This is a genomic window from Lysobacter sp. TAF61 (assembly GCF_052113485.1).
Taxonomy (GTDB): Bacteria; Pseudomonadota; Gammaproteobacteria; order Xanthomonadales; family Xanthomonadaceae; genus Lysobacter_J.
Genome location: NZ_JBFRDH010000001.1, coordinates 631,852 through 858,000, shown reverse-complemented (window position 1 = coordinate 858,000; position 226,149 = coordinate 631,852). Strand labels below are relative to the sequence as shown.

Here is a 226,149-nt window from a genome sequence, read left to right as displayed (position 1 = left end):
TTCAAGCGCTATCAGCTCCGCCGCATTCCGGGCGGCTGGCAGGCACGGTTGATGGGCACGTTCGGTGACACCGGTGAGGCCGGCGCGATCCGCATCGCCGAATCGGTGTTCGGCGACGTGGCCAACGATCGGCTGCTGCTGGCGGAAGAAGATGTCGCCGCCGGCACGCGCCTGCGCGAGTACGGACTCGACGGCCGGTACCGCGGCCGGGACATCGGCGCCGACCTGTTCAAGGCACAGGCCGAGGGCATGGCGCTGGCGCGCTGCGCCGATGGCAGCGGTTACTGGATCGCGACGGACCAGTTCAAGGATCGCAGCCTGTTCCATGTGTTCGATCGCAACACGCTCGAGCATGTCGGCGCGTTTGCCGGTGGCAAGACGGCCAACACCGATGGCGTGTGGCTGGACCAGAGCGCGAGTGCGCGCTTCCCGCAGGGCGTGTTCTACGCAGTCGATGACGACCAGGCGGTGGCGGCGTTCGACTGGCGGGATATTGCGAAGGCGTTGTCGCTGCGGACTTGCACCGCCCCCTCTGCCTGACCGCGTTCGCGGTCGTCCCTCTCCCGCAGGGGGAGAGGGAGGCACTGCGCGGTTACGCCGCCACGGCCTGCTCGGCCCGCGGCCCTTCCTTCAGCGCCTTCGCCACCATTGCCACGAGCAGATCGATCTCTTCGCTGGTGATGGTGAACGTCGGGGTGAAGCGCAGCGAATTGACGCCGCCGTGGATCACGCCGATGCCATGCTCGCGCAGCCACTCTTCGGTCGAACGCGCGCCATAGCACTTGAACTGCGGCGCCAGTTCGCACGAGAACAGCAGGCCGGTGCCCTGGACCCCGGTGATCATTCCGCCGAGCTCGCCCTTGAGCTTCTCCAGCTTTTCGATCGCCTCCACACCACGCGCACGGATGTTCTCGCGCAGGGCAGGGGTGACCTGCTCCAGCACGGCGCAGGCGACGTCGAGCGCACGCGGGTTGCTGGTCATCGTGTTGCCGTACAGGCCCTTCTTGTAGAGCTCGGCGGCGCGCTTGCCGACGGCGAGCACCGACAGCGGGTACTGGCCGGCATTGAGCGCCTTGGAGTAGGTCTCCATGTCCGGCGGATCGAGCTGCTCGAAGCCGGGGTAGTCGAAGATCGACAGCACGCCGTGGGCGCGCAGGCCGGCCTGGATCGAATCGACCAGCAGCAGCGAGCCGTGGTTGCGGGTCAGTTCGCGGGCGGCGGCGTAGAACGCCGGCGGCACGCTGCGGCCCGGGTCGCCTTCGCCCATCACCGGCTCGAGGAACATCGCCTCGATGAACCAGCCATTGGCGTCGGCGTCGGCAAAGACCTTCTTCAGTGCCTCGACGTCATACGGCTCGACGGTGAGCAGCGTGTCCTCGCCACGGAAGCTGGCCAGGTGCTGGATGTAGGTCTTGCGCGAGGAGTCCGAATACAGCGCCGGGCGCTCGGTGCGGCCGTGGAAGCTGCCCTTGACCACCAGGCGCTTGATCGCGCGACCGGCATGGCGGCCGCCCGGATCGGTCATCAGCTTGGTGTTGACGTCGGCAATGCGCGAGGCCAGCGATACCGATTCCGAACCGGAGTTCAGGCACAGGAACTTCTCGTACGGGCAACCGCCGCGAGCGGCACCGATCGCCGCGCGCAGGGCGCGATCGAAGCGCAGCTGCGACAGCGACGGCGTCATGATGTTGGCCATCGCCTGCGGCTTGGCCATCGCCGCGATCACCGCCTTGGGCGCGTGTCCGAAGCCGAGCATGCCGTAGCCGCCGGAGTCGTGCAGCACCGCGCCCTTGAGCGTGACCACCCAGGGGCCGCGTGCGGCGAGGGCGACATACGGATTGACCGCGTCGTCCGGGTAGAAATTGATGTAGCCGGCCAGCACGGCCTGGATCTGCGCGTCCTCATCGAGGTCGAGCAGTTCGGCGAAGTCGTCCTTCAGGCGCTGGTATTCCTGGCCGGCGGCTTCGATGGCTTCGATCAGCTCGGCATGGCTGGCGGCGAAGCGGGCAATGGTGGCGTCGTCCAGGCCCGGGGTGCGGCGAATGCCCTGGTGGGCGCGCAAAGGGGCGAGGCGGTCGATGACGGCGGCCATGGTGTTCTCCTGGGTCGGTACGCAATCTCCTATTATCTGGATTAATTCGTCGGTAGACAGTGCGGATTTGTACGAAACATTGGACAATCTCGTCGCTTCGACGAAGAATGTGGGCAAGATGAAGATAACTGACGCCGACCAGCAGCTGCTCTCGGTCCTGCGCGAGAACGCACGGGCCTCGACCGCCGACATCGCCCGCCGCCTGAAACTGTCGCGGACCACCGTCCACAGCCGGATAGAGCGGCTCGAGCGGCAGGGGGTGATCGACGGCTACACCGTGCGGGTCCACGACGAGGCCGAGCGCGGCCACATCCGCGCCCACATCATGGTCACCGTCCTGCCCAAGCAGATGGCCTCGGTGGTGGCGGTGCTGCACGCGATGCCGGAGGTGCGGGCCCTGCACTCGGTCAGCGGCCCGTTCGACCTGATCGCCCTGGGCGTGGTGCCCACGGTGGAGGCGATGGACGAGCTGACCGACCGTATCGGCGCCATCGACGGGGTCGAGCGGACCACCTCGGCGATCATCCTGTCGGCGAAGTTCGAGCGGTAGTGGCCGGGGGTCTTACAATGGCCGGTCCTGCGGCCAGCCCCGCCGCCTGCGTGCCCCCGCCTTGAAGAAATCCGATTTCCACTACGACCTGCCGCCGGAACTGATCGCGCAGGCGCCATTGCCCGAGCGCTCGGCCAGCCGCCTGCTGGTGGTGCCGCCGACGCCGGCCAATCCTTGCGATCCCGGCGATCCCGGCGACCCCGCCGTGCAGCGGGACGGTTTCCAGGACCGCGGTTTCCGCGACCTGCCGGACCTGCTTGCCGCCGGCGACCTGCTGGTGTTCAACGACACCCGCGTCATCCCGGCACGGCTGTATGGCCAGAAGACCAGTGGCGGCCGCGTCGAAATCCTCATCGAACGGCTGCTCGGCGGCCATGAAGTGCGCGCGCAACTGGGCGTGAGCAAGTCGCCGAAAGAGGGCGCGAAGATCCTGCTCGATGCCGGCGGCGAAGCCGAAGTGCTCGGCCGCGACGGCGAGTTCTATCGCCTGCGGTTCGACATACCCGAGTCGCTGGAACAGTGGCTGCTGCACGCCGGGCGCCTGCCGTTGCCGCCCTATATCCAGCGCGAGGCCGGCAGCGACGACGACACCCGCTACCAGACCGTGTTCGCGCGCGAAGTCGGCGCGGTTGCCGCACCGACCGCCGGCCTGCATTTCGACGAGGCGCTGCTGCAGCAGCTGCGCGAGCGCGGCGTGCAGTTCGGCCATGTCACCCTGCATGTCGGCGCGGGCACGTTCCAGCCGGTCCGGGTCGACGATCTGGGCCAGCACGTGATGCACAGCGAGTGGCTCAACGTCGGCGCCGCGCTGATCGAGCAGATCCAGCGCACGCGCGCCGCCGGCGGTCGCGTGTTCGCGGTCGGCACGACGGTGGTGCGCGCGCTCGAAAGCGCAATGCGCACCAATGACGCCGGCGAGCGCGAACTGCAGCCCTACGCCGGCGAGACCCGCTTGTTCATCCTGCCGGGCTACAGGATCCGTTCGGTCGACGCGCTGATCACCAATTTCCACCTGCCCGAGAGCACCCTGCTGATGCTGGTTTCCGCCTTTGCCGGCAAGGCGCGCGTGTTCGCCGCCTACGACCACGCGATCGCCTCGCGCTACCGCTTCTTCTCGTACGGCGACGCAATGCTGCTGTACCCGCAGGTGACTGCATGAGCCGGATGTCGTTCGACCTGCTCGCCAGCGATGGCGCAGCCCGTCGCGGTCGCCTGACCTTCCCGCGTGGCACCGTGGAAACGCCGGCGTTCATGCCGGTGGGTACCTACGGTTCGGTCAAGGGCGTGATGCCCGAGCAGATCCGCGAGCTCGGTGCCGAGATCATCCTGGGCAATACCTTCCATCTGTATCTGCGCCCGGGCCTGGACGTGATCGGCGACCACGGCGGCCTGCACGGCTTCGGCCGCTGGAGCGGGCCGATCCTGACCGACTCCGGCGGCTTCCAGGTGTTCTCGCTGGCGCACAAGCGCAAGATCACCGAGCAGGGCGTGACCTTCGCCGCGCCCACCGACGGCAGCAAGGTCTTCCTCGGCCCCGAGGAGAGCATGCACATCCAGAAGGTGCTCGACTCCGACGTCGTGATGATCTTCGACGAGTGCACGCCATACCCGGCCACGGAAGAAGTGGCGCGCAAGTCGATGGAGCTGAGCCTGCGCTGGGCCGAGCGCTCGAAGAAGGCGCACGAGGGCAATGACGCGGCGCTGTTCGGCATCGTCCAGGGTGGCGTCCATCCGGCCTTGCGCGACCGTTCGGCCGAAGGGCTCAAGGCGATTGGTTTCGACGGCTATGCCATCGGCGGCCTTGCCGTCGGCGAGCCGGAGGCCGAGCGCAACCACATGCTCGAGCACACCTGCCCGCAGCTGCCGGCCGACCGCCCGCGCTACCTGATGGGGGTGGGCCGGCCGGAGGACCTGGTCGAGGGCGTCGCCCGCGGCATCGACATGTTCGATTGCGTCATGCCGACCCGCAACGCCCGCAACGGCCATTACTTCACCAGTTTCGGCACAGTCCGCGTGCGCAACGCCAAGTACGAGCGCGACCTGCGCCCGATCGAGGAAGGCTGCGACTGCTACGCCTGCCGCAACGGCTTCAGCCGCAGCTACCTGCGCCACCTGGACCGCTGCAACGAGATGCTGGCGCCGATGCTGGGCACCCTGCACAACCTGCGCTACTACCAGCGCCTGATGGCGCAGATGCGCGAAGCCATCGCCCAGGGAACCTTTTCGGCCTTCCGGCAGTCTTTCTACGCCGCACGGGCCTTGGAGCCCCTCTCCAGCTAGCCGGGGAGGGGTGGGGGTGAGGGCAGGGCGCCCAGGCACCCAGAAAACACCCTCATCCGCACTTCGGGCACCTTCTCCCGCCAGCGGGAGAAGGACCGGTCCCGCCCCATGGCATAATCCCCAGCTATTTTTCGATCCAGGACAATCGTCATGAACCTGCTTGATCTCGTGATCTCCCCCGCCTACGCCCAGGCGGCCGCTCCGGCCGGCGGCAGCGGCTTCGGCATGTCGCTGCTGTTCCCGATCCTGCTGATCGGCGTCATGTACTTCCTGATGATCCGTCCGCAGATGAAGCGCCAGAAGGAGCATCGCGGCATGCTCGAGAAGCTCGCCAAGGGCGACGAGGTCCTCACCAGCGGCGGCATCGCCGGCACCGTGAGCGACATCGGCGAGAACTTCATCACCGTGGAAATTGCCGACAACGTGCGCATCCGCGTGCAGAAGGCCGCCATCGCCAATGTGCTGCCGAAGGGCACCTTGAAGTCGGCGTAAGCCGTCTCCAGAAGAATTTGACATACGGCGGCCGGGGTGGCCGCCGCAGGGGCCCTAGATGCTGACTTACCCGCGCTGGAAATACTTCGTCATCCTGATCGTTCTGCTGCTCAGCGCGCTGTATGCGTTGCCGAACATCTATCCGCAGGATCCCTCCGTGCAGGTCACGGCCAGCCGCGGCGCCAAGATCGATCCGGCGCTGAGCGCCCGGGTCAGCGCCACGCTCAAGGAAGCCGGGGTCTCGCCGAAAGCGGTCGAGATCGACAACGGCAACCTGCTGGTTCGCCTGACCAACCCCGATCAGCAGATCCGCGCCAATGACGCCCTGCGCGAGAAGCTCGGCAGCAACTACGTGGTTGCCCTGAACCTGGCTTCGACCGTGCCGAACTGGCTCGAGAAGATCGGCGCAAAGCCCATGCTGCTGGGCCTGGACCTCCAGGGCGGCGTGCACTTCCTGATGCAGGTCGACCAGAAGGCCGCGCTCGACAAGCGCATGGACGCCACCGCCGAAGACGCGCGCGTGAGCCTGCGCGACGGCCACATCCGCTACGAAGCGGTCGAACGCCGCGGCGCCAATACCGTCGTCGCCACGCTGGCCAGTGCCGGCGATGCCGACAAGGCCCGCGACCAGATCGCCAAGAGCCAGCCCAACCTGCTGCTCGACGTCAAGGGCAACACCCTGACCATGCAGGTTTCCGAGGCCGAGCTGCAGCGCATGGCGGTCGAGGCGATCGAGCAGAACGTGGGCACGCTGCGCAACCGCATCAACGCCCTGGGCGTGTCGGAACCGATCATCCAGCGCCAGGGCAGCGACCGCATCGTGGTGCAGCTGCCGGGTGTGCAGGACACCGCGCAGGCCAAGCGCATCCTCGGCGCCACCGCGACCCTGGAATACCGCGGCGTGGTCGAGGGCAATGCCTTCGACGCCGTCGCCACTGGCAATGTTCCGCCGGAAGCCCGCGTCTATTTCCGCCGTGAGCTCGGCCCGGACGGCAAGCCGATGCCGGTGCTGCTCAACAAGCGCGTGATCGCCTCCGGCGACCAGCTGGTCGGCGCGACCTCGATGATGGACACGCAGACCGGTACTCCGGCCGTGTCGGTGCGCCTGAACGGTGTCGGCGGCCAGCGCATGTTCGACTACACCACCGACCACGTCGGCAAGCCGATGGCGGTGGTCTACATCGAGCGCATCCCCGAGGTGCGCATGGTCGATGGCAAGGAAGTGCGCACTACCAAGGTCAACGAGGAAGTGATCTCGGTGGCCAACATCAACGGCGTGTTCGGCAAGGAGTTCCAGACCACCGGCCTGGACAGCTCCAAGGAAGCGGCCGACCTGGCGCTGCTGCTGCGCTCGGGTTCACTGGCCGCACCGATGGACTTCATCGAAGAGCGCATCGTCGGCCCGAGCCTGGGCCGGGAGAACATCGAGCGCGGCCTGACCGCGGTGGTGTACTCGTTCTCCTTCGCCCTGATCTTCTTCCTGTTCTATTACCGCGTGTTCGGCATCATCACCTGCCTGGCGCTGCTGCTGAACATGCTGATGCTGATCGCGGTGATGTCGCTGTTCGGCGCCACCCTGACGCTGCCTGGCCTGGCCGGTATCGCGCTGACGGTGGGCATGTCGGTCGACGCCAACGTGCTGATCAACGAGCGCATACGCGAGGAGCTCAGGTTGGGGCTGCCACCACAGACGGCCATTGCCGAGGGCTACGAGCGCGCTTCGGGCACCATCGCCGACGCCAACCTCACCGCCATCCTCGCCGGCGTCGCGCTGTTCGCCTTCGGCACGGGCCCGGTGAAGGGCTTCGCGGTGTCGCTGATCGTCGGTATCGCCACCTCGATGTACACCGCGGTCGGCGTCTCGCGCGCCATTGCCACCCTGATCTACGGCGGTCGCCGCAAGATCAAGTCGATCTGGATCTGACGGGAAGATAAGCAGATGAAACCGTTCAACGTCTTCCCCTACGACAGCAACATCAACTTCATCCGCCTGCGCTGGCTGTCGCTGGGCATCGCCCTGGCGATGTTGCTGGTCGCTGTTGGCGCGATGGCCGTCAAAGGCTTCAACTTTGCCCTGGACTTCACCGGCGGCGCCGTCACCGAGATGCGCTTCGAGAAGCCGGTCGATGTCGACGAGGTGCGCGAGCGCCTCGATCGCGCCGGCTACGGTGGCGCGCAGGTGCAGAACTTCGGCAGCGGCAACGACCTGCTGATCCGCATGCAGTCCAAGCAGGCGGCTGAAGGTGCCGAGAAGAAGGACAACACCACGGCCAGCGATGTCCAGGCCGCCCTGGCGTTCGAGGGCAACCCGGGCAAGGTGCTGCGCAGCGAGGTGGTCGGTCCGCAGGTCGGCAAGGACCTGGCGATCAACGGCCTGTGGGCGCTGATCTTCGTGGTCGCCGGCTTCCTGATCTACATTTCGTTCCGCTTCGAGAAGAAGTTCGCGATCGCGGCCGTGCTGACGACGCTGCACGACGTGGTGGTGGTGACCGGCTGGTTCGCCATCAGCGGCCACGAGTTCGACCTGACGGTGCTGGCCGGCGTGTTGTCGGTGATGGGCTTCTCGATCAACGACACGATCGTGGTATTCGACCGTGTCCGCGAGAACTTCCGTTCGATGCGCGCTTCGCCGGAGGAGATCCTCAACAAGTCGATCAACCAGACGCTGTCGCGTACGGTGATCACGTCGTTCGTGGCGTTCCTGACGGTGGTCGCGCTGTACATCTACGGTGGCGGTTCGCTGCAGGGCATGGCCGAGTCGCAGATGATCGGCATCATCATCGGTACGCTGTCCTCGATCTTCGTGGCGTGCCCGCTGCTGACCATCGGCTTCCTGAAGGTCACCAAGCAGGATCTGATGCCGAAGGCCAAGGACGAGGCGGCGCTGGCACGCAGGCCGTAACGGCTGCCAGCAGTTCGACGAGAAAGGCCGCGCACTGCGCGGCCTTTTTCTTGCCCGGCATCCTGGGCCTTCGAACACCTCCGGCATCCGAACACCCGTCACGCCCTGCCGCCTGCGGAACGGCGCCGCCCACCACGCCGGGGATTGCTCCGCCCCTTAGTCGGACATCCATGTCCGATGCGGGGCGCGGGACATCCATGTCCCGCTGCGGATCAATCCCCGGCGCGGTGGACGACGCCCTGCCAATTCACTGCCCGGTCTTCGGTGACCCTCACCCCAACCCGCACCCCGGGGAATGACGGGCAACTGTTTTTCTTTTGGAACCACCTGATCCTTTCGCGGGCGTCCGGGACCGAGCTCACCGAGCGGACGCGCGAATGAGTAGGGCACGGACACCGCCCTGTATCCAGGCAGCCCGAGTCCCACCATCGGAGCTGCGTCACGCGGGCAGTACAAGAACGCCAACACGCGAAGTCAATGAATCGGCGGAAGCGTTGTGAAGGAGGGGGTGGGGTGTATTTCGTGAACGATTAACGGAGCGAAGCGGAGGTTCACGAAATACGCCCCACCTCCTCCCCAATCACGCAATCACGCAATCACGCAATCACGCAATCACGCAATCGCACACCCAGGCAAGCACGAAAAAGCCGCGCAATTGCGCGGCTCCTCCGGCACCAAAAGCGAAAAGCGATCAATCGAACGCCGACGCATACCCCGTGTTGACGATCTTGCTCTGCAGCGCGTCGCAGATCTTCAGGTTGCCGGCGACCAACTGACGCGGCATCTGCCCGCGCGTGTCCATCGGGCCCGTGCTGCGGCCGCGGAAGTCGACGACCTTGCCGCCTGCCTCGCGCACCAGCAGCGCGCCGGCGGCGATATCCCACGGCTTCACCCCGGCCTCGAAGTAAGCGTCGGCGCGGCCACAGGCCACATAGGCCAGGTCGAGCGCGGCCGAACCGGTGCGGCGGATGTCCTCGGCCTCGGTCAACAGCGTGTCGATGCACTTGAGGTGCGCACTGGTGCGCGCGCGCTCGCGCGGCGGGAAACCGGTGATCAGCATCGCGCCATTGAGATCCTTGCGGTCGGCGACGCGGATCTTGCGATCGTTGAGCGTGGCGCCGCTGCCACGGCTGGTGGTGAACAGCTCGTTGCGCAGCGGATCGAAGATCACGCCGTGGACGGGCTCGCCGTTCTCGACCAGGGCAATCGACACGCAGAAATGCGGGATGCCGTGCAGATAGTTGCTGGTGCCGTCGAGCGGGTCGATCACCCACGTGAAGCGGTTGTTGCCGATCGGACCGCTTTCCTCGCCCAGGATGGCGTAGTCGGGGGTCGCGCGGCGGAATTCCTTGATGATCTCTTTCTCGGCCAGGCCATCGACTTCGCTGGCATAGTCCATCCGGTCCTTCTCGACCACGTTCAGGGCATCGAGCTTGTTCATGTGCCGCAGCAGCACGTTGCCGGCGGCGCGGGCGGCCTTGACCATGAGGGTGACGGCGGGTTTCTGCATGGCAAGCGGCCTCTGGAGGGGGAGGTGGGGGACGGACTGGCGGCGGCAAAGAGCGGACCGGCTCGAAGCCGGGGCGCGGAGTTTACCATTGCAGGCCATGACTTCCGAATCGAAAACCGTGCCCGACTCCGTGCCCGCGCCCGCATCCCTCGTCCCTGGCCCGGCCGACCGCCTGCGCGTCGTCCTGGTCGGCACCCAGCACCCCGGCAACATCGGATCGGCGGCGCGGGCCATGAAGACCATGGGCCTGTCGCGGCTGGTGCTGGTCGCGCCGGAAAAGGCGCCCAGCGTCGAGTCCTATGCCCTGGCCGCCGGCGCCGACGATGTCCTTGCCGGTGCGGTCACCTGCGCCACCCTGGCCGAGGCCGTGGCCGATTGCCGCCTGGTCCTGGGCTGCACCGCGCGCAGCCGCCGTGTTGCGCTGGAGGAACTGCTGCCGCGCGATGCCGCCGCCCGCGCGGTCGGAGAGGCCGCAGCCGGTGCCGAAGTGGCGCTGGTCTTCGGCCGCGAGCGCACCGGACTGACCAACGACGAACTGCAGCTGTGTCACGCGTCCGTCCACATCCCGGCCAACCCGGACTACAGCTCGCTCAACCTGGCCGCGGCAGTGCAGGTGCTCAGCTACGAGTTGCGCCTGGCGGTACTGGCCGAAGCCGGCAGCGCGGCCGGCGTCGACAGCGAGTCTGGCCCCGACAAGCGCGACCCGCCGGCGTCCCACGCCGAGATGGAAGGGTTCTTTTCCCAGCTGGCCGACACCCTCGACGCGATCGACTTCCACAAGGGCCGGGCCCCGGACTCGGCCATGCGCAAGCTGCGCCGGCTTTACCTGCGGGCCGGTCTGGATTCGCGCGAGGTCCGGATCCTGCGCGGGATCCTGGCCGACGCCCAGCGCATGGCCAGTCTGGCCAGACCCGGGGAGTAGGCAAAGCGATGATCTGCGGGGCGGCCGAGGGTTTGCAGTATCGGCCCAACGGGTTTTCGTATTAGGCTGGCCGTGGCACTTAGACGGATCTTCCGTACTTGATCGCTAGCCTGCGCAGCATCGTCCTGCTATCCGTAATCGCGCTGGCCTCGGCGGCAGCGCCGTTTCCGATCAAGGCCGGCAACGACTCCGGCGTGCTCGTGCTCGGGCGCATCAGCGACGACCCCAAGACCCACTACGAGCAACTCAAGCCGTTGCTCGACTACGTCGTCCCGCGCATGGCCGACGTCGGCATCCGCGAGGGCCGGATCCTGATGGCCAAGGATTCGCAGCAGATGGCCAGCTATCTGCGCCGCGGCCGGGTCGACTGGGTCACCGAAACCACCGGCACGGCGATGCTGCTGCGCCAGCGTGCCGCGGCCAAGCCGTTGCTGCTGACCGAGCGCGACGGCACCAGCCACTACCACAGCCTCTTCTTCGCCCGCCGCGACAGCGGCCTGCACTCGCTGGGCGACCTGCGCGGCCATAGCGTCGCGTTCCAGCGGCCGTCCTCGACCAGCGCCTACTTCGTCCCCGCCATCGAGCTGCTCGATCGCGGCCTGTCGCTGGAAATCCTGCTGTCGCCCGACGACCGTATCGAAAGCGGTGCGGTCGGTTACATGTTCGCCTGGTCCGAGCTCAACATCTCGACCTGGGTGCACAAGGGCCTGGCCGATGTCGGCGTGATGAGCAACCTCGACTGGGCCAACCCGAGACGGATGCCGCCGGCGTTCCGCAGCGACCTGGTCGTGATCGGCGAGACCGAGGAATACCCGCGCGCGCTCGAGATGGTGCGCGGCGACCTCGACCCGCGCGTCGAGGCGCGCCTGCGCGAAGTGCTGATGGATGCCGCCGGCGATCCGGAGGCCGGCGACGCACTGCTGCGGTTCTTCCACACCACCCGGTTCATGCCGATCGACCCGGAGTCCAAGCGCGCGCTGGACCACATCGCCAATGGCGTTGCCCGCGTCCGGGCGGAGGTCGAATGAAGCTGCGCCTGGGCCTGCAGGCCAAGTTCATGCTGCTGATGGGCGTGGCGCTGCTGGTCGTGCTGGCGCTGCTGGCACTGCTGTTCAACCGCCAGGAGCGCATGCGCAACGAGGTCGAGGGCGTCAGCCGCCAGGCGATGCGCACGATGGTCGGGGAAAGCATGCGCCGGCAAGGCGAGGGCGCGGTCGCGCAGCTGGCGGCGACGCTGACCAACCCGATGTACTACTCCGACCTCGATGCCATCGGCGTGCTCAGCCGCGCATCGCTGCGCAACCCGGACGTGCGTTACGTGATCGTCTACGACGACGCCGGCCAGGTGCTGCACGACGGCAGCGAGGCGATCGTCCACTACGGCAAGCGCATGGACGACGCCCTGGCCAACAAGGTCATCGCCTCGAAGGCGCTGATGACGCAGTTCGACGAAAAGGTCATGGATGTGTCGGCCCCGATCATGATCGGCCAGCAGCGCATTGGTGGCGTCCGCATCGGCTACGACCTGGTGGCGATGCGACGTTTCCAGGACCAGGCCGTGGGCGAACTGCGCGGCCGGCTCGACGCCCTCAGCCAGCGCTACGTGATCTGGATCGGACTGCTCGGCGTGGGCATGCTGGCCTTCGGCGCGCTGTCTCTGTGGCTGATCCAGCGCCTGCTCGTGCGCCCGATCCGCGAACTGGCCGAGTCGGCGCGCGCGATCGAGGCCGGTCGCTTCGACACCGCCACGCCCATCGACAACCGCGACGACGAAGTGGGCGACCTCATGCTCGCCTTCGACCGCATGAGCCGCAGCCTGGCGCGGCACGACCGCGAAATCCGGCGCATGGCCTACACCGACGCGCTGACCGGGCTGGCCAATCGCCTGGCGTTCCGCGAGTCGCTGGACCAGCGCCTGTTGCAGCTGCATGGGGCGGGCAGCCAGCTGGCCCTGCTGTTCGCCGACATCGACGATTTCAAGCGCGTCAACGACACCCTCGGCCACGATGCCGGCGACGACGTGCTGCTGCAGTGCGCACGCCGGATCGAACACACCGTGCAACGCATCGGCGGCGATGACGCGATGCTGGCGCGCTTCGGCGGCGACGAGTTCGTGATTCTGGTCCAGGGCGGCGACGATCCGACAGCCGATGTGCGCACGATCGCAACGCGCCTGGCCGAGACGCTGGTGGTCGAACTGGGCGAACCGATCCTGGTGCAGGACCGCCAGGTGTTCCTCGGTACCTCGATCGGCATCACCCTGTTCCCCGAAGACGCCTCCAGTGCGACATCGCTGATGAAGAACGGCGACATCGCGATGTACCAGGCCAAGGTCGCCGGCAAGAACTGCTTCCGTTTCTACAGCCGCGCGATGGACCAGGCGGTGGAGCGCCGCGTGCACCTGGAGCACGAACTGCGCGGGGCCTGGGACCGCGGCGAACTGAGCCTGGCCTATCAGCCCGTGTTCCGCCTGGTCGACGGCGCGATGATCGGCGCCGAGGCGCTGCTGCGCTGGAAACATCCGGAGCTGGGCATGGTCGCGCCGTCGGTGTTCATCGACGTGGCCGAGCAGAGCGGTCTGATCGAAGTGCTCGGGCCGCAGGTGCTGCACAAGGCCTGCGCCGATGCGATGCGCTGGCAGGAGTCGCGCAGCGGCGAAGAACCGCTGTTCCTCGCCGTGAACGTGTCACCGCGCCAGTTGCGCAATGGCGACCTGCCCGACGTCGTGGCGGCCTCGCTGCGCGAGACCGGCCTGCCGGCCGACCTGCTGCACCTGGAGCTGACCGAAACCGCCGTGATCGGCGACGAGCGCCACGCCAGCAACCTGCTTTCGCAGCTGCGCGGCATGGGCGTGAAGGTGTGGCTGGACGACTTCGGCACCGGCTTCTCCGGGCTGAGCCATCTGCGCCGGGTGCCAGTGGATGGCGTCAAGATCGACCGCAGTTTCGTCGCCGACGTGCTGCGTGACCCCGACGACCTGGCGCTGACCACGGCCATCATCGCGATGGCGCACTCACTGGGCATCCTGGTGGTGGCCGAGGGCGTGGAGAAGGAAGGGCAGTACGCGATCCTGCGCGAGCGCGGCTGTGACTTCGCCCAGGGTTACTGGCTGGGGCATCCGGTGACGGCCGAGGAGTTCATGGCGGTGGCCTGCTGAGGCCGTGGTCACATCACCATGTCGATCCAGCGCGCCGCCGCGGCCGCGAGGCTGCCCGACAGCACGCCGAACACGCCGATCGCAACCACGCCCGCAGCCCAGGCGATGCCCATCAGATAACCGTCGCGTTCCAGCAGCGCCAGCGCGAACACCACCAGCAACGCGCCAAACAGGAAGTTGGTGAACGGGATCGGCAGCGACAGCAGCACGCCCAGCAGGATCAGCAGCAGGCCGGTGAAGAAATCGGCCAAGCGGTGATCGAGCAGGATGGTCGCGCGCGGACGCACCAGCTTTTCCAGGCGTGTCAGCCACGGTGCGAGCAGGTCGCGGAAGCGCACCATCGCGTGCCGGTGCGGCCCGAGGCGGGCGAGAAAGCCCGGTAACCACGGCTCGCGCATTCCGAACAGTTGCTGCACGCCGATCAGGATCACCAGCGGCCCGCTGATCGCGCCGCCCAGTCCCGGGATCGGAATGAACGCCGGGATGGTCGAGACGAACAGCAGCATGCCGAAGGAACGGTCGCCCAGCCCGTGCAGCACGTCGCTCATGCGCAACTGCTCGTTCGGGTCGCCTTCCGCGAAGCCGTCGAGCAGTGCGCGCGTGCCGGCTTCGTGGGGCTGCTCGTGGCTAGCCCGCTGTGTCATCCGGCGTGGGTTCCTGTTCGATGCGTTGCAGCAGCAGCTTGTCGATGCGCGGGCCGTCCAGGTCGACCACTTCGATGCGCCACTGGCTCCAGTCGAAATGCTCGCCGACGTAGGGGATGCGGCCGAAGTGCGCGATCACCATGCCGGCGGCGGTATGGAAGTCGTGCTCGTCCTCGTCCGGCAGGCGGCCGCCACCGATCAGTTCGCGCAGGTCCTCGATCGGCAGTGAGCCGTCGAGCAGGTAGGAGCCGTCGGCGCGTTCCACCACCGGTGAGCTGTCGTCCTCGTCTTCGCCGGTATGGCTCATGCCGGAATGGATCCGGCCCACCACCGCGTCCATCAGGTCGGCCACGGTGACCATGCCGCTGATGTCGCCGTACTCGTCGACCACCAGCGCCAGCGACTGTTGTTCCTCGCGGAAGATCTCCAGCAGTTTCATCGCATGCGTGGACTCGGACACGAACAGCGCTGCGCGCAGATCCTTGAACAGGTCCGGCGCGCGCTCGTCGAGGCGATCGAGCAGCGATTTAACTTCTAGGATGCCAAGCACGTCGCTGTCGTTGCCGCGATAGACCGGGTAGCGCGAGAACGGCGTCTCGCGCATCGCCGCCAGGTTCTCGGCGAAGTCGGCCGCGGCATCGAGCCAGGCGATGCGCGTGCGCGGCGTCATCAGGCTCTCGGCGGTGCGGTCGCCCAGGCTGAGCACGCGGTTCATCATCTTGCGCTCGTCGGCGTCGATCACGCCCTGCTCGTGGCTCTCGCTCACCAGCAGGCGGATTTCCTCTTCGCTGATGGCGCTGCGGGCGTCGTCCTTGATGCCGAGCATGCGCAGCACCAGGCGGTTGATCGCGCCGAGCGTGGCCACCACCGGCCGCGCCGCGCGCGACAGGCCGTACAGCGGCAAGGCCATGACGCTGGCGATGCGCTCGGGGTTGGTCAGTGCCAGGCGCTTGGGGATCAGCTCGCCGAAGATCACAGAGGCGGAGGTGATCAGCGTGACGGCGGTGCCAAGGCCGATCGCGCCGGAGTACCGCGCCGCTTCCGGCCACAGGTCGCGGAGCCAGGCGGCAATCGCCAGGCCAATGGACTCGCCACCGAATGTGCCGGTGAGGATGGCAATCGTGGTGATGCCCACCTGTACGGTCGACAGCAGGTTGTCCGGGTGCTCGGCCAGAGCCAGGGCCATCCGGGCGCCGCGGCTGGGGTGGACCGGATCCTCGGCCATCTGCTTCAGGCGCAGCTTGCGCGAGGTCATCAGCGCCATCTCCGACATCGCGAAGAAGGCGTTGAGGATGATCAGGAAGATGACGGTCAGCAGTTGCAGCATGCGGTCCCTGCCTCAGGAGGGCGGGCCGGAGTGCACGCGCCGTGATGGGGAAAGGGGGAGCAGGCGTGCGCGGAGGGCTGTTTTGGGTCGTCGTCCATGGGGCCGGGGGCAGGGGAAAGGGGCGGAGCAGGGGGCTGCAAGCTGGAGGGATGGTAGCAGGGCGGGCGAATTCAACCCCTTGGGTCGCCGCGGGGCGCGCGCTCCTGACTCCGAACCGTCATAATTCCGCCCGCAGAACCCCCACCGAGCCGCCAGTCCGGCACCTAGAGGCACCTCCAGCATGTTCTCCCTGCAAACGATCTTCGGCCAAGGCAACCAGTTCTATACCCTGCTGGAAGAGGCCGCAGTCGCCGCCCACGACAGCACCACGGCGTTGCACACGATGCTCAAGTCGGCCGACCGTCAGCCGGCGCTGGACGCCTTCAAGCTGGCCCGCCAGCGCGAGCGCAACGCCTCGGACAAGATCAGCCAGGAGCTGGTCAACAGCTTCATCACCCCGATCGAGCGCGAGGACATCGAAGCGCTGGGCTCGGCGCTGTACAAGATTCCCAAGCAGGTCGAGAAGTTCGCCGACCGCTATTCGCTGGCAACGCGCCACCTGGAGCACATCGACTTCGCGCCGCGCGGCGCGATGCTGATGCAGGCATCGGGTGTCGTCGTGCAGATGGTCCACCAGCTGCGCCACCTCAAGCTCGAGCCGATGAAGGCGCTCAATGACCAGCTGCGCTCGATCGAGAACGAGGCCGACCGCCTGATGCTGGAGCTGTACCGCGACATCTATTCCGGTCGCCTGGACAGCCTGCAGATGTTCCTGCTCAAGGAGTTCTTCGAGATCCTCGAGAAAGCCATCGACCGCTGCCGCGAGGCTGGCGTGGTGTGCTACGAAATCGTGCTCAAGAACTCCTGAGGGCCGGGCCGATGTTGACCCTGGTTCTGGTCGTGGTGATCGTGGCGCTTGCCTTCGAGTACATCAACGGCTTCCACGACACTGCCAACTCGATCGCGACCGTGGTCGCCACCAAGGTGCTGTCGCCGATGCAGGCGGTGGCGATGGCGGCGATCACCAACCTGCTCGGTGCGCTGTGGGGCACCGCGGTGGCCAAGACGATTGCGTCGGGCCTGCTCGACAACGGCGTGGTCCAGGTCAGCTCGCAGCTGATCCTGTGCGCGCTGCTGGGCGCCATCGTGTGGAACCTGATCACCTGGTGGAAGGGCTTGCCGTCCTCGTCCTCGCACGCGCTGATCGGTGGCCTGTGCGGCGCCGCCGTGGCGGCGGCCAGCAACAACTTCCATTCGATCATCTGGTCGCAGCCGGCCGACCCCTGGTACAAGAGCGCCGGCGTGCTGTGGAAGGTGATCGTGCCGATGTTCAGCTCGCCGCTGCTCGGCTTCGCCTCCGGCTTCCTGGTGATGGGCCTGCTGTTCGCGATCATTTCGCTGATGGCCAGCAGCGGCGGCGTGCTCGCGCGCATGGCGCGGCCGCGCTGGGTCAACGCGTTCTTCGGCAAGGCGCAGCTGGTCAGTGCCGCCGGCATGGGCTTCGCCCACGGCATGAATGACGCGCAGAAGACGATGGGCATCATCGCCCTGGCCCTGGTCGGCGCGCAGTCGGCGGGCACGCTCGACAACCTGCCGTCGTGGCTGGCGTTCCTGCACCCCTCGCGCGAGGCGCTGGAACACAACGACATCGACACCTGGATCAAGTTCAGCTGCGCGATTGTCATGGCGGCCGGTACCGCGGCCGGCGGCTGGCGCATCATCAAGACGCTCGGCCACAAGCTGGTGAAGCTGCATCCGATCAACGGCTTCGCGGCCGAGACCAGCGCCGCGGCGGTGATCCTGGCGGCATCATCGCTGGGCATCCCGGTGTCGACCACGCACAACATCTCGTCGGCGATCATGGGCGTGGGCACGGCCAAGCGCTTCAACGCGATCAAGTGGACCGTGGTGGAGAAGATGATCTGGGCGTGGATCCTGACGATCCCGGCCGCAGGTGGCATTGCCTACCTGTTCTTCGAACTGTTCCGGGTGATGGGCTGGACCTAGGTCGCCCTCACCCCAACCCTCTCCCGCACGCGGGAGAGGGGCAACATCAGAACAAGTCCCCGCCCGCCGACAGCGTCCGCTCCATGCGATCGCCCAGTCCGCCGATCTCCAGCACGAGGCGGTCGACCTCGGCCGCGTCCAGGCCTTCATACGGGCGGTTCTCGCACAGCTGCAGGTGCGGCACGCCGTCGAGCTCGCCGATGGCGAGGTAGCCGACCCGGCTCTGCCAGTTGAAGATCAGCGCACGCTTGGCGTCCAGGCCGGTGATCGGCGAGACCGCAGTGCTGACCCGCAAATAGGGGCGTCCGTCCTCGTCGTCGAGTTCGGACAGGAAGATCGCCTGGTGGCGCGTGCCCTGCTCAAGCGACAGCTCGATGCAGATCACGTCGACGTCGTGTTCGGTGGTGTGGAAATCGGCCGCCTTGATATGGCGACGGATCGATTCGAAGTTGCGCACGGGGCGGCTCCTTCCGGGGGATGGCCGCTATGCTACCGCGATGAGCAAGCCCACCGCCGCAAAGGACGACGCCGCTGTGCGGATACTGTCCGCGATACGCGCAATTCCGGCGGGCGAGGTTGCCGGTTACGGTGAAGTGGCGCGTCGCGCCGGCCTTCCCGGGCGCGCGCGGCTGGTGGCGCGGATCCTGGGCCAGAACGACGACCCGGCGTTGCCCTGGCACCGCGTGCTGCGCTCGGACGGCCGCATCGCCTTTCCGGAAGGATCGAAGGGATTTCGCGAGCAGGCTCAGAGGCTGCGCGCAGAAGGCGTGCGCGTTGAAGGCGGGCGCGTGCGCGGCCAGCGCGCCGCGGCGACGCTCGACGAACAGATGTGGGGCCAGCCGATGACGGCGCCGGCAGCGCCAAAGCCGCCCCGCGCCCGCCCGACCTCCACGGCGGCCAGGGCACCGGCGCGCGGCAAACGCTCCAGCTGAGGCTGGACGCCCCGGCAACACCGTCTTCCGGCCCGATCGTGCCGGCCAGCGGCTACCATGTAGCGCACTCGAGGAGCCGCAATGTTTTCGAACCTTCCCCCCGTCACCAAGGCCCTGCTGATCGCCAACGGCCTGGTGTTCCTGTTGCAGTGGTGGCTGGGCGACCTGGCCCTGGCGCAGTTCATGCTGTGGCCGCCCGGTGGCGGTGAGGGCGACGGCCTGGGTTTCATGCCGTGGCAGCTGCTCACCTACGGTTTCATGCATGGCAACTTCCCGCACCTGTTGTTCAACATGCTGGCGCTGGCGATGTTCGGCGCGCCGCTGGAACACGTGTGGGGCGATCGCCGCTACCTGACCTACTACCTGGTCTGCGTGGTCGGTGCGGCGCTGTGCCAGATCGGCGTGGGCATGTGGACGATGTCGCAGGGCGGTCAGGCGTACCCGACGGTGGGCGCATCGGGCGGCATTTTCGGCCTGCTGCTCGCCTACGGCCTGCTGTTCCCGAACCAGCGCGTGATGCTGCTGATCCCGCCGATCCCGATGAAGGCACGCACGCTGGTGCTGGTGTACGGCGCGATCGAACTGCTGCTCGGCGTGACCAATGCGATGCCGGGCGTGGCGCACTTCGCCCACCTGGGCGGCATGCTGTTCGGCTGGCTGCTGATCCGCTACTGGCGAGGTCAACCGCCGTTCGGCAAGAAGAAGGGCCCGCCGCGCATGCGGGTGGTGCGCTAGCGCCTACGGGAACAACCGGATCTGCTGGTCTGCCGCCAGTTGCATGCCGGTGCCCGCCTTGCAGCCGAACGCCTCACCGAATGCAGGCTGGTTGAGCAGCGGCCCGTTCGCGCGCCAGCGTCCCGGCGCATGCACGCTGGTGGCCGCGCGCTGCTGCGCGGTGTCGGTGGTCATGTGCTGCGGCCACAACGACGCCCAGCCCTTGTAGAAATCCTGGCTTGCCGGCTTGGCTGCGGCCGGTTCGGATGCACGCCACGCGGCCATGGCCAGTTCCACGCCGGCGAGGTCGGCGATGTCCTCGCCCGCGGTCTGGGTGCCGTTGACGCGCGTGCCACCCAGGCCCGGGTAATCGAAGCCGCCGTACTGCGTCGCCACGCGCTTGCCGATCGCGTCCCATGCGGAGGTTTCCGTAGGCGTCCACCAGTCGCGCAGTTCCTGCTTGGCGTCGACGAAGCGACCGCGGTTGTCGAAGCCGTGGCTGAGTTCGTGGCCGACCAGCGCGCCATACGAGCCATACAGCCATGCCGCCGACTTGCCTGTATCGAACACCGGCGGTTGCAGCATCGCCGCGGTCACGATCAGGCGGTTCTGGGTGATGTCGTAGGCCAGCGACGGCTCCTGCGGCAGCACGTCCCAGCGGCGGTCGGCGTTGCCGCGGCCGATGCGCTTCATCTCCTCGCGATGGCGCCAGGTCGAGGCGATCAGCATGTTGCTGCCGAAACTGCCGCGGCCCATCGGCTGCACCGTGTAGTCGAGATCGCGGTTGGGCGTGCCGACTTCGATCTTGAGATTGCCGAGCTTGGCCTTGGCTTCGGCCTTGGCCGACTCGCTGAAACGGGTGTCGCGATCGAGCGCCTGGCCGAGCGCGTCGCGCACTTGCGCAGCAATCTCCTCGGCACGCTTGTCGGTGGCGGCGGGCAGGTAGCGCGCCGCGTACTCGTGGCCGACCATCGGGCCGGCGGCCAGGGTGATCGCATCGAGCACCGCCTGCGGGCGCGACGGCGGACTGGCCAGGCCCTGCAGCACCTGGCCGCGGAATTCGTAGCTCGCATCGCGGAATGGCTTGGCCAGGTACGGCGCCATCGCATCGCCGATGCGCCAGCGCAGGTACGCCTTCCATTGCGCCGGCTTGAGGCTGCCCACCAGCGTGTCGAGCTGCGCGAACAGCGCCGGGTTGGCCATCGACACGGTGTCGTCGCTGACGCCCTGGACCTTGAGGAACTGGTCGAGCTGCAGGCGCTTGTACTTCTTGCCCAGCGTATTGGTTGCAACCGGCCCGAAGTTGCCGCGCGGGTCGCGCAGGTCGAGCAGCGGCCTGGACGCGCTCGCGATGCGCGTCTCCAGGTCGATCACCGCCTGCGCATCGCTGGCCAGCTGCGCCTGTGGTGTGCCGGTGAGGGCCAGGATCTTCTGCACGTAGCTGCTGTATCGGCCCATCAGGGCGCGCGTGTCGGCGTCGGTGCGGGTGTAGTAGGCCGGGTCGGGCAGGCCGAGGCCGCCCTGGGCGAAGTAGCCGATGTGGCGACTGAAATCGTTGAGGTCGACATCGGCGCCGAAGTTGAAAAGCACCGGGATGCCGACCTGGTGCAGCGCGGCGATCGCCGGCGGGATGTCCTTGGCGCTCTTGATCGCATCGATGCGACCGAGCAGCGGTGCAATCGGCTGCGCGCCCTCGCGCTCGACCGCAGCTTCATCCAGGCCGCTGGCCCAGAAGTCGCCAAGCAGGCGCTGCACGTTGTTCTGCGGCGACTTCGATGCAGCGTCGAGCAGGTCCAGCTGCTGCTGGCGCGAACGCGCGCCGAGCTGCTCCAGTGCCGACACCGAACCGACGCCGGGCGGCAGCGTATTGCTCTTGAGCCAGTCGGCATTGGCGTTGGCGTAGAAGTCGCTGCAGGCATTGGCCGCGGCTTCGGCCTTGGGTTTGGCGGCGCGCTTCTTCTGGGCATCGGCGGGCGGCGAGGCGAGTCCGGCGATCAGGCTCAGGGCCAAGGCACAGGCAAGCGGGCGCAGGTTCATGGCGGAATCCATACCGGGGGAGGCGGGGTGGCCCGGAGTCTAGCAGCGGCCATGTGATGCCCATCTGGGCACCGCGGGCGGCGCAGAACCGGGGCTCGGCGGGGGAGGGCGGGCAACGGCGGCGCGACCGGCGCGTGTGACCGGATCGTGCGACCGGAGCGCGTGACCGGATCGTGCGACCATGCGCGCATCGTGCGAAGCAAGGGAAGGCGCATGGCTACGGCACCGGATGATGACGACCAGGCTCCGCGACGCGGGTTCCCCTTCGTGTCGGGCCTGTTTGCATTCACGGGCAGGATGTTGCGCAAGAGCATCGTCGCGGTGGCATTGCTGCTGCTGGTGGTGTTCGGCGTGCGTGCGTGCCTGTCCACCCAGGGGCCGTCGCTGCAACCGTGGCACACGATCGTGCCCGATGAACCCAGCGCCCAGGCAATCGCCACCGGCACCTGGCAGGACTATGTCGCCGCCGAGCAGCGCATGTTCGGGCAACTGCGCCGCAAGCTCGACAGCGAGATGAAGCCCGGCGATCGCACGCCGCTTGATCGCTACTACGCGCGCAGCCTGACCTCACCGGAAGCATTCGGCCACGACTGGAACCGTTCGTACGTGCTCGAACCTGCCGGTACGGCGAGAGGTGTCGTGGTGCTGGTGCACGGCCTGACCGATTCGCCCTACAGCATGCTCAGCATGGCCGAGCTGTATCGCCGCCACGGCTTCATCGCGATCGCGCCGCGCATGCCCGGACACGGCACGGTGCCGGCGGGACTGACCCGGGAAGGTCGCAAGGAATGGCACGCCACGGTCGAGATGACGATGGCCGAGGCCCGGCGCAGGGCCGGCGGACGGCTGCCGATCCACCTGGTCGGCTACTCCAACGGAGCCGCCCTGGCGCTGCACTACGTGATGACCCGGATCGAACGCGGCGAGCCGGGTGGCGTCGCCCGCATCGTGCTGATGTCGCCGATGATCGAAGTCAACCGCTTTGCCCGTTTCGCCGGCATCGCAGGATGGCCGGCGTTGTTCCCGCGCTACGCCAAGTCAGCCTGGCTGGACCTGCTGCCGGAGTTCAACGCGTTCAAGTACAACTCGTTCCCGGTGCGCGCCGCGCGCGAGTCGTATCTGGTCACCGACGAACTCAAGGTCGCCATGGACGAAGTGGCGGCGCAGAAGCACATGGACCAGGTGCCGCCGATCCTCGCGTTCCAGTCGGTGGTCGACGATACCGTCGGCGCGCAGGCGGTGATGACGCGCCTGTTCGACCGCCTGGCAAGCAATGGCAGCGAACTGGTCCTGTTCGACGTCAATCGCAATCGCGTGGTCGCGCCGGTGCTGCGCACGACAGCGACCGAATGGGTGCGCGATGCCCTGCAGAAACCGTCACGGCGTTACGCGCTGACGGTGGTCGGTGCGGAATCGGATGAGGATTCCACGGTGGTGGCGCGCACGCGCCCGGTCGGTTCGGCGGTGGTGCAGGAGCAGCAGACCGGGCTGCGGTATCCGGGCGATGTGTATTCGTTGTCGCACATCGGCCTGCCGTTCGCGCAGGACGATGCGCTGTACGGCAACGTGCCGTCGGGGCGCAGGATCGTGCAGCTGGGGGCATTGGCCGTACGCGGGGAGCGCAACGTTCTGGTGGTTTCGCAGGACAGCCTGAGCCGCCTCAGTTTCAATCCGTTTCATGGGTACATGCTGGGGCGGGTCGTCGAGACGATTCCCTCCAGGTAGCCCTGGCTGCAAAAACGAAGGCGCCAGCCAAAAAAGAAGGCCCGGGAGATCCCGGGCCTTCTGCCTTGCCGACGAGGGCCAGGTAAAGCGTTACAGCATCACCAGATCACAACCTGCTTGTCGCCTTCGCGGACCATCGGCTGGCCCGGCTTGCACGAGAACGCAGCGGCGAATGCCGGCAGGTTCGACGGCGCACCGATCGCGCGGAACGTGGCCGGCGCGTGCTCATCGTTGGTCAGGCGGTACTTCAGCTCGTCCGGCGTGAAGCTGCGGCGCCACACGGTGCCCCAGTTGAGGAAGAAGCGCTGATCGCGCGTCAGACCGTCGGTCTTCGGATCCGGCGCACCGTCGGTGGCCTTCTTCATCGCATCGTAGGCCGTGGCCAGGCCACCCAGGTCGGCGATGTTCTCGCCCAGGGTCAGCTTGCCGTCGACCTTGCCGCCGGCGTCGGTGCGGTAGTCGCTGAACTGCTGCGCCAGCTTGTCGGTGCGACCGGCAAAGCTCTTCGCATCAGCATCCGTCCACCACACTTCCATGTTGCCAGACGGCCCGAAACGGCTGCCCTGGTCGTCGTAACCGTGCGTCATCTCGTGGCCGATGACCGCGCCGATGCCGCCGTAGTTGGCAGCGTCGTCAGCCTTCGGATCGAAGAACGGCGGCTGCAGGATGGCGGCCGGGAACACGATCTCGTTCTGCGACGGGTTGTAGTACGCGTTCACCATCTGCGGCGGCATGCCCCATTCGGTGCGATCGACCGGCTTGCCGATCTTGCCGGTGTTCCACTTGTAGTTGAACTCGTTGGCGGCCAGCACGTTGCCGATGTAGCTGTCGCGGCTGGTGGTCAGGCCGGTCCAGTCACGCCACTTGTCCGGGTAACCGATCTTGGGGGTGAAGGCGGCCCACTTCTCCATCGCCTTCTTCTTGGTGTCGTCGCTCATCCAGGCCAGGTGCTCGATGCGGCCCTTCAGCGACTCCGACAGGTTCTTCACCAGCGTCTGCATGCGCGCCTTCGACTCTTCCGGGAAGGCGACCTTGACGTACATCTGGCCCAGCGCTTCGCCGGCCTCGTTCTCGATCGTGGCCAGCACGCGCTTGCCGCGCTCCTTCATCTCCTTCTGACCACGCATGGTCTGGTTGTAGAAGTTGAAGTTTTCCTGGACGAACGCGTCCGACAGGTACGGCGAGGCGCTGTCGACCGTGTGGAAGCGCAGGTAGCTCTGCCACTGCGCGGCCGGCACGTCGGCCAGCATCTTGCTGACTTCCTTGTGGAAGTCCGGCATCGCCAGCGAGAACATCGCCGGCGCGGTCACGCCCTGCGATTCGAAGAACTTGGTCCACGGGAAGTTCGGCGCCAGCTTGTCGGCGTCGGCCAGGCTGGTCGGGTTGTAGTACAGCGAGACGTCGCGCTGCAGGGTCTTCTTGTCGAGCGACGCCTTGGCCAGGCGGGTCTCGAAGGCAACCACGTCCTTGGCCTGCTTGGCGGCATCGGCGGCGGCTACGCCGCTGAGCTCGAGCACCTTGGCGACGTGCTTCTCGTAGGCGGCCAGCTTGTCCTTCTTGTCGGCGTCGAAGTAGTAGCTCTTGTCCGGCAGGCCCAGGCCACCCTGAGTGGCGTAGGCGATGTTGTTCTTGGAATCCTTGAAGTCGGCCTCGGCGCCGAAGTCGAACAGCAGGTTCTCGCCCTTGGCTGCGCTGGTGCGCAGGTAGTCGGCGATCTTTTCCTGGCTGTCGAGCGCGGCGATCGCGTCGAGGTGGCCCTTCAGCGGGGCAATGCCCTGTGCGTTGATCTTGGCTTCGTCCATGCCGGTGGCCCAGAAGTCACCGACGATCTTCTGCACGCCGGTGGCATTGGCGTCCTTGGCGGCCTGGTCGGCGAGCTGGCGCTGCACGGCGATCGAACGCTCGGCGAGCATCTCGAACGCGCCCCACGAAGTGCGGTCGCCCGGGATCGGGTTGCTGGCGAGCCACTTGCCGTTGACGTAGCCGCCGAAGTCCGTGCACGCGTCCTTGGTGGTATCGAGGTCGGCGATGGCGAAGCGGTTCACGCCGGGCAGCTTGCTGTCGTCGAGCGTGTAGGCGGCCGATTCGGCCGGCTTGGCCGCGTCGGCGGCGGGCGCTGCGGCTTCTTCCTTCTTGGCGCAGGCGGCCAGGGCGGTAACGACAGCCAGGGAAAGTACGAGGACTTGCGGTTTGTTGAGGCTCACTGATGGCTCCGGCCGGTCAGGCATGGGAAATGAAACGACAGCCCCTGGGCGGGGCATCGGCGGATATTGGACTGGTTCGGCCCCGCGGGGGGGTGTCGAAGGTCACGATGGGCGGTCTGAGGGCAGGGTCGGCACCGTCGGCGGGCCCTGCAGGGGGCCGGTCAGGCCCCCTGATCAGCTGTCGGTCAGGCCGAGCCGGCCGGGAGCGCGACGCCGCGGCGCTGGCGCCACAGGTAGCCGACGCCTAGCAGGACGAACCAGACCGGGCTGGCCAGCAGTGCCTGGCGGGTGTCGGCCTGCAGGGTCAGCAGCACCAGCACGAAGGCGAAGAACACCAGGCAGGCGTAACACATGGCAACGCCGCCCGGCATCTTGAACTGCGATGCCTCATGCAGGTGCGGGCGCTTGCGGCGGTACGCGATGTAGGCGAACAGGATCAGCGACCAGACGAACATGAAGAGCACCGCGGCCACGGTCGTGATCAGGGTGAACGCCGTCACCAGGTTCGGGATCAGGTAGACCAGCATGGCGCCGCCGAGCAGGCACAGGCACGAGAACAGCAGGCCGCGCGAAGGCACCGCCGCGCGCGACAGCAGCGCGAACGACTTGGGCGCGTGGTCTTCCTGGGCCAGTCCGTAGAGCATGCGGCTGGTCGAGAAGATGCCGCTGTTCGCCGACGAGGTGGCCGAGGTCAGCACCACGAAGTTGATCAGGCTGGCGGCCGCCGGGATGCCGGCAAGCACGAACAGCTCCACGAACGGGCTCTTGCCGGGCACCACTTCGCGCCACGGCGTCACCGCCATGATCGCCACCAGCGCCAGCACGTAGAACAGCATGATCCGCACCGGGATCGAGTTGATCGCCTTGGGCAGGTTGCGTTCCGGGTTGGCGGTCTCGGCGGCGGTGGTGCCGACCACTTCGATGCCGACGAAGGCGAACACCGCGATCTGGAAACCGGCGAAGAAGCCGGCGATGCCGGTCGGGAACATCCCGCCGTCGCTCCACAGGTTCGTCAGCGAGGCCACGTGCCCGGACGGCGACTGGAAGCCCCAGGCGACCATGCCCAGGCCGGTGACGATCAGCGCGCAGATGGCCACGATCTTGATCAGCGCGAACCAGAATTCCATCTCGCCGAACAGCTTCACCGTGACCAGGTTCAGGCACAGCAGCAGCACCACGCACATCACCGCCGGTATCCACGGCGCCAGTCCGGGGAACCAGAACTGCGCATAGGCGGCGATGGCGATGACATCCGCGATCGCGGTAATGATCCAGCAGAACCAGTAGGTCCAGCCGCAGAAGAATCCGGCCCAGGGCCCGAGCAGGTCGGTGGAGAAGTCGATGAACGACTTGTATTCCAGGTTCGACAGCAGCAGTTCGCCCATCGCCCGCATCACGAAGAACAGCATGATGCCGATGATCAGGTAGACCAGCAGGATGGAAGGACCGGCCAGGTGGATGGTCTTGCCCGAGCCCATGAACAGGCCGGTGCCGATGGCGCCGCCTATGGCGATGAGCTGGAGATGCCGGTTGGAGAGGCTGCGCTTGAGGTGATCCGGATGCACGGGTGAATCGGACATGTGGCGCGGCCGTGGTGGTTGGGTGTGCCCACAACATAGGGGAAGCGGCCAGCCGCCGCCATAGGCCTGGCCGTCGGGCCGCGAACGCTGCGTTGTCTGCTCTGGCGGAGTGCGCCCGGAGCGAGTGACGGACCATGAACCAGCGCCTGGCCATTGTGGCGACGTGCGTGCTGCTGATGTGCACGCTGGCCTCCTGCGCGACGCATGCGCCGGTCAAGCGGATGGAGCGTGCCCAGCACAGTGCCTTCCAGGCGCTGCAGGGGACCGAACTGACCGCCGCGCAGATCGACAAGGTCGACGAGCTGTGCCCGTTCGGCATGCCGCAGCATGTGCCCGGCTGGGATCACGGCTTCACCGAGTTCGTGGTCCGCGATGGCTACGCACTCGAACACAGCGGCCAGTACCGGATTCCACTGTGGGTCTGTGAGCGGCTGGTGCCCGAACATCTCACCAGCGCTTTCCCGCGCAAGGACCATTTCCGCGCCGATCCGGAGTTGTCCGGGCCGCGCGCCGAACTGGGCGATTACAAGGGTTCGGGCTATGCCCGCGGCCATCACGCCCCGGCCGAGGACCAGGCCTGGAGCAAGCGGCTGCTCGATGAATCGTTCTACCTGTCGAACATGTCACCGCAACTGGGCGGCTTCAATTCCGGCGTGTGGAGCCAGCTGGAAAAGCGCGTGCGCCTCATGGCGGCCGACAGCGAAGTCACCTGGGTGATCACCGGCGCGCTGCTCTACGACCCCGACGAGGAACACGCTGCCACCGCCGACGGCTGGGTCGAGTACTTCACGATCGGTGCGGGCGTGGCCGTGCCGACGCATCTGTTCAAGATCGTGGTGAGCCAGAAGGGCAATGGCGATGTCGAGGCAGTCGCGTTTGTGATCGCCAATGCCAAGCCGCCGTCGCCGTATGCGTATGCGGATTTCATCAAGCCGGTGCGTTGGATCGAGGAGCGCTCCGGGTTCGACTTCATGCCCGAGCTCGAACCGGCGCAATCGCAACGGCTGGAAGCGACTGCCGGCCAGTTCGCGCAACCGTGACCGCGCCGTAGGGATCGTGCAGTGATCGGCATCGCCAACTACCGCCTGCGCTATCGGCCTCTTCGCGCCGGGGTCGCCATCTCGTCGGCGGAACTGGGCACCTTTGGCACGCTGGGATGCCTGGCCACCGGCGACGGCCAGGACCGCTGGGGCGTCACCGCCGGGCATGTGATCACCCGCGCCGGTGCGCTGCGCATGGATGTGTTCCAACCCGATCTGCGTGCGGTAGGGGCGCTGGTGTCGGAGCCGCAGACGGCATTGAAGTTTGCCGCCGGCATCGACATCGTCGCGTTCCGCATCGCCCGCAACATCGTTACGTCGCCGACGATCCTCGAGCTGGGCGCCTGGCAGGGCGTCACCGAGCCGGCTACCGGAATGGTGGTGGTGAAATCCGGATTCGCCACGGGCGTGACGCGTGCGCACATCGGCCAGATCGATGCGACCGGTTTCGATGTGCTGCCCGACGCCGCAATGCCGACGGGTTACGCGGCGTTCGCCGGCGGCGACTCCGGCGCGGCCTGGATGACCGCGGATGCGAAGCTCGTGGGGATCCACGTATCGCAGAGTCCGCAGACCGGCGTGGGCCGGGCGGTGGGGCTGAAGGTGGCGCTGCTGAGGTTGGGGCTGCGCCTGGTTGTCTAGGTGGGTGGGCTGGGCTGGAGGGCGGGGCTGGAGGGCTGGGCTGGAGGGCTGCCCGGTTCGCGGCATACTGGCGCCATGACCTTGCCGTCGTTCCGCATCAACAGCGCGCTCACCGTGGAAGCCAGCCGCGGGCCGTTCGCCGGCCGGCGCTGGATGGCCCTGCTGGCGGCGATCGGCCAGGTCGAGTCGATCTCGGCCGCGGCCAGGGAGGTGGGGCTGAGCTACAAGGCGGCCTGGGACGCGGTCGATGCAATGAACAACCTGTCGGGGCAGCCGCTGGTCGAGCGTGTCGTCGGCGGCAAGGGCGGCGGTGGTACTCGCCTGACTGATCATGGCCGGCGGCTCGTCGAGGCCTGGCGCGCGGTCGAGGAAGAGAACGGCCGTTTCATCGAACGCCTCAATGCGCGGATGTCTGGCGCAGGCGCGGAACTGGACACCCTCGGGAGACTGACCCTGCTCACCAGCGCACGCAACCATTTCGCCGGCAAGGTCGTCCGCATCGCCAGCGGCGCGGTCAACGACGAGGTCGAACTCGAACTCTCGGGCGGGGCGCGCATCGTCGCGATCATCACTCACGAAAGCCTGCAGCACATGGCCCTGGCCGTGGGCGACAGCGCGGTTGCGCTGATCAAGGCGTCGAGCGTGATCGTCGCCACCGGCGTCGATGGCGACGTCAAGTTGTCGGCGCGCAACCGCCTCAAGGGCACGGTGTCGCGCGTGCAGCCCGGCGCGGTCAACAGCGAAGTGGTGATCGACCTGGGAGGCGGCAACTCCGTCGCCGCGATCATCACCAACACCTCGGCGCAGGCGTTGCAGCTCGCCGAAGGCGTGGAGGCCGCGGCGATCTTCAAGGCATCGAGCGTGATCCTGGCGGTGGGCGCCTAGCCGCCGAGGCGGCCGCGCTCCATCGTGATGACCGCATCGGCGAGGTAGTCGATCTCGCTGCGGGCGTGGCTGACGTACAGCATCGGCACGCGCATCTCTTCCTTGACGCGGCGCAGGAACGGCAGGATCTGCTGCTTCAGGCGATCGTCCAGCGACGACAGCGGCTCGTCGAGCAGCAGCAGGCGCGGCGAGTAGAGCAGGGCGCGGCCGAGCGCCACACGCTGGCGCTCGCCACCGGACAGCAGCGCCGGGCGACGGTCGAGCAGCGGCACGATCTCCAGCAACTGCGCCACCGATTGCAGGTCATGGCGGCGCATGTCAGGCGCGATCCGGTCGTGGCCGTAGAGCAGGTTGCGGCGCACGGTGAGGTGCGGAAACAGCTGGCCATCCTGGAACACCAGACCGAAGTGACGGTCCCAGGGCGGCACGAAGCGCCCGGCGGCGGTGTCGACCAGTACGTCGCCGTCGGCATGGATGGCGCCGCGCGAGGGCCGCAGCAGTCCGGCAATGAGCGCCAGCAGCGTGCTCTTGCCCGAACCGGACGGGCCGAACACACCGGTGACGCCGGCGCCGACCTCGGCGCGCGCCGACAACGTGAAATCGCCGCGGGCGAAGTCGAGGTCAAAGTTCAGCATGTTGGGCCCGGTGGTCCTGGAAGCCGAGCTTGCGCTCGGCGCGATGGGTGACCCATCGGCTCAGCAGCAGCGCCACCACTGCAAGCGCGATCGACAGCAGCGACAACCGCAACGCCGCGGCGTCGCCATCGGGCACGTGCGTGAGGCTGTAGATTGCCAGCGGCAGGGTGCGCGTCTCGCCGGGGATATTGCCGACGAAGGCCATCGTCGCGCCGAACTCGCCAAGGCTGCGCGAGAAGCACAGGAAGCTGCCGGCGATCACCCCCGGCACCGACAGCGGCAGTGTCACGCTGAAGAACACGCTCCACGGCCGCGCACCCAGCGTGATCGCGGCATTCTCCAGGCGCGGATCGATCAACCGGAATGCGAGCCGGATCGGTTGCACCATCAGCGGGAACGCCATCACCGCCGACGCGATCACCGCGCCTTTCCAGGTGAAGGCCACCACTATCCCGAACGTCTCCTGCAGCCAACCGCCAAGCGGGCCGTGGGTGCCAAGCAGCAGCAACAGCAGGTAGCCCGGCACGACCGGCGGCAGCACCATCGGCAACTGCACCAGCATGTCGATCCAGAACTTGCCGGGGAAGCGCTTGCGTTCCAGCAGCCAGCCCAGCGCTATGCCGAACGGCAGGCAGGCGGCGGTCGACCACAGCGCCACCTTGGCCGACAGGCGCAGTGCATCCCACTCTTCAGGCGACAACCACATGCGGATCAGGGTTTGAGGCGGGTGAACCCGTAGCGGTCAAAGATATCCGCAGCCGCGGCCGAGGTCTGCACGAATCGCACGAACGCCTGTGCCTGCGGGCGGGCGCCCTTGACCACCGCGAACGGATAGACGATCGGCTTGTGGGTGTCGTCGGGGAAGGCCTTGAGCACGTCGACCTTGCTGCTGATCTTCGCGTCGGTCGCATAGACGATGCCGAGCGGGCACTCGCCGCGTTCGACGAAAGCCAGCGCGGTGCGGACATCGTCGGTGCCGACGATGCGGCCCTTGAGCGAGGTCCACCAGCCCAGCGCCTCCAGGCTCTGCTTGGCGTAGATGCCGACCGGCACCACCCCCGGCTCGCCGGTGCAGAGCTTGCCCTTGAAGGCGCCGGCGAAGTCGAAGCCGCGCTTCATTTCGACCGGAACGGTCTGGCCCTTGGGCACGATCAGCACCAGGTCGTTGCCGAGCAGGTTGACGCGCGAGCCGGCGGTGATCCGGCCGCGGTCGTCGAGGTAGTCCATCCAGGTCAGGTCGGCCGAGGCGAACACGTCCGCCGGCGCGCCGGCTTCGATCTGCTTGGCCAGCGCGGAGGAGGCGGCATAAGCCAGGCTCGGCTTGGGATGGCCGGCCTTCTCCCAGGCCGCGCCGATGTCGTTGAGGGCGTTGGTGAGGCTGGCGGCGGCGAAGACGCGGACCGGTTCCTCGGCCATGGCCGGGCCGGCCAAGGCGAGCATTGCGATCAGGGCGAGGCGACGAACGAAGGCGGGCAGGGCGGGCATGGTGTTGCTCCGGGCGGCAGTTGGACGCTATATAGCGCGATATATAGCGCATTCCGCCGCCCTTTGTGCGGCTTGTCGGGGAGTCCAAGCCATGCGTCCCATCCCGCTTGCCGCCGCGGCGGCGACATTCCTTTTGCTGTGCGCCGCCCAGCCCGCCCAGGCCAAGAGCGGCCTGCTCGAACTGCTGGCGCAGAAGGGCATCATCACCGCCGAGGAATACGCCGAGCTCAAGGCCGAGCAGAAGACCGAAGCGACCGCCAGCACCGACGATGGCTTCAAGCTGTCGACCAAGGACAGCACCACGCCCTCGCCACCCACCGTTGCAGGGCGAGTACCAGGCGACCCGGGTGTCGCGCGGCACCGGCGCCGACCTCGACTTCAGCGGCTGGTACGCGCAGGCGGCATGGACGCTGACCGGCGAGGCGCGCCCGTACCTGGGCAACCGCGGCTACTTCGACGGCATCAGGCCCGCGCACAACTTCGGCAGCGACGGCTGGGGCGCCTTCGAAGTGGCGCTGCGGTTGAGCAGCATCGACCTGAGCGATGGCAACATCAACGGCGGCAGCGAACGCAACGCCACCGCCGCGCTGAACTGGTACCTCAATCAGTACCTGCGCGCGAGCTTCAACGTCGTCAAGGTGCTCGAGGTCGATGGCGGGCCGATGGACGGCGACGAGCCGACGGTGTTCCAGGCGCGGTTGCAGTTCGCGTACTGAGCCAAGCTGCGTCCCGCCGGATCGGCGGGACGCAGGATCCCCAAGCCATCGTGATGCTCAGTTGCTGCTCGCGTGCGGCTGCTCCATCTTGCGCTGCGCCTCGTCCAGTGCCTTCTTCATGCTCAGCGTGTCGGCGCCCTGCGACGGCGGGAACTCCAGCAGGCTCTTCAGGTGGGCGGCGATGAACGGACCGGCGGCGGTCGGAGCCCACAGCTTCGAAGCGAAGAACTTGCGGCCGATGTAGCCCCACTCGTGCGACTGCGGGTCCATCTTCTCCATCGGATCCATCAGCAGGTTGAACACGTACGGCACGCTCGGGTAGTACTTGGCGTCCCACCAGCTGCCTTCGCGCTTGACGCCGATGTGCATCTTCCAGCCGTCGACGCGCACGGCCATCAGGTCGGTCTCGTCGTAATAGAAGATCTCGCGCCGCGCCGACCTGGCCGACTTGCCGGTCCAGTGGTCGAGGTTGTTGTAGCCGTCGAGGTGAACTTTGTACTTGGTGCCATTCATCGTGTAGCCGGCGATCAGCTTGTCCTTGAGGTCGGGCAGGCCTGCCGCGGCCGCGAGCGTGGCGAACAGGTCTTCGTGGTTCTGGATACCGTTGGAGATGGTGTGCGGCTTGACCTTGGCGGGCCAACGCATCAGGCAGGGAACGCGGACGCCACCTTCCCAGGTCGTGCCCTTCTCGCCACGGAACGGCGCATAGCCGCCGTCCGGCCACAGCATCAGTTCGTTGCCGTTGTCGGTGGAGTAGACGACGATGGTGTTGTCGTCGACGCCAAGCTCCTTGAGCTTGGCCAGAAGCTGGCCGACCTGTTCGTCGTGTTCGAGCATCTTGGCGCGCACCACGTCTTCCTCGGCGCGGCCTTCGTCGACGGCCATCTGGATGTACTTCTTCGTGCAGTGCGAATGGATGTGGATGGCGGTGGTGTTGAACCAGCAGAAGAACGGCTTGTCGCCCTTGCCGACGCGGTCGAGCCAGTCGAGGGTCTTGGCGGTTACTTCGCTGTCGAAGGTTTCCATGCGCTTGCGCGTCAGCGGGCCGGTATCCTCGATCTTCTGCTTGCCGACGCGGCCGAACTTGTCGTCGGTGGTGGCGTCGTCCTTGTCGGCCGCCCATGCGTGCAGGACGCCGCGCGGGCCGAACTTCTTCTTGTATTCCGGGTTCTTCTGGCCGGGATAATCGAGTTCTTCCGGCTCTTCTTCGGCGTTGAGGTGGTAGAGGTTGCCAAACCATTCGTCGAAGCCATGCATCGTCGGCAGGAATTCGTTGCGATCGCCCAGGTGGTTCTTCCCGAACTGCGCGGTGGCATAGCCCACTGACTTGAGCACCTCGGCCAGGGTTGGGTCTACTGCCTGGATGCCGCGGGTGGAACCGGGGATGCCGATGGTGGTCATGCCGGTTCGGATCGGCAGCTGGCCCATGATGAAGGCCGCGCGCCCGGCGGTGCAGCTGGGCTGGCCGTAGTGATCGGTGAAGACGATGCCGTCGCGGCCGATGCTGTCGATGTTGGGTGTGTTGCCCATCATTCCGTGCGAATAGACGCCGACGTTCCACATGCCGATGTCGTCGCCAAAGATGACAAGAATGTTCGGCTTGTCGCCCTTCTTTGCAGTTGCCATGGTTGAAACTCCTTGGAGTTCGAGCGGCCGCGCCGCGATTCGGATTGGATGCCACGTCCCCGAATTCCCCACGTCCCCGTGGTCGAACGACTACTTCAACCCCACCCCCATTCCCTTCAATGCCACCACCACCAGTTGCAGCGCCAGCGCGACCTGCTGGACCGCCAGCACCGCACCGAAGATCTGCAACACCAGCGGCCCGACCCCGCGCATGACCTGGCGCACGAACATCATCGCCACCAGGTTGATCGCCATGATCGCCATGACGCCGCCGAGCAGTGTGGTCGAGCGCGAGGTGTCGCCACTGAGGGCCATCAGCGCGATCAGCGCCGCGATGCCATAGGGAGTCACCACGATCGGGAATACCAGGTGCATCAGCCGGGGCTCGGTGTCCGATGCCGGCGCCGGTGCAGGGACGCTGTACTGTTCCAGCACCTGCTTCAGTGCGACCAGCAGGAAGACAATGCCACCGGTCAGCTCCATCACCGGGACGCTGATGCGCCACTTCTGCATCATGGCGCTGCCGACCAGGCCAGCGACCAGCAGGGTAGCGGCGCTGATCAGCGCGACCCTGGTCGCCATCCTCCGCACCGCCCTGGGTTCCATCGCCGCGGTCGCGCGGTGGAACGGCGCCAGGATCTTCACCGGTCCGAGCATGATGAAGAACAGCAGCATCACGTTGGCCGTGGTCAGGATGTAGCCACTGCTGGGCTGGGTCGCTGCCTGGATGATCATCGCGTCGCCTCAGCGCACGAACAGCCAAACGGCGGTGAGGCCGCCGAGCAGGAGGAGGCCAATGCTGGCCGCGATCGTGCCCCTCTGGTGCGAAATGTACTGGCCGCGCTCGATGTCCTTGCCGACGGCCGAGTAGCGATAGATCGACCACATCAGCAGCAACAGCCCGAGCACCACCATGCCCAGGCCCGCGTTGCCGGCATCGCGCAGGAAATGGCGGCTGTGATGCACCGTCAGTTCCTTCTCCTGCACCAGGTACAGGCTGAAGCGGTTGAGGGTGATGCCGAAGCCGACCAGCGACACGGTCGTGCGCAGGTAGCTCAGGTGGGTGCGTTCGTTGGCCAGGTGCGAGCGCAGGTTCGATACCTGCGTGCGATACACCGACAGGCGCGTGCGGTAGATCGACAATCTCGTCGATGAGCTGGCGACGTCGGGCTTGCCATCGATCTCGGCGGCGACATCGGCCGGCAACTGCGGCGGTGCAGGGACCTGGGTCATGGCGATGCGGACCTCGCGTTGGAAGGCGCCGCAGCTATAGGCCGCAGCGGGCGGCCAGTGTGATCCCGGTGGATGCGGGTCGGCGTGAAGGTTCCATTACCTCGCGATGCGTGCCGCGAAATCCCTTGCCGGTCGCATTCTGTCTAGGCGTACTGGGCGATCCCGTCACCGAAGGACCAGTTCTCCTTGACGACTTCGACGAGGTTGATGAAGACGTCCTGCGTGCGCATGCCGAGCCGCTCGTGAAGGCCATCCGCCACCGCGCGATAGAAAGCCTGCTTGGTTTCGACGCTTCGACCCTGGCTGATCGTGACCTGGATGAGGATGCAGTCGTCGCTGCGCTCGATGCCCATGTAGGTCCGGTCGATCGACAGCTCGCCGCGCGGATGACGGGTGAACACCTGGAAGCGGTCATCCTTGGGGGCTTTGAGGACGTCCTCGATGGCGGCATGGATCACATCGCCGATGCCCTGCAACCAGGCGTCGTCCTTTCCTTCCATCAGGTCTACACGTACCAGTGGCATGTCGAGCTCCTGCAGCACGGGGGAGGGCGCAAACGTAGCAGATGCGCCATGTAGTCCGCGCGAATCAAAGGTGGCGGACTCGCCAAAAAGAAAAGGCCGGCGTCAGCCGGCCCTTTCTCGTTGCGCGAAGGGAGAATCAACCCTTCTTCGCAGCCTCCGGCTTGGCTTCCGGCTTTGCCGCCGGTGCGGCCGCGGTCGTGCCGCCGGACTCCCAGCCGCAGGTCTTGCCTTCGTTCTGCTGCTTGAGCCAGGTCTGCAGCGGGGCGAAGTATTCCAGCACCGCCGAGGCATCCATCTTCTCGCCGCCGGTCAGCTCCTTCATGGTCTTCTGCCACGGCTGGCTGGCGCCCTTGCTCAGCATCGCCTGGTAACGCGCGCCGGCTTCCTTGTTGCCGTAGAAGCTGCACTCGTACAGCGGGCCCTTGTAACCGGCCGAGTCGCACAGCGCCTTGTAGAACTGGAACTGCAGGATGTGCGAGAGGAAGTAGCGCGTGTACGGGGTGTTGCCCGGCACGTGGTACTTGGCGCCGGCGTCGAAGAAGTCCTCGCCGCGGGCGGTGACCGGGGCCACGCCCTGGTACTTGGCCTTCAGCTCCCACCAGGCCTTGTTGTAATCGCCCGGCTTGATCGAACCGTCGAACACGCCCCAGCGCCAGCGGTCGATCATCAGGCCGAACGGCAGGAACGAGACCTTCGCCAGCGCCATGCGCATCTGCGAGTTGATCAGCGCCTCGTTGCTCTGCTGCTGGTCGCCGAGCAGGCCGATCGACTGCAGGTACTTGGGCGTCATCGACAGCACGATGGTGTCGCCGATGGCTTCGTGGAAGCCGTCGTGCGCGCCCTGCTGGAACAGCGGCGGCTGCTTGTTGTAGGCCAGGTCGTAATAGATGTGGCCGAGCTCGTGGTAGATGGTGGTGAAATCTTCCTCGTTCGGCTTGATGCACATCTTGGTGCGCACGTCGCCGGCCATGTTCATGTCCCATGCGCTGGCATGGCAGACCACGTCGCGGTCACGCGGCTTGATGAACTGGGTCTTGTCCCAGTAGCTCGCCGGAAGCTTCTGCATGCCCAGCGAGGTGTAGAAGTCCTGCGCGCGCTCGGTCATCAGCTTGGCCGAAGCGAGCTTGGCATCCTGCTCGAACTGCGCCAGGTCGGTGGGCGAACGCTGGCCGGCGTGCTTGACCAGCTGTGCGTCGTAGGCGGCGCGGTACTGCGATTCCAGGGCGCTGGTGATGTTGAGGTCGCCGGCGTTCTGGTACGGCGCCAGGATGTCCCAGAGGTTGCCCCAGTCCTGCTGCCACATGTTGCCCATCAGGTGCGCCGGCAGCATGTTGCCGGCGACATGGCCCTTGTCTTCGCCGTACTTGGCTTCCAGGCGGGTGCGGGCGTAGCAGTGCAGCTGCTCGTACAGCGGCTTGACCTGGCCCCAGAGGCGGTCGGTTTCCGCCGACATCTCGGCCGGGCTCATGTCGTAACCCGAACGCCACAGCTCGCCGGTATCGGCGAAGCCCATGTCGCGCGCGCCTTCATTGATCAGCTCGACGAAGCGCGTGTAGTCCTTGCGCATCGGCTGGGCGATCGTGTGCCAGCCCTGCCACGCATCGAGCTGGGTGTCGTAGTCGCGGCTGCTGCGCAGCACGTCCTCGAGTTCGCCCAGCTGGCGGCACTGCTTGGCGTCGCCGTCGCCGGTGCAATACGTGCCGGCGCCGTAGACCTGCTCCAGGTGCGCGGCGATCCTGGTGAGTTCTTCCAGGTGCGCCGGATTCTTCGGCGGCGGCATCGCTGCGCCGATCTTCAGCAGCTGGATCGCGCGGGCGGTGTCCGGCGACATCTTCTGGCCTTCGAACTTGTTGGCCTGTTCGATCCAGCTCTTGAGCTGGGCCAGGTAGCGCTCGTTGGCCTTGGCGGCGACCAGGCCGCTGTCGTCGTTGATGTAGGTCGACGACAGCCACTGCGCGGCGGTCATCTCCGGGAACATCTTCCGGTATTCGTCGTTGACGCGGGCGATGAACTGGTCGGCGGTCTCGCCTGCCGGCGCGGTCGTGGCGGTGCCGCCTTCGGTCGTCGGGGTCGGGGTCGGTTCCTTCTTGCAACCGGCCAGTCCGATCACGGCGGCGGTAATGCCGATCGCGAGCAGGGCGCGTACTGGTTTCATCTTCGTTCTCTCCGGGTAAGGCCCGCGCTGCTGCGACGAGGCCCCCGAAGGCTAGTGGGCCGTCCGCGGTCGCGCAAGGTGCACAGGTCCCGGACCGCTTTCAGGCCAGGGTGCGGGTCCCGGAGTCAGCCAGGCCGCGCTCGTGCAGCCATTGCCAGGCATTGTCGGCGTCGTGTTCGAAGTAGGCGCGGGCCGAGCCCAGGCGGAAGGTGTAGCCCCAGCCGTCCATGTCGGCCAGCACGCGTTCGCGGCCCACACCGGGCAGGGCGTCGCCGAGCAGCGCCTGCAGCACGCAGACGGCGTCCTCCTCCTCGATCGAGTCGGTGGCGTCGGTGTGGACCTGGGCACGGCGCTCGGGCGGCAGCACGATCAGGTGCGCGGCTTCGTGCAGCAGCGAATGCACGGGCGTGTCGCCGCGTGCGTAGACGTTGTGGCCGATCAGGCCGGCTTCGCATTCGCCCCAGTAGCTGCCCGGGATGGGCTGGCCATCGGCCACGCGCTCAAGCTGCAGGCCGTAACGGGCGAGCAGGGCGGCGACGGCGGTGGGGTCGATGTCGGAGAGGGTGAGCATGGGTACGGCTCCCTCCCGTTCGCTGCGCGCAAACGGGAGGGGCATGGCAGGCGACGATCAGGCCGAGGCCGGGTTTTCCGGCAGTGCCACCGAGATGTCCAGGACCTTGTTGTCGCCGTCGCCGATCAGGTCGACCTTGACCGCCTCGGCATCGACGTTGATGTACTTGCGGATCACTTCCAGCAATTCTCGCTGGAGCATCGGCAGGTAATCGGGGCTGGTGCCGCCGCGGCCGGCGCGCTCGTGCGCGACGATGATCCGCAGGCGGTCCTTGGCGATCGACGCGGTCTGCTTCTTGGCCAGCAGGAAATCGAAAAGGCCCATCCTCAACCTCCGAAGATCTTGCTGAAGAAGCCCTTCTTCTCCGCAGTGGTGAAACGCATCGGGCGGGTGTCGCCCAGCAGGCGCGCGACGGCGTCGTCGTAGGCCTGTGCGGCGTCGGACTCCGTCTCCAGGATCACCGGCTCGCCCTTGTTGGAGGCGTTGAGCACGTCCGGCGATTCCGGGATCACGCCAATCGTCTTCAGGCCGAGGATCTCCTCGACGTCGCCGACGCTGAGCATCTCGCCGGTCTCCACGCGCTTGGGGCTGTAGCGCGTGAGCAGCAGGAACTCCTTGACGCGCTCGCCGTTCTCGGCGCGGCGGGTCTTGGACGAGAGCAGGCCCAGGATGCGGTCGGAGTCGCGCACCGAGGACACTTCCGGGTTGACCACGACCAGGGCCTGGTCGGCGAAGTACATCGCCAGGTAGGCGCCCTTCTCGATGCCGGCCGGGGAGTCGCAGACGATGTAGTCGAAGCCGTCGGCGATCATGTCGTCGAGGACTTTCTGCACGCCTTCCTTGGTCAGTGCGTCCTTGTCGCGCGTCTGCGAGGCAGCCAGCACGAACATGTTGTCGAAACGCTTGTCCTTGATCAGTGCCTGCCGCAGCGTCGCTTCGCCGTTGACGACGTTGACGAAGTCGTAAACCACGCGACGTTCGCAACCCATGATCAGGTCGAGGTTACGCAGGCCGACGTCGAAGTCGATGACGCCCACCTTGTGGCCTCGACGGGCGAGGCCGCAGGCAAGGCTGGCGCTGGTCGTGGTTTTGCCAACGCCGCCCTTGCCCGAGGTGACTACGATGATTTCGGCCAAGTTAAATCCTCCGTTGATGCGGCATCAGTCGAGTGCCGCGATTTTTAGTTGTTGGTCTTCAAGCCACACCTGCACGGCCTTGCCGCGCAGGTCCTTGGGAATCTCTTCCAATACCTTGTAGTGCCCCGCGATGGCAACCAGCTCGGCATGGAATTCGCGACAGAATATCCGTGCCTGCTCGTTGCCCTGCGCGCCTGCGAGCGCGCGACCACGCAATGGTCCGTAAATATGCACCGAGCCGTCGGCGATGACTTCGGCGCCGGCGCCGACCGTTGTGAGAACGGTCAGGTCGCGGTTTTCGGCGTAGATCTGCTGGCCCGAGCGCACCGGCTTGGCCTGGATCATGCCCGGCGATGCCGCGGCGGCGCCGGCATGTGGCTTGGCCGCAGTCGGCGCCAGCTCGGGCTCGCGCCGCGGCGGCGGCGCCGCGTGCGCGGCAGGGGCCGCTGCTGCAGCGTTTTCGTCACGTTCGTAGGAGGCACGGAACTTCGCCAGCAGCGGCAGCCCCAGTGCCTGCGACAGTTGTTCGATCTCGCTGGTGCCGTAGGCGATGGCGACCGGCAGCACGCCGGCTTCGCGCAGGCCCTTGATCAGGGCGGTGGCGGTGGCCTGGTCGGGAGTGCGGGTCAGGCCGCCGAAGTCGAGCACCACTGCGGCGCGCGCGAACAGCTTCGGCGCGCGCTGGACGCGATCGCGCATTTCAGCGGTGAGGCGTTCGACGTCGAGGGTGCGGATGCGGAGATTGGCGATTCCGACCTGGCCGATCTTGAGTTCGCCGGCCGGTTCAAAGTCCATCGCCGCGCTCACAGGCCGGTTCCCGTGGGCCGATGCATCAGTGCATCGGCGGCCTTGGGACCGCCGTGGTTGCGCGGTCCCCGCGGCTGGATGATCCATGCCACCTGCGGCAGGGCGTCGCCGTAGGTTTCGCGCACCCAGGAATGGCTGCACAGCGGTTTCATGAGCATGGCCGCGCGCACATCGGCCTCGGTCATCATGTGTTGTCCCACCTCGTGGAATCCAAAGCTGCCATGGAACAGCAGGGCGGGGTCGTTGCTGCCTTCCAGGAACACTTCGCACGCCATCTGCGGGTAGCGCATCTCGGCGTAGCTCTGTGCATCGGCATAGAAAGCCCGTCCGACGCCGCCGCCGCGACGGCGGCTGGCAACGACGATACGGTCGATATAGAAGAAGTCCGGGTAGCGCTCGCGGAACCAGCGGAAGTTGCTGCTGTCGTGATCGGTGTGGCTGCCCATGCCGATCAGGAACCCGGCAAGGGCGCCGTCACGCTCGGCGACGCGGAAGTATTCGGCGGTTTCGAAGAAATGACGCAGTCGGGCCGCATCCAGCGGCAGGATCGCGGGGCCGGCGGCATTGTTCAGTGCAAGGACGGAATCCAGCTCGTGCTCACGCACGTCGCGGACGACGATCGACATTCCGGGCTCCAGTATTCGCAAACCGGACGCATGGCACGTCCGGCCGGGCGATTATCGCATGGCCGTCACGCGCGGGCGACCGGCGGCACGAAAATGCAGGGCGAACGGGAGGGAAGGGGGTAGACGCCGGGGCGCGTGCCGGTCCCGTCGGTCGGAATGCCTGCCCCGGTCCATGCCCGACCGGCTCCGACTCACCTCGATTTCGCCCGGATTGCTCCAGCATGACTTTCGGACGGCTCCCCAGGCCCTTGATGCAGTTAGCATGCCGACATGCTTGCCCGCCTGAATCACACCCGACTGCTGCGCTACGCAGGCCTGTTCACCTGGGGCGCGGTAGGGCTCTGGCTGCTCAACGTCTGGCTCGATCCGACCCTGCTCGCACCGGACGCCGAAGGCCCGCCGACGCTGCAGGTGCTGCGCTGGCTTTCGGTCTACCTCACGTTCGGCGCGGTGTACTGGTGGATCACGCGCCAGCTTGGCCAGCGCCGCCCCGGCGTGGTCGACCACGGCCTGCTGCTGGTCCTGACCGCCTGCGCCATCGGCGTGGGTTACTTCTCCGGCACCGGCCTGGGCAGCATCCTGCTGATGGTCGTGGCCGGCCTGCTGCCGTGGCTGATGCCGGTCCGCTTCGGCCTGGTCTGGCTGATCTGCGGCAACGTGGCGATCATCCCGGTGTTCGTCGGCGCCCTGGATTTCCCGCCGATCCTGGCGGTGCTGCAGTCGCTGGCCTACATGGGCTTTTCCAGCCTGGTGTTCGTGACCGCCCTGGTCGCCCGCCAGCAGGCCGAGGCGCGCGAGGAGCAGCGCCGCCTCAACGCCGAACTTCGCGCCACCCGTGCGCTGCTGGGCGAGAGCGTGCGCGTCAACGAGCGCACCCGCATCTCGCGCGAGCTGCACGACCTGCTCGGCCATCATCTGACCGCGCTGAGCCTGAACCTGGAAGTCGCCGGGCACCTGTCCGAAGGCCGGGTCAAGGAACACGTGCAGCAGGCCCACACGCTGGCGCGCCTGCTGTTGACCGACGTGCGCGAGGCGGTGAGCCAGCTGCGCGAAGGCGGCGCCATCGACCTGGGCGCGGCGCTGCTGCCGCTGGCCGAGAACGTGCCCGCGATCGACATTCACATGGACATCGAAACGCCGCTGACCCTGGACGATCCCGAGCGCGCCCACGTGCTGCTGCGCTGCACCCAGGAAATCATCACCAACGCGGTGCGCCATGCCGGCGCCCGCAATCTGTGGATCAACGCCGGCCGCCGCAGCGATTGCATCGTGATGAGCGCGCGCGACGATGGCCATGGTGCGGACACTTTCGTCGCCGGCAACGGCTTGCGCGGCATGCGCGAGCGGCTGCAGCAGCATGGCGGCGACCTCAGAATCGAAACCCGGCCGGAAGCAGGCTTCTGCCTGCACCTGACATTGCCGGCCTCGGCGGCCGCGGCCGCTGCCTGTGAAGGAGCCATCGCATGATCCGTGTGTTGATAGTCGACGACCAGACGCTGGTGCGGCAGGGCGTTCGTTCCCTGCTCTCGCTGGCCGAGGGGATCGAAGTGGTGGGCGAGGCCGGCGACGGTCGCCATGCGGTGGAAGTGATTCCGCAGATCAAGCCCGACGTGGTCCTGATGGACATGCGCATGCCGGTGATGTCGGGGCTGGAGGCATTGCAGGCGCTGGCGCGCACCAACAGCCTGCCGCCGACGATCATCCTGACCACCTTCGATGACGACCAGCTGGTGCTGGCCGGCCTCAAGGCCGGCGCCAAGGGCTACCTGCTCAAGGATGTCTCGCTGGAGCAGCTGGTCAGCGCGATCCAGGCCGTGGCCGACGGCGGCTCGCTGATGCAGCCGGCGGTGACCCAGCGCCTGCTGTCGGGGCTGGAGCACATGCGCAACGATTTCGTCAGCCTCGACCGGCCCGATCCGCTGACCGAGCGCGAGACCGAGATCCTGCGCCTGATGGCCGGCGGTTTCTCCAACAAGGAGATCGCAAATTCGCTGGGCGTGGCCGAGGGCACGATCAAGAACCACGTCTCCAACATCCTGTCCAAGCTGGGCGTGCGCGACCGCACCCGCGCCGTGCTGAAGGCGTTCGAGCTGCAGCTGGTCTGAGGCTGGCCCGCCGGACCGCGCGGGGCGGGCCCCGGCCCGGCCCGCGGACCGGCCATCTGGCGGGGTCGATGGCCCCGCCGGGGCGCTTTTGTGTTGCTGCCGTCCTACACCGCTCGCGGCTTCCTTGATACGATTGCGGGTCTGTGTCCCGGTCCGACCGGGTGCCGGCCCTCGGAGAAACCTGAATGACCCGTCTGATCGAGATTTTGATTTCCTTGGCGATTGTCGCCGCGCTGTTCCTCATCGTAGGCATCGCGCTGCCGTCAAGCCGTCATTTGCAGCACTCGGTTGAAACCAACCGCAAAGTTACGATTGTGTTCGACACCCTCAACAGCCTGCGCCGCTTCAAGGACTGGAACCCGCTGGTCCTGCGCGATCCGAAGATGCAGTTGAAGTTCTCCGGCCCGGAAGCCGGCGTCGGCGCCCGCATGGACTACGACTCCAAGGAGAAGGGTCTGCGCCAGGGCAGCTGGGAAATCACCGAGAGCATCCCGGGCAAGCGCATTGGCTATGCCCTGACCGACATCGAGCCGGGCAAGAACAAGCGCACCGTGTTCACGCTCAAGCCGACCGGCCGCGGTGGTCGTAACGTCGAGATCTCGCAGACCTACGACGTCGACTACGGCTGGAACCTGATCGGTCGTTATGCTGGCCTGTACGTCAGCAGCAACGTCGGCGAAGACATGAAGATGGGCCTGGGCCGCCTGAGCAACATGCTCGCCGCCGTGCCGAACTACGACTACGCCGAGCTGAGCAAGGACGATCCGGCCAAGGCGCCGAAGCTGTTCGACCGTCCGGCCGAGAACCTGCTGGTCGTGACCGCCGCCGTCGAGCGCACCAACGACAAGGTGATGGGCCAGATCAACAGCAACATGGAGTGGATCAAGAAGGTCATGGCCGCCAACGGTCTTGAGCCGGCCGGTCCGGTCCGCATCGTCACCAACGAGTTCGGTGCCGAGATGTACTCCTTCGATGTCGCACAGCCGGTCCGCAAGGTCGGTTCGACCGATGAGACCGCCAAGCTCGACATCAAGGTCGAGGGTCCGGTCGTGGCGGTCTACAGCGAGCCGGCGAAGGTCGCGATGGTGCCGTCGTTCAAGGGCCACATGGCCAACCTGGCCAAGGTGCGCGACGCGCTGCGCGGTTGGGCGCTGACCCACGGTTACGAGACTGTCGAACGCCCGTATGAGTCGTGGAAGGGCGGCATCGCTGCCGGCTTCACCGAAGACGGCGAGTACGACGTGTACTGGGCTGTGAAGTAAGACTCGCTCTACTCGCAGCTGCTTTGAAACCAGAACGCGCCGCGGATTTCCGCGGCGCGTTTTGTTTTGGGCGCGTGAGGCGGGCGTTGCTCCTGCCCGTCGCGCCACGCGCGGCTGATATCGTGACGGCCCCCCCCATCCACGACCCGAATGACCGCTCAATCCCCCGTGCTGTCCATCCGCCTCCTGACGGCCTGCGGCGCTGTCCTGGCCGCCGTGTCCGTCGCCTTGTCGGCTTACGCCGCGCACGCGGTCGATCCCGCCGCGCAACATCGGCTTTATGCCGCGGCCCTGTTCGCCTTCGGTCACGGCATCGCCGTGGCCGTGCTGGCGTCGCAACTGCGCAGGCGTCTGGCGGTCGTGGCGGTCGCGATCCTGTTGCTGGGGACGTTGCTGTTCTCGGGCAGCCTGGCCGCGGCCGCGGTGTTCGGCACGCGCACGGTATTGGCGCCGTTTGGCGGCACGCTGATGATCCTGGCGTGGCTGCTGTATGCGGCCGATGCCTTGAGGCGCTGAAGGCGCGGCGCCCTGTGGGCTGACCCCCGGGCCGCCGACCGGCCGGCCACATCAAGATCGTCTTGACACGGGTTGCGGGAAGATCGGCCGTCCATGCCGATCAGGGAGGTGTGCCATGCAAGTACGCGACCGTAACGCTCCGACCAGGTGGAAGGTGGTGGCGTCCTGGGTGCTGTTGTTCGCATCCGCCATCGCGCTGGCCAGCCCCTCCAACAAGTGGCGCATCCAGGTCAGCAGCGATGCCGACAGCGATGGCGTGGTGGTGTTTCGCATTGCCCCGGTAAAGGAAGCCGCCATCGATGTCACGGTCGCCGTGCCCAAGGATGCCGGCGAGAACCATGTCGCCAAGCTCATCCGCGACGCGATGCGCGCCAAGCTCGGCGACGCTTACCGCGTCGAAGTCGATGACGGCGAGGATGTGCTGGTCAAGAAGCGCCTGGGCGACGCCAACTTCGATCTGACCATCGTCCAGAAGACGGTCTCGGGCGTTCGCATCTCACTCGACAAGGAGTAGCGGGCTTCAAGGAGTAACGGGCCCCAAGGAGTAACGGGCCCCAAGGAGTAGCGGCCGCGCGCTCAAGTCGTCTCGAAACGCCAGTGCCAGGGCTCGTAGACGATGCCGTGCGGGTTGTCGCGCGGGTAACTCATCACGAAACCATAGCCTTTGCCGTGCTCGCGCAGCCAGGCAAAGGCGGTCGTGTTCTCGAACGATTCCTCGGCCGGCGGCTCGTCGGGTGCGCCGATGTCCAGCGCCAGGCCGGAATGGTGTTCGCTGTAGCCAGGCGCGGCATTCACGCTGAGGATCTCCTCGACGCTGAGGCCGCGGGCGAGCTTGCGTTCGAAAATGCCCAACTGGTAGTCGTGGCTGCGGTAGCCGGAAATCGCCTCGAGCACCACGCCATCGCGCTGCGCCGCGTCGCGCAGGTGCGACCAGGCGCGCGCTGCCTCCACGTGCAGCCACAGTGGCCGGCGATAGCGGTCGAAGCCGGCGAAGGCGAGCCAGTCGGGTTCGGCAACCAGGGCCAGGCCAGTGCGTTCGCCGTACTCGCCATCCAGGCCGAGCACGTGCATGCGCTCTTCCAGGCGGTCCAGCGGCAGTTCGCGGACGTGTTCGATGCCGGCGCGCAGGTGCGCGGGCGGGGCGTCGATGGCGTCGAGTGCGGCGTCCAGGCCGGGTTCGCGCCGCAGGTGCGGGATCAGCGCCAGCAGACCTTCGGGCAGATCGACGGCGAGGTACTGACCGTCGCGCTTGCGTCGCAGCACATGGCGGGCGCGGGACAGCGCGCGGGCATCGAAATTGCTGCGCGCGCGCAACAGGCCGCCGGGCCAGAGTTCGATTTCCGGTGTGTTGATCAGGATTCGGGGCTGGCCGCGCATGCCGGAAAGGTTAGCGGCCCGGGACGGTCGATGCCACGCCTTGCCCCTGAACTGCCCACGGGAGGGCTTCAGCCGCCGGGGGCACGGGTCAGGCCGGCTTCTTGAGCACGGCCCGCAGGTGGTCGAACGGCGTCACCGCCATTACCGAGACCAGCTCCCAGCCGTCTTCGCCGAGGCGGTTGAGCTCTTCCTGCAGGCGTTCGCTGACGGCAGGGCCGAGCATCCTCGGCGCGATTTCCACGACTTCGTAGGTCCAGCGTTGGCTCATGGCGGGGTCCTCATCGAAAAGCGGTGCGGCATGGGGTGGGGCAGCAGCGTGATTCTGACCGGCGTGATTCTGACCGGCGTGATTCTGACCGGCGTGATTCAATCCGGAGTGATGCGGTACAGCGGCGCCGGGATGAACTCGCCGGTGGCGTAGAGGTGACGGCCGTCGGCGCTCCATGCCAGGGCCTCGGCCTGGGGCAGCCAGGGCAGCGGATCGAAGCGCGGCGCACGCGCCACCGTCTTGCCCCACTCCTCGTTGGCATGGCGCGGGTACAGCAGCAGCCAGCGATAGGTCATCACCGCCAGGGTGCGACCGTCAGGCGAAATGTCGGCGGCCGTGACCTGGCTGTCCAGGCGCGCGCGCTGCGGATTGCGCCGCAGTGCAGTCGCGTCGGCTTGCGGGACACCGGCCAGGTTGCCCAGCTTCTGCGCGGTCTGCATCGCCGTCCCGCGCGGATGCAGCGGCAGCGAGAACAGCTCCGGCGGTTGCCGCCGCTTGGAGATCAGCAGAATCCGGCGGTTGGGTGCATCCACGGCGACCGCCTCGCAGTCGCGCGCACCGTCGGGCCAGCGGAACGCGATCGACCAGGCAGGTCGCAGGCGCGCGTTCTCGATCCGCGACGGTTCTTCGACGATGTGCAACTGCAGGCTGCGGCGCAGGCCGCCGTTGTCGCCGGTGTCGGCGATCAGCAGGTAGCTGCGCCCGTCGAGCTCGAAGGAGGCCATGTCCTCCCAGTCGGTCTTGGTCACGCCTTCCACGCGCAATGTCGCCAGTCGCGTGCCGCCGGTGCTGACCGCGAACAGGCGCTCGGGATTGCCGCCATCGTCGAGCATCCACAGCACGTTGGGGTGGCGGCGCGATGCCGCCACGCCACTGATCTCATCGAGTTGCGGATCGAGCATCACGCCGGCGAGATGGGTGCCGCGGCCTTCGTCGACCGCCTCCGGCGTGTCGTCGGCGCAGCCGGCCACGGCCATCGCGCAGGCGAGGGCGAGCACGAATCCTTGCGCGGCTGCGGAGGCGGGGGCGGGGCCGGACATCGGCACAGGATGGCATGCGTTTTGCGACCCGACAAAGGCGGCGGCGACAAACTGCGAACTGCCGAGCGTTCGCCCGTTGCCGGATGCGTGAAGACCTTTTCCCCTTGTCCCCATAAACTGAGCGCCTGCCCTCCGCCCGGACCCCACATGATCACCCTCGGCACGCCCCTGTCACCGCATGCTTTCCGCGTGCTCCTGCTCGGTTCGGGCGAACTCGGCAAGGAAGTGGCGATCGAACTGCAGCGTTATGGCGTGGAAGTCATCGCAGCCGACCGTTACGCCGATGCCCCGGCGATGCAGGTCGCACATCGCAGCCACGTGCTGGACATGCTCGACGGCGGCGCGGTGCGCGCGCTGATCGCGCTGGAGCGGCCGCACCTGATCGTGCCGGAGATCGAAGCGATCCATACCCAGACCCTGGTCGACCTCGAGCGCGAGTTCGGCGAACGCGGCACCCAGACACGGGTGATTCCGACGGCGCGTGCGGCGCGCCTGACCATGGACCGCGAGGGCATCCGCCGCCTCGCCGCCGAGACGCTGGCGCTGCCGACCTCGCCCTACAAGTTCGTCGATACCCTCGAGGACTACCGCGCCGCCGTCGCCGCGATCGGCCTGCCGTGCGTGGTCAAGCCGGTGATGTCGTCCTCGGGCAAGGGCCAGAGCCTGGTGCGCGACGCCGACAGCATCGACAAGGCCTGGGAGTACGCGCAGACCGGCGGCCGCGCCGGAGCCGGCCGCGTGATCGTGGAAGGCTTCATCGACTTCGACTACGAGATCACCCTTCTGACCGTGCGCCACGTTGGCGGAACCACGTTCTGCGCGCCGATCGGGCACCTGCAGCGCGATGGCGACTACCGCGAGAGCTGGCAGCCGCAGCCGATGTCGACCAAGGCGCTGGCGCGCGCGCAGGGCATCGCCCGCAGCATCACCGACGACCTCGGCGGCTGGGGCGTGTTCGGCGTGGAGTTGTTCGTCAAGGGTGACGAGGTCTGGTTCAGCGAGGTCTCGCCGCGCCCGCACGATACCGGCCTGGTCACGCTGGCTTCGCAGGACTTGAGCGAGTTTGCACTGCACGCGCGGGCGATTCTTGGCTTGCCGGTGCCGTCGATCCGCGAGTACGGTCCGGCCGCGTCGTGCGCCGTGCTGGCGCAGGGCCATGGCGTGCCGGTGTTCGACGGCGTCGATGCGGCGCTGGCCCAGGCCGACACGCAGTTGCGCCTGTTCGGCAAGCCGCGCGTGGAGGGCCATCGCCGCGTCGCGGTGACACTGGCGCTGGCCGAGGACATCGATACTGCACGCGAACGCGCGCGGCGCTCCGCCGCCGCCCTCCAGATCGATCTGCGCTGAACGCACCCGAGGAGCCGCGACCATGCTCGACGAAACCCAGGGTTATGCAGTGTTCCTTTATCCGCAGGCGCTGGAAGCGCTGGGCGAGGCGATCCGTCCGTACATGCACGACGGCCCCAGTGGGCCGCATGTGCTGTGCAATTCGATCGACACCGGTGGCGCGCTGATCGAGATGACGATCGAGGGCCGCACGGCCGAAGGCACAGCCATCGCGGTGGAGTTGATGGTGCCGGCCAACATGGTCCGGATGATCGTGTCGGCGCGCAGCGACGGTGTGTTCGGTTTCGGGCCGCGCGTGGTTGCGCCGGTCGGTGATGCGGTACCGGTGCCGCCGACGGCGCTGGCGTCCGCGCAGCCGTTGCATGCGCCGGTGGAGATTCCGATGCCGGCGGTGGATGCGGTCCCGCCGGTGATGGCGAAGCTGCCGAAGGCCTAGCCGCTGTGATCCCCGCGAAGGCGGGGACACCGGACGACGGCGCGCTTCAGCGCGGCGCCATTGTCACATCCACCCACACCAGGTGGTGGTCGCTGCCGTCGGCAATCGCCGCTTCCGGCAAGGAGGCGGCCGGCCAGAACACGCCACTGCCTTGCACGCCCAGTCCCACCGAGGGCAGCACGTAGTCCAGGCGCATCGTGCCGGCCTTCGGGCCGAAATCGCCGGTGGCGTGCGCCGCGGCGCCGCGACGGACGATGCCGGCCTGCGCATAGCGCGCGCCGACTTCCACCGCGCCCTCGCTGTGCGGCGTGGCATAGCGCACCACGCGCGGGTGTTCGAGCAGTTCGACGATGGCCTCGTGGTGGCCGTCGCCATCGGCCGGGTCGTTGTTGAGGTCGCCGGCAATCACGAAGCGTGCGTCCGCGGGCAGGCCGCCGCAGCGGCCCTGGTCGTCGCACAACCAGGGTGCGCTGGCTGACGACAGGTACTCACGCCACAGACGGATCTCGTCTGCGTTGCGCACGCCGTTGCGGTCCTCGGGGCCGTCGAACACCGGCGGCGTCGGGTGCGACACCAGGAAGTGCACGACACCGTTGGGCGTGCGCACCGGCACGTCCCAATGCGACTTCGACGACAGCCGCAGCTGCGACCAGGTCGAGGCCGGATACCAGGGCTTGCCGTTGGCCGGGTTGCGCGGTTGCGTCGCGCCCGGCATCGCGCTCCATTTCAGCAGCTGGAACGTGCGCGCCTGTTCGGCGTCGATCGGGTAGCGCGACAGCACCAGCATGCCGTACTGGCCCGGGTGCAGGCCGTAGCCCCAGGCGTCGTTGCCGCGGTTGCGGCCGCTGCCGCCGGCTTCGCCGTTGCCGTCCAGGTCCAGGCCGCTGGGCACGCCGGTGTTGACCGGGGCCAGGTAGCGGTACGGGTACTTCAGCGCTTCGCCGCCGCCGGGCTGGGCGACTTCGAGATAGTCGTGCTGGAACAGGTCGGCGGCTGCGCCCTGGGCGTCGTAGTCGAACTCGTTGAGCAGCACCAGGTCGGGGCGCACGCGCTGCAGCACCGCGGCAATCTTGCGCGCGCCGGGGTCGCTGGCCTGCAGGCGGCGGATCAGCCCGCCGTCCTGGTCGTCATAGAGGGATGTGTTGTAGGTCGCCACCCGCAGGGTCGTGTCGCTGCTCATCGATCTTGCCCATGCTTGCGGGTCGCCTTTGATGTTCACCTGCGTGCACGCGGCAAGCAGCGACAGGGAGGCGCAAATGAGGAGGTAGGGGAGTCTGGTCATCGCGCGATGATGTCACGCCTGCGCGCAGCGGCAATGACAGGATCAGGGCACCGGCAGGTCGTGCCAGTCGCGGCCGTCGAAGGCCTCCAGCGGGCGGAAGCGCTGCTTGTAGTCCATCTTCGGATGGCTCTGGATCCAGTAGCCCAGGTAGAGGTGGCGGCGACGCTCGCGGCGCGCCCATTCCAGTTGCCGCAGGATCGCCAGGGTACCCAGGCCGCGGTCTGCCTGGTCGGGGTCGTAGAAGGTGTAGACCGCCGACAGCGCCGCCTCGGTGACGTCGGTGACGGCCACTGCCAGCAGCTTGCCGGGGCCATGGCTGGACGCTTCGCGCAGCTCCAGGAAGCGGCCTTCGCTCCAGGTGCCGATCAGGAACTGGTCGAACTCGGTGGCGCCGTGGCCGTCCATGCCACCACCGGCGTGGCGGGCGGCCAGGTAGCGGCGGTACAGGGCCAGTTGCTCGGCGGTGCGCTGGGTCGGCAGCACCCGCATTTCGACGCCGGCATTGCGGGCCAGGCAGCGGCGCTGGCTGCGATCGGGGACGAAGCGGTCGACCGGGATGCGCACCGCCACGCAGGCGCGGCAGCCGGCGCAGTGCGGGCGGTAGACGATGTCGCCGGAGCGGCGGAATCCCCAGCCCAGTGCGTGCGGGTACCACTGGCGCAGGCGCGGGTCGCGCGGGTCGAGCACCAGGTCGCGGGCGATGCGCTCGGGCCAGTAGCCACAGGCATGCTCGCCGGTGTGGAACAGGCGGAGATCGTCGCTGTCCTGCGGTTCGGTGCCCATGGCGCCAGCATAGCGCCGTGGCGCGTGAGGAAAATGCTGTCGTGCGACTGAACGCGGCCCGCTTGCTGTCAACCGCGATGGGCCGAGGGCGTTGATCTGCTCATCGGCGCCAACCGACGCCGTCCGCAGGAGTCTTATCCATGAAACACCGTAATTCCCTGTCCGCGCTGCTCGTCGTCGCCATCGCCGCCGTGGTTGCCGGCGGCTCCGCGCTGGCCGCGACCCAGGCCAGCGACGCCACCCGCGCCGGCCGTGCGAAGCTCGACGTCAACAACGATGGTGTGATCGATCGCAACGAGGCCGCCGCCAGTCCGCGCCTTGCCGGCAAGTTCGATCAGCTCGACAGCAATCACGATGGCAAGCTCGACGCGTCCGAGCGCCCGCACCGGGGTGGCCATGGCCGTCACGGTGGCATGGGCGGCGGCATGGGCGGGTTGATCGATTCCGACAAGGACGGCGACGGTCGCATCAGCAAGGCCGAGGCGGCGTCGATGCCGTGGCTGGTCAAGGATTTCGATGCCATCGACCGCAACCGCGACGGGTTCGTGGTCCGCAGTGAGCTGCGCAGTTATCACGAGAAGATGCGTCCGCAGCGCGAGGCCGAGGAGGCCAGGCGGGCCGAGGAGCGGTTCGCCGAGGCCGATCTCAATCACGACGGCAAGCTGAGCAAGCTGGAAGTCAGCGAGAAAATGCCGCGATTGAGCCGGGGTTTCGCGTTCATGGACGAGGATCGTGATGGCTATCTGACCCGGGACGATCTCAAGCCGATGTCGCGTCGTTGAACCTTTCGCGCCTGGCGCGGTCGATCCAGTCACAACAACGCGCTTGGCTGTATGCAAATCCCCACTACCCGTGCCGTGTCTCCGCGGCGCGGGTTTTTTTTGGGGCGCCGGACATCCATGTCCCGCTGCTGCACAATCCCGGCCCGGCGGACGACGCTCCAGCAATTCATTGCCCGGTCGTCGGTTCAGAGAGCCGTCATTCCCGCGTAGGCGGGAATCCATGGACGTTGCCCTTCGTTACATCGCCACGTGCTTGATCGTGCGCACGACCTTCCAGCCGCCTTCGACCTGCTGCACTTCCAGCGTCTTGTAGGAGGCCGACATGCGGTGGTGGTAGGCGTTGTACTCGAGCACGCCGGTGATGGCGCCGTTGTTGGCGGTGTCGCGCTTTTGCGGGCGGAAATTCCGCACGTCGATGATCAGGGCCGGAGCGCCGGTGGCGCGCAGCTGGCTGCCGATTTCGTCGTCGGCAACGCGCACGCATTCGGACTTCGCCACCACGCGGCGGTGGGGTTGCTGCATCGCAGTCACCAGCGTTGCCGGTGCGTCCTTGCCGTCGACGCCCAGGCACAGCACGTCCAGGCGCGCCTTCGGCAGTTCCTGGGCGAAAACCGCCGCGGCCAGCGGTTGCGGGATCGCTGCGGTGGAGCCGTCGAGCGGGTGTTCCTTGAGGGCTTCGTTGGCGATGTCCAGGTTGACCGCGTGCATGATCACCAGGCCGCCGATGATGACGATGCCCGCCATCAGCACCAGCTTGATCCGCAGCATCCGCGATTGCTGTGCCGACTTGCCCGGCGCCTGCGCCTCGAACCGGAAGCTGGGGCCGGTGAAGCTCTCGCGCGTGCTCTCGAGCAGGCCGGCCTCGCGCAGGATCTCGCGCGCACGCACCTGGTCGTCCGAACGCACCACCCACACGGCCGGCTTCGGGCCTTCGGGTTCGCTGTAGCTGAAGGTGCCGCGGCGGCCGCCCTTGTACGAGCGGCCGTTGGTGATGCGCACTTCGATGTTGGCCTCGCGCATCATCTCCGCGACGCGTTCGACGTTTTCCAGGCGCTGGCTGCTGAATACCTGTCTCATCGGCCGCTCAACCCTTGGCCGGGACGTGCGCGGCCGCGGCCGCGTCGCGGACGACGCGGATCAGGCCTTCCTGCGCGGTGCTGGCGACCAGGCGGCCTTCGCGGTCGAAGATCTGGCCACGGGCGAGGCCGCGGCTGCTCTGCACGCTGGGGCTGTCGATCGAGTACAGCAGCCATTCGTCGGCACGGAACGGGCGGTGGAACCACAGGGCGTGGTCGAGCGAGGCCATCTGCACGTTCGGCTGGTAGTAGCTGATGCCGTGCGGGAAGGTCGCCGTGCCCAGCAGGTGGAAGTCGGAGGCGTAGGCGAGCAGGGCGCGATGCAGTTCCGGGGCGTCGCCGACGCGCTCGCTCAGGCGGAACCAGACGTGCTGGTAGGGCGGTCGCTTGGGCGGGTTGAGTTCGTCGCGCGGGTAGACGTGGCGGAATTCGAACGGGCCCATCCGCGACAGCCAGCGCTGGACCTTGGTCGGCAGCGTTGCCATCACGTGCTCGGGCACCGGGGGCGCCGGGGCGATGTCCTCGGGCTTGGGCACTTCGGGCATCGTCAGCTGGTGCTCGACGGCGTCCTCGTCCTGCTGGAACGAGGCGGCCATGAAGAAGATCACTTCGCCGTGCTGGATCGCGGTGATCCGCCGCACCGAGAAGCTGCCGCCGTCGCGGGTGCGGTCGATCTGGTAGACGATCGGCGCGGCAATGTCGCCGGCGCGCAGGAAGTAGGCATGCAGGGAGTGGGCGCCGCGCGGTTGTTCCATCGTGGCCTGTGCCGCCGACAGTGCCTGGCCCAGGACCTGGCCGCCGAAGACGTACTTGGTGCCGATGTCGCGGCTCTGGCCGCGGAACAGGTTGTCCTCCAGGCGCTCGAGCGAGAGCAGTTCGACCAGCTCGGGAACGACTTGCTCGGAGGCGGGTGAAGTCATTGCGCGGGAAGCTCGTGGGACGCGGATCGGAAGTATACGAGATGGGCTCCTGGATCCCTGCTGGCCCGTGCCTCCGGAAGGGCGCGGTGAACGACGCTTCGGCGATTCATTGCCCGTAGTCGGTTTCAGACTACGGAATCCGTTCCAGGTCCACCGCCGCCATGACCCGCGGCCACGGGAACTGCGGGCCGGGGTCGAGCTTGCGCTGCACCTGCACCGACGGGTCATCGCTGGCGGCGACCGTGGTGGTGTCCAGGTCCTCGTGGCCGGCGATCAGGCGCAGCGCGGGCAGGGTGGCCCGCAGGTGTCGCAGCAGGGCGACCAGTGCGTCGATCTGCTCGGGGGTGTAGCGCTCGCCCATGGCCTGGTGGTGCGCCGCCAGCCAGTCCGGGTAGCGGCCGCGGTTGACCAGTTCGATGCCGATGGCGCGCGGGTTGTAGCCGCGCACGTGGTGGGCGACGCGGTCGAGGGCGACGAACTGGTGCAGGCTGCCGTCGCGGTCGATGTAGTAATGGCCGCTGTTGCCGGTCTGCGAGCCCTCGTACAGCACTTCCTCGCCGAAGCGGCGCGCCATCGCCAGGTCCGGCAGCTCGGTGCAATGAATCACCACCAGGTCGATCTGGTCGAGCGCACGCACGTCCAGTCGGTCCTGGTAGGGCAGGGGGGCGAAGGCGATTGGCGGGGCCGTCAGGTCGGGCAACATGGGGCCGGATGCTACCATTCGCCCCCGCCCGGCCTTGCTCGCCGCCGGCCTCCGACGACCAGCCGACCAACGATGCGGCGTCGAGCCTCCCGGATCGCGCGCCCCAGGCGCCGGCCCGGACAGACCATCGCCAGGACTGCACGGATCCCCGTCATGAAGCTTCCTCCCGCCGACTCCGAGCTCGGCAAATTGATGGCCATGCTGCCGCGCCAGGGCCGGGTCGAATGGATCGGCCTGCGACCGCGGCGCGAAGTCGCGATGGAGTCCGTCGCGCAGGTGATCGCCACCTCCGGCGCCGGCCTCTCGGGCGACCGTTACAGCGGTGGCAGCGGGAAGCGTGGCATCACCCTGATCCAGGCCGAGCATCTGCCGGTGATCGCGGCGCTGTCCGGCCACGCCTCGGTGGCGCCAGCCACGCTGCGCCGCAACCTGGTCGTCTCCGGGTTGCCGCTGGTGGCGCTCAAGGGCCGCCGCTTCCGCATCGGCGAGGTGCTGCTGGAAGGCACCGAGGATTGCGATCCGTGCTCGCGCATGGAGGCCGCGCTCGGTCCTGGTGGCTACAACGCGATGCGCGGCCACGGCGGACTGTGCGCACGCATCCTCGACGGCGGCACGATCCAGATCGGCGACGCCGTCGTCGCACTCCATGATTGAAACGGCACGAACGAACCGGCACGAACGAACAGGAACGCCATGAGCACGCGCGGACATTGCATCCTTTCCCACGGTTTCGAGAGCGGGCCGGACGCGACCAAGGTCACCGCGCTGGCGGACGTCGCCGAGCGCCTGGGCTGGAGCCATGAGCGGCCCGACTTCACCGCCTTCGATGCGCGCCGCGACATCAGCGACCTGGGCGACGTGCCCAACCGCCTGCAGCGCCTGCTCGAGCTGGCGCGCGCTGCGGCTACGCGCGGTCCGGTGGTGCTGGCCGGCTCGAGCCTGGGCGCCTACATCTCGGGCCTGGTGTCGCTGCAGGTGCCGACCGCCGGCCTGTTCCTGATGGCGCCCCCGATCAAGATGGGGCCTGCACCCAGGCTGGAGGCCGCCGCCGTGCCGACCTCGATCATCCACGGCTGGCACGATGAACTGATCCCGGCCAGCGCCGTCGTTGCCTGGGCGCAGGAGCGTGGTTCGCGCCTGCTGCTGGTCAATGATGGCCATCGTTTGTCCGAGCACGTCGACGCCAGCGCCGACGCCTTCGCCTCCCTGCTGTCGGTGCTGTAAGTCATGAAATTCTTCGCAAGCTGCGGCAAGGGCCTGGAATACCTGCTCGCCGACGAACTGGTCGCACTGGGATGCACGCGCGCGACCGCGGCCATGGCCGGCGCCAACGTCGAAGGCAGTGCGCTCGATGCGCAGCGCGCCGTGCTGTGGTCGCGCCTGGCCAGCCGCGTGCTGTGGCCGATCGCCGAATTCGACTGCCCCGACGAGCACGCGCTGTATGCCGGCGTCGCCGCGATCGACTGGCCGCAGCACCTGGGCCCGGGCGACACGGTCGCGGTCGATGCACATGTGTCGGGCGATGCGATCACGCATGCGCGCTATGCCGCGCAGCGGGTCAAGGATGCGGTGGTCGACGTCATGCGTGCGCGCACCGGTTCGCGTCCGGACGTCGATGTCGAAGCGCCGGACCTGCGCCTGAGCCTGGTCCTGCGCAAGGGCCGCGCGATTGTCTCGATCGATCTCGGCGGCGGCCCGATGCACCGCCGTGGCTGGCGCAGCAAGCAGGGCGAAGCGCCGTTGAAGGAGAACCTCGCGGCGGCGGTGCTGCTGCGTGGCCAATGGCCGAAGGTGTACGCGGACGGCGGCTCGCTGCTCGACCCGATGTGCGGCAGCGGCACGCTGCTGATCGAAGGCGCGCTGATGGCGGCCGATGTCGCGCCGGGTTTGCAGCGGCACGGCAACGCGGTGCCGACGCGCTGGCTGGGCTTCGATGCCGGCACGTGGGGCCAGCTGGTCGACGATGCCCGTGCCCGTGAAGCCACCGGCATGAATGCGTTGCGCCCGGTGTTCTTCGGCAGCGACCTGGATCCGCACGCGATCCGTGCCGCGCAGGACAACGCGGTGCTGGCGGGACTGGCGGGCGTGATCGAGTGGCGGGTGGGTGACATCCGTTCGCTGCAGGCGCCTGGCGGCGACAAGGACCCGGCCCCGGGTTCGCGCGGCCTCGTCGTCTGCAACCCGCCCTACGACGCCCGCCTCGCCGCCGACGCCGCCCTCTACCGCGGGCTCGGCGACAACCTCAAGCGTGCCGTGCCCGACTGGCGCGCCAGCCTGCTCTGCGGCGATGCCGAGCTCGCCTTCGCCACCGGCCTGCGCGCCGGCAAGAAATACCAGCTGTTCAACGGCGCGATCGAATGCACGCTGATCGCCTGCGACCCGATCGCACCGCCCCAGCGCGAGCGCGCCGAACAGGCGCCGGTGCTGTCGGAGGGCGCGCAGATGGTCGCCAATCGCCTGCGCAAGAACATCCGCAAGCTCAAGTCCTGGCGCGAGCGCGAACACGTCAGCTGCTACCGCGCCTACGACGCCGACCTGCCCGAGTATTCCGCGGCGATCGACGTCTACGTCACCGACGAAGCCACGCCGCGTACCTTCCTGCACGTGCAGGAGTACGCCGCGCCGGCCGACATTCCGGAGCCGGTGCAGCGCAAGCGCCTCAACGAGCTCCTCGCCGCGGCACGCGAGGTGTTTGCCGTGCCGCGCGAGAATGTCGCGCTGAAGACCCGCGCCCGCGGCAAGGGTGGCAGCAAGTACGGCCAGTTCGATTCGCGTGGCGAACTGGTCACCGTGCGCGAGGGCGATGCCCGCCTGCGCGTGAACCTGTTCGACTATCTCGACACCGGCCTGTTCCTCGATCACCGGCCGATGCGCCTGCGCATTGCCGCCGAGGCCGAGGACACCCGCTTCCTCAACCTGTTCGGTTACACCGGCGCCGCCACCGTGCATGCCGCGGTTGGCCGCGCCCGCACCACCACCACGGTCGACCTCTCGGCGACCTACCTGGAGTGGTGCGCCGACAACCTGCGCGAGAACGACTTCGGCGGCACGCGCCACCGCCTGGTCCAGGCCGATGCGCTGACCTGGCTGGAGGCGGACACGCAGCAGTACGACCTGATCTTCTGCGACCCGCCGACGTTCTCCAATTCCAAGCGCGCCGAGGACTTCGACGTGCAGGCCGAGCACGTGCGCCTGCTGCGTGCTGCGGTGGCGCGACTGGATGAGGGTGGTGTCCTGTACTTCTCCAACAACTTCCGTCGCTTCCGCCTGGATGAAGCGGCGATCGCGCAGTTCGCCAGTTGCGTCGACATCAGCGCGCAGACGATCCCGCCGGACTTCGAACGCGACGCCCGCATCCACCGCTGCTGGCGCCTTCAGCGCCTGGCCTGAGAGAGAAGCGCATGCGCCGGCTGACGCTCCCGAAAGGTTCGTGGACGTTCTTCCGGCAATGGCTGCGCAATCCGGCGCGCACCGCGGCGGTCACGCCCTCGGGCCGAGACCTGGCGGCGGCGATGGTCGCCGCCTTGCCGGCGGGCGCTCGCCGGGTGATCGAGCTGGGCGGTGGCACGGGCGCGATCACGCGCGCGCTGCTGGCGGGCGGCATCCTTGGTCGCGAGTTGCTGGTGCTGGAACTCAACGAGGAACTGCATGCGCACCTGCGTGCGCGCTTCCCGCAGGTGCGCATCGTGCTGGGCGATGCCCGCGACCTCGAACAGCTCGCCGGCGATGACGGCTACCTGGCCGACGGCCAGGCCGACGCGATCGTGTCCGGGCTCGGGTTCCTGAGCATGCCGCGGGCCGCGCAGCGCGAGATCCTGCGCGCGGCCTTCGCCTGCCTGCGTGAAGGCGGGCGCTTCCTGCAGTTCACCTACGGCCCGCAGTCGCCGCTGGCCGCCGACGTGGCCGAGGAGCTTGGCCTGGAGGTCGAGCGCGGCGAGTTCGTGCTGCTCAATGTGCCGCCCGCCACGGTCTACGTCCTAAGCCGCCGCGGCTGACCCCAACCAAGTGCGCGACGGGCCGGCGGCGGTGTAATGGATCGTTCCATCCGCGGCGCTGGCAGCGGTCGCGCCGACCCCCGACATTGTTGCGCTGATACCCAGTTCCGGAGTTCGCCATGAGCCATATCGACACCAGCCAGGACTTCGCCCGCATCGGCCGCGTCATCCGCGGCATGCCGGCCTCCGACGGCGCCGGCGTACGCCTGACGCGGGTGATCGGCACGCCGCAGCTGGACATGCTCGATCCGTTCCTGTTGCTGGACGAGTTCGGCACCGACAAGCCCGAGGATTACCTGGCCGGCTTCCCGGACCATCCGCATCGCGGCTTCGAGACGGTCACCTACATGCTCGACGGGCGCATGCGCCACAAGGACAACCACGGCAACGAAGGTGTGCTGGTGCCCGGCAGCGTGCAGTGGATGACGGCCGGTCGCGGCCTGGTGCATTCGGAGATGCCCGAGCAGCACGAAGGTCGCATGCGCGGTTTCCAGCTGTGGGTGAACCTGCCGGCCAGCGAGAAAATGGCCGATCCGCAGTACCAGGAGTTCGCACCCGATCGCATTCCGCAGTTGCAGCCTGCACCGGGCGTCAACGTGAAGCTGATCGCCGGTCGCATCGGCGACATCGCCGGCCCGATCCAGCAGCCGGCCACCGATCCGCTCTACCTCGACATCGAGTTGGCGGCAGGTGCATCGTGGCAGTACGAGTTGCCCGACGGCCACAACGCGTTCGTCTATGCGTTCGAAGGCGAGGGCACGGTGGGCGACGGCGACGATGCACGCGCGCTGTCGATGCAACAGCTGGCCGTTCTCAATGGCGGCCGCATCTTCAAGCTGCGCGCCGGCACGCAGGGTGTACGCGTGATCCTGGTAGGCGGCCGTCCTCTGCGCGAGCCCGTCGCTCGCTACGGTCCGTTCGTGATGAACACGAAGGAGCAGATCATGCAGGCCTTCGTCGATTTCCAGGAAGGGCGGTTCTAACGGCGCGCGCCTGAGTGGCGTCGTCTCTTCGGAGGGGCGCCGTCCGCCGGGCCGGGGATTGCTCCGCCCCTTAGTCGGACATCCATGTCCGATGCGGGGCGCGGGACATCCATGTCCCGCTGCGGATCAATCCCCGGCCCGTCGAACGACGCCCTGCCAATTCATTGCCCGGTCTTCGTCCAAAGAGCCGTCATTCCCGCGAAGTCGGGAACCCGGCGTCGCGGCTCCTCAGTGGTTTTAAATCCACCTGATCCTTTCGCGGGCGTCCGGGCCCGAGCTCACCGAGCGGACGCGCGAATGAGTAGGGCACGGACACCGCCCTGGATCCAACCAGCCCGAGTCCCACCCTCGCAGCTGCGTCACGCGGGCAGCGCAAGAGCGCCAACACGCGAAGTCAACAAAACAACTGCAGCGTGGGTGAGGAGGGGGTGGGGTGTATTTCGTGGACGATTAACGCAGCGAAGCGGAGGTCCACGGAATACACCCCACCTCCTCCCCCACCGACCACCCAACCCCAGCGGCGGCGTTAAAAAAGGGCCACACCGATCAGCGTGGCCCTCAAGGTTGCCAAGTACGAGGAGCCTCAGCGCTGCCCGTCGTCACCCAGCCAGCGATAGATCACGCCACCGAGCAGACCGCCCGCGATCGGCGCCACCCAGAACAGCCACAGCTGCGAAATGGCCGCCGCCCCGGCAAACACCGCAACGCCGGTCGAACGCGCCGGATTCACCGACGTGTTGGTGACCGGAATGCTGATCAAGTGGATCAACGTCAGCGCAAGACCAATGGCCAACGGCCCGAAACCGGCTGGCGCCCGCGGATGCGTCGCACCCAGGATCACCACCAGGAACATCGCCGTCATCACCACCTCGCACAGGAACGCCGCGGCCACCGAATAACCGCCCGGCGAATGCGAACCGTAACCGTTGCTGGCGAACGCCCCGGCGGCATTCGGATCGACCGCGAATGTGGCCGTGCCACTGGCGATCTGCCACAGGATGAAACCGGCGAACAGACCGCCGAGCACCTGCGCAATGATGTAGGGCAACAGATCGCGCGCCGGGAAACGACCGCCGGCCCAAAGACCGAAACTTACTGCCGGATTGAAGTGACCACCGGAAATGTGGCCAAGCGCGTATGCACCGGTCAGCACCGTCAGGCCGAACGCGAGCGCCACGCCGAGAAACCCGATGCCCAGCGGGTTGCCATCACCGCCAAAGTTGGCCGCCAGCACCGCACTGCCGCAACCGCCCAGTACCAGCCAGAACGTGCCGATGAACTCTGCCCCGAGACGCTTGATCATGCTGCCTCCAGATCCTTCCTTGCGAAACGACGGAAGCCCGGGCGCTACTGCCAACCAACCACCCGAGCGGTGCTGATGCAGTGACATGCCCGGCCGCAAGGCGGGGCCGGCCTATCTTAGGGCGCAGTTGTAGAGCCAGAGTGATGCAGGGCTGGCGATGCAGGGTCAGATTGTGGGCGCTCAGGCGTGCCCGCCCGCAGCGCAACCGGAGGTACCCGCGCGACGGACGCGCGCCTCCACGGGCCGCGGCCAGGCCGCGGCGCCTTCAGTGACCTACTTGCTGGTCAATCGCGTCGCCGGGAAGCGGATCGACTGCGCCTGCATGATCGAATTGCCCAGCTGCGTATCGCTTGCCTGCAGCCAGATGTGCGCGGTGCGCCCGTCAGGCAGCTCGATCAGCGTTTCGCGAACCTGCATGTCCGGCCGGATCGCCACTTCGCCCTTGTACCAGAACATCGTCTGGCCATCGATCACGCCAGCTTCGGCGCGGTTGCCGCGCTTGGGCGTGAACGGTGACTTGGTCGCGATGTAAAGGCCGAAAGCTTCGGAGCCATCCTCGCGCAGCGCCCGGCAGAAATCGCCGCCGCCACTGCCCTTGTACTCCCAGATCAGCCCCGAGCTTGCCGGTAGCTGTGGACACGTCCCCTGGTCTTGCGCCTGTGCGTTCGCCGCGAACATGAGCCCGGCGAGCACGGGCAAGGCCGACATACGCCATGCCGTCGTCTTCACGACTAACCCCCTGTGGTCATTGCCTAACAGCCCCAAACCCCAAAACGCCAGAACGGATTGATCAAAACGTGATCAAGTTGCCCGATCTGGACCGAACATAGTCCAGAAAACGGCACTTGACAAATAACGATCCTTAATAGGCGGGTGGCCGAACTTATGGGTCGGCGGGGTCGGCCGGGGGCAGTGGGGCGGCGATGGCCCGGGGGGCGGGGAGTCGCCGGCCATTGCGGGGCCTGGAGCCCCGCCAGGAGGCCTCAACGCCTCGGCAGGGGGGCCTCAACGCTCCGGGAGGGGGATGAACTCGTCGTCGCCGGGGACCTTCCCGAAGCGTCCCTCCTGCCAGTCCAGCTTGGCCTGCTCGATACGCTCCTTCGAGCTGGAGACGAAGTTCCACCACAGGTGGCGCGGCCCGTCCAGCGGCTCGCCACCCAGCAGCATCGCCTTGAGCGGCGTGCGCGCGCGCAGCCTGGGCCGGGTGCCCGGGTCGAGCACGACCAGGTGCATGGCCGGGATGTCGACCCCGTCCAGCTGGGCGTCTCCCTCCAGCACATACAGCGCCCGCTCGGCGTGGCCGTCGTCGAGTGCCAGTTCGGCGTCGGCATCCAGGTCGATGGCGACGTACAGCGTGTCGTTGTAGACCTTCACCGGCGATTCCTCGCCGTAGCCGCGGCCGGCGACGATGCGCAGCCAACTGCCGTCGCGACGCTGCTGCGGCAGCGCCGCGGATGGGTGATGGAAGAAGCCGGGTTCGGCTTCCTCGTGCGCACGCGGCAGCGCCACCCAGGTCTGCATGCCGTGCAACGGATGGTCGTGCTCGCGCAGCATCGCCGGGGTGCGTTCGGAGTGGGCGATGCCGCGTCCGGCGGTCATCCAGTTGACGTCGCCCGGGTTGATGTCCTGTTCGCTGCCGAGCGTGTCGCGGTGGGTGATCGAGCCCGACCACAGGAACGTCACCGTCGCCAGCCCGATGTGCGGGTGCGGCCGTACGTCGATGCCGCGTCCGGGTTCGAACACCGCCGGGCCCATGTGGTCGACGAACACGAACGGCCCGACCGAGCGGGCCTGGATGCTCGGCACGGCGCGCCGCACCTGGAATCCGCCGAGGTCGTGTACGCGCGGTGAGACGATGGTGGTCATGTCGTTCCTCGTCGTGATCGAAGCAGGTGGCAGCTTGGCATGCCAGGGCCGACGGCTGCGTTGCGTTTCGCGCAACAGCCCGTTGTGGCCGTCACCGCTGCTGGCCGGTGGCGGCGCCGGCCTGGTCCAGGCGCAACGTCGCCGTCGGGGCGGCGCCACGTTCCAGCCCGACCAGCACCAGCGTCCATGGGCCCAGCGGTTGCGGCGTGGGATTGGCGGTGTGCAGCACGACCTGGACCTGCTTGCCCGACTGTTCGAACACCAGCCGCACCTGCGCGTCGCCCGCCCAGACGCACTGCACATCCGGCGGGCAGCGCGAATCGCTGTCGACGCCGACGTAACGCAACGACGCCTGCTGCGGCAACGCGGCGCGGCCGCCGGGTTCCAGCGTGAATGGCTGGCTGGTCGACACCGGTGCGCCGGTGCGAACCGGGCTGCTGCAGCCGGCCAGGATGGCGGTCAGCGCGGTGGCGCTGGCGAACAGTTTCGTCAGGGGGCTCATGGCCGGCGATTGTAAGCGGCGATGTGAAGTGGCCGTGCAGGGGCCATGGCTAGAATCGTTTCGTGCCCGCCACCAGCGCCCTCCAAATGAGCACGAAGCCATGACCAGGAAGCTGCGCTGGTTCGGGATCGCTGCAATTGCCCTGGTCGTGGCCTCGGCGCTGTCGGTCTTCAGCTATGGCCGCTTCGCCGCGTATGCCCGCGGCGAACCCTCGCAGGCCATTGCCGCCGATCGCATCGAGACGGCAGTGGACCGCGCGGTGGCGCCAATGACGCAGGCGCATCCGGGCGAAGCCGGGCTGTCGCTGATCACCGGCAACCTCGATGCCTTCGCGGTGCGTGCGCTTGCCGCGCGTGCCGCCGGACGCAGCCTCGACCTGCAGTACTACATCTGGAAGCCGGACCTCACCGGCAACCTGATCATCCACGAAATCCTGCGCGCGGCCGATCGTGGCGTGCGCGTGCGCCTGCTGCTGGACGATCTCAACGCACACAAGAAGGACTCGCTGCTGGCCGCGCTGGACCAGCACCGCAACATCGAAGTGCGCATGTTCAATCCGTCGCGTGCGCGTGCATCGAGCTTCATGCGCGGCGTGGAGCTGCTGCTGCGCGGCTTCAGCCTCAACCGGCGCATGCACAACAAGGCGTGGATCGTCGACGGCAGGATCGCGGTGGTCGGTGGCCGCAACATCGGCGACGAATACTTCGGGGCCTCGTCGGAATCCAATTTCATGGATGCCGACCTGGCCGTGGTCGGGCCGCCGGTGCAGGAAACCGCCGCCATCTTCGACGCGTTCTGGAACAGCGCCTCGGCCATCCCGCTGGCGGCGCTGGTGGACAGCGACGAGCGTTCGCTGCAGCGGTTGCGTCGGATCATCGAACTCGATCATGGCTCGCGCGATGCCCATCCCTATCTGGCAAGGTTGCGCCAGGCTCCGACCATCGGCGCACTGCTGCGCGGCGAGAAGCTGCCGCGCTGGACCCGCGACGCGCATGTCTACTCGGACCCGCCGGAAAAGGCCGAAGGCGCGCCGAGGAAGGCCTGGCTGGCCGACATCCTGATCCCGGCCGCGCTGGCCGCACGCAGCGAGCTGTTCTTCAGTTCTCCGTATTTCGTGCCCGGCGACCGGGGCGTTGCCGCGCTGGTCGCGCTGCGCAAGCGCGGCGTCCACGTCGGCGTGATCACCAACTCGCTGGCGGCCACCGACGTCACCGCCGTGCACGGCGGCTACGCGCCGTATCGGCTGCCGCTGCTCGAGGGTGGCATCGACGTGTTCGAGCTGATGGCCAACAGCGGCCAGGACGGGCGGGTCGGTGGCATCGGCGGCATCGGCAGTGGCAGTGGCATCGGCTCCAGTGGCGCCAGCCTGCACACGAAGGCGTTCGTGGTCGACCGCAATGTCGGGTTCGTCGGTTCGTTCAACCTCGACCCGCGTTCGATCAACCTCAATACCGAGATGGGCATCCTCTTCAGCGACCGCCAGCTCGGCGCCGACATGCTGGCCAACTACAAGCTCAAGACCGGTCCACGCTACAGCTACCGGCTCTGGCTGCAGGACGGCGAACTGCGCTGGCGCGATGGCTCGACCGAGCCCGCGCGCGAGTGGACGCACGAGCCGGCCGTGGGCATGGGGCGAAGGATGGTCGCGCGCGTGATCGCCTGGCTGCCGGTGGAGTCGCAGCTGTAGGGCGGTGACGTTGCCGGGCCGACTACTGCCGGCCCTCCTCGAGCGTGGCCTTGCCGTCCGCACCGATCCGCACCGTTGTCAGGCGGTCGTACTCGGTCTCGCTCATCTCGGCCACGACGCAGTTGCACAACGCCGCGGCAATGCCCGGAATGGTGTTGCTGTGGCCGACCACGAGCACGGTGTCGCCGGCGTGTTCGCGCTGCAGCCGCGATGAAAGCTCGGCGGCGGGCTCCTTGGCGTCGTAGGCGGTGACTGCCAGCGCATGCCCGCGGGCCGTCGGCGCCGCGGTCTGCTGCGTGCGGCGATAGGCGGTCGAATAGACGGCGGCGAGCGGAACGTCGGCCAGTCGTGCCGCGAGCGCATCGGCGCGGGTCAGGCCGGCCGGTGTCAGCTCTGGGTCCTTCGACCCGTCCGCGACCTTTTCGGCGTGACGCACGAGGATGAAGGTGGTTGTCTTGGTCGCCGGCGGCGGTGCGCCCGCGCAGCCGCCGAGAAAGGCGAGCGCGAGCAGGACAGGAAGAGCGAACCGGACGGGCAGGGTGGGCTTCATCGTGCGATTCCGCGGATGGACTGCGCGCCACGATACCGCGAGGACGCGCAATCCTGCCCAGGCAGATCGTCAGGCCGGCTGCAATGCCGTCACTATCCCGCGCGCGGCAAGCAGCCGCGATTGCGCGTCCGGCAGCTCCAGCGTCATGCGCAGCTTGTCGGGCCCCTCCATCCGGTACAGCTTCGGCTGGCCCTGGATGAGCCTGATGATCGCCATCGGATCGACGTTGGGCTTCTCGACGAACTGCACGCGTCCGCCCTTCTCGCCCAGGTCGAGCTTGCGGATGCCCAGCGTCGTCGCCCTCTGTTTGAGCTCGGCGATCGCGAACAGATGCTTGGCCGCGTCGGGCAGCAGGCCGAAGCGGTCGATCATCTCGACCTGCAGTTCGCGCAGTTCGTCGGCATCGCGGGCACCGCTGATGCGCTTGTACAGCGTCAGGCGGGTGTGCACATCCGGCAGGTAGTCGTCCGGGATGAGCGCGGGCACGTGCAGTTCGACGTCGGCGCCGCGCGCCTGGCTGCCGTCCACGTCGGGCAGCTCGCCGCGCTTGATCGAGCGCACCGCACGTTCGAGCAGCTCGGTGTACAGGCTGAAGCCCACCTCGGCCATCTGCCCGCTCTGCTCCTCGCCCAGCAGCTCGCCGGCGCCGCGGATCTCCAGGTCGTGAGTGGCCAGGGTGAAGCCGGCGCCGAGCTCGTCCATTGCCGCGATCGCATCCAGGCGCTTGCGCGCATCGGCGGTGATCGACTTCTTGTCCGGCACCACCAGGTAGGCATAGGCGCGATGGTGCGAACGGCCGACGCGGCCGCGCAGCTGGTGCAGCTGCGCCAGGCCGAACTTGTCGGCGCGGTTCATGATGATGGTGTTGGCGTTGGGGATGTCGATGCCCGATTCGATGATCGTCGTCGATAGCAGCACGTTGAAACGCTGCTTGTGGAAGTCGAGCATCACCCGCTCCAGTTCGCGCTCGGGCATCTGGCCGTGGGCCACGCCGATGCGCGCTTCCGGCACGAGGTCCTGTAGCTGGCGCTGCATGCGGCCGATGCTCTCGACGTCGTTGTGCAGGAAGTACACCTGGCCACCGCGCGACAGCTCGCGCTGGAATGCCTCGCGCAGCTGCGCGTCATCCCACGGCACCACGAAGGTCTGCACCGCCAGACGGTGTGCCGGTGGCGTGGCGATGATCGACAGGTCGCGCAGGCCGGCCATGGCCATGTTGAGCGTGCGCGGGATGGGCGTGGCGGTCATCGTCAGGAGGTGGACGTTGGCGCGCAGCGCCTTCAGCGCTTCCTTCTGGCGCACGCCGAAGCGCTGTTCCTCGTCGACGATCACCGCGCCCAGGTCCTTGAAGCGCACATCCGGTTGCAGCAGGCGATGGGTGCCGACGACGACATCGATCTTGCCCTCGGCGACCTTCTCGAGCTCGGCCTTGATCTCCTTGGCGGTCTTGAAGCGCGACAGCACCTCGACCTTGAGCGGCCAGTCGGCGAAGCGGTCGCGCATGGTGCGGTAGTGCTGTTCGGCCAGCAGCGTGGTCGGCACCAGCACGGCCACCTGCTTGCCGGCCGCGGCGGCGACGAAGGCCGCGCGCACGGCGACCTCGGTCTTGCCGAAGCCGACGTCGCCGCAGATCACGCGGTCCATTGGCTGGCTGGAGCCCAGGTCGCGGATCACCGCTTCGATGGCCGAATGCTGGTCGGGCGTTTCCTCGAACGGGAATGCCGCCGCGAACGGCTCGTACATGCTGCGGTCGATGTCGATCGCAAGGCCGGCCCGGGCCTGGCGCTTGGCCTGGATCTCGAGCAGTTCGGCGGCGACATCGCGGACCTTTTCGGCGGCCTTGCGCTTGGCCTTGGTCCACTGCTCGCCACCCAGCGAATGCAGCGGCGCGGTTTCGTCCGAAGCGCCGGAGTAGCGGTTGATCAGGTGCAGCTGCGCGACCGGGACGTACAGGCGGTCGCCCTTGGCGTACTCGATCTCGAGGTACTCGCCCGGCAGGCCTCCGGCTTCCAGGGTGATCAGGCCGCGGTAACGACCGACGCCATGGTCCTCGTGCACGATCGGCGAGCCTTCGTTGAGTTCGCCCAGGTCGCGGATGATCGCCTCGGGCTCGCGACCGACCCTGCGGCGCCGGCGCGGCTGACTGGCGCGCTCGGGGAACAGCTGGCGCTCGGTGAGCACCGCGATGGGCGGTTCGCTGATCGCGAAGCCATCTTCCAGTGGCGCCACCGCAATGGCGAAGCGTGAAAGCCCCTCTCCCGCTCGCGCGAGAGGGGTTGCGGTGAGGGTCGGCGCAAATGCTGTCCACCCGGGGAGCACGTCCGGCCGCATCCCGGCCGCGTGCAACAGTTCCAGCAACGCTTCGCGCCGGCCGGCCGAATCGGCCGCGATCAGCACGCGGCCCGGATAGCTGCCAAGGAACGACTTGAGCGCATCGGCCGGGGCGTGGTCGCGGGCTGCGATCGGCAAGGCCGGTGCCGGCTGGTCGCCCAGGGCTTCGGCACGCTCGCGCTGCGGATGGCCCTCACCGCAGACCTCGACGCGGTTGCCTTCGTTGAGACGCTCGCGCAGCGCGTTCGGCGCGAGATACAGCGCATCGGGAGGCAACAGCGGCCGTTCCAGATCGTGGCCGCGCTGCTCGTAGCGCTCGCCGGTGTTTGTCCAGAACTGCTCGGCTGCTTCGAATGCGCCGTCGCCGATCACCGGCAGCGTTTCGGCAGCGAGGTAATCGAACAGCGTCGCGGTCTTGTCGAAGAACAGCGGCAGGTAGTACTCGATGCCCGGCGGCGTCAGTCCGGCCTTGAGGTCCTGGTAGAGCGCACTGCGGCGGGTGTCGAGGTCGAAGCGTTCGCGCAGGCTGTCGAGTGCGCGCTTGAGCGAGGCGTCATCGAGCGGCACCTCGCGACCGGGCAGCAGATGCACCGAATCGATCTTGTCGAGCGAGCGCTGCGATTCCGGATCGAAAGCGCGGATGGTGTCGATCTCGTCGTCGAGCAGTTCGACGCGGAACGGTTGCTCGGCGCCCATCGGGTAGACATCGAGCAGGCCGCCGCGCACGGCAAAGTCGCCCGGGTCGAGCACCTGCGGGACATGGCGGTAGCCGGCCGATTCCAGCCGGCGCTTTTCGGCGTCCAGGTCCAGGCGCTGGCCAACCTTGACGTCGAAACTTCCGCCGACGATGTGTTTGAGCGGTGCCAGGCGTTGCAGCAGGGTCTGCACCGGTACCACCACGATCCCGCGCTTGAGCGAGGGCAGGCGGTGCAGGGCGGACATGCGCTGGCTGACGATGTCGGGATGCGGGCTGAAGATGTCGTACGGCAGCGTTTCCCAGTCCGGGAACGCCAGCACCGGCAGCCCGGCCTGTCCGCCCAGCAGTGTTTGCAGGTCGGATTCGAGCTGGTGCGCGGTCTGGTTGTCGCGTGCGACCGCCAGCACCGGGCCGGCATGGGCAAGGGCGGCCGAAGCGATGTGGAAGGCCAGCGCCGACGGCGACGCCGGCGCACGCCACCAGGCGCGCGGCCGTCCCGCCTTGGGCAGGGGAGGGGTCGGGAAATCGGTCTTCGGCATCGGCGGGGGCGTCTCGAGCGAGAAAACGAATGCAGCGCCGGCAGCCATCGCCGCCAGCGCAAAGAGGCTGCATTTTACGTGAGTGGGACAGGCGGGGCCGGAAAAACGTCCCGGCACCACGGTATTCCGCCGCCGGCTGTAATTATCGCTTGCAATTAGATAGCGCGCTATGTAAATTGCGCCACATGAAGAAGGCCCCAGCCACCAGCAACAGACCCGGTGCCAAGGCGGGCGCGAAGACCGCCGCGCCGCAGACGCTCGACGCGCAGGTCTGCTTTGCCCTGTACTCGACCGGGCTGGCGCTGAACAAGGTCTACCGGCGCCTGCTCGGGCCACTCGGCCTGACCTATCCGCAGTACCTGGCGATGCTGGTGCTGTGGGAGCGCGACCAGGTCACGGTCAGCGAGATCGGCGAGCGCCTGTTCCTGGACTCGGCTACGCTCACGCCACTGCTCAAGCGGCTGCAGACGGCCGGCTGGATCACCCGCACGCGCGCCGCCGACGACGAGCGCCAGGTGATCATCGCCCTGACCGCCGAAGGCCGCGCACTCAAGGCCAAGGCGCGGGCCGTACCGGCAGACCTGCTGTGTGCCGCCGAATGCTCGCTCGACGAGATGGAATCGCTCAAGCAGCAACTCGAATCCCTTCGCGGGAGCTTGGCGAAGAACGCGTGAGCCTCGCTTCCATGTCATATAGATAGCGCACTATCAAATAACACGCTAATCAACTCGCACCATGATGATCCAGCAAGTTTGTTCCATCGCCGGAAACGGCTTCCCCCAGCACCCCCAGCCCCCAACCAGGAGTCCTCCCATGTCCATCGACAAAGTCCTCTACACCGCCCACGCCACTGTCACCGGCGGCCGCGACGGCCGTGCCATCTCGTCCGACAACGTGCTCGACATCAAGCTGACCACGCCGCGCGAACTCGGCGGCGCCGGCGGCGACGGCACCAATCCCGAGCAGCTGTTCGCGGCCGGCTATTCGGCCTGCTTCATCGGCGCGCTGAAGGTGGTTGCCGGGCGCGAGAAGATCGCGTTTCCGGCCGACGCCAGCATCGAAGGCAGTGTCGGCATCGGCCCGAAGGGCCAGGCGTTCGGCATCCAGGCCGAGCTGAAGATCTCGCTGCCGGGCCTGCCGCGCGAGCAGGCAGAAGCGCTGATCGAAAAGGCCCACCAGGTCTGCCCGTACTCCAACGCGACCCGCGGCAACATCGACGTCACGCTGACCCTGGTCTGAGGCCAGGTGCTGCGCAGGAGCCGGCTCGCCGGCTCCTGCGCAGCAAGGCAGGTCAGGGCCGCGCCTCGAGCACGAGGTTGAACGGCGTCTGCGTGGCCCGGCGGAACTGCCTGAAGCCGGCTTCTTCCAGCACGGCGCGCAAACGGGCTTCACCGGCCTGCGCACCGAGCGCGGGGCCATTGCGCGCCAGCGACACCGGCACGCAGATCTGCGAAGACGCACCGTAATAGACACGCCCCACCGGGTTGAGGTTGTCCTGGACGCTGTCGCCGGCGAACGGTTCCACCAGCAAGCAGGTGCCGTCGGGCTTGAGCGCATGCAGGGCATGGCGCGCCGCGCCCACGGGGTCGGCCATGTCGTGCAGGCAGTCGAAGAAGGCGATCAGGTCGAAGTGGTTGCCGCTGTAGCTGGTGGCGTCGGCCACCTCGAAGTAGGCGTTGTCGACCCGCGCCTGGCGGGCCCGTTCGCTTGCCACTTCTATCGAGCCTGGGTGGTAGTCGTACCCGATGAAGCTCGACTTCGGAAATGCCTGCGCCATCAGCGTGGTGCTGGCGCCATGCCCGCAACCGACATCCGCGGCCTTGCCGCCGGCCTTGAGCTTTTCCAGCACGCCGTCCAGCGCCGGCAGCCAGCTGGTGATGAGGTTGGCGTTGTAGCCGGCACGGAAGAAGCGCTCGGTGCCGTGGAACAGGCACGGGTGGTGTTCGCCCCATTCCATGCCCTTGCCGGTGCGGAAGTTTTCCTTGGTCCGCTCCAGCGCATGGAACGTGGCCTCGACCAGCGAGTAGGCGCCGGGAAGATCGACCGGGCCGCCGGGGTCGGCCAGGCACAGGGCCTGTTCTGGATTGAGTGAATAGGCGTCGGCGGCCGCGTCGTACTCGACATAACCGCCTGCGGCCTGGTTGCCGAGCCACTCGCGCACGTAGCGCTCGTTGGTGTCGGTTTCCGCGGCCAGCTGCACCGAGGTCAGGGGGCGTTTCGCCAGCGCCCGGTACAGGCCGAGCTGGTCGCCGACCAGCATCAGGGTGGCGCTGATCGCCGCGCCAAGGTCACCCACGGCGTGGCCCAGGAACTGGTTGAGGCGTTCTTCGTTTACGGTCATGGCAGCGTCCGGAAGGTGGGGTCCTTCCATGGACGCGCGGCAGCACCCTGCCGCAGGCCCCCCAACCAAAGAATTCAACGCGGCAACGCCGGCCCGGCGGACAACCTCAGGCCTTGCGCGTCTTCAGGTCCAGTGCGACCCGGATCAGGCCGGGCGCGTCCTGCTGGAACTCGCGCTGGAAGCCCAGCGACTCGGCCAGGGCCAGCATGGCCTGGTTGTGCTCGAAGACATCGCCATAGACCCGGTCGAGCTTTTTGCCGCGGGCCCATTTCACCAGCCGCGTCATCAGGTAGCGCCCCAGGCCCATGCCGGCGACGTAGTGGCTGACCAGGATGGCGAAGTCGGCGTCCTTCCCGTTCTCGTCGATGGCGATGCGCGCCACCGCGCCGACCAGCGCCTCGCCCGGCGGCAGCGGCTCGGCCGCGACCAGGGCGAACTCGGTCTTGGGGTTGATCCGCGTCATCCGGTCGGCCATGTCCGTCGTGAGCTCCTTGAGCGCATACAGGAAGCGCTGGCGGACCTCTTCGGGCTCGAGCAGGGAGAAGCTCGCGCGGATGGGTTCGGCGTCTTCGGGCCGAATCGGGCGTATGAGCACTTCGCGGCCGTTGGGAAGCCGCATTCTTTCGTGCCAGGGCGGTAGTCGTTCGCGCGCGGCCATGGACGGATATTGGCACACTTCCCCGCAGAGGCGTATTCACAATCTTCACAAGGACGCCCCCGACGGGGGCCGTTCATCGGATGGCCGCCTGTGGATTGCAGGCGGGCAAAATGTTCGGGCAGGGGTGCAGGAAATGAATGAAGACACGGTGCGGGGCTGGCTGGCGCAATGGCCGGGAGTCGAGGAGTCGGTGAAATGGGAGGACGACCCGGTCTTCTCGGTTGCCGGCAAGATGTTCTGCGTGATCTGCCTGCGCGGCCCGAAGGCCGGCAGCATGAGCTTCAAGGTCGAGGACGAGCGGTTCCTGGAGCTGACCGAGCGGCCCGGCTTCATCCCGGCGCCGTACCTGGCCCGGGCGCACTGGGTCCACATCGAGCAGCCCAAGCCGGTGCCCGCCGCGGAGCTGCGCGACCTGGTCCGCCGCAGCTACGAGCTGGTCCGCGAGAAGCTGCCCAAGCGCACCCAGCGCGAACTGGCGGATTGACCATCGAGCGCGATAGACCAGCGAGGGTGATCGCCGCGTGTGATCGCTGCCGGTAATCGGCGCCGGCACGGCGCCGCATGCGCCGGGCCGGCAATGGGCCGATGCTAGACTCGCGCGGCGTGGTTTCGGCGCGCAGCGACAACACAAGGAAGGCTCATGGCAGGTGGTGGTGATTCGACCCGCGCGATCCTGTTCGCGCTGGGCGCCAATTTCGCGATCGCGGTCGCCAAGGGCGTGGCTGCGTTCTTCACCGGCTCCAGCGCGATGCTGGCCGAGACCGTGCATTCGCTCGCCGACTGCGGCAACCAGCTGCTGTTGTTGCTCGGCCTGCGCCAGGCCTCCAAGCCGCCGTCGCCGGACTATCCGCTCGGCTATGGCAAGGCGATCTACTTCTGGTCGTTCCTGGTGGCGGTGATGCTGTTCACCGTCGGCGGCATGTTCTCGCTATACGAGGGCATCCACAAACTGCAGAACCCGGAGCCGATCAAGCACTGGTACTGGGCCGCAGGCGTGCTGACGTTCGGCATCGTCGCCGAGGCCGTATCGATGCGGGCGTGCCTGTTCGAGGTCAACAAGGCGCGCGGTGATCGCAGCCTGTGGCAATGGTTCCGCGAGAGCCGCCAGGCCGAACTGGTGGTGATCTTCGGCGAGGACCTGGCGGCGTTGTTCGGCCTGGTGTTCGCGCTGATCGCCGTGCTGCTGGCCGCGGTCACCGGCAACCCGCTGTGGGACGCGATCGGCACGATCACGATTGGCGCTTTGCTGATCGTCGTCGCGGTGTTCGTGGCAATCGAAGTCAAGGCGATGCTGATCGGCCAGAGTGTCGACCCGGCGCGGCAGAAGCAGATCCGCGAGTTCCTCGATGCGCGTCCGGAGATCGCGCGCGTGATCAGCCTGATCACGCTGCAACTGGGCAACGAGGTGCTGGTGTCGGTGCAGGCGCAGATGCGCGAAGAGCACAGCGTGTTGGCGCTGACCGACCAGATCAACACGGTCGAGCGCGCGCTGAAGCAGAGCTTCCCGGAAGTGCGCTGGAGCTTCTTCGAGCCGGACCACAAGGCGGCCTGAGTTTCCGGCCCGTCATCCCGGCCGTCATCCCGGCGTTCGCCGGGATGATGGACCGTGCAAAAAGGCGAGACCTAGTCCGCCCGCACCAGCCAGTCCACGCGGCTGGCCGCGCCCGGACCTTCGCCGAGCACCTTGGCCAGCAAGGGCAGCGCACCGGCCAGCGTCTGGTCGAGCTGCCACGGCGGGTTGAGCACCAGCAGGCCGCTGCCGTTCATGCGCAGCGGCGAATCGTCGGCGCGCACCTGCAGCTCGGCCACGAACGACGACTTCGCCGGGATCGCCGCCGCGCGGCGGTAGAACGGCTGAAGCGCACGGCGCAGCTTGATTGGGTACCACAGCGCGAACGTGCCCTGCGGCCAGCGGGCGATGCCGTCGCGAAGCGCCGCGATGGCCGTGTCGAATTCTTCCAGCTGCGCCTCGTAGGGCGGATCGATCAGCACCAGCCCACGGTTGTAGCGCGTCTCGCCGATGCGCGCCGGCAGCATCGCCTTCATCGCCGCGTAACCGTCGCGGGCATGCACGGCCACGCGCGGATCGCGTTCGAACACCGACTTCAGCTGACCCGCTTCCTCCGGCTGCAGCTCGCAGGCGGCGATGCGGTCCTGCTCGCGCAAGGCATGGGCGAGCAGCCACGGCGAACCGGGGTAGCTGGCCTGGCCATGATCGTGGCGGCAGGCACGGATCGCCGCCAGGTAACGGGCGATGGCCGGGTGCTTGGGCGCTTCGGCGATCAGCCGGCCGATGCCGCCTTCGGCCTCGCCGGTGCGCTGCGCCGAATTGCTGTCGAGCGCGTACAGGCCACGGCCGGCGTGGGTATCGAGTGCGAACACCGGCGCCGGCTTGGCGACCAGCGCGTCGCAGATCGCCAGCAGCACGATGTGCTTGAGCACGTCGGCATGGTTGCCGGCGTGGAACGCGTGACGGTAATTCATGGGGCACGGGGGAGCGGGGACCCGCACAATCTACACGCACCCGCCGTTACGGGCGCGGCGAGGGGGCTGCTACGCTTGCCCGACACGCCCCGGGTTTGCCACCGCCGCCCCATGCACATCCTGCTGGTAGAAGACGAACCCACCATCGCCGACATCGTCGTGCATGCCCTGCGCACGGACGGATTCGAGGCGTCGCACTGCCTCACCGGCCGCGATGCGCTGGCCCTGGCGCGCACCGAGCACTTCGACCTGGCGGTGCTCGATGTCGGCCTGCCCGACATCGGTGGCTTCGCGCTGTGTCGCGAGCTGCGCCGCGGTCGCGACCTGCCGGTGATCTTCCTGACCGCCCACAACGCCGAAGCCGAACGCATCCTCGGCCTGGAAATCGGCGGCGACGACTACGTGACCAAGCCCTTCTCACCGCGCGAACTGGTCGCCCGCGTGCGGGTGGTGCTGCGACGCATGCACCACGACGCGCCAACGGCGGCCACAGGCTTCGTCCACGACGCGGAAGGCAAGCGCATCACCTACCGCCGCCGCCTGCTCGACCTGACGCGTTACGAGTACGGGTTGCTGGCCGCGCTGCTGCAGCGGCCGGGCGCGGTGCTGTCGCGCACGCAGTTGATGGACCGGGTCTGGGGCGACGCCATGGACAGCAGCGATCGCACCGTCGACACCCATATCAAGACCTTGCGGGCAAAGCTGCGCGACGTCGCGCCCGATGCCGACCCGATCCGCACCCATCGCGGCCTCGGCTACTCGCTGGAGGCCGACGCCACCATTGCCGGTACAGCACACGAATGAAGATCGGCCTGCGGATCTTCCTCGGTTACTTCCTGATCGTCGCGCTGGCGGGTCTGCTGCTGGCGCAGGTGTTCGTCGCCGAGGTCAAACCGGGCGTGCGCCAGGCAATGGAAGACACCCTGGTCGACACCGCCAACGTCCTCGCCGAGCTCGCCAGCGACGACTTCATCGCCGGCCGCATCGATGACGGCGACTTCGCCCGGCGGGTGCGGGCGATGGCGCGGCGCGACTATGGCGCCAGGATCTGGGGCTTCGGCAAGCGCTCCTCGCAGTACCGCATCTACGTCACCGACGCCCGTGGCATCGTCGTGTTCGACAGCAGCGGTCGCGACGTCGGCGCCGATTACTCGCGCTGGAACGATGTCTACCTGACCCTGCGCGGTCGCTACGGCGCCCGCTCCACCCGCAGCCAGTATTCCAGTCCCGACTCGACCGTCATGCATGTCGCGGCACCGATCCGCGACGGCCACGGCAAGGTGATCGGCGTGCTGACGGTGGCCAAGCCCAACAGCGCGATCGAGCCGTTCATCGCGCGCAGCCAGGGCGTGGTGCTGCGCTGGGGCGCATTGCTGCTGGGCGTGTCGTTGCTGGTGGGGTTGATCGCCGCGTGGTGGCTGTCGCGCCAGCTTGGCCAGTTGCGCCGCTACGCCAATGGCGTCACGGCCGGTGAGCGCGTCACCTTGCCCGATGCCGCCGGCGAATTCGGCGACCTCGGCCAGGCGCTGGAAACCATGCGTGCGCGCCTGGAAGGCAAGCAGTACGTCGAGCAGTACGTGCACACCTTGACGCACGAGATGAAGAGCCCGCTGGCGGCGATCCGCGGCAGCGCCGAACTGCTCGAGGGGCCGCTCGAGGAGGCCGACCGCATCCGCTTTGCCGCCGCCATCCGCAGCCAGAGTGATCGCCTGGCGCAGATGATCGACAAGATGCTGGCGCTGGCTGCGGTCGAACATCGCCAGCGCCTGGAGCAGCCCGAGCCGGTGGAGCTGGCGGCACTGGCGGACGAGGCGGTCGCGCAGTGCGCGACGCGGCTGGCGCGGGCCGGGGTCGCGCTGGACGTCGACCTGCAGGCCGGTCTGCCATCGCTGCGGGGCGATCCGTTCCTGCTGCGCCAGGCGTTGATCAACCTGATCGAGAACGCGGCCGATTTCGCCCCGGCCGGCAGCCGCATCGAGCTGGTGCTGCAGCGCGAAGGCGAGCGCCAGGTGCTGGAGGTACGCGACCGTGGCGCCGGCATTCCCGACTACGCACAGGGCCGCGTGTTCGAGCGCTTCTATTCGCTGCCGCGGCCGGGCAACGGCAGTCGCAGTAGCGGCCTGGGGTTGTGCTTCGTGGCCGAGGTGGCGACGCTGCACGGCGGCGAGGCGACGCTGCGCAATCGCGACGGCGGTGGCGCAGTGGCACGCCTGGCGCTGCCGGGCTGACGCCGCGACTTCACCGCTCCAGTCACTGCTCACTTCACCCTCGCTTCACCGTGGCGCCATCGTCGCCCCGCGTTCGCCGCCGATCCTGTCGTCCATACCCCGACAGGAGTTGCACATGCGCCTTGCCTTCAAGATCGCCATGGTCGTCGCGATGACCGTCGCGATCCTGGTTCCGCTGACGATGATCCGCGGGGTCATCGAGGACCGCCAGAACTACCGCGCCCAGGCCGTGGCCGACATCGCCCGCAGCTATGCCGGCGTGCAGTCGTTCGCAGGCCCGGTGCTGGTGGTCCCATACACCGAGACCGTCGAGGTCGAAGAGACCGACAAGCACGGCAACGTGCAGAAGGTCCAGCGCGACGTGACCCTTCAATGGACCTTCTTCCCGACCACGCTCGACGTGCGCGGACCGATGCGGCCGAGCACGCGCAAGCGTGGCCTGCACGAAGTGCGCGTCTACGAGTGGCAGGGCAAGGCCAGGGCACGCTTCCAGGCGCAGATTCCCGCCGCCGGCGCCGCGCCGCGCCGGATCGGCCAGCCCTGGCTGAGCTACGCCATTGCCGACGTGCGCGGCCTGCGCGCGTCGCCGCGTTTGCGGATCGACGGGAGCATCGTTTCAGTGGAAGAGGGCATCGGCAGCCGCAGCGGCCCCGGCCTGCACGTGCGCCTGCCGGAGCCACAGTCAGGTCAGATGCTCACGCTCGACACCGAACTGGACATCGTCCTGGGCGGCACCGAATCGCTGGCGCTGGTGCCGCTGGGCAAGAGCAACCACTTCGCCCTGCAGTCGAGCTGGCAGCACCCCAGCTTCGGTGGCAGCTCGCCGCGGCATGAGCTCGATGCGTCCGGCTTCAAGGCCGACTGGGACATCGCCTCGGTCGCCAGCAACGCCCAGCGCCAGTACCTGCAGGGGCAGTTGCTGCCCGACATGGACAGCGGCATCGCGGCCATGGCCGGGATCGATGCGGTCGGCGTGTCGCTGATCGACCCGGTCGACATCTATACCCAGGCCGACCGCGCCAGCAAGTACGGCATCCTGTTCGTGCTGCTGACCTTCGTCGGATTCTTCATCTTCGAACTGATCAAGCAGCTGCCGATCCACCCGATCCAGTACGGCCTGGTCGGCCTGGCCCTGGCGATCTTCTTCCTGCTGCTGGTCAGCCTGAGCGAGCACATCGATTTCGCCATCGCCTACCTGGTCGCCAGCCTGGCCTGCATCGGCCTGCTCGGCTTCTACCTGGTCGCGGTGCTGCGCAGCCCCGGTCGCGGCGTCGGTTTCGCCGCCATGCTCGCCACGCTCTATGCTGCGCTGTACGGACTGCTGGTGTCGGAGGACAACGCGCTGGTGCTCGGCGCCGGCCTGCTGTTCCTGGTCCTGGCCGCGATCATGGTGGTCACCCGCCGGGTCGACTGGTACCAGCTGGCCGGATCGCGACCGCCGTTGCGTGAGTGATCATGAACGCGGTCGTGGGCTCAGCCTGCGGCCGCGTTAGTCATGGCCCGAGTTTCGAAAGACCGCAGATCCACCCAACCCATCATCGCGACACCGGGGATCCCAACGATGTACGTCATGGATGCCAACTCCATTGAAGCGCCCGCCGCGTTGCAGGTGCGCAGCTACAGCGGCGCGGCGATCGCGCCGTGGCTGGATCACCTGGCTCGCCTGCGCATCGCGGTCTTCCGCGACTGGCCCTACCTCTACGACGGCGATGCCGACTACGAGGCGCAGTACCTGCAGAGTTACCTGCAGTCGCCGCGCAGCATCGTGGTGCTGGCCTTCGACGGCGAGCAGGTGGTCGGGGCCTCGACCGGGATGCCGCTGGCGGCCGAGTCCAGTTCGTTCCTGGATGCCTTCGATGGCACCTCGATCGATCCGCAGGATGTGTTCTATTGCGGCGAGTCGGTGCTGCTGCCCCAGTACCGCGGCCGCGGCATCGGCCATCGCTTCTTCGACGAACGCGAGGCGCACGCGCGCAGCTACGGCGACTATGCGTGGACGGCGTTCTGTGCGGTCGACCGCGAGCAGAGCCATCCGCGTCGCCCGGCCTTCCATCGCGGCAACGAGGCATTCTGGAGCAAGCGCGGCTATCGCCAGCGCCCGGAGCTGAAGGCGCACCTGACCTGGCGGGAGGCCGGCAATGTCGTGGTCGATCATTCGCTGACCTTCTGGTTGCGCGCACTGGAGCGAACGCGATGAGCGTCGGCACGCCGGTTGGCACACAGGCTGGCAGCCTGAAAGTGGCGGTGGCCAAGTACACCGTCGATGCCCCCGACGATTTCGCCGCCTTTGCCGGCAAGCAGGCGCGCTGGCTGGATGAAGCCCGCCAGCAGGGTGCGCAGATGGCCGTGTTGCCCGAGTACCTGTCGCTGGAACTGGGGGCGATGTTCGACGCCCACACCCGTGGCGACCTGCACGCCTCGCTGGCAGCGCTGCAGGCCTGGCACGGCCACTGGCTGGACCTGTTCTCGCGGCTGGCGCGCGAGCGCCACATGCACGTCGTCGCCGGCACGTTCCTGCTCGATCTCGGCCGTGGCCGCTACCGAAACCGCAGCTATACCTTCGCCCCCGATGGCAGCCACGTCTGGCAGGACAAGCTGCGCCTGACCGGGTTCGAGAAGTCCGCCGGCGTCATCGAACCGGGCGACGAACTGAAGGTGTTCGAGACCGGCCCGGTGCGCAGCGCGGTCGCGGTCTGCTATGACAGCGAGTTCCCGTTGCCGGTGCGCGCGCAGTGCGAAGCCGGCGCGCGCCTGCTGGTGGTGCCCAGCTGCACCGACACCGAAGCCGGCGCAACGCGCGTGCGCGTGGGCTGCCTGGCGCGTGCGCTGGAGAACCGCTGCTTCGTCGCGCAGTCGGTGACTGCCGGCCACGCGCCCTGGAGCCCCGCGCTCGATGTCAACACCGGCGAAGCGGCGCTGATCGCCCCCATGGATGTCGGCCTGCCGCACGACGGCATGATCGTGCAGACCCGCGGCGACCAGCACTGGGCGGTGGCCACGCTCGATTTCGCCGCGCTCGAAGCCAGCCGCGCCCAGGCGCAGGTGGCCAACGACCGCGACTGGGCCAGCCAGTATTTCCCGAGCGTGGCGCGGGCGAAGGTGGTTCGCGCCCAGGCTGCCTGACCGTGTGGCCGCACGACAGCGCGGCCGCGCGACTCCGGTCAGAACAGCGTCACCCCGGGCACCAGCCACAGCGACAGCCCCGCCAGCGCGGAACCAATCGCGGTGGCGGCCAGCACGTCGCTGGGATAGTGCAGGCCCAGCACCACGCGCGAGGCGGCGACGCTGGCGGTAAACGGCACGAGCAGCCACGCCAGCATCGGGTAGTGCGCCATCGCCACCAGGCTGAACGCCACCGCGTGCAGGGTGTGCCCGGAGGGGAAGCTGAATTCGTCCAGTGGCGCCACCCAGGCATGGATGCGCTGGTCGGAGGCAAAGGGACGCGGCCGCCGCGTCCAGCGTTTGAGCAACTTGTAAAGCGTCAAGGCGATCAGGCCGGTTGCCGCCAGGTGCGCCGACGCGGCCAGGCCGTGGAAACCGTCGACGGCGATCAGCACCGCCATCAGCACATACCAGAACACGCCATCGCCCAGCCGGCTGACCAGGGCGAAATAGGTGCGCGAGCGGCCGCCTTCGCCCCAGCGGTTGGCGCGCAGGCACCAGCCGGAGTCGCCGTCGATCAGGCGCTTGTGCAGCGCCGGGCGGTGCAGCATGCGATGCAGGGAATGACGATTCATGACGCCTCCCGTTCGGGTTGTTCCGGCGCAATGGAGGGCAGCGACGTCACCCCCGCACTGCGGCGCGACTGCACCAGTTCGTGCAGCAACGCGTCGAAGTCGTGGGCGACCTGTTCCGGGCGCAGGTTGGCCACTGCCAGGCGGGTCGCCATGCGCATCGCGCCGCGGCTGAGGTCGTCGTTGGCGATGCGCGTGCAGGCGGCGATGAAGGCGGCCTGGTCGCCGTCGGCGATGGCTGCGCCGTGGATGCCGTCGCGCAGGTATTCGCGCGCGGCGCCGTAGTCGAAGGCAACCGTCGGCACGCCACTGGCAAGCGCTTCCAGGGTGACGTTGCCGAAGGTCTCGCTCAGGCTCGGGAACACGAACAGGTCGCCGCTGGCGAAGTGGCGGGCCAGGTCATCGCCGCGTTGCACGCCGCAGAAGATGAAATCGGGATTGTCCTGCTCGAGCTTCGCCCGCGCCGGGCCGTCGCCGACCCAGACGAAGCGGGCTTCCGGCCGCGCGCGCTGCAGCGAGCGGAACGCACGCACTGCCAGGTCGAGGTTCTTTTCCGCGGCGATGCGGCCGACGTAGATCGCAGCGAAGCCGTTGTCGCCCAGGCCCCACTGCGCGCGCAGGCTGAAGTCGCGGCGTTGCGGATCGAACTGCACGGTGTCGACCGCGCGCGGCAGGCGCACCACGTTGTCGAAATGGCGCGACTGCAGGAACTCGGCCAGTTCGCGGGTCGGCACCAGGGTCGCGTCGGCGCTGTTGTGGAACCTGCGCATCCAGCGCAGCGCGGTCTGGGCGAGGAAGGCCACGCCGTAGTCGCGCATGTATTCGTCGAAGCGCGTATGGAAGCCCGTCGCCGCAGGAATCCCGAGTCGCCGCGCCGCCCGCAATGCCGACCAGCCCAATGGACCCTCGGTGGCGACGTAGATGGCGTCGGGGCGCACCGCCTGCCAGGTCTCGCGCAACCGGCGCGTGGCCGGGAAGCCGACGCGCAGCCCAGGATAGCGGGGCAGCGGTGCGCCGGGCACCAGTAGTTCGTGAACCGTCGCCGCGTCGTCGTCGCCCTGCCGCGGCCGGACCACGTGGACGTCGTGGCCGCGTGCGCGCAGACCCTGTTCCAGCCCCTGCACGGTCAGGGCGACGCCGTTGACCTCGGGCGGGTAGGTTTCGCTGACGATCGCATAACGCATGCGTGGCTCCCGGTTTGCGCAAGGGTGGGCCCGCGCGGTGAAACCGGGATGGCAGGACGGTGACGCGGCGATGACGGCACCGATGAAAACGGTTACCCGGGTCTTTGCCGGTGCGTGCATGGCCGGGTTGCGCCGTACGTCGCGGCGGCGTTAACAAACCAACCCATAAAATGAATGGTTAACTGTCACCCAAACCTGAGGAGAGCGCGTGCAACGACGCGAAGTGCTGTTGGCCGGAGTGTCCTGGCCCCTGTTGTCGCTGCTCTCCGTCGCCGGTTCGCGCGCGATGGCCGCGCCTGCGGCGGCGACGCCGTTCGATGCCGACACCGTCGCTTCGCTGGCGCGCGCGCTGGCGGCCAGGCCATTCGTCCCGCAGGGCAAGCAGTTGCCGGCGTCGCTGGAGAAGATCGGCTACGACCAGTACCGCGGCATCCGCTTCAATCCGGCGCAGGCGTTGTGGCGCGGGCAATCGCTGCCGTTCCAGGCGCAGTTCTTCCACCGTGGCTTCTTCTTTCGCGACCGCGTCGATATCTACGCCGTGGCCGGCGGAACCGCCACGCCGGTGGTCTATCGGCCCGAACAGTTCACCTTCGACGGCACCGCCGCACCGAAGGAGACCGACCTGGGCTACGCCGGCTTCCGCCTGCATTCGCCGATCAACCGCCCGGAATACTTCGACGAGATCTGCGCCTTCCTCGGCGCGAGCTACTTCCGCGCCGTGGCCAAGGGGCAGGCCTATGGCTTGTCCGCCCGCGGCCTGGCGCTCAAGACCGGCGCGCCGGCGGGCGAGGAGTTCCCGGTGTTCCGCAGCTTCTGGCTGGAGCAGCCGGCGCCCGGCGCCGACCATGCCGTGGTGCATGCATTGCTCGACAGCCCCAGCGTTGCCGGCGCTTACCGGTTCGTGATCCGCCCTGGCGCGGAGACCGTCTTCGACGTATCCGTGCGCCTGTTCCCGCGCGTGGCGCTGGACCAGGTCGGCATCGCGCCGCTGACCAGCATGTTCCAGTTCGATTCCAACGATCGCGTCGGAATCGACGATTACCGGCCGGCCGTGCACGACTCCGATGGCCTGGCCCTGGTCAACGGCAAGGGCGAGCAGGTCTGGCGACCGCTGCAGAACCCCTCGGTGCTGCAGGAGAGTGCGTTCGAAGACGTCAATCCGCGCGGTTTCGGCCTGATGCAGCGCAAGCGCGCATTCGCCGACTACGCCGACAGCGAAGCCCATTACGAGAAGCGACCGAGCCTGTGGATCGAGCCGCAGGGCGAGTGGGGCGCCGGCGCGGTGCACCTGTTCGAACTGCCGACGGCCGATGAGTTCCACGACAACATCGTCGGATTCTGGCGTCCCGCCCAGGCACTGGCTGCGGGCAAGGAGCACCGTTTCGACTACCGCATGCACTGGTGCGACCAGCACGCCTGGTTGCCGCAGCTGGCGACGGTCACGCGCACCCGTATCGGCGCCGCGGCCGCCGCCGAGGCCGATGCCAAGCGGGGCGCACGCCTGGTCGTGATCGATTTCGCCGGTGGACGCCTGCAGGGACTGGCTGATGGGGCACTCGTGCGTGCCGACGTCACGACGAACAAGGGCAAGGTCGCCCACGTCACCGCCCACCCCAATCCCGGCGCCGACGGCTGGCGACTGGCCTTCGAACTGCAGCCTGGCGCTGAGCGCAGCATCGAGCTTCGCGCAGTGCTAGGCGATCAGTCCGGCCCGCTCACCGAGACCTGGCTGTACCGGTGGACTGCGTGAACGGCGTGATCATCACACCCGACACCGCCAGCACCGGCGCGCCCGCGCCGTCGCCCTGGCTGCCGGTGGAAACGCCGGTATCCATGCCGGTGCAGACCCTGCGCAAGGGGAAGCTGTCCAATCGGCAGCTGCCGACCACGCCCGGGGCGATGGCCTGGCGACGCGCGCTGGTCATCGGTGGCGCCGGCTTGCTGACCCTGGTCGCCGCCTATCAGATCTGGTGGGTGCTGCGCGGCAGCGGAACCGACGTCCTGGAAGGTCTGTTGCTGGTCCTGTTCGTGGCGCTGTTCGCATGGATCGCCCAGGCCTTCGTCAGTGCGCTGGCGGGCTTCACGCTGATCCTCACGCGAAAGGGCGGCCGCCTCGGCCTGACCCGCCAGGGAGAGCTGCCGATACTCGCCTCGCGCACCGCGCTGCTGATGCCGACCTACAACGAAGAGCCCGAGCGGCTGCTCGCAGGCCTGCAGGCGATCTACGAATCGCTGCAGGAGACCGGGCAGCTCGCGCAGTTCGATTTCTTCGTCCTCAGCGACACGACCAACGCCGACATCCGCGCCGCCGAAGAGCGCGCCTTCACCCGCCTGCGCGAACGCACCGGCGGACACGGGCGGCTGTTCTACCGCCACCGTCCGGACAATCGCGAACGCAAGGCCGGCAACATCGCCGAGTGGGTACGCCGCTTCGGTGGCGGCTACCCGCAGATGCTGATCCTCGACGCCGACAGCCTCATGACCGGCGAGACCATCGTCCGCCTCGCCGGTGCGATGGAAGGCCACGCCGATGTCGCGCTGATCCAGACGCTGCCGATGATCGTCAACGGCAACACGCTGTTCGCGCGCATGCAGCAGTTCGCCGGGCGCGTGTACGGGCCGGTCATCGCCCACGGCATCGCCTGGTGGCACGGCGCCGAGAGCAATTACTGGGGCCACAACGCGATCATCCGCACGCAGGCCTTCGCCGACCAGGGCGGCCTGCCGGAGTTGCGCGGCATCAAGCCCTTCCGTGGCACCGTGCTCAGCCACGACTTCGTCGAGGCCGCATTGTTGCGGCGTGGTGGCTGGGCGCTGCACATGGTGCCGGGCCTGGGCGGCAGCTACGAAGAAGGTCCGCCGTCGCTGACCGACATGCTCGTGCGCGACCGCCGTTGGTGCCAGGGCAACCTGCAGCACAGCGCGGTATTGCCGGCCAGGGGCCTGCACTGGGTCAGCCGCTGGCACCTGATGATGGGCATCGGCCATTACTTCACGTCGCCGATGTGGGCGATGCTGATGCTGATCGGCCTGGCCATTCCGTTGCAGCACGCCGGGCTGGCCTGGGACAGCCTGCAGCTGCCGGGCTTCTCGCCGACCGCCTACTGGCACGACCAGGACCCGGAGCGCTTCGTCTGGGTGTTCTTCCTGACCATGGCGGTGCTGCTGGCGCCCAAGTTCATGGGCTACCTGACGCTGTTCTTCGACCGCGACACGCGCCGCGGTTGCGGTGGTGCGGTCCGTGCCTTCCTGAGCATGATCCTGGAGACGCTGCTGGCCGCGCTGATGGCGCCGGTGACGATGTACGTGCAATCGCGCGGCGTCGCCGAAGTGCTGGCGGGCAAGGACTCGGGCTGGGACGCGCAGCGCCGCGACGACGGCACGCTGCCGTGGTCCGGGCTGGTGCGCAGCTACGCGGGCGTGACGATCCTGGGCGCGGTGGCCGGCTGGATGGCCTTCATGGTCTCGCCCTCGCTGGCGGCATGGATGGCGCCGGTGATCGCCGGGCTGCTGCTGTCGATCCCGATTGTCGCGTTGACCTCGACGCGCGCCGCGGGATTGTTCCTGCGCCGCATCGGCATCTTCTCGATCCCCGAGGAGCACACGCCGCCGAAGGTGCTGGTGCGCGCGGCGAAGTTGCGCGAAGCGCTGCACAAGTAGCGCGCCGCACAAGGTGCAATCGACCGTATATCGTCCCGGCGAACGCCGGGACGGGCAGCGGCGTCAGATCGCTTCCAGTTTCAGCACGACCCCCAGACCGGCCATGTCGTGCGGCTCGCCTTCCAGGTCGGCACGCACCAGCGGGCGCATGTCGATCCAGCGGCGCGACAGGCCAATGGTCAGCGCGTTGCCGTCGGCGCGCGCGTCGAGCTGCGGGATCGGGTCGGCCTCGTGGGCGCGATGCAACAGCACGGCCAGGCGCAGCAACGCGGCGATGCGGCGGGCCGACGTGAGCAGGCGGTCGGGCAGGGCATCGAAGGCCGACTTGGGAATGCCACGGCGATGGGTGCGCACCAGCGCCGCCAGGAACTGCTGCTGCTGGCGCGAGAAGCCGGCGATGTCGGAATTCTCCACGACGTAGGCGCCGTGCACGTGGTATTGGCTGTGCGCGATGGCCAGGCCGAGTTCGTGCAGGCGCGCGGCGCGCTGCAGCATCAGGCGGTCGTCGGCATCGAGCTGCCACGCCTGCGCGATCTGTTCCAACAGGCGCATGGCGGTGGCCTCCACGCGGCGTGCCTGGCCGTCGTCGATGCCATAGCGCTGCATGAGTGCGGCGACGGCTGCGTCGCGCGGATCGTCCACGCCGCCGCGGCCGAGCATGTCGTACAGCACGCCCTCGCGCATGGCCGCCTTGCTGACCGCCATGCGCTTGAGTCCGAGCGCATCGAAGGCGGCCTCCAGGATCAGCACGCCACCGGCGATCACCGGGCGGCGCTCGGACGACAGCCCGGGCAGTTCGATCGCGTCGATGCGATCGGCCTGCAGCAGGCGATCGCGCAGCACCGGCAGCGCTTCGGCGGTGACCGCGCCCTTGGTGAGCTTCATTGCCGCGCAGATGTCGCCGATCGCCTTGTTGGTGCCCGACGAGCCCAGCGCTTCATCCCAGCCCAGCGCCCGGTAGGTGCCGGCGAACTGCTGGAACTCGGCGGTGACCTCGGTCAGCGCGTCGCGCCATTTCTTCTTCGACAGCTTGCCGTTCTCGAAGAAGCGGCGGGTGGTGGCGATGCAGCCGACCTGCAGGCTTTCGCGCTCGATCGCCTCGAAGCCGGAGCCGATGATGCATTCGGTCGAGCCGCCGCCGATGTCGATCACCAGGCGCAGCTCGCCGGGCTTGGAGGGCTGCGCGTGGGCGACGCCAAGGTAGATCAGGCGCGCCTCTTCGCGGCCGGCGACGACTTCGATGGCGTGCCCGAGCGCGGCTTCGGCCGGCATCAGGAATGCCTGCGGCACCGCCAGGCGGCGCACGGTATTGGTGGCGATGGCGCGGACGCGTTGCGGCGGGATGTCGCGCACGCGCTGACCGAAACGGGCCAGGCAATCCAGGGCGCGCTGGCGCACTTCCGGCGACAGGCCGCCGCGGCGGTCCAGGCCCTCGGCCATGCGCACGGTCTCGCGCAGGCGGTCGACGATGCGCAGCTGGCCGAGCACGTAGCGCGCGACCACCATGTGGAAACTGTTCGAGCCCATGTCGACGGCGGCCAGCAGGTCGCCGTCGGCGAGCGGCAGTTTGCTGGTGGGGAAGGCGTCGCTCATCGGCACATGATCCCCGTTAAGGCACCGCCGCGTCCATCCTTGCGCGGATGGACGGCGTCATGGACGTTGTTCAGGCCGAGATCTTGGCCATCAACCAGGCCTGCGCCGAGTGGGCCGGAGCGCCCTCGGCCGGCGTCACGCGCACGTACTCGCCATCGGTCTGCAGCTCCCAGGCGTTGACGTTGTCGTCCAGGTAGTTCTGCAGCGCCTCTTCGTAGACGCGCGTGGCCAGGTCGGGCGACAGCACCGGAAAGCCGGTCTCGATCCGCCGCAGCAGGTTGCGCTCGAGCCAGTCGGCGCTGGAGCAGAACAGGTCCGGGGCACCGTCGTTGGCGAACCAGTACACGCGGTGGTGCTCGAGGAAGCGCCCGACGATCGAGCGCACCCGGATGTTCTCCGAGATGCCGGGCATGCCCGGGCGCACCGTGCAGGCGCCGCGCACGATCAGGTCGATCTGCACGCCGGCCTGCGAGGCCAGGTACAGCGCCCGCACCACTTGCGGTTCGTTGAGGGCGTTCATCTTGGCGATGATCCGCGCCGGCTTGCCGGCCTTGGCGTGCCGGGTCTCGCGATCGATGCGCTTGAGCACGCCGGCATGCAGGGTGAAGGGCGATTGCAGCAGACGCTTGAGCTTGATGGTGGGGGCCAGCCCGGACAACTGCTGGAAGATCATGTGGACGTCGGCGCCGATGTCGGGATCGGCGGTGATCAGGCCGAAGTCGGTGTAACCGCGCGCGGTGCCGCTGTGGTAATTGCCGGTACCCATGTGCGTGTAGCGGCGCAGCTTGCGACCCTCGCGACGCACGATCAGCATCATCTTGGCGTGGGTCTTGTAGCCGACCACGCCATACACGACCTGCACGCCGGCATCCTGCAGGCGGTCGGCGAGGCCGAGGTTGGCCTCCTCGTCGAAACGCGCGCGCAACTCGACCACGACGGTGACGTCCTTGCCGTTGCGTGCCGCCTGCACCAGGCTGTCGACGATCATCGAGTCCTTGCCGGTGCGGTACAGGGTCTGCTTGATCGCCAGCACGTTGGGGTCTTCCGACGCCTGCCGCAGCAGCTCCAGCACCGGCGTGAACGCCTCGAACGGGTGGTGCAGCAGCACGTCGCCTTCGGACACCTTGTCGAACATCGCCTCCACGCCGGACAACTGCCGTGGCTGGAACGGCGGGAACTTCAGTTCCGGGCGCTGCACCAGGTCGTACACCTGGATGACGCGGTTTAGGTTGACCGGGCCGTTGATGCGGTAGACGGCGTTCTCGGTGAGGTCGAAGTTCTCCAGCAGGGTGCGCACGATGTCGTCCGGGCACTGCTCGGCGATCTCCAGCCGCACCGCGCGCAGGTAGCCGCGGCCGACCAGTTCGTCGCGCAATGCCAGCGCCAGGTTCTCGACCTCGTCCTCGTCGACGATCAGCTCGGAATTGCGGGTGACGCGGAACTGGTACGCGCCCTTGACCTGCATGCCCGGGAACATCTCGTCGACGAAGGCCGACAGCACCGCCGACAGGAACACGAAGTCGTGCTTGCCGCCGCCGACTTCCTCGGGGATCTGGATGATGCGCGGCAGCGAGCGCGGCGCGCGCACGATCGCCAGGTGGCCTTCGCGGCCGAACGCGTCCTTGCCCTTGAGCACGACGACGATATTGAGCGATTTGTTGAGGATCTTCGGGAACGGATGGGCCGGGTCCAGGCCCAGCGGCGACAGCACCGGCATGATCTCGTCGCGGAAGTACTCACGCAGCCAGCGTGCCTGGTTCTCGTCCCAGGCATCGCGGCCGAGCACGCGCACGCCACCGTCCCACAGCGCCGGGCGCAGGACGTTGTTCCAGCACTCGTATTGCGACTGCACCAGTTGCGCGGCGCGGTCGTGGATGCGCGCCAGCACCGTCGCCGGCGACAGGCCGTCGGCGCCGGTGGCGATGCCCAGGTCCTGGGCGTGGCGCAGCGTGCCGGCGCGGATCTCGAAGAACTCGTCGAGGTTGGTGCAGGAGATGCACAGGTACTTCAGGCGCTCCAGCAGCGGCACCGAGGTGTCCTGCGCCTGGGCCAGCACGCGGAAGTTGAAGTCCAGCTGCGACAGCTCGCGGTTGAAGTACAGGCCAGGGTCGCGAAGCGGATCGGATTCGAGCGGGGTTTCGACTGCGGCGTTCATGGCAATGCCTCGAAGGACAGCGCGAGGTCTTCGCGCGGGCGCACGCGTTCGGCGCCGAAATGACAGGAGAACGTACTACCGCGACCGACTTCGCTGCTGATCTCCAGCCGTGCCTGGTGCAGGTTCAGCACGTGCTTGACGATCGACAGCCCCAGGCCGGTGCCACCGCTTTCGCGCGAACGGCTGGTGGAGACGCGGTAGAAGCGCTCGGTGATGCGCGGCAGGTGCGCGGCCGGTATGCCGTAGCCGCTGTCGACCACTTCCAGCACCGCGCCGCCCTTGCCCTCCGGGCGGGTTCCCTCTGGGCGAAACCGGATGCGGATGGTGCCGCCGGCCGGGGTATAGCGGATCGCATTGCCGACCAGGTTCGAGAATGCGCTGTGCAGCTCCTTGTTTGAACCCCACAGGTCGACCACCGCCGCGTCCTCGACCACGATCTCGTGGCGGCCCTGGCTCAGCGCGACCGCTTCGCGTCGCAGCGTCGTCAGCATCGGCGACATCGCCACGATTTCCTCGGCCGGCAGGCTGTCCTGCGATTCCAGGCGGGAGAGCATCAGCAGGTCTTCGACCAGCTGGGTCATGCGCTGCGACTGGCGCTGCATCTCGGCCAGCATCGGCGCCCAGTCCGGGTGTTCGGCCGGGTCGAGCATGTCGAGGTAGCCGTGCACCACCGTCAGCGGCGTGCGCAGCTCATGCGAGACGTTGGCGACGAAGTCGCGGCGCATCTGCTCCAGCTGCAGCAGGCGGCTGACATCGCGCGCGACCAGCAGCCACAGGTCGTCGGAGTAGGGGATCAGGCGCAGGCTCAGCGTCGCCGCCGGATTCCACGGCGATGCCACTTCCAGGGTTTCGGCGTTGCGTCCGGAAGCGAGCCAGTGCGAAAGCTGCAACGGCTGCAGGCGCTCGGCGATGGGGCCGCCGATGTCGCGCGGGTACTTCAACTGCAGCAGCCCGATGGCGGCCTCGTTGAACCACTGGATGCGCTGGCTGTTGCGCTCGACCACCACTATTGCGTCAGGCAGCGCCGCCGCTGCGGCGCGGTAGGCGCGCAGCATGTCGATCAGGCGCTTCTTGCGTCCGCGCATTTCCGACTGGCTGCGATGAAGCAGGCGGTCGAGCTCGTTCCAGATGCCTTCGCCCAGCGGAGCCGTCAGGCGCTGGCGCGCGGTCAGGCGCACCAGCACGCTGCGCAGGCGCCAGTAGTGCCAGGCGACCACGCCCAGGGCGGCGAGGGTGATGACGGGCCAGGGCTGACCGATCGCGACGCCAACCACGGCGGCGGCGGCCAGGATCAGGGCGAGTTGGCCGAGGGTGCGGAACCAGGCGGAGCGGGCGCGGGGCGGCATGGCCGTCGATCAACTATCCATGGGTGTGGGTGCTGCTTCCTGAGCGTAGCGAGCGGCCTGCCTGGCCGCCAGCATGCGGCCCTGCGAATGGTCACTGCGTCGCGAATGAAGGTCGGTCGGGAGGCCGCTGGCAACGCCAGCCCGCCGGCCGCGCCCGGTCAGTGCCGGCCGCGACGGCTTCATGCCGCCAGCGAGGCGGAGAAGCGGTAGCCGGCGCCGCGCACGGTCTGCACCATGCCGTCGAGACGATGCGGTTCCAGGGTCTTGCGCAGGCGCCGGATGTGCACGTCGACGGTGCGCTCCTCGACGTAGACGCTACCGCCCCAGACATGGTCGAGCAGCTGGGTGCGGGTGTAGACGCGCTCGGGGTGGGTCATGAAGAAGTGCAGCAGGCGGTATTCGGTCGGGCCGATCTGCACCGGCTGGTCGCTACCGTCGGCGGCGGCGAACACGCGGTGCGCGGCGCCATCGATGCGCAGCGGACCGACGCCGACGCTGCCGTCCTCGTCGTCCTCGCGCGAGCGGCGCAGCACGGCGCGGATGCGGGCCAGCAGCTCGCGCGCCGAGAAGGGCTTGACCACGTAGTCGTCGACGCCGGCCTCGAGGCCGCCGACGCGGTCGTTCTCCTCGCCACGCGCGGTCAACATGATGATGGGGATCTCGCGGGTGAGCTGTTCCTTGCGCCAGCGCCGCGCCAGGTCCAGGCCGCTGGTGCCGGGCAGCATCCAGTCGAGCAGGATCAGATCGGGGACGCGGTCGGCGATGGCGGCCTGCGCCTCGCGGGCATCGCCGGCGTGAACGGGTTCGTATTCGCCTTTGCGCAGGGCGAAGGACACCATGTCGCGGATGGCGGGTTCGTCTTCGACAATCAGGATGCGCTTCTGCACACGGTCACCGGGGGAAAGACTGAAGGGGCCCGAACGGAGGTCCGAACGGAAGAGCCCCGAACGGGAGGGGCCTGGGAAGCCGCGTCAGTACACTACCGTTTTGTGACGATGCCATGACATGGTCATCGTGCAGGGTGCCTGCCAGGCCTGGAGGAGCTCCAGAGACGACCGCCGCACCTTACTGCCGACGCAGATCCTCGTCGCGGACACCCTGGCGCTTGAGTTCGAGCACGGTCGGGGTGATCGCGGCGATGCGCGCCTCGATCCGGGCGCGGGCGTAGTAGTCCAGGTCGCCGCGGCGCTTGAGGGTATTGAGCTGCACCAGGGCCTGTTCCGGCCGGCCATTCAGATAGGCCGCTTCGGCGTAGGCCTCGCCGGCCCGGATAGGGTCGCCGGCGATCTCGCAGGCGCGGGCGAAGATGCGCTGGAAGATCGCGTCGTCACCCGAGTTGCCCAGCAGCGGACGCAACACCGCCTGCGCGCGCTTGCCGGCGGTGGGGGTGTTGCGCTCGGACAGCACCTCGGCATAGGTCAGCACCACGGCGCGGTTATTGGGCGTCTGCCGCAGCAGGCCCTCGAAGCGGGCGTCGGCCGCGGCTGCCTTGCCGCTGCGCGCTTCGGCTTCGCCCATGGCCAGGGTCAGCCACATGTCGCCCGGATGTTCCTGCAACAACTCGCCGAACGTGGTCGCCGCGGCGCTGGCCTGGTCGCCGCGGAGGCGGGCCAGCGCCTGGCCATAGCGTTGCGCTTCGGTGAGCTTCTTGCCGCCGGTGAGGCGCTCGTACTCGCGCAGCGCATCGGCGGGAGTGTCGGCGCTGAGCACGCGCAGGCGCTCGCGGGCGTATTCGAAGCGTCCGGTGCCACCGCTCTGGGCGGCGGCGCCAAGCTGCGCGCTCACGCCCAGGTTCGGCGGCAGCAGCGGGTTGTTGCTGCCATCGAGCGAGTACTGCGGCTGCGCGGTGCTCTCGCTGCGGCATTGCGGCGGACCGTCGGGATCGCGCACGCAGACCTCGGCGATGCCGCCCTGCTCGCGCTTGATCCGCGCGGCGCGCTCCTTCGCCTCGGTGATGCGGGTGATCGTGACCGGGTGCGTCATCAGCCAGTCCGGCGATTCGCCCCAGTAGTTGGCGCCATTACTGCGCGAGCGCGCCTGCAGCGTGGTGAAGAAATCCGCCATCGCTTCCGGGTCGTAGTGGCTGCGGGCGAGGGTCTGGATGCCGAGGCGGTCGGCCTCGGACTCGTTGGAGCGGGTGTAGTCGATCTGGCGCTGCTGCATCAGGCCCATGGCGCTGGCCATGGCCGCCTGTGCGGCGTCGTCGTCGGAATTGCCGCCGGCGGCCTGGGCGGCGACGATCGCGCCGAGCATGGCCAGCAGGATCGGCAACTGGTCGCGCTGGGCGCGCTCGGCGCCGCGCAGCACGTGCTGCTGGGTCACGTGGGCGATTTCGTGCGACATCACGCCGGCAACCTCGTCCTCGCGCTCGGCCGCCAGCACCAGGCCGGAGTTGACGCCGACGTAGCCGCCCAGGGTGGCGAAGGCGTTGATCTGGCGCTCGCGCAGCATGAAGAAGGTGAACGGCTGGCGCGGCTTGTCGCTGTTGGCCGCAAGGCGGGTGCCGAGGGTGTCGAGCCAGCTGTCGATCAGCGGGTCTTCGAGGAGGAAGTCGTAGTGGCGAAGCTGCGCCAGCATCATCGCGCCGTATGCCTCCTGCTGCCGCGGGGTCAGCAGCTCGCCTGCCGACGAGCCGATGTCCGGCAGGTTGGCTTCCTGCGCCGGCGCGCAAAGGCTGGCGATGGCGAGGGTGAGGGCGGCGGTTAGCAGGGCGATGCGACGCAAGCGGGAGGTCCCTCGAAAATGTCGCCCTTGCACGGCTGTGTTCCGTGCATGGACTGGAAATGAACCCGGGGCAGGCCCATATTCGACCACAGCCGCATTGGCGAGTTCATGCAGGAGAGATCGTTTTGAGCAGCACCGCGCCCGCCGCGCCGGGAACCAGCAGTCCCACCGCGCCCGAGATCACCATCTATACCACCGCGATCTGCCCCTATTGCGTCGCGGCAAAGAATTTCCTCAAGAGCAAAGGCCAGAGCTGGACCGAGGTCCGGATCGACCTGGACCCCGGCCAGCGCGAGCTGATGCTCAGCCGCGCCCGCCGCACCAGCGTGCCGCAGATCTTCATCGGCGACACCCACGTGGGCGGCTACGACGACATGATCGCCCTGCATCGTGCGGGCGGCCTGGAACCCCTGCTGGCAGGTGGCGCATGAGCGATTCGACCGACAAGACCGAGGGCGACCGCGTCGCCGAGTTCACCGCGTTCCGCAAGCGGATGAACGAGAGGATCCTCGCCGAGCCCAACCAGGTCGTGCGGCGCTTCTTCGCGCTCGACACCCAGACCTACCAGGCGGGCGCGCTGGATGTGAAGACCAAGGAGCTGCTCGGCCTGGTGGCGTCGATGGTGCTGCGCTGCGACGACTGCATCAGCTACCACGTGGCCCAGTGCAAGGAAGCCGGGGTCAACCGCGACGAGATGTTCGAGGCATTCTCGGTCGGCCTGGTGGTCGGCGGCTCGATCGTGATCCCGCACATGCGCCGGGCGGTCGACTTCCTCGACAGGCTGGAGCAGGGCGAGGCCGCCGTGCCCGAAGGCCACGACCACGGCTGAGGCTGGGTCGGGCTGTGCCCGTTGTGGCGGCCTGGTCCGCCACCGGCGCCCGGGTCGCGTTCCAAAACCGCCTTGAACCACTGTGAAAGCGGTTCAGACGAAAGTCCGAGGCGCCCGGTCCTGCAGGACCGGGCGGCTTCCGGCATAATTCCGGGGCTAACCATCCGGCGCCGTACCCTCCGCAGGGCGCCCATCAGCCTGGAAGAAATCCCCTATGACGCAGACCATCACGGTCATCCGTGGCGACGGTATCGGCCCGGAAATCATGGACGCCACCCTGCACGTGCTCGACACGATGGATGTCGGACTGCAGTACGAGTTCGCCGACGCCGGCCTGGTCGCGCTCGAGAAGCACGGTGAGCTGCTGCCGCAGGCCACCATGGACTCGATCCGCAAGAACCGGATCGCCCTGAAGAGCCCGCTGACCACGCCGGTCGGCGAGGGCTTCAGCTCGATCAATGTCGAGCTGCGCAAGCGTTTCGACCTGTACGCCAACGTGCGTCCGGCCAAGTCGTTCCCGAACACCAAGTCGCGTTTCCCGGACGGTGTCGATCTGGTCACGGTCCGCGAGAACACCGAGGGTGCGTACATCGGTGAGGGGCAGACGCTGTCGGAAGATGGCGAAGTCGCCATGCTGACGCAGAAGATCACCCGCCGCGGTTCCGAGCGCATCGTGCGCTATGCCTTCGAGCTGGCCCGCAAGACCGGTCGCAAGAAGGTCACGGTCGTGCACAAGGCCAACATCCTCAAGTCGACTTCGGGCCTGTTCCTCAAGACGGCGCGTGCGGTGGCGACGGAGTATCCGGACATCGAGTGCAACGAGATGATCGTGGACAACACCTGCATGCAGCTGGTGATGCGTCCGGAGCAGTTCGACATCATCGTCACCACCAATCTGTTCGGCGACATCATTTCCGATCTGTGCGCCGGTCTGGTCGGCGGCCTCGGCCTGGCGCCGGGCGCCAACATCGGCACCGATGCGGCAATCTTCGAGGCGGTGCACGGCACCGCGCCGGACATCGCGGGGCAGGGCAAGGCCAATCCGTGCGCGCTGCTGCTGGGCGCGGCGCAGATGCTCGACCACATCGGCCAGCCGGAGAAGGCCAACCGCCTGCGCGCGGCGATCATCGCCACGCTCGAGGCCAAGGACTCGCTGACCCCGGACCTGGGCGGCAGTGGCAACACGATGTCCTTCGCCAAGGCGATCGCCGGCCGCATCTGAGCTGCAGTGGTTTGATTCGAAACGGGGCGCCCATGTGGCGCCCCGTTTTCGTTTGGGCGCCCGCGTTCTGGGCGGGACCACCCATGCGCAGCCACCGTTCCGCCCATGCACTCGACAGCGACCTTGCTGCACTGCAAAATCCGCGGGATTACTAATCCATCCGGATAGAAAGATGAACGAATCGGTCCGCCCGAGCGCCCTGGCGCTGGCGCCGCTCCTGTTGTTCCTGGCGCTGTTCTTCGGTGCGGGCCTGTACTACACGACGCACGGCGAGGCGATGGGCTTCTATCAGCTGCGGGCGCCGGTGGCGATCCTGCCGGCGCTGGCGCTGGCGGCATTCATCGCGTGGCGTCGTGGCCTGAAGCCGCTGGAGACGCTGCTGTCGGGCATGGGCGACCAGAACGTCGTGCTGATGTGCCTGATCTTCCTGCTCGCCGGCGGCTTCGTCGAAGTCTCCAAGGCGATCGGTGCGGTCGATGCGATCGTCGCGCTCGGCATCGGCCATGTGCATCCGGCGTTGCTGCTGCCGGGCCTGTTCGTCGTCGCCGGCTTCATCTCTCTGTCGCTGGGCACCTCGATGGGCACGATTGCCGCCGTCGCGCCCATCGCGCTCGGGGTGTCCGACGCATCCGGGCTCGATCGCGCGCTGGTGCTCGGCGCCGTGATCGGCGGCGCCACGTTCGGCGACAACCTTTCGGTGATTTCAGACACCGCCATCGTCGCCAGCCGCACCCAGGGTTGCAGCATGCGCGACAAGTTCCGCGAGAACCTGAAGCTGGCGCTGCCGGCCGCGGTCCTGACCGTCATCGTGCTGGGCTTGGTCGCCGAGACCGCACCCGTGCAGCCGCTCGATCCGGTCACGCCGTGGCTGATCGTGCCGTACCTGGTCGTGCTCGGGCTGGCGCTGGCCGGCGTCGACGTGATCATCGTGCTCAGCCTGGGGCTGGTGATTGCCGGTGGGTTCGGCGCGGTCTTCTCCGACGAGTTCAGTGTCGCGTCGTACTCCACCCATATCTGGGAGGGGTTCGAAAGCATGATCGAAATCACCCTGCTGTCGCTGCTGGTCGGCGGGCTGGGTGCGTTGATGAAAGCCACCGGTGGGCTGAGCTGGCTGGCGCAGGTGATCGGGCGTTTCGCGCGTGGACATCGCAGTCGCCGTGCCGGCGAAATCAGCATCGCCGCGCTGTCGGCGACGACCGATGTGTTTACCGCCAACAACACCGTCGCGATCCTGATCAGCGGCGGTCTGGCGCGGGACATCGCCCAGCAGCACGGGGTGCCGCCAGCGCGCGCGGCCAGCGTTCTCGACATTTTCGCCTGTGTCACCCAGGGCGTGCTGCCCTATGGCGCACAGATCCTGCTGGCCGCGTCGCTGGGCGCGGTGTCGCCCCTGGCGCTGGCAGGCAGCGTCCACTACAGCTGGCTGCTGGGCGCGATCACGGTGATCGCGATGCTGTGGCCGCAGCGCAAGGCGGCGGGCGAGCCGCTGGATGCGGCTGGCCACCAGGGCGGCGCGGCGGCGAAGCGGCAATAAAAAAGGGCGCGGAAATCCGCGCCCTTTTTCGTTGCAATGGTTGAATCAGTTGCGCGATTGCAGCTTCGACAGCAGGCGCAGGAACTCGACGTACAGCCACACCAGCGTGACCATCAGCCCGAACGCGCCGTACCACTCCATGTACTTGGGAGCGTTCTGTTCGACGCCGGTTTCGATGAAGTCGAAGTCCAGCACCAGGTTCATCGCCGCGATGACCACCACGAAGAGGCTGAAGCCGATGCCGATCAATCCCGATTCGTGGATGAAGGGCGCCTTGATGCCGAACATGCCCAGGCCCATCGTCACCAGGTAGAGCAGGGCGATGCCGCCGGTGGCGGCGGCGACGCCGAGCTTGAAGTTCTCGGTCGCCTTGATCAGGCCCGAACGGTAGGCGAAGAGCAGTGCGAACAGCGTGCCGATGGTCAGCATGACCGCCTGCAGGACGATGCCCTGGTAAAGGTGGTTGTACATGGCCGAGATCGCGCCCAGGAAGAAGCCTTCGACCAGGGCGTACAGCGGCGCCGTCACCGGCGACCATTCCTTCTTGAACACGGTGACGAGCGCCAGCACCAGGCCGGCGATCGCGCCACCCCAGACATACGGGCCAGCGCCAACGACGCCGTCAGCGGTGAAGCTGACCTGGCTCCAGGCAAAAGTCGCGGTGATCACGCACAGCAGCAACAGCAGACCGGTCTTGTTGACCGTGCCGGCCAGCGTCATGGCGTCGCCGTCGCGGCGCACCACCGTGCCGCTGGCGAGGTCCAGAAAGGTGGAGTCCTTGAGTGCCGGATTGCCGCTGCGCATGCATGTGCCCCTGGTTCGAGTCGGTGGAATGTGAACGGGGCAAGCATACATGCCGGACGAGGTGCGCCGTGCCGGCGTGTTCGCGGTGATGCGTCGTTGACACGGCGACGTCATCCGCCCAAACTAGCCGGCCTTTCGCGGCGTTGGCGCGCAACGGAAGTCCGGGACCGGGGTATAGCTCAGCCTGGTAGAGCGCCAGCTTTGGGAGCTGGATGTCGTGGGTTCGAATCCCTCTGCCCCGACCATCCGCCAGGTGCTCGACAAGGATCAGTGATGATCCGGGACGGAGCAGGAAGGTGCTGCCGAGTGCCAGTTTCGAGTGTCAGTTAAGATGCGACGCTGGCGCCCGTAGCTCAACCGGATAGAGCACCGGCCTTCTAAGCCGGTGGTTGTGGGTTCGAGTCCCGCCGGGCGCGCCACAAAGTGCGAAAATAGTGCGTAAAACAAGCTTTATGGTGGCTGTAGCTCAGTTGGTTAGAGTACTGGATTGTGATTCCAGATGTCGGGGGTTCGAGTCCCCTCAGCCACCCCATCTTGTTGGCGAGTCATATTGGCGAAGTGGATTTTTGTTGATATGATTTCGCACCTGGTTGTTCCGGGCCGTTAGCTCAGTTGGTAGAGCAGTTGACTCTTAATCAATAGGTCCAAGGTTCGAATCCTTGACGGCCCACCAATCCCGGAAAAGCACCTGGCAACCCCAGGTGCTTTTTTCTTTTCCGGTGCCCGAATCTGGTTTTCCGGCCTAGAATGCGCCGCGCAGTGGCCTCGTCCCTGCACCCGGCAATGCGAAAGTGGCGGAATTGGTAGACGCCCTGGATTTAGGTTCCAGTGCCGCAAGGCGTGCGGGTTCGAGTCCCGCCTTTCGCACCAGCCTGCCGTACCGGCAGGCTGCCATTGCAATTGAGCGAGCGCTCGCGAGTAGCGCCCTCAACCAGCCCGGCTGTTGCCGGGCCAGGCTGCCATTGCAATTGAGCGAGCGCTCGCGAGTGGTCACCCCAACGGCCCGGGCTGCCGCATCCCCGGTGGCCTCGCTCCGCCGATTCCGGCCCCCCACACCAACCCTCTTCCTGAATCGCCGCCCACGCTGGCACCGCGGCCCGTAATCGGCGAAACTATTCCGTTCCGCTGGCCGGCGGGCTCGTTTTCCGCTGCGGCCGCGGTCGGACAGGATCATCAACATCGTGCCGTGGCAGGTCGCCGCGGTGGCAGGAGTGGATATGCAAGTTTCGGTCGAATCGCTCGGCAACCTCGAACGTCGCATGACTTTCAGCCTCCCGGCGGATCGCCTGGAAGCTGTGGTCGGCGGTCGCCTGCGCGAGATCTCGCGCGGCGCAAAGATCAAGGGTTTCCGCCCCGGCAAGATCCCCGCAAAGGTGATCGAGCAGCGCTTCGGCGCCCAGGTTCGCGCCGAGGTCCTCGACGGGCTGCTGCGTGAAGGCTTCACCAATGCCGTGCGCGAGCAGTCGCTGCAGATCGCCGGCAACCCGCAGATCGTCCCGGCCACGGGCGAAGAGCTGGCCTACGTCGCCACCTTCGAAGTGGTGCCGGACTTCGGCGACATCGACGTCGCCAAGCTCAACGTGGTCCGCCACACCGCGGAAGTCAGCGACGTCGACATCGACGCGATGATCGAAAACCTGCGCCTGCAGCGCCGCAGCTGGAATGCCGTCGAGCGCGAAGCCGCCGTCGGCGACGCGGTTGAGATCGAGACCTGGTCGCAGGTGGGCGATGAGCGCCTGCCGGCCGAGGGCGTCGAGCGTGGCGCCACGATCATCGGTTCGGCCGCCATGTTCCCGGCGATCGAGTCGGCCCTGGTCGGCCTGAAGACCGGCGAGGAAAAGGTTGCCGAAGTCGAGTTCCCGAGCGACTGGCGCGTGCCGCAGTTCGCCGGCCGTACCGTCCAGGTGCACCTGAAGGCGACCAAGGTCTCCGAGCCGGTCCTGCCGGACGTGGACGCCGCCTTCATCAAGAGCTTCGGCGTGCGCAGCGGCGACGCCGAGCAGTTCCGCGCCGACATCCGCAGCAACCTGGAGCGCGAGCTCAAGGGCGCGCTGATGACCCGCCTGCGTCGCGAAGTCGGCGAGCAGCTCATCGCTGCCTACACCCACGTCGAGATGCCGCCGAAGCTGGTCGAGGGCGAGGCCCGCGACATGGCCCGCCAGACCATCGAGACCGCCCGCCGCCAGGGCCGCGCCATCGGCGAGATCCCGGCCGACGCGCACATGGGCTTCATGGACGCCGCGCGCAAGCGCGTGCTGGTCGGCCTGCTGGTCGGCGAGATCGCCCGCCGCAACGAGCTGCGCCTGGAATCCAAGCGCGTCACCGAGACCTTGCAGCTGATTGCCTCGACCTACGAGGAACCGCAGCAGGTGATCGAGCTGTACCGCAACGACGCCCAGCTGATGTCGGGCCTGCAGGCCCGCGTGATGGAAGAGCAGGTGATCGACTGGATCGCCGAGCGCGCCCAGCACAACGAGCAGCCGCTGTCGTTCAACGAAGCGATCCGCCAGTAACCGCTTCGTCCGGCACCGCGGCGGCTTCGCCGTCGCGGTCCGGAGCGATCTGCGTACGTGCCCCTTGCGCTCCGGTCCGGTTGGCCCCAATTTGACCGTATTACGCTTCCAAGCGCCCAATTCCAGACCCAAGGTGCCGTCGATTCCATGGACAACCTGACCCGAGCTTTGAACCTCGTCCCGATGGTGGTCGAACAGACCAGCCGAGGCGAGCGCGCCTACGACATCTACTCGCGCCTGCTCAAGGAGCGCGTGATCTTCCTGGTCGGCGGCGTCGACGACCACGTCGCCAACGTGATCGTGGCGCAGATGCTGTTCCTCGAGGCCGAGAACCCCGAGAAGGACATCAGCCTGTACATCAACTCGCCCGGCGGCGTGGTCACCGCCGGCATGGCGATCTACGACACCATGCAGTACATCAAGCCGGACGTGAGCACCATCTGCGTCGGCCAGGCCGCTTCGATGGGCGCGCTGCTGCTGGCCGCAGGCGCCAAGGGCAAGCGCTATGCGCTGCCGAACTCGCGCGTGATGATCCACCAGCCGCTGGGCGGATTCCAGGGCCAGGCGACGGACATCGACATCCACGCCCGCGAGATCCTGACCCTGCGCCAGCGCCTCAACGAGATCCTCGCCAAGCACACCGGCCAGGCCCTTGAGACGATCGCGCGCGACACCGAGCGCGACAACTTCAAGAGCGCCGAGGCCGCCCGTGAGTACGGCCTGATCGACCAGGTGCTGGAGCGGCGCCCGGATGACTCCATCCAGACGACCTGAGACAGCCCTCTGAGTCCGTCCAGGTCCTTGATCCAGCAACCATTTCGGCCAACGAGCCGGCCCGCGAAGCGGGCCGGATCGCTGTGTTATTCTCGGGCCGTAGCACCTGAACACGTCCAGGCTTGGACGGGTTCTGACACGAGCACCACCAAAAGCACCACTTGGGCACAAGCATGAGCGACGACCGACAGGGCCGCAGCACCGGCGACAGCAACAAGATTCTCTATTGCTCGTTCTGCGGGAAGAGCCAGCACGAGGTCCGCAAACTGATTGCGGGCCCGAGCGTGTTCATCTGCGACGAGTGCGTCGAGCTGTGCAACGACATCATCCGCGAGGAACTCGAGGAAAAGGCGCAGTCGGCCCGCAGCCACTTGCCCAAGCCGCGCGAGATCCTCGAGGTGCTCGACCAGTACGTGATCGGCCAGACGCGCGCCAAGCGCACGCTCGCGGTCGCCGTGTACAACCATTACAAGCGCATCGAGAGCCGTCAGAAGAACGACGACGTCGAGCTCGCCAAGTCCAACATCCTGCTGGTCGGTCCGACCGGTTCGGGCAAGACGCTGCTGGCCGAAACGCTGGCGCGCCTGCTCAACGTGCCGTTCACGATCGCCGATGCGACCACGCTCACCGAAGCCGGCTATGTCGGCGAGGACGTGGAAAACATCATCCAGAAGCTGCTGCAGAAGTGCGACTACGACGTCGAGAAGGCGCAGCAGGGCATCGTCTACATCGACGAGATCGACAAGATCTCGCGCAAGAGCGACAACCCGTCGATCACCCGCGACGTGTCCGGCGAAGGCGTGCAGCAGGCGCTGCTGAAGCTGATCGAAGGCACCGTGGCCAGCGTGCCGCCGCAGGGCGGTCGCAAGCACCCGCAGCAGGAATTCCTGCAGGTCGACACGCGCAACATCCTGTTCGTCGTCGGTGGCGCGTTTGCAGGCCTGGACAAGATCATCCAGCAGCGCAGCACCGAGGCCGGCGGCATCGGCTTCGGCGCCAAGGTCAAGAGCAGTGAGCGCAAGTCCGACATCGGCAAGCTGCTGGCCGACGTCGAGCCGGAAGACCTGATCAAGTTCGGCCTGATCCCCGAGTTCGTTGGCCGCCTGCCGGTGGTCGCGACCCTGGAGGAACTCGACGAGCCGGCGCTGGTGAAGATCCTGACCGAGCCGAAGAACGCCATCACCAAGCAGTTCAAGAAGCTGTTCGACATGGAAGGCGTGGAGCTGGAGTTCCGCCCGGATGCCCTGGCCGCGATCGCCCGCAAGGCGCTCAAGCGCAAGACCGGTGCCCGTGGCCTGCGCACCATCGTCGAGTCGGTCCTGCTCGACACCATGTACGAGCTGCCGTCGCTGGAGAACGTCAGCAAGGTCGTGGTCGACGAGTCGGTAATCGACCACAAGACCGAGCCGTACCTGATCTACCAGACCCCGCCGCCGGCGGCGCCGAAGGTCGCTTCCGCCGACTGAGCGCACGGCCCCTGAGGGGGCCATTCAGGTTCCTCCCGGCCGCTCGGCCGGGAGCTGTGGCCGATGCCCGCAGAATGCGGCTAATTGGCTGATTCATAAGGATTAATTGTGACCGGCCCGCAGCTTTCCCTGCGCGCCGCTTGCATCCTTTCGCGCGGACCCCCATAACCGTGGCCATGGGCATTTGAAGCCCACCGATCCCTCGGGCGTCGAGCCCGTCCACGCTTATCCGGAGTCCCCCCTCATGACCGACTCACCAGACCGCGAGACGCTGAGCCTGCCGGTACTGCCGTTGCGCGATGTCGTCGTGTTCCCGCACATGGTGATCCCGCTCTTCGTCGGCCGCGACAAGTCGATCCATGCCCTCGACCAGGCCATGGAAGCCGACAAGCGCATCCTGCTGGTCGCGCAGAAGTCCGCCGAGACCGACGATCCGGGCGCGGCCGATCTCTACCAGATCGGCACGCTGGCCCAGGTGCTGCAACTGCTCAAGCTTCCCGACGGCACGATCAAGGTGCTGGTCGAGGGCGTCTCGCGCGTCAACGTGCATGACGTCGTCGAAAGCGGCGGCGCACTGACCGGCCAGGCCGAAATCGTCGAGCCCGAAAGCGATCGCGAAGAGCGCGAGATCGAAGCGATCGCGCGTTCGCTGATGGGCTTGTTCGAACAGTACGTAAAGACCAACCGCAAGCTGCCGCCGGAGCTGATGCAGACGCTGACCGGCATCGACGAGCCCGGCCGCCTGGCCGACACCATCGCTGCCCATCTGGGCGTGCGCATCGGCGACAAGCAGAAGCTGCTGGAGACGCACGGCATCGGCACGCGCCTTGAATTGCTGGTCGGCCTGGTCGACGGCGAGATCGACGTGCAGCAGCTGGAGAAGCGCATCCGCGGCCGCGTCAAGTCGCAGATGGAGAAGAGCCAGCGCGAGTACTACCTCAACGAGCAGATGAAGGCGATCCAGAAGGAGCTGGGCGAGATCGATGACGCGCCCAACGACATCGACGAGCTGACCCGCAAGATCGCCGAAGCCGGCATGCCCAAGCCGGTGGAAACCAAGGCCAAGGCCGAGCTCAACAAGCTCAAGCAGATGTCGCCGATGTCGGCCGAAGCTGCGGTCGTGCGCAACTATCTCGACTGGCTGCTCGGCGTGCCGTGGAAGAAGCGCAGCAAGATCCGCAAGGACCTCAAGGCCGCGCAGGACGTGCTCGATGCCGACCACTTCGGCCTGGAGAAGGTCAAGGAACGCATCCTCGAGTACCTCGCCGTGCAGTCGCGCGTGAAGCACATGAAGGGCGCGATCCTGTGCCTGGTCGGACCGCCCGGCGTGGGCAAGACCTCGCTCGGCCAGTCGATCGCCAAGGCGACCAACCGCAAGTTCGTGCGCATGTCGCTTGGCGGCGTGCGTGACGAAGCCGAGATCCGTGGCCATCGTCGTACCTACGTCGGTTCGATGCCGGGCCGCATCGTGCAGAACCTCAACAAGATCGGCAGCAAGAACCCGCTGTTCGTGCTCGATGAGATCGACAAGATGTCGATGGACTTCCGTGGCGATCCGTCTTCGGCGCTGCTGGAAGTGCTCGACCCCGAGCAGAACAACGCGTTCAACGATCACTACCTGGAAGTCGACCTCGACCTGTCGGAAGTGATGTTCGTGGCGACGTCGAACTCGCTCAACATTCCCGGCCCGCTCCTCGACCGAATGGAAGTGATCCGGATCCCGGGTTACACCGAGGAAGAGAAGCTCAACATCGCCATGCGTTACCTGATGGCCAAGCAGATCAAGGCCAATGGCCTGAAGCCGGATGAGCTGAAGGTCGCCGAGAGCGCCGTGCGCGACATCGTGCGCTACTACACGCGCGAGTCCGGCGTGCGCAGCCTGGAGCGAGAGATCGCCAAGATCTGCCGCAAGGTGGTCAAGGAAATCGCGCTCGCCGGTCCGAAGGCGAAGAAGGCCAAGGCCACAGCGGTCAACGTCACCTCGAAGAACCTCGACAAGTACCTGGGCGTGCGCCGCTACGACTTCGGACGTGCCGAGGAACAGAACGAGATTGGCCTGGTGACCGGCCTGGCCTGGACCGAAGTGGGCGGTGATCTGTTGCAGATCGAGACGACGCTGGTGCCGGGCAAGGGGCAGTTGCTGCTGACCGGCCAGCTTGGCGACGTCATGAAGGAATCGGCTTCGGCGGCGCTTTCAGTCGTGCGTGCACGCACCGAGCGTCTCGGCATCGACCTGGATTTCCTGCAGAAGCAGGACGTCCACGTCCACGTGCCCGAAGGCGCGACCCCGAAGGACGGCCCCAGCGCAGGCATCGCCATGGCCACGGCCCTGGTGTCGATGCTGACCCGCAACCCGGTCAAGGCCGACGTGGCCATGACCGGCGAGATCACCCTGCGCGGGCGCGTGCTGCCGATTGGCGGCCTGAAGGAGAAGCTGCTGGCGGCACTGCGTGGCGGCATCCGCACCGTGATCATTCCCGATGAAAACCGCAAGGATCTCGTCGACCTGCCCAAGCCGGTGACGCAGGGCATGAAGATCATTCCGGTGAAATGGATCGACGAGGTGCTCGACATCGCTCTGGAACGTCCGCTGGCACCCGTGCCGCCAGCGGGACAGGGTGAGGTACAGGTGCGCGACGGCACCGGCACCATGGCCCAGGCAGACCTCAAACATTGATCAGCGCAACGCGTTGGATCAAGTTCGAGAACGCTGGAAGCCGCGCCACAGCTAGCTTTCAGGCTTGCACCCCTAAAATGCCGCTGGTATAACGGCTGCGTCCGCGCAGAGAGCTGGTGAATTCAGCATCTGCGCGGCACCAGTCGATCGGGCGCATGTCCCGATTATCAGAACATGCGGCAACATCCGCACAGGGAGTCAAAACGAATGAACAAGGCTGAGTTTGTTGGCGCCGTCGCCGAAGCTGCAGAGCTGTCCAAGACCGATGCCGCCAACGCCGTCGACGCAGTGATCAGCGTCGTCACCAAGGCGCTGAAGAAGGGCGACACGGTGACGCTGGTCGGCTTCGGCACGTTCCAGGTCCGCAAGCGCGCCGCCCGCCAGGGCCGCAACCCGAAGACCGGCGAGACGATCAAGATCAAGGCCTCGAAGAATCCTTCGTTCAAGGCTGGCAAGGCGCTCAAGGATGCCGTAAACTAAGCGACTCGCACGCGGGTGCTTAGCTCAGCGGTAGAGCGTCTCCTTTACACGGAGAGGGTCGGGGGTTCGAAACCCTCAGCACCCACCAGATAAGCACCAGGCTGTGAACGTTTTCAAAAGTGCGGAGTGGTAGTTCAGTCGGTTAGAATGCTGGCCTGTCACGCCGGAGGTCGCGGGTTCGAGTCCCGTCCACTCCGCCAGTTTCGCCAAAGGCGCCGGGAACGGCGCCTTTGTTTTCCAAAGGGTAAGGGCAATGGATTTCCGTCTTTGGCGGGTCCAGAGCCGGGCCGCCAAGGCCATGTTTCAAAGCGCGGAGTGGTAGTTCAGTCGGTTAGAATGCTGGCCTGTCACGCCGGAGGTCGCGGGTTCGAGTCCCGTCCACTCCGCCAGTTTTACCTGAGGGCGCCTCTGGCGCCCTTATTTTTTCGAGATGCGCCTGTGGCGCCTTATCTTTTCTGAGACGCGCCTATGGCGCCCTTATTTTTCGTGGTGCGCCTCTGGCGCCCTCATTTTTGAACCGCGCCGGCAACGGCGCGTTTTTTTTGCCTGCGCCCCGGGCAGGTGCAGCGCGGTCCGGGCAGGGCTGGTCGTCCCCCGGATTGGCCCCGGCCCCTTGCGTTTGCAGGCCTCCAACCACGCTAAACTGTCCGGCTTACGACTGACGCGTACCGGACATGCTGCAGAAACTTCGCGACAAGACTTCGGGCTGGATCGCCACCGTGATCCTCGGCCTGCTGATCGTTCCCTTCGCCTTCGTCGGCATCGAGCAGTACCTGGGCCAGCGCACCGACAACTCGGTGGCGAAGATCGACGCGCCGCCGACCTGGTGGCCGTCGGCGCCGTCGTTCTGGCCGGTGTCGGTGTTCTGGCAGCACGATTCCATCGGCATCGACGAGTTCCGCAGGGCGTTCGAACAGGAACGCCAGCGCCAGCGCGCACAGCAGGGCGAGGCATTCGATGCACGCGCCTTCGAAAGCGTCGACAACAAGCGCGCGATCCTCGACGGCCTGATCGATGCACGCGTGCAGCAGCTCTCCGCGCAACGCGACGGCATGGTCGTGAGTGATGCGATGGTGCGCAAGGCGATCCAGGAAGTTCCGGCGTTCCAGGTCGATGGCAAGTTCGACTACACGCGCTACAAGCTGGCGCTGGCCTCGCAGGTTCCGGCACAGAACGAGCGGCAGTTCGAGCAGGTGGTGCGCGAGAGCCTGCAGCAGTCGATGGTGGTTGCGGGTGTGGCCGGCAGCAATTTCGTCACCGCTGCGGAAATGGACAGGCTGCTGGGCCTGCTCGGTGAGCGACGCGACGCCAGCGTGCTTCCGCTGCCGCCGGCCGTTGCCGACACCGGCGCGGTCAGCGCGGCGGAAATCCAGAAGTGGTACGACGGCCATGCCACGACCTACCGCGCCCCGGAAGCGGTGACCATCGAGTTCGTCGAGGTCAACAGTGCAACGCTGCCCGCGCCGGCTCCGGCCGACGAGGCCACGCTGCGCCAGCGCTACGAGCAGGAAAAGAACCGTTACACCGAAGCCGAGCAGCGCCTGGCCTCGCACATCCTCGTGCGCGTGCCCGAGGGTGCGGACGCGGCGGCGCAGAAGGCGGCGGAGCAGAAGGCCACGCAGCTGGCCGCGCAGGCCAAGGCGCCGGGCGCGGACTTCGCCGCGCTGGCGCGCGCCAACAGCGACGACACCGGTTCGCAGGCGGTCGGTGGCGATCTGGGTTGGGTCAGCAAGGGCATGATGGTTGGTCCGTTCGAGTCGGCGCTGTTTGCAATGAAGGCCGGCGAGATCAGTGGTCCGGTCAAGACCGAGTTCGGTTGGCACGTGATCCAGCTTCGCGACCTCAAGGCCGGTGCCCAGGAGAGTTTCGAGCAGGTGCGCGAGACGCTTGCGCGCGAGCAGGCCGAAGCCGATCGTGAGCGTGCTGCCAGTGAGTTCAGCAGCCGCCTGGTCGACCTGACGTTGAAGAATCCTTCTTCGCTGGCGCCGGCCGCGCGCGAGATGAACATTCCGCTGCAGAAGCTGGGCCCGTTCTCGCGTTCGAACGCGCAGGGCGTTGCCGCCAATCCGGCGGTGCTGCGTGCGGCGTTCTCCGACAATCTGATTCAGGACGGCACCATCAGCGATCCGATCGAGCTGGAGCCGGGCCACAGCGTGCTGATCCGTGTCACGTCGCACACGCCTGAGCGTGCGTTGACGCTGGCGCAGGTGCGCGATCAGGTGATCGCGGCGGTGCGCGCCGATCGTGCGTCGAAGGCGGCCCGCAAGGATGCCGATGCGTTGTTGGCGCGCGTGAAGGCAGGCGAGTCGCTGGAGGCAATCGCGGCGTCGCGTCTGTTGCCGCCGCCGCAGGTGTTGCCGAATGTGCCGCGCGGCGCTCCGGTGCCGGAGGCCAGCGTGGCCGAGGCGATCTTCGCTGTCGCGGCACCGGCCGCCGGCAAGGTCTCGGTTGGCCAGTCGCAGTTGGCCGATGGGCGGGTCGTGCTGTTCACGGTCAGCAAGGTCACGCCGGGCGACGTGGCTTCGATGCCGCCGGCGCAGCGCGAGATGGTGCAGCAGCAGGTCGCCGGCTTCGGCGGCAACGACGATGTGCGCGCGCTGGTGTCGTCGATGCGCAAACGCGTCACGGTGACGGTGGTCGAGCGCAATCTCTGACGGTTGCTGGTCGCTCCTGCAACGAAAAAAGCCCGGCATTGCCGGGCTTTTTTTGGTGAGGCGCTGCGAGAGGCGTGCTGCGTGAGGCGTGAGGCGTGGGGCGTGGGGCGTGGGGCTTCCGAAGGGCGCCGTCCGCCGGGCCGGGGATTGCTCCGCCCCTTAGTCGGACATCCATGTCCGATGCGGGGCGCGGGACATCCATGTCCCGCTGCGGATCAATCCCCGACCCGTCGAACGACGCTCTGCCAATTCATTGCCCGGCCTTCGTCCAAAAGCCGTCATTCCCGCCTTCGCGGGAATGACGAGTACCCGTTCTTTTGAAGCCACCTGATCCTTTCGCGGGCGTCCGGGCCTGAGCTCACCGAGCGGACGCGCGAATGAGCAGGGCACGGACCCCGCCCTTGATCGCTGCAGCCCAAGTCCGACCCTCGCAGCTGCGTCACGCGGGCAGTACAAGAGCGCCAACACGCGAAGTCAATGAAGCGGCCGCAGCTTCGGGAAGGAGGGGGTGGGGTGTATTTCGTGGACGATTAACGAAGCGAAGCGGAGGTCCACGGAATACACCCCACCTCCTCCCCACCAGACAGAGAGCACAAAAAAAGCCCGGCAATGCCGGGCCTTTTCCAGCAGAACCACAAACGCCGATCAGTCGCTGTGAATTCCGGTCATGCCCAGGATGTTGTAACCGGCATCGACGTAGGTGACCTCGCCGGTGACGCCGCTTGCCAGGTCCGAGCACAGGAACGCGGCGACGTTGCCGACGTCTTCGATCGTGACAGTGCGGCGCAGCGGCGCGTTCTCTTCGACGTGGCCGAGGATCTTGCGGAAGCCGGCGATGCCTGCGGCGGCGAGCGTCTTGATCGGGCCGGCGGAGATCGCGTTGACGCGAGTGCCTTCCGGACCGAGGTTGACGGCGAGATAGCGCACCGACGACTCCAGACTCGCCTTGGCCACGCCCATCAGGTTGTAGCCGGCCAGCGCACGCTCGGCGCCGAGGTAGCTCAGGGTCAGGATCGAACCGTTGCGGCCCTTCATCATCGGCCGCGCGGCCTTGGCCAGCGCCGACAGCGAGTATGACGAGACGTCGTGGGCGATGGCGAAGTTCTCGCGGGTCAGGCCGTCTAGGAACTGGCCGGCGATGGCCTCGCGCGGCGCGAAAGCGATCGCGTGGACGAGCACGTCGAAACCGTCGGCCCAGTGCTGGCCGAGCTGCTCGAAGCAGGCGGCGATCTGCGCGTCATCGCTGACGTCGAGCGGCAGCACGATGTTGCTGCCGTACTCGGCGGCGGCCGACTCCACGCGCGACTTGAGCTTCTCGTTCTGGTAGGTGAACGCGAGCTGCGCGCCTTCGCGGTGCATGGCTTCGGCGATGCCGCTGGCGATCGAGCGCTCGCTGGCGATGCCGGTGATCAGTGCACGCTTGCCTTGCATGAAACCCATGAGCCTTTCCTTTCTGATGATGGTGACCGCTGCGTGATCGTAGCGCGGTCGAGCAAAGACTCTAGTGTAGCCGCCAGCGGCGGCCGGTTGCGGGCGTTGCCGCGCGCTTTGACGATGCGGCGGCGTAGGGTGGCGCCGCCCTCGATGCCGCATTCAGCGCCGCCGTCAGGGCGATCCGGCCTCGCCCGGGACGTGGTCGGCCTGGCTGTCGAGCCGGTCGATCACCAGCAACTGGCCGGGTTTGAGCACGGCATTGCCAGCAAGTCCGTTGCGTTGCATCAGGTCGGCGACGCGGACGTCGTAGCGGCGGGCGATGGTTGATGCGTTCTCGCCGCGGCGGACGGTGTGCCTGCGCGATGTTTCGGTCACCGCCGGCTGGTCCGGCGCCGGCGAAGCGGGAGGAGACGCCTGCGCCGGCATTGCCGCCACGGCATCCCCTCCGCTTGCCGTGCCGCTTCCCGTGTACGCCACCGCCAGCAGGCGCGCCGGCCGAGTGCCGATGGTGTCGGCAAATACCGGGTTGAGTCGCTTGAGCTGATCGGCATCCTGGCCGGTGCGCGCGGCCCACTGGTCGATCCGCTTGATCTCCGGCGGCAGCGTCACCGCCTGCAGGCGCGGTACCGGGCGGTCGAGCGAATGCAGCCATTCCTCGCGGTCGTCGGCCTGCTCCATCAGGCACGACAGCGCGTGCAGTTTGCGCACGTAGGCCTGGGTGATGTCGGACAGGCCGGGGAGCTGCTCGGGGTTGGCGTTGCGCGCGACCTGGCCGCCGCGCTTGAGTGCGCCGAGCACGCGGTACTCGCCGGCGTTGTAAGCCATCACCGTCAGTCGCCAGTCGCCGGCGAACATGCCGTGCAGGGTCTTGAGGTAGCGCACCGCGGCGGTGGTCGAGTCGATCGGCGAGAGGCGGCCGTCATAGCCGCTGCGCATCGGTACTTTGTGGTTGCGGGCGGTGATCGCGATCATCTGCCACAGCCCGGCCGGGCCTGCGGGGCTGCGCGCGCCGGGGCGGTAGCCGCTTTCGACGAACGGGATCAGGGCGAATTCGGTGGGCAGGTGGGCCTGGCGCAGTGCGTCGACCACGTAGCCGAACAGCGGCAGCAGGTCGTCGTCGGCGGCCAGGCGCTTGGGCGCGGTTGCGAAGTGCTGGCGCCAGCGCTTGGACACGCCACCGGCCTCGCATTCGGGCTCGGCCAGCCCGCTGCGGAAGTTTTCGTAGATTTCGCGGCCGTTGCGGGTCGCCGCAGCGGTCGCCTCCGCAGCGGCCTGTGGCTGGGGTTGGGATTGCTGGGCCATGGCCGGCAGCGCGAGGGCCGGCAGCGCCAGGGCAAGGCCCAGGCAGAGGCCGGCGGCCAGCCGGCGCCAGGAGCGGGCGCAGGTCACGCGACGAATCCGTCCTTCCAGCGCCGCAGTGCGGCAAATGCGTCAACGCTGTCGGCCGGGGCCTGGCCGAACTGTGCCTGCAGGGCCGCGCGCACTGCGGCGCTGTCTACCCGCAGGAAAGGATTGGTGTCCAGCTCGTTGGCAATCGTGCTGGGAAGGGTGGGTTGACCGGTCTGGCGCATCGTCCTGGCTTCCTCGGTGCGACGCCTCAGCGCCGGGTTTCCGGGTTCTACCACGCCGGCGAAGGTGGCGTTTGAGAGCGTGTACTCATGTCCGCAACACACCCGGGTCCGGCCGGGCAGGGCCGCCAGCCGGGTCAGGGACGCATGCATCTGCCCGGGCGTGCCCTCGAACAGGCGCCCGCAGCCGAGGCTGAACAGGGTGTCGCCGCAGAACAGCAGGTCGTGGCCGACGTAAGCGACATGGCTGAGCGTGTGGCCGGGCAGGGCCATGACGTCGAATCGCCAGCCCGCCAGCTCGACGCGGTCGCCGTCGCCGACCCGGCGCGTGGCGGTGGTGATGCGGTCATCGACCGGGGCGATCACCGGCAGCCCGGGCCAGCGCTCGAGCAGCCCGGGGACTCCGCCGATGTGGTCGTTGTGGTGGTGGGTCAGCAGGATCCCGACCGGCTGCAGCCCGGCATCGGCCGCAGCCAGTACCGGCCCGGCCTGACTGGGGTCGACGATCAGGGCATTGGCGCCGTCATCGTCGGCGCAGGTCCAGATGTAGTTGTCGCTCAAGGCAGGCAGGGCCTGGAGGCGCATGCGCATGGGTCCCTGGATGATGGCGCGACGGTTGGCGCGCGGTGATGGCTGGACGGATGCCGTTGCGGCCGGTTGCCCGGCCTGGCGCTTGCCGGGCCTGGAGCTTGCCCGGTGGGTGTGGGCGTGCCGCACAATCGAGGGAACCCAGCCGCGCCACCGAAAACCGGCCCCGACCATGCCTCCGCATTCCCACCCCCGTCAACCCGACCCGGCCCACGAGCCGCTGGCCTGGTTCAGCAGCCAGGCCGGGCAGGGCCTGCTGGCGGTGCAGGAGGCCGCGATGGCGCGGGTGCTGGCGTCACGGCCCCCGGCCGCCCCCTGGGCATGGCTGGGCGTGGCCGGATCCGCCGCGCCGGAGGTTGCCGGAGGCCGCGGACTGGCGCTGCGCCGCAACGGCGCCGGTTTCGACGGCGGGGTGCGGTGCCGCCTGCCGCTGCCGTTCGCCAGCGAGGCTTTCGGCGCGATCCTGATCCAGCATGCCCTCGACGACGGGTTCGCGATCGACCTCGTTCTCGACGACTGCGCGCGCATGCTGATGCCGGGCGGCACGCTGTGGCTGGCGGCATTGAATCCGTGGAGTCCGTATCGCGCGCGCTGGGCGCGCAACGGCCTGCACGCGCGTGATCCGGGTGGTTGGCAGTCGGCACTGCGGCGAACCGGCTTCGCGGTGGAATCGGTCAGCCTGCAGTGGCTGGGTCCGCACTGGCGTGTCGCCCATGGCGAAGTCGGCGTCGGCGCGGCCGACCGCTTGCGCGCCGGGATCGCCCTGACCGTCAACAAGCGCGTGCACGCATTGATTCCGCCGACGCCGCTGCGCAATCTGCGCTGGAGCCAGGTCTAGGTCGCGATGCCGACTGCAACTTGAGCGCGATGGCGGCGATAATGCCGCGATGAGTACAGACGCAAAGATGGACGCAAGCAGCGTCGACACGCGCAAGCAGGTCGATATCCACACCGACGGCGCCTGCCTGGGCAACCCCGGCCCTGGCGGCTGGGCCGCGTTGTTGCGCTTTCGCGGGCGCGAACGCGAAGTCGCCGGCGGCGAAGCCGATACCACCAACAATCGCATGGAGCTGATGGCGGCGATCATGGCGCTGGAAACGCTCAGCGAGCCGTGCGAGGTGGTCCTGCACACCGACTCGCAATACGTGCGCCAGGGCATCACCGAATGGATCGGCAACTGGGTCCGCCGCGGCTGGAAGACGGCCGGCGGCGACCCGGTCAAGAACCGCGACCTGTGGGAGCGCCTGCATGCCGCAGCGCAGCGCCATTCGATCCAGTGGAAATGGGTGAAGGGCCATTCCGGCGACCCCGACAACGAGCGCGTGGACGTGCTCGCGCGCCTGCAGGCGCAGCGCCTGCGCGGCGGTTCGGCGGTGGCGCGTTGATGGTTGCTTTCCTGAACGCCTGGCCCGTGCTCAAGTGCTCCAGCCAGCTGCCAATGCTGGCGGCGAACGTGTGAGAATGGCGCCGATGCGGCAGATCATCCTTGATACCGAAACCACCGGCCTGAGCTGGGAACGCGGCAACCGCGTGGTCGAAATCGGCTGCGTGGAGTACATCGAGCGACGCCCCAGTGGCCGCACCTTCCACGTCTACCTCAAGCCCGACTGCGACTTCGAGCAGGGTGCGCAGGAAGTCACCGGCCTGACCCTGGAGTTCCTCGCCGACAAGCCGGTGTTCGCCGACGTCGCCGAAGAGTTCCTCGCCTTCATCGAAGGCGCCGAGCTGATCATCCACAACGCCGCGTTCGACGTCGGCTTCCTCGACAACGAGCTGCGCCTGCTCGGTCAGCAGCACGTCGGCCTGCGTGATCGCTGCAACGTCGAAGACACCCTGCTGATGGCTCGGCAGCGGTTCCCCGGCCAGCGCAACTCGCTCGATGCGCTGTGCAAGCGGCTGGGCGTGGACAACTCGCATCGCCAGCTGCACGGCGCATTGCTCGACGCCCAGATCCTCGCCGAGGTCTACCTCGCCCTGACCTCCGGGCAGGAGGAGATCGGTTTCGCCAGCGACGCGGCTGCCGCGCAGGCGGCGGTGGTCAGTTACCGCACCGACCCGGCGGCGGCGCGTCCGCGCGTGCAGGTTGCCGCGGACGAGCTGGCCGCCCACGACGCGCGACTGGAAAAGCTGCGAAAGAAGGCGGGCAAGTGCGTCTGGGACCAGTTCATCGTGGTCGCCGAAGCAGAATCCGCAGCGGTGCTCGAGCCGGCCTGAGCCGGGCCCCCGGCGCGAGGCCGGGAGCTTTGAGCTTTCAGTGGTGGCGGACGAGGATGACGGTGACGTTGTCGGAGCCGCCGCCGTCCAGTGCGGCGGCGACCAGCGAGTCCACGCATTCCTGCGCGCTGCAGTCGTCCTGCGCCAGCACCCGGGCGATGCCGCGATCGTCGACCTCCTCGGTCAGGCCATCGCTGCACAGCAACAGCTGCATGCCCGGCTTGAGCTCGCCGGTCATGGTCTCGACGTTGAGGTTGCGCGGGTCGGTTACGCCCAGCGCCTGCGTCACCACATTGCGATGCGGATGGCTGCGCGCCTGTTCATGGGTGATCGCGCCATTGGCAATCAGTTCCTGGACATAGCTGTGGTCCTGCGACAGTTGCGCCAGATGGCCTTCGCGCCACAGGTAGACGCGGCTGTCGCCGACCCAGGCCACTTCGAAGCGGCTACCGGCAATGCGCGCGGCGACCACGGTCGTGCCCATGGGCAGTGCGTCGTTGCGGCGCTTGGAGGTGCGGATGATCTCTTCGTCGGCGATGCGGATGGCCTGCGCCAGCGGCGTGCCGTCGCGGATCTCGCGGACGATGGTCTCGCGTGCCAGTGCGCTGGCGACCTCGCCGTACTCGTGCCCGCCCATTCCATCGGCGACCAGCCACAGTCCCAGCTCGCCGTCACCGTAGTAGGTGTCTTCGTTGAGCTCGCGGCGAAGGCCGACGTGGGTGAGGTGTCCGAATTCGATCATGCGTCGATGATGCCGGTCGCTGTCATGGTGCTTTATGCCGGGTACTTGCTGGCCAGTAACGGAATCATCGTGGCCGAGCGGCCGCGAGGCAAGGAGAAGCAGGGCCCCGCAACGCAAAACGCCCCACGAGGGGGCGTTTGCGTGAATCTGGCGGAGAGGGGGGGATTCGAACCCCCGGTACGCTATAAACGTACGCCTGATTTCGAGTCAGGTACATTCAACCACTCTGCCACCTCTCCGGGTGGTGCAGCGAGCCGGGAATTCTACGGGGCTTGCGCGTCTGCGGCAAGCGTCCTGATCGATTGGCGCGTCGACCGGCGCGCGGACCGGCGCGGCCAGCGCCGACCCGCCCGGCTACACTAGCGCTCCCTTGAACGAACGGCGTCGTCATGTCCGAAATCCTGGTCCCGGTGTCCTTTGGCGAACTGCTCGACAAGATCTCCATCCTGCAGATCAAGTCCGAGCGCATGAGCGACCCCGCCAAGCTGGCCAACGTCCGCAACGAACTGTCCGCGCTTGAACAGACCTGGATGGCCCATCCGGCCGCCGGCAAGGACATCGCCCGCCTGCGTGCAGAGCTCAAGGCCGTCAACGAGCGCCTGTGGGTGATCGAGGACGACATCCGCATCAAGGAGAAGGCGCAGGCTTTCGACGAGGAGTTCGTGCGCCTGGCGCGCGCCGTGTATTTCGAGAACGACGAGCGCGCCCGCATCAAGAAGGACATCAACCTGGCGCTGGGCTCGTCCTACGTCGAGGAAAAGTCGTACCAGGACTACCGGACCGGCGCGACTCCGTGACCGCTACTGCCTGACCGTCCGCCGCGGGAGCCCGATGGGTCCCGCGGAACGCTCACGTGGCCAGCGCGTACGCGGCCACCGCGAACGACAGCAGCGCCACGGTCGCCGCCACCACCGACACGAGCTGCACGCGCACCAGGCGCTGTTCCTGCGCGGCCTGCTGCTGGCGCAATTCGGCGATGGTGCGCTCCAGCTCCATCGAGGCCTGCTTCAGCGCCGTCAATGTCATTTCCATTTCGGCCGCCAGGGTCTTGATCGCCTGGTGGTTCTGGTCGACCGCATCCTGCAGCTCGCGAATCTGCTGCGGAATCTGGGTCGGCTCCTTGCTGCGGGTGAACATCGGCCGGGCGGCGCGGATCAGTTCCGGCAGCAGCGGCGCGACCACGGTGAACCAGGCTGCCATCACGTCGTCTCCGGGTTTGTGTGGGGCGCGCGCGGCGGCAGGTGGTCGGCGCAGTAGCGTTCGAACGCGGCGATGGCGTCTTCGACCGTGACCAGGTCCATGACGCCGTCGTGCTCGATCTTGGTTCCCCAGCGCAGTTCCGCCGCGGGCTTGCCCAGGTACTTGCGCGCGGCATCGTCGTAGCGGTCGGTGCAATAGCGGCGATCGCTGTACGGTCCGCTGCGGGCCGGGTTGCTGGCTGCGTGCAACCCCAGCACCTTGGTGCCCATGGCGTTGGCGATGTGCATCGGGCCGGAGTCCGGCGTCACCAGCAGCTGGCCGCGTTCGAGCAGCGCTGGCAATTGCTTGAGCGTGTCCCTGCCGACCAGGTCGAGTGCGCGATGCTGCATGGCGGCGATGATGGCGTCGGCCGTGCGGCGTTCCAGTTCGCTGCGACCGCCGCACAGCACCACCCGCCAGCCGCGCGCGCTGGCGTGATCGGCCAGGGCGGCGTGCCGTTCCGGGCGCCAGTTGCGCAGGGCATGGCTGGAGCACGGCGAGACCAGCATGGTCGGCGTGCCGTCGTCGGGCCATTGCTCGCGCGCCCAGTGCCGCGCCTCGTCGGGCACCGGCAGATTCCAGTACACCCGGTCCTGGTGCAGGCCGAGCGGCTCGCAGAAGCTGCCGATCGCATCGAGCACGTGGATGCCGGGGCGATCGGCAATGCGTTCGTTGACGAACAGTCCGTGCAGGTCCCTCGAGCGCGAGCGGTCGTAGCCGATTCGCCTGCGCGCCGGGATGAAGGCCGAGAGCAGGTTGGCGCGTGCGGCGACCTGCAACTGCAGCAGCGCATCGAAACGGCGCTGCGCACCCAGGCGCTGGCGCAGTTCGCGACGAAGTGCGCGCATGCCGGCCAGGCCGGTCTTCTTGTCGTACTCGATGAAGTCCACGCCGGGCAGGCCGGCCAGCAGGCGGTGTTCGCCCTTGCCGATCACCCAGGTCAACCGGACCTGCGGCCAGGCCGTCTGCAGCGTGTGCACCAGCGCCACGACATGGGTGACATCACCCAGTGCCGACAGCCGCAGCAGGCAAATCGATGCCGGCGCCGGTGGCGGGTTCGTGGCCTTCATGCGTCGCGCGTCCTGGCTGGTGGGGCAGGCCGCGACCGGGCCGGGCGTCCGGCAGCCGACCCGGGCAACGTGCATGTGGCGCGTGAAGGCAGATTGCTGGGCACGTGAATTGCTAGACTCCGGGGAATGACGGGGTTCGATGCTACCGAAGAGTTGACACCGTTCCGCGACGACAGCGGTTACGGAGCCATTCTGTTCGACCGTAACCGGGTGCGGCAAGCGAGCCCGGAGTGGTTCGTTCCGTCGTTCTGGGAACAGCGCGCACGCCCGGTCGAGAGCGGCGGGCGCGGTGGCGCCTGGTTCGTCGACGCGCCTTTCGGCCCGGCGCTGCTGCGCCGCTACCTGCGCGGTGGCATGGCCGCGCGCGTCAGCCGCGACCGCTACTGGTGGAACGGCGCCGGCAGTACGCGCAGCTTCGCCGAGTTCCGCCTGACCCGGACCATGGCCGAGAAGGGCGTGCCGGTGCCGCGCCCGATCGCCGCCTGTTACCGCCGCGACGGCATGTTCTACCGCGCTGCGATCCTCCTCGAGCGACTCGACGACGTGCGCACTTTGGCCGACCGCGCCGCAGTGGCAGGCGATGGTGCCCCCTGGGAAGAGGCCGGTCGCCTGATCGCTCGCGCCCACCGGGCCGGGCTCGATCATGCCGACCTCAATGCCCACAACCTGTTGTTCACCACCACCGGTAGAGGCTGGATCATCGACCTCGACCGTGGCCGCATGCGCATCCCTGCCACCGCCTGGCGCGAGCGCAACCTCGCGCGCCTCAAACGTTCGCTGCTGAAACTGCGCGGCAACCGCAGCGTCGAGGAGGTCGAGCGCGATTTCAGTCGCCTGCGCGAGGCCTACGACCGCGCCTGGGATCGAGGCTACTGAGCATGGCCTGGCAATTGCGCCTGCACGGAGTCGGCAACGCCTCGGCGGTCGAGCTTGGTTCGGCCATGGCCACGATCGAGCGCAATGGCGCGCCGTGGCTGACCATCGACTGCGGCGGCGAAGGGCTGACCGCCTACCTGGCGCAGTACGGCCACGCGCCGCAGGCGCTGTACATCACCCATACCCATCTCGACCACGTCGCCGGTTTCGAGCGACTGTTCGTGTCCAGCTACTTCGATCCGCAGCGGCGCGGCCGGGTCCGCCTGTACGTGCCGGCGACGGTGGTGCCCCTGCTGCACCAGCGCGTGGGCGACTACCCCAACGCGCTGGCCGAGGGCGGCGTGAACTTCTGGGACGCCTTCCAGGTGATCCCGGTCGGCGGCTCGTTCTGGCATGACGGCGTGCGCCTGGAAGTGTTCCCGACGCGGCACCACTGGCCCGAGACCGCCTATGGCCTGCGCCTGCACGGCAGCGTGGTGTGGACCGGCGACACCCGCCCGATCCCGGAGATGCTGGCGCGCTACGCCGACGCCGGCGAACTGATCGCCCACGACTGCGCGCTGCACGGCAACCCCTCGCACAGCGGCATCGAAGACCTCGAACGCGAATACCCGCAGGCGCTGCTCGATCGCTGCCTGCTGTACCACTACGGCAACCGCGAGGAAGGCGAGATCCTCGCCGCCCGCGGCTACCGTGTCGCCCATCCGGGCCAGGTGGTGGCCCTGGGTGAGCCGACGGCCCAGCAGGTCGACGTGCAGCCGGTGCTGCCATGAGCGCGGTTCCTGCCACCTCGCCGCTGCCGCTCGACCTGCGTGGCCGGCCCTTGCACGACCTGCGCCTGTCGGTGATCGAGGCCTGCAACTTCCGCTGCCCGTACTGCATGCCGGCCGACCGCGTGCCCGACGACTACGGCTTCGACTCAGCCTCGCGCCTGTCGTTCGACGAAATCGAGACGCTGGTGCGCGGTTTCGTTTCCCTGGGTGTCAGCAAGCTGCGCCTGACCGGCGGCGAGCCGCTGCTGCGCAAGCGGTTGCCGCAGCTGGTCGAGCGCCTCGCCGCGATCGCCGGCCTCGACGACATCGCCCTCACCACCAATGGTTCGCTGCTGGCCGGCCAGGCACGCGCGCTGCGCGATGCCGGGCTGGGCCGGATCACGGTCAGCCTCGATGCACTCGATCCGGAGCGGTTCGCCCAGATGAGCGGCGGCCGCGGCAACATCGCCGACGTGCTTGCCGGCATCGAGGCGGCGCAGGCGGCCGGTTTTGCCTCGATCAAGCTCAATTGCGTCGTCGAGCGCGGCATCAACGACGACCAGGTGCTGCCCCTGCTCGAACACTTCCGCGGCAGCGGCCATGTGCTGCGTTTCATCGAGTACATGGATGTGGGCACCTGCAACGGCTGGGTCCGCGATCGCGTCGTGCCTTCGGCGCAGCTGCGCGACCTGATCGCCGCGCGCTGGCCGCTGCGCGCGCTGGAGGCGAACTACCGTGGCGAAGTCGCTTCGCGCTACGCCTTTGCCGACGGCCTCGGCGAGGTGGGTTTCGTCAGTTCCGTCAGCGAGCCGTTCTGCGGCGATTGCCATCGCGCCCGCGTGTCGGCCGACGGCAGGCTCTACACCTGCCTGTTCGCGTCTGACGGACACGATCTGCGCCAGGCGCTCGGCCACGGCGAAGCGGCGTTGCGCGAGCGCGTGGCCAATCTGTGGACGCAGCGTGGCGATCGTTACAGCGAGCTGCGTGGCGCCGTCGGTGCATCGCGCCGGCATGTCGAGATGTATCTCATCGGCGGTTGAATGAAAGCCAAGAAGCAACCCGCGCGCAAGCAACTCACGCACATCGATCCTGACGGTCGCCCGGCGATGGTCGATGTCTCGGCGAAGGCGGTCACGGCGCGCGAGGCGCGGGCCGAATGCACGGTGCGCTTCCCGCCCGCGGTGGCGGCGCAGTTGCGCGCTTCCGGCCTGAAGAGCGCCAAGGGCGGCATCGTCGACACGGCGATCATCGCCGGCACGATGGCGGTCAAGCGCACGCACGAGCTGATCCCGTTCTGCCATCCGCTGCCGATCGACGGCTGCCGGATCAGCATCGACTGGGGCGGCGCGACCACGCTGCGGATCGAATGCGCCGTGCGCACGACCCACCGCACTGGCGTCGAAATGGAAGCGCTGACCGGCGCGACCGTGGCGGCATTGACGGTCTACGACATGTGCAAGGCGCTGTCGCACGCGATCGTGCTGGGCCCGGCGCGGGTGTTGGGAAAGCGCGGCGGCCGCAACGACTTCGGAGCGACCTGATGACGCAGGCCACCGTGCTGTATTTTGCCAGCCTGCGCGACGCCGCCGGCGTCGCCAGCGAACCGGTCGAGGCCGATGGCGACCTGCGCGCGCTGTACGACGCGTTGCGCGCGCGCCACGGTTTCGCCCTGCCGCACGAACGCCTGCGCGTGGCGGTCGACGGTGAATTCGCGCGCTGGGAACAACAGGTCCGCGCCGGCAGCGAAATCGCGTTCATCCCGCCGGTCAGCGGCGGCTGACCACTGCAACTGCGACACAGACATGAGCAAGCACTTCAGTCTTTCCGAAACCCCGTTCGACACCGCCAGCCTGCGCGCGCAACTGCTCGACGACCGCGTCGGCGGCTACGCCAGCTTCGAGGGCTGGGTGCGCGACCACAACGATGGCCGCGCCGTGCATGGCCTGCGCTACGAGGCCTATGCCGCCCTGGCCGAGGCCGAAGGCGAGCGCGTGCTGGCCGAGGCACTGGCCAGGTTCGACATCCTCGATGCCGTGTGCGTGCATCGGGTCGGCGACCTGGCGATCGGCGAACTGGCGGTGTGGGTGGGTGTCAGCGCGGCGCATCGCGATGCCGCCTTTGCCGCCTGTCGCTTCGTCATCGACGAGGTGAAGTCGCGCGTGCCGATCTGGAAGCACGAACGCTACGCCGACGGCGACGCCGGCTGGCTGCATCCGCAGACCTCGTGACCGCGGCCGTTTGACGGCATGGCGGCGTGCCGGGGCAGGGCCGGCGCCAGAAAAGGCGATGGCCCCGCCGGCTGACCTCGGCACCCGCATCAGTCAATACCGTTGCTGCCTTCCGGCCCTGGCGGAGTTTTCGACCTAGCGTCGCGAGGGGCCGACGGGGCCACCATAGAGACTTTCAACAACACACTTTCATCAAAAGCCCCGCATTGGCCGCGGGGCTTTTCCACACTTCGAAGCTGGCGGAGAGAGGGGGATTCGAACCCCCGAAGCGCGGTTTAGACGCTTACACACTTTCCAGGCGTGCTCCTTCAACCACTCGGACACCTCTCCGCACCTGGTACTTCGTTCCCCCTGAACGTGGCATCCAGCCGTAACAAGCCGTTTACTGGGGGTCGCAGATTCTAGCCGCCACCGGCTCCAGGGACAAGCGCGACGAGCGGGTGCCGCGCCAGTCGCGGTGGCCGCGACTGGGCATGGCAGAATGTGGGCATGTCCTACCTCGTCCTCGCCCGCAAGTGGCGTCCGAAGCGCTTCGCCGAACTGGTGGGGCAGGAGCACGTGGTCCGTGCGCTGACCAATGCACTCGATACCGGTCGCGTCCACCACGCCTTCCTGTTCACCGGCACCCGCGGTGTCGGCAAGACCACCATCGCGCGAATCTTCGCCAAATCGCTGAACTGCGAGCGCGGGACCTCGGCCGAGCCCTGCGGTGAATGCGGCTCTTGCCGCGACATCGATTCCGGGCGCTTCATCGACCTGCTCGAGATCGACGCCGCCAGCAACACCGGTGTCGACGACGTCCGCGAGGTGATCGACAACGCCCAGTACATGCCCAGCCGTGGCCGGGTGAAGGTCTACCTGATCGACGAAGTGCACATGCTGTCCAAGTCGGCCTTCAATGCGTTGCTCAAGACGCTGGAAGAGCCGCCCGGGCACGTGAAGTTCCTCCTCGCCACCACCGACCCGCAGAAATTGCCGGTAACGGTGCTGTCGCGCTGCCTGCAGTTCAACCTCAAGCGCCTGGACGAGCAGCAGATCAGCGGGCAGATGACCCGGATCCTGCAGGCCGAGGGCATCGATGCCGATTCCGGCGCGATCCGCCAGCTCGCCAAGGCCGCCGACGGCAGCCTGCGCGACGGCCTGTCGCTGCTCGACCAGGCCATTGCCTACACCGGCGCCAGCGCCGGCGGCAGCGCGCTGGGCGATGCCGGCGTGGCGACCATGCTCGGCACCGTCGACCGCACCCGCGTTGGCGCGCTGCTTTCGGCCCTGGCCGAAGGCGACGGCGAACGGTTGCTGGCCGAGGTGGCCGTGCTGGCAGAATTCTCGCCGGACTGGGGCAGCGTGCTGGAGGCCTTCAGCGACGCCCTGCACCGGATCCAGGTGCGCCAGCTGGTGCCCGAGGCGCAGGTCGAGGCCGACGGTGTCGACGTCGACGCCCTGGCTGGACAGTTGCGGCCTGAAGTGGTGCAGCTGTGGTACCAGATGGCACTCAACGGTCGTCGCGACCTGGCGCTGGCGCCGAGCCCGCGTGCCGGTTTCGAGATGAGCGTGTTGCGGATGCTGGCGTTCCGTCCGGGCGACGGCGATGGCGCCCGCGCGCCGTCGGCGGAACCTGCGCAGGCCTCGCGTGGCGCGAGCCCTCGCAGTGCCGCCACTGCCGCGCCGGTTGAACCGGTCGGCACGACCCGTCCCGGCGCTCCGTCCGCCCCGGTGGCGCGCGAGCGGACGCCGCCGCCGAGTCCGTTTGCAGCGCCAGCGCCGCCGCCGGTTGTCGAACCGATGCCCACGCGCACGGCCGCCGCGCCCGCGCCGGTCGAGCCGCCGCCCGCAAGGGAGCCGGCGCCCGCGCCGCGTCCGATGCCGGCCGCGGTCGAGCATGCCGCGGTCGAGCAGGCCGCGGTCGAGCAGGCCGCAGCGCCGACCGACATCACCTTCATCCACGGCGCCGGCATTGCCGATGCCGATGCCTGGCACGCGATGGTCGCCGCAACCAGCCTGCGCGGCCCGGCCCGCCTGCTGGCCGAACACGCCGGCTTCGTTGCCTACGCCGAAGGCGTGCTGAGCCTGTCGCTGGCACCCACCGACGACCATCTGCGCAGCAATGCGCTGGTCGATCTCATGGCCGAAGCACTGGCACCGGCGCTGGGCGCCGCGCCGCAGGTCCGTTTCGTCGAGGCGCGCACGGCCGAGTCATTGCACCAGCGCAACGAGCGCAGTCGCGACGAGCGCCAGGCGGCGGCCGAAGCGAACTTCATGAGCGACCCGGACGTGCAGCGCCTGATTTCGCAGCACGGCGCCAAGGTGGTGCCGGACTCGATCCGGCCCTACGACGAAAAATGATCCCCCCCGCCACCGCCCACCGGGCGTGGCCGTCGCCCCTGACGCAGGGGCTCCATTGCCAATAGATGAGTGACAGACATGCGTGGAAACATTGCCCAACTGATGCAGCAGGCGCAGAAGATGCAGGAAAACGTGCAGCGCGCCCAGGAAGAGCTGGCCAAGCTCGAAGTCACCGGCAACGCCGGCGGCGGCATGGTCAGCATCACCATCACCGGCCGCATGGAGTGCCGCAAGGTCCGCATCGACCCGAGCGTGCTCAGCGACCAGGAAATGGTCGAGGACCTGATTGCCGCTGCCTTCAATGATGCGGTCAACAAGGTCAATGCCGAATCGCAGTCGAAGATGTCGGCCGCGACCGCCGGCATGCCGATTCCGCCCGGCATGAAGATGCCGTTCTGACTTCGCTGCTCGAACAACTCATCGACGCCTTTCGCGTCCTGCCTGGCGTAGGCCAGAAATCGGCGCAGCGCATGGCCTACCACGTGCTCGAACGCGAGCGCGCCGGTGGCCAGCGCCTGGCCGATGCGCTGTCGGCCGCGGTCGAGCACATCGGCCATTGCGCGCGCTGCCGTGACTTCACCGAGGGCGAGGTCTGTGCGACCTGCGCCAGCGCCGCGCGCGATGCCCACCAGTTATGCGCGGTCGAATCGCCGGCCGATCGCCTGGCGATCGAACAGGCCACCGGCTACCGCGGCCTGTACTTCGTGCTGCAGGGACGGTTGTCGCCGCTCGATGGCATCGGCCCGCGCGAACTCGGCCTCGATGCGCTTGCCGCGCGGCTGGCCGAGGGCGAGGTGCAGGAACTGATCATCGCCACCAACCCCACGGTCGAGGGCGAGGCGACCGCGCATTACCTCGCGCAACTGGCGCGCCAGCACAAGGTGCGGCCGAGCCGGCTCGCGCACGGCGTGCCGCTGGGCGGCGAGCTGGAATACGTGGACCGCGGCACGCTGTCGCATGCCTTCGGCAGCCGCAGCGAGATGCCGGACTGAGCTGCCGGGACGGCGGGTGATCTGGCGGATGATCTGGCGGGTGATTTCACCTGCCGCCGCCTCGGCGTAAAGTCGCATCCACTTGCCGACTGCCCCCGACCGCCATGTCCGACACCATCTTCCACAAGATCATCAAGCGCGAGATTCCGGCCGACGTCGTCTATGAGGACGATCACCTGATCGCCTTCCGCGACATCGCGCCGCAGGCGCCGGTGCACGTTCTGTTCGTGCCCAAGACCGATGTCGCCACACTCAACGACCTGCAGCCCGACCAGGCCGCGATCGTCGGCCGCCTGGCGGTGGCCGCGGCCGACTACGCCAAGCGCGAAGGATTCGCCGAGGACGGCTACCGGATCGTGATGAACTGCAACGGCGACGGCGGGCAGACGGTGTTCCAGATCCATCTGCACTTGTTGGCCGGCGCCCCGCTGGGGCGCTTCGGAACGTCGCGCTGAGGCGCGACGCCTACCACCAGCCCCACCACGGCCACGGCGCCGCCGGATAGCCGACGACATCGACCGTCTCGCGTACGGGCCACAGGTAGACCACGTCGGCCTCGACCTGCGGGAAGCGGTAGTCGTACTCGCCGATGCGGCGGTTCTGGTAGCCGCTGATGCGACCGATGAAGGTCACTTCGCGGTTCTGCTCGAACACCGCCGGGTCGTAGAAGCCGGTGCGGCAGGCAATGAAGCGGCCGCCGGTGTCGTCGCTGCCCCAGTACGGACGGCCGCTGTCGCCCAGATACGTCGAGATCATCTCGAAGCAGGTGCGGTTGGCCTGCGGTTCGACGCTGACGATGCGACCGCCCCAGCGCACCGAGGCGCCGGTGCTGTCGTTGGCCGCGGCGTCACGCGGGGTGATCGGATTGAAGGAGCCCTGCAGCGGTTGCGGGGCGCTGACGCAGGCGGCCAGCAGCATCGTGCCGAGGGCCAGTACGGTGAGACGGACGTTCATCGGCGATCTCCTGGTGTCATGCCTGGGGTCCGCATGCGGTGCGAGCCTGGTTGGGCGGACGGGCGATGCGCGCGCAGCGCCTGGGTCAAGGCGCGGGTCGAACGTCCCCCCGGTTCGCCGTCAGCGTACCGCCAATCGCTGAAACGTTGGCTGAGGATTCGCAGTTCGTCGGCCAGTTCGGGGCGGGTCGCGGCGACGCGCTCGGCCCAGCGCCCGGCCGGTTCGTCCGGGTAACGCTCCAGGTCGAGGTGGCGATAGCGGCGCGCCAGCGCATGCCAGGCGCGCAGCATCGGGTCGGGTTCGCGTTCGTTGCGGCGGCTGAACCACACCATCCACAACAGCCCCAACGCCACCGCCAGCATCATCAGCAACACCAGCGTGCGGTCGTCGATGCGTTCGATGCCGAGCGGTCGCAGCAGGCGCTGCTGGCGCTGGGCATTGAAGCCGAGGACGAAATCGTTCCAGCCGCGGCGCATCCAGTCGCTGACATCGAACAGCGAGCGTCCGCCGGCGATGCCGCCAAGCAGGCTGCCGGCACCGGGCTGGCGGTCGTCGAGGGTGTCGTAGATGCGTTCGGGCGCCACCGCGGCGGTCGGATCCACGCGTACCCAGCCGCGCCCGCGCAGCCAAACCTCGGCCCAGGCATGGGCATCGGAGCGTCGCACCAGCCAATAGCCGCCCACCGCATTGCGGTAGCCGCCGGCATAGCCGGTGACCACGCGGGCAGGAATGCCGGCGGCGCGCATCAGCACCACGAACGAGGAACTGAAGTGCTGGCAGAAGCCGGCGCGCTGGTCGAACAGGAACTCGTCGACGCTGTTGCGCCCCAGCAGCGGGGTTTCCAGGGTGTAGGCGAAGTCGCGATGGATCCAGTCGAGGGCGCGGGTGACGATGGCCGCATCGGCATGGGGACCGGCGTCGATGCGCCAGCGCCGGCCCAGCGCCAGCGTTCGCGGGTTGTAGCCGCCCGGCAGTTGCAGGGCGTACTCACGCAACTGCCGCGACAGCCTTGCCTCGTAGCGCACGGGCGGGGCCGATTGCATGCGCCAGCGGGTCACGCCGGTCAGCTGGGCGGTCGATTGCAGGCTCTGGTCCGGGTCCTGTTCGCTGCCGGCGGGCGCCGCCAGTGGCAGGTCCAGCGCCACCAGCTGGCGGCGGTCGGTAGGCTCCAGCTCGATCTCGTAGTCCCACCGTTGCCGGCCGTGCTCGATCACCGTCTGGTTCCAGCCAGCCGTCCAGCGCGGCTGCGTCCAGGTGCGTCCGTCGAAGTCCCACATCACCGGTCCGCGCCAGTACATCTGCTGCGGCCGTGGCGTGGCGCCGAAGAAACGTGCCCGAAGGGCGGGGCGCTCATCGCCCATCAGGTCGACCCAGTCGCCCGGGCTCATCCGGTCCGACAATCCGGTCCGGGCCATGGCGCGTTCCGGGATCCCCCACAGCGGCGAGGCCAGGCGCGGGAACAACCAGAACGCCGCCAGCGCCAGTGGCAGGCCCAGGGCGAGCAGGCGGCCGGTGGCGGCCATGCGCCGCCACGGCGATGCGTCGCGACGGACGTCACCCGATTCGATGTCCGCCAGCAACTGCAACGCCGCCAGTGTCAGCAACGTCGCGGCCAGGCCGAGCACGAGGGACAACGGGCCCTGGTCGAGCAGGAAGGTGGCGAACGGCGCGAACAGGGCAAAGCCGAGCAGGCTGCGCGCGTCGCGCAGGCTGAAGGTTTCCGCCGGCTTGATCGCCAGCATCGCCGCCAGCAGGGCGCAGCCGGTATCGCGACCAATCGAGAAGCCGCTCATGGTCAGCACGATCGCGATCAGCACCACCGACAGCAGCAGGCGCAGCAGACCATGCAGCGGATGCCGCCAGGTCACTGCGACCACCGCCAGCGCGCTCACCGCGAGGGTCAGTGCCATCGGCATCGGCAACTGCAGCAGCAGCGGCAACAGGCATGCGCCGGCGCTCAGCAGCACCCAGCGGCGCGCGCGTGGATCCAGCGCTGGCGTCGACGGATCAGCCATGGGGCAGCAGCGCCAGCGCGCGCAGGCAGGCATGACGATGTTGCGCGCCGCGATCGGGCCCCAGCGGTGCATGGCCGGGCAGGCGCAACTGGTAGCGGCGGCCTTCGCGCTCTGCTTCGTCGATCCAGCGCGCCAGGCGCGAGATCCGCGCTTCATGGGCGATGCCGGCGATGGCGCGCCAGTCGAGCACGATCTCCGCGCCGATGGGTTGTTCGTACTCGCGCACCAGCAGTGTGTCGCGTCGCGCCGACGGCTTCCATGCAATCGCACGCCGCGCATCGCCAGGACGATAACCACGCAGATGGTGCACATCGTCTCCGCTCGGATTCACCCGCGCCTGCACCCGGTCGCCGTGACCGGCCGGCAGCGGCGGGCCTTGGGCTTCCGGTGCGGGGTATACCAATAGCGGCGATTCTGGCCACACATAGGCCCATGCGCGTGCCAGCCCGAGCGGGCGCGTGGTCGACAGGCGCAGCTTGGGCAGTTCGAACCAGCCGCGCTGCACCGTCGGCAGCAACAGTTGCGCCTCGCCCGTGCCGCGATCGAGATTGAGCACGCCCGGCGCCGCGGCGAACGCGCCATCGTCATCCAGGCGCACACCGCGACGGACCCGGCCGGGCGCTGCCCGCGCATGCAGGCGCACGCTGAGCGGCGTGCCTGCGGCGACCGGTTCGGCATCGGCCGCGACCAGTTCCAGCCCCGACAGCTGCATCTGCGCCGCGACCAGGCTGGCCAGCCCGGCGCCGGTCAGCATCAGGCCCAGCAGCAACGCCGGGTTGTTGTTGTAGTTGAGCGCGCCGAGCAGCATCGTCAACAGCAGCAATGCGTAGAACAAACCAAAACGCGTCGGCAGCACGTAGATGCGGCGCGGGTGCAGGCGTGCCGGCAGGGTTTCCGGATCGCGCGGGCGCGTCCACACCATTGCCCAGGCATGCAGGCGCGAGCGCAGGCGCATGGGAGCTTGCTGATCCGGCGGCGACATCGCTCAGTCCACCGGCACCGCGTGCAGGATGGCCTTGGCCAGTGCCGCGTCCTTGCCGGCATCGACCTCGGCGACCAGGCGATGCGCGGCGACCGCGGGGAACAGGGCCTGCACGTCCTCGGGCAACACGTGCGCGCGCCCCAGCAGCAGTGCGTAGGCGCGGGCCGCACGCAGCAGCGCCAGTCCGGCGCGCGGCGACAGCCCGACGCGAATGCCAGGGTGGCGACGGCTGCGCGCCATCAGGGCCTGCACATAGGCGACGAGCGCCTCGCTGGCATGCACCTGCAGCACCGCCCGGCGCGCGGCGAGCACGTCGTCGCTGCCCAGCAGCGGCAGCACGCGTGCGATCAGGTCGCGGCGATCATCGCCTGCCAGCAGGTCGCGTTCGGCGTCCGCATCGGGGTAACCCAGGCTCAGGCGCAGCAGGAAGCGATCGAGTTGCGAATCCGGCAACGGATAGGTGCCGGACAGGTCGACGGGGTTCTGCGTGGCGATGACGAAGAACGGCTCCGGCAGCGCATGGGTGGTGCCATCCACCGTGACCTGGTACTCGGCCATCGCTTCCAGCAGCGCACTTTGCGTGCGCGGCGGCGCGCGATTGATCTCGTCGGCCAGCAGGACCTGCGCGAACACCGGACCGGCATGGAACTGGAACTGCCGCGCCTGCGGGTCGAACACCGATACGCCGACAACATCGGCCGGCAGCAGGTCGGAAGTGAACTGGACACGCTGGAAGTCCAGGCCCAGTGTTGCCGCCAGCGCGTGGGCGAGGGTGGTCTTGCCCAGTCCGGGCAGGTCCTCGATCAGCAGGTGGCCACCGGCGAGCAGCGCGACGAACGCAAGGCGCACCTCGTGCGATTTGCCCAATACCAGCGAATTGACCTGCGACTGGGCGCGTTCAAGAGCGCCTCGCAGGCCATCGGTTAGCATGGTCGCCGTCGAAAGGGATACCGCCATCGCGCGTGTGCTCCTGTTGGATGTTGCGACCAGCTGGCTGCCACGGGTGGTCGCGATGAATTCACCCAGAGTGTAGCGAGGTCACGAACGGATGCGGGATGCAGTGCAGGCACGACGCGCTTTCTGGGTGCTGTGGGTCGCAGTCCTTGCGATCAAGCTCGTCGTCATCGCGCGCCTGCCGTTGTTCGTCGACGAGGCGTTCTACTGGCAGGAAGGGCAACACCTGGCCGCGGCCTACTCGGACCTGCCCGGACTGACCGCCTGGCTGACCCGCCTTGGCACCGTGTTCGGCGGCGACCACACGTTCGCGGTGCGCCTGCCGTTCCTGCTGATCTCGGCACTGGTGCCGTGCCTGATGGTGCATGTTGCCGCGCGCGAGTCAGGTGCGCGTGATGGCTGGGTCGCTGGCTGCTTCACGTTGCTGTTGCCGCTGGCTGGCAGCCTGGGCGTGATGGCGCTGCCCGATGCGGCCATGGCGCTGGCCACGCTGCTTTGTGTCGACGCCGGCGCCCGGTTGCTGCGCCAGGTCAGCCCGGAGGCGGCCCTGGAGCTCGCGGTCGGCCTGGCATTGGGCGCGTTGTGTCATTACCGCTTCATTGCCGTCATCGGTGTCGGCTTCTTCGCCCTGGCCATGATCGAGGAGGGTCGGCGCGCGCTGCGTGATGTGCGCGTGCTGGTGGCGATCGCCTTCGGCGCATCGGCCTGGACACCGCTGGTGGCATGGAACCTCGACAACGCCGATGCCGGCCTGCGCTTCCAGCTGGTCGATCGCCATCCGTGGTCCTTCCACGCCGACGCGGTGTGGTTCATCGCGATCCAGGCGCTGTTGGTCACGCCATTGCTGCTGGCGGCGCTGGCCGTTGCGGCGCGGCGCGGGTTGGCCAGCCCGACACCCTCGCAGCGCTATTTCGCCCTGCTCGGCACGGGCGTGGTGCTGGGCTTTTTCGCCCTGGGCTTCTTCGCCGACACCGAGCGCGTGAGCTTCCATTGGCCGTTACCTGGTTACCTGGCGCTGCTGCCCTTGCTGCCGGCCGTGCTGTGGCGCTGGCCGCGCGGCTGGCGCCTGGCCACGGCCTGGCTGGCTGGCCTGGGCCTGGTGGCCACCCTGAGCTACTACCTCGCCGTCTCGCAGCCGCACCTGCGCGAGCGCAACGCGGCGCAGAAGTGGTACCCCAGCAATTTTTCCGGATGGGATCCGTTGGCGCAGGCGGTGCGTGCGCGGCTTGCGCAGATGCCGGCGGGGACGCGGGTGGTGGCGGACAACTTCAAGATCGGCGCCGAACTCGGTTTCGCGCTCGGCGATCCGCGCATCGCCGTGCTCGACCACCCGATCAACCACAAGCATGGCCGCGCGCCGCAGTTGCGCCTGTGGGGCCTGCAGAGCGCCGGTCGCGCCGAGTGGGGCGCGCAGCCGGTGCTGCTGGTGGTCGGCGCCACCGAGATCAAGTATCGCGACCTGCTCGATCGCTATCACGACCTGTGCGCGATGGCCGGGCCGCTGCCGCCGCCGGAAGTGCTCAACATCGACCACGGCAGCCAGCGCTTCATGTTGTTCGCGCTGCAGGGCGCGCCGGTCGCGGGCGGCTGCACCACGCCGGCCATGGTCTGGGTCGACACACCGGTGGCCGATGCGCGCGTGGGCCGGCATTTCAGTGTCGACGGCTGGGCGTTCAAGGACGGTGTCGGCCTGGCCGGAGTCGAGGTCACGCTGGACGGCCAGGTCGTCGCCCAGGCCCGTTACGGCCGGCTGTTCCCGGGCCTGACGCAGGTCTGGCCGAAATCCAGCGATCCTCAGCATCCCAACGTCGGCTTCGACGCCGACGTGACGCTGCCGCCGGGAACCTACAAGGCGGGCACCCACTGGTTGGGGCTGCGCCTGCACGGGCGCGATGGCAGCGTGGAAACCTGGGCCGAGCGGCCCATCGAGGTCGAGTAGCGCGTCGCCCCGGGGGGCGCGCTGCCTGAGGGAGTGCCGCCTCAGGGAAGCTCGAACCCCGCCTGGCGCAGCAGGCGCGCCGTTGCAATCAACGGCAGGCCGACCAGTGCGGTCGGATCGCGGCTGTCGATGGCCTCGAACAGGCTGATGCCCAGGCCCTCGGACTTGAAGCTGCCGGCGCAGTCGAACGGCTGCTCGGCGTCGACATAGCGCCCGATCTGGGCGTCATCGAGCGCGCGGAACTCCACTTCGGTCAGGTCGAGCGCCTGCAGCGGCGGCTGCCCGGCCTTCATCACGCACACGCCGGTGTGGAACTGCACGCGCTGGCCGGTCATTGCCGCCAGCTGGGCAATGGCCGCCTGGCGACCGCCGGGCTTGCCCAGCATGCGGCCATCGAACGCGGCCACCTGGTCGGAGCCGATGACCCAGGCGTCGGGGCGGAGCGAGGCGATCGCCATGGCCTTGGCCGCGGCCAGGCGGCAGGCGAGGGCGTCCGGGGCTTCGCCCGGGAGCGGCGATTCGTCGGTTTCCGGTCGCGCGGTCTCGAACGCCAGGCGCAGGCGCGACAGCAGTTCGCGCCGGTAGACCGAGGTCGACGCCAGGATCAGCCTGGGGGGCGATGCGGACACGTCAGGCCATGGGCGCGCGGGCGCGGGCGATCAGCGATAATTGCTGGTCGATCCGGTCGCGTGCGGCATCGATCGAGCTTCGTACCTCGGCCAACTGGGTCAGGCTGGCTTCGCGGCCGTGGTCGCGCAGCCACAGGCGCTGGCGCAGCATCTCGCGCATGGCGTCGCCCACCGGGTCATCGCCGCCGTTGCCGGCGACCGCCTCGATCTCGGCCCGGGCCAGGCGCAGGCGCTCCTCGAGGGCGTCAGCGGCGTCCAGGACCTCGCGGACCGCGCGTTCGCGCCGTCCGGGGCGGTGCCAGGCAAAGCTCAGGGCCGCGATCGCCAGGGTGGAAAGGAGCAGGAGGACGATGGTCACGGGCACGGGCAACTGAACGGGAATGGACCGGAGTTTGAGGCCGGCCCCCGGCCATCCGCAATTGCCGCCGACGAGCGGGCACCAGGACGGCCCCTGGTTTGACAGGATGGGCCTTGATCCCTAACATTCCGCAGCTTATGTCAGCCGACCTGCCCGCGATTCTTGATGTTTGGCGCATGGTGGCGGCGCGGCGCGGCCTCGAAGGCCGTGTGCCGTTGTCATCGCTGACGCGGCTGCGGAACAGTCTGGTCGACACCGAAGGTGAGGTTCGCTTTGCGCTCGAGTTCGATCACGACGCGCTGCGGGTGCCTTATGTCGAACTGCGAATCGATGCCGAGCTGCCGCTGACCTGTCAGCGCAGCCTGGAGCGGTTCCTGTTCCCGGTGAACATCGTGCAGCGCCTTGGCCTGATCCGTGATGAAGCGGACGAGGCGGCGTTGCCAGAGGGATACGAGCCGTTGCTGGTGCCGGAAGATGGCCAGCTGCGGACCGTCGAACTGGTTGAGGACGAGTTGATCCTCGCTATCCCGGTCGTGCCAATCGCGCCCGACACGGAAGCGGTGGAAAGCGACTGGCCGGCGACCGAGCAGGCCGAAGAGCCGGAGCGCGTGAACCCGTTCGCGGCGCTGTCGGCATTGAAGAAACAATCGAACTGAGTTTTTTTGGAGCAAGACCATGGCTGTCCAGAAGTCCCGCGTTTCCCCGTCCAAGCGTGGCATGCGCCGTTCGCACGATGCGCTGTCGCCCAAGCAGCTGGCGACCGACCCGACCACGGGCGAGACCCACCTGCGTCACCACGTCACCGCTGACGGTTACTACCGCGGCAAGAAGGTGATCGACACCAAGTCCAAGGTTGCCGACGAAGAGTAAGCTCTTCGCCCACCGTCGCGCCGCGCGCAGCTCCTCCCGGACTCGCGCGGCCGCCGCACAGCCTGGACTGTCGGAACCGTAAAGGTTCAGCGCGCTCAGCGGCCATCGCGGCGGTGTATTTCCGTCGGCATGGCTGGCGGAGTCCCGACAACGGCTGTGCAGCGGAGTGGCGATGACGCAACAGATTTATTCCCGCATCGCGGGAACCGGCAGCTACCTTCCCGAGAAGGTGCTGACCAATGACGACCTGGCCAAATTCATCGACACGAGCGATGAATGGATTGCCGCGCGCACGGGCATCCGTGAGCGTCATATCGCCGCCGAAGGCGAGACCACCAGCGATCTGGCCTACCACGCTTCGGTGCGCGCACTGGAGGCGGCCGGCGTCGATGCCAAGGATCTCGACCTGATCGTGGTCGGCACCACCACGCCGGATCTGATCTTCCCGTCCACGGCCTGCCTGCTGCAGCACCGCATCGGTGCCGACGGCTGCGCTGCGTTCGACGTCAATGCCGCCTGCTCGGGCTTCGTCTACGCGCTGACGGTGGCCGACAAGTTCATCCGCTCCGGTTCGGCGAAGAACGTGCTCGTCGTCGGCGCGGAAACGCTGACCCGCATGCTCGACTGGAGCGATCGCTCCACCTGCGTGCTGTTCGGCGACGGCGCTGGCGCGGTCGTGCTCAAGGCCGACACCGAGACGGGCATCCTCAGCACCCACATGCACGCCGATGGCGGCAAGAAGGAGCTGCTGTGGAATCCGGTTGGCGTCTCGGTCGGCTTCAAGCCCGAAGAGCCCAATGCCGGCGTCAAGGTGCTGATGACCGGCAACGAGGTCTTCAAGCACGCGGTGAAGGCATTGGATTCGGTCGTCGAGGAAACGCTTGAGGCCAATGGCCTGGATCGTCACGACATCGACTGGCTGATTCCGCACCAGGCCAATCTGCGCATCATCGAAGCCACGGCCAAGCGCCTGGACATGCCGATGGAGCGGGTGATCGTCACGGTCGACAAACATGGCAACACGTCGTCGGGTTCGGTGCCGCTGGCGCTGGACGAGGCGGTGCGCTCGGGTCGTGTCCAGCGCGGCCAGCTGGTGCTGCTTGAGGCCTTCGGTGGCGGCTTCACCTGGGGCTCGGCGCTGCTGCGCTACTGAGTTGAGCGTTCACGCTCCGCCAAACGCCTCCGCTGTCCGCAGCGGGGGCGTTTTCGTTTGTGCGCCCGTGCAGACCCGTACAGGCCCGTACAGACGCACTAGAGCAAACACTCGTATCATGCGCATTCTTTGTCGCAAGGCCTTCACGCGTGACCGTAACCCCCCATACCGATTCGACCCTGGCGTTCGTGTTCCCGGGCCAGGGCTCGCAGTCGCTCGGCATGCTGGCCGAACTGGGCGAACTGCACCCGATCATCCGCGAAGCGTTCGCTGAGGCCAGCGATGGCGCGGGTGTCGACCTCTGGGCGCTCAGTCAGGGCGGGCCGGAAGAAATGCTCAACCGCACCGAGTACACGCAGCCGGCGCTGCTTGCCGCTGGCGCGGCGGTGTGGCGCTTGTGGCAGCAGCGCGGTGGCGCCATGCCGGTGTTGCTGTCGGGCCACAGCCTGGGCGAATACACCGCGCTGGTCGCCGCTGGCGCGTTGTCGCTGAAGGATGCCGCGCACCTGGTGCGCCTGCGTGGCCAGCTGATGCAGGAAGCCGCTCCGGCCGGCACCGGCGCGATGGCCGCCGTGCTCGGTGCCGAGGATGCGCTGGTGCAGGAAGTCTGCGAGAGCGTGTCGGGTACGAGCGTGGTGGTGCCTGCCAATTACAACTCGCCGGGCCAGATCGTCATTGGTGGCCACGCCGATGCGGTCGACAAGGCGATGGCCGTGCTCGGCGAACGCGGCGTGCGCAAGATGGTGAAGCTGGCAGTGAGCGTGCCTTCGCATACGCCGCTGATGCGCGACGCCGCCAACCGCCTGGCCGAAGCCATGGCCGGGATGGCCTGGCACGCGCCGAAGCCGCCGGTGGTGCAGAACGTCGACGCCGGCATCCACGACAACCTCGACGCGATCCGCGATGCGCTCGTCCGCCAGCTCTATCTGCCGGTACAGTGGACCGGTTGCGTGCAGGCGCTGGCTGCCAAGGGCGTTACCCGCGTCGCCGAATGCGGCCCGGGCAAGGTGCTTGCCGGCCTGGTCAAGCGCATCGACAAGTCGCTCGACGGGCGCGCGATCGGTACGCCCGGCGAGTTCGAAACCGCTATCGAAGAATGGAAAAAGGCATGAGCCAGAAACTGCTGACCGGTGAGGTCGCTTTGGTTACCGGCGCCAGCCGCGGCATCGGCGCGGCGATTGCCGACGAGCTGGCCGCGCACGGCGCGACCGTCATCGGTACCGCCACCTCCGAATCCGGCGCCAACGCGATCGGCGAGCGCCTGGCCGGGCACGGCGGCCACGGCCGCGTGCTCGACGTCAGCGACGCCGCCTCGATCGAAACGCTGATCGACGGCATCGCCAAGGACATCGGCGCGATCTCGATCCTGGTCAACAACGCCGGCATCACCCGCGACAACCTGCTGATGCGGATGAAGGACGAGGACTGGCAGGCCATCCTCGACACCAACCTCACCAGCGTCTTCCGCACCAGCAAGGCGGTGATGCGTTCGATGATGAAGGCGCGCAAGGGCCGCATCATCAACATCGCCTCGGTGATCGGCGTGACCGGCAACGCCGGCCAAGCCAACTACGCCGCGGCCAAGGCCGGGATCATCGCTTTCAGCAAGTCGATGGCCCGGGAAATCGGCAGCCGTGGCATTACCGTCAATGTGGTGGCCCCCGGTTTCATCGACACCGACATGACCAAGGCATTGCCCGAGGACGCCAAGAGCGCGATGCTGGGCCAGATCGCCCTGGGCCGTTTTGGCGAGCCTGCCGACATCGCCCGCGCGGTGGCGTTCCTGGCCGGCCCGTCGGCGGCCTACATCACCGGCGAGACGCTGCACGTCAACGGTGGCATGTACATGCCGTAAGGCCTTGCCAAGGCGGCAATGCTTGCGCTTGTAACCATTTGAAGCAAAAGGGCTTTCGCGTATCCTCGCGGACGCCTGCGATTCCACCAATGTTCCTTTAGACTATTCCGTCGAATATCCCGTCCGGGAGGAGTGAGTACCCATGAGCAGCATCGAAGAGCGCGTCAAGAAAATCGTGGTCGAACAGCTGGGCGTCAAGGAAGAAGAAGTCACCAACAACGCTTCGTTCGTCGACGACCTCGGCGCTGACTCGCTCGACACCGTCGAGCTGGTGATGGCGCTCGAAGAAGAGTTCGAGTGCGAGATTCCGGACGAAGAGGCCGAGAAGATCACCTCGGTGCAGCAGGCCATCGACTACGTGAAGGCTCACGTCAAGTCGTAACTGTGCCGTAGCCGGTGCACTAGACCGGTAACGTGGAGGCGGGCCATCCGGCCGACGCGCTTCCTGCAAAACCAGACCGGGGCCGCATTGCGGCCCCGTGTCTTATGAGCCGGTCCATGCGCCGGCGTAGTGTTCGTAGACGGAGTGTTTCATGTCCAATCGCGCCTTCAACCGACGCGTCGTGGTCACCGGCCTCGGCATCGTGTCGCCGCTCGGCAACGACCTGGCCAGCAGCTGGGACGGCATCGTCAACGGCCGCTCCGGCATCGGCCCGATCACCCACTTCGACGCTTCGGCCTTCACCACCCGCATCGCCGGTGAAGTGCGCAACTTCGACATCACCCAGTGGGTGAGCCCGAAGGATGCCAAGAAGATGGAAGAGTTCATCCACTACGGTGTCGCCGCTTCGATGATGGCGATCCAGGACGCCGGCATCACCGTCGACGAGTCCAACGCCGAGCGCATCGGTGCGCTGATCGGCTCGGGCATCGGCGGCCTGCTCGGCATCGAAGAGCAGACGATCAAGTACCACGAAGGCGGCCCGCGCAAGGTCTCGCCGTTCTACGTGCCCAGCACGATCATCAACATGCTGCCCGGCCAGGTCTCGCTGCTGACCGGCATCAAGGGCCCCAATTTCTCGGCCGTTTCGGCCTGCGCCACCGCCAACCATTCGATTGGCATGGCGATGCGCATGATCCAGTACGGCGATGCCGACGTGATGGTCGCCGGCGGCGCCGAACGCGGTTCCTCGCCGACGTCGGTCGCCGGCTTCTGCTCGATGAAGGCGATGTCGACGCGCAACGACGACCCGACCCATGCCTCGCGTCCGTGGGACAAGGACCGCGACGGCTTCGTCCTCGGTGACGGCGCCGGCATCCTGATCCTGGAAGAGTACGAGCGTGCGAAGGCGCGTGGCGCGCGCATCTACTGCGAGCTGTCCGGTTTCGGCGCCAGCTCCGACGCCTTCCACATGACCGCACCGAGCGAGAACGGCGAAGGCCCGGCGCGCTGCATGGTGGCCGCGCTCAAGGACGCCGGCGTCAATGCCGACGAGGTCGGCTACCTCAACGCACACGGCACCTCCACGCCGCTGGGCGACCTCGCCGAGACGCTGGCGATCAAGCGCGCACTGGGCGAGCACGCCTACAAGACCATGGTCAGCTCGACCAAGTCGATGACCGGCCATCTGCTCGGTGCCGCCGGCGGCGTCGAGGCGATCTTCTCGGTGCTGGCGCTGCACCACGGCATCATCCCGCCGACCATCAACCTGGAAGAAGCCGGCGAAGGCTGCGACCTGGACTACGTGCCGAACACGGCGCGCCAGGCCAAGATTGACGTCGCCGTCTCCAACGGCTTCGGTTTCGGCGGCACCAACGGCACGCTGGTGTTCAAGCGGATCTGAGCGCCGCGCCGTGGGTTTGCCTGACGATCCCCGCTGCGGCGGGGATTGTCGTTTCTGGCCTGTCTAAAAACCCTGTCTGAAACCCTGTCTGAAACCCTGTCTGAAAACCCTGTCTAATACGCAGATGCTGCTGACCCGTTCCCTGCCTGCCACCTTCGACCTGCTCTCGCTGCAGCGTCTGTCGCCCGCGCGCTACCCGCTGTTGCTGGAGTCCAGTGCCCACGGCACCGCCCAGGGCCGCTGGGACCTGCTGCTGGTGGCCAGTGGCGATTCGCTGCACCTGGATGGCGACGGCACCACCCATGACGCCAATGGCGCCGTGGTCGACGGCGATTTCTTCGCCGCGCTCGACGCGCAATGGCAATCGCTGCGCGTCGCCCGCGACGAACCACGCTGGCCGTTCCGCGGCGGCTGGGCGTTGTTCTTCGGCTACGAAGCCGCGGCCCAGGTCGAGCCGGTATTGAACCTGCCGCGTGCCGATGGTCGCTTGCCGGTGGCGCTGGCGCTTCGTTGCCCGGCCGCGGTCCTGCGCGACCACACCAGCGGCGAATGCGTGCTGGTGAGCGAAGTCGGCCAGGACGGCCTGGTCGCCACCGTGCTTGCCGATGTCGACTCCGCCGTGCGTTTGCCGGCACTCGCGCCGTGGCGGCCGCCCGCGTCGCTGGAGGAAGACGCGCCGGAGCGCTTCACCTCGGGCGTGCGCCGCGTGCTCGACTATCTCGCTGCCGGCGATGTTTTCCAGGCCAATCTTTCGCGCGGCTGGGTGGCGCGATTCGATGCGCCGCTGCCACCGGCGGCGTTGTTCGAACGCTTGCGCCAGAACAATCCGGCCCCGTTCGCGGGCGTGTTCGCCGGTGCCGACTGGGCCGTGGTCAGCGCCTCACCGGAACGGCTGGTGTCGGTGCGTGGCGATGTCGTCGAGACCCGGCCGATCGCCGGCACGCGGCCGCGCTTCGCCGGCGATGACGACGCCGCGCGCATCCAGGAACTGGTCGGCCACCCCAAGGAACGTGCCGAGCACGTGATGCTGATCGACCTGGAGCGCAACGACCTCGGTCGCGTCTGCTCGCCGGGCAGCGTCGAAGTCGACGAGCTGATGACCGTCGAAAGCTATGCCCACGTCCACCACATCGTCAGCAACGTGCGCGGTCGCCTGCGCGACGACGCGACTCCGGGGCAGGTGATCCGCGCGGTGTTCCCCGGCGGCACCATCACCGGATGCCCGAAGGTGCGCTGCATGCAGATCATCGCCGAGCTCGAGGGCATAGGCCGTGGCGCCTATACCGGCGCAATGGGCTGGCTCAACCGCGACGGCGATCTCGACCTCAACATCCTCATCCGCAGCGCCGAACTGGAGCCGACCCGGGCGGGCGGAGCGACGCTGCGCTTCCGCACCGGCGCCGGCATCGTGGCCGACTCCGATCCGCAGCGCGAGCTCGACGAGACCCGGGCCAAGGCGCGCGGCATGCTGCGCGCCCTTGGAGTGGCCGGATGAGTGCGCCGCAAGTGCGTTACTTCGCCGGCGACCAGCCGCTGCCGGCCCTGCCGGACCACGACCGCGGCCTGGCCTACGGTGATGGCCTGTTCGAGACCGTTCGTGCGCACCGCGGCGAGATGCGCTGGTGGCCTGCGCACTGGCAGCGCCTGCAGCGCGGCGCAGCGATGCTGGGCCTTGTACTTCCCGAGGAGCGCCAGGCCTTTGCCGAGGCCACGCGCCTGCTCGCCGGCGCCGACGCCGTGCTGAAACTGATCGTGACGCGCGGCAGTGGCGGACGTGGCTACGGGCCGCCTTCGGCCGTAATCCCCCACTGGGTGCTTGCCCGCCATCCCTTGCCGCCGGCCTACGACACCGGCCTGAGCCTGCGCTGGTGCGACACACGCCTGGCCGTGCAGCCGGCGCTGGCCGGCATCAAGCACTGCAACCGCCTCGAGCAGGTGCTGGCCCGCGCCGAATGGGACGACCCCGCCATCCATGACGGCCTGCTGTGCAGCAGCGAGGGCGACGTGGTCAGCGCCACCGCTGCCAACGTGTTCATCCTGCGCCAGGGCCAATGGACCACCCCGGCCGTGGACCGCTGCGGCATCGCCGGCGTATGCCGGGCCTGGGCGCTGGAGGCGTTGCCGGCACGCGAGGCGCGCCTGGCTGTGACCGATGTCGAAGCCGCCGACGCGGTTTTCCTGTGCAATGCCGTGCGCGGTATCCTGCCGGTGGCGCGGCTCGGCGCCCGCACATGGCAACCGCATCCGCAGGTGGTCGCGCTGCAGCACCGCCTTGCCGCCGAGCATCCCGCTTTCGCCACGGAGGTTTCGTGAGTCGCAAATCCGCGCGCCGGTCTGCCGGACGTATTTCCTCGGGCTTCCTGTTGCTGTTGCTGCTGGTCGCGGCCGGCACGGGCTTCTGGCTATGGCAGCGCTACACCGGATTCGCCGACGCGCCGATGTCCGGCCTGGAGGCGGACGAAACCGTGATGGTCGAACGCGGCGATTCGCTGCCCACGGTCGTGCGCAAGCTGCGCGAGGCCGGCGTGCGCGAAGGCGACCTGCTCGAATGGCGCGCGCTGGCCAAGCAACTCGGCGCGGCCGGCAAGCTGCAGGTCGGCGAATACGCGATCGAACCGGGTACCTCGCCACGCGCACTGCTGGTGGCGATGCGCGATGGCCGCGTGATCCGCCATCGCTTCACCATTGTCGAAGGCTGGAACATCCGCGAACTGCGCGCGGCCCTGGCCAAAGCCAGGCCGCTCACGCTGGAGTCGGGCAAGCTCGACGATGCCGCGCTGATGAAGGCGGTCGGTGCTCCGGGCCAGCATCCCGAAGGCCGCTTCCTGCCCGAGACCTACCTGTACACGCGCGGCGACAGTGACCTGGATGTGCTCAAGCGCGCGCACGCGGCGATGGACAAGGCGCTCGACGCGGCGTGGCAGCAGCGCAGCGCCGACACCGTTCTCAAGACACCGGACGAGATGCTGGTGCTGGCCTCGATCGTGGAGAAGGAAACCGGCATCGCCTCCGAGCGTCCGCAGATCGCCGGCCTGTTCGCGCGTCGCCTCAAGCTGGGCATGCGCCTGGAAACGGATCCGACCGTGATCTACGGGATCGGCAGCGCCTACGACGGCAACATCCGCAAGCGCGACCTGCGCGCGGACAATCCATACAACACCTACCTCATTGCCGGCCTGCCGCCGACGCCGATCGCGATGCCCGGCATCGGCGCGCTCGAGGCGGTGGCCAAACCTGCGGACGGCGATGCGCTGTTCTTCGTTGCCGTCGGCGATGGCAGCGGGCGCCACCTGTTCGCGCGCACCTACGCCGAGCACCAGGCCAACGTCCGCGCCTATCTTGCGAAGTACCGCGCCGCGCAGTCGGGGAGCCAGTAATGACCAGCCCAGGCACGCCCCTGCAGAGGCAACCGCGTTTCATCACGCTCGAAGGCGGCGAGGGCGCCGGCAAGTCGACCGTGCTGGCGGCGCTGCGCGAGGCGCTGAAGGCCACCGGCGAGGAAATCGTGGCCACGCGCGAGCCCGGCGGCACGCCATTGGCCGAGCAGATCCGCGGCCTGCTGCTGGACACCCACCATGAGCCGCCCACCGCCGACACCGAACTGCTGCTGGTGTTTGCCGCACGCGCCCAGCATGTGCGCGAAACCATCGTGCCGGCGCTGCAGCGCGGCGCATGGGTCATCAGCGATCGCTTCACCGACGCCAGCTACGCCTACCAGGGCGCCGCGCGCGGCGGCGACGTGCAGTTCATCGCCGAACTCGAGCGTCGTGTCGTCGGCATCGCTCCGGCGTTGACGCTGTTGCTGGACGTGCCGGTCGCGATCGGCTTGCAGCGTGCGCGCGGGCGGGGCGCCAGCGACCGCATCGAGAGCGAACGCGAGGATTTCTTCGAGCGCGTGCGCAATGGCTACCTGACGCGGGCATCGGCCGAGCCGGAGCGTTTCCGCGTCATCGACGCCACCCAGCCGGCGGACGTCGTGGCCGCGCAGGCGGTGGCGCACCTGCGTGCGTTCATCGAGAGGGCGCCGGCATGACCGCGATGGCGGCGGCCAGCACGTTCGCGCCCTGGCAACAGCGCGTATACGACCAGGCCGTGGCCGCGCAGGCGAGCGGGCGACTGGCGCACGGCCTGCTGTTCTGCGGGCCGGCGCAACTGGGCAAGCGCGCGGTGGCCGAGCGCCTGGCACAACGGCTGTTGTGCCAGCAGCCGAGCGCGACCGGCGAGCCGTGCGGCAGCTGCCGCAGTTGCCACCTGCTCGCGGCCGGCACGCACCCGGACTACCAGTTCGTGTCGTTCGTGCCGAACAAGGAAGGCACGCGCCTGCGCACGGAAATCGTCATCGACCAGATCCGCCAGATCTCCGACAAGCTGTCGCTGACGCCGCAATACGGCGGCGCGCAGGTGGTGATCATCGACCCGGCCGAGGCGGTGAACCATGCCGCCTGCAATGCCTTGTTGAAGACCCTCGAGGAGCCGGTGCCGGGCCGCTACCTGTGGCTGCTGAGCGCGCATCCGGCGCGACTGCCGGCGACGATCCGCAGCCGCTGCCAGCGCTATGAATTCCGCCTGCCGCAGGCCGCCGAATCGCAAGCGTGGCTGAAACAGCTGGGGCATTCCGACGCCAGTGCGCGCGAAGCATTGGAAGCCGCGCGTGGCCATCCGGGCCTGGCCAACCAGTGGCTCGGCAACGATGGTCTGAAGCTGCGCCGCGAGGTCGCCAGCGACTTGGCCAAGCTCGCGCGCGGCGACATCGGCGCCATCGAGACAGCCCAGCGCTGGGTCGGCGACGAGGATGCCGGCCTGCGTCTGCGCCATGCCGCCGACCTGGTGCTGGCCGACGCCGCCGGCTTGACCGACCCGGGTCGAACGCGCAGTCTGGCTGCGTGGTTCGATCAGGCGAACCGGACCCGCGATCTGCTGCGCACCACGGTGCGGGCCGACCTTGCGGTCACCGAATTGTTGCTGGCCTGGCGCGCCCTCGACGGGCGGCGGGCAGAAGGGGGGAGCAGGGTATGAGCGGCATGAGTTCTGCAGGTGGTGCGCGCCAGGGCATTCTGTCCTGCGCGATCAAGGACAAGGCGCAGCTCTACAGTGCGTACATGCCATTCCTCAAGGGCGGCGGTGTTTTCGTGGCCACGCCCAAGCGTTATTTCCTCGGCGACGAGGTCTTCCTGCTGCTGACGCTGCCCGAGTCGAACGAGCGCCTGCCGGTCGCCGGCAAGGTGGTCTGGGTGACGCCGGTGGGTGCGCAGGGCAATCGTCCGGCGGGCATCGGCGTGCAGTTCGCCGAGACCGCGGAAGGCGAGACGGTCAAGGGCAAGATCGAAGCGCTGCTGGCCGGCACGCTCAGCGCGGAGCGCGCGACGCACACGATGTAGTCGCGCCGCGGCCTGCGGTACTGCGGACTGCGGAGCGGCGTCGCGGTGAACGACGCTCCGGGCTCATGCAAACCTCAACCGCGCAGTGCGCCGCTATCCCAACCCGGGCGCGGCGCGAAACGGTCGCCATAGCGGGCGTGCAACTGCTGCAGGCGCGTGAGCAGCGCGTCGGCGCCGGTTTCGCGGATGTACTGGATCGGGCCGCCGCGGAACGGAGCGAAGCCGGTGCCGAAGATCACGCCGGCATCGAGCAGGTCGGCATCGCTGACCACGCCATCGTGCAGGCATGCGACCGCTTCGTTGAGCAGCGGCAGGATCAGGCGGTCTTCCAGATCAGATGGCGTCTGATAGTCCTTGGGCAGTGCCGGCTTGATCGCCTTGCCGTTCTCCCACTTGTACAGGCCCTGGCCGTCCTTCTTTCCGCGCTTGCCCTGCTGCGGCGGCGTCGCCAGCGAGGAGGGGATCGGCAGGCCGAGGAACGGCGCCAGTTCGCCACCGACGCCGGAGGCAACGTCCAGGCCAACCGTGTCGATCAATTCGATCGGGCCCATCGGCATGCCGAACTTCACCGCCGCCTTGTCGATCGCCGCGCCCGGGATGCCTTCGGCGTATGCGGTCGCGGCTTCGAGCATGTATGGGAACAACACGCGGTTGACCAGGAAGCCCGGCGTGCCCGCCACCGGCACCGGCAGCTTGTCGATCGCCTTGCAGAACGCCGCCAGGCGCTGCTGCGTCTGTGAAGCGACGCGGTCGTGGTGGATGATTTCCACCAGCGGCATCAACGCCACCGGATTGAAGTAGTGCAGCCCGGCGAAATGCGCCGGACGGCCGATGTGTTCGCGCAACTCGGTCAGCGGGATCGACGAGGTGTTGGTGGTCAGCAGCGCGTCGAACTTCATGCGCGGCTCGAGTTCGGCATACAGCTCGCGCTTGGCCTGCGCATTCTCGATGATCGCCTCGATCACCAGGTCGGCGCTGGCAACGCCTTCTCCGGCGAGGTCGCCCTTCAGGCGGGCGCTCACATCCATGCGCTTGGCCTCGTCCTTGACCTTCTTCTCGAACAGCGTCTGCGCGCGCGTCAACGCGCCGTCGATGAAGCGCTGCTCTCGGTCCTGCAACGTGACGTTGAAGCCCTTGTAGGCCGACCACGCGGCGATGTCGCCACCCATCACGCCGGCGCCGACGACGTGCACGTGGCTGATGCCGTGCTCCTTGCCGCCCTGGCCCTTGAGCCGCTCCTGCAGGAAGAACACGCGGATCAGGTTGCGCGCGGTCGGCGTCGAGGCCAGCTTCACCACCGACTTGCGCTCGGCCGACAACAGACTCTGGATGCCGCCGCCGCTGTTGGCCCAGGTATTGATCAGTGCATACGGCGCCGGGTAATGCTCCTTGCGCGCCTTGCGTGCGACCTGCTTGGTCAGCACCGGTGCGAGCAGCTTGCGCGCAGGCAGCGTGTTGGTGGCCCATGCCAGCATGCGCTGCTTGAAGGGACGCTGGCTGCCGCGCAGCGCATAGGCCGCCGCGACATCGATCAGGCTCGACGGATCGGTGACCTTGTCGACCAGGCCATTGGCGCGCGCGGCCGAGGCCGACAGCGTGCGTCCGGTCAGCATCATGTCGAAGGCCGCCGGTGCGCCGATCAGGCGCGGCAGGCGGACACTGCCGCCCCAGCCCGGGTAGATGCCCAGCTTCACTTCCGGCAGGCCGATGCGGGTCGACGGATCGTTGCTGGCAACGCGATAGCGACACGCCAGCGCGATCTCGGTGCCGCCGCCCATGCAGAAACCATGGATCGCGGCGACGGTCGGGCAGGGCAGTTCGGCCAGGCGCTGGAATGTCTGCTGGCCGCGACGAATGGCATCGCCGACGGTGCCCTTGGCATCGAAGGTCTGGAACTCCTTGATGTCGGCGCCGGCAATGAAGCCCGACGCCTTGGCCGAGCGCAGCACCAGGCCCTTGGGCGGATCCAGCGCCAGCCGCTCGAGCAGGGTATCCAGTTCGATCAGGACGTCCTGGCCAAAGGTGTTGACTGGCGCACCGGCGCGGTCGAACGACAGCACCAGGACACCATCGGCGCGAAGCTCGGTCTGCCAGTGCTGGAAGCGGAGACCGTCAAGGCCAGCAATCATTCGGCACCATTCGTTCAGGTATGGAGAGAACGCTATCATCCCGAGGATGTTTCCCCGGCGTCAAATCGGAGTGTGGCGGTTGCCTCGCTGAGATTCCGTGAGGTCGCCGTTGGAATGGCCATTGCAATGGCCATCGGGACGGGTCGATGAGACCCTGACCCTTGGCGCTTGCGGCGCGCAGGGCCCGACCCCATTAATGATCGTGATTGAACTTTCCCCCGACAGGGTTGTCCCATTGTTCGGCCACGGCCGAGCCCACAGGAGTGCCGGCGCGGTATGGCCGAATTAGTGTTGCCCAAAGACGTGGAGTTGGACCAGGAGCTTGTCGGGCGTGTCCAGCGCGGCGACAGTGCGGCCTTCGATGCCCTGGTGCGCAAGTACCAGCATCGGATCACCGCATTGATCGGGCGCTACATCCCCGACTGGAGCGAATGCCAGGACGTCGCCCAGGAAACGTTCATACGCGCCTACCGGGCGCTGCCGAACTTCCGTGGCGATGCCCAGTTCTATACGTGGTTGCACCGGATCGCCGTGAACACTGCAAAGAATTACCTGGTTGCACAGAACCGCAGGCCTCCGACCGACGACATCGACGCCGGCGACGCCGAGCAGTTCGACACCGGCACCCGCCTGCGTGACACCGATACGCCGGAACATGAGTTGCTGCGGCAGGAAATTGAACGAACGCTGATGCGCGTGGTCGAAACCCTGCCTGAAGAATTGCGGACCGCCATCACCATGCGCGAGGTGGACGGCCTGAGCTATGACGAGATCGCGCAGAAGATGGGTTGTCCCATCGGTACCGTCCGCTCGCGCATCTTCCGTGCGCGCGAGGCGATCGATGCGCAACTGCGGCCCCTGCTCGACAACGACTCTGCGGAAGCTTCGAAGCGATGAATACGCCAGCCAACGATCGCGACAACGAAACCCTCTGTGCGCTGTTTGACGGTGAACTGGAGGGCGATGCAGCACGCTTCGCACTCAAGCGGCTCGGTCACGATGCGCAGTGGCGCCAGGCCTGCGACCGCTGGCAACTGTATGGCGACGTGCTGCGTGGCCAGCCCACGGCGTTCGCCGGCAATGGTTTCTCCGAGCGTGTGGCCACGGCCGTCGCACGGGAACCGTCGCTGATCGCGGTCGCCTCGAATGCGACGGCATCGACAGCGTCGCGTTCCCCGCGCAGCGCAGCGGCAAGTCGGCGCGGCTGGATTGGCGGCGCGCTTGCAGCTTCGGTTGCGGTCGCGGCCCTGTTCGTGGGCCGCCCCTTCTCCAACGACGCGGCGCCGGGCGCGAGCGATGCAGCGACCACGCAGGTCGCCGCGACGACGCCTGCGCCCGCCACGCCTGCGCCGCAAGCCCCGGAGCCGGCCTTGCCGGACGCTCCCGATCACCAGGCCGGTCTCAGCGCGGCCGCCGTGGCCGCAGTGGAGGTTCCGCGACGCGCGGCAGAACGCCGTTCGTCCACTCGCAGCCAGAGCCAGCGCGCGGCATTGCGGGCCAGTCGCCAGACTCCGGTCGCGGCGACGGCAGTGGCGTCGGTCGCGCCGGCCGCCGCACTCGCTTCGGTGAGTAGCGATGCGGTGGCGACCAATCCGGTCGCGAGCAAGCCCTTCCAGCCCGAGCATGCCGAGGCGACTGCCAGGCCGTGGCCGCGCGCCGTGCTGCCGCAGTACTCCGGCAGCGCCGGCATCACGGCCAGTTACGGCAGTGGCGCGTCCTCGCCGTCGTTCTATCCGTTTGAACCGAGCCTGGCGCCGACGGCCGAACAGGCCGCCGCCGACAGCGAGTCGTCCGCGCCACGGCGCTGACGGGGCTGCGAGTTTCATGGCGCCGTCGCCGGCGGCGCCGCAGTCCGGATGCCTGCTACAACTTCCCTGCTGCACTCCTGAAATCCGATCTCTTTTGAGGCCGTATTCGATGAACCGTCCGCTTCGCTCGCTGGTCCTTGTCACCGCCATTGCCGCTTCGCTGCCGGTAGCCTGCACCGCGCAGCCGCCGAGCACGCCGATCGCGCCGCCACCGGCCGCGACGCCGGCCGCGCCCCTGGTCAGCGGCCTGCCGGACTTCACCAACCTGGTCCAGCGGGTCGGGCCGGCGGTGGTCAACATCCAGGCAGAGGTCGCGCCGCAGCGCAATGCGCGCGGCGCGCCCGACGACGAGCAGATCCCGGAAATCTTCCGCCGCTTCTTCGGCGACGACATGCCGTTTCCGGGTGGTCCCGGGGCTCCCGGCGGCCCGCGCGGTCCGCGCGGCGGCGGCACCTCGATGGGCAGCGGCTTCGTCATTTCCGCCGACGGCTATGTGATGACCAACCACCACGTCGTCGAAGGCGCCGACACGGTCAAGGTCAAGCTGTCCGACCGTCGCGAGTTCACCGCCAAGGTGGTCGGCAGCGACGAGCAGTCCGACGTTGCGCTGCTCAAGATCGACGCCAAGGGCCTGCCGTTCCTGCGCATGGCCAACGCAAGCTCGACCAAGGCGGGGCAGTGGGTGATCGCGATCGGATCGCCGTTCGGCCTGGACCACTCGGTCACCGCCGGCATCGTCAGTGCGGTCGGCCGCAGCAATCCCTACGCCAATCAGCGCTACGTGCCCTTCATCCAGACCGACGTCGCCATCAACCAGGGCAACTCCGGTGGCCCGCTGCTCAATACCAGCGGTGAAGTGGTCGGCATCAACTCGCAGATCTTCAGCAACTCCGGCGGCTACATGGGCGTGAGCTTCGCCATTCCCATCGACGTGGCCATGGGTGCGGCGGAGCAGTTGCGCGCGACCGGCAAGGTCAGCCGCGGCCAGCTCGGTGTGCAGGTCCAGCAGATCACCAGCGAGTCGGCCAAGGGCCTGGGCCTGCCCGACAGCAGCGGTGCGCTGATCGCCGACGTGCTGCCCGGCAGCCCGGCCGAAAAGGCCGGCATCGAGCGCGGCGACGTCATTCGCGCCGTCGACGGCCGTGCCATCAACGAGTCCAGCGACCTGCCGCCGATCATCGGCTCGATGGCGCCGGGCACCCGGGCCAAGGTCAGCGTTTACCGCAACGGCCGCAACGTCGACCTGACGGTCGTGGTCAACGAGCTGGACGCGACGGTGGCCGGCGGTTCCGGCGCGCCGCGCCCGGCCGCGGGCGATGCCCCGGCGGCCCCGTCCGCCGGCAACGCCCTGGGCCTGGTCGGCCAGGACCTGAGCAGTGGCGAGCGCCAGCGCCTCGGCCTGCGCGGCAACGAGGGCGTGATGGTGCGCAACCCGGGCGATGCCGCCGCAGAGGCCGGGCTGCGCCCGGGCGACGTGGTGCTGTCGGTGGGCCGCAATTCGGTCGCCAGCGCCTCGGCGCTGGATCGCGAGCTGTCCACGGTCAAGCCCGGCCAGACGGTGATGCTGCTGGTCCGCCGCCAGGGCGGCACCCAGTTCATCGCGGTCACCGCCGAAGACGAAGCCAAGGCGGGCTGAGGCCGGCCGCGCAGTGCTCCGCGCGGCCCGCCAGCCGGCGGGCGCCGCTGTGCACACGGTGGCCGGGCAGGGCAGATGGGAAGGGCAGATCGCGGGTGGCCGGAAGAGCGGCCGGAAGGGTCGGACCGGCGCGACCGGGCCGTATGCGATAATCGCGCGTTGATTTTCAAGGAACCGGCTAGCCTCGCGCGGCCCCGCATGCAGCAGATCAGAAACTTTTCCATCATTGCCCACGTCGACCACGGCAAGTCGACCCTGGCCGACCGCATCATCCAGCTCTGTGGCGGCCTCGAGGCCCGCGAGATGGAAGCGCAGGTCCTGGACTCCAATCCGATCGAGCGCGAGCGCGGCATCACCATCAAGGCACAGTCGGTTTCCCTGCCGTACACGGCCAAGGACGGGAAGACCTATTTCCTGAACTTCATCGATACCCCCGGCCACGTCGACTTCAGCTATGAAGTCAGCCGCTCGCTGGCCGCCTGCGAAGGCGCGCTGCTGGTGGTCGACGCCGCCCAGGGCGTGGAAGCGCAGTCGGTCGCCAACTGCTACACCGCGGTCGAGCAGGGCCTGGAAGTGGTGCCGGTGCTGAACAAGATCGACCTGCCCACCGCCGACATCGCGCGCGCCAAGGCCGAAATCGAGGCCGTCATCGGCATCGACGCCGAGGACGCCGTGGCGATCAGCGCCAAGACCGGCCTGAACGTCATCGACGTGCTCGAAGCGATCGTCCATCGGATCCCGCCGCCGAAGCCGCGCGACACCGACAAGCTGCAGGCGCTGATCATCGATTCGTGGTTCGACAACTACCTCGGCGTGGTCTCGCTGGTGCGCGTGATGCAGGGCGAGATCAAGCCGGGCGACAAGCTATTGGTCATGTCGACCGGCCGCACCCACCAGGTCGACAAGGTCGGCGTGTTCACCCCCAAGCGCAAGGACCTGCCCAAGCTCGGCGCGGGCGAGGTGGGCTGGATACACGCTTCGATCAAGGACGTGCACGGCGCGCCGGTCGGCGACACCCTGACTTCCGCGACCGACCCGGCGTCCAAGCCGCTGCCCGGTTTCCAGGAAATGCAGCCGCGCGTGTTCGCCGGCCTGTTCCCGGTCGATGCCGAGGATTACCCGGACCTGCGCGAAGCCCTCGACAAGCTGCGCCTCAACGACGCTGCGCTGCGCTTCGAGCCGGAAAGCTCGGAAGCGATGGGCTTCGGTTTCCGCTGCGGCTTCCTCGGCATGCTGCACATGGAGATCGTGCAGGAACGCCTGGAGCGCGAGTACAACCTCAACCTCATCAGCACCGCGCCGACGGTGATCTACGAGGTGCTCAAGACCGACGGCACGATCGTGCCGATGGACAACCCGGCCAAGCTGCCGCCGGTGAACATGATCGAAGAGGTCCGCGAGCCGATCATCCGCGCCAACATCCTTACGCCGCCCGACTACGTCGGCAACGTGATCACGCTGTGCGAAGAGAAGCGCGGCGTGCAGATCGGCATCAACTACATGGGCGGCCAGGTGCAGATCAGCTACGAGCTGCCGATGGCCGAAGTCGTGCTCGACTTCTTCGACCGGCTCAAGTCGGTCAGCCGCGGCTACGCCTCGCTCGACTACACCTTCCTGCGCTTCCAGGCCGGTCCGTTCGTGCGCGTGGACACGCTGATCAACGGCGACAAGGTCGATGCGCTGTCGATCATCACCCACCGCAGCCATGCCGATCGCCGTGGTCGCGACCTGTGCGAGCGGATGAAGGAGCTGATCCCGCGGCAGATGTTCGACGTCGCCATCCAGGCGGCCGTCGGTTCGCAGATCATCGCCCGCTCGACCGTCAAGGCGATGCGCAAGAACGTCCTGGCCAAGTGCTACGGCGGCGACATCAGCCGCAAGAAGAAGCTCCTCGAGAAGCAGAAAGAGGGCAAGAAGCGGATGAAGCAGGTGGGTCGCGTGGAGATCCCGCAGGAAGCCTTCCTCGCCGTGCTGCAGACCGACAACAAATAATGCCGGGACTGTTGGCATCGCAGCGGGGTGTCGCGGCCGGGTGCGGGAGTACCCCACTTGGCCAAGCCAGCCGCCTCAGGCTGCGCATGACGAACAGCAGATCCCTCGCTATGCTCGGAATGAGAGGGTGCCGGGGGGCGGCCTCTCGCCCGTTCGAGCTCCCGTGTTCCTCCAATTCCGTTTTTCCATTCCCGGCTCTCCCGAGGAGCACGCATGCGTTGGTTTGAAATCATCCTGGTCGTCCTGACCCTGTTCTCCGGCCTGGTCTGGCTGCTCGACAAGCTGTGGCTGGCCAAGCGCCGCGCCGCGCGAGAGGGCCTGCTCGACGACGGCAAGGAGCCGGTGGTCGTCGACTATTCCAAGGCATTCTTCCCGGTGCTGGCGGTGGTGCTGATCCTGCGCAGTTTCGTTGCCGAGCCGTTCCGCATCCCGTCGAACTCGATGATGCCGACCCTGCTGACCGGCGATTTCATCCTGGTCAACAAGTTCACCTACGGCCTGCGCCTGCCGATCAACAACCACAAGTTCGTCGCCCTGGGTGAACCGGCGCGCGGCGACGTGGTCGTGTTCCGCCCGCCGCACCATCCGGACCAGGACTGGATCAAGCGCGTGGTCGGCCTGCCGGGCGACCGCGTCGGCTACCACGACAACCAGGTCACGGTGAACGGCAAGGTCCTCAGCTACGTACCGGTCGGCGTCTACCAGGGCATCGGCAACGGCACCGAGATGACCGGCGCCGAAGAACTGCGCGAGGACCTGCTGGGCCGCGAGCACAGCGTGCTGGAACGGACCAACCTGCCTTTCCTCGACCAGGGCGAGGGCGACTGGGTGGTGCCGCCGGGTCACTATTTCGTGATGGGCGACAACCGCGACAACAGCGAAGACAGCCGATACTGGGGCTTCCTGCCGGAGCAGAACCTGCGCGGCAAGGCGTTCCTGATCTGGATGAACTTCGACGGCGGCGTCGACCGTTCACGCATCGGCAGCCGGATCAAGTAATACTGGCCAGGCATGGCTGCAACTGAAACACCGCCCGCGCCGTCCAGGGGGACTGCGACGACGCTCGGGCGGCACACAAACATTGGGGGATGGTTGAAATGAAGCGTACGCAGAGCGGCATGACCCTGATCGGGTTCGTCCTGGTGCTGGCCGTGGCCGGCGTGTTCATCTACATGGGCATGAAGCTGATTCCGATGTACTCGGAGTTCTTTGCCGTCAAGGAAGCGCTGAGCCAGCTGTCGAAGGAGTCGGGCATCAGCCAGCAGGATCCGGCGTCCATCAAGGCCGCGTTCTTCAAGCGCCTCGACATCAGCTACGCCGAGAGCGTGAAGCCGGAAGACGTCAAGATCGCGCGCAAGGATGCCGGCTACACGATGGCGGTCGAGTACGAAGTGCGTCGCCCGCTGATCGCCAACATCGACGTCGTCGGTCACTTCAGCGCCGAGCAGCTCTTGAGTCGAACGGCGCTGGATGAGTGACCGGATCGGCTATCGCTTCAACCATCAGGGCCTGCTTGAGCAGGCCCTGACGCATCGCAGCGCAGGCGCACCGCACAACGAGCGGCTGGAGTTCCTCGGCGATGCACTGGTCAACCTGATCGTCGCCGAAGCGCTGTACACGCACTGGCCGCGTGCCGACGAAGGCGCGCTGACGCGGGCCCGCGCCGAACTCGTGCGCGAGTCCGCACTCGCGCCGATCGCCCGCGAACTCGAACTCGGGGCAAGACTGACCCTCGGCCCTGGCGAAATGAAGTCCGGAGGCCACCGCCGCGACTCGATCCTGGCCGACGCCCTGGAAGCGGTGATCGGCGCGATCTACCTGGATTCGGACTTCGCCACCTGCCGTGCCGCGGTCCTGCCGTGGTTCGGCGCCGCGATCGCCGCATTGCCGCCGCCGCACAAGGTCGGCAAGGACGCCAAAACCCGCCTGCAGGAATGGCTGCAGGGCCGCCAGAAACCACTGCCGGTCTACGCCCTGCTGAGCGAGAGCGGCGAAGACCACGCCAAGAGCTTTGTCGTTACCTGCACCCTGGCCCAGCCCCCGCTGCTGACCCAGGGCGAGGCCGGCTCGCGCCGCGCCGCCGAGCAGATCGCCGCGGAAGTGGCGCTGGAACGCCTGAAGATCGACGATTGAGCCGCTAACGCGATCAAAGTCGCGGGCGCCCTCTGGGCCACGTCCATAATTGTTTGCCCTCGGCCCCCCGCAAGCCGACAATCTCCCCAATGAACACCCCCACTCATCGCGCCGGCCATGTCGCCGTCATTGGCCGTCCCAACGTCGGCAAATCCACCCTGGTCAACGCGCTGGTCGGCGCCAAGGTCAGCATTACCTCCAGCCGCCCCCAGACCACGCGCCATCAACTGCTCGGCATTGCCACCTTCCCCGAAGGCCAACTGCTGCTGGTCGACACCCCCGGCATCCACCGCGAACAGAAGCGCGCGATGAACCGCTGGATGAACCGCGCCGCCCGCGGCGCCCTGGAAGGCGTGGACACCGCACTGCTCGTCGTGCGCGCCGGCCAGTGGGACGACGAAGACTCCCTCGCATTTGACGCCCTGAAAAAGGCTGGCATGCCCGTGGTGCTGGTCGTCAACCAGGTCGATCGCATGAAGGACAAGGCGGCGCTGCTGCCGTACCTGGCCAAGGTCAGCGAAGGCCGCGATTTTGCCGGCGTGCACCCGATCTCCGCACTCAAGCGCAGCGGACTGGAAGCCCTGGTCAAGACCGTGCTCGCACAACTGCCCGAACAGGAAGCCCTGTACGGCGAAGACGAAATCACCGACAAGAGCCAGCGCTTCCTCGCCGGCGAAATGGTGCGCGAACAGCTGATGCGCCAACTCGGCGAAGAACTGCCGTACGCGACCACGGTCGAGATCGAGAAGTTCGAAGTCGACGGCAACCTGCTGCGCATCGGCGCGGTGATCTGGGTCGAACGCGATGGCCAGAAAGCGATCGTGATCGGCAAGGGCGGCGAACGCCTGCGCGAGATCGGCGCGCGTGCGCGCCAGCAGATGGAGCGCCTGTTTGGCAGCAAGGTCTTCCTGGAAACCTGGGTGCGCGTGCGCGAAGGCTGGTCCGACGACGAAGCAGCGCTGCGGGCGTTCGGTTATCACGACTGAGGCCAACACGGGCACCGGCACGTGCGCCTGAGCAACGAACCCGCGTTCGTCCTGCATGCCCGGCCATGGCGCGAGACCAGCCTGCTGATCGAAGTGCTCAGCGCCAATCACGGCCGGCTGGGGCTGGTCGCACGCGGCGTGCAGGGGCCCAAGCGCCAGGTGCTGCGCGCCGCATTGCAGCCGCTGCAGTCGATCCGCTTCGATGCCGTGCAGGTCGGTGAACTGGCGCGGCTGAATTCCGCCGAGGCGATCGATGTGGCGCCGAGGCTGGGTGGCGAGGCGATGCTGGCCGGGTTCTATCTCAACGAACTGACCCTGCGCCTGGCCCCACGGCAGGATCCCGCGCCAGACCTGTACGACGCCTACGCCGTCGCGCGGGCGCGCATCGGCGCCGGCGAGTCACTGGGCTGGACGCTGCGCCGCTACGAACGCGATCTGCTCGATGCCCTGGGCTTCGGCTTCGACTGGCGCCACGACGGCGAGGGCACACCCATCGACCCGGCCGCGCGCTATCGCCTCGATCCCGAGCAGGGCCCCAGCCGTCTGCTCAGCGACCGCGGCCACGGCGACCGCAGCAGCGCCGCCACCGGGCGCGCGCTGCTGTCCCTGGCCGATGACCGGATGCCCGATTCCGACGATCTGCAAGGCCTGCGCCGGTGCATCCGCGGCGTGCTCGCGTTCCACCTCGGCGCGCGCGGACTGAAGTCCTGGGAAATGCTGGCCGAACTGGGCCGCGTCGCACCTCGGCGCGAACCCGCCGCTCCGGAAGGTTGACCGCGGCTGGCGAGCCGACCGTCGCGGCTGCCGCTATAGCGATGCCAGTGTTTCCCTTGCCGCCAGCTCGAAGGCGTCGCGCAGCGCCGGCGATGCCGGTTCGCGATGCAATGCCTGCACCGTCGAGCCCAGGCGCAGCGCCCCGACGAAACCACAGCTGGCGTGCATGCGATGCAACTCGGCGCGCATGCGTTCGCCATCGCCGCGCGCACCGGCCTCGGCGATCGCCTGCAGCGACTTGGGAAGTTCCAGCGCGAACAGCGAACGCAACGTATCGACGTGCGCGCGATTGCCATTGAGGGCGCGCGCCGCGGCCTCGTAATCCCACAGCGGCAGTGGCATGTCGGCCACCGCCGAGACCCGCGACGCGTCACCGCCCAGGCCGAGCATCCGCCGCACCGCCGACTGCACGGTCGCTGCCGGCATCGGCTTGACCAGCACATCGCCGAACCCGGCCGCCAGGAGCGCATCGAGGATGGCCGCTTCGTGCGCCGCCGTATGCGCCAGCGCCGGCGTGTCGGGGCATTGCTCGCGCAGCCGCGCGAGCAGTTCGCTGCCGCTGCCGTCGGGCAGGCGGGCATCGATCATCCACAGTGCGTAGTCCTGCGTGGACGCCAGCGCGACCGCGGCGGCCAGGCAGTCGGCGGCGTCGACCTCGGCCGGCACGGCTGCCAGCGCGGCGGTGAGGAACGAGCGGCTGATCGGATCGTCCTCGACCAGCAGCACGCGCGGTCGGGTCATGTCGGCTTGCGCCGGGGGCGGTCGTTCCTGCAACGTCATCGCCGAGTAGCGTCCTGTAGGTATGCTGCGCCCATGTCGCGAGGGATCTTACGCCTGCTGCTGGGCTGCCTGCTGGCCGTGCCATTGCTGGCGGCCGGGGTGGCGCATGCGCGCACGGCGCAGGCGCGCATTGCCCGCGTCACGCTCGCGGTAGCCACGATGTCGGATGTGCAGGTGCGCCTGGAATGGCCGGCGCAGGCGGTACAGGGAATGCTGGAACTGCGGGCAGGGCGGATCGATGCGCCGGAACTGGGCTACGGCTATCGCAATGTCACGTGGCGCTGCCCGCTGTCGCGCGAGCGAGACCGCTGGCGATGTGAAGGCGAGGTCCGTTCCGGGAACAGCCGGCCTCTGCGGTTGGCGCTGGACCTCGACCCGGCACGCACCGATGTCCGCCTGAGCCAGGGTGACGGTGCACTCGCCCTGCAGCGTCTGGCGAGCACGCCCGACTTGACCCGCATCGATCTCACGCGCGTGCCCATTGCCTGGGCCCAGGCCCTGCTGGCCCGGTCCTGGCCCGATGGCCGGCTCAAGGCCGGCACCGCCAGCGGCCAGCTGGACATCGTCGCACCGGCGAAAGCGCCGTTGCGCATCAGCGGTCCACTGCAGTTGCGCGCGGTCGCCTTCGATACCGCCGACGGCACCATCGCAGGCGAGAACATCGGCGCCCGGCTCGACATCGATGCGGAGCTGGCGGCGACCACGCACGTTGGCATCGACGGCCAGTTGCAAGGCGGCGAGATGCTGTTCGGCAACGCCTACCTGTCGCTGCAGCAGCGCCCGGTCGACCTGCGCGTGCAGGCGACGCAGGACGAAACGGGCGGGTGGCAGTTGCCGACGCTGGCCTGGAACGACCGCGGCATCCTCCGTGTCGACGCCAGCGCCGCGCTGGACCCGCAACTGCAGTTGCGCACGCTCGATCTGCGCGCGCACAGCGGCAACCTGTCGCCGTTGCGCGATGGTTATCTCACCGGCTTCCTCGGCATGGCAGGCCTGGGCGAACTGCGCCTGGGCGGCGCTGCCGATGTCCGCCTGCGGGTCGAACGCGGCGACCTGCGCGAAGCCGACCTCAACCTGCAATCGGCAAGCGCCGACGATCCGCGCGGAGGCTTCCGCTTCGAAGGCCTCGACGGCAACGTGCGCTTCTCCTCCACCCGCACCCTCGAAAGCGAACTGCGCTGGAGCGGCGGTTCGTTGCACGGTCTGGCCTTCGGTGCGGCGCGATTGCCGCTGCTGAGCAACGACGGCGTGCTGCAACTGCGCCAGCCGGTATCGATCCCGTTGCTGGGCGGGCGCGCGGGTTTCGATCATTTCCAGCTGACCCCGCCGGCCGCGGACAAGGGTCTGGAGATCCGGTTCGGCCTCGAGCTGGAGCAGCTCGATGTCGCCCAGCTTTCGACCGCACTGGGCTGGCCGGCCTTTACCGGCCAGCTGACGGGCCACATCCCGCAGGCCCGTTACGCCGATGATCGCCTCGACTTCGAGGGCGGCCTGGCGATGGAGCTGTTTGGCGGCACGGTGCAGGTGTCGTCACTGGCGATGGAGCGTCCGTTCGGTGTCGCTCCGACCTTGTCGTCCGACATCGCCTTTGACGACATCGACCTGGAATCGCTGACCGGCGTGCTCGGTTTCGGCACGATCACCGGCAAGCTCGACGGCCGCATCGCCGACCTGCGCCTGGTCGATTGGCAGCCGGTGGCATTCGATGCGCGCCTGCAATCCGATGCCGATGCCGCCAAGGCCTCCGGCGTGCGCCAGCGCATCAGCCAGCGCGCCGTGCAGGACCTGTCCAGCGTCAGCGACGCCTCGTTCGTCAGCAGCCTGCAATCGCAGCTGATCGGGCTGTTCGACGACTTCGGCTATCGCAATCTTGGTATCGCCTGTCGGCTCGTCGACGAGGTCTGCGAAATGGAAGGGCTGGGTTCAGCCGGACCGGGATTTATTATCGTCGACGGCTCCGGCCTGCCGCGCCTGAGCGTGGTCGGCTTCAACCGTCGGGTCGATTGGCCGACCCTGCTCGAGCGCCTTATCGCCGCCAGCAGCGGCGACGTCAAACCGGTCTTCGAGTAAGGTAAGCCACGCTTCAATCCGCACAGTGCGTACTGGCGCGGACACCGCTCACAGGAGAACAACATGCGCCGTTGGATGGGGGTACCGGTCGCCGCCGTGATGCTGACTGCCTGCGTCACGATCAACGTCTATTTCCCGGCCGCGGAGGCCAAGGAAGCGGCCAAGGAGTTCGTCGAGAAGGTCATCGGCGACGACGCCCAGCAGCCGCAGCCCAAGCCGCAGGACAAGCCGGGCGGGCAGAGCGCTTCGTTGACGCCGGCGGGTTCGCAATCGCTGGCCTCGCGCATCGACTGGCTGTCGCTGGTGGGCATCGGTTCGGCCCAGGCCCAGGACCAGCCGGACATCAACATCAAGACCCCGGCGATCCAGGCGATCCAGTCGCGCATGGCTTCGCGCTTCGACAGCCAGCTGCGCCCGCATTTCGATTCCGGTGCGCTGGGCTTCGCCAATGACGGCACCATCAGCGTTCGCGACGCGGCCAAGATCCCGCTGCCCGAGCGCGTCGGCGTGAACCAGGCCGTGGCCGAGCAGGGCCGCGATGCCAAGGCCGTCTACCGCGAGATCGCCGTGGCCAACAACCATCCGGAGTGGGAACAGCAGATCCGCGCCGTGTTCGCGCGGCAATGGGTGGATAGCGCACGCCCGGGCTGGTGGGTGCAGGACGCCGGTGGCGGCTGGAAGCAGAAGTAAGCGCTGAAACCCTCCCCCTCGCGGGGGAGGGACAGGCCACGAAGTGGCCAGGGAGAGGGGGAGGGTGCCCGATCTGCGACAATAGTCGGCCCCCTGCATCACGCCAGCCGCTGTGGCCCGCATAGATCAAACCCCCTTCGCAGTAGAAATCACCGGCCTGACCCACGATGGCCGCGGCGTCGCCCGCCGCGCCGACGGCAAGGCCGTGTTCGTCGCCGGCGCCTTGCCCGGCGAGCGCGTCATGGCCTCGCAGACTGGCCGCCACCGCAGTTTCGACGAGGCGCGCACGGTCGAGGTGTTGACCGCCGCGCCCGAGCGGGTCGAGCCGCGTTGCCCGCATTTCGGCACGTGCAGCGGCTGCGCCCTGCAGCACTATGCCGAGGACAAGCAGATCCTCGCCAAGCAGAACGTGCTGATGGAGAACTTCGAGCGCATCGGCCATGTCACGCCCGAGCGCATCCTCGCGCCATTGACCGATGCCTCCTGGGGCTACCGTCGCAAGGGCCGCTTCTCGGTGCGTCGCGTCGAGAAGAAGGACAAGACCCTGGTCGGCTTCCGCGAGACCGATCCGCGCTTCGTCGCCGACCTGCGCGAATGCCACACCGTGATCCCGCAGATCGGCCAGAGCATCCCCGCGCTCGCGGCGCTGGTCGACGGCTTGCAGGCGCGTCGCGAGATCCCGCAGATCGAATTCATCGCCGGCGATCCGACGCCTGACTTCAATGGCATCGCATTGACGATCCGCCACCTGGTGCCGCTCACCGATGCCGACAAGAGCGCCATCGTCGCCTTCGGCCAGGCGCACGGCTTCGCGATTTTCCTGCAGCCGGCGGGCGTGGACAGCGTGCACGCGCTGTGGCCGGCCGAGCCGAGGCTGGCTTTCAGCCTGCCGCAATGGAACCTGGAGTTCCTGTTCCGTCCGCTCGACTTCATCCAGGTCAACGCCGGCCTCAACGGCAAGATGATCCAGCACGCCATCGACCTGCTGCAGCCCAGGGCCGACGACCGCGTGCTCGATCTGTTCGCCGGCCTGGGCAATTTCACCCTGCCGCTGGCACGGCAGGTGCGCGAAGTGGTCGGGGTGGAAGGCGAGGCCGGACTGGTGCGTCGCGCCCGCGAGAACGCCGCGCACAACGGCATCGCCAACGCCGACTTCCATGCCGCCGATCTGGCCAAGGATCTCAGCGGCGAATCCTGGATGAAGCAGGGCTTCGACAAGCTGCTGCTCGATCCGCCGCGCTCGGGCGCCGATTTCGTGCTGGCACAGCTGCCGTTGAAACAGTTCGAGCGCATCGTCTACGTCAGCTGCCATCCGGCCTCGCTGGCGCGCGATGCCGGCTTCCTGGTCAACGAACGCGGCTGGAAGCTGCGTGCCGCCGGTGTGATGGACATGTTCCCGCACACCGCGCACGTGGAGTCGATCGCGTTGTTCGAGCCGGGCTGACCGGGCACATTGGCTGGACGGAGATCTGCATGGGCATCGAAATCGAACGCAAGTTCCTGGTCACCGGTGACGGCTGGCGCGCGGCCGCGCGCGAGGTCGTGCCGATGGCGCAGGGTTACATCAACGACCAGGCGGCGATGGACACCGGCGCGATGAAGGCATCGGTGCGCGTGCGCATCGCCGGCGACGAGGCCTTCCTCAACCTCAAGTCGCGCGAGCTGGGGCACACCCGCCAGGAGTTCGACTACCCGATCCCGGTCGAAGATGCGCGCGGCCTGCTGGCGCTGTGCGTTGGCGGACTGGTCGACAAGCGTCGCCACTACGTCGAGCACGAAGGGCACCTGTGGGAAGTCGACGAGTTCCTCGGCGACAACGAAGGCCTGGTGGTGGCCGAGATCGAACTGTCGTCGGCCGATGAGGCCTTCGCCCGGCCCGACTGGATCGGCGCGGAAGTCACCGAGGCGGTGCGCTACTACAACCTCGCACTGGCCACGCGGCCTTACGCGCAGTGGAGCGAAAGCGAGCGTTCCGGCGCGGTTGCTTCGACGCACTGAGTCCCCAACTCCATGGCCATGAACACCAAACCCCTGCGCATCGATATCTGGTCCGACGTGGTCTGCCCCTGGTGCTGGATCGGCAAGCACCGCCTGCGCGCGGCGCTGTCGCAGCTGGGCGAAGCCGGGCAGAACGCGGAAATCCACTGGCATGCGTACCAGCTCGATCCGGAATCCGACGAGACTCCGGTGCCGCTGCGCGAGGCCTACGAGCGCAAGTTCGGGGGTCCTGAGCGCACCGCGCAGATCCTGGCGCAGACCCAGGCAACCGGACGCGCCGAAGGCCTGCCGTTCGACTTCGACCGTGGCCAGGTGCGCGTGAGCACCCTCAAGGCGCACCGGCTGGTCTGGCTGGCCGGCCGCGAAGGCGATGCGGACAAGGTGGGCGAGGCGTTGTTCCGCGCCCACTTCGCCGAAGGTCGCAACCTTGCCGACACGCAGACGCTGGTCGATGCCGGCGCCGCCGGTGGGCTGTCGGCGCAGCGCGTGCGCGCGATGCTCGATTCCGACGAAGGCGTGGCCGAAGTCCGCGCGCAACTGGGCCAGGCCAGCGCGCTGGGCATCCAGGCGGTGCCGACCTTCGTCCTCGACGGGCGCCTGGCAGTGCAGGGCGCGCAGACCCCCGATGTGTTCCGCGATGCATTTGCCCGGCTCGGCATCGTGCCGACGGCGGGCGCCACGGATGCCTGAACCGCCGCGTCGCGGGGCTGCCGCGACCGGCCATCTGCGCGACAATGCGAGGCCGCGCCCCTGGCGCAGCCCCCACCGCCTGGAGTTTTCCGCATGCTCGTGATCGGCGTCGCCGGCACCGAACTTACCGCGCAGGAGCGCGACTGGCTGCAGCACGACGCCTGCGCCGGCGTGATCCTGTTCACCCGCAACTTCGCCTCACGCGACCAGGTCGCCGAGCTCTCGGCCGCGATCCGCGCCGCGGCCGGGCGCCCGCAGCTGATCTGCGTCGACCAGGAAGGCGGTCGCGTGCAGCGTTTCCGCGAAGGCTACAGCGCGCTTCCGCCGCTGCAGGGTTTCGGCAAGCTGTACGCCGACGATCGCGAGGCCGCGCTCAAGCTGGCCGAGGAACACGCCTGGCTGATGGCCACCGAAGTGCAGGCCAGCGGCGTCGACCTCAGCTTCGCCCCGGTCGTCGACCTGGGACGCGGCAACCTGGCGATCGGCAATCGTGCGTTCTCGGAAGATCCCGCGGTCGTCGCCGAATTCACCCGCGCCTATGTGCGCGGCATGCACGCGGCCGGCATGGCCGCCACGCTCAAGCACTTCCCGGGCCACGGCTCGGTGCAGGCCGACACCCATTTCGATGACGCCGTCGACCCGCGCGGGCTCGATGAGCTGCGCGCGACCGACCTGATCCCCTTCGTTGCCGGCATCAACGCCAAGGCCGATGCGGTGATGATGGCGCACGTGAAGTACCCGGCCGTCGCGCCGGAGCCGGCGGGTTATTCGAAGTACTGGATCAACGACGTGCTGCGCCACGAGATGAGTTTCCGCGGCGTGGTCTTCAGCGACGACATCGGCATGAAGGCGGCGTTCTCCGCCGGTGGCGTCAAGGCGCGCATCGACGCGCATTACGATGCCGGCTGCGACGTGGTGCTGGTCTGCCACCCGCAGCTGGTCGAGGAATCGCTGGCGGCCGTGCAGGGGCGCGCGTTCAACACGATGGCGCTGACCGGCCTGATCGGGCGCGGCGCGATGGGTTGGGACGGCCTGCTGGCCGATAGCCGCTACGGGTCTGCGCGTAGCCATCTGGAGGGCCTGGCGTGATGAGCATCCCTGTTGCGAAGACCAATGACCTGGCGGCCGCACTGGCCAATTCCGACCTGCTGATCGACCGGCCCACGCTGGAGCAGGCGATCAGGCAGATGGCCGCGCCGATCCGCGCCGACTACGGTAACGACGACGTGCCGGTCTATCTGACGATCATGCACGGTGGCCTGCCGTTCGCCGCGCAACTGGCGATGGAAGTCGGCGCGCTCGGGCTCGACCTGGAGTTCGACTACCTGCATGCCACCCGCTACCGCGGCACCACCTCCGGCGGCGAGCTGACCTGGAAGCATCGCCCGGCGACGCCGCTGCAGGGCCGCCGCGTGCTGCTGGCCGACGACATCCTCGATGAGGGCCATACGCTGGCCGCGATCCGCGCGTGGTGCCTGGAGCAGGGTGCGCGCGACGTGCGCATCGCCGCGCTGGCGGTGAAGGTGCACGACCGTTGCGTGCCTGGACTGCATGCCGATTACGTCGGCGTCGAGGTGCCGGACCGCTATGTGTTCGGCTATGGCATGGACTACCACGAGCAGGGGCGCAACCTGCCGGCCATCTACGCGTTGAAGGATTGAGCGGATGAGTGGAATCGCATTGGCCGTCATCGGCGGCACGGGCCTGTACAAGCTGGCCGCGCTGCGCGACGTGGAAACGCTGCAACCGTCGACGCGCTTCGGCGCGCCGTCCGGGCCGATCCGGCTCGGCACGCTGGACGGTCACCGCGTTGCCTTCCTCGCCCGCCATGGCGAAGGCCATTCGCTGCCGCCGCACAAGATCAATTACCGCGCCAATCTGGCCGCGCTGCAGTCGCTGGGTGCGCAGCGGGTGCTGGCGCTCAATACGGTCGGCGGCATCGGCGATCGTTTCGGGCCGCGCGTGCTGGCATGCCCGGACCAGTTGATCGATTACACCTGGGGACGGGTGTCAACGATTTGTGAAGAAGAGGGCGCCGAGGTGCTCCATGTCGACTTCGGTGAGCCGTACACGCGCGCACTGAGGCAGGAAGTGGTCGCGGCGGCCGGCAAGGCGGGCGTGGCGATGGTGGCTGGCGGTTGCTACGGCGCCACCCAGGGGCCGCGCCTGGAAACCCGCGCCGAGATTGCCCGGATGCGCCGCGACGGTTGCGATCTGGTCGGGATGACGGGCATGCCCGAGGCCGGCCTGGCGCGCGAATTGGGCCTGGATTACGCCTGTCTGGCCATCGTCGCCAACTGGGCGGCCGGTGCCGGCCCGGACCCGGACGAGGTCATCACGCTGCAGGATGTGCTCGACAACGTGGCCGTGGCGTCGGCCGGTCTGCCGGCGCTGCTGGCGGCATTGCTCGACCGTTCGGCGCCAGGGTGATTGTCAAGCCGGCGTTCAGTTTGCATACTCGACCGGCGCTTGGGTCCGGTTGTCGGGCCCTGCGCGACAACGCATCCAGCATGAGGTTGATAAGGACATGCAGTACGGCACCGTGAAATGGTTCAACGACGCCAAGGGCTTCGGGTTCATTTCGCCCGAGGACGGCAGCGCAGATGTGTTCGCGCATTTCTCTGCGATCAACGCCAAGGGCTTCCGCAGCCTGCAGGAAGGCCAGCGTGTCAGCTACGAGCTGACGCAGGGTCCGAAGGGCGCGCAAGCGTCGAACATCACGCCTGTGGCGTGATCTGACGCGAGCCTGGCAATACCGGCTTGGGAGGCCCCGCATTGCGGGGCCTTTTTTTTGGTCACGGCCAGCGGCGGTAGAGGCCTAGAATCGACCCATGCCCGCGTCGGAGTCGCAGATGGAACCGCTGCCGCCGTTTGCCACGCACCTGGTCGAGAACCAGCCGCCCGAGTTCGGGCCGCGCGATCTGTGGCGCGATGACAGTGCGCTGTCCGAAGCGGTCGTTCGCGAGGGTGGCGGCGACTTTGCCGACGCGCTGGCAATCTATGGCGCGCTGGCGGGCGACGAGTTGTACCGGCTCAGCTTCGATGCTCACCGCGATCGGCCGCGACTGCGGACGCACGACCGCTTTGGCCATCGCATCGACCTGGTCGAGTTCCATCCCAACTATCACCGGGTGATGCAGGCCGGCGTCGAGCATGGGGTGGCGGGGCTGTCGTGGGCGCAGCCGCGGCCGGGTTCGCATGTCGCACGCGCGGCGCTGAGTTATCTGCATCATCAGGTCGAGCCGGGGAGCAGTTGTCCCTTGACCATGACCCATGCCGCGATTCCGGTGCTGCGGCATTCGCCGGCGTTGCACGAGTGGGCGGGCAAGGCGATATCGCCGTACTACGACCCGCGCGATGTCGGCATCGAGCACAAGCTTGGCGTGACCCTGGGCATGGGCATGACCGAGAAGCAGGGCGGCAGCGATGTTCGCGCCAACAGCACGCGCGCCACGGCGCTGGCGGCCGATGGCGAGTATCTGCTGGTCGGGCACAAATGGTTCTTCTCGGCGCCGATGTCCGACGGTTTCCTGGTGCTGGCGCAGGCGCCGGCAGGGCTGACCTGCTTCCTGTTGCCGCGCTGGCGTCCGGACGGTGGCAAGAACGCGTTTCGGCTGATGCGGCTCAAGGACAAGCTGGGCGACTGGTCGAATGCGTCGTCGGAGGTGGAGTTCGACGATGCCTGGGCGTGGCGCATCGGCGAGGAAGGTCGCGGCGTGGCGACCATCATCGAGATGGTGATGCTGACACGCCTGGATTGCATGCTCGGCGCGGCCGCCGAGATGCGCATGGCGCTCGCGCAGGCCATGCACCATACCCACCATCGCCGTACGTTCGGCAAGCGCCTCGCCGAGCACGCGCTGATGCGCAACGTGCTGGCCGACCTGGCCATCGAGGCGGAGGCGGCGATCACGCTGTCGATGCGCGTGGCGCGCGCGGTCGACCGTTCCGCGCTCGACCCGCGCGAAGCCGCCTTCGCCCGCGTCGCCACGGCGATCGGCAAGTACTGGATCTGCAAACGCGCGCCGGCCTTCGTCAACGAAGCCCAGGAGTGCCTGGGCGGTGCCGGTTATGTCGAGGAGTCGATGCTGCCGCGGCTGTACCGGCAGGCGCCGCTCAATTCGATCTGGGAAGGCAGCGGCAACATCCAGTGCCTGGACGTGCTGCGTGCGCTGCAACGTGAGCCGCAGACGGGGCAGGCGCTGCTGGCCGAACTGGACGCGGCATCGCACCTGGATCCGGATTTCGACGCCGAGCTGAAGGCCTTGCGGCCGGTGCTGGTCGGCGAGGCCCAGGTGCCCGAAGTGGAGGCGCGGCGCTGGGTGGAAGCGCTGGCGCTGGCACTGCAGGCGAGCCTGCTGCTGCGCAACGGCAGCCCGATCGCGGAACCGTTCTGCTGCAGCCGGATCGGTGGCGATCACGGCAATGCGCTGGGCACGCTGTCGCGCGATTTCAATCTGGGGCCTCTCATCGCGCGGGCCTGGCCGCCGGATTGAGCGCGCCTCGACTGCGCACGGCTGTACGGTGATGAGGAAGGACGTAGCCCGGGCAATTGGAGCGCACACGGGATCGAACGAGGATCGACCCGGGTGACACACGTCCTTGCCCGGGCTACGGAAACTGGCCGCGCCGCGCTACCAGATGCCGATCCGCGGTTCGAAGGAGCGGCTCTTGACGTGGTGCGTCGCCTGGACGTTGATGCTGCTCGGCACGAAGCTGTTGCTCTTGTATTCGACGTCGAAGCTGAGCCGGTCAAACAGGCCCTCGTCGCGCAGGCAGAGCAGTGTCTCGGTCACCAGGTCCTTGATCTCGGGGATGCCGGCGGGCACGAAGATCAGGTTGTGCTGCTCCTGGGTGCCACCGAACTCCTCGGGGTAGAGCGTGACCTCGAACAGCAATCCCTGTTCCACCAGGCGACGTGCAACCTCGCGCGAACTCACATGGGAGTAATCGGTTGCCGGTTTCACAGTCGCCGGTCGCGACTGGGCGATGCCGGGCGTTGTGAGGGCTGCGTGTGAAGTGGGCGTCATGGAGCACCTCCGCGCGGTTCGACTCAACCCGAGGGTGCTTGCGTGCAATGGCCAAGCCAATGAGAAACGTCTCAAACACGCGTGAGCGCGGGCGCAACCCCGCGGATGGGGGCTCAGTGGCTCAGTCGAGGAACTGCAGCCTCGCCAGTTCGGCGTACAGCCCGTCCTGCGCCAGCAACTGCGCGTGCGTGCCTTCGGCGACGATGCGGCCGTGGTCCATGACGACGATCCGGTCGGCCTTCAACACCGTGGCCAGGCGGTGCGCGATGACCAGCGTCGTACGCCCTTCCATCAGGGTTTCCAGCGCCTTCTGCACGGCCCGCTCGCTCTGCGCGTCGAGGGCGCTGGTGGCTTCGTCGAGCAGCAGGATCGGGGCGTCCTTGAGCAGGGCGCGGGCGATGGCGATGCGCTGCTGCTGGCCGCCGGACAGGCGCGCGCCGCGCTCGCCCAGTTCGGTGTCCAGGCCCTGCGGCATCGCGGCGACGAAGTCGGCGGCATGCGCGGCGGCCACGGCGCGGTCGACGTCGGCGTCATCGGCATCCAGGCGGCCGTAGCGGATGTTCTCGCGCGCGCTGCTGGCGAAGATGGTCGGCTGCTGCGGCACCAGTGCGATGGACTCGCGCAGGTCCGGTAGCGCCAGCTGGCGGATGTCGACGCCGTCGATATCCACCTGGCCCGACTGCGGATCGTGGAAGCGCAGCAGCATCGAGAACACCGTGCTCTTGCCGGCGCCGGAAGGGCCGACCAGGGCGACGGTCTCGCCCGGGCGTACGCGCAGGCTGAAGCCTTCCAGCGCCGCCGCATCGGGACGCTGCGGGTAATGGAAGGTGACGTTGTCGAAGGCGATTTCGCCCCGCAGCGGTTTTGGCAGCACGGTCGGATGCGGCGGCGACGCGACCGCGGTTTCCTCGACCAGCAGTTCGCTGATCCGGCCCATGCCGCCGGCCGCGCGCTGCAGCTCGTTCCAGACCTCGGCCAGTGCGCCGACCGAGCCGCCGCAGAGCAGGGCATACAGCACGAACTGGCCGAGCGTGCCGGCGCTCATGCGGCCGGCGAGGACATCGTGCGCACCCGACCACAGCACCAGCGTGATCGCGCCAAACACCAGCATGATCGCGATCGCGGTGACCCAGGCCTGCGCCTGGATGCGCCGGCGGGCGGTGTCAACCGCGGTTTTCACCGCGCTGCCGAAGCGGCCCTGCTCGTAGGGTTCGCGCGCATGCGCCTGGACCGTGCGCACGGCGCCGAGGGTTTCGTTGGCGAGCGCGTTGGCATCGGCGATGCGGTCCTGGCTGGTGCGGGAAATCTTCTTCAGGCGGCGGCCGCCGACGACGATCGGCAGCACCGCCAGCGGGATGCCGACCAGGGCGAACGCGGCCAGTCGCGGACTGGTGAAGAACAACATCGCGATGCTGCCCAGCACGGTCACCGAACTGCGCAGCGCCACCGACATGCTCGAGCCGACGACGCTGCGCAGCAGTTCGGCGTCGGCGGTCAGGCGCGATACCAGCTCGCCACTGCGGTTGCGGTCGTGGAAGCCGGCATCTAGGCCGATCAGGTGTGCGTACAGGCGTTCGCGCAGATCGGCGACGACGCGTTCGCCCAATAGCGACACGAAGTAGAAACGCGCGGCGGTCGCCAGGGCCAGCGCCACGGCGACGGCGAACAGCAGCGCGAAGGTGCGGTCGATCGCGCCGCCGCCCTGGGTGAAGGCCTGGTCGATCATCGTGCCGAAGGCCTTGGGGAAGGTCAGCGTGGCGGCGCTCGACGCCGCCAGCGACACCAGCCAGGCGACGAACAGGGCGCGGTGCTGGCGCACGAATGGCCACAGCGTGCGCAGGTTGCCGATGGGGGCCTTGGTCTGGGTGGCGTCAACGCGAGCGTTCATGGCGATCCGGGTCACTCAGATATCGGGGAATTCGTCGCCGAAGCGCACCCGGTCACGAGTGGCGTCGCGAAGCCTGACTTTCAAGGGCGGCAGCTCTGCGGCCGGCAAACGCAGGCGCAGTTGTGCGCCGTGGGCGCCGAAGCGTTCGTCGAGTTTCTCGGCCGCGTGGGCGGACAGGGCCGCGTGCACGGTGCCGGTGTCCTCGAAGGGATAGTCGAGTTCGACAGTGACATGGGCGACGAGAATGCGCCTGGGCGCCACGCGCAGGCACTCCGCCGCGCTGCCGCCATAGGCGCGCACCAGGCCGCCGGCACCGAGCTTGATGCCGCCGAACCAGCGCGTGACCACGGCCACCACCTGGTCCAGGCCCTGGCCGTCGATCGCCGCCAGGATCGGCCGACCGGCGGTGCCGGCCGGTTCGCCATCATCGTTGAAGCGGTATTCGCTGCCGATCCGGTAGGCCCAGCAGTTGTGGGTCGCGTCCGGGTCGCCGACCGCGGCGATGAACTCCAGCGCCGCTTGCGGCGCGGTTACCGGGGCGGCATGGACGATGAAGCGGCTGTGCTTGACCTCGAGCAGGAACGAGGTCGGCGTGGCCAGCGTGGCGTTGCTCATCGCGCAGGATCGGCGAGCGCGCGCAGGTCGTCGGGCAGGCTCAGGCGAGGGTGGGTCTTGCGCAACAGCGCCAGGCTCTCGCGAGCGCCGGAGACGTCGCCAGCGTCGCGCCGATCACGGATGCGCTGCAGCCACTGTTCCGGTTCCAGGGCGCGATCGTTGCGCACCGGCAGGTCGGCGACGGACATGCGGCTGCCGGTGACTTCGATGCGGTCCAGGGTGCCGCTCGTTGCATCGGTGTCGGACGCTTGCGCTGCATCGGCCGCCACGGACGCTCCGGCGGCCTTCGCAGCGGCCTGCGCGCTCTGCTCGCGCCGCGCCTGCGCATCGTCCATCAGGGACTTGCGCTGGGCGGCGTCGGATTGCGCGGCGGCGCGCTGCCGGTACTCGCTTTCGGCGGCGGCCTCGGCGACCGGGGCCGACGCAGGTGCCGGCGCTGGCGCCGGCGCAAACACCGGTGCCGGCGCTGGCGCCGACACGGCAGGGGCATAACTGTCGCTACGGGCGGCAGCCGTCGCCGGATGGGAGTGTTGCGGATCGACCGCCTCATCGAGGAAGTGGCCTTCCTGCACAGGGGCTCGCGCATCCGGCGCAGCTTCGCGCTTGGCCGCCATTGGCGCCATGGGAGCGGTGTTCACGGCGCGCGCAGCCGCCGGTGAGCCGGTCTGCGCGGGAGGCGGTGGCGGCGCATTGCCCGTCGCCGCTGCGGCCGCGGTAGCCGTGGTGGGCGGTTCGGACCGCCTGATCACTTCAGCGGTGACAAAGCCGAAGTCGCTTTCGTCGCGGGGCGCCTTCGGCGCGGGGGCCGAAGGACGCAGTTGCCAGACCACGCCCACCGCCAGTGCCAGCACCGCGGCCATGCCAGCGCCGGTGACCAGGGTGGCCGGTATGCCGGTCAGGGCCAGCCAGCGCCCGCTCCGGCGCGGGGCGACGGCGGCGTGCGCGGCGGCGAGGATCTTCGCGTCGAGCACCGGCGAAGGACCGTCGTGCGGCCCCAGTCGCGCCAGGCGGTCTGCCAGGGCGCGTTCCTCGGGGGTCAACGGTTCGTCGAAGGGATGGCTCATGGTTCAGTCGCTCAGCTCGCTCAAACCGGCACGCAGCTTGTCCATCGCGTACCGCAGTCGCGATTTCACCGTTTCCCGGCCGACCCCGGTAATGGCGCCGATGTCCTCCAGGCTCATTTCCTGCTCCAGCCGCAACAGCACCACCTCGCGCTGCTCCTCGGGCAGCGCCGCGATCGCCAGCTGCAGGCGCCGGCGCTGTTCGAATTCAGACAGTTCCCGCTCCGGGCTGCTCGGGTCGGGCACCCTGGCGGCGCGCTCGTCGCCGTCCTCGGGGGCGGGCGGCCGGTGCTTGAGGCCGCGCCAGTGGTCGTTGAGGCGATTGTGGGCGATGCGGAACAGCCAGGTCCTGAACGCGGCGTCGGGCTTCCAGCCCTGGCGCGCGGTGATCACCCGCTGCCAGACGTCCTGGAAGAACTCGTCGGCGAGGGCGTTGTCGCGCAGCTGGCGCAGCAGGAACCGGTACAACGGCCCGCGGTGGCGCGCATAGAGAACCTCGAAGGCAGCCGTGTCCCCGCCGGTCCAGGCCAGCATCAACAGGTCGTCGCTCGGATCCTCGCCCGCATTCATCCGCGGCAGGTTACGGGCTGGAGCCGCGGACGGGAAGCGCAAGGGCAGGGGTGCGGTCAGTTCCAGGGCCAGGCTCATATCAGATGAACGGATCGCAGTTCACGACGGGGTTGATCCACGTACGTGCGGAGGCGCGTTATCCTTCGCCGTCTGTCCAGGGGCTCCATCCGCAGTGTCGAACCGCAGCAGGCCAAAGGCCGTCCGAATCGTGAATGCCGGCTACGGGCGCGATTCGCTGGCCGACACCCTGCACGAAGCCCTGCCGTTCGGCTCCGAGGTGGCGGTGCTGTGGCGCGATCCGCACACCGGCATTTCCGCCGGCTCGGCCTCGCCTGGCGCCACCAGCGCCCTGGCCAGCCGCGCCGAGGTGCTGCTGCAGCGCAGCCCGGCCGGCCAGCATTCGCATCGGATCGAAATCGCCTGGACCACGGTCGAGGCCGTTCGCGTGGCCATCGCCGTGCAGTTGCCAGGACCGGTGTTGCCCGAAGTGCGCGACGTCTGGCTGGCGATGGCGCAGCGCGTGGTCGCCTCGCACCTGGTCGCATTGCGCACCCTGGCGCGGGCCGAGTCGCTGGAGAAATCCGAGCGCCTGCAGCAGGCCTTGTTCGAGATTGCCGACCTGGCCGGTTCGGACCTGGAACTGGCCGACATGCTGCGCCGGATCCACACCGTGGTGGCCGGCCTGATGTACGCGGCCAATCTCTACATCGTGCTGTACGACGACGTCCGCGACTGCCTGCGCTTCCTGTACTTCGCCGACCAGGTCGACACCTACGTCGCCGAACCCGAGCGCGACATCGCCATCGACGACATGCCCAACAGCGTGACCGTGGCGCTGCTGCGCCATGGCGAACCGCTGCAGGGACCGTCGGAACTGATCCGCGACCGCCTCGGCGTTCCTCGCGATGCACGCCATGGTCCCGACAGCGAGGACTGGCTGGGCGTGCCGATGCGCCGCGAAGACCGCATCTGCGGCGCGATCGTGGTGCAGAGCTACGACCGCCCGGATGTCTACGGCGAAGAAGAGCGTGCGCTGCTCTCGTTCGTGGCGCAGCACATCCTGACCGCGCTCGACCGCTTCCACGCCCGCGAAGAGCTCGAGCGCCGCGTCGAGGAACGCACCCAGGCGCTGCAGCTGAGCAACCGTGACCTGCAGGCCGAGATCATCGAGCGCCAGCGCGCCGAGCGCCTGCAACGCGCGCTGTTCCGCATCGCCGAACTGTCGATCACCTCCGAGACGCTCGAGCGCTTCTACACCCAGGTCCACGACGTCGTCAGCGACCTGCTGTACGCGCGGAATTTCTATATCGCGCTGGTGTCGGAGGACGGCGAAGGGCTGGAGTTCCCGTACTCGATCGACGAGCGCGACTCCAGTCGCGAGAACCGCAAGCTCGCCTCGGGCCTGACCGAATACGTGATCGCGCGCGGCCGCGCCCTGCTGGCCGACCGCAAGCGCATTGCCGCGCTGGAATCGCAGGGACTGGTCCGCAGCCGTGGCTCGCTGGCGCACTGCTGGCTGGGCGTGCCGCTGTTCCGCAACGAGTCGGTGGTGGGCGTGATCACCGTGCAGAGCTACTCGCCGGCGATCACCTTCAGTGTCCGCGACCAGGAACTGCTGACCTTCGTCGCCCACCACATCAGTATCGGCCTGGCGCGCAAGCAGGCGCAGGATCGCCTGGTGTCCGCGCATGCCGAGCTGGAGCAGCGCGTCGACTCGCGCACCCGCGAGCTGGCCCAGGCCAACACCGAGCTGCTGTCGCAGATCGGCGAGCGCCTGCGCGTGGAGCAGCAGCTGACCCACCAGGCGATGCATGACGCGCTGACAGGCCTGCCTAACCGCAGCCAGCTGCTCGACCGCCTGGCGCAGGCGATCGCGCGGGCGCGCAGCGAACAGCAGCGCACGTTCGCGGTGCTGTTCCTCGACCTCGACCGCTTCAAGCTGGTCAACGACAGCGTCGGCCATTCCGCCGGCGACGAGCTGCTGGTCGAAGCCGGGCGCCGGATTGTCGAGGCCGTCCGCGGCGACGACACCGTCGCGCGCCTGGGCGGCGACGAGTACGCGATCCTGATCGAGGACATCGACGGCCCCGAAGTGGCCGAAGAACTGGCCCAGCGTGTCCTGCGCGCCCTCGGTGAACCGTGCTGGGTCGCCGGTCGCGAAGTGTTCCCCTCGGCCAGCCTCGGCATCGCGCTGTGGCATCCGCGTTATCGCACCGGCGCCGAACTGCTGCGCGACGCCGACGCCGCCATGTACCGGGCCAAGGCCGCCGGCCGCGACCGCTGCGCCATATTCGACGAGGCCATGCGCGAGGAAGCCGTGCGCATCCTCGACCTCGAGGCCGACCTGCGACGCGCCATCAATGGCGATGGCTTCGTCGCCTTCTACCAGCCGATCGTGCGTCTGGACGACCATCGCGTGATCGGCCACGAGGCGCTGCTGCGCTGGCGCCACGAGCGCCGCGGCCTGCTCACGCCCAGCGAGTTCATCGGCGTGGGCGAGGACAGCGGCCTGATCGAGGAAGTCGACTGGATCCTCTATGCCCAGGTCATGGAGGAACTCGCCCGCGGTGGCGAAGGCTACATTTCGGTCAACGTCTCGCCGCGGCATTTCCGTTCCGGCGACTTTGCCGATCGCCTGCTGCGGATGATCGACAACGCCGGCGCCGATCCGCACCGGTTGCGCATCGAGATCACCGAGGTGGCGCTGCTCGACGACGTGCCGCGCGCGCTGCGGATGCTGCGCACGCTGCGCAGCCATGGCGTGCTCGCCCAGCTCGATGACTTCGGCACCGGCTTCTCGGCGCTGTCGTACCTGCACCGGTTCCCGATCGAGTGCCTGAAAATCGACCAGAGCTTCGTCTCCGGCCTGATCGGCGACGCCCAGCCCGAGAGTGTCGCGGTGGTGCGCGCGATCCAGGCGCTGGCCGGCACGCTGGGCATCCATACCATCGGCGAGGGCGTGGAGACCGAAGCCCAGCGCGCGGCCCTGCGCGAACTGGGCTGCACCTACGGCCAGGGTTATCTGTTCGGCTATCCGGCCGAGCGGTCGCACACGCAGGCCCTTTTGCGCGCCGCCGTCTCGGGTTGACGCGTTGACCGTGCCGGTGGCAGGAGCCAGCGCGCTGGCCCCTGCGGCGGTTCAGTCCGGGCTTACTGGCCCATGCCAATGCGCGTCTGGTTTTCGCTGCCGATCTGCGCCTGCGCCAGTTTCATCAGCTCCAGCAGTTCCGTGCGTTCGCCGTTCGGGTCGCGTCCCTTCGCGGCCGTCGCCGTGCGGATCATGTCGTCGAGGCTCCAGCCGTCCATGCGGCTGCCGCCGCGAAGCGCATCGGCGAAGCCAGCGACGGCGCTGGCGAATCGCAGCGCCTCGTCGGGTTCGCGCACCAGCTGCGAGGTCAGGATCGGAGTCTCGATCAGGCGGCTCTGGCCTTGGTCGGGCAACTTCTGGTCGGGCAACTTGTAGCGCAGCCGCAGGTGGGCGACTTCGTTGCGCGCGTTCTCCTGCGTGGTCTTCGGGGCTGCACTGCCGTAACGCAACGACGCCACGCGCTGCGCCGGTGACGACACCGGCGTGATCTCGTACAGCGCGGTCACTTCATGGCCGGCACCGATGTCGCCGGCATCGACCTTGTCGTTGCTGAAGTCCTCGCGCTGCAGGATGCGGTTCTCGTAGCCGATCAGGCGGTACTCGGCGACCTGGGCCGGATTGAACTCGATCTGCACCTTCACGTCGCGGGCGATGGTCATCAGGGTCGAACTCATCTGATCGACCAGCACCTTGCGGGCTTCACGCAGACTGTCGATGTAGGCATGGTTGCCGTCGCCGACGTCGGCCAGCTGCTCGGCCATCGCATCGTTGTAGTTGCCGCTGCCGAAGCCGAGCGTGGTCAGGGCGATGCCGTGCTTGCGCTGGTCGCCGACCAGCGTTTCCAGCGCTTCCTGGTCGACCGTGCCGACATTGAAATCGCCGTCGGTGGCGAGGATCACCCGGTTCACGCCGTTGTCGACATGGGCCTGTCGCGCCATCGCGTAGGCCAGGCGGATGCCGTCGCCACCGTTGGTGCTGCCGCCGGCCTCGAGGCGATCCAGCGCGGCAAGGATCTCGCCGTGGTGGTCGCCCGGCGTGGGCGCCAGCACCAGCCCGGCACTGCCGGCATAGACCACGATCGAAACCCGGTCCTGGCTGCGCAGCTGCGGGATCAGCTGGCGCAGCGATTGTTTGACCAGCGGCAGCTTGTCGGGCGAATCCATCGAGCCGGACGTGTCGATCAGGAACACCAGGTTGGCCGGGGCCAGGGTCGCCTTCGGCACGTCGTAGCCCTTGATGCCGACCATCAGCAACTGGCGCTGCGGATTCCAGGGTGCGACCGCCAGCTCGGTCGTCACCCGGAACGGCACCTCGCGTGTGCCCGGCGCGCGGTGGCCGTAGTCGAAGTAGTTGATGAACTCCTCGGCGCGCACCGCGTCGGCCGGTGGTCGGACGCCTTCGTTGAGCATGCGTCGCACGTTGGCGTAGCTGCCGGTGTCGACATCGACCGAGAACGTGGACACCGGTTGTTCGGCGGCGCGGTGCACCGGGTTGTCGGTGATGGCGGCGTAGCGCTCGGTGTTGGCAGGAGGCGGGCTGGCGAGCACGGCCATGGGCATCGGCATCGGCGCCTGGACCGAAGCCGGCGCCGCTGCGTAATCCACTCTCGACCCGGTCACTTCGATCCTGTCCAGCGTCGACGAATCCGGCATGGCCGCAGCCGGAGGCGGTGCCAGCGACTTCCGGGCGGCCTGCTGGCGCGTGCGCCCTGCTGCAGTTGGACCGGCCTCCCTGGCCGTGGCCTCGGCAGCGGCAACGGCCTGGGCGGCAACGGCGCGCGCTTCGGCTCGCGCGGCTGATTCGTCCTTGCCTTCGGCCACGCCGGACTCGCCCGTCGTCTGGCAGGCCGCCAGCACCAGCGCGACGGCAACGAACAGGGCAGGACGAACGAGGGGAGTGCGCTTTACCTGGGTGTTCATGGTGCTGTCTCCGGTTGGGTTGGATGGTCCAACGAGCGGAGACAGCAAACGGGGTTGCGCCGGAGCCGCCGGCGTGGCGATGGCTCAGGCCGGGTCGCGGATCACCAGCAGGCGTTGTTCGGTCATGTCCTCGATGGCATAGCGCACGCCCTCGCGGCCCAGCCCGGAATGCTTCACTCCGCCGTAGGGCATGTTGTCGACACGGAAGCTGGGGACGTCGCCGACGATCACGCCGCCGACGTCGAGGCGGTCCCAGGCGCGCATGGCATGGTCGAGGCGGCCGGTGAACACGCCGGCCTGCAGGCCGAAGTCGCTGTCGTTGACCAGGTCGATGGCCTGGTCGAAGTTGTCGAACGGTTGCATCAGCGCGACCGGGGCGAAGGCTTCCTTTCGATAGAGGTCGCTGGTGCGCGGCACGCCTTCGAGCAGCGTCGCCGGTACCATGTTGCCGTTGCGCAGGCCACCGGCCAGGCGCTTGGCGCCGCCCTTGCGCGCCGCCTCGATCCAGCTGTCGATGCGCTTGGCCGCGGCCTCGTCGATCATCGGGCCAATGAAGGTCTTCTCGTCGCGCGGGTCGCCCATCGGCAGCTTCGCCACTGCCGCCTTGAGCTTCTTGCGCAGCCGGTCGTAGATGGCCGCATGCGCGTAGATGCGCTGCACGCTGATGCAGCTCTGCCCGCTCTGGTAATAGGCGCCAAAGACCAGTCGCTCAACGACGCGGTCGAGCGGCATGCCGGGATCGTCGTCGATGATGCACGCGGCATTGCCGCCCAGTTCCAGCGTGACTTTCTTGCGCCCGGCGCGCGCTTTCAGATCCCAGCCGATCAGTCCGCCGGTGAAACTGAGCAGCGCGATGCGTTCGTCTTCCACCAGCTGCGCGGCGTCCTGGGTCGAGCAGGTCAGCACCGAGAACGCGCCCTTGGGCAGATCGGTCTCGGCCAGGATCTCGGCGATGATGAGCGCGCCGATCGGGGTCTTCTCCGAGGGCTTGAGCACGAACGGGCAGCCCGCCGCGAGCGCCGGTGCGACCTTGTGCGCGACCAGGTTCAGCGGGAAATTGAACGGGGTGATGAAGCTGCACACGCCGATCGGCACGCGCTTGACCATGCCGCGGTAACCGCGCGTGCGCTTGGAGATCTGCAGCTCGATGATCTCGCCGTCGATGCGCGTCGCCTCGCCGGCGGCGATGCGGAATGTGTCGATGAGGCGGGTGACCTCGCCGCGGGCATCGGCGATGGGCTTGCCGGCTTCGATGCACAGCGCCAGCGCCAGCTCGTCGAAACGTTCCTGGAAGCGGGCGACGCAATGCTCGAGCACGTCGCGGCGCGCGTCCGGCGGGAATGCCGCAACCGCCTCGCGCGCCTGGCAGGCAGCCACGATCGCCTTGCGTACGGCGGTTGCGTCGGCCAGGGCGACGCGGGTGGCGCGCTTGCCGCTGTACTTGTCCAGCACGTCGAGGTCGGTGTTGGCGGCGACCGGACGATTGGCAAGGTAGTAGGGATAGCTGGCCATCAGGCCGGAGGCGGCGCGCTTGGACTTGGCCATGTCGTTCTCCGTGGGGGAATCGGAACAGGATGGGACAGGAGGCGTCACGTCACTGCACGGCGGCGCTCAACCCGGGGATCTCTTCGTTGAGCATGCGGTCGTCGTCGCTGTAGTCGATGGGCAGCTCGATCAGATCGATGCCCGGGGTGTCGAGCGCGCGCTGCAGCATCGGTGCGAACTCGTCGGCCGAGGCCGGGCGGTGACCGCGTGCGCCATAGCTTTCGGCATAGCGTACGAAGTCCGGATTGCCCAGGTCCATGCCGAAGCTGGGATAGCGCTCGTGCGCCTGCTTCCACTTGATCATGCCGTAAGCGTCATCGCGCAGTACCAGCACGGTGATGTCGAGGCCCAGGCGGACCGCCGTCTCCAGTTCCTGCGAGTTCATCATGAAGCCGCCGTCGCCGCACACCGCCAGTACGCGCCGGTCCGGGCAGACGATGCGCGCGGCGATCGCCGAGGGCAGGCCGGCGCCCATGGTCGCCAGGGCGTTGTCGAGCAGCAGCGTGTTGGGTTCGCGGCAGCGGTAGCAGCGGGCGAACCAGAGTTTGTAGAGGCCGTTGTCGAGGCAGGCCACGTCGCGCGGGCCCATGACCGCGCGCACGTCGGCGACGAGCCGCTGCGGGGCCATCGGGAAACAATCGTCGTCGCTGCGGTCGACCAGGTTGGCCAGCAAGGCCGTGCGCACGCGATCGAAGAAGCCGAAGTCCCAGTGCGCCTGCGGCAACAACGTCTCGCCCAGTTGCCAGACCGTGTTGGCGATGTCGCCGACGACCTCGATCTGCGGGAAGTAGACCGCGTCCACTTCGGCGCTTTCGTAATTGACATGGATCACGGTGCGCCGCCCTTCGCGCATGAAGAACGGTGGCTTCTCGATCACGTCGTGGCCGATGTTGACGATGCAGTCGGCGGCGTCGATGGCGCGGTGGACGAAATCGTGATCGGACAGGGCGGCGTTGCCGAGCCACAGCGGGTGCAGCTCGTCGATCACGCCCTTGCCCATCTGCGTGCTGAAGAACGGGATGCCGAGCTTGTCGATCAGCGAGCGCAGTTGCCGCGCCGTGGTCTTGCGGTTGGCGCCGGCGCCGATCATCAGCAGCGGGTGGCGGGCCTGGCTGATCGCGGCGGCGGCGTGGGCAATGGCCTTGTCGTCGCCGATCGGTCGGCGTGAGAACGAAGCGGGGATCACCCGCGCGCTGGTGTCGTCGCCGGCGATGTCCTGCGGCAGCTCCAGGTGGGTCGCGCCGGGACGTTCCTCCTCGGCGCGGCGGAAGGCCTCGCGCACGCGCGCCGGGATCGCGTCGGCAGAAACAATCTGGCGTGTGTACTTGGTCAGCGGCCGCATCGTGTCGACCACGTCGACGATCTGGAAATGGCCCTGGCGACTGCTCTTGATCGGCTTCTGCCCGGTGATCATCAGCATCGGCATCGCGCCCAGCTGTGCGTACGCTGCCGGCGTCACCAGGTTGGTCGCGCCCGGCCCCAACGTCGACAGGCATACGCCGGCCTTGCCGGTGAGGCGGCCGTAGGTGGCGGCCATGAAACCTGCACCCTGTTCGTGGCGGGTCAGGACCAGGCGGATGCTCGACGTGCGCAGGGACTCGAGCAGGTCGAGGTTCTCCTCGCCCGGGATGCCGAAGACATACTCCACGCCCTCGGCTTCCAGCGCGGCGACGAACAGATCGGAGGCTTTGGTCACGCACGCGTCCTCGGGCACGGGTCCGCGCATCGTAGCGGGGGCCGTGTGAGGGTCGGGGTGATGTTTCAGTCGTCCTTGTGTTCGACCCGGACGTTCAGCTGGCCATCGCTCAGGCGTGCCGCGAGGCGATCGCCCGGCGCTGCGTCCAGCACGCTGCGCACGATGCGTCCGTCGGCGTGCTGCAGGATCGAATAACCGCGGGCGACCGTGGCCAGCGGGCTCACGGCTTCGAGCGAGCGGGCCAAGCCGCGCAGGTGCATGGCGTCCTTGGCCAGGCGACGCACGATCGCCGCCTGCGGGCGCGGTTGCAGCGCGGCCAGGCGTTCGCGCAGGCGTGCGATGCGGCGCTGCGGGTGCGCGGCGCGCAGCACGGCATCGGCGTGGCGCAGGCGCGCGCGCTCGCGTTCGAGCTGCTGGCGCCAGGCGGCGTTGAGGCGGCGCAACGCTTCGCGCTGTTGCCGTCCCAGCGCTTCCAGGCGCGCCTGCGGGCGCAGGGCATTGAGCCGCAGCGCGGCCCGGTCCGCGCGCTGCATGGCCTGGCGCAGGCGTTGCGCGTGCAGGTTGCGCAGACGCGATTCGAGGATGCGCAGGCGGTGCAGCAGGTCCTCGCGATTGGGCGCCAGCAGTTCGGCGGCCACCGACGGCGTCGGTGCGCGCACGTCAGCGGCGAAGTCGCTGAGGCTGAAGTCGGTTTCGTGGCCCACTGCCGACACGATCGGCACCGGCGATGCCGCGATCGTGCGTGCCAGGCGTTCGTCGTTGAAGGCCCACAGGTCCTCGAGCGAGCCGCCGCCGCGGGCCAGCACCAGCACGTCATAGCGCGCCGATGCGATGGCCCGCTGCAGCATCGCCACGATCTGCGCGGCCGCGCCTTCGCCCTGGACCTGCACCGGCAGCACGTCGGCCTCGACCAGCGGAAAGCGCCGCGCCAGCACGCTCAGCACATCGCGCACGGCGGCGCCGCTGGGCGAGGTGATCACGCCGATGCGGCGGGCAAAGCGCGGCAAGGCGCGTTTGCGTTCGTTGTCGAACAGGCCTTCGGCGGCCAGGCGTGCGCGCAGTTCCTCGAAGGCACGCCGCAGCGCGCCCTCACCGGCCTCTTCCATGTGGTCGAACACCAGCTGGTACTCGCCACGGGCCTCGTAAAGGGTCAGGCGGCCACGCCCGAGCACACGCAGGCCTTCGCGCGGAACGAACTTGAGCCAGCTGCTCTTGGGCCGGAACATCGCGCAGCGGACCTGTGCGCGCGCGTCCTTCAGGGTGAAGTAGAGGTGGCCCGACGAGGGCCGCGAGACGTTGCCCAGCTCGCCCTCGATCCACACCTGCGGGAATGCCCCTTCCAGCAGATCGCGCGCCAGCGTGTTCAGCTGGCTGGGCGTCAGCACCTGGTCGGCGTGGCCGCCCGGGCCCGGTTCGGTGGGGAAGTCGTTCATGGACTGCTGGATGTCACGGCCGGTCAAGGTAGCGCAGCGGCCGCCACGGGTCACGCCCGGGTCACCTCCGGGTCATGCCGGAGGTAGGGCTGGCGGTGGGCCTGGCCTACAATGGCGGCCATGAATTCACATGCTCCCGCGCCTTGCGCACACCCCGGCTTCGGTCCGCTCCCGCGCCGCCTGACGCGTTCGGTTCGCATCGGCGGCGTCGAAGTCGGCGGCGGCCAGCCGGTGGTCGTACAGTCGATGACCAACACCGATACCGCCGACGTCGCCTCGACCACCAAGCAGGTCGCCGAGCTGTGGCGGGCAGGCTCGGAAATGGTGCGGGTGACGGTCAATACCGTCGAAGCCGCCGCCGCGGTGCCGCGCATCGTCGACAAACTGGCGATGATGGGCGTGGAGGTGCCGATCATCGGCGACTTCCACTACAACGGCCACCAGCTGCTGACCGCCGAACCGGCCTGCGCCGAAGTGCTGGCGAAGTACCGCATCAACCCGGGCAACGTCGGTTTCGGCAAGAAGCGGGACAGCCAGTTCGCCACGCTGATCGAGATGGCGATCAGGCACGGCAAGCCGGTGCGCATCGGCGCCAACTGGGGCTCGCTCGACCAGGCCCTGGCCGCGCAGCTGATGGACGAGAACCACAAGCTGGCCGAGCCGCGCGAGGCCGCCGAAGTGCTGCGTGAGGCGCTGATCCGCTCGGCGCTGGATTCGGCCGCGCGCGCGGTCGAGATCGGCCTGCCGGCCGACCGCATCGTCCTCAGCGCCAAGGTCAGCGGCGTTCAGGAATTGATTGCCGTGTACCGCGAGCTCGCCCGTCGTGGCGACTACGCGCTGCACCTGGGCCTGACCGAGGCCGGCATCGGCAGCAAGGGCATCGTCGCCTCCAGCGCCGCGCTTTCCGTTCTGCTGCAGGAAGGCATCGGCGACACCATCCGCATCTCGCTGACGCCCGAGCCGGGCCAGTCGCGCACCAACGAAGTCATCGTCGCCCAGGAGCTGCTGCAGACCATGGGTCTGCGCGCGTTCACGCCGATGGTCACTGCCTGCCCGGGCTGCGGCCGCACCACCAGTTCGTTCTTCCAGGAGCTGGCGCAGAAGGTGCAGGAGCACGTGCGGGCGAAGATGCCGGTGTGGAAGATCAGCCATCCCGGCGCCGAGAACCTGACGCTGGCGGTGATGGGTTGCGTGGTCAACGGTCCCGGCGAGTCGCGCCACGCCAACATCGGCATCTCGCTGCCGGGCACCGGTGAGGCGCCGTCGGCGCCGGTGTTCGAGGACGGCGAGAAGACCGTGACGCTGCGCGGCGAGAACATCGCCCACGAGTTCGTCGAGCTGATCGACCAGTACGTCGAGCGCAAGTACGGCGCGGGCGCCGACGCAGCGCGTGCCGGCTGAGGGCAGCGACGCGCTCAGCCAGGAACTGCGCTACGGCGCAGGCGTGTTGCGCCGCCACGGCGGCCGATTGTTGCTGGTGTTCCTCGGCCTGCTGCTGCCGCTGTGGGGCTTCGCCGGTCTCGCCGAGGAGATCCACGAGCGCGAAGCCATCTTCTTCGACGAACCCATCCTGCACTTCGCCCACGGCCTGGCCGGCGCGGGATTCGATGGCTTCTTTCTGCTGCTATCGCGGATCGGTTACCTGTGGGGCGTGGTGCCGTTCGACATCGCGCTGGTGCTGATGCTGGCGTTGCTGCGCAAGTACCGCGAGGCCACGTTTGCGGCGATCGCGCTGGCCGGCTCGGCGCTGCTGAACATCGCGGCCAAGGTGGCGTTCGCGCGCGAGCGGCCGTCGTTGTGGGATTCGATCGCGCCCGAGCACAACTTCAGTTTCCCCAGCGGCCACGCGATGGGCTCGATGACGTTGGCCTGGGTGCTGGTGCTGTTGGCCTGGCACACACGTTGGCGCTGGCCGGTGACGGCGTTGATGCTGGCGTTCGTGGTGCTGGTTGGGTTCTCGCGGGTGTACCTGGGAGTGCATTACCCGTCGGACATTCTGGCCGGGTGGGCAGCAGCCAGTGTGTGGGCGGTGGCCGTGTACCTGCTGGTGTACTGGGGCAGCCTGCGGCCGTGGCGCTGATTACTCGCCCGGCGTAGCCGCGGCGCTCGGCGCAGTCGTTGCTGCGCGTCGCATCAATACCGCCTCGCGATGGGCGATGTACGCGTTGGCCGAGAGGATGATCGCCGCGCCGGCCCAGGTCCAGGCATCGACGCTTTCGCCAAACCACAGCCAGCCCGCGGTCGCGACCAGTGGCAGCTGCATGAAGCTGATCGGCGTCAGCGCCGAAACTTCGCCGAGCTTGAGCGCATGGGTCCAGAGCACCTGCCCGCCGGTGCCGAAAATGCCCGCGCCAATCACCCACAACCAGGCGATACCCTGCGGCCATTCCCAAACCCACAGTGCCGGCAGCAGCGACATCGGCACCCAGAACAGATAGGTGTAAAGCACGATCGTGTTGGCGGCATCGATACGCGACAGTTGCTTGATCTGGATCGCAACGACGCCGCTGAGCACGGCCGCCAGCAATGCGATCAGGCTGCCGGCAGTGAACTGCGCCGAGCCCGGCCGCACGATCACCAGCACGCCGACGAAACCTATCGCCACCGCCGCCCAGCGCCGGGCGCGGACGTGCTCGCCCAGGAAGAATGCCGCGGCGATGGTGACGAACACCGGCGTGGAATACGACAGCGAGATCGCCTGCGCCAGCGGCAGGTGGCCGATCGCCCAGAACCCGGCCAGCATCGAACCGATGCCGATCGCGCAGCGGACGAAATAGCGCGGCAACTGGCGCGTGCGCAGGGCCGCGCGGTCGACGCCGGCGACCAGCGGCAGCACCGCCACCAGGCCGAAGAAGTTGCGGAAGAATGCGATCTCGAACGTGTGCAGCGTCGCCGATGCCAGGCGGATCGTGATCGCCATGGCGCCGAAGCACAGCGTGCTGGCCAGCATGAGGCCCGCCGCGCGCATCGGGGTGGACGTCGCGGCGGTCACCAGGCGGCGCCGATGACGCGCGGTTCGGGTTCGATGGCCACGTCGAAGCGTTCGCGCACCGAATCGGCGATGCGGTGGGCGAGCTCGAGCAGCTGCTGGCCGCTGGCGTGGCCGTGGTTGACCAGTACCAGCGCGTGCGTCGCGGCCACGCCAGCGTCGCCGTCGCGGTGGCCCTTCCAGCCGCAGGCCTCGATGAACCACGCCGCGGGCAACTTGCGCGTGGTGCCATCGTTGCCGCGGAACACCGGCAGCGCCGGGTACTGCGCCTGCAGCGCCTCGGCCTGGGCCTGGGCGACGATCGGATTCTTGAAGAAGCTGCCGGCGTTGCCGAGCACCGCCGGGTCGGGCAGCTTGCGGCGGCGGATCGCGATCACCGCGTTGGCCACGTCGCGTGCGGTCGGCGCGGCGATGCCCATCGCCACGATCTCGTCGCCGATGCCGGCGTAGTCGAGCTTCAGCGTCGGCGCGTGCGGCAAGGCGAATTCGACGGCGGTGACGATGTAGCGGTCGGGTTCGTGCTTGAACACGCTGTCGCGGTAGGCGAACCGGCAAGCCGCGGCGTCGAGGCGATGGACCTGGCCGCTGGCCGGCTCGAATGCCTCGACCGCATGGATGAAGTCGCGCACTTCGACGCCGTAGGCGCCGATGTTCTGGATTGGCGCGGCGCCGACCGTGCCCGGGATCAGCGCCAGGTTTTCCAGGCCCGCCAGGCCCAGGTCGAGCGTGTGCATGACGAAGCCGTGCCACTGCACGCCGGCATCGGCGCGGACGATGGCGGTGCCGTCGTCGCGCAGCACGCGCACGTCCTGGCCGGTCAGTGCCAGCACCGGCGCGTCCGGGTCGCCGGCAAACAGCAGGTTGCTGCCGCCGCCAAGCACCAGCGGTGCGCGCTCGCGGAACTCCGGTCGCGACAACAGGCCGGGCAGGTCGCCGGCGTCGCGCAGTTCGGCCAGCCACGGTGCGCGTGCAGCCACGCCAAAAGTGTTGCGCCGGTCGAGCGGGGCATCGCGCAGGATGCGGACTGCCTCGCTCATACGATCGGCGGCATGTTGCCCCGGCTCGGGGCTTCCTTGCGCCGGCGCATGGCTTCGACGCATTCGTGCACCAGGGCCGGGCCGCGGTAGACCAGGCCGGTGTAGCACTGCACCAGGGTCGCGCCGGCGGCCATCTTGGTCGCGGCGTCGGCACCGGAAAGGATGCCGCCCACACCGATCATCGGGATCGACTCGGGCAGGCGCGTGCGCATCATCCGCAGCACCGCGGTGGCCTGGCCCATCAGCGGACGGCCGGACAGGCCACCGGTCTCGGAGGCATGCGGCGCGCCGTCGATGCCGATGCGCGAGACGGTGGTGTTGGTGGCGATCACGCCGTCGACTGCGAGGCCGCCGAGCACGCGCGCGGCGGCTTCGACATCGTTGTCGCTCAGGTCCGGGGCGATCTTGACCAGCATCGGCACGCGCTTGCCGTGCAGCGCGCCCAGGCGCTCCTGCGCCTCGCGCAGGATCGATACCAGCCGCCGCAACGACTGCTCTTCCTGCAGTTCGCGCAGGCCGGCGGTGTTGGGAGAGGAGATGTTGACGGTGACGTAGTCGGCGAGCGGGTAGACGCGCTCGAGGCAATACAGGTAATCGGTCTCCGCCGACTCGTTCGGCGTGTCCTTGTTTTTGCCGATGTTGATGCCGAGCAGGCCGCCGCGACGACGGGCCTTGCCGACATTGCGCACCAGTTCGTCGACGCCGCCGTTGTTGAAACCCAGGCGATTGATCACCGCCTTCTGATCGGGCAGGCGGAACATGCGCGGCTTGGGATTGCCTTCCTGCGCACGTGGCGTGACCGTGCCGACTTCGACGAAGCCGAAGCCCAGCGCCAGCAGCGCATCGATGTGGGCGCCGTTCTTGTCCAGTCCGGCGGCCAGGCCGACCGGATTGGGAAACGTCAGGCCGAACGCGCGCGTCGGCAGGGGCGCCGGGCGGCGGCCCAGCAACGGGCTGAGCCCGCTGCGGTAGGCCGCCTCCATCGCAGTGAGCGTGGCGCCGTGCGCCGTCTCTGCGTCCAGGCCGAACAGGAAGGGGCGGACGATGGAATACATGTCAGCCCCCGACCGTCAGCTTGGCGCCAGGCAGAACCACGGGCGTGCCACCGGGCACCAGGCTGACGTCAGCGAGCGTGCTGTTGTCGCGGCGGACGACTGCTTGCATGCGGCGGGATCCTGGTTCCGGTGGCGGGGCGGTCAGAGGTCGAACTTGATGCCCTGGGCCAGCGGCATGGCGTCGGAGTAGTTGATGGTATTCGTCTGCCGGCGCATGTAGGCGCGCCAGGCATCGGAACCGGATTCGCGACCGCCGCCGGTTTCCTTCTCGCCACCGAACGCACCGCCGATCTCGGCGCCGCTGGTGCCGATGTTGACGTTGGCGATGCCGCAGTCCGAGCCCGATGCCGCCAGGAATGCCTCGGCCGCCTTGAGGTTCTGGGTGAAGATCGACGACGACAGGCCCTGCGGCACGTCGTTCTGCAGTTCGATGGCTTCCTCGAGCTGGCCGTACTTCATCACGTACAGGATCGGCGCGAATGTTTCGGTCTGCACCACTTCGGCGTCGTTGGTCAGGCCGGTGACGATCGTCGGCAGGACGAAATTGCCGGCGCCGTCGATGGCGGCGCCACCGGTCTCGACCTTGCCGCCGCTGGCCTTGGCCTTCTCGACCGCATCGAGGTAGGCCTGCACTGCGTCGCGGCTGTTGAGCGGACCCATCAGGTTGCTCGGGTCGGTCGGGTCGCCGATCTTCTTCTCGACCTGCTTGTAGGCGGCGATGAGCTTTGCCAGCACGTCATCAAAGATCGATTCCTGCACGAACAGGCGGCGCGTGGTGGTGCAGCGCTGGCCGGCGGTGCCGACGGCGCCGAAGGCAATGGCCGGGATCGCCAGCTTCAGGTCGGCGCTGGAGTCGACGATGATTGCGTTGTTGCCGCCCAGCTCGAGCAGCGAACGGCCCATGCGGCGGGCGACGCGCTCGCCGACGATGCGGCCGACCTTGGTCGAGCCGGTGAAACTGATCAGGCCGATGCGCTTGTCGTCGACGAAGCTGGAAGCCAGCTCGGTGCCGGCGTCGTTGAACAGGAAGAAGATGTCCGGGAAACCGCCGGCCTTGAGCGCGGCGTTGCAGATCTTCATCGAGGCGATCGCCGACAGCGGCGTCTTCGGCGACGGCTTCCACAGCGTGATGTTGCCGCAGATGGCGGCAATGAAACTGTTCCAGGCCCAGACGGCAACCGGGAAGTTGAATGCCGAGATCACGCCGACGATGCCGATCGGGTGCCACTGCTCGTACATGCGGTGGCCCGGGCGCTCGGAATGCATGGTCAGGCCGTACAGCTGGCGCGACAGGCCGACGGCGAAGTCGCCGATGTCGATCATTTCCTGCACTTCGCCATCGCCTTCCGGCTTGGACTTGCCCATCTCCAGCGCGACCAGCGAACCGAGCGCGTCCTTGTGCTTGCGCAGCGCATCGGCGCACAGGCGCACGGCTTCGCCGCGGCGCGGCGCCGGGGTGGTGCGCCACACCTTGAAGGCGGCCTGGGCGCGCTCGACGATGGTGTCGTAGTCGGCCTGCGAGGATGCCTGCACCTTGGCCAGCACCTCGCCATTGGTCGGATTGACCGACTCCAGCACTCCGGCGTCGCGGGTGGGCGACCATTCGCCGCTGCCGAGGTAGGTGCCCGATTCGGTATCGGTCAGGCCGAGGGCGGTGAGGACGGGGTGGGTCATCGGACTTGCTCCTGGGGGACTGAAGGGCGAAAACCGAAGTGGCGACTGGAACCGGGCCGATGGCCGGGTGTCCGCCTGCCGCACCTCTGGATCGCCGCAATGGCGGCCCCGACACGATTCGAACGTGCGACCTGTCCCTTAGGAGGGGACCGCTCTATCCAACTGAGCTACGGGGCCAAGCTTTGAAATCAAGGGTTTGAAAAACGCGAGCGCGGCATTTTCGCATGATTGCGCCGGATTCGGGTTGCTTGGGGTTGCCCCTGGGCTTGCCCTGGCTCGCCGCTTGCCTGTGTCCGCCAGAAGCTGCGCGGGAATCAGCTTTCAGCAGGCGTTTGCGCGTCGGGTTCGCTCTGGCCCCTGGCGACCACTGCCGTCGCCGTCAGGTCGCCGGTGACATTGCCCAGGGTCGCGAATACGTCGGGGATGGTATCGAGCGCCAGCAGCAGGCCCAGCGGCTCGATCGGCAGCCCCATCGCCTGGGTCACCGGCATGTTGGTGGCCATGAAGCTGACCTGGCCGGGCAGGCCGACCGAACCCATGCTGATCACCACGGCCAGCGCCGCACCGGCCGCCATCTGCGCCACGCTCAGGTCGATGCCGTAGGCCCAGGCGACGAACGAGGCCACGCCGATGTACTGCATCGGGCTGGTGATGCGGAACAGCGATACCGCCATCGGCAGCACCAGCGACGTCACGCTGAGCGGATGGCCCAGGCGCACGCGCGAGCTTTCGATCATTGCCGGCAGCGAGGCCAGCGACGACTGCGTGCTGGCGGCAACGGCCTGTGCCGGCACGATTGCGGCGGCGAAGCGGCGGACGCGCTCGCCGCCGGCAATGACCGCGATCGGGTACATCAGGGCGGTCGCGCACAGGTACATGGCCGACAGGATGGCGATGTACCAGCCGAAGGCGCCGATCATGCCGTGGCCGACGCGTGCGCATACCGCCAGCACCAGCGCGAACACGCCCACCGGCGCCGCCCACAGCACCCAGCGCACGATCACCACCATCACGTCGGCGATGGCCTGGACCAGTTCCAGCAGTTGCGCGCGGCGCGTGGCCTCGATGCGGGTCAGGGCGAAACCGAAGAACAGCGAGAACACCACCAGCGGCATCATCGCGCTCTGCGCGGCGGCGGCGAGCGCGTTGCTGGGAATCACGCCGACGAACCAGTCGGCCAGCGAGTTCGGCAGGCTCAGCTGGGCCGTGCCGGCGGTGGCGGCGCGCAGCGATTCGGCCAGCCCCTCCTGGCGCGGCACCAGCGAGAACAGCAGCGGAGCGACGATCGCGGCGAACGCGGCGCAGACGCTGAGGATGATCACGAAGGTGATGATCGCCTTGCGCGCGGTGCGCCCCGACGCGGCGGCGTCGGTGGCGGTGTTGACGCCGATCACCACCAGCGCCGCCACCAGCGGCACCACGGTCATCTGCAGGGCGTTGAGCCACAGCCGGCCGACCGGCTGGACGAAGTCGGCGACGGTCGTCGCCGCGGTGGCGTCCCACCAGGCCAGCAGCAGGCCGATGAGGGCGCCAAGAAAGAGTCCGAGCAGTACGCGGGCGGTGGTCGACACGGAAGGTCCTGGAATAAGGAGGGTTCGGGTGGTTGCGTCCCGGGGCTGTCCCGGAACGTCTCCCCCGTTCGCCCAGAGCGTAGCGCAGCGAAGTCGAAGTATGGATGGGGCGTTTGGGTTCCCGGCCCGATCCTCCGACTTCGGCGCTTGGCGCCGACGCTCAGGACGAACGGGGGCAGGTCAGGGCAGGTCCCAATCGCTCCTGACGCGTCCGTATTCCGCCTTCGGCAGCAATACGAACACCGGCTTGCGCTTCGGATCCAGCCACGCCAGCAGTTGCTGCATCACCGGCTCGGCCATCGCCGTGCAGCCGGCGGTGGTCTCGCCCGGGGCCTTCCACAGGTGGGCGAAGATGCAGCTGCCGGCGCCGTTGCGGTTATCCGGGTTGTGTTCGATCACGAAGCCGAGCTTGTAGCGCTGGTCGCCATTGGCGTGCAGGTCGCGGCGCATCGGCTCGGTGGAACCGGCCACGGCCTGCGCGCCGACCTGCGCGGCATCGACGATGCGGTTGTACAGCGGCGAGCCATCGACATCGATGCAGTAGTCCGAGGCGGTCATCGCCTGGTACGGCCACGCGCTGGCGCTGTTGTCGGCGTAGCCGAATGCGGTGCCGATGGCGAACACGCCGGCCGGCGCACGGCCGTCGCCCTCGCGCTTCTGCGGTTCTCCAGCCTGCGGCGCGTTGAGGCCGACGCCCCAGGCAGACCCGCTGCGGCCAATCGTGATGGGCGCGGCGTCGCCGAGCGCACGCCAGTGGCCACCATCGCGCTCGTATCGCTGCAGCGTGCCGGTGTTGGCGTCCCAGTCGGCGGTCGTCACCACGACCATCTGTTGCGCGCCGTCCCAGGCGCGTGTCGCCTGGCGGGTCGAGGTGCCGGCGCAACCGGCCAGGACCATGGCAAGCAGGCAGAGCAGGGCGGGTGCGGCGGCGCGGCGGAGGCTTCGGGTCATGTCAGCTGTCCAGCAGGTCCTGCATGCGCTCGAAGTTGAAGTCGAGCTGGCTTCGGCGGTCTTCGCTGCCGTCGCACAGCAGGATGAAGATGAGGTCCAGCAGGTGCTGCAACGCCGACTGGTACAGCAGCGGCTCGATATGCCGGCGCTCGTCGTGGGCGGAAACCAGCAGCGCCGCATCGGCATGCGCCCGCAACGGGTTGGGGGTATGGCGGGTGACCGAGATCACCTTGCCCACGCGCTCGCGGAACAGTCGGCTGATCTGGCACAGCGCCGGTTGCTTGCCGTGTTCCGAGAACACCAGCAGCACGTCGCCGGCGGTGGCGCTGGATACGCCGGCCTGCATCAGGATCGCATCGACGTAGTGCACGGTGAGGATGCCCAGCATCGACAGCCGGGTGGCGAACGCGCGAGCCGGGATGCCGTCTTCGCCCAGGCCGATGATGAACACCTTGCCGGCCTGCTGGATCGCCGCGGCGATCGCATCGATGCGGTCGGGTGGATTGATCAGGCGCGTGGCCGCCTCGGCCTGCGCCTTGAGGTGCCACAGGTCCTCGGCAAGCGCGGCATGCGGGTCTTCGTTGCGCACTTCGCCGGCGATGGTGTCATCGCCGCCGTCGCCGCGCGCAACGGCCTGGCCGACCGAGTACTTCAGGTCCGGATAACCCTTGAAGCCCAGCTTCTGGCTGAACTTGACCACGCTCGACTGGCTGATCCCCAGCGCATCGGCCAGCTGCTGCGAGGAGTAGTCGCGCAGCAGGTGGGCGTTGTCGAGCAGGAAGTCGGCGATGCGGCGTTCGATGGCGGACATCTGGTCGCGTTCGGATCGGATCTTCAGCAGGGGCGGCATGGTCGATCACTCTTCCGGAATGCAATAACCGTTCGCCCTGAGCGTAGGGCCGCAGGCCCGCAGTCGAAGGGACGTGCAGCTTCGACGCCGTGACGCGTCCTGCTTTCCTTCGACTTCGCTGCGCTACGCTCAGGACGAACGGTGGTCATTGGATCATGCTCGWTTKGATCATGCTCGATTGGATCAGGCCTCGAAGTAAACAACCGTTCGCCCTGAGCGTAGGGCCATGGGCCCGAAGTCGAAGGGTCGACTTCGCTGCGCTACGCTCAGGACGAACGGTGGTCAYTGGATCATGCTCGTTTTGATCATGCTCGATTGGATCAGGCCTCGAAGTAAACAACCGTTCGCCCTGAGCGTAGGGCCCTGGGCCCGAAGTCGAAGGGTCGACTTCGCTGCGCTACGCTCAGGACGAATGGTGGTCATTGGATCATGCTCGATTGGATCAGGCCTCGATGGGAATCAGCCCGCGGATCTCGCGGATACCCAGTCCCGGCGCATCGGTCACCGAGATCTCGGACTCGTTGAAGTTGACGCCACCGTCGACCGGGTTGAACGCGCACAGCGACGGTCCATCGAGGTCGACCTTGGTGATCGCGCTGGACTTGGCCACCGCCAGGTGCACCGCGGCGGCGACGCTGATGCTGCTTTCGAGCATGCAGCCGATCATGCACTCCACACCATAGAGCTCGGCGATGTCGGCGATGCGGATGGCGTTGGACAGGCCGCCGGTCTTCATCAGCTTGATGTTGATGATGTCGGCCGCGCGCATGCGGATCAGGTCGATCACCTCGGTCGGCCCGAACACGCTCTCGTCGGCCATGATCGGCGTGTGCACGCGCTCGGTGACGTACTTCATGCCGTCCAGGTCCTTGGCCTTGACCGGCTGCTCGACCAGCTCCAGGCGCACGCCGGCGTCCTCGAGCATGCTGATCGCATACACCGCCTGCTTGGCGCTCCAGCCCTGGTTGGCGTCCAGGCGCAGCAGGGCGCGGCCCTCGACCGCGGCGTAGATCGCCTTGACCCGCTCGATATCGACGCCGATATCCTTGCCGACCTTGATCTTCAGCGACTCGAAGCCGCGATCGACCGCGCTGATCGAGTCGGCCACCATCTTGTCGATGTAGTCGACGCTGATGGTGATGTCGGTGGTGATGACCGGGTCGCCGCCGCCGAGCATCTTGTACAGCGGCACGCCGTAGAGCTGGCCGAACAGGTCGTAGACCGCGATCTCGACCGCGGCCTTGGCGCTGGTGTTCTTCTCCAGCGCGGACTGGATCTGCGCGGTGATGTGGTTGAGGTTCGCCACTTCCTGGCCGATCACGCGCGGGGCGATGAACTTGCGGATCGCCTCGATGATCGAGCCGTGGGTGTCGCCGGTGATGACCGCCGTGGCCGGCGCCTCGCCGTAGCCGACGTGGCCGGTATCGGTGTGCACCGAGACCACGATGTCCTCCACCGCCTCGACCGTGCGCAGGGCGGTCTTGAAAGGCGTTTTCAGCGGGACGCGGAGCATGCCGAAGCGGATATCGGTGATTTTCATTGATTCACGAGTGCTGGGATGAGGAGGGGAAGCGGGCGCTCGCGCGCATCGCTTCCGTCAGGGGCGGATTCGCTGAATGTTGGTCATGCGGTCGACATAGGTCTGCTTGCCGTTGAACAGCAGCGGCGTCAGCGGCGAAACAGTCACGCCGTTGGTCTTCGCGCGCACGGTCTTGCCGTCGGCGCCGGCGAAACTCAACCCGGTGGTGTCGTGGATCACGTACGGTTCGCCGTCGAGCTGGCCGATCACCATCATCACGTGGCCGGGGATGTAGACCAGGTCGCCGACCTGCAGTTCGTGGGCGATCTGCAGCCTGCGCTCGCGGCTGTCCTTGTCGCTCAGGGCGATGCGGTTGAGGGCCGGGCTGACCGCCTGGTCGCTGGTGTTGCGCGGCAACTCCACGCCCATGCTGCGGTAGATCTCGGAGACGAATCCGCTGCAGTCGCGGCCGTTGTAACTGTGGCCCCAGCCATAGCGCTCGCCGAGGAACTTGAAGCCCTGCTGGATCAGGTTGCGCCTGCTCAACGGAAGATAGTGGTCCTGGCTGGGCTCGCGCCGCGGCAGCAGCGCCGGGGCGAAACGCAGGCTGCCGTCATCGTTGCGCACCGGCAGTTCGATCACGTGCGCGGTGTAACCGTGCTGGCCGTTGACCGGCTTGCCGACCGGCCAGTCCGCCAGCACCGGCACGCGCACGCCCATGTCGAGTTGCAGTTCCGACACGCCCGGCTCTTCCGGTGTGAACACGGTGGTGGCGCGGGCGCCGGTGACAACCCGGTAGGGCGCCTTGCGGCCGTAGCCAAGCACCTGCTCGCTGCTTCCCAGCGCAATGAAGCGCTTCTCGACCCAGGCGGCGTAACGCGGGCTCACCACGAACCACCACTGGCCATCGCGGCTTTCGTGCGCGACCACCACCGGATCGCCCGGGAACAGCGCGCTTTCCTGGAAGCGGTCGATGTCGTGGTCGTCATCGGACGAGAACACGCGCATCGAGGTCGGGAAGGTGCGCAGGGCGGCGCGATGCACGACCAGGCCGTAGCGCGCGTCCTGGCGTTCGGGAATGGCGGCGAGGTTGAGCGAGTCGACGACCTCATCGACGGCCGACTTCGCCACCGGCTTGCCGTGTTCGTCGAACAGCGGCTTTGAGGGTCGCCGCGACAGCGACTCGATCCAGCCGCTGACCTGGGCGCGATCGAGCGGGCCCTGCAGCGCCTGCAGATCGTGGATGCTCTTGTCGAGCTGGTGCAGCCGCGCGTTCTGCGCGGCGATGGCGTCGCTGTCGAGGACGACGCGGTCGGCGTCGCCGGGCTGTCCCTGGTCCAGCAGGGCCACCCAGAAGGCCGGGTCAAGTTTCGCTTCGTCGACGCCGATGACGCCGGTGGCGGGAATCGTCCATGCCTTTTCCCGCGCCGCCAGCGGCAACGATGCAGTGCCGGCCAGGCACAGGGCGAGGGCGAGGGTCAGTGGCAGGCGCATGGTTCGGTTTCCAGAAAGTCTGTAGAAACAGTCAACTTGCAACGGGAGCGAGGCTGGACAGCAACCCGGCCATCGCCAGGCCGATACCGGTGCCCAGTACCAGGCCAAGCATCGCCAGCAGCACGGCCACCGGCACGAGTGCGCGGGAATAGGTGGCTGCCAGCACCGGCGCGGTCGCCATGCCGCCGATCTGCGCCAGCGACGAGATGCCGCACAGGTGCAGATCGAAGCGGAACAGGCGCGCGGCGAGCAGCAGCAATGCCACGTGCACGACCAGCACCGTGAAACCCACGACCACGAACAGTGGCGCGGTATCCATGCCCTGGAAGTTGCTCTGCGATGCGAGCACCGCCACCAGGCAGGCCAGCATGGCACTGGCCAGCGGCGCCGGCACAGGTGAATGGGCGAGGGTGGTGCGGGCGAGCACCAGGCCGACGATGGTGGCGATGAGCACCGTCCACGCGGTCGTGGTCAGGAAGCCGCCAACTGGCAGCAGCGCCGCGGCCCACGCCGACAGGTTGCCCACCAGCAGCGCCACGCCCAGCCAGAGCAGCACGCTGCCCGGGCCGGCATGGCCGATCGCGCGCGGTTCCAGTGTCGGCAGCGGCGCGCGTGCGTCGGCGCCGGTCCAGTGGTTGAAGGCCGGGGCGAAACGGTTGATCGAGAACAGCACGATCACCCACACCGAATAGCAGACCGCATCTGCCAACAGCACCGACGGCAGCAGGTTGTCAGGCAGGCCGATCGATTGCTTGACCGCAACCAGGTTGGCCGAGCCCCCGGTCCAGGTGGCGCTCAGTGCTGCCAGCATCTTCCAGCCATCGGCGGGCAGGGCGTTACGGAAGATCAGGTAGGCGATGACTATCGCGGCCAGGATGCTCAACATCGCGCAGGCGAACACGGCGAGCATGCGCGGCCCCAGCTTCACGATCGCGCGCAGGTCGCATCCGACCATCAGCAGGAAGAGCAGGGAAGGCAGCAATTGCCCGGTCAGGGAGCGCTGCGCCGTGGTGATCTCGGGCGTGGCCTGCCACAGCCCGGCGACCGCCAGGGCGGTCACGAACAGATACGTCAGGACGATCGGCGGCAGGACTGAGAACAGCCGCCAGCCATAGCGCTTCTCCAGGGACGGAAACAGGCCCGCCGACACCAGCAAAACCGCGGCATAAGGCCACACCGTCTCGATCATTGCGTCCCCTCTGAGCCACCGGAAGGAAGGCGGTGGCCGACCGGGTCAGAATACATACTTCATTTCTGGTTTTAGTCAAGAATAAATTATTGACCGGGTACTCCACTCATGTTACACAGTCGTGAAACGGCACCCAGCGGGTCGATCGCGACGTGGATAGTCCTTTGCCTTCGCTTGTATCGAGTACCGGTCGGTCACGCACACTGCGTGCGCTGGCGATCTCGGTTCTGTGCCTGTCACTGATGACCTCGGCGGCCCTGGCCGGCCGCGCCGGCGAAACCGTCGACGAGGTCGCCGCACAGATCGACGCCGGTCATTTCAAGGAGGCCAACGCTGGCATCGACGGCGCCCTGGCCCAGTCCGGCCTGGCTCCTGAAACGCGCACGGCCCTGGAATTCCAGCGTGAGCGCATGCGCCGCATACGCCTGGACTTCCCGATCACCGAACCGGAGGCCAAGGCCAGGCTGCGCGAACTGATCCCGGACATGACCGATGCCGAGTTCGACGGCTGGAAAGCCTCGAACCAGCTCGAGCACATGGTCATCGACGGTGTGCCGTACTACTTCAGCCGCTCGGTCTCAAATCTGTTCCGCGTCAGCCCGCAGGCAACGGCACGGCGTGCGACGCCGGCCACGCGCAACGACGGCCCGATGGAATCGGCCAACGCCTATCACGACGAAGCACTGGCGCAGGCCCGCGCGACCGGCAAGAGCAGCGTCGCCCCGCGCCGGGTGCGCGTCACCCAGTCGATCATCGTCAATGCCGACGCGGTTCCGGCCGGCAAGGCGGTGCGCGCATGGATTCCGTTCCCGCGCGCCATTCCGGGCCAGCAGGAGGACATCGCGCTGATCTCGAGCGCGCCGGCCAAGCATGAGACCGCGCCGGAATCGACGCTGCAGCGCACCGTCTACATGGAACAGCCGGCTGTCGCGAAGACGCCGACGAAGTTCTCGGTCACCTACGAGCTGACCATCTTCGGCCAGGTCCACCAGATCGACCCGTCCAAGGTGGTGCCCGCCGGGAACAGCGCCGAGCTTGCGCCCTACCTGGGCGAGCGCCCGCCGCACATCGTCTTCAGCGACGACATCCGCGCCTTCTCCAAACAGGTGGTGGGCGACGAGAAGAACCCGTACCGGATCGCGCAAAAGCTTTATCAGGCCGTTGACCGCATTCCGTGGGGCGGCGCGCGCGAGTACTCCACCATCAGCAACATCAGCCACTACGCACTGCATGCCGGCCACGCCGACTGCGGCCAGCAGACGCTGCTGCTGATGACGCTGCTGCGCCTCAACGGCATTCCGGCGCGCTGGCAGTCGGGCATGGTCTATTCCGATGGCAAGTACGACAACCTGCACGACTGGGGTTTCATGTACCTGGCGCCCTATGGCTGGGTGCCCGTGGATGTCACCACCGGCCAGTTCGCCGGCGCGAAGGATCCGGGCGTCGAATGGTTCTACTTCGGCGGGCTCGACGCCTACCGCATTGCATTCAACGACGACTACGGCACGCAGCTGGTGCCGCGCAAGCAGCATTTCCGATCGGAAACCGTGGACTCACAACGTGGCGAAGTGGAGTGGCAAGGGGGAAACCTCTACTTCGACCAGTGGGACTACACCTTTGAGGCACACGTACTGCCGAGCGCCACAGCGGGCGGTTGAACGCACGCGAGGCATCACTTTTCATTGCTGGAGGGGACATGAACAGTAAAGGGTTGCGTAGGACCGCGTTGTGCATAGCCATGGGGATCTGTCTGTCGTCGACGCTGTCGCTGCAAAGCGCGCATGCGGCCAACACGGACGGCTCGCTGGTGGGGCGTACGACCCCCAATGCCGAGGTAACGGTGCGCAATCCGGCCACCGGATTCACCCGCACCGTGACAGCGGACGAGCAGGGCAGCTACCGCTTTCCGTTCCTGCCGGTCGGCCACTACACGGTGCAATCCAGCGTCGCCGGCGAGCCGGCCGGGGCGGCTGCCGAGGTCGACATCAGCCTGGGCAATGCCACCAACTACAACCTTGGAGCCGGCGCCACCAACCTGGCGACCGTCCAGGTGGTTGGTTCGCGTGTGATCTCGCCAGTCGACGTGACATCGACCGAGTCGGCCACCAACATCACCCGCCAGGAAGTGGCCCGACTGCCGGTGCCGCGCGACATCAGCGACGTAGCCACGCTCGCTCCGGGCGTGAACAAGGGTGAGTTCGGTGGCATCTCGTTCGGCGGTTCGTCGGTGGCCGAGAACTCGGTCTACATCAACGGCCTGAACGTCACCGACTTCTACAACCGCGTTGGCTTCTCGTCGCTGCCGTTCTCGTTCCTGCAGGAGTTCCAGGTCAAGACCGGCGGTTACTCGGTCGAGTTTGGCCGCACCACCGGCGGCGTCATCAACGCCGTGACCCGCTCTGGCACCAACGAGTTCCACGCCGGCGCGGACATCGTCATCGACGGCATCGCCCAGGCGGACGGAGAGAACGAACCCGCCCAGGTCCGCAGCTACGACGACAGCGACCAGAACACCTACGCCGTCTGGGCGTCGGGTCCGATCATCAAGGACAGGCTCTTCTTCTTCGGTATCTACGAGAAGCGCGACCTCGATGCGCAGAACACCAACGATGGCGGTTCGACCCTGTTCGTCGACAATGGCAACAACGACTTCTGGGGCACGAAGTTCGACTGGCAGATCAGCGACAACCACCAGCTCGAGCTGCTGGCGTTCTCCGACAAGAACGACACCACCGAAGACAGCTATCCGTTCAATTACCTGACCGGCCAGCGCGAAGCGCAGCAGAACCGCACGTTCAACAAGAGCGGTGGCGACAACTGGGCGTTGACCTACACCGGCTACCTGACCAACGACCTGTCGGTGAAGGTCCTGTACGGCGAGAACGAGCGCACCGCCTCGGTCAACAGCCTCAACGACAGCACCTGCAACCTCGTCCAGGACCGCCGCGTCAACGCCGACTTCATCGGCTGTACGGCCAATACCTCGGTGGTGGATCGCAAGGACGACCGCGAGGCCGCCCGCGTCGACTTCGAGTGGAACCTGGGCGACCACAACGTCCGCTTCGGCGCCGACCACGAGAACAACACGTCCGAGTACAGCAGCGTCTATCCCGGCGATGGCCTGCGTTATGAAATCAGCAACATTCCCGGCGGCCGCCGCGTCAATGGCGTGCTGATTCCGGCTGGCCCGACTGCGTACGTGAGGACCCGTGAAGTCTCCAACGAGGGCACGTTCGAGACCGTCAACGAGGCCTACTACCTGGAAGACAACTGGCAGATCACCCCGAACCTGATGCTGAACCTGGGTGTGCGCCTGGAGAAGTTCGACAACAAGGACGCCCAGGGCCAGAGCTACATCAAGATGGACGACATGGTGGCGCCGCGCTTCGGCTTCGCCTGGGACTTCGTCGGCGACGGTCGCTCCAAGCTGTTCGGCAACGCCGGCCGCTACTTCCTGCCGGTGGCCAACGTCATCAACATCAAGCAGGCCGGTCCGTTCCTGGATGCGCGCCGTTTCTATCTGTTCGAAGGGTTCACCACGCTCACCAACCCGACTACCGGCGAGGAGGTTCCGCAGCCGATCCTCGGCGCCGAGATCGGGTCGGTGGACGACTCGCAGGGCAACGGCCAGGTCGGAGACTTCCGTGGCGAAGTCGATGCCGACATGGATCCGGTGTACCAGGACGAGTACATCCTGGGTTATCAGTCGATGATCAACGAGACCTGGTCGTGGGGCGTTCGCGGCATCTACCGCAAGCTGCACGACGCCATCGATGACATGGAAATCACCTGGAACGGGTTCTGTTCCATGGACTCCTTCGTCATGGCCAACCCGGGCAAGGACCTGACCATCTGGGCCGACACCGACTGCGACGACGAAGCCGACGCATTCACCACGATCGATACCTCGCGCACCGGCTGGCTGCTGGGTGAGGACGAGAACGGCAATCCGATCACCATCGGCTGGGACAAGGCCAAGCGCACCTATCGTGCCCTTGAGTTCGTGCTCGACCGTGCCTGGGACGACAAGTGGGCATTCAATGCCTCCTACACGCTGTCCTACAGCAAGGGCAACGCCGAGGGCCCGGTCAATTCCGATACCGACTTCTCCGACAGCGGTCGCACGGAGGCCTTCGACAATCCGTTCGTGGCCATGGGTGGATATGGCTACCTGCCCAATGATCACCGCCACCAGTTCAAGTTCCGCGGTGCATACGCCTTCACCGAGAACTGGTCTGTGGGCGCGACGCTCGACCTTCAGTCCGGGCGTCCGATCAGTGAGTTTGGTGCAGGCAACCCGTTCGACACCACGGAGTTCCTGAGCCACTACATCTGCGAGGCCAACTGCGACGCCGATGATCCGGCCGACCGGGTGTTCCGCCTCTCGAAGCGTGGTGCCTACGACCGTCTGCCGTGGGTGTACTCGCTGGGCGCGAGCATCGCCTACAGCAAGAACTTCGGTGACCACAAGCTCAACGCCAAGCTGGCCTTCTACAACATCACCAACCAGCAGCGTGTCCTTGAACGCGACGAAACGCGCGAAGAGGAGAACGGCATCGGCAGCGTGGGCGAGACCTGGCTGAACGGAACGCAGTACCAGTCGCCGCGCTACGCGCAGTTCATCCTGTCGTACGAGTTCTGAGCAATGCACGGGCGGCCCGTCGTCGGGCCGCCCGTTTCTCGTTTGCGACCCGGTGAGGATGCCGGGTCGATGACGTTGTCAATCGAACAGGCAATGACGCACACGATGCACACTTTCGACGGCGTCGACCTGCACGCCCTGGCCGCGCAGTTGCCCACCCCGTTCCACGCGTACTCCGCCAACGCAATCCGGCAGCGCATCAGCGCGATGCAGTCGGCTTTCCACGGGCTCGACCATCGCATCTGCTATGCGGTCAAGGCCAATTCCAATGTCGCCATCCTGCAGTTGATGGCCAATCACGGTGTCGGCGCCGACATCGTGTCGCTGGGCGAGCTTCATCGCAGCCTCGCAGCCGGTATCCCGGCCGAGCACATCGTCTTCTCCGGGGTCGGAAAGACCGCCGAGGAGATCGCCGCGGCGCTGGCGGTCGGGGTCTGGCGCTTCAATGTCGAGTCGCTCGATGAACTGCGCCTGCTGCAGCAGGTCGCGCAGTTGCATGGCGTCTGCGCGCGCGCCGCGGCCCGCATCAACCCCGATGTGGACGCCGGCACCCACGAGAAGATCTCCACGGGCAAGTCGGAGAACAAGTTCGGCGTCTCCATCGACGAGGCCCGTCGCTGGTTCGCCAATGCAGGCAAGCTGAGCAACGTGCGCCTGGACGGCCTGCATGCGCATATCGGTTCGCAGATCCTGAGCCTGGAGCCGTTTGCCGAGGCGCTGCGGCGCGTGGAGGCGTTCCGCCAGGAGCTGGAAGCGGACGGGCACGTCATCACCAGCGTCGACATCGGCGGCGGTCTGGGCGTGTGCTATCGGCAAGGTCACGACCATCCTGTGGCGGCAGCGGACTATGCCGCGCTGGTGCGGGAGGTGTTCGCCCGATTCCAGGGCACGCTGGTGCTGGAACCGGGCCGCTACCTGGTGGCCGAGGCCGGCGTGCTGCTGACGCGCGTGATCCGGGTCAAGCCTGGCGTGGACCGCAGCTTCCTGGTGGTCGATGCGGCAATGAACGACCTGATGCGCCCATCGCTCTACGAGGCCTGGCACGAGATCGTTCCGTTGCATCGCGATTCGCGCGAGATGACCCGTTACGACGTCGTCGGGCCGGTGTGCGAGACGGGCGACACCTTTGCCCGCGACCGCGAGATGGCCCGGTGCCAGGCCGGCGACCTGTTGTCGATTGGCGGCACGGGCGCGTACGGTGCATCGATGGCCTCGACCTACAACTCGCGACCGCTTGCCGCCGAAGTGCTGCTCGACGACGGCCGCTACGCGGTGATCCGGCGGCGCCAGACCATGGCCGAGATGATGGCCGGCGAACAACTGCCCAAGGTGTGGAATGAAGCCTGACACGATGCTGTTGCGATGCGCGCCGGTTGCGCTGGTGGCCGCGTTGCTGCTTGCAGTGGTGCCGTCGGCACGGGCAGCAGATAAAAGTACGGCCAAGGCAGAAGTGGATGCCGTCTTCGACCAGGTGATGTCGCGCTACCGATTGCCGGGCCTGGCGCTGGGCATCGTCGAGGACGGCAAGGTCGTCTACGCGCGCACGGCCGGCGAACTGGTCGAAGGCGAAGGCCAGAAGATCGACTCGGCCACGCTGTTCAAGATCGCCTCCAACACCAAGTCGATGACGACCGCCACGCTGGCGCGCCTGGTCGATGCCGGCAAACTGCACTGGAACGACCCGGTGGTGCGCTGGCTGCCGGACTTCCGCATGTACGACCCCTGGGTCGGCCGCGAGATGCAGGTGCGCGACCTGCTGATCCACAACAGCGGCCTGCGCGCCGGTGCCGGCGACCTGATGCTGTGGCCGGAACCCAACAGCTTCACCCGTGCCGACATCATCCACGGCCTGGGGTATCTCAAGTCGCAGCGCAGCTTCCGCGCCGGCTACGACTACGACAACCTGATGTACATCGTCGCCGGCGAAGTTGCCGCGGCCGCGGGCGGCGCACCGTACGAGCAACTGGTGCGCCGCGAGGTCTTCGAGCCGCTGGGGATGCGGCGCTGCCAGGTCGGCGCGTGGCGCCGCGACGTCGTCGGCAATGTTGCCCAGCCGCACATGCGCCAGGGCGAGCGCAACATCCCGGTGCGCAGCGATGGCGATGCGATCGCGGCCACCACCATGGACCCGGCCGGCGGCATCCGCTGCAGCCTCGACGACATGCTGACCTGGGCCGGCGCCTGGCTGAAGCCGTCCGGTCCCAACGCCAGCTGGATCTCTCGCGAGCAGCGCGAAGCGCTGTGGGCGCCGCAGATGCCGATGCCGTTGTCGCGGCGCATGCGCGACTGGGACAACAGCCATTTCTCCGCCTACGGCTACGGCTGGCGCCTGGCCGATGTCGATGGCACGTTCAAGGTCTCGCACACCGGCACGCTGATGGGCATGTATTCGATGGTGACGCTGTTGCCCGACAAGGGCGCGGGCTTCGTCATCCTGATCAACGGCGAAGGCGAGCAGGCGCGCACGGTGCTCGGGCAAGTGCTGGTCAAGCGCTACACGCATCCGGATCCGACGCTGACCGTTGCCCACTACGCCGGCCTGCTGGACCAGGAAGACGCGGCCCGCCCGGCAACCGACAAGGCACCGGATACGTCGAAGCGGCATGCAGTCAAGGCGAGCGAGCTGTCGTCGCGACTGGGTGTCTATCGCGACCCGTGGTTCGGCGAGGTGTCGCTGTGTCGCGACGGCGATGCGGTGCGCCTGCGCGCGCAGAAGTCGCCGATGCTGACCGGCATCGTCCAGCGTGCCGGCAAGCGCCTGCTGGTCAACTGGGATGACGACAGCGTCGATGCCGAGGCGTGGCTGGACTTTCCTGATGCCACGCAGATGCGGCTGGCCAAGGTCGATCCGCAGGCGGATTTCAGCTATGACTATGAAGACCTGGCGTTTGCGCGGGAGCGTGGCTGCGATTGAGGCCCGGACGTGGCGGGGGAGGATTGCATGAAGCGTTGCGCGCTGCTCGTTGCCGTCCTTGCCGTCGCCGCATGCGCGTCGACCCCGCCGTCGATGCCGGTCTCCAGCGCCACCACGCCCGAAGCCGCAGGCCTGGTCGACATCCGCAGTCTTGTCCCTGATTTCGATCTGGACATGCGCTATGCGGGCAGCAACAACTTCACCGGCGCCACCGTCGACGGTTATGGCGCGGCGCGGTGCTATCTGCTTGCCGACGCGGCAAAGGCGTTGCAGAAGGTCGAGCTCGGCTTGCGCCAGCAAGGCATGCGCCTGCGCCTGTTCGACTGCTACCGGCCGGCGCGGGCGGTGCGGAACTTCGTCGCCTGGGCAGGCGACCTCGACGACCAGCGCACCAAGCCGGAGTACTACCCGCGGCTCGACAAGCGGCAGCTGCTGGGCGACTACATTTCGCCGACCTCCGGCCACAGCCGCGGTGCAACGCTCGATCTGACCCTGTTGCAATGCGGCAGTGACGGCGGTGCCTGCGTGCCCCTGGACATGGGCACGCCATTCGACTTCTTCGACACGCGCGCCAACACCGATTCACCCCAGGTCGATGCGCGCCAACGCGACAACCGGCAACGCCTGCGTGCGGCGATGGAGCGCGGCGGTTTCCGCAACTACCCGATGGAGTGGTGGCACTTCACCCTGAACCCGGAACCGGCGCCGAATGTGTTCTTCGACGTCCCGATCCGCTGATCAGATCCCCAGCGCCAATCCCGCGATCTGCTTGGCCAGCCCATAAGGCTCCGGATCATTGCGGTTGGTCAGCACCACCACGGTCAGGTGCCGCTGCGGATAACGCACGATGACATTGCGGAAGCCGATGGTCTCGCCCGAATGCCATAGCGTCTCGCCGGTGATGCGCCAGCCGTAGCCATACTCGACCGTGGGATCGTCGGTATGCGTGGCCGGCGTGAACGCCTCCTGCAGCGACCGGCTGCGCAGCAGGCGCTGGTCGTAGAGCGCGGCGTCCCACCTGGCCAGATCGTCGATCGAGGAATAGATGCCACCGTCGCCCAGCACCGCGCTGGTGGTGCTCTGGTCGGTACGCAGCCAGCGGCCCTGGTCGAAAGTGTAGCCGTAGGCGCGATGGGCGACTTCGGAGATTCCGGACTCGTAGGCCACGGTATGGTCCATGCCCAATGGCTGGAAGATGCGGTCGTGCAGGAACTGCGCGTAGTGCTGCCCCGACGCCCGCTCGACGATCAGGGACAGCAGCGCGTAGCCGCTGTTGCTGTAGCGGTAGTCGCTGCCTGGCGCGAAATAGGCACGGTCCTGCGATTCGAGCAGGCGCAGCACGTCTGCATCGTGCACCTGCACGGTGCTGGCCGGGTCCATCACGTCCTCGTAGTCGATCAGGCCGGCAGTGTGGGTCAGCAGGTGGCGGATGGTCACCTTGTCGGCGGCATCTGGCAGCGTGGGCAGCCAGCGGCGCACGGGGTCTTCCAGGCGCAGGCGGCCGTCTTCGGCGAGCAGGAGGATCGATGCCGCGGTGAACTGCTTGCTCACCGACGCCAGGCGGTAGTTGGTGGTCGGCGACGATGCGGCGCCCGATTCGAGCTCGGCCATGCCGTAACTGCGACGCAGCAGCGGCTTGCCGTCGCGCAGGATCAATACCGACGCTCCGGGCACGTGCCCGTCATAGTCGCGCATCAGCGCGTCGACCTGCCCTTGCAACGTGTCGTGCGGCGCGTGCGGCATCGAGTGGCTCCCGGTCGCGCAACCCGCGAGAAGGAGGACGGATCCGAGGAACCAGGGCGGTATGCGCATCGGCAGATGGTAACGGCACTGCGGGGCGTTTTGGGGGGCATTTGGCGCCTGGCTACTGCGCGACCCGCAACAACTCCTCGTCCGACCAGCCGCCGCCCAGGGCGCGGTAGACATCGATGTAGGAGGTCAGCCGCGACAGCCGGGCGCGGGACAGGTTGAGCTCGGAACTGAGCAGCTGCCGCTCGGCATCGAGCACTTCCAGGTAGCTGCTGACGCCGGCTTTGTAGCGCAGCCGCTGCAGCCGCAGGTTCTCGCGATTGGCCGCCGTGCTTTCCTCGTTGGCGCTGATGATGCTGGCCGACTTCTCGTAGGAACTGATGTTGCTGGAGACTTCCACCAGTGCCTGCAGCACGGTCTGGCGGTAGGTATGGGTGGCCTCGTCGGTCTGCGCGCGGGCGAGGTCGACATTGGCGCCGGCGCGGCCGAAGTCGATGATCGGCAGGTCGACGAACGGGCCCCAGGAGTTCACGCTCAGCGAGCGGTTGCTCGAACCCAGGTCGCTCAGGTCGACCGCATTGCGGCCGAACAGCGCACTCAGGCCGATGGTCGGGAAGGGGAACCGATTGGCCACGGCGACGCCGACGCGCGCGGTCGCCGCATGCAGCTGGTTCTCGGCCAGGCGCACGTCGGGCCGGCGCTCGAGCAGCTCGGTCGGCAGGCCGGTGGGAATGTCGGGCGAATCTGGCATGCCGCCGTTGGCCATCGGGCTGCCGCGATCGATCGGTTGCGGGTAGCGGCCCAGCAGTTGCGCCAGCTGGTTCTCGGTGGCGAGGATCTGCTGCTCGGTGGAGGGCAGCTGCGCCCGCGTCGTCGCCAGTTGCGCGATCGCCTGCTGTTCCTCGGCGCCGGACGCCACACCGCTGCGCATCTGTGCGCGGATCAGGTGCAGGGATTCTTCCTGGCTGGTGATGGTGCGCTCGATGATCGCCCGCTCCTCATCGAGTTCGCGCAGCGACAGCCATGTGGCGGCGACCTGGGTGACCAGGGTCGCCATCACGCCGCGTGCCGCATCCTCGGTCGCCAGCAGGTTGGCGCGGGCCGCCTCACTGCCGCGGCGCAGCTTGCCGAACAGGTCGATTTCCCAGACCAGCGACAGGCCGGCCGAGTAGACCGTGTCGTTGTCGCCGCTGCCCGGGGACGGAGTGCTGCTCAGCGTGCCGCGGATGTCGGGTCCGAGCGAGCCGCGCGCGAACTTGGCGTTGGCGCGGGCCTGTTCGACCCGCGACAGGGCCTGGCGCAGGTCCAGGTTGTTGTCGATGGCCTCGCGGATCAACGCCGACAGTTGCGGATCGCGGAACAGGTCGAACCAGGCAACGTCGGCGATGGAGCGCGCTTCTGCCTGGGTCAGCGGCGCACGGTACTGCACCGGCAGGTCGAGATCCGGCCGCGAGTAATTCGGGCCCAGCATGCAGCCAGTGAGCGCGATCGTCAGGCCGATGAGCAGGGCGGTGGCACGCATCAGTGCGCTCCTCCCTCCGGCGGCGCTTGCGGCGTCGCTGCCGTCGTCTTGAACTTCGGCGGTCCGCCGAAGCGTTCGGCCAGGCTCTGGATCAGCACGTAGAGCGCCGGCACCACCAGCACCGCCAGCAGCGTGGCGGTGAGCATGCCGCCGAACACCACCGTCCCCACCGAGAACTTCGAGGCCGCGCCGGCGCCACTGGCCAGCACCAGCGGCACCACGCCGAGGATGAAGGCGAACGAGGTCATCAGGATCGGGCGCAGGCGCAGCTTGGCCGCCGTCAACGCGGCCTCGTGGATCGACATTCCGCCTTCGCGATAGAGCTTTGCGAACTCGACGATGAGGATCGCGTTTTTCGCCGCCAGGCCGATCAGGGTGACCAGGCCGATCTGCCCATAGACGTTGAAGTCCAGGTGGGCGATGAGGATCGCGATCAGCGCGCCGAGCACGCCGAACGGCGTGGCCAGCAGCACCGCGAACGGCACCGCCCAGCTTTCGTACAACGCGGCCAGGAACAGGAACACCACGACCACCGACAGCGCCATCACCATCGCCGCCGCATTGCCGGCCTCCACTTCCTCGGCGGTCTGCCCGGACCACTCGTAGCCGTAACCGGCCGGCAGCACCTCGGCGGCGACTTCGCGCAGTGCCTGCAATGCATCGCCGGAGCTGTATCCGGGCGCCTGCGAACCGGTCATCTCGGCGCTGCGGTACAGGTTGTAGCGCATGGTGAAGCGCGGGCCGATGCCGGGCGTGGCGGTCACCACCGTATCGAGCGGCACCATCTCGCCGTTGCCGTTGCGCACGAACAACTTCGACAAGGTGGAAATGTCGCGGCGGAACTCCGCGTCGGCCTGCAGCGAGACGCGGTAGTTCTTGCCAAAGCGCGTGAAGTCATTGACCTGCAGGCTGCCCAGGAACACCTGCAGCGTGCCGAATACGTCGGAGATCGGGATGCCGAGCTTCTTGATCTTTTCCCGGTCCACGGTAATGCGGTAGTTGGGCGTGGAGGCCGAGTAGGTGGTGGTGATGCGGCCAATCTCCGGCCGTTTCTGCGCGGCCTGGATGAACTGCGCCGACATCTCCGCCAGTTCCTCCGCGGTCTGGCCGTCGCGCGCCTGCAGCATCATCGAGAAACCCGACACCGTGCCGAAGCCGGGCAGGGCAGGCGGGTTGAACGCGATCGCCACCGACTCGGGCGTCTGCGCGCCGATGCCCATGGCCTTCTGGATCAGCGCATTGACCTGCTGCTCCTTCTTCTTGCGGTCTTCCCAGGGCTTGAGCTTGATCACCATCATCGCCGCATTGGGCGCGGCGGTTCCGGAGATGATGTCGTAGCCGGTGATGCCCAGCACCGCGTCGACGCCGTCCAGTGCCCGCAGCTTGCTGTTGAGTTCCTCGACGACGTGGTCGGTGCGCTTGGTGGAGGACGCATCGGGCAGGATCGCCTGCATGAAGAACGCACCGACATCCTCGTCCGGCACGAAACCGGTCGGGGTGATGCGGAACAGCAGGAACAGCCCCACCAGCAGCACCACCATGATCACCACGATATGGCGCAGCGCACCCGTGCCGCGCTTGGCCACGCCGGTGTAGTGGAACGTGAGGCGTTCGAAATAGTGGTTGAAACGGGCAAAGAACCGGCCCAGCAGCCCCTTCGGCGGTCCGGGCTGCTTGGGCTTGAGCAGCAGCGTGCAAAGCGCCGGCGTCAGGGTCAGCGCGACCAGCGCCGAGAACATGGTCGACACCGCCACCGTCAAGGCGAACTGCTTGTACAACTGGCCCGTCACGCCCGGCACGAACGCCATCGGGATGAACACCGCCGACAGCACCAGTGCGATCGCCACCACCGGTCCGGAGACCTCGTCCATGGCCTTGCGCGTGGCTTCCTTCGGCGGCAGTTTGTCGTGCTCCATGATGTGCTCGACCGCCTCGACCACCACGATCGCGTCGTCCACCACGATGCCGATTGCCAGCACCATGCCGAACAGCGACAGCGTGTTGATCGAGAAACCGAGGAACTGGTAAGCGATGAACGTGGCGATCAGCGACACCGGCACGGCCAGCATCGGGATGAGGGTCGCCCGCCAGCTCTGCAGGAACAGGAACACCACGATCAGCACCAGGATCAGCGCCTCGACGAAGGTGTGCACGACCTCCTCGATCGAGGCGACCACGAAGAGGGACGTGTCGTAGGTGATGTCGTAGTCCAGGTCGGCGGGGAAGCTCTTCGCCAGCCGCTCCACCTCGGCATTGATCAGCTCGGCGGTTTCCAGCGCGTTCGCGCCCGGCGCCAGGGCGATGCTCATCGCCGCCGCCGGCTGGCCGTTGAACTTGGCCACGGTGCTGTAGTCCTTGGCGCCCAGCTCGACCCTGGCGACGTCGCGCACGCGGATATACGAGCCATCCGGGTTGGCGCGCAGGATGATGTCCTCGAACTCGGATTGCTCGACCAGTCGTCCCTGCAGTCGCAGCGAGTACTGGAAGCCGCTGGGCGAATCGGCCGGCGGCTGGCCGACCTGGCCGGCCGCGGCCTGCTTGTTCTGTTCCTGGATCGCCGACACCACGTCGGTGGTGGTCAGGCCCAGGCTGGCCATCTTGTCCGGGCGCAACCACAGGCGCATGCCGAATTCGGAGCCGTAGACCTTGGCCTCGCCCACGCCCTTGACCCGCTTGAGCGTGTCGAGGATGTAGTTGAAGAGATAGTTGTTGAGGAACAGCTGGTCGTAGCTGCCCTTGGGCGAATAGAACGACAGGAACATCAGGATGTCGGGCGAGCTCTTGGCCACCGTCACGCCGATGTCGTTGACCTCGCTGGGCAGGCGCGGCTGCACCTGGGCGACGCGGTTCTGGGTTTCCACCGAGGCGATGTCGACATCGCGTTCGAGGTCGAAGGTGACCGAAATGGAGGTTGAGCCGTCGTCGCCGGACACCGACTTGATGTACTTCATGTCGGTGACGCCGTTGATCTGCGTATCCAGCGGCGCGGTGACCGCGTCCTCGACCACGTCGGCGCTCGCACCCGGATAAAGCGTGGTGACCTTGACGTTGGGCAGGGCGATATCGGGGAACTGCGAGATCGGCAGGCCGATCATCACCAGCGTGCCGGCCAGCACCAGGAACAGCGAGATGACGATCGCGAAGACGGGGCGGTCGATGAAAAAGCGCGCCATGGTTTACGCCCCTTAACCCTTGGCCGCGCCGCCGGGTGGCGGCGCCTCGGGCGCGGGCGCCTGGAGCTGCTCGTACGTCACCTTCGTCACCTTCAGCGGCACGCCCGGACGCGCCTTCTGCACACCTTCCACCACCACGTTGTCGCCGGGGTTGAGGCCCTTGTCGATGACCCACAGGCCGCCGTAGCGCGGACCGGGCGTGACCGGCACCTGCTGCGCCTTGCCATCGGCGCCGACGGTGGTGACGAAGTACTTGCCCAGCGTCTGCACCACCGCGCGATCGGGCACCAGCAGCGCGCCTTTGCGCTGGTCGGCGCGCACCTGGATGCGGGCGAACAGGCCCGGGTACAACTGATGCTGCGGATTGGGGAACTCGGCGCGCAGGCGATAGGTGCCGGTGCGCGCATCGAGCGCGCGGTCGGCGAAGATGATCTGGCCGGGGGTCTTGTATTGCGTGCCATCGGTCAGCGTCAGCCTGACCTGCCGTATCGGGTCGTCCACACCCGGCGTGCTGCCCTGGTAACGTCGTTCGTAATCGAGCAGCTTGGCTTCGCTGATGCTGAAGTAGACCCACACCGGGTCGTCTTCGGACAATTCAGCGAGCACCGTGGTGCCTGCCGTGATCAGGTCGCCGGGAAACACCTGGGCCGCGCCGATCCGGCCGGTCAGCGGCGCGGTCACCGTGGCGTACTCCACGCCGAGCGAGGCCTGGTCGAGCACGGCCTGGTTGGCCGCGACCTGGGCCTGCGCCGCCTGCATCCCGGCAACGGCGTTGTCGTAGATCTGCTTGGAGATCGCGTTCTCTTTCACCAGCGGGCCGTAGCGGTCGACGTCCTGGCGGGCGCGGGCGAGGTCGGCGCGGGCGGCCGCCACCCCGGCGCGGGCGTTGGCCTGCTGCGCGAGGGGCTCGCGCGGATCGATGCTGAAGAGCCTCTGGCCTTCGGTGACCAGCGTGCCGTCGGTGAAGTTCTTGGCCATCAGCACGCCGGTGATCTGCGCGCGCAGCGACACCTCGCGCGAGCCGCTGACCTCGCCGATGAACTCCTCAAAAAGTGGGGTGTCCTGCTGCAGCACGGTCATGACCTTGACCGGCACGGCAGGCGGGGGCGGCGGTTCGTCCTTGCCGCAGGCAGAGACCAGCATCAGCGACGCCACGACGGCGGCGAAGGTGAACTGCCGCGCGCCGGCGACGACGAGGGCGGGCAGGCGTTCGTCCGCAGCGGCGAGGTCGTTCGCAGTCATGGTTCCTACCCTGAAGTCGACTTGGCGAAGCCGGGTCCCACATGCCCGTCCGCGCTGTCCGCGCCCCGTCGGGTTCGAGGACCTGACGGACCACCGCTGCGCGCTTGCCGGCGATAGCAGCAGAGTGGGTGCAATGGTCTTGTGACGACGTGGCGCGGGTGGCGAGGATCACGGCTAATTCACGGCCTCTCAGGACAATCGCGCTACACAGGCGCCACGTTGGCGGCATGTTCCAGGGAGGAGGGCGGCGATGAAGTACGGCATCGTTTTGGCACTGGTAGTTTTCGTCACCGGCTGCGCCACCGATCCTGGGACCCGCGAGACCCAGAAGCAGACCGGTTCGGTCGTGGCAGGCGCGGTGGTTGGCGGCCTCGTCGGCAACATGTTCGGCGGCGGCACCGGGCGGGTTCTGATGACCGCGGCCGGCGCAGTGGCCGGTGGATTCCTTGGCGACCACATCTACAAGAAGCACGCCAAGTCCGAGTACGAGAAGGACGCGGCGCAGCGCGCACTCAACCAGGGCGCCTCCGGGCAGAAGATCACCTGGGCCGACCCGCGCACCAACGAGGCCGGCTACTTTGTCGCCCTCAACACCAAACGGATGTCAGACGGACGCGTTTGCCGCGACTTCCGCCGTGGCCTGAGCGTGGGTGGCGCGTCGGTCGACGAGACCACCGGCACCGCGTGCAAGAAATCCAATGGACAATGGGATGTGGGCTGACAACCGGGGCGTCGCGATCATGATGACCAAGCTGATCCTCCTCTTTCTCGTGGCGGCTGCCACTCCTGCGTTTGCGCAGGTCAAGGCCGACGCGCCACCCTCGCGCTTCGATGCTGCCGATGCCAACCACGACGGCAAGATCGACCGCAACGAGTACGGCGGCTTCGTGCAGGAGCTGGTGCTGCTCTATGACGGCAACGGCGATGGCGACGGCAAGCTCTCGCGTGCCGAGCTGAAGTCCGCGCCGGACCCGAGCAAGTTCGACAAGATCGACAGCGACAAGGACGGCTACCTGACCATCGAGGAGATCGATGTCTTCACCGACAGCGACTTCGCGGCGATGGACACCAACGCCGACGGTGCGGTCGATCGCGCCGAGAGCGCGAAGCACAAGTAAGGCGGCGTGGTCGCCAGGCATGCGCCTGGTGCCGTGCGGAAATTCCCGAACATCCGAAGGCGCCGGGGTTTTGCCCCGGCGCCTTTCGGCGTGAGCGGCGCTTGGCCTGCCGCCGGCGGGCCCCCCGGAAGCGGGTCAGGCAGCGCTCGGGTCGCAAGCTTCTGGCCAAAATGGGTAAAAGGGGTATATTGGGAACCAGTCCAGTTGCCGGAGCAACGCCATGGCCCTGACCCTCAAGCTCGATGCCATCGAAGACCTGCCCAGGACGCCCGCCTCGGACGTCAAGAAGCTCGGCTGGCGCGGCGTGATGAAGGCTATCGGCCGCAAGGGCAAGGTCGTGGTGACCAACCACAACGAACCCGAAGCGGTGATCCTGTCGGCCGAGGAGTACGGCGCGATCATCCGCGCCCTGCACGAGGCGGAATCGAAGAACGAATCGGCGCTCGACGATTTGCGCCACCGCTTCGACGAACGCCTGGCCTCGCTGCAGTCCGCAGACGCCGGTGATCGCCTGCGCGCACTGATGACCGGTCCGGCGAAACTGCGCGGCAAGGTCAAGGCCGGGGCGAGTCATTGAAGTCGCGTCCCGTTCTCTATGTCCTCGCTGGAGTGAACGGTGCGGGCAAGAGTTCGGTCGGCGGCCACCTGCTCGAACGCGCCGGGCTGTCCTGGTTCAATCCGGACACCTTCGCGCGCGAGCTGATCGCGGAAACAGGTTGCGACCAGGCGCAGGCCAATGCCGCGGCCTGGCAGGAAGGCATGCGTCGGCTGGATGAAGCGCTGGACCACGGAACAAACTTCGCCTTCGAGACCACGCTCGGTGGCCATACCGTCCCGGCCAGGATCCACGCAGCCAGCCGGACGCATGACGTGCTGATGTGGTTTTGTGGCCTGTCATCGCCGGAGCAGCACATCGCGCGCGTGAAGGCGCGCGTGGCCGTCGGCGGGCACGACATACCCGAGGCGAAGATCCGCGAACGCTATCCGGCCGCGCTGGAGAACCTGATCGCGCTGATGCCGCATCTGGCGCACCTTCAGGTCTACGACAACAGCGTCGATGTCGCGAGGGGCAAGGCGATTGCAGATCCGGTGCTGGTGGCGGAAATGGTGTCGGGCAGGCTGACCTGGCCCGATGATGTGGCGTCGCTTGAGCGGACGCCGCAGTGGGCCAAGCCGCTGCTTGAAGCGGCGTTGATGATCAGCTGAGGCCTTCCGCGATCGGGCACGCCGCAGACGCCTCATGGTCGGCCAGGCGCGCGCCGTCCACTTCCAACAGTCGATCGAGTCGCACGGACTCGCCCGTGTTGATGGTCACGTACTCTTCGCCGTCGTGGGCGAACACATCGGTGATCACGGCGTCGCGGTCCTGCTGGGCACCGTCCTCATCCCGGAACTGGATTCGCGTGCGCTTGCGCATTGTCGCGAGGTCCTCGAGGCGATCATGGAACTCGCAGCTGATGGGTTGGTAGGGCGTGCGTTCGCTGTTCATACGGGTAACCGCGTGGGTGTGGGGAGACTGGACGGCGCGTACCGGCCGCCCTGGCGGGGCGACCGGTCGCGGGTGCAATTACGACGTTGCGACGTTGACGGAAAGTTCGATGTTCCCGTGCGTGGCCTTCGAGTAGGGGCAGATCTCGTGGGCGGCATGGGCGAGCTTTTCGGCGACATCCTGCGCAAGGCCCGGGATGCGAACCAGGAAGCGTGCTTCCAGCAGCCATGCGGCGCCGGCCTGGCCCAGATCGATCTCGATGTCGACCGACAAGTCCGCCGGCAGCGCGACGCGCTTCTGCGCGGCGACGAGACCGATGGCGGTGATGTAGCACGCCGACCACGCGCCCGCGAACAGCTGTTCTGCGGTGGGGTGGGCAACCACGGCCTCAAACTTCTGGTCGTACTCGGACTGGCCCGGGACCGACAGCGCCAGGTTGACGGTGCCGTGGTCGTCGCCGGTGGGCGCGCGGCCAACAGTGGTGTGGGTCTTGCCGGTGAAGAGAACCTTATTGATCTTGCTCATGTCTGCGTACTCTGGTGGGGGCGGTGCGGTGCGGGGGAGTTGTTGATCGCATACGAGTACATCGCATGCGATGGAATGGAATGTAGAGATGTCGCCCGGTGCCGTCAACCGACAGGGGAGGCGGGCTTCAGGATCCGTTCATCGCATGCGATTAAAGCGCATGCGTATTAATAGGCGGATCTAAACGGCGCTGGGGCCGCCTTGCTGCCCGGCGCACGACGCCAAGTCCATTCAGCCTTCTAAAGCGCTTGCGATTTACTCGCATGCGCTGAATAATGCCGCCTGGATTCACCAGGACGACAACCCTCATGAAAACCGGCAAGCGAACCCAAGCCACCAAGCTGGCCGACTTCCTGTGCTTCGCGGTGTACTCGACCAACCTGGCCTTCGGCAAGGTCTACCGTCCACTCCTGGACGAACTGGGTCTGACCTACACGCAGTACGTCACGATCGTCGCGCTCTGGGAGGAAGATGGCCAGACCGTCAGCGGCCTTGGCGAAAAGCTCTTCCTGGAGTCGAACACCCTGACGCCTATCCTCAAGAAACTCGAAGCGATGGGTCACGTGGAGCGCACGCGTGATCCCAGCGATGAGCGGCAGGTGCGCGTGCGTCTGACCAACGGCGGCAGGCGTTTGCGCGAGAAGGCCTTCGCAACCGATCTGGCCGACTCGTGCGGAATCTCCACCGCCGAGTTCAAGCGGCTGCAGAAGGAAATCGTGGCCCTGCGGACCAATCTGCTGGAAGCGGCGCATAACGGGCGTTCCTGACCGACCCATCATCGCAAGGCGGCAAAGCCGCTTCGCACTTCCTGGCAGAACAGCTCCGAGGGCCCCAAAAGCATGAAAGCCCCGGAAAGACTTGCTTTCCGAGGCTTCCAAGGCTGGATGAAATGGTGGAGCGGAGGAGGATCGAACTCCCGACCTTCGCATTGCGAACGCGACGCTCTCCCAGCTGAGCTACCGCCCCATGTGGCCGATTCTAGCGGCACGCCGGGGCGGCTGCCAAGACGGGGTAGGGAACGTCGGAAACGTAGGCCAGGCTTGGGTTCAAGCCGTCCCATCGCCCCAATGCGGATGATCCTTACCCGGACACCGTTTTCGGGCCCGTCCTAACGTGGCACTTACAGCCACTTACGGGTCCACGCCCCAATGAGAACCGCCCTCACTAAGCGCATCGTCGCAGCCGCCCAGCCCCATGCGCGACCCTACGAGCTGCGTGACACCCTAGTGCGGGGTCTGATCCTTCGCGTCCAGCCGTCGGGATACAAAGCCTGGATCATCGAATGGACGCGGGGTAAGCGTCGAACCCTTGGGGCGTTCGGGCATCTGACCCTCGATCAGGCCCGGGCCCATGCCCAGCAGACAGCAGCTGAGTACATCCAGCAGGGGCTGCCCAGCATCGCCAAGGCCAAGCCCACCGGCTGCACGCTGGACGCGTTCCTGACTGATCGCTACGCACCATGGGCCCGGGTCGAGCTCAAGTGTGGCCGCAAGTACGTCGAGCGCATCCGAGTTGTGTTCGCCGGGATGCTCGATACGCCACTGACACACTTCAACGCTGCCCTGATCGATAGCTGGTGGCGGGATCGATTGACCACGAACACTGCCAAGACCTTGCTGCCTCCGACTAAGGCGACCGCAGCGCGCGATCTGGCGTGCCTGCGATCAGCACTCACCAAGGCCGTGGACTGGGGGCTGCTGGAGCGAAACCCGCTGCTTGGGCTGCGTCAGAAGTCGGTTCAGTCCCGGAAGGTCATACGTTACCTCTCGCCCGATGAAGAAGCTCGTCTGCGGGCAGCCCTGCAACGCCGGGATGGCTACATGGTCGCTGCCCGCGCTTCGGGGAATCATTGGCGGAAGATCCGGGGCGAGCAGCTGTATCCGGATCTGGCTGCCGGTAGCTATGGCGATCACCTTACCCCCGTCGTGCTGCTGGCAATGAACACTGGGTTGCGTAGGGGCGAGCTGTTGTCGCTGACGTGGGCAGATGTCGACCTGGAAGCCCGCATGCTCACCATTCGCGCCGAGAACGCCAAGAGCGGACGTCAGCGTCACGTCCCGTTGAATACCGAGGCGCAGGCAGCTCTTGCCCAGCGGGGCACGCAGACGGGCAGGGTGGGGCGCGTGTTCGACGTGTCAGACGTCAAGACTGCATGGGCTGGTCTGCTGGAATCTGCATGCATCACCGGCTTCCGCTTCCACGACTTGCGCCACCACTTCGCAAGCAAGCTGGTGCGGGCAGGGGTGGACTTGAACACCGTGCGCGAACTGCTTGGTCATGCAGACATCGCCATGACGCTGCGGTATTCGCATCTTGCGCCTGATGGGCTGGCAGCTGCAGTAGCGAAGCTGGCTGCTTGAAGCGACAGGCGGGCTGAGGCGCCAAGTCAGGGCATGCTGGGCGAATCCTCAACCTTGGCATCTGAGGCAACCCGCCCTTCAAATGTCTCCATCAAGAACGTGCAGAGTGCGGCGCTTGCGGATACCGCCAGTCTGGCGTGCCGAGCGGAAAGGCCGCGATGTCGACTTCCTTTTCCGTGGCCGGTGCCATAGAGATTCCTCAGCTCTGCAAGGCCTATGGCGATCGAGCCAAGGTTGCTGAGAGTGCGCTTGATGACAGCGGCACCGCGCTTAGCAGAATCAACACCGCTGGGCGCTAGCTCCAGGGCTCCTTGAACAGCCTTGAGGAGGGTTGGCACGTCATCGTTGGCCGAATAATCGATCTTCAGTCCCTCTAGAATCGTTTTGAGCACGGATTCGAGGAGCTCCTTTGCGCTGCCGATGGCTTGCGCTGGGTCCTTGTCGATCGCTCGTTCGATTCGCTGAACATGATCGCGTAGATGCTGGCTATTGAGCGCAACGCCAAAGGTAGTGCTGAGGCTCGCGCTTCTGGACACGAGGTGGTGGTTATCGAGAACGTAGCCATCGCGTTCCAAGTAGCGCAGTAGTTCGGCCCGATACGGCGAGGTGAGGTCGGTCATCTTGAACAGAATGTCTTCGAAGACACGAAAAATGCGGGCGACCTGACCTTCATCCGCCCAATCAACAGATTCGTAGAAATACTCGACGGAGTTACGGCGCTGACCGCCAGGCAGCATGTCGGGAGGAATGAAGGATTTATCGAATCCGTGCGATGTGAAGAGTTCATCAATCTCGCGCAATGTCCAGCCGACTAGCCACTCTCGAAAATGGCGTCGCGTGACCCGGCTGATCAACTCGCGCTTGTTAGTCATCGAGGAACGTCCTTCGGTATCGTTAGAGGCGCAGTGCGATATCAGGATCAGGGAGCCGTTGTCGGTGGAAATCCGTGCGCTGCTTGGCCTTCCGCTGGTCCAGCCCGGATAGCTCTATCCTGTATGAACTCACGGCGACGCGCGAATGCAATTGCGGAGAAAAATTCTCATACGCTGCGGCCCGGGCCCTGTTGGTCAGTGGAGAAGGAGGGCCGGGTGTGAGGGGCTGGTTGCTCCCCGCGCGTCAGCAGGCGCCATTGCGTCTCTATAAGGGTCGGCCGGAGCGTCGTCGACTTCGGCGGCAGGGCTGAGCCTGGTGCGACCCGATCCTAGGACTTCGACTGAGCGGGTCCGTGTGAGGTGATGAGGGTCTCAGGTCGGGATGGAGCCGAAGTGTTCGGGAGAAGTGCGTCGAACCGGCAGGAGCGGCGATGCCGGCAGCCAAGGTCGTCAGTGGGCTTGACTGTAGTGCACGTGCCGTAGGTCATGATGACCTGACGAAGACCTTACGCTTTGCGCCCCTGGCGACGGAGCGACTCTTAGCCAAGAAAGACCAAAGCTGCAGGCGAGGCTGGGACGTCTCACCTCATGAGAGGGAAGGGCGCTAGGTTTTGCACTTCCAACCCCTTGGCGGCATAGTCATGGCTCAAGTCAGACCTCACCGGCACATGGGGACCGCAATGGGGAAGGTAACAATCGATGCAGCAGCAAACGAGGCCTTGTTTGAGGAGGACTTCGTCCTGCGTACCTTAGGTCGAATAGGCTACGACCCTGAAACTGCATTGGCCGAACTCGTCGCCAATGCCTGGGATGCGGGCGCTGAAAAGGTCAAGGTGATCGTTCCCGAACAATGCGATGGCCTCCTGACTGTAGAGGACGATGGCCACGGGATGACGTCGAATCAGTTCCGTGCGAGATGGATGACGCTCAACTACGATCGATCCAGAACTCAAGGAAGCGCGGTCCAATTCCCTCCGGGGCGTTCAGATTGGACCCGCAGGGCATTTGGCCGAAATGGTGTTGGGCGACATGGCTTGCTGTGCTTCTCAGATCACTACACGGTGGAAACCTGGGTCGACGGAGTTCTTTCGACCTTCGTTATCGGCACTCGAAATCACGCCTCTCCTTTCTACATTCGGGGGGAGGAGACTGGTAAGCGACTTGGGCAGGGCACACGCCTAATGGTCGAAGTCGAGCGGCACCTCCCTAAGCCTGACAATATTCGCACCATCCTATCGGCTCGCTTCCTCCATGACCCTCAGTTCGTTGTTGAAGTAAATGGGCTGTCAGTCCCGCTGTCCGAGCACGAAGGTCTCATCGAAAGTCAGGTGCTGGAGATTGCCGACGGCTACAAGGTGACTGCACATGTGGTCGATGCGACAAAGTCGGCGCGATCAACTCGATATCAAGGCATCGCGTTCTGGGTAAACAACCGTTTGGTCGGCATGCCGAGCTGGTCGCTAGGACCGATCGCAGTAGTCGATGGGCGTTCTCGTTTTGCGAAACGCTATGCCATTGTCGTCCAGGGCGGTGATATCTGGCTGCCACTGGTTGAAGGCGACTGGTCACACTTCAAGCCTAATGACGTCACTCGCGCCCTATTTGATTCGGTCAATCGTTACGCTCAGGAGGCAGCTGACACCCTGTCTGCTGGATTCATTGAGGAGAGCTCAGAAGATGCACTCATGAAGAATCGTGAGGCGTTTCGAGACCTGCCCACCGGCGCAAAGTTCGAGGTTGCACAGTTCACGCAGGAGTTGGTGCACGATCAGCCAGGCATTCATCCCGAGACGCTGAGCAAAGCAGTCAAGGCTGTCATCAAGCTTCAGAAGGCCCGCAATGGTGCCAATCTGCTGGACAAACTCCTCCAGCTCGATGAGAGCGACATCGATAGTCTCGATCGAATGCTAGAGCAGTGGACCATTCAAGACGCAATGACGGTGCTTGATGAGATCGATGCGCGGCTTTCAGTTGTGGCGGCCATCGAGAAGCTGGGAGCCGATGAAAGCGCCGACGAACTTCATACCCTTCATCCCTTGGTTACGCAGGCCAGGTGGCTGTTCGGCCCCGAGTTCGATAGCTCCGAGTTCGCTTCGAACAACACGTTGAGGACCGTCGCTGCGGCGATCTTCAAGTCAAAGGTCGAGACAACCTCGTTCTTCAATCCCAAGAAGCGCCCTGACCTCATCGCCTTGAGTACGTCGACTTTGTCCATCGTAGGCACCGAAGCCTTCGATAGCAGCGCTAATCATCTATGCACTGTTCGTGACGTTCTTCTCATCGAGTTGAAGAAGGGCCGATCCACTATCGGCATGAATGAGATGTTTCAGGCGCAAGCCTATGTCCAAGAATTTGTTGCGAATGGTGGCATTGTCGGGTCACCATTTTTCAATGCATACGTTGTGGGCCATCAGCTGACTAAGGGCTTGCTCAATAAGCAGGATCTGAAGGACAACGACAACCGCGTGTTCGGCCGTGTCACAGCCACGACCTACTCGCAGCTCACAGATACCGCGAACCACAGATTGCACGGCTTGAAGTCGCGCATCCCGTCTCGATACGAAGACATCAGCGGATATGGGCTTGTGCAGAAGATCATGGGGATGGAAAGTCAGGCTCCCTTGATCAATGCGGAATCAACGGCTGGCTAGCAAGCGGGTAGGCGTTGATTTCTTGCCTCCCTAGCCCCACGGTGTTTCCGGCGTTGATTCGCTCACCATCGGCGAAGGCTCGTTGGCACCTGGCATGGGCGAAGGGTCCTCTACCTGGTAGGGATTGCGCCGACTGGGCGCGAACGGTGCGACGTATAAGGTCTGGCCAGAGCGTCGCGAACTTCGGCGGCAAGGCTCAGCCAGGTGTAGTCCCGTCCTAGGACTTCGACTCCGCGGGTCTCCAGACGCGCGCTCAAACTGGATGACGAGCAGGGAGTTGAAGTTGTCGTGAGGTTAACCCGGCAGTTAAGGCCGGAACTGCGGCCGAAACCGGTGAAGGGTCTGGCTAGTTACCGCCGGCCATCTGATCACCGCTGCCAAAAGTTCTGGACACCACCGCCAGCCGAACTGGACACTGTCGCCAGGCTAGACCAGTTTAGGGAGTGGTTCTGCCGTCAGGCAGATTTCGCCGACAACCAGGGAGGCGGAACCAAATGAAGAGATTGCCATACGAACTTCTGGGAGGCGCGACCATCACCGATGGCGCGTGGTGCCACCGGATTCAGCGAGTAGACCTCGCCGAGCGATATGGAATGACTTCAGTGATGCTGTCCTTTGTCAACGCCCACGCTCGTTGCTACCGCTGCGGACAACCTTTGGCGGACTTAGAGCGTCACGGGGCGTGCTCCCCACGGCGACACCCATTCTACGGTAACGAGCTCTCGCACTTCGAAGTGCTGATGCCAGAGGGGCTGCTAGGAGAGTTCAGTGCGATCAGGTTCAAAGACTCCCAGCGGAGACAATCGTTTCTGCGTAACCTGCGGGTCAAGAGTGCTTCCGGCCAGCACACCCGCGAACAGGTTCTGGACCATTTGCACCGTCAAGAGCAACGCTGCTACTACTGTTTCGTTTCCTTGATAGGTCCTAGCGGGCGAGTCAATGGCCCTGACGAACCGATCACGTGTCACGTGGACCACTACGAGGCCCTAATCTACGGCGGCACCCACGACATCTCCAACGTGGTCTTGGCTTGTCCCAGCTGCAACACCCGCAAGCGTGACATGCGCGGGGACGACTTCGCCATCGAAGCCTTGGAGCGGGCATCGAGCGCAGATCGGAAAGGACTCCAGCGCGTCCACAAGAAGCGGGCTCATTTCATCCAGAGGGTGCTGGGGCGCCGGCAAGGCGAGTAGTAAACGGGGTGTTCCCCGTCAGATACGAAAGCCCCGTCGGTTCCTCCGACCAGGCTGGCGCTACTGTCCGGATGATCTGGCGGTGGTGCCCCGCTGGTTCGGCGCGGAGTGTCCAGTTGATTGGCGTTCCATGCTTTTAGCTCCAAGGCTAGAGGTATAGGTATCTGCGGAACGTCGTGTGACCTACTGGGGCATGCAGACATCGCTATGAAGTTGCGGTATTCGCGCCTGGTTCCCGATAGCCTGGCTGCGGCAGCGGCGAAGCTGGCCAACTAGGCTCGCTCGCGCCGGTTGGTTATCCCGAAGGGGATGTGCACAGAAGGTGCGACTTCGCTAGCCGTGGCGAGGTGGCCAGATTGGTCGTCAAAGAAGATATGTGGTTTGAGAACATCAAGTACAAGTCGCTTCTCCACTCCGCCCAAGAAGAATGCGTCGTTGGCCATTACGCCCCAGCTCTTGAGAGTATTGATGGCGCGCTCATGGGATGGGGCGTTGCGCGCGGTGACGATGGAAACGCGCAGCCTGTTCTTGTAGGAGGAGTCCGCCTTCCTACGCTCCTCCTCGGCACGTTGGATCTTTGAGATGCGAACCAGGAAATTCTTCAGGGGGCCGCCGCCGTGTGGCTCCATGGCGTTCGCTGTTTCATGGTCGTGAAACTGAGCAAGATTGCCTTCTTGCATGACGGTCTCCGATGCATCGTCCGCAAGAACTCCGTCAAAGTCGAAGGCGATTCGGAGGGTGTCATCGGTGGGGTCGTCGATCTTCTTTGAGTCCATTACGTATCCCGCTGGAAGTTCCTTCGCAATAGCTTCAAGCACGTCGCTCTTGTTGGCAGAAAGGAACAGCGAGATGCTGAGTGCGTTGATGTATGCGTAGGGGGATAATCCTTGTTGGAAAATCGCCCGAGTTATGCCTAGGCCGTAATGCTGGATTGAGTTCATCACTCTCAATCCAGTGTCAGGATCATTCCTCGAAAGTAGTACAACTTCGATCAATGGGCCTTGATCATCGATGCTCAGGTCGTTTAGAGAAAGCAGTCTCTTGATGAACGAGAAGGCAATCCCGGGGGCTAGGGGCTCAGACTTGTTGTCCTCCTGATACTTTCGATATTTCTCTTCGCCCTCCGTTCGAAACACCTTGTCAGATTCAGACAGGTCGAACATGGCGCTCGATGCGACACCGACGACAAGTCGATCTTTGAGTTCGTATGGCATAGAGCCCTGGGTCCGATATGTAATGCGCTGCTAACGCTGAGTATTCAGGGTGGGCTTCGGCGGTGGCCGAGTATCTGTCGCCACGGGAGGGGGTGCTCCTCTGTAGGCGGCCTGGAGAATCTTTGACCGTAGGTCGTGCACTGAGTATGCATGCTGTGCAGGAACCTGCAGCAGCGGCAGTGAAATGGCCTCCCACACCCCGGCTACAAAGGTGTCGCGCTCTTTGCGCCTTGCCTGCTTATGGGGCCGGTCATCAAGCTCGATGGCGCAAACGATCACAAGGTTGTCTGGCCTACAGAGGATGAAATCGAAGTGCTTGTTGCTGATTCGGTTGAATGCCCGCTGCCACCTCGCACGGTCGGAGCTGACCTTGACATTCGCCACGTCCACAATACGCACTTTGCCGAAGACGCGGAACTCGCCTGGAACGGCTTGTTCGAGGGCGCCCAGGAACGAGCGCTCTGCCGCCGAGAACAGCGTCTCGGCCTTCAGATATGGGAAGTCGTCCGAGTTCTTGCCCCGATGTCCTCGATGCGCCAAGAGTATGGCGAGAACCAGCATGATCAGAGCGAATAGGACGATCCAAAGCATGCAATTGGCTTCCATGGGGACACAATGAGTTCAGCCGCAAAGCGACAACGTATGGAGTCAAAGTTGCTCAGTTGCAATAGCTCGAGACATCAGATGCTGCTGATTCGTAGTCGCCATATGCTGATTGCACGCGCCTGAACTCTGAGCTGCAGTCATCAGAATAGTCTCCGCTCTCAGCGCACTGCTGAAGCCGCCTGGAGTATCGGCTAAGGTCGCTCGCCGAAGATTCTGCATTGCTCTTGGCGTCGTGGCACTCAGAACTGTCGTCGTATTGAGCCGACACGCTCGTAGACGATGCCAGCGCGAAAGTGGTCACAATTGCCAGTGCTCTGAGTCGCATGAATTCTTCCTTTAGGCTAGACAGTTCGATGGCTGCTATGGCGACAGCGCCACGCCAAGAGCGTTCAGTGTCTCCGTTGTCATCGTTCCGGACGGAGTTAGTCCATGAGCTGCCTGGAACTGTCGTAGGGCGATCTTCGTCGATGCGCCCAAGGTTCCGTCTATCGCTCCTGGGTCGTACCCCTTCGCATAAAGCGCCGCCTGCACGCGCATAATCATCAACTGGAGTTGATCCGCGGAGGGTCGGGGCGCAGTCGGTGCAGATAGGAGTTGCGGCGACGAATCTCCTGACCTCGGAGCTGGCCTGAAGTTCTGTGGACGGAACGGGTCAGAAGAGTTTGGAGCTGGCGGGGGTGGCGGCGGTGGAGTGTAGGTAGCTGGCGCTGGGGGTGCTCTGTAAGTACCACCGCTTCCCGAGTAGTGGGAGCTGTGGGAAGAATGCGAGCTGTGCGAGCTATGGCTGCTGTGGGAACGGTGCCCGGCGTACATGTTCTGGGCATTGAAGTTCAGTGGCGCCGTTAGTGTGACAGTGTAGTCGGCATCCTGATTTGCCAGTGCTAGGAAAGCCGCATTCCTAGCAGGGGCGTCGTGATCGTGAATTGCCCCCTGCAGTGCTGAAAGAGCCGTTCCAGCTATCGTCAATGTCCTACGCATGTCGGATCCCCGTCTCAATGGGTCTAATAGCCCGGCTAGTCCAATCTGGGGTCACCCAGCCGAAGAACCCGCCACACTGGTCCTTCACGCCACAGTTTGCGCAGGCGGGCAGGTAGTCTTGCTTCCAGTTCGAGATGCTCCGTCGAGCAAATTGCCACAGCGATTCCGGTAGCGCGCAGAGGGGTAGGTTGTATATCGAGACCGATAGTCCGCGGCGCGTCAGGAACTCGACCGCATCTGCGAGGCTACTGGCCATATCGGCCGGGTCGATCCAGAGTGCCGGGTGGTTCGCCTTGGCGAAGCCAATTGGCTCGATTCCCATGAACGCCACATGCTCTACGAACGGCAGGTTTCGATACATATAGCGGGCAAGGTCGAGAAGGCGTTCGACCGTTGGCTTGACTAAGACGACTCGGATTTCGATTCGCTGTCCGGCTGCATGTAGCGCATAGAGTCCGCGGATCGTCTGCGCAAATGCGCCTTGACTTTGCACGACGTAGTCGTGAAGACGATGGTGGTCCCCGTAGAGGGGAATTCCCCAGGTGAGGGACGGGTGCAGCGCCCTGAAAGACTGGGCGTATACCCCCTCACCAAAAAGGCGTCCGTTCGATAGCACGTGAACGTGCGTATGCGGTAGCGAGTCAGCACAGCGTTCAACTATGCGAGGGAGGCCCTCCCCCAAGAGGGTGGGCTCCCCACCGCTGATGGCAATTGATGGCTCATCCTTGTCAACCAACTCCGCCAGCGCGCATAGCTGCTCAATCCGCCAGTCGTCTTCGATCTGACGGGGCGGTTGTGAGCACATTAGGCAAAAGCTGTTGCAGCGTTCAGTGGCGAAAAGGACGTTGCCATTGTCGCCGCGGCGATAACGCACTGCTACCTTCGACACCGAAGGCCTGACTTCGACTACGTCGCCAGCGCGCGCGATGGCCTGGTCGGCGAGGAGTACCAGGCCAGGCCTTCCCGCAGGTAGGCGCGTGGTCTCGTCCCCTAGGAACCCGGCCCAAGGCTGGGATAAGAGGGCATCAGTCGGGGTTGGAAGCTGATCACCGCGGAGATCTAGGACCATCCGCTCTACCGGATACGCTCCCGATGCGAACTCAGATAGCCCTGCGACCTTTACCAGGGTGGATGCTGTCCAGCCGTCCAGGCGAGCCTTAGCCTCTAACGCGAGCATCAGGCCGCCTCCTCAACAGATGGGCCGCTGCTCTCGGCGCGCGACGCCCATTCCTCCATGATCAAGCGATCTGCTGCAGACGCCTGTTCCCAACGTTCCAACAGAAGGTCGAACAGCCCCATCTGCTTCTCGCAGAACTCGCTGGACGGCCTGTGGCCGAAGACATTTCCTTGTCGGGCATAGTGGTCGATTGGGTCGGCACCGCATAGTGGAACGTAAGCGCAATCGGAGCAGGTCGGGAGAGCTTCTGCAACGCCGCCCGCCAGGACTTGCTGCATTGCCGGGGATGACAGCCAGGCGCTGACTGGTTCATCGACTCGCCCCATGGCAAAGGTGTGATCGCCCATTGCAGCCAGCATGCGAGCTTCATCGGATGGGTAGACTTGGCCGTCGTAGTCATACACAACGGCGCCCAGGCCTGCGCCAGTCGGTGACCTTAGATCGACATAGCCATGCGCGAAAGGTGTCATTAGCTGTGAGAGCAAGAGGCTTGCGTAGGACTCTTCCATGGCGTATCCGCTGCGATTGACCGCCAAGATGTGTTCCAGCGCGATCGCATAGAACCTCAGGAAGTCACTGATCGCGTAGCCGTGCCGACCTTGGGTTTTGCGAGCAAATCCATAGGGGCTTAATGGACGTAGAAAGATCGAATGGAAGCCGAGCTTCCGGTATTCATCGATAATGGCCTCTGGTACTTCCAGGCTGCGATTTGTCAGGGTGGTTAGCGCTGACACCGCATCCTGCCCTAGGGCTCTGCGTCCCCGCTCAATGCCTTCCACGGTGCGGCGGTAGCTATCTCGGCCGGGGCGTGGGCGGTTGTCGTTGTGCAACCATTCCGGACCGTCGAGCGAGGTCGATAGTTGAAACTCGTGATCTCGCATAAACGCCAGTTGATCGTCGGTGAGATCGTGTAGCGTCGAAGCGATCACGAAGCGCAGCGAGCGATTCTCATCCCGATTGCGCTGTTCGATCATCTCCGTGATCGCTTTCACTTGATCGAAATGAAGCAGTGGCTCTCCCCCCTGAAACTCCACTGTCAGCGTTCGCGACGGCCATTCGAACAAGCGTTCAACTGCATGTCGAGCGGCCGTTCCGGACATATCAAATGCCGTTTTGGTCGTGGGTTGTCGCGATACTTGGCAGTAGGCACAGGTATGGTGGCAACGCAGCGACACGACGAAGATGTGCAGGGCGGGTCCGCTCTGCAGGTATGCCTTGCGGGTGCGGTATTGAGAGAGCAATGGCGCCAGGGTCGTGCGATCCGGATCCGTCGCGATGAGGTGCCTAGCTTCCAGGTCAGCCAACAATGGGTCATCTGACCCTACGGTCCCTGCTACTACGCGGTCCAGTGTCTCTCGCGACATGGTGAGCCAGTCGCCAGCGAGCGAGCTGACAAATACTCGCTCGTTATCCCATGGCAAGCGCCGGAACCGCAGGGGCATCAGTCGGTAACCGCGGTCGCCAATAAACTCGGCTTTGCCAGCGAATTTCATTCCGGCGAGCCAGGGGCAGGTTTCGCTTCTCTCAGCGCTACTTGCACCAAGGCGTTGTGAAGCTCGCGGGTTTCATCTCTGACCCGTTCCCGCAGGCGTTCATCCAGTGCGTCGTTGTGGAAGCGCTCCCACAGATTGCGGACGTCCGTTGTTTCGTCCTTCGGTGTCAGGCTGGCCGAAATGCCCGAGGGCTCGGAAGTGACCTGGACGAAGAACGTGCCTGTATAGCGGTGCGCGGTGCGCGCGACGACTTCAGTGGAAAATATCCCACCGTCTAAGAATATTCTGATGGCGTCCATGACCGCCCCCCTGATCCCCCCGGATGGCTCCTATCCTGCTTGAACTCGAGCTGCCCTGCCAAACGGATGGCCGAGAAAAAGTCTCATACGGGGCGTACCAGGCGGGATCGCCCCATTCATCTTCTGTGGACGGCTATTGGCTAACCGAACGTAGCCGGGCGATTGCCAATGCTGGCTGATAGGACCGTTGGGAGCATGACCGCGCTGGGGCTTCTATAAGATCTGGTCGGAGCATCGCAGACTTCGCCGTTGGGGCTGTGCCGGGTGCGGTCCCGTCCTAGGGCTTCGACTCCGGGTAACTCCAGGCGCGTGCTCGAAATGGATGACGAGCAGGTCTCGGAGATTGATTTGGTCTTACACATCCGCGCGGACTGTCGGCTTCGTGCGGTCGAGGTGTGTCGCGACCGTCTATGTGTAAGTGTTGAGCGAGGTCCGAGGTTGACGTTCCTATGCGGTTAACCCGACAGATTTCGCCTGAAACCGTTGAAGGACGTGGCTCTCAGCTCATCTATCGAATTGAGGCCGACCTGGCTCGCATGCCGGGCAATGT

208 protein-coding genes, 12 tRNA genes, 1 other RNA gene and 1 pseudogene (1 of these 222 only partly in view) are annotated in these 226,149 nt (G+C 67.2%); 125 read left to right on the top strand and 97 right to left on the bottom strand.

Annotated elements, in window-relative coordinates; genetic code table 11:
- Positions 1–540: the 3' portion of a phytase gene (locus AB4Y64_RS03890; protein WP_441815232.1), read on the top strand. It extends 555 nt beyond the left edge of the window; only the last 540 of its 1,095 coding nucleotides appear in the window; the start codon falls outside the window, past its left edge; the stop codon is at positions 538–540.
- A 52-nt stretch (positions 541–592) separates the two neighbouring features.
- Here the strand turns inward: AB4Y64_RS03890 and AB4Y64_RS03885 are convergent, their stop codons facing one another.
- Positions 593–2,092 carry an aminotransferase class III-fold pyridoxal phosphate-dependent enzyme gene (locus AB4Y64_RS03885; RefSeq protein WP_441815103.1) on the bottom strand — a complete coding sequence of 500 codons (1,500 nt, stop codon included), beginning with the start codon at positions 2,090–2,092 and terminating at the stop codon, positions 593–595.
- Between the two features lie 118 nt (positions 2,093–2,210).
- Here AB4Y64_RS03885 and AB4Y64_RS03880 point away from each other — a divergent pair, with 118 nt between their 5' ends.
- The 6 genes from AB4Y64_RS03880 to secF all read left to right on the top strand — a co-directional run bounded on the left by AB4Y64_RS03880 (position 2,211) and on the right by secF (position 8,316).
- Positions 2,211–2,642 (top strand): Lrp/AsnC family transcriptional regulator, encoded by a 432-nt coding sequence (locus tag AB4Y64_RS03880; RefSeq protein ID WP_441815102.1) that lies wholly within the window; start codon positions 2,211–2,213, stop codon positions 2,640–2,642.
- 61 nt (positions 2,643–2,703) lie between these two features.
- Positions 2,704–3,801 carry a tRNA preQ1(34) S-adenosylmethionine ribosyltransferase-isomerase QueA gene (queA, locus tag AB4Y64_RS03875; RefSeq protein WP_441815101.1) on the top strand — a complete coding sequence of 366 codons (1,098 nt, stop codon included), beginning with the start codon at positions 2,704–2,706 and terminating at the stop codon, positions 3,799–3,801.
- Positions 3,798–4,922: a tRNA guanosine(34) transglycosylase Tgt gene (tgt, locus tag AB4Y64_RS03870; protein WP_441815100.1), complete on the top strand. Its 1,125-nt coding sequence runs from the start codon at positions 3,798–3,800 to the stop codon at positions 4,920–4,922. The genes queA and tgt overlap by 4 nt, the downstream gene beginning before the upstream one ends.
- 150 nt (positions 4,923–5,072) lie before the next feature.
- Positions 5,073–5,414, top strand: a complete 342-nt coding sequence (gene yajC, locus AB4Y64_RS03865; RefSeq protein WP_441815099.1) for a preprotein translocase subunit YajC — start codon at positions 5,073–5,075, stop codon at positions 5,412–5,414.
- 58 nt (positions 5,415–5,472) lie between these two features.
- Positions 5,473–7,338 carry a protein translocase subunit SecD gene (gene secD / locus AB4Y64_RS03860; protein ID WP_441815098.1) on the top strand — a complete coding sequence of 622 codons (1,866 nt, stop codon included), beginning with the start codon at positions 5,473–5,475 and terminating at the stop codon, positions 7,336–7,338.
- A gap of 15 nt (positions 7,339–7,353) precedes the next feature.
- Positions 7,354–8,316, top strand: coding sequence for a protein translocase subunit SecF (gene secF, locus AB4Y64_RS03855; RefSeq protein ID WP_441815097.1), 963 nt, complete (start codon positions 7,354–7,356; stop codon positions 8,314–8,316).
- Between the two features lie 691 nt (positions 8,317–9,007).
- On the opposite strand, the gene AB4Y64_RS03850 is transcribed toward secF, so the two are convergent.
- On the bottom strand, positions 9,008–9,826 hold the full coding sequence (locus AB4Y64_RS03850; RefSeq protein ID WP_441815096.1) for an inositol monophosphatase family protein: 819 nt from the start codon (positions 9,824–9,826) through the stop codon (positions 9,008–9,010).
- A 97-nt stretch (positions 9,827–9,923) separates the two neighbouring features.
- On the opposite strand from AB4Y64_RS03850, the gene AB4Y64_RS03845 reads away from it, so the two are divergent.
- From AB4Y64_RS03845 to AB4Y64_RS03835, 3 genes are all read left to right on the top strand, one after another.
- On the top strand, positions 9,924–10,748 hold the full coding sequence (locus AB4Y64_RS03845) for an RNA methyltransferase (RefSeq protein WP_441815095.1): 825 nt from the start codon (positions 9,924–9,926) through the stop codon (positions 10,746–10,748).
- A 101-nt stretch (positions 10,749–10,849) separates the two neighbouring features.
- The gene (locus AB4Y64_RS03840; protein ID WP_441815231.1) at positions 10,850–11,776 is read left to right on the top strand and encodes a phosphate/phosphite/phosphonate ABC transporter substrate-binding protein; all 927 of its coding nucleotides are present in this window, start codon (positions 10,850–10,852) and stop codon (positions 11,774–11,776) included.
- Complete coding sequence (locus tag AB4Y64_RS03835; RefSeq protein ID WP_441815094.1) at positions 11,773–13,905, top strand: putative bifunctional diguanylate cyclase/phosphodiesterase; 2,133 nt, start codon at positions 11,773–11,775, stop codon at positions 13,903–13,905. The genes AB4Y64_RS03840 and AB4Y64_RS03835 overlap by 4 nt, the downstream gene beginning before the upstream one ends.
- Before the next feature lie 8 nt (positions 13,906–13,913).
- Here AB4Y64_RS03835 and AB4Y64_RS03830 read toward each other — a convergent pair whose 3' ends face one another.
- Positions 13,914–14,549, bottom strand: coding sequence for an exopolysaccharide biosynthesis protein (locus AB4Y64_RS03830; protein WP_441815093.1), 636 nt, complete (start codon positions 14,547–14,549; stop codon positions 13,914–13,916).
- Positions 14,533–15,876: a hemolysin family protein gene (locus tag AB4Y64_RS03825; protein ID WP_441815092.1), complete on the bottom strand. Its 1,344-nt coding sequence runs from the start codon at positions 15,874–15,876 to the stop codon at positions 14,533–14,535. The genes AB4Y64_RS03830 and AB4Y64_RS03825 overlap by 17 nt, the downstream gene beginning before the upstream one ends.
- A 280-nt stretch (positions 15,877–16,156) precedes the next feature.
- On the opposite strand from AB4Y64_RS03825, the gene AB4Y64_RS03820 reads away from it, so the two are divergent.
- Complete coding sequence (locus tag AB4Y64_RS03820) at positions 16,157–16,783, top strand: DUF47 domain-containing protein (protein WP_441815091.1); 627 nt, start codon at positions 16,157–16,159, stop codon at positions 16,781–16,783.
- An 11-nt stretch (positions 16,784–16,794) separates the two neighbouring features.
- Positions 16,795–17,922, top strand: coding sequence for an anion permease (locus tag AB4Y64_RS03815; RefSeq protein ID WP_441815090.1), 1,128 nt, complete (start codon positions 16,795–16,797; stop codon positions 17,920–17,922).
- A 46-nt stretch (positions 17,923–17,968) separates the two neighbouring features.
- Here the strand turns inward: AB4Y64_RS03815 and AB4Y64_RS03810 are convergent, their stop codons facing one another.
- Positions 17,969–18,379, bottom strand: a complete 411-nt coding sequence (locus AB4Y64_RS03810) for a hypothetical protein (protein ID WP_441815089.1) — start codon at positions 18,377–18,379, stop codon at positions 17,969–17,971.
- A gap of 40 nt (positions 18,380–18,419) precedes the next feature.
- Between AB4Y64_RS03810 and AB4Y64_RS03805 the strand changes: the two are divergent.
- Positions 18,420–18,758: pseudogene (locus AB4Y64_RS03805) on the top strand (MGMT family protein); the annotation flags it as partial.
- Between the two features lie 177 nt (positions 18,759–18,935).
- Entirely contained in the window at positions 18,936–19,589 is a 654-nt protein-coding gene (locus AB4Y64_RS03800; RefSeq protein WP_441815088.1) for a rhomboid family intramembrane serine protease, read from the top strand.
- A 3-nt stretch (positions 19,590–19,592) separates the two neighbouring features.
- On the opposite strand, the gene AB4Y64_RS03795 is transcribed toward AB4Y64_RS03800, so the two are convergent.
- Positions 19,593–21,605, bottom strand: a complete 2,013-nt coding sequence (locus AB4Y64_RS03795) for a M13 family metallopeptidase (RefSeq protein WP_441815087.1) — start codon at positions 21,603–21,605, stop codon at positions 19,593–19,595.
- Positions 21,606–21,818: 213 nt separating this feature from the next.
- Between AB4Y64_RS03795 and AB4Y64_RS03790 the strand changes: the two genes are divergently transcribed.
- Positions 21,819–23,330 (top strand): alpha/beta hydrolase, encoded by a 1,512-nt coding sequence (locus AB4Y64_RS03790; RefSeq protein ID WP_441815086.1) that lies wholly within the window; start codon positions 21,819–21,821, stop codon positions 23,328–23,330.
- Between the two features lie 98 nt (positions 23,331–23,428).
- Here the strand turns inward: AB4Y64_RS03790 and AB4Y64_RS03785 are convergent, their stop codons facing one another.
- Both AB4Y64_RS03785 and cycA read right to left on the bottom strand, forming a co-directional pair.
- Positions 23,429–25,558, bottom strand: a complete 2,130-nt coding sequence (locus tag AB4Y64_RS03785; protein WP_441815085.1) for a M13 family metallopeptidase — start codon at positions 25,556–25,558, stop codon at positions 23,429–23,431.
- 161 nt (positions 25,559–25,719) lie between these two features.
- The gene (gene cycA / locus AB4Y64_RS03780; protein WP_441815084.1) at positions 25,720–27,114 is read right to left on the bottom strand and encodes a D-serine/D-alanine/glycine transporter; all 1,395 of its coding nucleotides are present in this window, start codon (positions 27,112–27,114) and stop codon (positions 25,720–25,722) included.
- Positions 27,115–27,248: 134 nt separating this feature from the next.
- Here cycA and AB4Y64_RS03775 point away from each other — a divergent pair, with 134 nt between their 5' ends.
- From AB4Y64_RS03775 to AB4Y64_RS03765, 3 genes are all read left to right on the top strand, one after another.
- Entirely contained in the window at positions 27,249–28,154 is a 906-nt protein-coding gene (locus AB4Y64_RS03775; protein WP_441815083.1) for a DNA/RNA non-specific endonuclease, read from the top strand.
- 21 nt (positions 28,155–28,175) lie between these two features.
- On the top strand, positions 28,176–28,796 hold the full coding sequence (locus tag AB4Y64_RS03770; RefSeq protein WP_441815082.1) for a hypothetical protein: 621 nt from the start codon (positions 28,176–28,178) through the stop codon (positions 28,794–28,796).
- Between the two features lie 75 nt (positions 28,797–28,871).
- Entirely contained in the window at positions 28,872–29,681 is an 810-nt protein-coding gene (locus tag AB4Y64_RS03765) for a TOBE domain-containing protein (RefSeq protein ID WP_441815081.1), read from the top strand.
- Here the strand turns inward: AB4Y64_RS03765 and AB4Y64_RS03760 are convergent.
- The 3 genes from AB4Y64_RS03760 to modA are packed head-to-tail and all read right to left on the bottom strand — an operon-like array spanning position 29,678 to position 31,801.
- Positions 29,678–30,316, bottom strand: a complete 639-nt coding sequence (locus AB4Y64_RS03760; RefSeq protein ID WP_441815080.1) for an ATP-binding cassette domain-containing protein — start codon at positions 30,314–30,316, stop codon at positions 29,678–29,680. The two genes, AB4Y64_RS03765 and AB4Y64_RS03760, sit on opposite strands and share 4 nt — an antisense overlap.
- Positions 30,303–31,022, bottom strand: a complete 720-nt coding sequence (modB, locus tag AB4Y64_RS03755) for a molybdate ABC transporter permease subunit (RefSeq protein ID WP_441815079.1) — start codon at positions 31,020–31,022, stop codon at positions 30,303–30,305. The genes AB4Y64_RS03760 and modB overlap by 14 nt, the downstream gene beginning before the upstream one ends.
- Positions 31,023–31,027: 5 nt before the next feature.
- Entirely contained in the window at positions 31,028–31,801 is a 774-nt protein-coding gene (modA, locus tag AB4Y64_RS03750) for a molybdate ABC transporter substrate-binding protein (RefSeq protein ID WP_441815078.1), read from the bottom strand.
- Between the two features lie 269 nt (positions 31,802–32,070).
- On the opposite strand from modA, the gene AB4Y64_RS03745 reads away from it, so the two are divergent.
- Entirely contained in the window at positions 32,071–32,517 is a 447-nt protein-coding gene (locus tag AB4Y64_RS03745) for a porin (RefSeq protein WP_441815077.1), read from the top strand.
- Positions 32,518–32,574: 57 nt separating this feature from the next.
- Here AB4Y64_RS03745 and AB4Y64_RS03740 read toward each other — a convergent pair whose 3' ends face one another.
- The 10 genes from AB4Y64_RS03740 to AB4Y64_RS03695 form a co-directional block, all read right to left on the bottom strand.
- A complete protein-coding gene (locus AB4Y64_RS03740; RefSeq protein ID WP_441815076.1) occupies positions 32,575–34,143 on the bottom strand; it encodes an arylsulfatase in 1,569 nt (522 codons plus the stop codon).
- 90 nt (positions 34,144–34,233) lie between these two features.
- On the bottom strand, positions 34,234–34,878 hold the full coding sequence (locus AB4Y64_RS03735; RefSeq protein ID WP_441815075.1) for a MarC family protein: 645 nt from the start codon (positions 34,876–34,878) through the stop codon (positions 34,234–34,236).
- Between the two features lie 9 nt (positions 34,879–34,887).
- Positions 34,888–35,376, bottom strand: coding sequence for a DUF202 domain-containing protein (locus AB4Y64_RS03730; protein ID WP_441815074.1), 489 nt, complete (start codon positions 35,374–35,376; stop codon positions 34,888–34,890).
- Positions 35,377–35,519: 143 nt separating this feature from the next.
- Positions 35,520–35,900, bottom strand: coding sequence for a tautomerase family protein (locus AB4Y64_RS03725; RefSeq protein WP_441815073.1), 381 nt, complete (start codon positions 35,898–35,900; stop codon positions 35,520–35,522).
- A 136-nt stretch (positions 35,901–36,036) separates the two neighbouring features.
- A complete protein-coding gene (locus tag AB4Y64_RS03720) occupies positions 36,037–38,055 on the bottom strand; it encodes a M2 family metallopeptidase (protein WP_441815072.1) in 2,019 nt (672 codons plus the stop codon).
- Positions 38,056–38,155: 100 nt separating this feature from the next.
- A complete protein-coding gene (locus AB4Y64_RS03715) occupies positions 38,156–38,626 on the bottom strand; it encodes a hypothetical protein (RefSeq protein WP_441815071.1) in 471 nt (156 codons plus the stop codon).
- A 57-nt stretch (positions 38,627–38,683) separates the two neighbouring features.
- Positions 38,684–38,950: a cell division topological specificity factor MinE gene (minE, locus tag AB4Y64_RS03710; protein ID WP_441815070.1), complete on the bottom strand. Its 267-nt coding sequence runs from the start codon at positions 38,948–38,950 to the stop codon at positions 38,684–38,686.
- A gap of 2 nt (positions 38,951–38,952) precedes the next feature.
- Positions 38,953–39,762, bottom strand: coding sequence for a septum site-determining protein MinD (minD, locus tag AB4Y64_RS03705; RefSeq protein ID WP_441815069.1), 810 nt, complete (start codon positions 39,760–39,762; stop codon positions 38,953–38,955).
- A 24-nt stretch (positions 39,763–39,786) separates the two neighbouring features.
- Entirely contained in the window at positions 39,787–40,557 is a 771-nt protein-coding gene (minC, locus tag AB4Y64_RS03700) for a septum site-determining protein MinC (RefSeq protein ID WP_441815068.1), read from the bottom strand.
- An 8-nt stretch (positions 40,558–40,565) separates the two neighbouring features.
- Positions 40,566–41,195, bottom strand: coding sequence for a GNAT family N-acetyltransferase (locus AB4Y64_RS03695; RefSeq protein WP_441815067.1), 630 nt, complete (start codon positions 41,193–41,195; stop codon positions 40,566–40,568).
- 270 nt (positions 41,196–41,465) lie between these two features.
- On the opposite strand from AB4Y64_RS03695, the gene AB4Y64_RS03690 reads away from it, so the two are divergent.
- The 5 genes from AB4Y64_RS03690 (at position 41,466) to AB4Y64_RS03670 (ending at position 45,592) form a co-directional block, all read left to right on the top strand.
- The gene (locus tag AB4Y64_RS03690) at positions 41,466–42,662 is read left to right on the top strand and encodes a sensor histidine kinase (protein WP_441815066.1); all 1,197 of its coding nucleotides are present in this window, start codon (positions 41,466–41,468) and stop codon (positions 42,660–42,662) included.
- Positions 42,659–43,300, top strand: a complete 642-nt coding sequence (locus AB4Y64_RS03685) for a response regulator transcription factor (RefSeq protein ID WP_158734139.1) — start codon at positions 42,659–42,661, stop codon at positions 43,298–43,300. The genes AB4Y64_RS03690 and AB4Y64_RS03685 overlap by 4 nt, the downstream gene beginning before the upstream one ends.
- 185 nt (positions 43,301–43,485) lie before the next feature.
- Entirely contained in the window at positions 43,486–44,562 is a 1,077-nt protein-coding gene (locus tag AB4Y64_RS03680) for an SRPBCC family protein (RefSeq protein WP_441815065.1), read from the top strand.
- A 150-nt stretch (positions 44,563–44,712) separates the two neighbouring features.
- Complete coding sequence (locus AB4Y64_RS03675) at positions 44,713–45,078, top strand: DUF423 domain-containing protein (protein WP_441815064.1); 366 nt, start codon at positions 44,713–44,715, stop codon at positions 45,076–45,078.
- Positions 45,079–45,193: 115 nt separating this feature from the next.
- On the top strand, positions 45,194–45,592 hold the full coding sequence (locus AB4Y64_RS03670; protein WP_441815063.1) for a hypothetical protein: 399 nt from the start codon (positions 45,194–45,196) through the stop codon (positions 45,590–45,592).
- Between the two features lie 62 nt (positions 45,593–45,654).
- On the opposite strand, the gene AB4Y64_RS03665 is transcribed toward AB4Y64_RS03670, so the two are convergent.
- From AB4Y64_RS03665 to AB4Y64_RS03655, 3 genes are all read right to left on the bottom strand, one after another.
- Positions 45,655–46,455: a M15 family metallopeptidase gene (locus AB4Y64_RS03665; protein WP_441815062.1), complete on the bottom strand. Its 801-nt coding sequence runs from the start codon at positions 46,453–46,455 to the stop codon at positions 45,655–45,657.
- Positions 46,456–46,543: 88 nt separating this feature from the next.
- Positions 46,544–46,723, bottom strand: a complete 180-nt coding sequence (locus AB4Y64_RS03660) for a DUF4177 domain-containing protein (RefSeq protein ID WP_441815061.1) — start codon at positions 46,721–46,723, stop codon at positions 46,544–46,546.
- Positions 46,724–46,821: 98 nt separating this feature from the next.
- Positions 46,822–47,721, bottom strand: a complete 900-nt coding sequence (locus AB4Y64_RS03655; RefSeq protein WP_441815060.1) for a hypothetical protein — start codon at positions 47,719–47,721, stop codon at positions 46,822–46,824.
- A 189-nt stretch (positions 47,722–47,910) separates the two neighbouring features.
- On the opposite strand from AB4Y64_RS03655, the gene purT reads away from it, so the two are divergent.
- Positions 47,911–49,110 (top strand): formate-dependent phosphoribosylglycinamide formyltransferase, encoded by a 1,200-nt coding sequence (gene purT / locus AB4Y64_RS03650; protein ID WP_441815059.1) that lies wholly within the window; start codon positions 47,911–47,913, stop codon positions 49,108–49,110.
- A 22-nt stretch (positions 49,111–49,132) separates the two neighbouring features.
- Positions 49,133–49,546, top strand: coding sequence for a hypothetical protein (locus AB4Y64_RS03645; RefSeq protein ID WP_441815058.1), 414 nt, complete (start codon positions 49,133–49,135; stop codon positions 49,544–49,546).
- A gap of 46 nt (positions 49,547–49,592) precedes the next feature.
- Here AB4Y64_RS03645 and AB4Y64_RS03640 read toward each other — a convergent pair whose 3' ends face one another.
- Positions 49,593–50,828, bottom strand: coding sequence for an endonuclease/exonuclease/phosphatase family protein (locus tag AB4Y64_RS03640; protein WP_441815057.1), 1,236 nt, complete (start codon positions 50,826–50,828; stop codon positions 49,593–49,595).
- 42 nt (positions 50,829–50,870) lie between these two features.
- Entirely contained in the window at positions 50,871–51,611 is a 741-nt protein-coding gene (locus AB4Y64_RS03635; protein WP_441815056.1) for an arginyltransferase, read from the bottom strand.
- Between the two features lie 140 nt (positions 51,612–51,751).
- Here AB4Y64_RS03635 and AB4Y64_RS03630 point away from each other — a divergent pair, with 140 nt between their 5' ends.
- Positions 51,752–52,393, top strand: coding sequence for a hypothetical protein (locus AB4Y64_RS03630; RefSeq protein WP_441815055.1), 642 nt, complete (start codon positions 51,752–51,754; stop codon positions 52,391–52,393).
- A gap of 237 nt (positions 52,394–52,630) precedes the next feature.
- On the opposite strand, the gene AB4Y64_RS03625 is transcribed toward AB4Y64_RS03630, so the two are convergent.
- From AB4Y64_RS03625 to AB4Y64_RS03615, 3 genes are all read right to left on the bottom strand, one after another.
- Complete coding sequence (locus AB4Y64_RS03625) at positions 52,631–53,470, bottom strand: hypothetical protein (RefSeq protein ID WP_441815054.1); 840 nt, start codon at positions 53,468–53,470, stop codon at positions 52,631–52,633.
- A 7-nt stretch (positions 53,471–53,477) separates the two neighbouring features.
- Positions 53,478–54,389 (bottom strand): acyl-CoA thioesterase II, encoded by a 912-nt coding sequence (gene tesB / locus AB4Y64_RS03620; protein WP_441815053.1) that lies wholly within the window; start codon positions 54,387–54,389, stop codon positions 53,478–53,480.
- Positions 54,390–54,519: 130 nt separating this feature from the next.
- Positions 54,520–55,092, bottom strand: a complete 573-nt coding sequence (locus AB4Y64_RS03615) for an N-acetylmuramoyl-L-alanine amidase (RefSeq protein ID WP_441815052.1) — start codon at positions 55,090–55,092, stop codon at positions 54,520–54,522.
- Positions 55,093–55,245: 153 nt separating this feature from the next.
- Between AB4Y64_RS03615 and AB4Y64_RS03610 the strand changes: the two genes are divergently transcribed.
- The 5 genes from AB4Y64_RS03610 (at position 55,246) to AB4Y64_RS03590 (ending at position 60,070) form a co-directional block, all read left to right on the top strand.
- Positions 55,246–55,746: an MOSC domain-containing protein gene (locus AB4Y64_RS03610; protein ID WP_441815051.1), complete on the top strand. Its 501-nt coding sequence runs from the start codon at positions 55,246–55,248 to the stop codon at positions 55,744–55,746.
- A 39-nt stretch (positions 55,747–55,785) separates the two neighbouring features.
- Entirely contained in the window at positions 55,786–56,316 is a 531-nt protein-coding gene (locus AB4Y64_RS03605) for a hypothetical protein (RefSeq protein ID WP_441815050.1), read from the top strand.
- Positions 56,317–56,319: 3 nt separating this feature from the next.
- Complete coding sequence (gene rlmKL / locus AB4Y64_RS03600; RefSeq protein ID WP_441815049.1) at positions 56,320–58,482, top strand: bifunctional 23S rRNA (guanine(2069)-N(7))-methyltransferase RlmK/23S rRNA (guanine(2445)-N(2))-methyltransferase RlmL; 2,163 nt, start codon at positions 56,320–56,322, stop codon at positions 58,480–58,482.
- An 11-nt stretch (positions 58,483–58,493) separates the two neighbouring features.
- Positions 58,494–59,087 (top strand): class I SAM-dependent methyltransferase, encoded by a 594-nt coding sequence (locus AB4Y64_RS03595; protein ID WP_441815048.1) that lies wholly within the window; start codon positions 58,494–58,496, stop codon positions 59,085–59,087.
- Positions 59,088–59,206: 119 nt separating this feature from the next.
- The gene (locus AB4Y64_RS03590) at positions 59,207–60,070 is read left to right on the top strand and encodes a pirin family protein (RefSeq protein ID WP_441815047.1); all 864 of its coding nucleotides are present in this window, start codon (positions 59,207–59,209) and stop codon (positions 60,068–60,070) included.
- Positions 60,071–60,653: 583 nt separating this feature from the next.
- Here AB4Y64_RS03590 and aqpZ read toward each other — a convergent pair.
- From aqpZ to AB4Y64_RS03570, 4 genes are all read right to left on the bottom strand, one after another.
- Positions 60,654–61,373, bottom strand: a complete 720-nt coding sequence (gene aqpZ, locus AB4Y64_RS03585; RefSeq protein WP_441815046.1) for an aquaporin Z — start codon at positions 61,371–61,373, stop codon at positions 60,654–60,656.
- A gap of 273 nt (positions 61,374–61,646) precedes the next feature.
- A complete protein-coding gene (locus AB4Y64_RS03580; RefSeq protein WP_441815045.1) occupies positions 61,647–62,102 on the bottom strand; it encodes a hypothetical protein in 456 nt (151 codons plus the stop codon).
- 276 nt (positions 62,103–62,378) lie between these two features.
- Positions 62,379–63,239, bottom strand: a complete 861-nt coding sequence (locus AB4Y64_RS03575) for a pirin family protein (protein ID WP_441815044.1) — start codon at positions 63,237–63,239, stop codon at positions 62,379–62,381.
- 91 nt (positions 63,240–63,330) lie between these two features.
- Positions 63,331–63,741 carry a hypothetical protein gene (locus AB4Y64_RS03570; RefSeq protein WP_441815043.1) on the bottom strand — a complete coding sequence of 137 codons (411 nt, stop codon included), beginning with the start codon at positions 63,739–63,741 and terminating at the stop codon, positions 63,331–63,333.
- A 100-nt stretch (positions 63,742–63,841) separates the two neighbouring features.
- Between AB4Y64_RS03570 and AB4Y64_RS03565 the strand changes: the two genes are divergently transcribed.
- Positions 63,842–65,428 (top strand): phospholipase D family protein, encoded by a 1,587-nt coding sequence (locus AB4Y64_RS03565; protein ID WP_441815042.1) that lies wholly within the window; start codon positions 63,842–63,844, stop codon positions 65,426–65,428.
- Positions 65,429–65,450: 22 nt separating this feature from the next.
- Here AB4Y64_RS03565 and AB4Y64_RS03560 read toward each other — a convergent pair whose 3' ends face one another.
- Together AB4Y64_RS03560 and mfd are read right to left on the bottom strand one after the other, a co-directional pair.
- Entirely contained in the window at positions 65,451–65,978 is a 528-nt protein-coding gene (locus tag AB4Y64_RS03560) for a SixA phosphatase family protein (RefSeq protein WP_441815041.1), read from the bottom strand.
- 69 nt (positions 65,979–66,047) lie between these two features.
- Complete coding sequence (gene mfd, locus AB4Y64_RS03555; RefSeq protein WP_441815040.1) at positions 66,048–69,545, bottom strand: transcription-repair coupling factor; 3,498 nt, start codon at positions 69,543–69,545, stop codon at positions 66,048–66,050.
- A 185-nt stretch (positions 69,546–69,730) separates the two neighbouring features.
- On the opposite strand from mfd, the gene AB4Y64_RS03550 reads away from it, so the two are divergent.
- A complete protein-coding gene (locus tag AB4Y64_RS03550) occupies positions 69,731–70,219 on the top strand; it encodes a MarR family winged helix-turn-helix transcriptional regulator (RefSeq protein ID WP_441815039.1) in 489 nt (162 codons plus the stop codon).
- A 139-nt stretch (positions 70,220–70,358) separates the two neighbouring features.
- A complete protein-coding gene (locus AB4Y64_RS03545) occupies positions 70,359–70,784 on the top strand; it encodes an organic hydroperoxide resistance protein (RefSeq protein ID WP_441815038.1) in 426 nt (141 codons plus the stop codon).
- A gap of 52 nt (positions 70,785–70,836) precedes the next feature.
- Here the strand turns inward: AB4Y64_RS03545 and AB4Y64_RS03540 are convergent, their stop codons facing one another.
- Together AB4Y64_RS03540 and AB4Y64_RS03535 are read right to left on the bottom strand one after the other, a co-directional pair.
- Positions 70,837–71,886, bottom strand: a complete 1,050-nt coding sequence (locus AB4Y64_RS03540; protein WP_441815037.1) for a class I SAM-dependent methyltransferase — start codon at positions 71,884–71,886, stop codon at positions 70,837–70,839.
- Positions 71,887–71,992: 106 nt separating this feature from the next.
- The gene (locus tag AB4Y64_RS03535) at positions 71,993–72,544 is read right to left on the bottom strand and encodes a GNAT family N-acetyltransferase (RefSeq protein ID WP_441815036.1); all 552 of its coding nucleotides are present in this window, start codon (positions 72,542–72,544) and stop codon (positions 71,993–71,995) included.
- A gap of 133 nt (positions 72,545–72,677) precedes the next feature.
- Between AB4Y64_RS03535 and AB4Y64_RS03530 the strand changes: the two genes are divergently transcribed.
- Together AB4Y64_RS03530 and AB4Y64_RS03525 are read left to right on the top strand one after the other, a co-directional pair.
- A complete protein-coding gene (locus tag AB4Y64_RS03530; RefSeq protein ID WP_441815035.1) occupies positions 72,678–73,028 on the top strand; it encodes an MmcQ/YjbR family DNA-binding protein in 351 nt (116 codons plus the stop codon).
- 156 nt (positions 73,029–73,184) lie between these two features.
- Positions 73,185–74,096, top strand: coding sequence for a cation diffusion facilitator family transporter (locus AB4Y64_RS03525; RefSeq protein ID WP_441815034.1), 912 nt, complete (start codon positions 73,185–73,187; stop codon positions 74,094–74,096).
- A gap of 71 nt (positions 74,097–74,167) precedes the next feature.
- Here AB4Y64_RS03525 and AB4Y64_RS03520 read toward each other — a convergent pair whose 3' ends face one another.
- Positions 74,168–75,028 (bottom strand): 23S rRNA (adenine(2030)-N(6))-methyltransferase RlmJ, encoded by an 861-nt coding sequence (locus AB4Y64_RS03520; protein WP_441815033.1) that lies wholly within the window; start codon positions 75,026–75,028, stop codon positions 74,168–74,170.
- 111 nt (positions 75,029–75,139) lie between these two features.
- Here AB4Y64_RS03520 and creB point away from each other — a divergent pair, with 111 nt between their 5' ends.
- From creB to AB4Y64_RS03495, 5 genes are all read left to right on the top strand, one after another.
- Positions 75,140–75,832: a two-component system response regulator CreB gene (creB, locus tag AB4Y64_RS03515; protein ID WP_441815032.1), complete on the top strand. Its 693-nt coding sequence runs from the start codon at positions 75,140–75,142 to the stop codon at positions 75,830–75,832.
- The gene (gene creC, locus AB4Y64_RS03510; RefSeq protein ID WP_441815031.1) at positions 75,829–77,256 is read left to right on the top strand and encodes a two-component system sensor histidine kinase CreC; all 1,428 of its coding nucleotides are present in this window, start codon (positions 75,829–75,831) and stop codon (positions 77,254–77,256) included. Before creB ends, creC begins: the two co-directional genes overlap by 4 nt.
- A 115-nt stretch (positions 77,257–77,371) precedes the next feature.
- Positions 77,372–78,709 (top strand): cell envelope integrity protein CreD, encoded by a 1,338-nt coding sequence (gene creD, locus AB4Y64_RS03505; RefSeq protein ID WP_441815030.1) that lies wholly within the window; start codon positions 77,372–77,374, stop codon positions 78,707–78,709.
- A gap of 117 nt (positions 78,710–78,826) precedes the next feature.
- Positions 78,827–79,453 (top strand): GNAT family N-acetyltransferase, encoded by a 627-nt coding sequence (locus AB4Y64_RS03500; RefSeq protein ID WP_441815029.1) that lies wholly within the window; start codon positions 78,827–78,829, stop codon positions 79,451–79,453.
- Between the two features lie 35 nt (positions 79,454–79,488).
- Complete coding sequence (locus AB4Y64_RS03495; RefSeq protein WP_441815230.1) at positions 79,489–80,379, top strand: carbon-nitrogen hydrolase family protein; 891 nt, start codon at positions 79,489–79,491, stop codon at positions 80,377–80,379.
- 38 nt (positions 80,380–80,417) lie between these two features.
- Here AB4Y64_RS03495 and AB4Y64_RS03490 read toward each other — a convergent pair whose 3' ends face one another.
- Both AB4Y64_RS03490 and AB4Y64_RS03485 read right to left on the bottom strand, forming a co-directional pair.
- Entirely contained in the window at positions 80,418–80,969 is a 552-nt protein-coding gene (locus AB4Y64_RS03490) for a phosphatase PAP2 family protein (RefSeq protein ID WP_441815229.1), read from the bottom strand.
- A gap of 20 nt (positions 80,970–80,989) precedes the next feature.
- Positions 80,990–82,174, bottom strand: a complete 1,185-nt coding sequence (locus AB4Y64_RS03485) for a glycosyltransferase family 4 protein (RefSeq protein WP_441815028.1) — start codon at positions 82,172–82,174, stop codon at positions 80,990–80,992.
- 208 nt (positions 82,175–82,382) lie between these two features.
- On the opposite strand from AB4Y64_RS03485, the gene AB4Y64_RS03480 reads away from it, so the two are divergent.
- Both AB4Y64_RS03480 and mdoH read left to right on the top strand, forming a co-directional pair.
- On the top strand, positions 82,383–83,924 hold the full coding sequence (locus AB4Y64_RS03480) for a glucan biosynthesis protein (RefSeq protein WP_441815027.1): 1,542 nt from the start codon (positions 82,383–82,385) through the stop codon (positions 83,922–83,924).
- Positions 83,921–85,834, top strand: coding sequence for a glucans biosynthesis glucosyltransferase MdoH (gene mdoH / locus AB4Y64_RS03475; RefSeq protein WP_441815026.1), 1,914 nt, complete (start codon positions 83,921–83,923; stop codon positions 85,832–85,834). Before AB4Y64_RS03480 ends, mdoH begins: the two co-directional genes overlap by 4 nt.
- 63 nt (positions 85,835–85,897) lie before the next feature.
- Here mdoH and ppx read toward each other — a convergent pair whose 3' ends face one another.
- From ppx to AB4Y64_RS03450, 5 genes are all read right to left on the bottom strand, one after another.
- Positions 85,898–87,427, bottom strand: a complete 1,530-nt coding sequence (gene ppx, locus AB4Y64_RS03470; protein WP_441815025.1) for an exopolyphosphatase — start codon at positions 87,425–87,427, stop codon at positions 85,898–85,900.
- Positions 87,428–87,497: 70 nt separating this feature from the next.
- Positions 87,498–89,582 (bottom strand): polyphosphate kinase 1, encoded by a 2,085-nt coding sequence (gene ppk1 / locus AB4Y64_RS03465; RefSeq protein ID WP_441815024.1) that lies wholly within the window; start codon positions 89,580–89,582, stop codon positions 87,498–87,500.
- Complete coding sequence (phoR, locus tag AB4Y64_RS03460; RefSeq protein ID WP_441815023.1) at positions 89,579–90,928, bottom strand: phosphate regulon sensor histidine kinase PhoR; 1,350 nt, start codon at positions 90,926–90,928, stop codon at positions 89,579–89,581. Before phoR ends, ppk1 begins: the two co-directional genes overlap by 4 nt.
- Before the next feature lie 179 nt (positions 90,929–91,107).
- On the bottom strand, positions 91,108–91,815 hold the full coding sequence (phoB, locus tag AB4Y64_RS03455; RefSeq protein ID WP_441815022.1) for a phosphate regulon transcriptional regulator PhoB: 708 nt from the start codon (positions 91,813–91,815) through the stop codon (positions 91,108–91,110).
- Between the two features lie 178 nt (positions 91,816–91,993).
- Positions 91,994–93,652, bottom strand: coding sequence for a M48 family metalloprotease (locus tag AB4Y64_RS03450; protein WP_441815021.1), 1,659 nt, complete (start codon positions 93,650–93,652; stop codon positions 91,994–91,996).
- Positions 93,653–93,777: 125 nt separating this feature from the next.
- Between AB4Y64_RS03450 and grxC the strand changes: the two genes are divergently transcribed.
- The 4 genes from grxC to AB4Y64_RS03430 all read left to right on the top strand — a co-directional run bounded on the left by grxC (position 93,778) and on the right by AB4Y64_RS03430 (position 97,237).
- Complete coding sequence (gene grxC, locus AB4Y64_RS03445) at positions 93,778–94,083, top strand: glutaredoxin 3 (protein WP_441815020.1); 306 nt, start codon at positions 93,778–93,780, stop codon at positions 94,081–94,083.
- The gene (locus AB4Y64_RS03440; protein WP_441815019.1) at positions 94,080–94,481 is read left to right on the top strand and encodes a carboxymuconolactone decarboxylase family protein; all 402 of its coding nucleotides are present in this window, start codon (positions 94,080–94,082) and stop codon (positions 94,479–94,481) included. Before grxC ends, AB4Y64_RS03440 begins: the two co-directional genes overlap by 4 nt.
- 214 nt (positions 94,482–94,695) lie before the next feature.
- The gene (locus tag AB4Y64_RS03435) at positions 94,696–95,703 is read left to right on the top strand and encodes an isocitrate dehydrogenase (RefSeq protein WP_441815018.1); all 1,008 of its coding nucleotides are present in this window, start codon (positions 94,696–94,698) and stop codon (positions 95,701–95,703) included.
- A gap of 172 nt (positions 95,704–95,875) precedes the next feature.
- Complete coding sequence (locus tag AB4Y64_RS03430; RefSeq protein WP_441815017.1) at positions 95,876–97,237, top strand: Na+/H+ antiporter NhaC family protein; 1,362 nt, start codon at positions 95,876–95,878, stop codon at positions 97,235–97,237.
- A 45-nt stretch (positions 97,238–97,282) separates the two neighbouring features.
- Here the strand turns inward: AB4Y64_RS03430 and AB4Y64_RS03425 are convergent, their stop codons facing one another.
- Entirely contained in the window at positions 97,283–98,041 is a 759-nt protein-coding gene (locus AB4Y64_RS03425; protein ID WP_441815016.1) for a Bax inhibitor-1/YccA family protein, read from the bottom strand.
- A gap of 168 nt (positions 98,042–98,209) precedes the next feature.
- Here AB4Y64_RS03425 and AB4Y64_RS03420 point away from each other — a divergent pair.
- The 14 genes from AB4Y64_RS03420 to AB4Y64_RS03355 all read left to right on the top strand — a co-directional run bounded on the left by AB4Y64_RS03420 (position 98,210) and on the right by AB4Y64_RS03355 (position 108,605).
- Positions 98,210–98,286: transfer RNA gene (locus AB4Y64_RS03420), tRNA-Pro, on the top strand.
- Between the two features lie 97 nt (positions 98,287–98,383).
- A tRNA-Arg gene (locus AB4Y64_RS03415) sits at positions 98,384–98,460 on the top strand.
- Between the two features lie 36 nt (positions 98,461–98,496).
- Positions 98,497–98,573 (top strand) — tRNA-His (locus AB4Y64_RS03410).
- 65 nt (positions 98,574–98,638) lie between these two features.
- Positions 98,639–98,714: transfer RNA gene (locus AB4Y64_RS03405), tRNA-Lys, on the top strand.
- A 112-nt stretch (positions 98,715–98,826) separates the two neighbouring features.
- Positions 98,827–98,911 (top strand) — tRNA-Leu (locus AB4Y64_RS03400).
- 347 nt (positions 98,912–99,258) lie between these two features.
- Positions 99,259–100,554: a trigger factor gene (gene tig, locus AB4Y64_RS03395; RefSeq protein ID WP_441815015.1), complete on the top strand. Its 1,296-nt coding sequence runs from the start codon at positions 99,259–99,261 to the stop codon at positions 100,552–100,554.
- Between the two features lie 147 nt (positions 100,555–100,701).
- Positions 100,702–101,328: an ATP-dependent Clp endopeptidase proteolytic subunit ClpP gene (clpP, locus tag AB4Y64_RS03390; protein WP_441815014.1), complete on the top strand. Its 627-nt coding sequence runs from the start codon at positions 100,702–100,704 to the stop codon at positions 101,326–101,328.
- Between the two features lie 173 nt (positions 101,329–101,501).
- Positions 101,502–102,794, top strand: coding sequence for an ATP-dependent Clp protease ATP-binding subunit ClpX (gene clpX, locus AB4Y64_RS03385; protein WP_241919905.1), 1,293 nt, complete (start codon positions 101,502–101,504; stop codon positions 102,792–102,794).
- A 244-nt stretch (positions 102,795–103,038) separates the two neighbouring features.
- Complete coding sequence (gene lon / locus AB4Y64_RS03380) at positions 103,039–105,471, top strand: endopeptidase La (RefSeq protein WP_441815013.1); 2,433 nt, start codon at positions 103,039–103,041, stop codon at positions 105,469–105,471.
- A gap of 207 nt (positions 105,472–105,678) precedes the next feature.
- Positions 105,679–105,951: an HU family DNA-binding protein gene (locus tag AB4Y64_RS03375; RefSeq protein ID WP_158734067.1), complete on the top strand. Its 273-nt coding sequence runs from the start codon at positions 105,679–105,681 to the stop codon at positions 105,949–105,951.
- Positions 105,952–105,964: 13 nt separating this feature from the next.
- Positions 105,965–106,039: transfer RNA gene (locus AB4Y64_RS03370), tRNA-Val, on the top strand.
- Positions 106,040–106,074: 35 nt separating this feature from the next.
- Positions 106,075–106,151, top strand: a tRNA-Asp gene (locus AB4Y64_RS03365).
- A 112-nt stretch (positions 106,152–106,263) separates the two neighbouring features.
- Positions 106,264–106,340 (top strand) — tRNA-Asp (locus AB4Y64_RS03360).
- Between the two features lie 285 nt (positions 106,341–106,625).
- Positions 106,626–108,605 (top strand): peptidyl-prolyl cis-trans isomerase, encoded by a 1,980-nt coding sequence (locus AB4Y64_RS03355; protein ID WP_441815012.1) that lies wholly within the window; start codon positions 106,626–106,628, stop codon positions 108,603–108,605.
- A gap of 645 nt (positions 108,606–109,250) precedes the next feature.
- On the opposite strand, the gene AB4Y64_RS03350 is transcribed toward AB4Y64_RS03355, so the two are convergent.
- From AB4Y64_RS03350 to gloB, 3 genes are all read right to left on the bottom strand, one after another.
- Positions 109,251–110,045, bottom strand: coding sequence for an enoyl-ACP reductase FabI (locus tag AB4Y64_RS03350; protein WP_441815011.1), 795 nt, complete (start codon positions 110,043–110,045; stop codon positions 109,251–109,253).
- 165 nt (positions 110,046–110,210) lie between these two features.
- Positions 110,211–111,428, bottom strand: a complete 1,218-nt coding sequence (locus AB4Y64_RS03345; protein ID WP_441815010.1) for a transglycosylase SLT domain-containing protein — start codon at positions 111,426–111,428, stop codon at positions 110,211–110,213.
- Positions 111,425–112,192 (bottom strand): hydroxyacylglutathione hydrolase, encoded by a 768-nt coding sequence (gene gloB / locus AB4Y64_RS03340; RefSeq protein ID WP_441815228.1) that lies wholly within the window; start codon positions 112,190–112,192, stop codon positions 111,425–111,427. Before gloB ends, AB4Y64_RS03345 begins: the two co-directional genes overlap by 4 nt.
- 175 nt (positions 112,193–112,367) lie before the next feature.
- On the opposite strand from gloB, the gene AB4Y64_RS03335 reads away from it, so the two are divergent.
- The 3 genes from AB4Y64_RS03335 to dnaQ all read left to right on the top strand — a co-directional run bounded on the left by AB4Y64_RS03335 (position 112,368) and on the right by dnaQ (position 114,409).
- The gene (locus AB4Y64_RS03335) at positions 112,368–113,033 is read left to right on the top strand and encodes a hypothetical protein (RefSeq protein ID WP_441815009.1); all 666 of its coding nucleotides are present in this window, start codon (positions 112,368–112,370) and stop codon (positions 113,031–113,033) included.
- Between the two features lie 67 nt (positions 113,034–113,100).
- Positions 113,101–113,580, top strand: a complete 480-nt coding sequence (gene rnhA, locus AB4Y64_RS03330; protein ID WP_441815227.1) for a ribonuclease HI — start codon at positions 113,101–113,103, stop codon at positions 113,578–113,580.
- Positions 113,581–113,665: 85 nt separating this feature from the next.
- Positions 113,666–114,409, top strand: a complete 744-nt coding sequence (gene dnaQ / locus AB4Y64_RS03325) for a DNA polymerase III subunit epsilon (RefSeq protein WP_441815008.1) — start codon at positions 113,666–113,668, stop codon at positions 114,407–114,409.
- Positions 114,410–114,446: 37 nt separating this feature from the next.
- Here the strand turns inward: dnaQ and AB4Y64_RS03320 are convergent, their stop codons facing one another.
- Together AB4Y64_RS03320 and AB4Y64_RS03315 are read right to left on the bottom strand one after the other, a co-directional pair.
- On the bottom strand, positions 114,447–115,151 hold the full coding sequence (locus tag AB4Y64_RS03320) for a PP2C family protein-serine/threonine phosphatase (RefSeq protein ID WP_441815007.1): 705 nt from the start codon (positions 115,149–115,151) through the stop codon (positions 114,447–114,449).
- Positions 115,152–115,299: 148 nt separating this feature from the next.
- Positions 115,300–115,390: transfer RNA gene (locus AB4Y64_RS03315), tRNA-Ser, on the bottom strand.
- A 150-nt stretch (positions 115,391–115,540) separates the two neighbouring features.
- Here AB4Y64_RS03315 and AB4Y64_RS03310 point away from each other — a divergent pair.
- Positions 115,541–115,948 carry a DUF6165 family protein gene (locus AB4Y64_RS03310; RefSeq protein ID WP_441815006.1) on the top strand — a complete coding sequence of 136 codons (408 nt, stop codon included), beginning with the start codon at positions 115,541–115,543 and terminating at the stop codon, positions 115,946–115,948.
- A gap of 52 nt (positions 115,949–116,000) precedes the next feature.
- On the opposite strand, the gene AB4Y64_RS03305 is transcribed toward AB4Y64_RS03310, so the two are convergent.
- Both AB4Y64_RS03305 and AB4Y64_RS03300 read right to left on the bottom strand, forming a co-directional pair.
- On the bottom strand, positions 116,001–116,351 hold the full coding sequence (locus AB4Y64_RS03305) for a hypothetical protein (protein WP_441815005.1): 351 nt from the start codon (positions 116,349–116,351) through the stop codon (positions 116,001–116,003).
- A complete protein-coding gene (locus tag AB4Y64_RS03300) occupies positions 116,351–117,460 on the bottom strand; it encodes a glycosyltransferase family 9 protein (protein ID WP_441815004.1) in 1,110 nt (369 codons plus the stop codon). The genes AB4Y64_RS03305 and AB4Y64_RS03300 overlap by 1 nt, the downstream gene beginning before the upstream one ends.
- Before the next feature lie 126 nt (positions 117,461–117,586).
- On the opposite strand from AB4Y64_RS03300, the gene AB4Y64_RS03295 reads away from it, so the two are divergent.
- From AB4Y64_RS03295 to AB4Y64_RS03270, 6 genes are read left to right on the top strand one after another with little or no spacing between them, the layout of a single operon-like run.
- Positions 117,587–118,336, top strand: coding sequence for a 3-deoxy-D-manno-octulosonic acid kinase (locus AB4Y64_RS03295; RefSeq protein ID WP_441815003.1), 750 nt, complete (start codon positions 117,587–117,589; stop codon positions 118,334–118,336).
- Between the two features lie 2 nt (positions 118,337–118,338).
- Positions 118,339–119,109, top strand: coding sequence for an MBL fold metallo-hydrolase (locus tag AB4Y64_RS03290; protein WP_441815002.1), 771 nt, complete (start codon positions 118,339–118,341; stop codon positions 119,107–119,109).
- Complete coding sequence (gene moaA / locus AB4Y64_RS03285; RefSeq protein WP_441815001.1) at positions 119,106–120,128, top strand: GTP 3',8-cyclase MoaA; 1,023 nt, start codon at positions 119,106–119,108, stop codon at positions 120,126–120,128. The genes AB4Y64_RS03290 and moaA overlap by 4 nt, the downstream gene beginning before the upstream one ends.
- Complete coding sequence (gene moaC / locus AB4Y64_RS03280) at positions 120,129–120,629, top strand: cyclic pyranopterin monophosphate synthase MoaC (protein ID WP_441815000.1); 501 nt, start codon at positions 120,129–120,131, stop codon at positions 120,627–120,629.
- Positions 120,626–120,868, top strand: a complete 243-nt coding sequence (locus tag AB4Y64_RS03275) for a MoaD/ThiS family protein (RefSeq protein WP_441815226.1) — start codon at positions 120,626–120,628, stop codon at positions 120,866–120,868. The genes moaC and AB4Y64_RS03275 overlap by 4 nt, the downstream gene beginning before the upstream one ends.
- A gap of 22 nt (positions 120,869–120,890) precedes the next feature.
- Positions 120,891–121,316: a molybdenum cofactor biosynthesis protein MoaE gene (locus tag AB4Y64_RS03270; RefSeq protein ID WP_441814999.1), complete on the top strand. Its 426-nt coding sequence runs from the start codon at positions 120,891–120,893 to the stop codon at positions 121,314–121,316.
- A gap of 61 nt (positions 121,317–121,377) precedes the next feature.
- Here AB4Y64_RS03270 and ffs read toward each other — a convergent pair.
- Both ffs and AB4Y64_RS03260 read right to left on the bottom strand, forming a co-directional pair.
- An RNA gene (gene ffs / locus AB4Y64_RS03265) (signal recognition particle sRNA small type) lies at positions 121,378–121,474 on the bottom strand.
- A 79-nt stretch (positions 121,475–121,553) separates the two neighbouring features.
- Positions 121,554–121,646 (bottom strand) — tRNA-Ser (locus tag AB4Y64_RS03260).
- Positions 121,647–121,805: 159 nt separating this feature from the next.
- Here AB4Y64_RS03260 and dnaX point away from each other — a divergent pair.
- The 4 genes from dnaX (at position 121,806) to AB4Y64_RS03240 (ending at position 125,106) form a co-directional block, all read left to right on the top strand.
- Positions 121,806–123,659, top strand: a complete 1,854-nt coding sequence (gene dnaX, locus AB4Y64_RS03255) for a DNA polymerase III subunit gamma/tau (RefSeq protein WP_441814998.1) — start codon at positions 121,806–121,808, stop codon at positions 123,657–123,659.
- A gap of 78 nt (positions 123,660–123,737) precedes the next feature.
- Positions 123,738–124,058, top strand: coding sequence for a YbaB/EbfC family nucleoid-associated protein (locus AB4Y64_RS03250; RefSeq protein ID WP_441814997.1), 321 nt, complete (start codon positions 123,738–123,740; stop codon positions 124,056–124,058).
- Positions 124,055–124,651: a recombination mediator RecR gene (recR, locus tag AB4Y64_RS03245; RefSeq protein ID WP_441815225.1), complete on the top strand. Its 597-nt coding sequence runs from the start codon at positions 124,055–124,057 to the stop codon at positions 124,649–124,651. Before AB4Y64_RS03250 ends, recR begins: the two co-directional genes overlap by 4 nt.
- A gap of 104 nt (positions 124,652–124,755) precedes the next feature.
- The gene (locus AB4Y64_RS03240; RefSeq protein ID WP_441814996.1) at positions 124,756–125,106 is read left to right on the top strand and encodes a histidine triad nucleotide-binding protein; all 351 of its coding nucleotides are present in this window, start codon (positions 124,756–124,758) and stop codon (positions 125,104–125,106) included.
- Positions 125,107–125,116: 10 nt separating this feature from the next.
- On the opposite strand, the gene AB4Y64_RS03235 is transcribed toward AB4Y64_RS03240, so the two are convergent.
- From AB4Y64_RS03235 to AB4Y64_RS03220, 4 genes are read right to left on the bottom strand one after another with little or no spacing between them, the layout of a single operon-like run.
- Complete coding sequence (locus tag AB4Y64_RS03235) at positions 125,117–125,605, bottom strand: Slp family lipoprotein (protein WP_441814995.1); 489 nt, start codon at positions 125,603–125,605, stop codon at positions 125,117–125,119.
- Positions 125,602–127,620, bottom strand: a complete 2,019-nt coding sequence (locus AB4Y64_RS03230) for a transglutaminase TgpA family protein (protein WP_441814994.1) — start codon at positions 127,618–127,620, stop codon at positions 125,602–125,604. Before AB4Y64_RS03230 ends, AB4Y64_RS03235 begins: the two co-directional genes overlap by 4 nt.
- Positions 127,613–128,575 carry a DUF58 domain-containing protein gene (locus AB4Y64_RS03225; protein WP_441814993.1) on the bottom strand — a complete coding sequence of 321 codons (963 nt, stop codon included), beginning with the start codon at positions 128,573–128,575 and terminating at the stop codon, positions 127,613–127,615. The genes AB4Y64_RS03230 and AB4Y64_RS03225 overlap by 8 nt, the downstream gene beginning before the upstream one ends.
- Before the next feature lie 30 nt (positions 128,576–128,605).
- Positions 128,606–129,559 carry an AAA family ATPase gene (locus tag AB4Y64_RS03220; RefSeq protein WP_441814992.1) on the bottom strand — a complete coding sequence of 318 codons (954 nt, stop codon included), beginning with the start codon at positions 129,557–129,559 and terminating at the stop codon, positions 128,606–128,608.
- 91 nt (positions 129,560–129,650) lie between these two features.
- Between AB4Y64_RS03220 and AB4Y64_RS03215 the strand changes: the two genes are divergently transcribed.
- Positions 129,651–131,495 (top strand): ArnT family glycosyltransferase, encoded by a 1,845-nt coding sequence (locus AB4Y64_RS03215; RefSeq protein ID WP_441814991.1) that lies wholly within the window; start codon positions 129,651–129,653, stop codon positions 131,493–131,495.
- Between the two features lie 41 nt (positions 131,496–131,536).
- Here the strand turns inward: AB4Y64_RS03215 and AB4Y64_RS03210 are convergent, their stop codons facing one another.
- Positions 131,537–132,124 (bottom strand): Maf family protein, encoded by a 588-nt coding sequence (locus AB4Y64_RS03210; protein ID WP_441814990.1) that lies wholly within the window; start codon positions 132,122–132,124, stop codon positions 131,537–131,539.
- Position 132,125: 1 nt separating this feature from the next.
- On the bottom strand, positions 132,126–132,482 hold the full coding sequence (locus AB4Y64_RS03205) for a hypothetical protein (RefSeq protein ID WP_441814989.1): 357 nt from the start codon (positions 132,480–132,482) through the stop codon (positions 132,126–132,128).
- Positions 132,483–132,619: 137 nt separating this feature from the next.
- On the opposite strand from AB4Y64_RS03205, the gene AB4Y64_RS03200 reads away from it, so the two are divergent.
- From AB4Y64_RS03200 to AB4Y64_RS03140, 13 genes are all read left to right on the top strand, one after another.
- A complete protein-coding gene (locus tag AB4Y64_RS03200) occupies positions 132,620–133,138 on the top strand; it encodes a YceD family protein (protein WP_441815224.1) in 519 nt (172 codons plus the stop codon).
- Positions 133,139–133,157: 19 nt separating this feature from the next.
- Positions 133,158–133,352, top strand: coding sequence for a 50S ribosomal protein L32 (rpmF, locus tag AB4Y64_RS03195; RefSeq protein WP_441814988.1), 195 nt, complete (start codon positions 133,158–133,160; stop codon positions 133,350–133,352).
- 172 nt (positions 133,353–133,524) lie between these two features.
- Positions 133,525–134,505: a beta-ketoacyl-ACP synthase III gene (locus AB4Y64_RS03190; RefSeq protein WP_441814987.1), complete on the top strand. Its 981-nt coding sequence runs from the start codon at positions 133,525–133,527 to the stop codon at positions 134,503–134,505.
- 149 nt (positions 134,506–134,654) lie between these two features.
- On the top strand, positions 134,655–135,617 hold the full coding sequence (gene fabD, locus AB4Y64_RS03185) for an ACP S-malonyltransferase (RefSeq protein WP_441814986.1): 963 nt from the start codon (positions 134,655–134,657) through the stop codon (positions 135,615–135,617).
- Entirely contained in the window at positions 135,614–136,360 is a 747-nt protein-coding gene (fabG, locus tag AB4Y64_RS03180) for a 3-oxoacyl-ACP reductase FabG (protein WP_441814985.1), read from the top strand. The genes fabD and fabG overlap by 4 nt, the downstream gene beginning before the upstream one ends.
- A 142-nt stretch (positions 136,361–136,502) precedes the next feature.
- Entirely contained in the window at positions 136,503–136,742 is a 240-nt protein-coding gene (gene acpP / locus AB4Y64_RS03175) for an acyl carrier protein (RefSeq protein WP_031373652.1), read from the top strand.
- A 151-nt stretch (positions 136,743–136,893) separates the two neighbouring features.
- Positions 136,894–138,144: a beta-ketoacyl-ACP synthase II gene (gene fabF, locus AB4Y64_RS03170; RefSeq protein ID WP_441814984.1), complete on the top strand. Its 1,251-nt coding sequence runs from the start codon at positions 136,894–136,896 to the stop codon at positions 138,142–138,144.
- A gap of 124 nt (positions 138,145–138,268) precedes the next feature.
- Positions 138,269–139,639: an aminodeoxychorismate synthase component I gene (locus AB4Y64_RS03165; RefSeq protein WP_441814983.1), complete on the top strand. Its 1,371-nt coding sequence runs from the start codon at positions 138,269–138,271 to the stop codon at positions 139,637–139,639.
- Positions 139,636–140,457, top strand: coding sequence for an aminodeoxychorismate lyase (pabC, locus tag AB4Y64_RS03160; protein WP_441814982.1), 822 nt, complete (start codon positions 139,636–139,638; stop codon positions 140,455–140,457). Before AB4Y64_RS03165 ends, pabC begins: the two co-directional genes overlap by 4 nt.
- The gene (gene mltG, locus AB4Y64_RS03155; protein ID WP_441814981.1) at positions 140,454–141,521 is read left to right on the top strand and encodes an endolytic transglycosylase MltG; all 1,068 of its coding nucleotides are present in this window, start codon (positions 140,454–140,456) and stop codon (positions 141,519–141,521) included. The genes pabC and mltG overlap by 4 nt, the downstream gene beginning before the upstream one ends.
- Positions 141,521–142,177 carry a dTMP kinase gene (tmk, locus tag AB4Y64_RS03150; RefSeq protein WP_441814980.1) on the top strand — a complete coding sequence of 219 codons (657 nt, stop codon included), beginning with the start codon at positions 141,521–141,523 and terminating at the stop codon, positions 142,175–142,177. Before mltG ends, tmk begins: the two co-directional genes overlap by 1 nt.
- A gap of 5 nt (positions 142,178–142,182) precedes the next feature.
- Complete coding sequence (locus tag AB4Y64_RS03145) at positions 142,183–143,160, top strand: DNA polymerase III subunit delta' (protein WP_441815223.1); 978 nt, start codon at positions 142,183–142,185, stop codon at positions 143,158–143,160.
- 5 nt (positions 143,161–143,165) lie between these two features.
- The gene (locus AB4Y64_RS03140) at positions 143,166–143,522 is read left to right on the top strand and encodes a PilZ domain-containing protein (RefSeq protein ID WP_441814979.1); all 357 of its coding nucleotides are present in this window, start codon (positions 143,166–143,168) and stop codon (positions 143,520–143,522) included.
- 74 nt (positions 143,523–143,596) lie between these two features.
- Here AB4Y64_RS03140 and AB4Y64_RS03135 read toward each other — a convergent pair whose 3' ends face one another.
- Complete coding sequence (locus tag AB4Y64_RS03135) at positions 143,597–145,651, bottom strand: 3-hydroxyacyl-CoA dehydrogenase NAD-binding domain-containing protein (RefSeq protein WP_441814978.1); 2,055 nt, start codon at positions 145,649–145,651, stop codon at positions 143,597–143,599.
- A gap of 276 nt (positions 145,652–145,927) precedes the next feature.
- On the opposite strand from AB4Y64_RS03135, the gene rpoE reads away from it, so the two are divergent.
- The 9 genes from rpoE (at position 145,928) to recO (ending at position 154,980) form a co-directional block, all read left to right on the top strand.
- Positions 145,928–146,548 (top strand): RNA polymerase sigma factor RpoE, encoded by a 621-nt coding sequence (gene rpoE / locus AB4Y64_RS03130; RefSeq protein ID WP_441814977.1) that lies wholly within the window; start codon positions 145,928–145,930, stop codon positions 146,546–146,548.
- Positions 146,545–147,459, top strand: a complete 915-nt coding sequence (locus tag AB4Y64_RS03125; protein ID WP_441814976.1) for a sigma-E factor negative regulatory protein — start codon at positions 146,545–146,547, stop codon at positions 147,457–147,459. Before rpoE ends, AB4Y64_RS03125 begins: the two co-directional genes overlap by 4 nt.
- A 109-nt stretch (positions 147,460–147,568) precedes the next feature.
- Entirely contained in the window at positions 147,569–149,095 is a 1,527-nt protein-coding gene (locus AB4Y64_RS03120) for a DegQ family serine endoprotease (RefSeq protein WP_441814975.1), read from the top strand.
- Between the two features lie 198 nt (positions 149,096–149,293).
- Positions 149,294–151,087, top strand: coding sequence for a translation elongation factor 4 (gene lepA / locus AB4Y64_RS03115; protein ID WP_441814974.1), 1,794 nt, complete (start codon positions 149,294–149,296; stop codon positions 151,085–151,087).
- A 213-nt stretch (positions 151,088–151,300) separates the two neighbouring features.
- Positions 151,301–152,086, top strand: a complete 786-nt coding sequence (gene lepB, locus AB4Y64_RS03110) for a signal peptidase I (RefSeq protein WP_441814973.1) — start codon at positions 151,301–151,303, stop codon at positions 152,084–152,086.
- A gap of 98 nt (positions 152,087–152,184) precedes the next feature.
- A complete protein-coding gene (locus AB4Y64_RS03105) occupies positions 152,185–152,565 on the top strand; it encodes a DUF4845 domain-containing protein (RefSeq protein ID WP_441814972.1) in 381 nt (126 codons plus the stop codon).
- On the top strand, positions 152,558–153,220 hold the full coding sequence (rnc, locus tag AB4Y64_RS03100; RefSeq protein ID WP_441814971.1) for a ribonuclease III: 663 nt from the start codon (positions 152,558–152,560) through the stop codon (positions 153,218–153,220). The genes AB4Y64_RS03105 and rnc overlap by 8 nt, the downstream gene beginning before the upstream one ends.
- A gap of 89 nt (positions 153,221–153,309) precedes the next feature.
- Positions 153,310–154,206, top strand: a complete 897-nt coding sequence (era, locus tag AB4Y64_RS03095; protein ID WP_441814970.1) for a GTPase Era — start codon at positions 153,310–153,312, stop codon at positions 154,204–154,206.
- Between the two features lie 21 nt (positions 154,207–154,227).
- Positions 154,228–154,980, top strand: a complete 753-nt coding sequence (gene recO, locus AB4Y64_RS03090; RefSeq protein WP_441814969.1) for a DNA repair protein RecO — start codon at positions 154,228–154,230, stop codon at positions 154,978–154,980.
- Between the two features lie 33 nt (positions 154,981–155,013).
- On the opposite strand, the gene AB4Y64_RS03085 is transcribed toward recO, so the two are convergent.
- Positions 155,014–155,721, bottom strand: coding sequence for a response regulator (locus tag AB4Y64_RS03085; protein WP_441814968.1), 708 nt, complete (start codon positions 155,719–155,721; stop codon positions 155,014–155,016).
- Positions 155,722–155,793: 72 nt separating this feature from the next.
- On the opposite strand from AB4Y64_RS03085, the gene AB4Y64_RS03080 reads away from it, so the two are divergent.
- The 10 genes from AB4Y64_RS03080 (at position 155,794) to AB4Y64_RS03035 (ending at position 165,704) form a co-directional block, all read left to right on the top strand.
- A complete protein-coding gene (locus tag AB4Y64_RS03080; protein ID WP_441814967.1) occupies positions 155,794–157,830 on the top strand; it encodes a hypothetical protein in 2,037 nt (678 codons plus the stop codon).
- A 63-nt stretch (positions 157,831–157,893) separates the two neighbouring features.
- On the top strand, positions 157,894–158,520 hold the full coding sequence (locus AB4Y64_RS03075) for a YdbL family protein (RefSeq protein WP_441814966.1): 627 nt from the start codon (positions 157,894–157,896) through the stop codon (positions 158,518–158,520).
- A 112-nt stretch (positions 158,521–158,632) separates the two neighbouring features.
- Positions 158,633–159,964: a 23S rRNA (uracil(1939)-C(5))-methyltransferase RlmD gene (rlmD, locus tag AB4Y64_RS03070; protein ID WP_441814965.1), complete on the top strand. Its 1,332-nt coding sequence runs from the start codon at positions 158,633–158,635 to the stop codon at positions 159,962–159,964.
- Positions 159,965–159,993: 29 nt separating this feature from the next.
- Positions 159,994–160,518 carry a CYTH domain-containing protein gene (locus AB4Y64_RS03065; RefSeq protein WP_441814964.1) on the top strand — a complete coding sequence of 175 codons (525 nt, stop codon included), beginning with the start codon at positions 159,994–159,996 and terminating at the stop codon, positions 160,516–160,518.
- 33 nt (positions 160,519–160,551) lie between these two features.
- The gene (locus AB4Y64_RS03060; protein WP_441815222.1) at positions 160,552–161,208 is read left to right on the top strand and encodes a DsbA family oxidoreductase; all 657 of its coding nucleotides are present in this window, start codon (positions 160,552–160,554) and stop codon (positions 161,206–161,208) included.
- A gap of 93 nt (positions 161,209–161,301) precedes the next feature.
- Positions 161,302–162,297: a beta-N-acetylhexosaminidase gene (gene nagZ / locus AB4Y64_RS03055; RefSeq protein WP_441814963.1), complete on the top strand. Its 996-nt coding sequence runs from the start codon at positions 161,302–161,304 to the stop codon at positions 162,295–162,297.
- Complete coding sequence (locus tag AB4Y64_RS03050) at positions 162,297–162,869, top strand: hypoxanthine-guanine phosphoribosyltransferase (protein WP_441814962.1); 573 nt, start codon at positions 162,297–162,299, stop codon at positions 162,867–162,869. Before nagZ ends, AB4Y64_RS03050 begins: the two co-directional genes overlap by 1 nt.
- Positions 162,870–162,873: 4 nt before the next feature.
- Positions 162,874–163,638, top strand: coding sequence for an S-methyl-5'-thioinosine phosphorylase (locus AB4Y64_RS03045; protein ID WP_441814961.1), 765 nt, complete (start codon positions 162,874–162,876; stop codon positions 163,636–163,638).
- A gap of 97 nt (positions 163,639–163,735) precedes the next feature.
- The gene (locus tag AB4Y64_RS03040) at positions 163,736–163,942 is read left to right on the top strand and encodes a cold-shock protein (RefSeq protein WP_158733706.1); all 207 of its coding nucleotides are present in this window, start codon (positions 163,736–163,738) and stop codon (positions 163,940–163,942) included.
- A 97-nt stretch (positions 163,943–164,039) separates the two neighbouring features.
- Entirely contained in the window at positions 164,040–165,704 is a 1,665-nt protein-coding gene (locus AB4Y64_RS03035; RefSeq protein ID WP_441814960.1) for an acyl-CoA dehydrogenase family protein, read from the top strand.
- Between the two features lie 138 nt (positions 165,705–165,842).
- Here AB4Y64_RS03035 and AB4Y64_RS03030 read toward each other — a convergent pair whose 3' ends face one another.
- The 5 genes from AB4Y64_RS03030 to AB4Y64_RS03010 form a co-directional block, all read right to left on the bottom strand.
- Positions 165,843–166,238 carry a hypothetical protein gene (locus AB4Y64_RS03030; protein ID WP_441814959.1) on the bottom strand — a complete coding sequence of 132 codons (396 nt, stop codon included), beginning with the start codon at positions 166,236–166,238 and terminating at the stop codon, positions 165,843–165,845.
- Positions 166,239–166,359: 121 nt separating this feature from the next.
- Positions 166,360–168,126 carry an ABC transporter transmembrane domain-containing protein gene (locus tag AB4Y64_RS03025; RefSeq protein WP_441814958.1) on the bottom strand — a complete coding sequence of 589 codons (1,767 nt, stop codon included), beginning with the start codon at positions 168,124–168,126 and terminating at the stop codon, positions 166,360–166,362.
- Between the two features lie 15 nt (positions 168,127–168,141).
- Positions 168,142–168,741, bottom strand: a complete 600-nt coding sequence (locus tag AB4Y64_RS03020; RefSeq protein ID WP_441814957.1) for an IMPACT family protein — start codon at positions 168,739–168,741, stop codon at positions 168,142–168,144.
- A complete protein-coding gene (locus tag AB4Y64_RS03015; RefSeq protein ID WP_441814956.1) occupies positions 168,738–169,805 on the bottom strand; it encodes a hypothetical protein in 1,068 nt (355 codons plus the stop codon). Before AB4Y64_RS03015 ends, AB4Y64_RS03020 begins: the two co-directional genes overlap by 4 nt.
- A 3-nt stretch (positions 169,806–169,808) precedes the next feature.
- Entirely contained in the window at positions 169,809–170,372 is a 564-nt protein-coding gene (locus AB4Y64_RS03010) for an RNA polymerase sigma factor (RefSeq protein WP_441815221.1), read from the bottom strand.
- Between the two features lie 208 nt (positions 170,373–170,580).
- Here AB4Y64_RS03010 and AB4Y64_RS03005 point away from each other — a divergent pair, with 208 nt between their 5' ends.
- The gene (locus AB4Y64_RS03005; RefSeq protein ID WP_441814955.1) at positions 170,581–173,460 is read left to right on the top strand and encodes a bifunctional diguanylate cyclase/phosphodiesterase; all 2,880 of its coding nucleotides are present in this window, start codon (positions 170,581–170,583) and stop codon (positions 173,458–173,460) included.
- 62 nt (positions 173,461–173,522) lie between these two features.
- Here the strand turns inward: AB4Y64_RS03005 and AB4Y64_RS03000 are convergent, their stop codons facing one another.
- The 4 genes from AB4Y64_RS03000 to xseA all read right to left on the bottom strand — a co-directional run bounded on the left by AB4Y64_RS03000 (position 173,523) and on the right by xseA (position 180,053).
- The gene (locus AB4Y64_RS03000) at positions 173,523–175,379 is read right to left on the bottom strand and encodes a vWA domain-containing protein (RefSeq protein WP_441814954.1); all 1,857 of its coding nucleotides are present in this window, start codon (positions 175,377–175,379) and stop codon (positions 173,523–173,525) included.
- A gap of 84 nt (positions 175,380–175,463) precedes the next feature.
- Positions 175,464–176,924, bottom strand: coding sequence for an aldehyde dehydrogenase family protein (locus AB4Y64_RS02995; protein ID WP_441814953.1), 1,461 nt, complete (start codon positions 176,922–176,924; stop codon positions 175,464–175,466).
- Positions 176,925–176,973: 49 nt separating this feature from the next.
- Positions 176,974–178,620, bottom strand: coding sequence for an acetolactate synthase large subunit (locus AB4Y64_RS02990; RefSeq protein ID WP_441814952.1), 1,647 nt, complete (start codon positions 178,618–178,620; stop codon positions 176,974–176,976).
- Between the two features lie 65 nt (positions 178,621–178,685).
- Positions 178,686–180,053: an exodeoxyribonuclease VII large subunit gene (xseA, locus tag AB4Y64_RS02985; protein ID WP_441814951.1), complete on the bottom strand. Its 1,368-nt coding sequence runs from the start codon at positions 180,051–180,053 to the stop codon at positions 178,686–178,688.
- 120 nt (positions 180,054–180,173) lie between these two features.
- Here xseA and ispG point away from each other — a divergent pair, with 120 nt between their 5' ends.
- On the top strand, positions 180,174–181,454 hold the full coding sequence (ispG, locus tag AB4Y64_RS02980) for a flavodoxin-dependent (E)-4-hydroxy-3-methylbut-2-enyl-diphosphate synthase (protein ID WP_441814950.1): 1,281 nt from the start codon (positions 180,174–180,176) through the stop codon (positions 181,452–181,454).
- Positions 181,444–182,133, top strand: coding sequence for a phosphatase PAP2 family protein (locus AB4Y64_RS02975; protein ID WP_441814949.1), 690 nt, complete (start codon positions 181,444–181,446; stop codon positions 182,131–182,133). The genes ispG and AB4Y64_RS02975 overlap by 11 nt, the downstream gene beginning before the upstream one ends.
- Here AB4Y64_RS02975 and AB4Y64_RS02970 read toward each other — a convergent pair whose 3' ends face one another.
- The 11 genes from AB4Y64_RS02970 to AB4Y64_RS02920 form a co-directional block, all read right to left on the bottom strand.
- Positions 182,134–183,021 (bottom strand): DMT family transporter, encoded by an 888-nt coding sequence (locus AB4Y64_RS02970; protein ID WP_441815220.1) that lies wholly within the window; start codon positions 183,019–183,021, stop codon positions 182,134–182,136.
- Positions 183,022–183,041: 20 nt separating this feature from the next.
- Complete coding sequence (murB, locus tag AB4Y64_RS02965; RefSeq protein ID WP_441814948.1) at positions 183,042–184,079, bottom strand: UDP-N-acetylmuramate dehydrogenase; 1,038 nt, start codon at positions 184,077–184,079, stop codon at positions 183,042–183,044.
- Positions 184,076–185,134 carry a quinone-dependent dihydroorotate dehydrogenase gene (locus tag AB4Y64_RS02960; protein ID WP_441814947.1) on the bottom strand — a complete coding sequence of 353 codons (1,059 nt, stop codon included), beginning with the start codon at positions 185,132–185,134 and terminating at the stop codon, positions 184,076–184,078. Before AB4Y64_RS02960 ends, murB begins: the two co-directional genes overlap by 4 nt.
- A gap of 141 nt (positions 185,135–185,275) precedes the next feature.
- Entirely contained in the window at positions 185,276–186,808 is a 1,533-nt protein-coding gene (gene amaB, locus AB4Y64_RS02955) for an L-piperidine-6-carboxylate dehydrogenase (protein WP_441814946.1), read from the bottom strand.
- A gap of 100 nt (positions 186,809–186,908) precedes the next feature.
- Positions 186,909–186,985, bottom strand: a tRNA-Arg gene (locus tag AB4Y64_RS02950).
- Positions 186,986–187,122: 137 nt separating this feature from the next.
- A complete protein-coding gene (locus tag AB4Y64_RS02945; RefSeq protein ID WP_441814945.1) occupies positions 187,123–188,379 on the bottom strand; it encodes a dicarboxylate/amino acid:cation symporter in 1,257 nt (418 codons plus the stop codon).
- 180 nt (positions 188,380–188,559) lie between these two features.
- On the bottom strand, positions 188,560–189,330 hold the full coding sequence (locus tag AB4Y64_RS02940; RefSeq protein ID WP_441814944.1) for a L,D-transpeptidase family protein: 771 nt from the start codon (positions 189,328–189,330) through the stop codon (positions 188,560–188,562).
- Position 189,331: 1 nt separating this feature from the next.
- Positions 189,332–190,180 carry a MurR/RpiR family transcriptional regulator gene (locus tag AB4Y64_RS02935; protein WP_441814943.1) on the bottom strand — a complete coding sequence of 283 codons (849 nt, stop codon included), beginning with the start codon at positions 190,178–190,180 and terminating at the stop codon, positions 189,332–189,334.
- 442 nt (positions 190,181–190,622) lie between these two features.
- Positions 190,623–191,720, bottom strand: coding sequence for a dipeptide epimerase (locus AB4Y64_RS02930; RefSeq protein ID WP_441814942.1), 1,098 nt, complete (start codon positions 191,718–191,720; stop codon positions 190,623–190,625).
- A gap of 57 nt (positions 191,721–191,777) precedes the next feature.
- The gene (locus tag AB4Y64_RS02925) at positions 191,778–193,193 is read right to left on the bottom strand and encodes a C40 family peptidase (RefSeq protein WP_441814941.1); all 1,416 of its coding nucleotides are present in this window, start codon (positions 193,191–193,193) and stop codon (positions 191,778–191,780) included.
- A gap of 31 nt (positions 193,194–193,224) precedes the next feature.
- Positions 193,225–194,382, bottom strand: a complete 1,158-nt coding sequence (locus AB4Y64_RS02920) for a DUF819 family protein (protein WP_441814940.1) — start codon at positions 194,380–194,382, stop codon at positions 193,225–193,227.
- A gap of 242 nt (positions 194,383–194,624) precedes the next feature.
- On the opposite strand from AB4Y64_RS02920, the gene AB4Y64_RS02915 reads away from it, so the two are divergent.
- The 5 genes from AB4Y64_RS02915 to AB4Y64_RS02895 all read left to right on the top strand — a co-directional run bounded on the left by AB4Y64_RS02915 (position 194,625) and on the right by AB4Y64_RS02895 (position 202,676).
- Positions 194,625–196,040 carry a transglutaminase-like domain-containing protein gene (locus AB4Y64_RS02915; protein WP_441815219.1) on the top strand — a complete coding sequence of 472 codons (1,416 nt, stop codon included), beginning with the start codon at positions 194,625–194,627 and terminating at the stop codon, positions 196,038–196,040.
- A 38-nt stretch (positions 196,041–196,078) separates the two neighbouring features.
- The gene (locus tag AB4Y64_RS02910; RefSeq protein WP_441814939.1) at positions 196,079–199,024 is read left to right on the top strand and encodes a TonB-dependent receptor; all 2,946 of its coding nucleotides are present in this window, start codon (positions 196,079–196,081) and stop codon (positions 199,022–199,024) included.
- Between the two features lie 69 nt (positions 199,025–199,093).
- On the top strand, positions 199,094–200,371 hold the full coding sequence (gene lysA / locus AB4Y64_RS02905) for a diaminopimelate decarboxylase (protein WP_441814938.1): 1,278 nt from the start codon (positions 199,094–199,096) through the stop codon (positions 200,369–200,371).
- On the top strand, positions 200,361–201,938 hold the full coding sequence (locus tag AB4Y64_RS02900) for a serine hydrolase (RefSeq protein ID WP_441814937.1): 1,578 nt from the start codon (positions 200,361–200,363) through the stop codon (positions 201,936–201,938). The genes lysA and AB4Y64_RS02900 overlap by 11 nt, the downstream gene beginning before the upstream one ends.
- A gap of 27 nt (positions 201,939–201,965) precedes the next feature.
- On the top strand, positions 201,966–202,676 hold the full coding sequence (locus AB4Y64_RS02895; protein WP_441814936.1) for a M15 family metallopeptidase: 711 nt from the start codon (positions 201,966–201,968) through the stop codon (positions 202,674–202,676).
- Here AB4Y64_RS02895 and AB4Y64_RS02890 read toward each other — a convergent pair whose 3' ends face one another.
- From AB4Y64_RS02890 to AB4Y64_RS02875, 4 genes are read right to left on the bottom strand one after another with little or no spacing between them, the layout of a single operon-like run.
- Complete coding sequence (locus tag AB4Y64_RS02890) at positions 202,677–203,750, bottom strand: serine hydrolase domain-containing protein (RefSeq protein ID WP_441814935.1); 1,074 nt, start codon at positions 203,748–203,750, stop codon at positions 202,677–202,679.
- 52 nt (positions 203,751–203,802) lie between these two features.
- Positions 203,803–205,209, bottom strand: coding sequence for an efflux transporter outer membrane subunit (locus AB4Y64_RS02885; RefSeq protein WP_441814934.1), 1,407 nt, complete (start codon positions 205,207–205,209; stop codon positions 203,803–203,805).
- The gene (locus AB4Y64_RS02880) at positions 205,209–208,382 is read right to left on the bottom strand and encodes an efflux RND transporter permease subunit (RefSeq protein ID WP_441814933.1); all 3,174 of its coding nucleotides are present in this window, start codon (positions 208,380–208,382) and stop codon (positions 205,209–205,211) included. The genes AB4Y64_RS02885 and AB4Y64_RS02880 overlap by 1 nt, the downstream gene beginning before the upstream one ends.
- A 12-nt stretch (positions 208,383–208,394) precedes the next feature.
- Positions 208,395–209,624, bottom strand: a complete 1,230-nt coding sequence (locus tag AB4Y64_RS02875) for an efflux RND transporter periplasmic adaptor subunit (RefSeq protein WP_441814932.1) — start codon at positions 209,622–209,624, stop codon at positions 208,395–208,397.
- 250 nt (positions 209,625–209,874) lie between these two features.
- Here AB4Y64_RS02875 and AB4Y64_RS02870 point away from each other — a divergent pair, with 250 nt between their 5' ends.
- The 4 genes from AB4Y64_RS02870 to AB4Y64_RS02855 all read left to right on the top strand — a co-directional run bounded on the left by AB4Y64_RS02870 (position 209,875) and on the right by AB4Y64_RS02855 (position 211,948).
- On the top strand, positions 209,875–210,345 hold the full coding sequence (locus AB4Y64_RS02870; RefSeq protein ID WP_441814931.1) for an RT0821/Lpp0805 family surface protein: 471 nt from the start codon (positions 209,875–209,877) through the stop codon (positions 210,343–210,345).
- 22 nt (positions 210,346–210,367) lie between these two features.
- Positions 210,368–210,742 (top strand): EF-hand domain-containing protein, encoded by a 375-nt coding sequence (locus tag AB4Y64_RS02865; protein ID WP_441814930.1) that lies wholly within the window; start codon positions 210,368–210,370, stop codon positions 210,740–210,742.
- Positions 210,743–210,962: 220 nt separating this feature from the next.
- The gene (locus AB4Y64_RS02860; protein WP_441814929.1) at positions 210,963–211,319 is read left to right on the top strand and encodes a type II toxin-antitoxin system prevent-host-death family antitoxin; all 357 of its coding nucleotides are present in this window, start codon (positions 210,963–210,965) and stop codon (positions 211,317–211,319) included.
- Positions 211,316–211,948, top strand: coding sequence for an AAA family ATPase (locus AB4Y64_RS02855; RefSeq protein WP_441814928.1), 633 nt, complete (start codon positions 211,316–211,318; stop codon positions 211,946–211,948). Before AB4Y64_RS02860 ends, AB4Y64_RS02855 begins: the two co-directional genes overlap by 4 nt.
- On the opposite strand, the gene AB4Y64_RS02850 is transcribed toward AB4Y64_RS02855, so the two are convergent.
- Complete coding sequence (locus tag AB4Y64_RS02850) at positions 211,941–212,231, bottom strand: hypothetical protein (RefSeq protein WP_441814927.1); 291 nt, start codon at positions 212,229–212,231, stop codon at positions 211,941–211,943. The genes AB4Y64_RS02855 and AB4Y64_RS02850 overlap by 8 nt on opposite strands.
- 78 nt (positions 212,232–212,309) lie before the next feature.
- Positions 212,310–212,756 (bottom strand): Ohr family peroxiredoxin, encoded by a 447-nt coding sequence (locus AB4Y64_RS02845; RefSeq protein WP_441814926.1) that lies wholly within the window; start codon positions 212,754–212,756, stop codon positions 212,310–212,312.
- A gap of 308 nt (positions 212,757–213,064) precedes the next feature.
- Between AB4Y64_RS02845 and AB4Y64_RS02840 the strand changes: the two genes are divergently transcribed.
- A complete protein-coding gene (locus AB4Y64_RS02840) occupies positions 213,065–213,523 on the top strand; it encodes a MarR family winged helix-turn-helix transcriptional regulator (protein WP_441814925.1) in 459 nt (152 codons plus the stop codon).
- A gap of 123 nt (positions 213,524–213,646) precedes the next feature.
- Here the strand turns inward: AB4Y64_RS02840 and AB4Y64_RS02835 are convergent.
- Positions 213,647–213,722 (bottom strand) — tRNA-Ala (locus AB4Y64_RS02835).
- A gap of 182 nt (positions 213,723–213,904) precedes the next feature.
- On the opposite strand from AB4Y64_RS02835, the gene AB4Y64_RS02830 reads away from it, so the two are divergent.
- Complete coding sequence (locus AB4Y64_RS02830; protein ID WP_441814924.1) at positions 213,905–215,116, top strand: tyrosine-type recombinase/integrase; 1,212 nt, start codon at positions 213,905–213,907, stop codon at positions 215,114–215,116.
- Between the two features lie 26 nt (positions 215,117–215,142).
- Here the strand turns inward: AB4Y64_RS02830 and AB4Y64_RS02825 are convergent, their stop codons facing one another.
- Positions 215,143–215,988: an abortive infection family protein gene (locus tag AB4Y64_RS02825; protein ID WP_441814923.1), complete on the bottom strand. Its 846-nt coding sequence runs from the start codon at positions 215,986–215,988 to the stop codon at positions 215,143–215,145.
- 680 nt (positions 215,989–216,668) lie between these two features.
- Between AB4Y64_RS02825 and AB4Y64_RS02820 the strand changes: the two genes are divergently transcribed.
- Together AB4Y64_RS02820 and AB4Y64_RS02815 are read left to right on the top strand one after the other, a co-directional pair.
- Positions 216,669–218,639 (top strand): ATP-binding protein, encoded by a 1,971-nt coding sequence (locus AB4Y64_RS02820; RefSeq protein WP_441814922.1) that lies wholly within the window; start codon positions 216,669–216,671, stop codon positions 218,637–218,639.
- Positions 218,640–219,133: 494 nt separating this feature from the next.
- Entirely contained in the window at positions 219,134–219,832 is a 699-nt protein-coding gene (locus AB4Y64_RS02815) for an HNH endonuclease (protein ID WP_441814921.1), read from the top strand.
- Between the two features lie 272 nt (positions 219,833–220,104).
- On the opposite strand, the gene AB4Y64_RS02810 is transcribed toward AB4Y64_RS02815, so the two are convergent.
- The 6 genes from AB4Y64_RS02810 to AB4Y64_RS02785 form a co-directional block, all read right to left on the bottom strand.
- On the bottom strand, positions 220,105–221,046 hold the full coding sequence (locus AB4Y64_RS02810) for a 5'-nucleotidase (protein WP_441814920.1): 942 nt from the start codon (positions 221,044–221,046) through the stop codon (positions 220,105–220,107).
- Between the two features lie 30 nt (positions 221,047–221,076).
- Positions 221,077–221,637, bottom strand: a complete 561-nt coding sequence (locus AB4Y64_RS02805; protein WP_441814919.1) for a DUF2726 domain-containing protein — start codon at positions 221,635–221,637, stop codon at positions 221,077–221,079.
- Positions 221,638–222,012: 375 nt separating this feature from the next.
- Entirely contained in the window at positions 222,013–222,630 is a 618-nt protein-coding gene (gene hxsA, locus AB4Y64_RS02800) for a His-Xaa-Ser repeat protein HxsA (protein ID WP_441814918.1), read from the bottom strand.
- Positions 222,623–223,504 carry a His-Xaa-Ser system radical SAM maturase HxsC gene (hxsC, locus tag AB4Y64_RS02795; protein ID WP_441814917.1) on the bottom strand — a complete coding sequence of 294 codons (882 nt, stop codon included), beginning with the start codon at positions 223,502–223,504 and terminating at the stop codon, positions 222,623–222,625. Before hxsC ends, hxsA begins: the two co-directional genes overlap by 8 nt.
- 302 nt (positions 223,505–223,806) lie before the next feature.
- Complete coding sequence (gene hxsB / locus AB4Y64_RS02790) at positions 223,807–225,300, bottom strand: His-Xaa-Ser system radical SAM maturase HxsB (RefSeq protein ID WP_441814916.1); 1,494 nt, start codon at positions 225,298–225,300, stop codon at positions 223,807–223,809.
- A complete protein-coding gene (locus AB4Y64_RS02785; RefSeq protein WP_441814915.1) occupies positions 225,297–225,599 on the bottom strand; it encodes a hypothetical protein in 303 nt (100 codons plus the stop codon). Before AB4Y64_RS02785 ends, hxsB begins: the two co-directional genes overlap by 4 nt.
- Positions 225,600–226,149 lie beyond the last annotated feature (550 nt).

Coding starts and splice junctions, on each gene's coding strand:
- AB4Y64_RS03885 (WP_441815103.1), bottom strand. CDS start 2,092: ATGGCCGCCGTCATCGACCGCCTCGCCCCTTTGCGCGCCCACCAGGGC.
- AB4Y64_RS03880 (WP_441815102.1), top strand. CDS start 2,211: ATGAAGATAACTGACGCCGACCAGCAGCTGCTCTCGGTCCTGCGCGAG.
- tgt (WP_441815100.1), top strand. CDS start 3,798: ATGAGCCGGATGTCGTTCGACCTGCTCGCCAGCGATGGCGCAGCCCGT.
- yajC (WP_441815099.1), top strand. CDS start 5,073: ATGAACCTGCTTGATCTCGTGATCTCCCCCGCCTACGCCCAGGCGGCC.
- secD (WP_441815098.1), top strand. CDS start 5,473: ATGCTGACTTACCCGCGCTGGAAATACTTCGTCATCCTGATCGTTCTG.
- secF (WP_441815097.1), top strand. CDS start 7,354: ATGAAACCGTTCAACGTCTTCCCCTACGACAGCAACATCAACTTCATC.
- AB4Y64_RS03850 (WP_441815096.1), bottom strand. CDS start 9,826: ATGCAGAAACCCGCCGTCACCCTCATGGTCAAGGCCGCCCGCGCCGCC.
- AB4Y64_RS03845 (WP_441815095.1), top strand. CDS start 9,924: ATGACTTCCGAATCGAAAACCGTGCCCGACTCCGTGCCCGCGCCCGCA.
- AB4Y64_RS03835 (WP_441815094.1), top strand. CDS start 11,773: ATGAAGCTGCGCCTGGGCCTGCAGGCCAAGTTCATGCTGCTGATGGGC.
- AB4Y64_RS03830 (WP_441815093.1), bottom strand. CDS start 14,549: ATGACACAGCGGGCTAGCCACGAGCAGCCCCACGAAGCCGGCACGCGC.
- AB4Y64_RS03825 (WP_441815092.1), bottom strand. CDS start 15,876: ATGCTGCAACTGCTGACCGTCATCTTCCTGATCATCCTCAACGCCTTC.
- AB4Y64_RS03820 (WP_441815091.1), top strand. CDS start 16,157: ATGTTCTCCCTGCAAACGATCTTCGGCCAAGGCAACCAGTTCTATACC.
- AB4Y64_RS03815 (WP_441815090.1), top strand. CDS start 16,795: ATGTTGACCCTGGTTCTGGTCGTGGTGATCGTGGCGCTTGCCTTCGAG.
- AB4Y64_RS03800 (WP_441815088.1), top strand. CDS start 18,936: ATGTTTTCGAACCTTCCCCCCGTCACCAAGGCCCTGCTGATCGCCAAC.
- AB4Y64_RS03795 (WP_441815087.1), bottom strand. CDS start 21,605: ATGAACCTGCGCCCGCTTGCCTGTGCCTTGGCCCTGAGCCTGATCGCC.
- AB4Y64_RS03790 (WP_441815086.1), top strand. CDS start 21,819: ATGGCTACGGCACCGGATGATGACGACCAGGCTCCGCGACGCGGGTTC.
- AB4Y64_RS03785 (WP_441815085.1), bottom strand. CDS start 25,558: ATGCCTGACCGGCCGGAGCCATCAGTGAGCCTCAACAAACCGCAAGTC.
- cycA (WP_441815084.1), bottom strand. CDS start 27,114: ATGTCCGATTCACCCGTGCATCCGGATCACCTCAAGCGCAGCCTCTCC.
- AB4Y64_RS03775 (WP_441815083.1), top strand. CDS start 27,249: ATGAACCAGCGCCTGGCCATTGTGGCGACGTGCGTGCTGCTGATGTGC.
- AB4Y64_RS03765 (WP_441815081.1), top strand. CDS start 28,872: ATGACCTTGCCGTCGTTCCGCATCAACAGCGCGCTCACCGTGGAAGCC.
- AB4Y64_RS03760 (WP_441815080.1), bottom strand. CDS start 30,316: ATGCTGAACTTTGACCTCGACTTCGCCCGCGGCGATTTCACGTTGTCG.
- modB (WP_441815079.1), bottom strand. CDS start 31,022: ATGTGGTTGTCGCCTGAAGAGTGGGATGCACTGCGCCTGTCGGCCAAG.
- modA (WP_441815078.1), bottom strand. CDS start 31,801: ATGCCCGCCCTGCCCGCCTTCGTTCGTCGCCTCGCCCTGATCGCAATG.
- AB4Y64_RS03745 (WP_441815077.1), top strand. CDS start 32,071: ATGGCTTCAAGCTGTCGACCAAGGACAGCACCACGCCCTCGCCACCCA.
- AB4Y64_RS03740 (WP_441815076.1), bottom strand. CDS start 34,143: ATGGCAACTGCAAAGAAGGGCGACAAGCCGAACATTCTTGTCATCTTT.
- AB4Y64_RS03735 (WP_441815075.1), bottom strand. CDS start 34,878: ATGATCATCCAGGCAGCGACCCAGCCCAGCAGTGGCTACATCCTGACC.
- AB4Y64_RS03730 (WP_441815074.1), bottom strand. CDS start 35,376: ATGACCCAGGTCCCTGCACCGCCGCAGTTGCCGGCCGATGTCGCCGCC.
- AB4Y64_RS03725 (WP_441815073.1), bottom strand. CDS start 35,900: ATGCCACTGGTACGTGTAGACCTGATGGAAGGAAAGGACGACGCCTGG.
- AB4Y64_RS03720 (WP_441815072.1), bottom strand. CDS start 38,055: ATGAAACCAGTACGCGCCCTGCTCGCGATCGGCATTACCGCCGCCGTG.
- AB4Y64_RS03715 (WP_441815071.1), bottom strand. CDS start 38,626: ATGCTCACCCTCTCCGACATCGACCCCACCGCCGTCGCCGCCCTGCTC.
- minE (WP_441815070.1), bottom strand. CDS start 38,950: ATGGGCCTTTTCGATTTCCTGCTGGCCAAGAAGCAGACCGCGTCGATC.
- minC (WP_441815068.1), bottom strand. CDS start 40,557: ATGGACTTTGAACCGGCCGGCGAACTCAAGATCGGCCAGGTCGGAATC.
- AB4Y64_RS03695 (WP_441815067.1), bottom strand. CDS start 41,195: ATGTCGATCGTCGTCCGCGACGTGCGTGAGCACGAGCTGGATTCCGTC.
- AB4Y64_RS03690 (WP_441815066.1), top strand. CDS start 41,466: ATGCTTGCCCGCCTGAATCACACCCGACTGCTGCGCTACGCAGGCCTG.
- AB4Y64_RS03685 (WP_158734139.1), top strand. CDS start 42,659: ATGATCCGTGTGTTGATAGTCGACGACCAGACGCTGGTGCGGCAGGGC.
- AB4Y64_RS03680 (WP_441815065.1), top strand. CDS start 43,486: ATGACCCGTCTGATCGAGATTTTGATTTCCTTGGCGATTGTCGCCGCG.
- AB4Y64_RS03675 (WP_441815064.1), top strand. CDS start 44,713: ATGACCGCTCAATCCCCCGTGCTGTCCATCCGCCTCCTGACGGCCTGC.
- AB4Y64_RS03670 (WP_441815063.1), top strand. CDS start 45,194: ATGCAAGTACGCGACCGTAACGCTCCGACCAGGTGGAAGGTGGTGGCG.
- AB4Y64_RS03665 (WP_441815062.1), bottom strand. CDS start 46,455: ATGCGCGGCCAGCCCCGAATCCTGATCAACACACCGGAAATCGAACTC.
- AB4Y64_RS03660 (WP_441815061.1), bottom strand. CDS start 46,723: ATGAGCCAACGCTGGACCTACGAAGTCGTGGAAATCGCGCCGAGGATG.
- purT (WP_441815059.1), top strand. CDS start 47,911: ATGATCACCCTCGGCACGCCCCTGTCACCGCATGCTTTCCGCGTGCTC.
- AB4Y64_RS03645 (WP_441815058.1), top strand. CDS start 49,133: ATGCTCGACGAAACCCAGGGTTATGCAGTGTTCCTTTATCCGCAGGCG.
- AB4Y64_RS03640 (WP_441815057.1), bottom strand. CDS start 50,828: ATGACCAGACTCCCCTACCTCCTCATTTGCGCCTCCCTGTCGCTGCTT.
- AB4Y64_RS03635 (WP_441815056.1), bottom strand. CDS start 51,611: ATGGGCACCGAACCGCAGGACAGCGACGATCTCCGCCTGTTCCACACC.
- AB4Y64_RS03630 (WP_441815055.1), top strand. CDS start 51,752: ATGAAACACCGTAATTCCCTGTCCGCGCTGCTCGTCGTCGCCATCGCC.
- AB4Y64_RS03625 (WP_441815054.1), bottom strand. CDS start 53,470: ATGAGACAGGTATTCAGCAGCCAGCGCCTGGAAAACGTCGAACGCGTC.
- tesB (WP_441815053.1), bottom strand. CDS start 54,389: ATGACTTCACCCGCCTCCGAGCAAGTCGTTCCCGAGCTGGTCGAACTG.
- AB4Y64_RS03615 (WP_441815052.1), bottom strand. CDS start 55,092: ATGTTGCCCGACCTGACGGCCCCGCCAATCGCCTTCGCCCCCCTGCCC.
- AB4Y64_RS03610 (WP_441815051.1), top strand. CDS start 55,246: ATGAAGCTTCCTCCCGCCGACTCCGAGCTCGGCAAATTGATGGCCATG.
- AB4Y64_RS03605 (WP_441815050.1), top strand. CDS start 55,786: ATGAGCACGCGCGGACATTGCATCCTTTCCCACGGTTTCGAGAGCGGG.
- rlmKL (WP_441815049.1), top strand. CDS start 56,320: ATGAAATTCTTCGCAAGCTGCGGCAAGGGCCTGGAATACCTGCTCGCC.
- AB4Y64_RS03595 (WP_441815048.1), top strand. CDS start 58,494: ATGCGCCGGCTGACGCTCCCGAAAGGTTCGTGGACGTTCTTCCGGCAA.
- AB4Y64_RS03590 (WP_441815047.1), top strand. CDS start 59,207: ATGAGCCATATCGACACCAGCCAGGACTTCGCCCGCATCGGCCGCGTC.
- aqpZ (WP_441815046.1), bottom strand. CDS start 61,373: ATGATCAAGCGTCTCGGGGCAGAGTTCATCGGCACGTTCTGGCTGGTA.
- AB4Y64_RS03575 (WP_441815044.1), bottom strand. CDS start 63,239: ATGACCACCATCGTCTCACCGCGCGTACACGACCTCGGCGGATTCCAG.
- AB4Y64_RS03570 (WP_441815043.1), bottom strand. CDS start 63,741: ATGAGCCCCCTGACGAAACTGTTCGCCAGCGCCACCGCGCTGACCGCC.
- AB4Y64_RS03565 (WP_441815042.1), top strand. CDS start 63,842: ATGACCAGGAAGCTGCGCTGGTTCGGGATCGCTGCAATTGCCCTGGTC.
- AB4Y64_RS03560 (WP_441815041.1), bottom strand. CDS start 65,978: ATGAAGCCCACCCTGCCCGTCCGGTTCGCTCTTCCTGTCCTGCTCGCG.
- mfd (WP_441815040.1), bottom strand. CDS start 69,545: ATGCCGAAGACCGATTTCCCGACCCCTCCCCTGCCCAAGGCGGGACGG.
- AB4Y64_RS03550 (WP_441815039.1), top strand. CDS start 69,731: ATGAAGAAGGCCCCAGCCACCAGCAACAGACCCGGTGCCAAGGCGGGC.
- AB4Y64_RS03545 (WP_441815038.1), top strand. CDS start 70,359: ATGTCCATCGACAAAGTCCTCTACACCGCCCACGCCACTGTCACCGGC.
- AB4Y64_RS03540 (WP_441815037.1), bottom strand. CDS start 71,886: ATGACCGTAAACGAAGAACGCCTCAACCAGTTCCTGGGCCACGCCGTG.
- AB4Y64_RS03535 (WP_441815036.1), bottom strand. CDS start 72,544: ATGGCCGCGCGCGAACGACTACCGCCCTGGCACGAAAGAATGCGGCTT.
- AB4Y64_RS03530 (WP_441815035.1), top strand. CDS start 72,678: ATGAATGAAGACACGGTGCGGGGCTGGCTGGCGCAATGGCCGGGAGTC.
- AB4Y64_RS03525 (WP_441815034.1), top strand. CDS start 73,185: ATGGCAGGTGGTGGTGATTCGACCCGCGCGATCCTGTTCGCGCTGGGC.
- AB4Y64_RS03520 (WP_441815033.1), bottom strand. CDS start 75,028: ATGAATTACCGTCACGCGTTCCACGCCGGCAACCATGCCGACGTGCTC.
- creB (WP_441815032.1), top strand. CDS start 75,140: ATGCACATCCTGCTGGTAGAAGACGAACCCACCATCGCCGACATCGTC.
- creC (WP_441815031.1), top strand. CDS start 75,829: ATGAAGATCGGCCTGCGGATCTTCCTCGGTTACTTCCTGATCGTCGCG.
- creD (WP_441815030.1), top strand. CDS start 77,372: ATGCGCCTTGCCTTCAAGATCGCCATGGTCGTCGCGATGACCGTCGCG.
- AB4Y64_RS03500 (WP_441815029.1), top strand. CDS start 78,827: ATGGATGCCAACTCCATTGAAGCGCCCGCCGCGTTGCAGGTGCGCAGC.
- AB4Y64_RS03490 (WP_441815229.1), bottom strand. CDS start 80,969: ATGCTGCACCGCCCGGCGCTGCACAAGCGCCTGATCGACGGCGACTCC.
- AB4Y64_RS03485 (WP_441815028.1), bottom strand. CDS start 82,174: ATGCGTTATGCGATCGTCAGCGAAACCTACCCGCCCGAGGTCAACGGC.
- ppx (WP_441815025.1), bottom strand. CDS start 87,427: ATGAGCGACGCCTTCCCCACCAGCAAACTGCCGCTCGCCGACGGCGAC.
- ppk1 (WP_441815024.1), bottom strand. CDS start 89,582: ATGAACGCCGCAGTCGAAACCCCGCTCGAATCCGATCCGCTTCGCGAC.
- phoR (WP_441815023.1), bottom strand. CDS start 90,928: ATGCCGCCCCGCGCCCGCTCCGCCTGGTTCCGCACCCTCGGCCAACTC.
- AB4Y64_RS03440 (WP_441815019.1), top strand. CDS start 94,080: ATGAGCGATTCGACCGACAAGACCGAGGGCGACCGCGTCGCCGAGTTC.
- AB4Y64_RS03435 (WP_441815018.1), top strand. CDS start 94,696: ATGACGCAGACCATCACGGTCATCCGTGGCGACGGTATCGGCCCGGAA.
- AB4Y64_RS03430 (WP_441815017.1), top strand. CDS start 95,876: ATGAACGAATCGGTCCGCCCGAGCGCCCTGGCGCTGGCGCCGCTCCTG.
- AB4Y64_RS03425 (WP_441815016.1), bottom strand. CDS start 98,041: ATGCGCAGCGGCAATCCGGCACTCAAGGACTCCACCTTTCTGGACCTC.
- tig (WP_441815015.1), top strand. CDS start 99,259: ATGCAAGTTTCGGTCGAATCGCTCGGCAACCTCGAACGTCGCATGACT.
- clpP (WP_441815014.1), top strand. CDS start 100,702: ATGGACAACCTGACCCGAGCTTTGAACCTCGTCCCGATGGTGGTCGAA.
- clpX (WP_241919905.1), top strand. CDS start 101,502: ATGAGCGACGACCGACAGGGCCGCAGCACCGGCGACAGCAACAAGATT.
- lon (WP_441815013.1), top strand. CDS start 103,039: ATGACCGACTCACCAGACCGCGAGACGCTGAGCCTGCCGGTACTGCCG.
- AB4Y64_RS03375 (WP_158734067.1), top strand. CDS start 105,679: ATGAACAAGGCTGAGTTTGTTGGCGCCGTCGCCGAAGCTGCAGAGCTG.
- AB4Y64_RS03355 (WP_441815012.1), top strand. CDS start 106,626: ATGCTGCAGAAACTTCGCGACAAGACTTCGGGCTGGATCGCCACCGTG.
- AB4Y64_RS03350 (WP_441815011.1), bottom strand. CDS start 110,045: ATGGGTTTCATGCAAGGCAAGCGTGCACTGATCACCGGCATCGCCAGC.
- gloB (WP_441815228.1), bottom strand. CDS start 112,192: ATGCGCCTCCAGGCCCTGCCTGCCTTGAGCGACAACTACATCTGGACC.
- AB4Y64_RS03335 (WP_441815009.1), top strand. CDS start 112,368: ATGCCTCCGCATTCCCACCCCCGTCAACCCGACCCGGCCCACGAGCCG.
- rnhA (WP_441815227.1), top strand. CDS start 113,101: ATGGACGCAAGCAGCGTCGACACGCGCAAGCAGGTCGATATCCACACC.
- dnaQ (WP_441815008.1), top strand. CDS start 113,666: ATGCGGCAGATCATCCTTGATACCGAAACCACCGGCCTGAGCTGGGAA.
- AB4Y64_RS03320 (WP_441815007.1), bottom strand. CDS start 115,151: ATGATCGAATTCGGACACCTCACCCACGTCGGCCTTCGCCGCGAGCTC.
- AB4Y64_RS03310 (WP_441815006.1), top strand. CDS start 115,541: ATGTCCGAAATCCTGGTCCCGGTGTCCTTTGGCGAACTGCTCGACAAG.
- AB4Y64_RS03305 (WP_441815005.1), bottom strand. CDS start 116,351: ATGGCAGCCTGGTTCACCGTGGTCGCGCCGCTGCTGCCGGAACTGATC.
- AB4Y64_RS03300 (WP_441815004.1), bottom strand. CDS start 117,460: ATGAAGGCCACGAACCCGCCACCGGCGCCGGCATCGATTTGCCTGCTG.
- AB4Y64_RS03295 (WP_441815003.1), top strand. CDS start 117,587: ATGACGGGGTTCGATGCTACCGAAGAGTTGACACCGTTCCGCGACGAC.
- AB4Y64_RS03290 (WP_441815002.1), top strand. CDS start 118,339: ATGGCCTGGCAATTGCGCCTGCACGGAGTCGGCAACGCCTCGGCGGTC.
- moaA (WP_441815001.1), top strand. CDS start 119,106: ATGAGCGCGGTTCCTGCCACCTCGCCGCTGCCGCTCGACCTGCGTGGC.
- moaC (WP_441815000.1), top strand. CDS start 120,129: ATGAAAGCCAAGAAGCAACCCGCGCGCAAGCAACTCACGCACATCGAT.
- AB4Y64_RS03270 (WP_441814999.1), top strand. CDS start 120,891: ATGAGCAAGCACTTCAGTCTTTCCGAAACCCCGTTCGACACCGCCAGC.
- dnaX (WP_441814998.1), top strand. CDS start 121,806: ATGTCCTACCTCGTCCTCGCCCGCAAGTGGCGTCCGAAGCGCTTCGCC.
- AB4Y64_RS03250 (WP_441814997.1), top strand. CDS start 123,738: ATGCGTGGAAACATTGCCCAACTGATGCAGCAGGCGCAGAAGATGCAG.
- AB4Y64_RS03240 (WP_441814996.1), top strand. CDS start 124,756: ATGTCCGACACCATCTTCCACAAGATCATCAAGCGCGAGATTCCGGCC.
- AB4Y64_RS03235 (WP_441814995.1), bottom strand. CDS start 125,605: ATGAACGTCCGTCTCACCGTACTGGCCCTCGGCACGATGCTGCTGGCC.
- AB4Y64_RS03230 (WP_441814994.1), bottom strand. CDS start 127,620: ATGGCTGATCCGTCGACGCCAGCGCTGGATCCACGCGCGCGCCGCTGG.
- AB4Y64_RS03225 (WP_441814993.1), bottom strand. CDS start 128,575: ATGCGCCTGCGCTCGCGCCTGCATGCCTGGGCAATGGTGTGGACGCGC.
- AB4Y64_RS03220 (WP_441814992.1), bottom strand. CDS start 129,559: ATGGCGGTATCCCTTTCGACGGCGACCATGCTAACCGATGGCCTGCGA.
- AB4Y64_RS03215 (WP_441814991.1), top strand. CDS start 129,651: ATGCGGGATGCAGTGCAGGCACGACGCGCTTTCTGGGTGCTGTGGGTC.
- AB4Y64_RS03200 (WP_441815224.1), top strand. CDS start 132,620: ATGTCAGCCGACCTGCCCGCGATTCTTGATGTTTGGCGCATGGTGGCG.
- rpmF (WP_441814988.1), top strand. CDS start 133,158: ATGGCTGTCCAGAAGTCCCGCGTTTCCCCGTCCAAGCGTGGCATGCGC.
- AB4Y64_RS03190 (WP_441814987.1), top strand. CDS start 133,525: ATGACGCAACAGATTTATTCCCGCATCGCGGGAACCGGCAGCTACCTT.
- fabG (WP_441814985.1), top strand. CDS start 135,614: ATGAGCCAGAAACTGCTGACCGGTGAGGTCGCTTTGGTTACCGGCGCC.
- acpP (WP_031373652.1), top strand. CDS start 136,503: ATGAGCAGCATCGAAGAGCGCGTCAAGAAAATCGTGGTCGAACAGCTG.
- fabF (WP_441814984.1), top strand. CDS start 136,894: ATGTCCAATCGCGCCTTCAACCGACGCGTCGTGGTCACCGGCCTCGGC.
- AB4Y64_RS03165 (WP_441814983.1), top strand. CDS start 138,269: ATGCTGCTGACCCGTTCCCTGCCTGCCACCTTCGACCTGCTCTCGCTG.
- pabC (WP_441814982.1), top strand. CDS start 139,636: ATGAGTGCGCCGCAAGTGCGTTACTTCGCCGGCGACCAGCCGCTGCCG.
- tmk (WP_441814980.1), top strand. CDS start 141,521: ATGACCAGCCCAGGCACGCCCCTGCAGAGGCAACCGCGTTTCATCACG.
- AB4Y64_RS03145 (WP_441815223.1), top strand. CDS start 142,183: ATGGCGGCGGCCAGCACGTTCGCGCCCTGGCAACAGCGCGTATACGAC.
- AB4Y64_RS03140 (WP_441814979.1), top strand. CDS start 143,166: ATGAGTTCTGCAGGTGGTGCGCGCCAGGGCATTCTGTCCTGCGCGATC.
- AB4Y64_RS03135 (WP_441814978.1), bottom strand. CDS start 145,651: ATGATTGCTGGCCTTGACGGTCTCCGCTTCCAGCACTGGCAGACCGAG.
- rpoE (WP_441814977.1), top strand. CDS start 145,928: ATGGCCGAATTAGTGTTGCCCAAAGACGTGGAGTTGGACCAGGAGCTT.
- AB4Y64_RS03125 (WP_441814976.1), top strand. CDS start 146,545: ATGAATACGCCAGCCAACGATCGCGACAACGAAACCCTCTGTGCGCTG.
- AB4Y64_RS03120 (WP_441814975.1), top strand. CDS start 147,569: ATGAACCGTCCGCTTCGCTCGCTGGTCCTTGTCACCGCCATTGCCGCT.
- lepA (WP_441814974.1), top strand. CDS start 149,294: ATGCAGCAGATCAGAAACTTTTCCATCATTGCCCACGTCGACCACGGC.
- lepB (WP_441814973.1), top strand. CDS start 151,301: ATGCGTTGGTTTGAAATCATCCTGGTCGTCCTGACCCTGTTCTCCGGC.
- AB4Y64_RS03105 (WP_441814972.1), top strand. CDS start 152,185: ATGAAGCGTACGCAGAGCGGCATGACCCTGATCGGGTTCGTCCTGGTG.
- rnc (WP_441814971.1), top strand. CDS start 152,558: ATGAGTGACCGGATCGGCTATCGCTTCAACCATCAGGGCCTGCTTGAG.
- era (WP_441814970.1), top strand. CDS start 153,310: ATGAACACCCCCACTCATCGCGCCGGCCATGTCGCCGTCATTGGCCGT.
- AB4Y64_RS03085 (WP_441814968.1), bottom strand. CDS start 155,721: ATGACCCGACCGCGCGTGCTGCTGGTCGAGGACGATCCGATCAGCCGC.
- AB4Y64_RS03080 (WP_441814967.1), top strand. CDS start 155,794: ATGTCGCGAGGGATCTTACGCCTGCTGCTGGGCTGCCTGCTGGCCGTG.
- AB4Y64_RS03075 (WP_441814966.1), top strand. CDS start 157,894: ATGCGCCGTTGGATGGGGGTACCGGTCGCCGCCGTGATGCTGACTGCC.
- AB4Y64_RS03065 (WP_441814964.1), top strand. CDS start 159,994: ATGGGCATCGAAATCGAACGCAAGTTCCTGGTCACCGGTGACGGCTGG.
- nagZ (WP_441814963.1), top strand. CDS start 161,302: ATGCTCGTGATCGGCGTCGCCGGCACCGAACTTACCGCGCAGGAGCGC.
- AB4Y64_RS03050 (WP_441814962.1), top strand. CDS start 162,297: ATGAGCATCCCTGTTGCGAAGACCAATGACCTGGCGGCCGCACTGGCC.
- AB4Y64_RS03045 (WP_441814961.1), top strand. CDS start 162,874: ATGAGTGGAATCGCATTGGCCGTCATCGGCGGCACGGGCCTGTACAAG.
- AB4Y64_RS03040 (WP_158733706.1), top strand. CDS start 163,736: ATGCAGTACGGCACCGTGAAATGGTTCAACGACGCCAAGGGCTTCGGG.
- AB4Y64_RS03035 (WP_441814960.1), top strand. CDS start 164,040: ATGCCCGCGTCGGAGTCGCAGATGGAACCGCTGCCGCCGTTTGCCACG.
- AB4Y64_RS03030 (WP_441814959.1), bottom strand. CDS start 166,238: ATGACGCCCACTTCACACGCAGCCCTCACAACGCCCGGCATCGCCCAG.
- AB4Y64_RS03025 (WP_441814958.1), bottom strand. CDS start 168,126: ATGAACGCTCGCGTTGACGCCACCCAGACCAAGGCCCCCATCGGCAAC.
- AB4Y64_RS03020 (WP_441814957.1), bottom strand. CDS start 168,741: ATGAGCAACGCCACGCTGGCCACGCCGACCTCGTTCCTGCTCGAGGTC.
- AB4Y64_RS03015 (WP_441814956.1), bottom strand. CDS start 169,805: ATGAGCCATCCCTTCGACGAACCGTTGACCCCCGAGGAACGCGCCCTG.
- AB4Y64_RS03010 (WP_441815221.1), bottom strand. CDS start 170,372: ATGAATGCGGGCGAGGATCCGAGCGACGACCTGTTGATGCTGGCCTGG.
- AB4Y64_RS03000 (WP_441814954.1), bottom strand. CDS start 175,379: ATGAACACCCAGGTAAAGCGCACTCCCCTCGTTCGTCCTGCCCTGTTC.
- AB4Y64_RS02995 (WP_441814953.1), bottom strand. CDS start 176,924: ATGGCCAAGTCCAAGCGCGCCGCCTCCGGCCTGATGGCCAGCTATCCC.
- xseA (WP_441814951.1), bottom strand. CDS start 180,053: ATGAACGACTTCCCCACCGAACCGGGCCCGGGCGGCCACGCCGACCAG.
- ispG (WP_441814950.1), top strand. CDS start 180,174: ATGAATTCACATGCTCCCGCGCCTTGCGCACACCCCGGCTTCGGTCCG.
- AB4Y64_RS02970 (WP_441815220.1), bottom strand. CDS start 183,021: ATGCGCGCGGCGGGCCTCATGCTGGCCAGCACGCTGTGCTTCGGCGCC.
- murB (WP_441814948.1), bottom strand. CDS start 184,079: ATGAGCGAGGCAGTCCGCATCCTGCGCGATGCCCCGCTCGACCGGCGC.
- AB4Y64_RS02960 (WP_441814947.1), bottom strand. CDS start 185,134: ATGTATTCCATCGTCCGCCCCTTCCTGTTCGGCCTGGACGCAGAGACG.
- amaB (WP_441814946.1), bottom strand. CDS start 186,808: ATGACCCACCCCGTCCTCACCGCCCTCGGCCTGACCGATACCGAATCG.
- AB4Y64_RS02940 (WP_441814944.1), bottom strand. CDS start 189,330: ATGACCCGAAGCCTCCGCCGCGCCGCCGCACCCGCCCTGCTCTGCCTG.
- AB4Y64_RS02935 (WP_441814943.1), bottom strand. CDS start 190,180: ATGCCGCCCCTGCTGAAGATCCGATCCGAACGCGACCAGATGTCCGCC.
- AB4Y64_RS02930 (WP_441814942.1), bottom strand. CDS start 191,720: ATGAAAATCACCGATATCCGCTTCGGCATGCTCCGCGTCCCGCTGAAA.
- AB4Y64_RS02925 (WP_441814941.1), bottom strand. CDS start 193,193: ATGCGCCTGCCACTGACCCTCGCCCTCGCCCTGTGCCTGGCCGGCACT.
- AB4Y64_RS02920 (WP_441814940.1), bottom strand. CDS start 194,382: ATGATCGAGACGGTGTGGCCTTATGCCGCGGTTTTGCTGGTGTCGGCG.
- AB4Y64_RS02915 (WP_441815219.1), top strand. CDS start 194,625: ATGACCTCGGCGGCCCTGGCCGGCCGCGCCGGCGAAACCGTCGACGAG.
- AB4Y64_RS02910 (WP_441814939.1), top strand. CDS start 196,079: ATGAACAGTAAAGGGTTGCGTAGGACCGCGTTGTGCATAGCCATGGGG.
- lysA (WP_441814938.1), top strand. CDS start 199,094: ATGACGTTGTCAATCGAACAGGCAATGACGCACACGATGCACACTTTC.
- AB4Y64_RS02900 (WP_441814937.1), top strand. CDS start 200,361: ATGAAGCCTGACACGATGCTGTTGCGATGCGCGCCGGTTGCGCTGGTG.
- AB4Y64_RS02895 (WP_441814936.1), top strand. CDS start 201,966: ATGAAGCGTTGCGCGCTGCTCGTTGCCGTCCTTGCCGTCGCCGCATGC.
- AB4Y64_RS02890 (WP_441814935.1), bottom strand. CDS start 203,750: ATGCGCATACCGCCCTGGTTCCTCGGATCCGTCCTCCTTCTCGCGGGT.
- AB4Y64_RS02885 (WP_441814934.1), bottom strand. CDS start 205,209: ATGCGTGCCACCGCCCTGCTCATCGGCCTGACGATCGCGCTCACTGGC.
- AB4Y64_RS02880 (WP_441814933.1), bottom strand. CDS start 208,382: ATGGCGCGCTTTTTCATCGACCGCCCCGTCTTCGCGATCGTCATCTCG.
- AB4Y64_RS02875 (WP_441814932.1), bottom strand. CDS start 209,624: ATGACTGCGAACGACCTCGCCGCTGCGGACGAACGCCTGCCCGCCCTC.
- AB4Y64_RS02870 (WP_441814931.1), top strand. CDS start 209,875: ATGAAGTACGGCATCGTTTTGGCACTGGTAGTTTTCGTCACCGGCTGC.
- AB4Y64_RS02865 (WP_441814930.1), top strand. CDS start 210,368: ATGACCAAGCTGATCCTCCTCTTTCTCGTGGCGGCTGCCACTCCTGCG.
- AB4Y64_RS02860 (WP_441814929.1), top strand. CDS start 210,963: ATGGCCCTGACCCTCAAGCTCGATGCCATCGAAGACCTGCCCAGGACG.
- AB4Y64_RS02850 (WP_441814927.1), bottom strand. CDS start 212,231: ATGAACAGCGAACGCACGCCCTACCAACCCATCAGCTGCGAGTTCCAT.
- AB4Y64_RS02845 (WP_441814926.1), bottom strand. CDS start 212,756: ATGAGCAAGATCAATAAGGTTCTCTTCACCGGCAAGACCCACACCACT.
- AB4Y64_RS02840 (WP_441814925.1), top strand. CDS start 213,065: ATGAAAACCGGCAAGCGAACCCAAGCCACCAAGCTGGCCGACTTCCTG.
- AB4Y64_RS02830 (WP_441814924.1), top strand. CDS start 213,905: ATGAGAACCGCCCTCACTAAGCGCATCGTCGCAGCCGCCCAGCCCCAT.
- AB4Y64_RS02825 (WP_441814923.1), bottom strand. CDS start 215,988: ATGACTAACAAGCGCGAGTTGATCAGCCGGGTCACGCGACGCCATTTT.
- AB4Y64_RS02820 (WP_441814922.1), top strand. CDS start 216,669: ATGGGGAAGGTAACAATCGATGCAGCAGCAAACGAGGCCTTGTTTGAG.
- AB4Y64_RS02815 (WP_441814921.1), top strand. CDS start 219,134: ATGAAGAGATTGCCATACGAACTTCTGGGAGGCGCGACCATCACCGAT.
- AB4Y64_RS02810 (WP_441814920.1), bottom strand. CDS start 221,046: ATGCCATACGAACTCAAAGATCGACTTGTCGTCGGTGTCGCATCGAGC.
- AB4Y64_RS02805 (WP_441814919.1), bottom strand. CDS start 221,637: ATGCTTTGGATCGTCCTATTCGCTCTGATCATGCTGGTTCTCGCCATA.
- hxsA (WP_441814918.1), bottom strand. CDS start 222,630: ATGCGTAGGACATTGACGATAGCTGGAACGGCTCTTTCAGCACTGCAG.
- hxsB (WP_441814916.1), bottom strand. CDS start 225,300: ATGAAATTCGCTGGCAAAGCCGAGTTTATTGGCGACCGCGGTTACCGA.
- AB4Y64_RS02785 (WP_441814915.1), bottom strand. CDS start 225,599: ATGGACGCCATCAGAATATTCTTAGACGGTGGGATATTTTCCACTGAA.